General features: G+C 67.7%; 192 protein-coding genes, 1 tRNA gene, 1 pseudogene and 1 riboswitch (2 of these 195 only partly in view). Of the genes and pseudogenes, 90 read left to right on the forward strand and 104 right to left on the reverse strand.

Features of this window, described 5'->3' with window-relative positions:
* On the reverse strand, positions 1–21 hold the 5' portion of the coding sequence (locus ISP14_RS04080; protein WP_404536453.1) for an Lnb N-terminal periplasmic domain-containing protein. Its footprint begins 987 nt before the window's first position; the window shows 21 of its 1,008 coding nt (coding positions 1–21); it begins with the start codon at positions 19–21; its stop codon lies off the left edge, out of view.
* A 120-nt stretch (positions 22–141) separates the two neighbouring features.
* Here ISP14_RS04080 and ISP14_RS04085 point away from each other — a divergent pair, with 120 nt between their 5' ends.
* A complete protein-coding gene (locus tag ISP14_RS04085) occupies positions 142–2,049 on the forward strand; it encodes an esterase/lipase family protein (protein ID WP_404536455.1) in 1,908 nt (635 codons plus the stop codon).
* Between the two features lie 24 nt (positions 2,050–2,073).
* Here the strand turns inward: ISP14_RS04085 and ISP14_RS04090 are convergent, their stop codons facing one another.
* The 4 genes from ISP14_RS04090 to ISP14_RS04105 all read right to left on the reverse strand — a co-directional run bounded on the left by ISP14_RS04090 (position 2,074) and on the right by ISP14_RS04105 (position 5,714).
* Complete coding sequence (locus ISP14_RS04090) at positions 2,074–2,406, reverse strand: DHCW motif cupin fold protein (RefSeq protein ID WP_404536456.1); 333 nt, start codon at positions 2,404–2,406, stop codon at positions 2,074–2,076.
* A 131-nt stretch (positions 2,407–2,537) separates the two neighbouring features.
* The gene (locus ISP14_RS04095; protein ID WP_404536457.1) at positions 2,538–3,137 is read right to left on the reverse strand and encodes an OmpA family protein; all 600 of its coding nucleotides are present in this window, start codon (positions 3,135–3,137) and stop codon (positions 2,538–2,540) included.
* A gap of 282 nt (positions 3,138–3,419) precedes the next feature.
* Complete coding sequence (locus tag ISP14_RS04100) at positions 3,420–5,195, reverse strand: acyl-CoA dehydrogenase C-terminal domain-containing protein (protein WP_404536458.1); 1,776 nt, start codon at positions 5,193–5,195, stop codon at positions 3,420–3,422.
* Between the two features lie 24 nt (positions 5,196–5,219).
* Positions 5,220–5,714, reverse strand: a complete 495-nt coding sequence (locus ISP14_RS04105; protein ID WP_404536459.1) for a hypothetical protein — start codon at positions 5,712–5,714, stop codon at positions 5,220–5,222.
* A gap of 160 nt (positions 5,715–5,874) precedes the next feature.
* On the opposite strand from ISP14_RS04105, the gene ISP14_RS04110 reads away from it, so the two are divergent.
* From ISP14_RS04110 to ISP14_RS04170, 13 genes are all read left to right on the forward strand, one after another.
* Positions 5,875–6,342 carry an SET domain-containing protein gene (locus tag ISP14_RS04110; RefSeq protein WP_404536460.1) on the forward strand — a complete coding sequence of 156 codons (468 nt, stop codon included), beginning with the start codon at positions 5,875–5,877 and terminating at the stop codon, positions 6,340–6,342.
* A 152-nt stretch (positions 6,343–6,494) separates the two neighbouring features.
* Positions 6,495–7,016 (forward strand): RDD family protein, encoded by a 522-nt coding sequence (locus ISP14_RS04115; protein ID WP_404536462.1) that lies wholly within the window; start codon positions 6,495–6,497, stop codon positions 7,014–7,016.
* Positions 7,016–7,696: an RDD family protein gene (locus ISP14_RS04120; RefSeq protein WP_404536463.1), complete on the forward strand. Its 681-nt coding sequence runs from the start codon at positions 7,016–7,018 to the stop codon at positions 7,694–7,696. The genes ISP14_RS04115 and ISP14_RS04120 overlap by 1 nt, the downstream gene beginning before the upstream one ends.
* Positions 7,693–8,670 carry a stage II sporulation protein M gene (locus ISP14_RS04125; RefSeq protein WP_404536464.1) on the forward strand — a complete coding sequence of 326 codons (978 nt, stop codon included), beginning with the start codon at positions 7,693–7,695 and terminating at the stop codon, positions 8,668–8,670. The genes ISP14_RS04120 and ISP14_RS04125 overlap by 4 nt, the downstream gene beginning before the upstream one ends.
* The gene (locus ISP14_RS04130; RefSeq protein ID WP_404536466.1) at positions 8,660–10,159 is read left to right on the forward strand and encodes a DUF4129 domain-containing protein; all 1,500 of its coding nucleotides are present in this window, start codon (positions 8,660–8,662) and stop codon (positions 10,157–10,159) included. Before ISP14_RS04125 ends, ISP14_RS04130 begins: the two co-directional genes overlap by 11 nt.
* Positions 10,156–11,253, forward strand: coding sequence for a DUF4350 domain-containing protein (locus tag ISP14_RS04135; protein WP_404536467.1), 1,098 nt, complete (start codon positions 10,156–10,158; stop codon positions 11,251–11,253). The genes ISP14_RS04130 and ISP14_RS04135 overlap by 4 nt, the downstream gene beginning before the upstream one ends.
* Positions 11,250–12,263, forward strand: a complete 1,014-nt coding sequence (locus ISP14_RS04140; protein ID WP_404536468.1) for an AAA family ATPase — start codon at positions 11,250–11,252, stop codon at positions 12,261–12,263. The genes ISP14_RS04135 and ISP14_RS04140 overlap by 4 nt, the downstream gene beginning before the upstream one ends.
* Positions 12,260–13,567, forward strand: coding sequence for a DUF58 domain-containing protein (locus ISP14_RS04145; RefSeq protein ID WP_404536469.1), 1,308 nt, complete (start codon positions 12,260–12,262; stop codon positions 13,565–13,567). Before ISP14_RS04140 ends, ISP14_RS04145 begins: the two co-directional genes overlap by 4 nt.
* A 242-nt stretch (positions 13,568–13,809) precedes the next feature.
* Positions 13,810–14,298: a YcxB family protein gene (locus ISP14_RS04150; protein WP_404536470.1), complete on the forward strand. Its 489-nt coding sequence runs from the start codon at positions 13,810–13,812 to the stop codon at positions 14,296–14,298.
* 86 nt (positions 14,299–14,384) lie between these two features.
* Complete coding sequence (locus tag ISP14_RS04155) at positions 14,385–14,732, forward strand: ankyrin repeat domain-containing protein (protein WP_404536471.1); 348 nt, start codon at positions 14,385–14,387, stop codon at positions 14,730–14,732.
* A 142-nt stretch (positions 14,733–14,874) separates the two neighbouring features.
* Positions 14,875–15,213: a hypothetical protein gene (locus ISP14_RS04160; RefSeq protein ID WP_404536472.1), complete on the forward strand. Its 339-nt coding sequence runs from the start codon at positions 14,875–14,877 to the stop codon at positions 15,211–15,213.
* A gap of 1,085 nt (positions 15,214–16,298) precedes the next feature.
* The gene (locus ISP14_RS04165) at positions 16,299–16,685 is read left to right on the forward strand and encodes a VOC family protein (RefSeq protein WP_404536474.1); all 387 of its coding nucleotides are present in this window, start codon (positions 16,299–16,301) and stop codon (positions 16,683–16,685) included.
* A 125-nt stretch (positions 16,686–16,810) separates the two neighbouring features.
* Positions 16,811–17,194, forward strand: coding sequence for a hypothetical protein (locus ISP14_RS04170; protein ID WP_404536476.1), 384 nt, complete (start codon positions 16,811–16,813; stop codon positions 17,192–17,194).
* A 235-nt stretch (positions 17,195–17,429) separates the two neighbouring features.
* Here ISP14_RS04170 and fusA read toward each other — a convergent pair whose 3' ends face one another.
* Complete coding sequence (gene fusA / locus ISP14_RS04175) at positions 17,430–19,469, reverse strand: elongation factor G (protein ID WP_404536477.1); 2,040 nt, start codon at positions 19,467–19,469, stop codon at positions 17,430–17,432.
* A gap of 294 nt (positions 19,470–19,763) precedes the next feature.
* On the opposite strand from fusA, the gene ISP14_RS04180 reads away from it, so the two are divergent.
* The 3 genes from ISP14_RS04180 (at position 19,764) to ISP14_RS04190 (ending at position 23,786) form a co-directional block, all read left to right on the forward strand.
* The gene (locus tag ISP14_RS04180; RefSeq protein ID WP_404536479.1) at positions 19,764–20,726 is read left to right on the forward strand and encodes a hypothetical protein; all 963 of its coding nucleotides are present in this window, start codon (positions 19,764–19,766) and stop codon (positions 20,724–20,726) included.
* Between the two features lie 31 nt (positions 20,727–20,757).
* A complete protein-coding gene (locus ISP14_RS04185; RefSeq protein ID WP_404536480.1) occupies positions 20,758–22,731 on the forward strand; it encodes a hypothetical protein in 1,974 nt (657 codons plus the stop codon).
* Between the two features lie 125 nt (positions 22,732–22,856).
* Positions 22,857–23,786 (forward strand): hypothetical protein, encoded by a 930-nt coding sequence (locus ISP14_RS04190; RefSeq protein ID WP_404536481.1) that lies wholly within the window; start codon positions 22,857–22,859, stop codon positions 23,784–23,786.
* 56 nt (positions 23,787–23,842) lie between these two features.
* On the opposite strand, the gene ISP14_RS04195 is transcribed toward ISP14_RS04190, so the two are convergent.
* The 3 genes from ISP14_RS04195 to ISP14_RS04205 form a co-directional block, all read right to left on the reverse strand.
* A complete protein-coding gene (locus ISP14_RS04195) occupies positions 23,843–26,113 on the reverse strand; it encodes a xanthine dehydrogenase family protein molybdopterin-binding subunit (protein WP_404536483.1) in 2,271 nt (756 codons plus the stop codon).
* On the reverse strand, positions 26,110–26,646 hold the full coding sequence (locus tag ISP14_RS04200) for a (2Fe-2S)-binding protein (protein ID WP_404536485.1): 537 nt from the start codon (positions 26,644–26,646) through the stop codon (positions 26,110–26,112). Before ISP14_RS04200 ends, ISP14_RS04195 begins: the two co-directional genes overlap by 4 nt.
* 188 nt (positions 26,647–26,834) lie before the next feature.
* Positions 26,835–28,757: a S53 family peptidase gene (locus ISP14_RS04205; protein WP_404536487.1), complete on the reverse strand. Its 1,923-nt coding sequence runs from the start codon at positions 28,755–28,757 to the stop codon at positions 26,835–26,837.
* A gap of 312 nt (positions 28,758–29,069) precedes the next feature.
* On the opposite strand from ISP14_RS04205, the gene ISP14_RS04210 reads away from it, so the two are divergent.
* Positions 29,070–30,587 carry a fumarate hydratase gene (locus ISP14_RS04210; protein WP_404536488.1) on the forward strand — a complete coding sequence of 506 codons (1,518 nt, stop codon included), beginning with the start codon at positions 29,070–29,072 and terminating at the stop codon, positions 30,585–30,587.
* A 310-nt stretch (positions 30,588–30,897) separates the two neighbouring features.
* Here the strand turns inward: ISP14_RS04210 and ISP14_RS04215 are convergent, their stop codons facing one another.
* Positions 30,898–32,355, reverse strand: coding sequence for an FUSC family protein (locus ISP14_RS04215; protein ID WP_404536489.1), 1,458 nt, complete (start codon positions 32,353–32,355; stop codon positions 30,898–30,900).
* 180 nt (positions 32,356–32,535) lie between these two features.
* Between ISP14_RS04215 and ISP14_RS04220 the strand changes: the two genes are divergently transcribed.
* The 8 genes from ISP14_RS04220 to ISP14_RS04255 all read left to right on the forward strand — a co-directional run bounded on the left by ISP14_RS04220 (position 32,536) and on the right by ISP14_RS04255 (position 41,512).
* Positions 32,536–35,151 (forward strand): bifunctional aspartate kinase/diaminopimelate decarboxylase, encoded by a 2,616-nt coding sequence (locus ISP14_RS04220; protein ID WP_404536490.1) that lies wholly within the window; start codon positions 32,536–32,538, stop codon positions 35,149–35,151.
* A gap of 92 nt (positions 35,152–35,243) precedes the next feature.
* Complete coding sequence (locus ISP14_RS04225; protein WP_404536491.1) at positions 35,244–35,630, forward strand: endonuclease domain-containing protein; 387 nt, start codon at positions 35,244–35,246, stop codon at positions 35,628–35,630.
* 15 nt (positions 35,631–35,645) lie between these two features.
* Positions 35,646–37,022: a UDP-N-acetyl-alpha-D-muramoyl-L-alanyl-L-glutamate epimerase gene (gene murL / locus ISP14_RS04230; RefSeq protein ID WP_404536492.1), complete on the forward strand. Its 1,377-nt coding sequence runs from the start codon at positions 35,646–35,648 to the stop codon at positions 37,020–37,022.
* Positions 37,022–38,380, forward strand: coding sequence for a UDP-N-acetylmuramoyl-L-alanine--D-glutamate ligase (murD, locus tag ISP14_RS04235; protein ID WP_404536493.1), 1,359 nt, complete (start codon positions 37,022–37,024; stop codon positions 38,378–38,380). Before murL ends, murD begins: the two co-directional genes overlap by 1 nt.
* 301 nt (positions 38,381–38,681) lie before the next feature.
* Positions 38,682–40,196, forward strand: coding sequence for a serine hydrolase domain-containing protein (locus tag ISP14_RS04240; protein WP_404536495.1), 1,515 nt, complete (start codon positions 38,682–38,684; stop codon positions 40,194–40,196).
* Positions 40,197–40,258: 62 nt separating this feature from the next.
* A complete protein-coding gene (locus ISP14_RS04245; protein WP_404536496.1) occupies positions 40,259–40,627 on the forward strand; it encodes a DUF6249 domain-containing protein in 369 nt (122 codons plus the stop codon).
* Positions 40,620–41,192, forward strand: a complete 573-nt coding sequence (locus ISP14_RS04250; protein ID WP_404536497.1) for an RNA polymerase sigma factor — start codon at positions 40,620–40,622, stop codon at positions 41,190–41,192. Before ISP14_RS04245 ends, ISP14_RS04250 begins: the two co-directional genes overlap by 8 nt.
* Positions 41,189–41,512 (forward strand): DUF5056 domain-containing protein, encoded by a 324-nt coding sequence (locus tag ISP14_RS04255; protein ID WP_404536498.1) that lies wholly within the window; start codon positions 41,189–41,191, stop codon positions 41,510–41,512. The genes ISP14_RS04250 and ISP14_RS04255 overlap by 4 nt, the downstream gene beginning before the upstream one ends.
* Before the next feature lie 60 nt (positions 41,513–41,572).
* On the opposite strand, the gene ISP14_RS04260 is transcribed toward ISP14_RS04255, so the two are convergent.
* The 10 genes from ISP14_RS04260 to ISP14_RS04305 all read right to left on the reverse strand — a co-directional run bounded on the left by ISP14_RS04260 (position 41,573) and on the right by ISP14_RS04305 (position 59,559).
* Positions 41,573–41,950: a YciI family protein gene (locus tag ISP14_RS04260; RefSeq protein WP_404536500.1), complete on the reverse strand. Its 378-nt coding sequence runs from the start codon at positions 41,948–41,950 to the stop codon at positions 41,573–41,575.
* 130 nt (positions 41,951–42,080) lie between these two features.
* Positions 42,081–44,147, reverse strand: coding sequence for a M13 family metallopeptidase (locus tag ISP14_RS04265; RefSeq protein WP_404536502.1), 2,067 nt, complete (start codon positions 44,145–44,147; stop codon positions 42,081–42,083).
* Positions 44,148–44,278: 131 nt separating this feature from the next.
* Positions 44,279–45,973, reverse strand: coding sequence for a DUF3300 domain-containing protein (locus ISP14_RS04270; RefSeq protein ID WP_404536504.1), 1,695 nt, complete (start codon positions 45,971–45,973; stop codon positions 44,279–44,281).
* A gap of 146 nt (positions 45,974–46,119) precedes the next feature.
* Complete coding sequence (locus tag ISP14_RS04275; protein WP_404536506.1) at positions 46,120–49,863, reverse strand: translocation/assembly module TamB domain-containing protein; 3,744 nt, start codon at positions 49,861–49,863, stop codon at positions 46,120–46,122.
* Positions 49,864–50,074: 211 nt separating this feature from the next.
* The gene (locus ISP14_RS04280) at positions 50,075–51,853 is read right to left on the reverse strand and encodes an autotransporter assembly complex protein TamA (RefSeq protein ID WP_404536508.1); all 1,779 of its coding nucleotides are present in this window, start codon (positions 51,851–51,853) and stop codon (positions 50,075–50,077) included.
* 1,082 nt (positions 51,854–52,935) lie between these two features.
* Positions 52,936–53,346 carry a DUF6188 family protein gene (locus tag ISP14_RS04285; protein WP_404536510.1) on the reverse strand — a complete coding sequence of 137 codons (411 nt, stop codon included), beginning with the start codon at positions 53,344–53,346 and terminating at the stop codon, positions 52,936–52,938.
* Positions 53,347–53,845: 499 nt separating this feature from the next.
* Entirely contained in the window at positions 53,846–54,325 is a 480-nt protein-coding gene (locus ISP14_RS04290; RefSeq protein WP_404536512.1) for a T6SS immunity protein Tdi1 domain-containing protein, read from the reverse strand.
* A 319-nt stretch (positions 54,326–54,644) separates the two neighbouring features.
* Positions 54,645–55,496: an NAD-dependent epimerase/dehydratase family protein gene (locus tag ISP14_RS04295; protein ID WP_404536514.1), complete on the reverse strand. Its 852-nt coding sequence runs from the start codon at positions 55,494–55,496 to the stop codon at positions 54,645–54,647.
* Between the two features lie 7 nt (positions 55,497–55,503).
* Positions 55,504–57,219 carry a tetratricopeptide repeat protein gene (locus ISP14_RS04300; RefSeq protein WP_404536516.1) on the reverse strand — a complete coding sequence of 572 codons (1,716 nt, stop codon included), beginning with the start codon at positions 57,217–57,219 and terminating at the stop codon, positions 55,504–55,506.
* 201 nt (positions 57,220–57,420) lie between these two features.
* Positions 57,421–59,559, reverse strand: a complete 2,139-nt coding sequence (locus tag ISP14_RS04305; RefSeq protein ID WP_404536518.1) for a RelA/SpoT family protein — start codon at positions 59,557–59,559, stop codon at positions 57,421–57,423.
* A 104-nt stretch (positions 59,560–59,663) separates the two neighbouring features.
* Between ISP14_RS04305 and ISP14_RS04310 the strand changes: the two genes are divergently transcribed.
* On the forward strand, positions 59,664–59,879 hold the full coding sequence (locus tag ISP14_RS04310; RefSeq protein ID WP_404536520.1) for a hypothetical protein: 216 nt from the start codon (positions 59,664–59,666) through the stop codon (positions 59,877–59,879).
* Here ISP14_RS04310 and hrpA read toward each other — a convergent pair.
* Complete coding sequence (gene hrpA / locus ISP14_RS04315) at positions 59,862–64,031, reverse strand: ATP-dependent RNA helicase HrpA (protein ID WP_404536522.1); 4,170 nt, start codon at positions 64,029–64,031, stop codon at positions 59,862–59,864. The two genes, ISP14_RS04310 and hrpA, sit on opposite strands and share 18 nt — an antisense overlap.
* 144 nt (positions 64,032–64,175) lie before the next feature.
* Between hrpA and ISP14_RS04320 the strand changes: the two genes are divergently transcribed.
* On the forward strand, positions 64,176–64,643 hold the full coding sequence (locus ISP14_RS04320) for a Dps family protein (protein ID WP_404536524.1): 468 nt from the start codon (positions 64,176–64,178) through the stop codon (positions 64,641–64,643).
* 24 nt (positions 64,644–64,667) lie between these two features.
* Here the strand turns inward: ISP14_RS04320 and ISP14_RS04325 are convergent, their stop codons facing one another.
* A complete protein-coding gene (locus ISP14_RS04325; protein ID WP_404536526.1) occupies positions 64,668–65,720 on the reverse strand; it encodes a class I SAM-dependent methyltransferase in 1,053 nt (350 codons plus the stop codon).
* A 134-nt stretch (positions 65,721–65,854) separates the two neighbouring features.
* Between ISP14_RS04325 and ISP14_RS04330 the strand changes: the two genes are divergently transcribed.
* Complete coding sequence (locus ISP14_RS04330; protein ID WP_404536528.1) at positions 65,855–66,655, forward strand: helix-turn-helix transcriptional regulator; 801 nt, start codon at positions 65,855–65,857, stop codon at positions 66,653–66,655.
* Positions 66,656–66,694: 39 nt separating this feature from the next.
* On the opposite strand, the gene ISP14_RS04335 is transcribed toward ISP14_RS04330, so the two are convergent.
* The 5 genes from ISP14_RS04335 to ISP14_RS04355 form a co-directional block, all read right to left on the reverse strand.
* Positions 66,695–69,361 (reverse strand): M16 family metallopeptidase, encoded by a 2,667-nt coding sequence (locus ISP14_RS04335; RefSeq protein ID WP_404536530.1) that lies wholly within the window; start codon positions 69,359–69,361, stop codon positions 66,695–66,697.
* A 76-nt stretch (positions 69,362–69,437) separates the two neighbouring features.
* Positions 69,438–70,931, reverse strand: coding sequence for a hypothetical protein (locus ISP14_RS04340; protein WP_404536532.1), 1,494 nt, complete (start codon positions 70,929–70,931; stop codon positions 69,438–69,440).
* A gap of 34 nt (positions 70,932–70,965) precedes the next feature.
* Positions 70,966–71,862: an ABC transporter ATP-binding protein gene (locus tag ISP14_RS04345; RefSeq protein WP_404536534.1), complete on the reverse strand. Its 897-nt coding sequence runs from the start codon at positions 71,860–71,862 to the stop codon at positions 70,966–70,968.
* A 68-nt stretch (positions 71,863–71,930) separates the two neighbouring features.
* Positions 71,931–72,692 (reverse strand): CPBP family intramembrane glutamic endopeptidase, encoded by a 762-nt coding sequence (locus tag ISP14_RS04350; RefSeq protein ID WP_404536536.1) that lies wholly within the window; start codon positions 72,690–72,692, stop codon positions 71,931–71,933.
* Position 72,693: 1 nt separating this feature from the next.
* On the reverse strand, positions 72,694–73,077 hold the full coding sequence (locus ISP14_RS04355) for a GntR family transcriptional regulator (RefSeq protein ID WP_404536538.1): 384 nt from the start codon (positions 73,075–73,077) through the stop codon (positions 72,694–72,696).
* 122 nt (positions 73,078–73,199) lie between these two features.
* On the opposite strand from ISP14_RS04355, the gene ISP14_RS04360 reads away from it, so the two are divergent.
* The 4 genes from ISP14_RS04360 (at position 73,200) to ISP14_RS04375 (ending at position 80,682) form a co-directional block, all read left to right on the forward strand.
* A complete protein-coding gene (locus ISP14_RS04360) occupies positions 73,200–74,690 on the forward strand; it encodes an alpha-L-fucosidase (RefSeq protein WP_404536540.1) in 1,491 nt (496 codons plus the stop codon).
* 354 nt (positions 74,691–75,044) lie between these two features.
* On the forward strand, positions 75,045–77,639 hold the full coding sequence (locus ISP14_RS04365) for a glycosyltransferase family 2 protein (RefSeq protein WP_404536542.1): 2,595 nt from the start codon (positions 75,045–75,047) through the stop codon (positions 77,637–77,639).
* Positions 77,640–77,788: 149 nt separating this feature from the next.
* On the forward strand, positions 77,789–80,149 hold the full coding sequence (gene mrcB / locus ISP14_RS04370) for a penicillin-binding protein 1B (RefSeq protein ID WP_404536544.1): 2,361 nt from the start codon (positions 77,789–77,791) through the stop codon (positions 80,147–80,149).
* 2 nt (positions 80,150–80,151) lie between these two features.
* Positions 80,152–80,682, forward strand: coding sequence for a tetratricopeptide repeat protein (locus tag ISP14_RS04375; protein ID WP_404536546.1), 531 nt, complete (start codon positions 80,152–80,154; stop codon positions 80,680–80,682).
* A gap of 404 nt (positions 80,683–81,086) precedes the next feature.
* Here the strand turns inward: ISP14_RS04375 and ISP14_RS04380 are convergent, their stop codons facing one another.
* A complete protein-coding gene (locus ISP14_RS04380; RefSeq protein ID WP_404536548.1) occupies positions 81,087–81,317 on the reverse strand; it encodes a hypothetical protein in 231 nt (76 codons plus the stop codon).
* Positions 81,318–81,440: 123 nt separating this feature from the next.
* Here ISP14_RS04380 and ISP14_RS04385 point away from each other — a divergent pair, with 123 nt between their 5' ends.
* From ISP14_RS04385 to tsaB, 5 genes are all read left to right on the forward strand, one after another.
* The gene (locus ISP14_RS04385; RefSeq protein ID WP_404536550.1) at positions 81,441–83,393 is read left to right on the forward strand and encodes an ATP-dependent DNA helicase; all 1,953 of its coding nucleotides are present in this window, start codon (positions 81,441–81,443) and stop codon (positions 83,391–83,393) included.
* Positions 83,390–83,788, forward strand: a complete 399-nt coding sequence (locus tag ISP14_RS04390; RefSeq protein WP_404536552.1) for a nuclear transport factor 2 family protein — start codon at positions 83,390–83,392, stop codon at positions 83,786–83,788. The genes ISP14_RS04385 and ISP14_RS04390 overlap by 4 nt, the downstream gene beginning before the upstream one ends.
* A gap of 32 nt (positions 83,789–83,820) precedes the next feature.
* Complete coding sequence (locus ISP14_RS04395; RefSeq protein WP_404536554.1) at positions 83,821–84,588, forward strand: ABC transporter substrate-binding protein; 768 nt, start codon at positions 83,821–83,823, stop codon at positions 84,586–84,588.
* A 46-nt stretch (positions 84,589–84,634) separates the two neighbouring features.
* Positions 84,635–85,783, forward strand: a complete 1,149-nt coding sequence (gene lldD / locus ISP14_RS04400) for an FMN-dependent L-lactate dehydrogenase LldD (RefSeq protein ID WP_404536556.1) — start codon at positions 84,635–84,637, stop codon at positions 85,781–85,783.
* Positions 85,784–85,886: 103 nt separating this feature from the next.
* Positions 85,887–86,585 (forward strand): tRNA (adenosine(37)-N6)-threonylcarbamoyltransferase complex dimerization subunit type 1 TsaB, encoded by a 699-nt coding sequence (gene tsaB, locus ISP14_RS04405; RefSeq protein ID WP_404536558.1) that lies wholly within the window; start codon positions 85,887–85,889, stop codon positions 86,583–86,585.
* A gap of 93 nt (positions 86,586–86,678) precedes the next feature.
* Here the strand turns inward: tsaB and ISP14_RS04410 are convergent, their stop codons facing one another.
* Complete coding sequence (locus tag ISP14_RS04410) at positions 86,679–87,320, reverse strand: hydrolase (protein WP_404536560.1); 642 nt, start codon at positions 87,318–87,320, stop codon at positions 86,679–86,681.
* Positions 87,321–87,468: 148 nt separating this feature from the next.
* Entirely contained in the window at positions 87,469–88,332 is an 864-nt protein-coding gene (locus tag ISP14_RS04415; protein WP_404536562.1) for a pirin family protein, read from the reverse strand.
* 140 nt (positions 88,333–88,472) lie between these two features.
* Here ISP14_RS04415 and ISP14_RS04420 point away from each other — a divergent pair, with 140 nt between their 5' ends.
* Complete coding sequence (locus ISP14_RS04420) at positions 88,473–89,381, forward strand: LysR family transcriptional regulator (protein WP_404536564.1); 909 nt, start codon at positions 88,473–88,475, stop codon at positions 89,379–89,381.
* A gap of 43 nt (positions 89,382–89,424) precedes the next feature.
* On the opposite strand, the pseudogene ISP14_RS04425 reads toward ISP14_RS04420, so the two are convergent.
* Positions 89,425–89,572: pseudogene (locus ISP14_RS04425) on the reverse strand (putative sulfate exporter family transporter); the annotation flags it as partial.
* A gap of 61 nt (positions 89,573–89,633) precedes the next feature.
* Here ISP14_RS04425 and ISP14_RS04430 point away from each other — a divergent pair.
* Positions 89,634–90,731, forward strand: coding sequence for an alpha/beta hydrolase (locus ISP14_RS04430; protein WP_404536566.1), 1,098 nt, complete (start codon positions 89,634–89,636; stop codon positions 90,729–90,731).
* A 429-nt stretch (positions 90,732–91,160) separates the two neighbouring features.
* On the forward strand, positions 91,161–91,574 hold the full coding sequence (locus ISP14_RS04435) for a hypothetical protein (RefSeq protein WP_404536568.1): 414 nt from the start codon (positions 91,161–91,163) through the stop codon (positions 91,572–91,574).
* Positions 91,575–91,809: 235 nt separating this feature from the next.
* On the opposite strand, the gene ISP14_RS04440 is transcribed toward ISP14_RS04435, so the two are convergent.
* Positions 91,810–92,835 carry a YeiH family protein gene (locus ISP14_RS04440; protein WP_404536570.1) on the reverse strand — a complete coding sequence of 342 codons (1,026 nt, stop codon included), beginning with the start codon at positions 92,833–92,835 and terminating at the stop codon, positions 91,810–91,812.
* A gap of 93 nt (positions 92,836–92,928) precedes the next feature.
* Between ISP14_RS04440 and ISP14_RS04445 the strand changes: the two genes are divergently transcribed.
* Positions 92,929–93,816 carry a LysR family transcriptional regulator gene (locus ISP14_RS04445; RefSeq protein ID WP_404536572.1) on the forward strand — a complete coding sequence of 296 codons (888 nt, stop codon included), beginning with the start codon at positions 92,929–92,931 and terminating at the stop codon, positions 93,814–93,816.
* A gap of 22 nt (positions 93,817–93,838) precedes the next feature.
* On the opposite strand, the gene ISP14_RS04450 is transcribed toward ISP14_RS04445, so the two are convergent.
* The 9 genes from ISP14_RS04450 to ISP14_RS04490 form a co-directional block, all read right to left on the reverse strand.
* Positions 93,839–95,407, reverse strand: coding sequence for an APC family permease (locus tag ISP14_RS04450; RefSeq protein WP_404536574.1), 1,569 nt, complete (start codon positions 95,405–95,407; stop codon positions 93,839–93,841).
* Positions 95,408–95,488: 81 nt separating this feature from the next.
* A complete protein-coding gene (locus ISP14_RS04455; protein ID WP_404536576.1) occupies positions 95,489–97,264 on the reverse strand; it encodes a DUF885 domain-containing protein in 1,776 nt (591 codons plus the stop codon).
* 46 nt (positions 97,265–97,310) lie between these two features.
* On the reverse strand, positions 97,311–98,519 hold the full coding sequence (locus tag ISP14_RS04460; RefSeq protein ID WP_404536578.1) for a M24 family metallopeptidase: 1,209 nt from the start codon (positions 98,517–98,519) through the stop codon (positions 97,311–97,313).
* Positions 98,516–100,114, reverse strand: a complete 1,599-nt coding sequence (locus ISP14_RS04465) for an aldehyde dehydrogenase family protein (RefSeq protein ID WP_404536580.1) — start codon at positions 100,112–100,114, stop codon at positions 98,516–98,518. The genes ISP14_RS04460 and ISP14_RS04465 overlap by 4 nt, the downstream gene beginning before the upstream one ends.
* 1 nt (position 100,115) lies before the next feature.
* On the reverse strand, positions 100,116–101,021 hold the full coding sequence (locus ISP14_RS04470; protein ID WP_404536582.1) for a dihydrodipicolinate synthase family protein: 906 nt from the start codon (positions 101,019–101,021) through the stop codon (positions 100,116–100,118).
* Between the two features lie 14 nt (positions 101,022–101,035).
* Positions 101,036–102,310, reverse strand: a complete 1,275-nt coding sequence (locus ISP14_RS04475; RefSeq protein WP_404536584.1) for an FAD-dependent oxidoreductase — start codon at positions 102,308–102,310, stop codon at positions 101,036–101,038.
* The gene (locus ISP14_RS04480; protein WP_404536586.1) at positions 102,303–102,548 is read right to left on the reverse strand and encodes a 2Fe-2S iron-sulfur cluster-binding protein; all 246 of its coding nucleotides are present in this window, start codon (positions 102,546–102,548) and stop codon (positions 102,303–102,305) included. The genes ISP14_RS04475 and ISP14_RS04480 overlap by 8 nt, the downstream gene beginning before the upstream one ends.
* Positions 102,545–103,657: an NAD(P)/FAD-dependent oxidoreductase gene (locus tag ISP14_RS04485; RefSeq protein ID WP_404536588.1), complete on the reverse strand. Its 1,113-nt coding sequence runs from the start codon at positions 103,655–103,657 to the stop codon at positions 102,545–102,547. Before ISP14_RS04485 ends, ISP14_RS04480 begins: the two co-directional genes overlap by 4 nt.
* Entirely contained in the window at positions 103,654–104,595 is a 942-nt protein-coding gene (locus ISP14_RS04490; protein WP_404536590.1) for a proline racemase family protein, read from the reverse strand. The genes ISP14_RS04485 and ISP14_RS04490 overlap by 4 nt, the downstream gene beginning before the upstream one ends.
* 132 nt (positions 104,596–104,727) lie before the next feature.
* Here ISP14_RS04490 and ISP14_RS04495 point away from each other — a divergent pair, with 132 nt between their 5' ends.
* Positions 104,728–105,435, forward strand: coding sequence for an AraC family transcriptional regulator (locus ISP14_RS04495; RefSeq protein WP_404536592.1), 708 nt, complete (start codon positions 104,728–104,730; stop codon positions 105,433–105,435).
* Between the two features lie 49 nt (positions 105,436–105,484).
* On the opposite strand, the gene ptsP is transcribed toward ISP14_RS04495, so the two are convergent.
* From ptsP to ISP14_RS04555, 12 genes are all read right to left on the reverse strand, one after another.
* Entirely contained in the window at positions 105,485–107,215 is a 1,731-nt protein-coding gene (gene ptsP / locus ISP14_RS04500; protein WP_404536594.1) for a phosphoenolpyruvate--protein phosphotransferase, read from the reverse strand.
* Between the two features lie 127 nt (positions 107,216–107,342).
* Complete coding sequence (locus tag ISP14_RS04505; protein WP_404536596.1) at positions 107,343–107,612, reverse strand: HPr family phosphocarrier protein; 270 nt, start codon at positions 107,610–107,612, stop codon at positions 107,343–107,345.
* Positions 107,605–107,997 carry a PTS sugar transporter subunit IIA gene (locus tag ISP14_RS04510; RefSeq protein ID WP_404536598.1) on the reverse strand — a complete coding sequence of 131 codons (393 nt, stop codon included), beginning with the start codon at positions 107,995–107,997 and terminating at the stop codon, positions 107,605–107,607. Before ISP14_RS04510 ends, ISP14_RS04505 begins: the two co-directional genes overlap by 8 nt.
* Positions 107,998–108,036: 39 nt before the next feature.
* On the reverse strand, positions 108,037–108,939 hold the full coding sequence (rapZ, locus tag ISP14_RS04515) for an RNase adapter RapZ (protein WP_404536600.1): 903 nt from the start codon (positions 108,937–108,939) through the stop codon (positions 108,037–108,039).
* A gap of 5 nt (positions 108,940–108,944) precedes the next feature.
* Positions 108,945–109,895 (reverse strand): HPr(Ser) kinase/phosphatase, encoded by a 951-nt coding sequence (hprK, locus tag ISP14_RS04520; RefSeq protein WP_404536602.1) that lies wholly within the window; start codon positions 109,893–109,895, stop codon positions 108,945–108,947.
* 135 nt (positions 109,896–110,030) lie between these two features.
* The gene (gene hpf, locus ISP14_RS04525; protein WP_404536604.1) at positions 110,031–110,354 is read right to left on the reverse strand and encodes a ribosome hibernation-promoting factor, HPF/YfiA family; all 324 of its coding nucleotides are present in this window, start codon (positions 110,352–110,354) and stop codon (positions 110,031–110,033) included.
* 154 nt (positions 110,355–110,508) lie between these two features.
* A complete protein-coding gene (locus tag ISP14_RS04530) occupies positions 110,509–111,975 on the reverse strand; it encodes an RNA polymerase factor sigma-54 (RefSeq protein WP_404536606.1) in 1,467 nt (488 codons plus the stop codon).
* Between the two features lie 233 nt (positions 111,976–112,208).
* Positions 112,209–112,928 carry an LPS export ABC transporter ATP-binding protein gene (gene lptB / locus ISP14_RS04535; protein WP_404536608.1) on the reverse strand — a complete coding sequence of 240 codons (720 nt, stop codon included), beginning with the start codon at positions 112,926–112,928 and terminating at the stop codon, positions 112,209–112,211.
* A gap of 3 nt (positions 112,929–112,931) precedes the next feature.
* Positions 112,932–113,612 (reverse strand): lipopolysaccharide transport periplasmic protein LptA, encoded by a 681-nt coding sequence (gene lptA / locus ISP14_RS04540; protein WP_404536611.1) that lies wholly within the window; start codon positions 113,610–113,612, stop codon positions 112,932–112,934.
* Positions 113,554–114,192: an LPS export ABC transporter periplasmic protein LptC gene (gene lptC / locus ISP14_RS04545; RefSeq protein ID WP_404536614.1), complete on the reverse strand. Its 639-nt coding sequence runs from the start codon at positions 114,190–114,192 to the stop codon at positions 113,554–113,556. Before lptC ends, lptA begins: the two co-directional genes overlap by 59 nt.
* Positions 114,189–114,728 carry a KdsC family phosphatase gene (locus tag ISP14_RS04550; RefSeq protein WP_404536616.1) on the reverse strand — a complete coding sequence of 180 codons (540 nt, stop codon included), beginning with the start codon at positions 114,726–114,728 and terminating at the stop codon, positions 114,189–114,191. Before ISP14_RS04550 ends, lptC begins: the two co-directional genes overlap by 4 nt.
* Before the next feature lie 46 nt (positions 114,729–114,774).
* On the reverse strand, positions 114,775–115,785 hold the full coding sequence (locus ISP14_RS04555; RefSeq protein WP_404536619.1) for a KpsF/GutQ family sugar-phosphate isomerase: 1,011 nt from the start codon (positions 115,783–115,785) through the stop codon (positions 114,775–114,777).
* A 177-nt stretch (positions 115,786–115,962) separates the two neighbouring features.
* On the opposite strand from ISP14_RS04555, the gene ISP14_RS04560 reads away from it, so the two are divergent.
* On the forward strand, positions 115,963–116,205 hold the full coding sequence (locus ISP14_RS04560; protein WP_404536622.1) for a BolA family protein: 243 nt from the start codon (positions 115,963–115,965) through the stop codon (positions 116,203–116,205).
* An 82-nt stretch (positions 116,206–116,287) separates the two neighbouring features.
* Positions 116,288–117,547 carry a UDP-N-acetylglucosamine 1-carboxyvinyltransferase gene (gene murA / locus ISP14_RS04565; protein ID WP_404536624.1) on the forward strand — a complete coding sequence of 420 codons (1,260 nt, stop codon included), beginning with the start codon at positions 116,288–116,290 and terminating at the stop codon, positions 117,545–117,547.
* Positions 117,548–117,599: 52 nt separating this feature from the next.
* On the opposite strand, the gene ISP14_RS04570 is transcribed toward murA, so the two are convergent.
* The 3 genes from ISP14_RS04570 to purM are packed head-to-tail and all read right to left on the reverse strand — an operon-like array spanning position 117,600 to position 120,043.
* The gene (locus ISP14_RS04570; protein WP_404536626.1) at positions 117,600–118,298 is read right to left on the reverse strand and encodes a DUF3108 domain-containing protein; all 699 of its coding nucleotides are present in this window, start codon (positions 118,296–118,298) and stop codon (positions 117,600–117,602) included.
* A gap of 49 nt (positions 118,299–118,347) precedes the next feature.
* The gene (purN, locus tag ISP14_RS04575) at positions 118,348–119,001 is read right to left on the reverse strand and encodes a phosphoribosylglycinamide formyltransferase (protein ID WP_404536628.1); all 654 of its coding nucleotides are present in this window, start codon (positions 118,999–119,001) and stop codon (positions 118,348–118,350) included.
* Positions 119,002–119,008: 7 nt separating this feature from the next.
* A complete protein-coding gene (gene purM, locus ISP14_RS04580) occupies positions 119,009–120,043 on the reverse strand; it encodes a phosphoribosylformylglycinamidine cyclo-ligase (protein ID WP_404536630.1) in 1,035 nt (344 codons plus the stop codon).
* A 174-nt stretch (positions 120,044–120,217) separates the two neighbouring features.
* Here purM and ISP14_RS04585 point away from each other — a divergent pair, with 174 nt between their 5' ends.
* From ISP14_RS04585 to hda, 3 genes are read left to right on the forward strand one after another with little or no spacing between them, the layout of a single operon-like run.
* Positions 120,218–121,198: a DUF2066 domain-containing protein gene (locus ISP14_RS04585; protein ID WP_404536632.1), complete on the forward strand. Its 981-nt coding sequence runs from the start codon at positions 120,218–120,220 to the stop codon at positions 121,196–121,198.
* Between the two features lie 13 nt (positions 121,199–121,211).
* Entirely contained in the window at positions 121,212–122,405 is a 1,194-nt protein-coding gene (locus tag ISP14_RS04590) for an AI-2E family transporter (protein WP_404536634.1), read from the forward strand.
* Positions 122,402–123,109: a DnaA regulatory inactivator Hda gene (hda, locus tag ISP14_RS04595; RefSeq protein ID WP_404536636.1), complete on the forward strand. Its 708-nt coding sequence runs from the start codon at positions 122,402–122,404 to the stop codon at positions 123,107–123,109. The genes ISP14_RS04590 and hda overlap by 4 nt, the downstream gene beginning before the upstream one ends.
* Positions 123,110–123,137: 28 nt before the next feature.
* On the opposite strand, the gene ISP14_RS04600 is transcribed toward hda, so the two are convergent.
* Positions 123,138–123,626 (reverse strand): hypothetical protein, encoded by a 489-nt coding sequence (locus ISP14_RS04600; RefSeq protein ID WP_404536638.1) that lies wholly within the window; start codon positions 123,624–123,626, stop codon positions 123,138–123,140.
* 45 nt (positions 123,627–123,671) lie between these two features.
* Positions 123,672–124,490 (reverse strand): inositol monophosphatase family protein, encoded by an 819-nt coding sequence (locus tag ISP14_RS04605; RefSeq protein WP_404536640.1) that lies wholly within the window; start codon positions 124,488–124,490, stop codon positions 123,672–123,674.
* Positions 124,491–124,602: 112 nt separating this feature from the next.
* Here ISP14_RS04605 and ISP14_RS04610 point away from each other — a divergent pair, with 112 nt between their 5' ends.
* Positions 124,603–125,412 carry an RNA methyltransferase gene (locus tag ISP14_RS04610; protein WP_404536642.1) on the forward strand — a complete coding sequence of 270 codons (810 nt, stop codon included), beginning with the start codon at positions 124,603–124,605 and terminating at the stop codon, positions 125,410–125,412.
* Positions 125,413–125,515: 103 nt separating this feature from the next.
* Here the strand turns inward: ISP14_RS04610 and ISP14_RS04615 are convergent, their stop codons facing one another.
* The gene (locus tag ISP14_RS04615; protein WP_404537129.1) at positions 125,516–126,841 is read right to left on the reverse strand and encodes a hemolysin family protein; all 1,326 of its coding nucleotides are present in this window, start codon (positions 126,839–126,841) and stop codon (positions 125,516–125,518) included.
* Between the two features lie 238 nt (positions 126,842–127,079).
* On the opposite strand from ISP14_RS04615, the gene ISP14_RS04620 reads away from it, so the two are divergent.
* Both ISP14_RS04620 and ISP14_RS04625 read left to right on the forward strand, forming a co-directional pair.
* Positions 127,080–127,709 carry a DUF47 domain-containing protein gene (locus ISP14_RS04620; protein ID WP_404536644.1) on the forward strand — a complete coding sequence of 210 codons (630 nt, stop codon included), beginning with the start codon at positions 127,080–127,082 and terminating at the stop codon, positions 127,707–127,709.
* A gap of 10 nt (positions 127,710–127,719) precedes the next feature.
* Positions 127,720–128,844: an inorganic phosphate transporter gene (locus tag ISP14_RS04625; protein ID WP_404536646.1), complete on the forward strand. Its 1,125-nt coding sequence runs from the start codon at positions 127,720–127,722 to the stop codon at positions 128,842–128,844.
* Positions 128,845–128,851: 7 nt separating this feature from the next.
* On the opposite strand, the gene ISP14_RS04630 is transcribed toward ISP14_RS04625, so the two are convergent.
* Complete coding sequence (locus ISP14_RS04630) at positions 128,852–129,256, reverse strand: hypothetical protein (RefSeq protein WP_404536648.1); 405 nt, start codon at positions 129,254–129,256, stop codon at positions 128,852–128,854.
* A gap of 80 nt (positions 129,257–129,336) precedes the next feature.
* Between ISP14_RS04630 and ISP14_RS04635 the strand changes: the two genes are divergently transcribed.
* On the forward strand, positions 129,337–129,669 hold the full coding sequence (locus ISP14_RS04635) for an MGMT family protein (protein WP_404536650.1): 333 nt from the start codon (positions 129,337–129,339) through the stop codon (positions 129,667–129,669).
* Between the two features lie 671 nt (positions 129,670–130,340).
* On the opposite strand, the gene ISP14_RS04640 is transcribed toward ISP14_RS04635, so the two are convergent.
* Complete coding sequence (locus ISP14_RS04640; RefSeq protein ID WP_404536652.1) at positions 130,341–131,594, reverse strand: polyhydroxyalkanoate depolymerase; 1,254 nt, start codon at positions 131,592–131,594, stop codon at positions 130,341–130,343.
* 306 nt (positions 131,595–131,900) lie between these two features.
* Between ISP14_RS04640 and ISP14_RS04645 the strand changes: the two genes are divergently transcribed.
* Positions 131,901–132,926, forward strand: a complete 1,026-nt coding sequence (locus tag ISP14_RS04645) for a cupin-like domain-containing protein (RefSeq protein WP_404536654.1) — start codon at positions 131,901–131,903, stop codon at positions 132,924–132,926.
* Positions 132,927–132,933: 7 nt separating this feature from the next.
* Here the strand turns inward: ISP14_RS04645 and ISP14_RS04650 are convergent, their stop codons facing one another.
* A complete protein-coding gene (locus tag ISP14_RS04650) occupies positions 132,934–133,431 on the reverse strand; it encodes an RDD family protein (protein WP_404536656.1) in 498 nt (165 codons plus the stop codon).
* A gap of 44 nt (positions 133,432–133,475) precedes the next feature.
* Between ISP14_RS04650 and xerD the strand changes: the two genes are divergently transcribed.
* The 12 genes from xerD to ISP14_RS04710 all read left to right on the forward strand — a co-directional run bounded on the left by xerD (position 133,476) and on the right by ISP14_RS04710 (position 151,148).
* Positions 133,476–134,426, forward strand: coding sequence for a site-specific tyrosine recombinase XerD (gene xerD / locus ISP14_RS04655; RefSeq protein ID WP_404536658.1), 951 nt, complete (start codon positions 133,476–133,478; stop codon positions 134,424–134,426).
* 79 nt (positions 134,427–134,505) lie between these two features.
* On the forward strand, positions 134,506–135,312 hold the full coding sequence (locus ISP14_RS04660) for a DsbC family protein (protein ID WP_404536660.1): 807 nt from the start codon (positions 134,506–134,508) through the stop codon (positions 135,310–135,312).
* 141 nt (positions 135,313–135,453) lie between these two features.
* A complete protein-coding gene (gene purL, locus ISP14_RS04665; protein ID WP_404536662.1) occupies positions 135,454–139,326 on the forward strand; it encodes a phosphoribosylformylglycinamidine synthase in 3,873 nt (1,290 codons plus the stop codon).
* Positions 139,317–140,063: a hypothetical protein gene (locus tag ISP14_RS04670; protein WP_404536664.1), complete on the forward strand. Its 747-nt coding sequence runs from the start codon at positions 139,317–139,319 to the stop codon at positions 140,061–140,063. Before purL ends, ISP14_RS04670 begins: the two co-directional genes overlap by 10 nt.
* Positions 140,064–140,132: 69 nt before the next feature.
* Positions 140,133–141,011: a glycosyltransferase family 2 protein gene (locus tag ISP14_RS04675; protein WP_404536666.1), complete on the forward strand. Its 879-nt coding sequence runs from the start codon at positions 140,133–140,135 to the stop codon at positions 141,009–141,011.
* 91 nt (positions 141,012–141,102) lie between these two features.
* Complete coding sequence (locus ISP14_RS04680; RefSeq protein WP_404536668.1) at positions 141,103–141,999, forward strand: DMT family transporter; 897 nt, start codon at positions 141,103–141,105, stop codon at positions 141,997–141,999.
* Positions 142,000–142,806: 807 nt separating this feature from the next.
* Entirely contained in the window at positions 142,807–144,525 is a 1,719-nt protein-coding gene (locus ISP14_RS04685; RefSeq protein ID WP_404536670.1) for a sulfatase-like hydrolase/transferase, read from the forward strand.
* A gap of 7 nt (positions 144,526–144,532) precedes the next feature.
* Positions 144,533–145,246 carry a lysoplasmalogenase gene (locus ISP14_RS04690; RefSeq protein ID WP_404536672.1) on the forward strand — a complete coding sequence of 238 codons (714 nt, stop codon included), beginning with the start codon at positions 144,533–144,535 and terminating at the stop codon, positions 145,244–145,246.
* Positions 145,243–146,490, forward strand: a complete 1,248-nt coding sequence (locus ISP14_RS04695) for a sterol desaturase family protein (RefSeq protein ID WP_404536674.1) — start codon at positions 145,243–145,245, stop codon at positions 146,488–146,490. The genes ISP14_RS04690 and ISP14_RS04695 overlap by 4 nt, the downstream gene beginning before the upstream one ends.
* A 38-nt stretch (positions 146,491–146,528) precedes the next feature.
* Positions 146,529–147,965 (forward strand): amino acid permease, encoded by a 1,437-nt coding sequence (locus tag ISP14_RS04700; protein ID WP_404536676.1) that lies wholly within the window; start codon positions 146,529–146,531, stop codon positions 147,963–147,965.
* Positions 147,966–148,035: 70 nt separating this feature from the next.
* The gene (locus tag ISP14_RS04705) at positions 148,036–149,049 is read left to right on the forward strand and encodes a DUF3667 domain-containing protein (protein ID WP_404536678.1); all 1,014 of its coding nucleotides are present in this window, start codon (positions 148,036–148,038) and stop codon (positions 149,047–149,049) included.
* Positions 149,050–149,222: 173 nt separating this feature from the next.
* Positions 149,223–151,148, forward strand: coding sequence for a M61 family metallopeptidase (locus ISP14_RS04710; protein ID WP_404536680.1), 1,926 nt, complete (start codon positions 149,223–149,225; stop codon positions 151,146–151,148).
* 75 nt (positions 151,149–151,223) lie between these two features.
* Here ISP14_RS04710 and ISP14_RS04715 read toward each other — a convergent pair whose 3' ends face one another.
* Complete coding sequence (locus ISP14_RS04715) at positions 151,224–151,808, reverse strand: outer membrane beta-barrel protein (RefSeq protein WP_404536682.1); 585 nt, start codon at positions 151,806–151,808, stop codon at positions 151,224–151,226.
* A gap of 262 nt (positions 151,809–152,070) precedes the next feature.
* Here ISP14_RS04715 and ISP14_RS04720 point away from each other — a divergent pair, with 262 nt between their 5' ends.
* Entirely contained in the window at positions 152,071–153,969 is a 1,899-nt protein-coding gene (locus tag ISP14_RS04720; RefSeq protein WP_404536684.1) for a M61 family metallopeptidase, read from the forward strand.
* Between the two features lie 181 nt (positions 153,970–154,150).
* Positions 154,151–154,227: transfer RNA gene (locus tag ISP14_RS04725), tRNA-Arg, on the forward strand.
* 303 nt (positions 154,228–154,530) lie between these two features.
* Here the strand turns inward: ISP14_RS04725 and ISP14_RS04730 are convergent.
* From ISP14_RS04730 to ISP14_RS04765, 8 genes are all read right to left on the reverse strand, one after another.
* Complete coding sequence (locus ISP14_RS04730) at positions 154,531–155,439, reverse strand: prohibitin family protein (RefSeq protein ID WP_404536686.1); 909 nt, start codon at positions 155,437–155,439, stop codon at positions 154,531–154,533.
* 85 nt (positions 155,440–155,524) lie between these two features.
* Positions 155,525–156,688 carry a glutathionylspermidine synthase family protein gene (locus ISP14_RS04735; RefSeq protein WP_404536688.1) on the reverse strand — a complete coding sequence of 388 codons (1,164 nt, stop codon included), beginning with the start codon at positions 156,686–156,688 and terminating at the stop codon, positions 155,525–155,527.
* Between the two features lie 2 nt (positions 156,689–156,690).
* Positions 156,691–157,245: a DUF1190 domain-containing protein gene (locus ISP14_RS04740; RefSeq protein ID WP_404536690.1), complete on the reverse strand. Its 555-nt coding sequence runs from the start codon at positions 157,243–157,245 to the stop codon at positions 156,691–156,693.
* A gap of 19 nt (positions 157,246–157,264) precedes the next feature.
* Positions 157,265–157,918 carry a DUF2491 family protein gene (locus ISP14_RS04745; protein ID WP_404536692.1) on the reverse strand — a complete coding sequence of 218 codons (654 nt, stop codon included), beginning with the start codon at positions 157,916–157,918 and terminating at the stop codon, positions 157,265–157,267.
* Between the two features lie 66 nt (positions 157,919–157,984).
* Complete coding sequence (locus tag ISP14_RS04750) at positions 157,985–158,677, reverse strand: PspA/IM30 family protein (RefSeq protein WP_404536694.1); 693 nt, start codon at positions 158,675–158,677, stop codon at positions 157,985–157,987.
* 7 nt (positions 158,678–158,684) lie between these two features.
* On the reverse strand, positions 158,685–159,305 hold the full coding sequence (locus ISP14_RS04755) for a YjfI family protein (protein WP_404536696.1): 621 nt from the start codon (positions 159,303–159,305) through the stop codon (positions 158,685–158,687).
* 182 nt (positions 159,306–159,487) lie between these two features.
* Positions 159,488–160,873 (reverse strand): cytochrome-c peroxidase, encoded by a 1,386-nt coding sequence (locus tag ISP14_RS04760; RefSeq protein ID WP_404536698.1) that lies wholly within the window; start codon positions 160,871–160,873, stop codon positions 159,488–159,490.
* Positions 160,874–160,910: 37 nt separating this feature from the next.
* Positions 160,911–163,325 carry an alkaline phosphatase family protein gene (locus tag ISP14_RS04765; RefSeq protein ID WP_404536700.1) on the reverse strand — a complete coding sequence of 805 codons (2,415 nt, stop codon included), beginning with the start codon at positions 163,323–163,325 and terminating at the stop codon, positions 160,911–160,913.
* A gap of 530 nt (positions 163,326–163,855) precedes the next feature.
* Here ISP14_RS04765 and ISP14_RS04770 point away from each other — a divergent pair.
* Positions 163,856–165,148, forward strand: a complete 1,293-nt coding sequence (locus ISP14_RS04770) for a DUF5690 family protein (protein WP_404536702.1) — start codon at positions 163,856–163,858, stop codon at positions 165,146–165,148.
* A gap of 69 nt (positions 165,149–165,217) precedes the next feature.
* On the opposite strand, the gene ISP14_RS04775 is transcribed toward ISP14_RS04770, so the two are convergent.
* From ISP14_RS04775 to phnG, 9 genes are all read right to left on the reverse strand, one after another.
* Positions 165,218–167,233 carry a tetratricopeptide repeat-containing sulfotransferase family protein gene (locus tag ISP14_RS04775; RefSeq protein ID WP_404536704.1) on the reverse strand — a complete coding sequence of 672 codons (2,016 nt, stop codon included), beginning with the start codon at positions 167,231–167,233 and terminating at the stop codon, positions 165,218–165,220.
* Positions 167,234–167,315: 82 nt separating this feature from the next.
* Positions 167,316–169,955: a TonB-dependent receptor gene (locus ISP14_RS04780; protein WP_404536706.1), complete on the reverse strand. Its 2,640-nt coding sequence runs from the start codon at positions 169,953–169,955 to the stop codon at positions 167,316–167,318.
* 386 nt (positions 169,956–170,341) lie between these two features.
* Complete coding sequence (locus tag ISP14_RS04785) at positions 170,342–171,484, reverse strand: alpha-D-ribose 1-methylphosphonate 5-triphosphate diphosphatase (RefSeq protein WP_404536708.1); 1,143 nt, start codon at positions 171,482–171,484, stop codon at positions 170,342–170,344.
* A 40-nt stretch (positions 171,485–171,524) separates the two neighbouring features.
* Complete coding sequence (gene phnL / locus ISP14_RS04790; protein ID WP_404536710.1) at positions 171,525–172,226, reverse strand: phosphonate C-P lyase system protein PhnL; 702 nt, start codon at positions 172,224–172,226, stop codon at positions 171,525–171,527.
* On the reverse strand, positions 172,223–172,993 hold the full coding sequence (gene phnK, locus ISP14_RS04795) for a phosphonate C-P lyase system protein PhnK (RefSeq protein ID WP_404536712.1): 771 nt from the start codon (positions 172,991–172,993) through the stop codon (positions 172,223–172,225). Before phnK ends, phnL begins: the two co-directional genes overlap by 4 nt.
* On the reverse strand, positions 172,990–173,838 hold the full coding sequence (locus tag ISP14_RS04800; protein WP_404536714.1) for an alpha-D-ribose 1-methylphosphonate 5-phosphate C-P-lyase PhnJ: 849 nt from the start codon (positions 173,836–173,838) through the stop codon (positions 172,990–172,992). The genes phnK and ISP14_RS04800 overlap by 4 nt, the downstream gene beginning before the upstream one ends.
* Entirely contained in the window at positions 173,835–174,941 is a 1,107-nt protein-coding gene (locus tag ISP14_RS04805) for a carbon-phosphorus lyase complex subunit PhnI (RefSeq protein WP_404536716.1), read from the reverse strand. The genes ISP14_RS04800 and ISP14_RS04805 overlap by 4 nt, the downstream gene beginning before the upstream one ends.
* Positions 174,942–175,523: a phosphonate C-P lyase system protein PhnH gene (phnH, locus tag ISP14_RS04810; RefSeq protein WP_404536718.1), complete on the reverse strand. Its 582-nt coding sequence runs from the start codon at positions 175,521–175,523 to the stop codon at positions 174,942–174,944.
* A complete protein-coding gene (gene phnG / locus ISP14_RS04815) occupies positions 175,520–175,966 on the reverse strand; it encodes a phosphonate C-P lyase system protein PhnG (protein ID WP_404536720.1) in 447 nt (148 codons plus the stop codon). The genes phnH and phnG overlap by 4 nt, the downstream gene beginning before the upstream one ends.
* A 135-nt stretch (positions 175,967–176,101) precedes the next feature.
* Here phnG and phnF point away from each other — a divergent pair, with 135 nt between their 5' ends.
* The 12 genes from phnF (at position 176,102) to ISP14_RS04875 (ending at position 193,105) form a co-directional block, all read left to right on the forward strand.
* Positions 176,102–176,833: a phosphonate metabolism transcriptional regulator PhnF gene (gene phnF, locus ISP14_RS04820; protein ID WP_404536722.1), complete on the forward strand. Its 732-nt coding sequence runs from the start codon at positions 176,102–176,104 to the stop codon at positions 176,831–176,833.
* Positions 176,833–177,489, forward strand: coding sequence for a DUF1045 domain-containing protein (locus ISP14_RS04825; RefSeq protein WP_404536724.1), 657 nt, complete (start codon positions 176,833–176,835; stop codon positions 177,487–177,489). Before phnF ends, ISP14_RS04825 begins: the two co-directional genes overlap by 1 nt.
* A complete protein-coding gene (phnN, locus tag ISP14_RS04830) occupies positions 177,486–178,073 on the forward strand; it encodes a phosphonate metabolism protein/1,5-bisphosphokinase (PRPP-forming) PhnN (RefSeq protein ID WP_404536726.1) in 588 nt (195 codons plus the stop codon). The genes ISP14_RS04825 and phnN overlap by 4 nt, the downstream gene beginning before the upstream one ends.
* A gap of 712 nt (positions 178,074–178,785) precedes the next feature.
* A complete protein-coding gene (locus ISP14_RS04835) occupies positions 178,786–179,847 on the forward strand; it encodes a HEAT repeat domain-containing protein (RefSeq protein WP_404536728.1) in 1,062 nt (353 codons plus the stop codon).
* Positions 179,844–181,355 (forward strand): glycosyltransferase family 2 protein, encoded by a 1,512-nt coding sequence (locus tag ISP14_RS04840; protein WP_404536730.1) that lies wholly within the window; start codon positions 179,844–179,846, stop codon positions 181,353–181,355. The genes ISP14_RS04835 and ISP14_RS04840 overlap by 4 nt, the downstream gene beginning before the upstream one ends.
* Positions 181,352–182,644, forward strand: coding sequence for a YaiO family outer membrane beta-barrel protein (locus ISP14_RS04845; protein WP_404536732.1), 1,293 nt, complete (start codon positions 181,352–181,354; stop codon positions 182,642–182,644). The genes ISP14_RS04840 and ISP14_RS04845 overlap by 4 nt, the downstream gene beginning before the upstream one ends.
* Before the next feature lie 56 nt (positions 182,645–182,700).
* Positions 182,701–185,031, forward strand: a complete 2,331-nt coding sequence (locus ISP14_RS04850) for an LTA synthase family protein (protein ID WP_404536734.1) — start codon at positions 182,701–182,703, stop codon at positions 185,029–185,031.
* Entirely contained in the window at positions 185,028–185,963 is a 936-nt protein-coding gene (locus tag ISP14_RS04855; RefSeq protein WP_404536736.1) for a hypothetical protein, read from the forward strand. The genes ISP14_RS04850 and ISP14_RS04855 overlap by 4 nt, the downstream gene beginning before the upstream one ends.
* A gap of 119 nt (positions 185,964–186,082) precedes the next feature.
* Positions 186,083–187,726, forward strand: a complete 1,644-nt coding sequence (locus ISP14_RS04860; RefSeq protein WP_404536738.1) for a multicopper oxidase family protein — start codon at positions 186,083–186,085, stop codon at positions 187,724–187,726.
* Between the two features lie 218 nt (positions 187,727–187,944).
* Positions 187,945–189,981: an alkaline phosphatase family protein gene (locus tag ISP14_RS04865; RefSeq protein WP_404536740.1), complete on the forward strand. Its 2,037-nt coding sequence runs from the start codon at positions 187,945–187,947 to the stop codon at positions 189,979–189,981.
* Positions 189,982–190,059: 78 nt separating this feature from the next.
* Positions 190,060–190,533, forward strand: coding sequence for a DUF3617 domain-containing protein (locus tag ISP14_RS04870; protein ID WP_404536742.1), 474 nt, complete (start codon positions 190,060–190,062; stop codon positions 190,531–190,533).
* A 169-nt stretch (positions 190,534–190,702) separates the two neighbouring features.
* Positions 190,703–193,105 (forward strand): TonB-dependent receptor, encoded by a 2,403-nt coding sequence (locus ISP14_RS04875; RefSeq protein ID WP_404536744.1) that lies wholly within the window; start codon positions 190,703–190,705, stop codon positions 193,103–193,105.
* A gap of 18 nt (positions 193,106–193,123) precedes the next feature.
* Here ISP14_RS04875 and ISP14_RS04880 read toward each other — a convergent pair whose 3' ends face one another.
* Together ISP14_RS04880 and queF are read right to left on the reverse strand one after the other, a co-directional pair.
* The gene (locus tag ISP14_RS04880) at positions 193,124–193,675 is read right to left on the reverse strand and encodes a hypothetical protein (RefSeq protein ID WP_404536746.1); all 552 of its coding nucleotides are present in this window, start codon (positions 193,673–193,675) and stop codon (positions 193,124–193,126) included.
* 103 nt (positions 193,676–193,778) lie between these two features.
* A complete protein-coding gene (gene queF / locus ISP14_RS04885) occupies positions 193,779–194,603 on the reverse strand; it encodes an NADPH-dependent 7-cyano-7-deazaguanine reductase QueF (RefSeq protein WP_404536748.1) in 825 nt (274 codons plus the stop codon).
* 104 nt (positions 194,604–194,707) lie between these two features.
* On the opposite strand from queF, the gene ISP14_RS04890 reads away from it, so the two are divergent.
* The gene (locus ISP14_RS04890) at positions 194,708–196,684 is read left to right on the forward strand and encodes a M1 family metallopeptidase (RefSeq protein ID WP_404536750.1); all 1,977 of its coding nucleotides are present in this window, start codon (positions 194,708–194,710) and stop codon (positions 196,682–196,684) included.
* 60 nt (positions 196,685–196,744) lie between these two features.
* Here the strand turns inward: ISP14_RS04890 and ISP14_RS04895 are convergent, their stop codons facing one another.
* Positions 196,745–197,737 (reverse strand): aldo/keto reductase, encoded by a 993-nt coding sequence (locus ISP14_RS04895; protein WP_404536752.1) that lies wholly within the window; start codon positions 197,735–197,737, stop codon positions 196,745–196,747.
* Between the two features lie 103 nt (positions 197,738–197,840).
* Between ISP14_RS04895 and ISP14_RS04900 the strand changes: the two genes are divergently transcribed.
* Complete coding sequence (locus ISP14_RS04900) at positions 197,841–198,743, forward strand: LysR family transcriptional regulator (RefSeq protein WP_404536755.1); 903 nt, start codon at positions 197,841–197,843, stop codon at positions 198,741–198,743.
* Positions 198,744–198,758: 15 nt separating this feature from the next.
* Here the strand turns inward: ISP14_RS04900 and ISP14_RS04905 are convergent, their stop codons facing one another.
* Both ISP14_RS04905 and ISP14_RS04910 read right to left on the reverse strand, forming a co-directional pair.
* Entirely contained in the window at positions 198,759–199,268 is a 510-nt protein-coding gene (locus tag ISP14_RS04905) for a nuclear transport factor 2 family protein (protein WP_404536757.1), read from the reverse strand.
* Between the two features lie 159 nt (positions 199,269–199,427).
* Entirely contained in the window at positions 199,428–200,180 is a 753-nt protein-coding gene (locus ISP14_RS04910; RefSeq protein WP_404536759.1) for a glutathione S-transferase family protein, read from the reverse strand.
* A gap of 44 nt (positions 200,181–200,224) precedes the next feature.
* Here ISP14_RS04910 and ISP14_RS04915 point away from each other — a divergent pair, with 44 nt between their 5' ends.
* Positions 200,225–200,416 carry a hypothetical protein gene (locus ISP14_RS04915; RefSeq protein ID WP_404536761.1) on the forward strand — a complete coding sequence of 64 codons (192 nt, stop codon included), beginning with the start codon at positions 200,225–200,227 and terminating at the stop codon, positions 200,414–200,416.
* A gap of 365 nt (positions 200,417–200,781) precedes the next feature.
* Entirely contained in the window at positions 200,782–201,159 is a 378-nt protein-coding gene (locus ISP14_RS04920) for a hypothetical protein (protein WP_404536764.1), read from the forward strand.
* A 75-nt stretch (positions 201,160–201,234) separates the two neighbouring features.
* Here the strand turns inward: ISP14_RS04920 and ISP14_RS04925 are convergent, their stop codons facing one another.
* Positions 201,235–201,624, reverse strand: a complete 390-nt coding sequence (locus ISP14_RS04925) for an acyl-CoA thioesterase (protein ID WP_404536767.1) — start codon at positions 201,622–201,624, stop codon at positions 201,235–201,237.
* Between the two features lie 177 nt (positions 201,625–201,801).
* Here ISP14_RS04925 and ISP14_RS04930 point away from each other — a divergent pair, with 177 nt between their 5' ends.
* Both ISP14_RS04930 and ISP14_RS04935 read left to right on the forward strand, forming a co-directional pair.
* On the forward strand, positions 201,802–202,767 hold the full coding sequence (locus ISP14_RS04930; RefSeq protein ID WP_404536769.1) for a FecR family protein: 966 nt from the start codon (positions 201,802–201,804) through the stop codon (positions 202,765–202,767).
* A 154-nt stretch (positions 202,768–202,921) separates the two neighbouring features.
* A complete protein-coding gene (locus ISP14_RS04935) occupies positions 202,922–205,264 on the forward strand; it encodes a S9 family peptidase (protein WP_404536771.1) in 2,343 nt (780 codons plus the stop codon).
* 67 nt (positions 205,265–205,331) lie between these two features.
* On the opposite strand, the gene ISP14_RS04940 is transcribed toward ISP14_RS04935, so the two are convergent.
* The 9 genes from ISP14_RS04940 to glnK all read right to left on the reverse strand — a co-directional run bounded on the left by ISP14_RS04940 (position 205,332) and on the right by glnK (position 217,022).
* A complete protein-coding gene (locus ISP14_RS04940) occupies positions 205,332–206,546 on the reverse strand; it encodes an FtsX-like permease family protein (protein ID WP_404536773.1) in 1,215 nt (404 codons plus the stop codon).
* Positions 206,547–206,556: 10 nt separating this feature from the next.
* Positions 206,557–207,867, reverse strand: coding sequence for an ABC transporter permease (locus ISP14_RS04945; protein ID WP_404536776.1), 1,311 nt, complete (start codon positions 207,865–207,867; stop codon positions 206,557–206,559).
* A gap of 118 nt (positions 207,868–207,985) precedes the next feature.
* On the reverse strand, positions 207,986–210,571 hold the full coding sequence (locus ISP14_RS04950; RefSeq protein WP_404536778.1) for a M56 family metallopeptidase: 2,586 nt from the start codon (positions 210,569–210,571) through the stop codon (positions 207,986–207,988).
* Between the two features lies 1 nt (position 210,572).
* Positions 210,573–210,959 (reverse strand): BlaI/MecI/CopY family transcriptional regulator, encoded by a 387-nt coding sequence (locus ISP14_RS04955; RefSeq protein ID WP_404536780.1) that lies wholly within the window; start codon positions 210,957–210,959, stop codon positions 210,573–210,575.
* 104 nt (positions 210,960–211,063) lie between these two features.
* Entirely contained in the window at positions 211,064–211,729 is a 666-nt protein-coding gene (locus ISP14_RS04960) for a CPBP family intramembrane glutamic endopeptidase (protein ID WP_404536782.1), read from the reverse strand.
* 40 nt (positions 211,730–211,769) lie between these two features.
* Positions 211,770–212,339 carry a TetR/AcrR family transcriptional regulator gene (locus ISP14_RS04965; RefSeq protein ID WP_404536784.1) on the reverse strand — a complete coding sequence of 190 codons (570 nt, stop codon included), beginning with the start codon at positions 212,337–212,339 and terminating at the stop codon, positions 211,770–211,772.
* A 53-nt stretch (positions 212,340–212,392) separates the two neighbouring features.
* Positions 212,393–213,418: a ribonucleotide-diphosphate reductase subunit beta gene (locus ISP14_RS04970; RefSeq protein ID WP_404536786.1), complete on the reverse strand. Its 1,026-nt coding sequence runs from the start codon at positions 213,416–213,418 to the stop codon at positions 212,393–212,395.
* Between the two features lie 155 nt (positions 213,419–213,573).
* Positions 213,574–216,009, reverse strand: coding sequence for a ribonucleoside-diphosphate reductase subunit alpha (locus ISP14_RS04975; RefSeq protein ID WP_404537131.1), 2,436 nt, complete (start codon positions 216,007–216,009; stop codon positions 213,574–213,576).
* A gap of 257 nt (positions 216,010–216,266) precedes the next feature.
* Positions 216,267–216,480, reverse strand: a riboswitch (cobalamin riboswitch).
* A gap of 203 nt (positions 216,481–216,683) precedes the next feature.
* Positions 216,684–217,022 carry a P-II family nitrogen regulator gene (glnK, locus tag ISP14_RS04980; RefSeq protein WP_192155849.1) on the reverse strand — a complete coding sequence of 113 codons (339 nt, stop codon included), beginning with the start codon at positions 217,020–217,022 and terminating at the stop codon, positions 216,684–216,686.
* A 180-nt stretch (positions 217,023–217,202) separates the two neighbouring features.
* Here glnK and ubiK point away from each other — a divergent pair, with 180 nt between their 5' ends.
* The 3 genes from ubiK (at position 217,203) to ISP14_RS04995 (ending at position 221,079) form a co-directional block, all read left to right on the forward strand.
* Positions 217,203–217,460 carry a ubiquinone biosynthesis accessory factor UbiK gene (gene ubiK, locus ISP14_RS04985; RefSeq protein WP_404536787.1) on the forward strand — a complete coding sequence of 86 codons (258 nt, stop codon included), beginning with the start codon at positions 217,203–217,205 and terminating at the stop codon, positions 217,458–217,460.
* Between the two features lie 154 nt (positions 217,461–217,614).
* The gene (locus ISP14_RS04990) at positions 217,615–219,114 is read left to right on the forward strand and encodes a YifB family Mg chelatase-like AAA ATPase (protein ID WP_404536788.1); all 1,500 of its coding nucleotides are present in this window, start codon (positions 217,615–217,617) and stop codon (positions 219,112–219,114) included.
* A 150-nt stretch (positions 219,115–219,264) separates the two neighbouring features.
* Positions 219,265–221,079, forward strand: coding sequence for a cation:proton antiporter (locus tag ISP14_RS04995; RefSeq protein WP_404536790.1), 1,815 nt, complete (start codon positions 219,265–219,267; stop codon positions 221,077–221,079).
* Between the two features lie 48 nt (positions 221,080–221,127).
* Here the strand turns inward: ISP14_RS04995 and aceA are convergent, their stop codons facing one another.
* On the reverse strand, positions 221,128–222,423 hold the full coding sequence (aceA, locus tag ISP14_RS05000) for an isocitrate lyase (protein WP_404536791.1): 1,296 nt from the start codon (positions 222,421–222,423) through the stop codon (positions 221,128–221,130).
* 22 nt (positions 222,424–222,445) lie between these two features.
* Positions 222,446–224,044, reverse strand: coding sequence for a malate synthase A (aceB, locus tag ISP14_RS05005; RefSeq protein WP_404536793.1), 1,599 nt, complete (start codon positions 224,042–224,044; stop codon positions 222,446–222,448).
* Between the two features lie 115 nt (positions 224,045–224,159).
* On the opposite strand from aceB, the gene ISP14_RS05010 reads away from it, so the two are divergent.
* Positions 224,160–225,209 (forward strand): LysR family transcriptional regulator, encoded by a 1,050-nt coding sequence (locus ISP14_RS05010; protein WP_404536794.1) that lies wholly within the window; start codon positions 224,160–224,162, stop codon positions 225,207–225,209.
* Here ISP14_RS05010 and bla read toward each other — a convergent pair.
* From bla to ISP14_RS05045, 7 genes are all read right to left on the reverse strand, one after another.
* Complete coding sequence (gene bla, locus ISP14_RS05015) at positions 225,139–226,137, reverse strand: class A beta-lactamase (protein ID WP_404536797.1); 999 nt, start codon at positions 226,135–226,137, stop codon at positions 225,139–225,141. The genes ISP14_RS05010 and bla overlap by 71 nt on opposite strands.
* 106 nt (positions 226,138–226,243) lie before the next feature.
* A complete protein-coding gene (locus ISP14_RS05020; RefSeq protein ID WP_404536798.1) occupies positions 226,244–226,882 on the reverse strand; it encodes a LysE family translocator in 639 nt (212 codons plus the stop codon).
* Positions 226,879–227,472, reverse strand: a complete 594-nt coding sequence (locus ISP14_RS05025; RefSeq protein ID WP_404536799.1) for a 1-acyl-sn-glycerol-3-phosphate acyltransferase — start codon at positions 227,470–227,472, stop codon at positions 226,879–226,881. Before ISP14_RS05025 ends, ISP14_RS05020 begins: the two co-directional genes overlap by 4 nt.
* Complete coding sequence (gene arfB / locus ISP14_RS05030) at positions 227,472–227,894, reverse strand: alternative ribosome rescue aminoacyl-tRNA hydrolase ArfB (RefSeq protein ID WP_404536800.1); 423 nt, start codon at positions 227,892–227,894, stop codon at positions 227,472–227,474. The genes ISP14_RS05025 and arfB overlap by 1 nt, the downstream gene beginning before the upstream one ends.
* 103 nt (positions 227,895–227,997) lie before the next feature.
* A complete protein-coding gene (locus tag ISP14_RS05035; RefSeq protein WP_404536801.1) occupies positions 227,998–228,729 on the reverse strand; it encodes a pseudouridine synthase in 732 nt (243 codons plus the stop codon).
* A 17-nt stretch (positions 228,730–228,746) separates the two neighbouring features.
* The gene (gene ubiB / locus ISP14_RS05040; protein WP_404537133.1) at positions 228,747–230,387 is read right to left on the reverse strand and encodes a ubiquinone biosynthesis regulatory protein kinase UbiB; all 1,641 of its coding nucleotides are present in this window, start codon (positions 230,385–230,387) and stop codon (positions 228,747–228,749) included.
* Between the two features lie 5 nt (positions 230,388–230,392).
* A protein-coding gene (locus ISP14_RS05045; RefSeq protein ID WP_404536803.1) for a ubiquinone biosynthesis accessory factor UbiJ crosses the window boundary here: on the reverse strand, positions 230,393–230,686 show its 3' portion. The gene runs 369 nt beyond the window's last position; only the last 294 of its 663 coding nucleotides appear in the window; its start codon lies beyond the right edge, outside the window; the stop codon is at positions 230,393–230,395.

The raw sequence follows: 230,686 nt of genomic DNA on the forward strand, positions 1-230,686 counted from the left end.
CGCTCGCAGGAGGTTGGTCATGCAGTCGCCCATGCCGTGCCGGATACCGCCAGCCTGCCGCGATGCGCGCGGGAAGACAACGGTGTGTCACCGGCTGTGACTACAATCGCCCCGGGCTTCATGGCGGAGGCGGGGCGAGGCATGCAAGGTGATCCGATCGGGCACGGCTGGTTGCCGCGGCTCGCCGTGGCGGTACTGCTGCTGTGCCTCAATGCCTGCGCCATGGTGGACGTGAGCCGGCTCAAGCCGGGCGACGTGGTCAGCGAACAGCGCACCGACGTGATCGGCGGCAAGCAGTACAGCGACAGCACCGTGCAGGCGCTGAACGTATTGGCGCTGAACGCGAAGCAGTGCACCAAGTCCTTCGGCAGCTGCGCCGAAATCGTCGAACACGCCAGCGGGCTCGACGAGGAGCGGCGGCTCTCCGCGCTGTCCGAGATGTGGCTGGGACGCGCGCTGCGCGGCGACCGCGGTCCGGTGATGGATGACGCCACGCTGGACGCCTACCTGCAGTGCGCGCGTTACGCCTATGCCTACCTGTTCTACACGAAGCGCACGCCCGCCGAGCGCGTGTTCGACCAGCGCCAGGCCAAGGTGATCGCGTTCTACGACTACGCGGTGGAACGCGTGGTGGGGCGCTGGTTCCAGGAGTTGCCCAAACTCAGCAACGGCTGGACGCAGACCGGGCTGGCGGGTTGGACCGTGCTACGGCCGGATACCGACTTGCATACGCGCGCCGCCACCGCGGAACTGATTTCCGCTTCGACGCTGCGCTTCAAGGGCTTGCGCAACGTCTACCGGCGCGACGGCTTCGGCACCGACTTCGTGGCGGTGGCGCCGGCGGTCGCGGCGGATGCGCCGGCCGCGCCGTGGCGCGAGCCGCGCTATGTGGCGATGACCGGTGTGCTGGTGTTCGGCGGCCACACGCTGGAGGAAGTGATGGATACGCGGCAGGTGAAGCTGCTGGCGCGCGATCCTTACCGCGATGCGGACGTCACCATCGCCGGCCGCAGCGTGCCGCTGGGCGCGAACTTCACCGCGCCCTACGGCCTGTGGCTGGCCCGCTCGGGTTTCGCCATGCAGTCGATCCGCTCGCTGCTGGGGCGCGAGGGCGGCATCAAGGAGCCGCGCGTGCTGCTGATGCAGCCTTACGATCCCGGCCGCCTGACCGTGGTGATGCTGCACGGCCTGGCAAGCAGTCCCGAAGCCTGGGTGAATGTGGCGAACGAGCTGCTGGGCGACGAGGAGCTGCGCCACAACTACCAGGTGTGGCAGGTCTACTACCCCACCAACGCGCCAATCGCAGTGAATCTGATGCAGATCCGGCGCGCGCTGGACGCCACCATCCACCACTTCGACCCTGCCGGCACCGCGCGGGCCACGCACCACATGATGCTGGCGGGACACAGCATGGGCGGCGTGCTCGCGCGTCTGCTGGTGTCCTCCAGCGGCGACAAGCTGTGGAGCCTGATACCGGAGGGCAGGAACCTGTCCGCCGCGAAGCGCGCGCGGTTGCACCAGCAGCTGCAGCCCTACCTGCAGTTCTCGCCGATGCCGCAGGTGGACGAGGCGGTGTTCCTCGCCGCGCCGCATCGCGGCACGGCGATGGCGCGGCACACCCTGGCCCGTTGGGTGGCCGAACTGATCCGCCTGCCGCTGGGGGTGCTCAAGGAAGTAGCCAACATCTCCGACCTGCTCGGCGACGAAGGCAGCAAGGGCGCGCCGCTGCACGTTTCCAACAGCGTGGGCAATCTCAGCGACACCGACCCCTTCATCGTCGCCACCGAGAGCCTGCCGATCTCGCCCGCAGTGCGCTACCACTCGATCATCGGCTTGTACAAGCCGAACGGGCCGCTGGCACAGAGCAGCGACGGTGTGGTGCCCTACGCCAGCGCGCACCTGGCCGGCGCCGAGTCCGAGGTGGTGATCCCGTCATGGCACAGCGTGCAGGAAACGCCGGCGGCGATCCTGGAGCTGCGCCGCATCCTGCGGTTGCACCTGGCGCGGGCGGAAGGGAAGCTGCCGACGCCTGCAGCACGACAGCCCTGAGCCGGCGACCCTATCGGGCGCGGCTCAGTCGACGATGAACAGGCGCGCGCCCGTCGGCGTGGACGAGCGGTGCGCCGCGTCGCCGTAGTCGGAGACCTGGTAGCTCATGCCCGGCGTGAGCACGAAGCGGCGGCCGTCGCGCAGTTCGCTGTGCAGCTCGCCTTCGAGCACGTACAGCACGTGGCCGCGGTCGCACCAGTGGTCGGCGAGGTAGCCCGGACTGTATTCGACCAGTCGCACGCGCAGTTCGCCGGCCTGGAACGTGTGCCACAGGGCGACGCCGGTTTCGCCCGGATGGCGCGTGGCGGGCAGTGTGTTCCAATCCGTCACGGTGAAGGGCAGGGCAGGCAGTTTCATCGGGTGTTCCGGTGCGGGGTCGGAGCGCAATCTGCCACGCGGGCGGCTTGTCCGGATGATCCGGAAGTCACGACGAAAAACGCCCGGACCAGGCCGGGCGTTCTCGTGCGGAGGATCCCGACGAGGCTGCGTCAGGATGCTGCGGAAGCCGTGGCGCCGGCGCCGGTGGAATCCACGGTCAGCGAGGCGCGGCGGTTGTCGGCGCCGCGGTCGTGGCTGGCGCCCTTCACCACCTGGCGGTTGCCGGCCGAGCCGTAGCTCACGGTACGCAACTGGTCGGCGTTGATGCCGCTAGCAACCAGGAAGTCGCGCACGGCCTTGGCGCGTTCCATGCCGAGCTTCCGGTTATAGGCATGCGATCCGGCCGGGTCGGCGAAGCCTTCCACGGTGATCAGCACGTTCGGGTGGTACTTGCTGATGGTCTGGGCGAAGTTCTGCAGCGCAGGCTTGTCCTGGTCGCTGAGATCGGCGCTGTTGAAGGCGAAGTGCGCCACGGTGTCCACGCTGACGCGGCCCTGCATGGCGGTGATCTGCGTGTCGTACTTGGAGAACTGCGACTGCATCTGCTGCTTGATGTCGTCGATCTGCTGCTGCTGGTCCTGCTGCTTCTGTTGCAACTGTTGAACGGCGGCGTTGAGTTCGTCCCTCTTCACGTACTGCGAGCAGCCCGCCAGGCCGACGGCCAGAATGCTCGCCGCCAGCACGGCGATTCGTGGGGTTCGGATGTTCATCGATATCTCTCCTGGTGTGCGTGCCGACGCTGCGGATGACAGCGACGGCGCCGGCCGTTCATGGATACCCCCAGTCGTGTGCTGCCTCTTGGAACCTAACCCATGTCGGCGCGGAACCGCGCATATCGATGACCCATCGCTACGCTTGTGTTCAGTTTTTTCAGTTTTTCGTTGCGACGACGATGTCGATGTAGAGCGCTGCGGTATCCGTGCGCGCACGCCGCCATAAACGCGAAGCCCGGCAAGTGCCGGGCTTCGCTTCGACGCGGATGCGGATCGTGCTCAGGCGATGTCGGGCAGCGTCGCCACGCCGGCCTCGATCGCCGCCTTGTGCGTCAGGATGCGCGGTAGGATGCGCGCGAAGTAGAACGCCGCGGTATCGCGCTTGGCCTGCTTGAACGCGGCGGACTGGCTGCCCGCTTCGGCGGCGGCCACGCTGCGTGCCCAGAAATAGGCGAGGGTGACGTAGCCCGAATACCACAGGTAGTCCACGGCGGCGGCACCCAACTCCTCGGGGTTGGCTTGCACGCGCTGGGCCAGCGCCGAGGTGAGTTCGCTCCATTCCTTGGCGGCGGCGGCAAGCGGGCCGATCAGCGTGCGCAACGCGGCGTCGCCTGCATGCGCTTTGCAGAACGCGCCGATCTCGCCCAGGAAGTGCTTCGCGCCCACGCCTTGCAGCTGGAGGATTTTCCGGCCCAGCAGGTCCGCGGCCTGGATGCCGGTGGTGCCTTCGTACAGCGTGATGATGCGTGCGTCGCGCACGAACTGCTCCATGCCGTTCTCGCCGATGTAGCCATGGCCGCCGTACACCTGCAGCGCTTCCTTGGTGCACTCCTGCGCCAGCTCGGTGACCACGCCTTTCGCGATCGGGATCAGGAACGCCACCAGCTCGCTGGCCTGGCGGCGCTGTGCTTCATCCGCGCCGCGCGCCTCGATGTCGGTTTGCAGCGCGGTGTACAGCAGCAGCGCGCGCGAGCCTTCCACGAAGGCGCGCTGGGTCAGCAGCATGCGGCGCACGTCGGGCTGCACCAGCAGATTGTCGGCCGGCTTCTCCGGCAGTTTCGCGCCGGACAGCGCGCGGCCCTGCAGGCGCTCGCGCGCATAGTTCAAGCTGTTCTGGTACGCACGCTCGGCGAGCGCGAGGCCTTGCACGCCCACCGATAGACGCGCCGCATTCATCATGGTGAACATCGCGGCCAGGCCCTTGTGCGGCTGGCCGATCAGGTAGCCCTCGGCGCCGTCGAAATTCATCACGCAGGTGGCCGAGCCCTTGATGCCCATCTTGTGCTCGATGGCACCGGCGTAGGCCTTATTGCGTTCGCCCGGCGAGCCATCCGCGTTCGCCTTGAACTTCGGCACGATGAACATCGAGATGCCGCGGCTGCCGGCGGGCGCATCGGGCAGGCGCGCCAGCACCAGGTGCACGATGTTCTCGGCGAGGTCGTGTTCGCCGGCGCTGATGAAGATCTTGGTGCCGCTGATCGCGTAGCTGCCGTCGGCGTTCGGTTCGGCGCGGGTCTTCAGCAGGCCGAGGTCGGAGCCGGCCTGCGGCTCGGTGAGACACATCGTGCCGGTCCAGCGGCCTTCCACGATGGGCTTCAGGTAGGTGTGCTGCTGGGCCTCGGTGCCGTGCAGTTCCATCGCGTGGCAGGCGCCTTCGGAGAGCAGCGGGTACAGGCTCCACGACAGGTTGCCGGACTGGAACAGCTCGGTAGTGGCGGTGCCGAGCACGCCCGGCAGCGCCTGGCCGCCGAATTTTTCCTGCGCGGTGAGGCCGGCCCAGCCGCCTTCGGCGAAGGCCTTGAACGCCTCTTTGAAGCCTTTCGGCGTGGTGACGGCGTGGGTGGCCTTGTCGTAGTGGCAGCCCTCGGCATCGCCCGATGCATTGGTGGGCGCCAGCACTTGTTCGGCGAGCTTGCCGGCTTCTTCCAGCACCGCGTCGAGCAGGTCGCGGCCGTGCTCTGCGCCGCCTTGCAGCTTCGTGAGAATGGCCTCGGCGCCCAGCAGGTCGAACAGGGCGAAGCGTTGGTCGGCTAGCGGGGCCTTGTAGATGGTCATGGTCGTTCTCTCGGAAAGAAGAAATCAGCGGAAAGTGTTGGCGATGCCCGGCACCGGCGACAGGAAATCGTTGTGCTGGAACGGGAAGTCCTGCGCGTTCTTGTTGTCCGGGTGATCGGCCAGGTCCGGCTGCGCGTGGATCGTGCCGCCGATGGCGTAGGCCAGCGAGCCGGCGCTGCCTTTCGCGGCCACGGCGGCGAGTGCCTTGCCCATCGCCGGCGTGGGCGGCACGTCCACCGTGGTCACGTCACCGGCGAAGGATGGGATATCGAGGTCGAAGGCGGCGTGCAGGCGCACCGGTATGCCGTTGGCCACCTGCAGCGTGCCCTCGATGGCGCTGAAATCCATGCCGCCGTAGCTGTTGTTCTGGATGCGCACGGTGAGCCGCCACATGCCGTTCGGCAGCACCTGCATCTGCTGCACGGTGAGCGAGGGCGGGAACACGCTTTTGCGTTGCGGGCCGCAGGCAGCGAGGCCGGCGGCGAGGACCAGGAGCACGAGGCAGCGGAGCAATCGCATGGTGACCATTCCTCAAACGATTGTTTGAATCTTGACCCGGTATCGGCGTACGCGTCAATGCCGGGAGCCTGGATGGTTTCCGCCGTACGAGTTTCCTCGACGGTTTCCACCGACATGGACTGCAGGCATCATGGTGCGTTCCCCACCTATATCGAATGCCATGACCCGTCGCATCGCCGCCCGCCGCTCTCCCATCCACGGCAATGGCGTGTTCGCTCTCGCCCCGATCCGCAAGGGCGAGGAAATCGTCCAGTACAAAGGCACGCTGATGACCCACGCCGAGGCCGACGACATGTACGGCGACGGCGGCGAGACCGGCCACACCTTCCTGTTCACGCTCAATGACGACTACATCGTCGACGCCAACCGCAAGGGCAATACCGCGCGGTGGATCAACCACAGCTGCGCGCCCAACTGCCGCGCGGTGGTGGAGGAAAGCGCCGACGGCAATCCGCGCCACGACAAGGTGCTGATCGAGGCGACCCGCAACATCAAGCCGGGCGAGGAACTCACCTACGACTACGGCATTACCCTCGAGGTGCCGCACACCGCACGCCTGAAGAAGCTGTGGAAGTGTCTGTGCGGTGCGCCCAACTGTACCGGCACGCTGCTCCGGCCCAAGCGCTGAGGCAACGGACCGCTCCCCGCTTGCGCGGCCGTTTCCGCGCCGCAAGTTCCTGCCGCCCGGGTGCCTAGGCAGCCGTCGAAAAGCGCCTCTATACTCGCGCGACACGCCCAGTACAGGGGATGGGCGGCCAGGGACTGCAACAGGGGATGACGATGGAAAGCAATCCGTACGCGGCGCCTGCCGCGGTGGTGGAGGACGTGGTCGGCAGCTATGCCGACGACCTGGAAAGCCGCAAGGCCGGCCGCGGCAAGCGGCTGGGCGCTGCGCTGCTGGATGGCCTGACCAACTTGCCATGGCTAGGTTTGTTCGCGTGGGCGGGCGTGATGTATTACAACGCGACCCGGCAGGGATTTCCGGCGCCACGCACAGGCGGCATGTTGATCTTCCTCGGCTTCGTGGTGATGCTCGGCCTGTTCGTGGTCAACTGCATGATGCTGCACCGTAGCGGCCAGACCATCGGCAAGCGCGCGCTGGACATCGCCGTGGTGCGCAGCGACGGCAGCCCGATCACGGTGCTCCGCTACATCTTCCTGCGCGTGGTGCCGGTGGCCCTGCTCGGCGCGGTCCCGCTGGTGGGACGCTTCGTCGGCCTGATCGATCCGCTGCTGATCTTCGGCAAGGAACGGCGCTGCCTGCATGACTTGATCGCCGACACCATCGTCGTCGACGTTTGATGCTGGACTCCGTCCGCGAGATCGAGACGCCTGAAGGCATCTCGCTGCGCCTGCGTGCGGCCGGCCCGCTGACGCGCGCGCGGGCGTGGATGATCGATTCGCTGATCCGCCTGGTGCTGCTGATGCTGGGCATGGTGCCGCTGTCGCTGCTTGGCACCGGCGGCCACGGGCTGGCGATGCTGCTGATGTTCGCCCTGCTGTGGGCGTACTGGGTGATCTGCGAGCTGTGGCTGGATGGGCAGAGCCTGGGCAAGCGGGCGATGGGCCTGCGCGTGGTCAACCTGGACGGCACGCCGGTGACCTGGCTGCCGTCGGTGACGCGCAATCTGCTGCGCGTGGTGGACGCCTTGCCGGGCGTGTATGGCGTGGGTCTGGCCAGCACGCTGGTCGATCCCTGCGCGCGGCGGCTCGGCGACATCGTGGCCGGCACGATGGTGGTGCACACAAAGGAACCCTCGATCGGCCAGCTGGTGCCGTCGGCGCCGGCGCGGCCGCTGCCGGTGCCCTTGGCGCCCGAGGAACAGGCGGCGCTGGTCGACTTTGCCGAGCGCGCCGGCCAGCTCACCATGCAGCGCCAGGAGGAACTGGCGAACCTGCTGGAGCCGCTCACCGGTTGCCGCGACGGCGCCGCGGTGTCGCGCTTGCTCGGCTACGCCAACGGCTTGCTGGGGCGTCCATGAAACAGGAACGCTTCGTGGCCATGCACGCGCAGGAATGGGACCAGCTGCAGGCCTGGCTGGGCGAACTCGACCGCCAGCCCGTGCGCGGCATGCGCCGCGAACAGGCGCTGGAGTTTCCGGCCGCGTACCGGCGCATCTGCCATCACCTCGCGCTGGCGCGCGGCCGCGGCTACAGCCACGAGGTTACCGAGCGGCTGCAATTGCTGGTGCAGCGCGGCCATCGCGTGCTGTATCGCCCGCCGCCGCCGCGCTGGCATCGCGCGGCCGCCTTCCTGGTCGTCGACTTCCCGCGCCTGGTGCGCGCGCAGTGGCGCTGCATGGCGCTGGCGGCCGCTTTGTTCTACGTGCCGGCGCTGGCGCTGCTGGCCTGGTTGCAGATACACCCGGAACTGGCGCACACGTTGTTCAGCAGCGCGCGGCTGGCCGAGTTCGAGCGCATGTACGACCCCGCCAATCCGCACCTGGGCCGCAGCAGCGGCACCAACCTGCAGATGTTCGGCTTCTATGTGTTCAACAACGTCAGCATCGCCTTTCGCACCTTCGCGTCGGGTCTGCTGTTCGGCGTGGGCGCGATCTATGTGCTGGGCGCCAACGGCATCATCATTGGCGGAGTGGCCGGCCACCTCACCGCGATCGGCTACGGCGGTCCGTTCTGGCGTTTCGTGGTGACCCATTCGGCGTTCGAGCTGAGCGCGTTGGTGATCGCCGGCGGCGCCGGCTTGCAGCTGGGGCTGACCTTGCTCGCGCCCGGCCGGCGGCGGCGCGGGCCGGCGCTGGTGGAAGCCGGCTGGATCGGTGCGAAGCTGGCGCTGGGCGCCTTCGCGATGCTGGTGGTGGCGGCGTGCATCGAGGCGTACTGGTCGTCGCAGGCGGCGCTGCCCGATGCGCTGCGCTTCGGCAGCGCCGCGCTGGCCTGGCTGCTGGTGCTGGGCTGGCTGGGTTTGGGAGGCAGGGCGGGTCGGCATGGAGCTTGAACGGATCGGCGTGGTGCTGCGTCCGCGCGAGTCGCGCGAAGCCCTGGACCTGGGTGCCGCGATGCTGCGTGCGAACGCCGGTGCGGTGTGGTCGGCATGGTTCGCCTTCACCGTGCCGCTGTTCGTGCTGTGCAACGCGCTGGGCCTGCTGCTGCAGTTGCCCTGGCTGGGCCTGCTGCTGACCTGGTGGCTGAAGCCGCTGTTCGACCGCGTGCCGCTGTACGTGCTTTCGCGCGCCGTGTTCGATCGCGCGCCGCGCTGGCGCGAGACGTTGCGCGGCCAGCGCGCCATGCCATGGAGGCCGATCGTGGCCGGGCTCAGCTGGCTGCGCCTGGACAGCCATCGCGCCTTGCGCCTGCCGCTGGAACTGCTCGAAGGCGCGCCGCGCCAGCAGCGCGCCGCGCGCTGGAAAGTGCTGCGCCGCAAGCTGGTGGGCGAGGCCAGCCTGCTCACCTGGGGTTGCCTGCAATTCGAGCTGGTGCTGTTCCTCAGCGTCTGGATGCTGGCCGTGTGGCTGCTGCCCAAGGAATGGTGGCCGGCCTCGTTCGCCGATTTCTTCCGCCGCGACCTGCACAGCGGCGGCACGGCCTGGATGCTGGCGGCATCGACCGCGACCTATCTCGCGATGAGCGTGATCGAGCCGTTGTACGTGGCCTGCGGTTTCGCGTTGTACCTCAACCGGCGCACCGAACTGGAAGGTTGGGACATCGACCTCGCGTTTCGCCGGCTGCGCGCGCGCCTGCAGGGGTTGGGCAAGGTGCTGGGCGTGCTGCTGCTGTGCCTGTGCTCGCCGCTGGCAGGCCATGCCGCAACGGCGACGGCAGCGGCGCAGAAGCCGGCGACAACCACGCCGCAGCAAGTGTTCCACCAGCCGCTGGATGACGACGATCGGCGCTTCGCGGCGGCCGCGACCCAGGTGTATCGCGATCCGCATTTTGGCGGCGAGCATCATGTGCGGCGCTGGGAATTGAAGTACACCAGCCCGCCGCCGCAGCGCGTGGACATGGGCATGGCTCCGCTGCAGTTGCTGTCCGGCGTGTTCAACATCTTGCTGTGGCTGCTGGTCGCGACGATCGTGGCGGCGCTGGGCTGGTTTGCCTGGCGCTGGCGCGGTACGGGATACGAAGCGACCGAGCCGGCACTGGAGGCAGCCTCCCATGTGACGGTGGACGAAGCGCCCGAGGTCTTGCCGCAGGACGTGCCAGGCGTTGCCCGCGAGCTGTGGCAGGCGCGCCGCCGGCGCGAGGCACTTGCCTTGCTGTATCGCGGTTGCGCCGAACGCATCGCGCAGCAGCTGCAACTGCCACCCGCGGTCGATGCCACCGAGGCGGACTGGCTGCGCCATGCCGCCGCGCTGGACGATCCGACGCAGACACGGCGTGTCACCGCGATCGTGCGCACCTGGCAGTACGCCGCCTATGCCGGCCGCTACCCCGACCAGACCGCGTTCGAGCAGTTGCTGGATGGCTGGTCCGGAGGCGGCGCATGAAGCATCGTGGCCTGCTGGTCGCAGCGCTGGTGCTGCTGGGCGTCGCCCTGCTGGTCGGCCTGTTCTTCGCCACTTTCCAGCGGCGCGACGTGGTCGAGCCGACGCCAGCCAGCGGCATGGCGCAGACCAACCCCTTGTTCGCGCTCGAGCAAGTGTTGCGGGACGTGGGCGAGCCGGCGGTGTCGCTCACCACGCTGGACCCGCGCCAGGCGCCGCTGCAGCCGGGCGACACCGTGCTGGTCGCCGCCGATGCGGGGCGCATCGATGCGGAAACCGCCGCGCGATTGATCGCCTGGGTGCGGCAAGGCGGCCATCTGCTGCTGATGCCCGGAGCGGAGGCGCGTGCGCCGGTGTTTACGGCACTGAACCTGCTCGATCCGCGTCCCGGCAAATTCGCCTGCAGCCCCCTCGGCGACGAACGCGGGGCGGCGAAGCTGTGCGGCCTGCGCTTCCGCTTGCAGCCCGCGGCTGCGCCGCTGGCAGACGCGGTGATCGGCGATGCGGGCAACGGCTACCTGTTTGCGCGTACCGCCGTGGGCCGCGGCCATGTCAGCCTGCTTGCCAGCTTCATTCCACTGGAACGGCTGCAGCTGAAGCAGGCCGAGGCACAGCATTTCGCCTGGCGCTTGCTGGCGCCAAACCGTGGCCGCGGCCAGGTCTACCTGGTCTATGCGCTGGACGGCCAGCCGTTCCTGAAGCTGCTGGTGACACAGGGTTGGCCCGCCTTGCTGGCACTGGCCCTGCTGCTGGCAGCGTGGATGGCGATGCGCGGCGCGCGCTTCGGCCCGCTGATGCCGGCACCCGTGCCGCATCGCCGCGCACTGCTCGAACACGTGCAGGCCGCAGGCGAATTCCTCTATCGCCGCGACGGCGGCCGCGGCCTGCACCAACTGGCCTGCCAGGCCGTGCTGGAGCGGCTGCGCCGGCGCGATCCCGCTTCCGCACGCCTGAACGGCGAAGCCCTGTACCAGCGCCTCGCCGAGCGCGGCGGGCTCGATGCTGCGCAGGTAGCGCAAGCCTTCCAGTCACCCGCGAACGCGCAGGCGTTTCGCAACTCCCTTTTCACCCTGGCGCGACTCAGGAGCCGCCCATGACCATCGAGACCCTTGCCGCCCCGGCTGCCGTACCGGCCGCCGCGATGCCGATGCCGATAACCGAGCTGGGCGAGCACGCCCGCGCGCTGCGCGACCAGGTCGGGCGCGCCTTCATCGGCCAGTCCGAGGTGTTCGAGCAAGCGTTGCTGGCGCTGCTGGCCGCCGGCCACGTGCTGGTCGAAGGCGTGCCCGGGCTGGGCAAGACCTTGCTGGTGCGTGCGCTGGCCGCCGCGGTGGGTTGCAGCTTCGGTCGCATCCAGTTCACCCCCGACCTGATGCCGGCCGACGTCACCGGCCACGCGGTATACGACCCCAAGACCGAATCCTTCCGCATCCGCCGCGGTCCGGTGTTCGCCAACCTGCTGCTGGCCGACGAGATCAACCGTGCGCCGGCCAAGACCCAGGCCGCGTTGCTGGAAGCCATGCAGGAAGGGCAGGCCACCATCGAGGGCCGCCGCTTCCCGCTGCCCGCACCGTTCATGGTGGTGGCCACGCAGAACCCGATCGAGCAGGAGGGCACCTACGCGCTGCCCGAGGCGCAGCTCGACCGTTTCCTGGTCAAGGTGCTGATCGGCTACCCCGGCCTGGAGGACGAACGCCGCATGGTGGCCGCGGTGGTGGACGGCAAGGTGGCCGCCGACCTCGATGTGTCCAACGTCAGCCAGGTGATCGACCAGGCCGGCCTGCTGGCGATGCAGCGCGGCGTGGCGGCGATCCGCATGGATGCGGCGGTGACCGACTACGCCGTGCGCATCGTGCGCGCTACGCGCGAGTGGCCGGGCGTGATCGGCGGCGCGGGTCCGCGCGGCGGCCTGGCGCTGGCGCGGTTGGCGCGTGCGCGCGCCGCACTCGATGGCCGCGATTTCGTGACGCCGGACGACGTGCGCTCGGTCGTGTTGCCCGCCCTGCGTCATCGCCTGCTGCTGGCGCCCGAGGCGCTGCTGGAACGCCAGCGTCCGGATGACGTGCTGGGCGCACTGCTGCACAAGGTGGTCGCGCCGCGCCAATGAGGCCTGCACCGCTATTGCTATGGCTGTTGGTGGTCTGGACCGCGCTTGGCGTGGTGGCCAGCCTCGGCCGGCTGCCGTTGTCGGCATGGCTGGTGTTCGGCGCGGCGCTCGCCGTGCTGGGTGTGCTCGATGCCTGGCGCCTGCGCCGTACCGCCTCGCCCGAACTGCGCCGCGAGCTGGCACCAGTGCTGCCGCTGGGACCGGAAGCGACGGTGGCGCTGCACCTGCGCAATTCCACGCGTCGCAGCCAGCCGCTGCACCTGCACGATCTGCATCCCGGCGGCTGGGCAGTGCGCGGCCTGCCGCGTCGCGTCACGCTGCCGCCCGGCGGCGCACTGCGGCTGGACTACGCCACCACGCCCGATGCGCGCGGCCAGTTCCATTTCGGCGGTTGTCACGCGCTGCTGCCTTCGCCGTGGCGGCTGTGGCACGGGCGGCGCGTGCTGGGCGAGCCGTCGTCCACCCGCGTCTATCCCAACTTTGCGGTGCTGGCCGAGCTGGCCGGGCTCAGCGTGGAACTGGCCTCGCGCAGCGTGGGCGCGCGCCTGCAGCGCCGTCGCGGCGAAGGCACCGAGTTCCAGGAATTGCGCGACTACCGTGACGGCGACAGCCTGCGCAAAATCGACTGGAAGGCCACCGCGCGCAGCCACCGGCTGATCTCGCGCGAGTACCGCGAGGAGCGCAACCAGCAGGTGATCCTGATGCTCGACTGCGGCCGCCGCATGCTGGCCCAGGACGGCCCGCTGGCCCATTTCGACCACGTACTCAACGCCTCGCTGGCGCTGGCCAGCATCGCCTTGCGCGAAGGCGACGCGGTGGGCCTGCTGGCCTGCCTCGGCCAGCAACAGCGCTGGCTGCCGCCGCAACAAGGCAGCGGCGGTATGGATCACCTCTTGGGCGCGGGCTACGACCTGCACGCGCAGCCGCTGGCCACCGACTACCTCGCCGCCGCCGGCGCGCTGCAGACGCACCAGCGCCGGCGTGCCCTGGTGATCGTGGTCACCAACGTGCGCGACGAGGACGACAAGGAACTGCGCGCCGCGCTGAGCCTGCTCTCCCGCCAGCACCTGGTGGTGCTTGCCAGTCTGCGCGAGCAAGCGCTGGACGATGCCGCCCACGAACCCGGCACGACGCTGGAAACCACCATCCGCAGCGCTTCGGCGATGCATTACCTCGCCGAACGCGAGCGCGTGCACGAGACGCTGCGACAGGAAGGGGTGAACGTGCTGGATGTGCGTTGCGCGGAATTGTCCGGGGCGTTGATCGAGCGGTATCTGGCGATCAAGCGGGGGAATCGGTTGTGAGGGGAGGGCGGGCTGGCTGAGGGCAGGTCGCCCTGCGCGCTTGCCGCTGCGGATCTCGGGGTGGGAGGATCGTCGCGCAGCCGACGTCAGCGAGAAAGGCTGCAGGATTAGACGGCGGGGTTAGGCGGCATGGTTGAGGGAAATTCGTTGACTTGCATGGAAGCTTTTGTTGGCTGTGAGCTGATTTGCCGGGTTGGGCTGCAGGATTGCGCTGCAATTTGAAACCTACTTTGAGTTAGCCAATGCATCGCACAATCCTCACCTACGACAAGCCACTTCTCCACCAGGCCGTCAGCGGTTTTTGGTGGCGCGTCGTTGGTTTTCGCTTTCTTTTAGCACTTGCACTAGTCGGTACCGGGCTCATCGTCTCCATTCGCGGAGGAGACACATCGTGGGTCGTGGGGGTTCTGGGCAGCGTGCTCGCTCTCGGCATCTATTTCGCTGTGGCGCTGTACGTTGTCCACTATCGCAACGCTGTTCATAAGTTAAGAGCCATGGGCAGCCCTCAGGCCACGCTCGAAGCTTCCGAGAATTCTCTATCACTTTCTTCAGGTGCTGGTACTGCTTCGCTTCCATGGTCTGCCATCACAGAGGTGTGGCAGTTCAAAACTTGCTGGCTGCTTATGCTATCCAAGTCTCAGTTCCTCACTCTTCCGCTTGCGAGCTTGACACCAGAGTTGGCGGCATTCGTACTCGCCCGCGTACAAGCGTCAGGCGGTAAAGTTGACTAACAACTCGTGCAAGGCGGACGGCTACGCCGTCGCTTAACTCCAGCGTTAGGCCGCAGTGGCGGTTCTATGAGGAAGAGGAAGCATTCGTGCCATCGCCGCTAACCGACGCTGAGCTTCTCGAGCTCAAGGCCGCATTCGCCGACCTCATCAACTATGAGTCGGACGACCCTGAAAAGCCAATCGAGCCACTCTCTTATCGCGCGCCTGACGGCGATAGCTGCTTGCACGTCGCTTCTCATCGCGGCAACCTTCGTGCGGTTCAGCTTCTTGTGCGGGCTGGCCTAGACATCAATGCACCTGGAGACATGGGCTACACCCCACTTCACTATGCTGCAACCGCCGAGGTCATTGAGTTCCTGTTGGCTAATGGCGCTTCTCCCACGATCAAAAACGAGTTCGGCTCGTCCCCCATCGGTTGGAAGGACCGCTCCTAGTGGCTCTACTAGCAAAGCGCTCCGAGGTTTGCTCCCTAACTATGCGCTCAAACGGACCTGCGTGGAGTAGGCTGCTTGCTCTATCACGCATCCCGGCCGCGCAGGCTGCTTAGCTTGGGCGTTAGGCTGTCAGAGGGGATTCATGGATACGTACTTTGCATTGGGAAAAATCATTGTCGGGTTTGCCGTAATCGCCCAGCTCTCACTTCTTGTAATCTACGCTTGGGCACTCAAGCGCAACCGAAGTCGCTGCTTCACACTACTCGCCGCAGGCGCTCTCGTTGGCCTTGTCTACGCGGTCCTCGGTGGGCTGCCGTTTTTTATCTCTCTGAATCTTTCTACACACTTGCTTATTGCCAAAGCAACATTTGCACTGCTTGTCGTTGGTTGCGCTCTTGGCATATGGGGCATGCTTCTGCTCGTGCGCTCCCATTTGAGCCTGGTAGAGCAGGCTTCAGGTGGCTCCTGTGCGCGCACGTGACAATTCGCTCAAGGCGGGCGGCTACGCCGCCGCTTGACTCCGGCGTTAGGAGTAAAAAATGGAATGTTTCGCTCATTCGAATTCAAATGCGGTTGGTATCTGTAAGTCTTGTGGCAAAGGCGTATGCCACGCCTGCGCAATTCCGGTCATGCGAGGTCTCGCTTGTTCCGCCGAGTGCAAGCCCATCGCAGAGTCACTCTCAAGAGCTCAGCTAGTCTCCATCCGCAACATTGGACTTGCTTCAGCGCAACGTACAATGCAGCCGTTTTTTGCTGTTATTTTATTGGGCCTTGGCCTTTTCCTCTTGGCAAGAGGCAGCTCGGATGCATTCACATGGTTCTTTATCCTCACCGGAGGCGGTATCGGCTTAGCTCTGCTCGCGTCGTGGCGCAAGCGCGGCAATTGATCTGCGCACGGCACTCCTGACAATTCGCTCAAGGCGGACGGCTACGCCGCCGCTTAACTCCAGTGTTAGGTTGCAAGGAAGACCCAAGTGAGCGACCCGTACAGTTCATGCGCGATGAAACAGACTTTCGCCATCGGCACGCGAGTCCTCGTTTCAGCGACTTGCGGTGGCTGGCGCAACGACTTTCGTGGCGTCATATCCAGCACTTCGGAAACTATCCAAACAGTGCGAGGCGAAGATTACCTTTACTGGGTACAGTTCGATGCTCCGCAGCATGATCTGAGCAGCGACGGCCCGTACTGCAAGGCTCAGATACTCAGCCGCTGCCTCACACATGCAGCCTAACATTTCGTTCAAAGCAGACGCCTCCGGCGCCGCTTAACTCAAGCGCTAGAGGGCAGAATGAAGTACGCAGACGGCCGAAACATTGAACCCGGCGACATCGTCCAGATCGATGTGGTTCATCGTGGGACGGTCATGGCCTCGATGGACACCGATCAGTACCTGCCGGGTTGGGAGGACTAGTCTTACCTCAAGCAGGGGATCATGGTGGACACCAGCTTTGGTGGTTTGGTGCACTACACCTCTGAGGCCACGGACGAACTAGTACTCATCTCGCGGCCAGCCCGCTAACTAAACATTCAAGTCCTGACGTTAGCTACAGCCAAGGAGGATTCGCATGAAACGCGTTACCGGCATAGGCGGCATCTTCTTCAAGGCCAAGGACCCGAAGGCTCTGGCCGAGTGGTATCGGGTTCACCTGGGCGTTCCGGTCGAGGTGTGGGGCGGCGCGGCGTTCCGTTGGGCGTCGCCAGACAATCCGTCCGGCACCGGCACAACCGCATGGAGTACGTTCGCGGCTGACACCGACTACTTCGAGCCGAGCCCGGCGCCTTTCATGGTCAATTACCGGGTGGCCGATCTGCACGCCTTGCTTGCCGCCTTGCGTAACGAAGGCTGCAACGTCGTCGACAAGATCGACGAGTCCGAGTTCGGCAAGTTCGGCTGGGTCATCGACCCGGAGGGGAACAAGGCGGAGCTGTGGGAGCCGCCGGCTGGCCGGTGAGTCCTGGGGCTAAGAGCCGTCGGGCGTGCCGTGGTGCAGCCAGGGTAGGGAACACATGTGTGTGAGTCCAAGACGGCAAGCGTCCTAGCTGCCCGCATTCACTCAAAACTGATCAGGGGGGGATCATGGAAAATCCGTATCAGAGTCCGGGCGCCGTCGTGGATGTCCGGGAGAAGCCAAACGTCTCGTTAGGCGATGTGGTTTCCGGTCAGAAGCTGGTGATCTACGCGATCCTGCTGTACTTCCTGGCAGCGGCGCTTCGCACCGTGATCGGTCCGATTTCCCTGCTGCTCGTATTTGCATGCCTGGTCATGTCTTGGATTGGCATTTACCAGATCGCGTGTGGCCTGAGCTATCCCCTTTGGTGGCGAGTCATCCTGCTTTTGCTGATGCTGGTCCCGTTGGTTGGGCTGCTGGTGTTGGTGATGCTGAGCTCCAAGGCCACGGGGCGACTGCGGAAGGCGGGTTATTCAGTGGGGTTGATGGGGGCAAGGGATTACCAGGAATGATCTGATTGATTGGCATCCAACGGCTCACAGTTGCTGGATCCCGGCTTTTGCCGAGATAGCGGGCGAAATCAGGGTTCCACGGGCCGCAGGTCCGAGACTCGACCAAGGCTGAGGCAACGCTTTTCAAAGGCGCATGCCCGTTTTCGACTCGCCGAATCCGCCCAAGGCCGAACCTGGCTCTGCCAGATCAACGCGCATTCGCGCGTTGATTCGCGAGCGGTCCATCCATGGACCGCTAGTCCTCTTCAAGCTTCGGCCGCCACGCCTCGCTGAGCTGCTTCTGCACCGGCGCCGGCACCGGCTCGTAGTGGCTTAGGTCCAGGCTGTAACGGCCGCGTCCGCCGGTCATGGCCTTGAGTTCGGTGGGGTAGTCGGTGAGTTCGGCCAGCGGGGCCTGGGCGCGGATCATCAGCTCCCCGCCGCGCCGGCTGTCGGTGCCGAGGATGCGGGCGCGCTTGCCGGCGAGGCCGCCGGTGACGTCGCCGACGTCGCTTTCGGGGATGGACACCTCCACGTCGACGATGGGCTCCAGCACGATGGGGCGTGCCTTGCCCACGGCGTCGAGGAAGGCCTTCTTGCCCGCGCTGACGAAGGCAACTTCCTTGGAGTCGACCGGGTGGTATTTGCCGTCGTATACGGTGACGCGCAGGTCTTGCAGCGGGTAGCCGGCCACCGCGCCGCGTTCCATTGCCTGACGCACGCCTTTCTCGATCGCGGGCAGGAACGTGCCGGGGATCACGCCGCCCTTCACCGCGTCGACGAATTCGAAGCCGCTGCCGCGTTCCAGCGGCTCCACGCGCAGAAACACTTCGCCGAACTGGCCGGCGCCGCCGGTCTGTTTCTTGTGGCGGTGGTGGCCTTCCGCCGGCGCGGCGATGGTTTCGCGGTAGGCGATGCGCGGCGGATGGGTGACGACTTCCACGCCGTAGCGTTCGCGCATGCGTTCCAGCGTGATCTTGAGATGCAGTTCGGAGAGACCGCGCAGCACGGTTTCGTTGAGTTCCTTGTGGTGCTCCATGCGCAGGCAGGGATCTTCCTCGGCCAGCCGGCCCAGCGCGTTCGCCAGCTTCTGCTCCTGGCCCTTGTGCTTGGGTTCCAGCGCGAGGCCGAACATCGGTTGCGGGAAGCGCATCGGCGCGAGGTGGATGCGGTCTTCCTCGTGCGCGTCGTGCAACACGGCGTCGTAGTGGATCTCCTCCACCTTGGCCACCGCGGCGATGTCGCCGGGCACCGCCTGCTCGATCTCCACGTGGTTCTTCGCACTAGGCCGGAACAGGTGGCCCACGCGGAACGGCTTGCGGCCGTCGTCAACGAGCAATTGCCCGTCGCGGCGTACGGTGCCCTGCCATACGCGGAAGATGCCGAGCTTGCCCACGAAGGGGTCGTTGACGATCTTGAACACGTCGGCGATCACGTGTTGCGTCGGGTCGGCGTTGACGGTGATCGCCTCGCCTTCGCCGTTGACGAAGGGCGGCGGGTTGCCTTCGGCGGGATTCGGCAGCAGGCGGTCGGCGATGTCCAGCAGTTCGGCCGCGCCCGCGCCACTGCGCGCGCTGGCGAAGCAGATCGGCACCAGATGTCCCTCGCGCAGGCATTGCTCGAATGCGTCGTGCAACTGCTCGCGGCTCAGTGCGGCCTCGCCCTGGTCGAGGTAGGCGCCCATGGTGGCCTCGTTGATCTCCACCACCTGGTCGAGGATGCGCTGGTGCGCGGTGGCCAGCGAGGAGAAATCGGTGGTGCCCTCGGTGTGGAAGAAGCAATCCAGCACCTGCTTGCCGCCTTGCGCGGGCAGGTTCACCGGCAGGCACTCGGGGCCGAATTCCTCGCGCAGTGCTTCCACCAGCGCGCTGAGATGGGCGCCCTCGAAGTCGATCTTGTTGATCACCAGCACGCGGGCGAGGCCGCGCGTGCGTGCGTGTTCCATCATGCGGCGCGTGCTGTGCTCGATGCCGTTGACGGCGTTCACCACCACCATCACAGTTTCCACCGCGGCGAAGGCCGAGAGCGTGCCGCCGCGGAAGTCGTCGTAGCCAGCGGTGTCGATCAGATTGATGTGGCAGCCGCCGCGGTCGATGCCGGCGATGCAGCTGTCGATGGAATGGCCGCGCGCTTTCTCCTGCGCGTCGGTGTCCGACTGCGTGGTGCCGCGCTCGACCGAGCCTTGCGACTGGATCACGCCCCCGGCGTGCAGCAAGGCCTCGAACAGCGTGGTCTTGCCGCTGCCGGCGTGGCCGGCGAGCGCGATATTGCGGATGCTTTCCGTGTTGTAGGACACGATGCGACCCTCCTCTGCTAAAGACATGGCATCGTGTGGCATGAGCGGCGCCGCACGAAAGCCGCGCGTGGCGACTGGCGGGCCGTCATGGTCGTCCGGGCGCAGACGCGGGGGCGGTCATGGCGGGTGAGTTTGGCGATAGTACGTCGCCGCGGGGTTAGCCTCGCGTCAACGCTGGGGACGGTTCGCGGGAACCGTCGCCGTTCGCCGCGGTCTTGGGGGTACGGTTCAAACAGCGCCGTTGATACTTTCTCATCCTTCCACCGGCGCACAGGTATCCCCATCGTCCCCCGCATGCAGGCCGAAACCCGCGCCACGCCGCCGCCCGGCTCCGACCGGGACGGCGCGCTTGCGCTCGATATCGCCACCGCCGCGCGGCTGCGCCGACAGCGCTGGCGCGAACCCTCGCGCGGGTACCGGCTGGCGTGGCTGGTGTTGCTGGTCACCGGATTGCTGCATTTGCTGTTCGCGGTGGTGGTGTGGCGGGCGATGCGTCCGCCGCCGCTGCCGCCGGGCAACGCCGTTGCGGCCACCGACATGCTCGAGGTGCGTTTCATCCCCGCGGCCACCGCGCCGGCCGCGAAGGCGCCGCCACCCGTGCCGCTACCCCCTCCGCCGCGCGCGCCGTCGCGGCATTCCACCGTACCTGCGGCGAAGCAGGCGTTGAGCGTGCAACTGCCCGCGCCTGCACCCGCGGCCAGCGTGGCCGCGCCGCGACTGTTCGACCGCAACGGCCAGATCATCTTGCCGGCCGCCGCCAGTACCGCGCCGTTGCCCGAATACGTGCAGCACCTGCCGCAGGGCGATACCCGCATCATGCAGCACAACAACCCGGTGAAATACCAGGCCACCCGCTTCGAGAAGGACTGGGGCAACGGCACGACCAACAGCATCGACGACGCGCTGCAGAAGGCCGTGGACAAGACCACGGTGAAGCACACCTTCCATCTGCCCGGCGGCATCCACATCCATTGCGCGGTGGCGCTGGCGGCGCTGGCGGGCGGCTGTGGCGGCGACCCGCCACCACCACCGCCGCCGAAGGACGGCGACGTGCGCCTGAACATGGCGCCGGCCCGGCCACTGGCGCCTGGCCTGAACACGCCGAAGCCGCCGCCGCTGTCCGAATGCATCGCCTTGTACCGCGCCGGCAAACCGCTGGCCGAAGGCTGCCCCAGCGACACGCCGATCCGCGCGGTGGACGAGGAGATGCGCGAGCAACGTGCGAAGCAGGCAAAGCAGGCGGCGGGGCAGCAATAGAAGTTGCGGTAGCGCCCGCTACACTCGCCACATGCCGCTGCCCACGGACCCGAACGCGTCGCGCCCGCCCAACCAGCGGCCGTCGCAGGTATTGCTGAACTCGCCGTTGGCGACCGCGTCGCGCCTGCGTATCCAGCGCACGCGGCGCGACGAGCAGCCGCGAGTGCTCTGGCGGCGCGTGCTGGCCGTCGTCGGCAGCATGCTGATACATGTGTTCTTCCTGTTTGCCTTCATTCTCGGGCCGGCCTGGGAGCCGCCGCCGCCCGGCGAAGCGAAGCCGGCGCAGTTGCAGGCGCATTTCATCGAGTTGCCCGAACTCGCGCCGCCACCGCCGCCGAAGGGCGAGCCGCCGCGCCAGACAGGACCGGTGCATCAAGGCCACGCAGCGGCGAATCCGGGGGCGCGTCGCGCCGCGAGCGCCAGCGCCGCGCGCAAGTCGCCCAGCCCGCCCGCCGTCGCCGCGCAGGCAACAGCCGCGCCGCGCGCAAAGAGGGCAGCGGCACCGGTTCCGCCGCCCAGCGTGCCGCAGCCAGCGCCCACGCCGCGGTTGCAACCGGTGCCGCTGGCGAACCAGCCGCCGCCGGTGGACCTGCCCAAGCCCACGCTACAGCCGCCGGTGCCGCCGAAGTTCCAGCCGCAACCCGTGCGCGCGCCGCAGGTCGAGGGCAATCAGCCGATGCCGCCGCCGCCATCGCTGGCCTTGCCGAAGCTGCCGCCGCAGGCGCCGCCGGTGATCGCGCCACCCAGCGTGGCGCTGGATCGCGTGGCGCCGAACACCCCGGCGCCGACCATCGTGCAGCCAGTGCGGGTGGATCTGCCTGCGGCTCCGCCCGCGCCCGAACTGCAAGCCGTGCCGCTGCCGGCGCAGGCTGCGCCGCAGGTAAGCCTGCAGGCCTCGCTCAGCGTGCCTGCGCCTAGCGTGCCGCGGCATCTGCCGAAGCTGCAGGCGCCGGCACCGGTCGAAGTGCCGGAAGAACAGCCGCTCGCTGCGATCCCGCAAGCTGCGACTGCCACGCCCAGCGTGACGCCGGCACCCAAGGCCACAATCAAGATCGCCAACGACCAGGCACTCACCCGGATCAGCCAGCTGGCGCCGGTCGCCGTGTCGTCCGACGCGAGCACGGCGGCAGCCAGCGCATCGAACGCGTCGGCAGCGCAGTCGACCGCGGCGAACGCTACGAGCGAGGCCGCCGGCAAGGCGGGCGAAACCGCCGCACCAGATGTCAGCACGGCGCCGAACGCAAACCCGCAGGGCAACGACAACGCCCGTCCCGGCGAGCCGCAAGGTGAGACCAACGGTGTCGAAACGGCCACCGTGCACGGCAAAGGCCCGCCGACATCGCATGGCCTGGGCCACGCCACCGAGGGTGCGGCCGGCAAGGGTGAGGGTGAGCAGCCGGGGGCGCATGAAGGGCTGGGTGCGGGTACCGCCGCCACGGGCGCGCCGCCACCCGGCGAAGCACCGGGCAACGTGCCGGACTTCGTCCAGCTCAAGCCGACCGGCGACACCACGGTCATGCGCCACCAGATCAACGGCGTCAACTACAAGCCCACGCGCTTCGACCCCTACTGGACGCCCAAGGGCGAAAGCTCGGTGGATACCGCGCTGCGCCACGCGGCGGAAAAGACCACGATGCAGCACACCTTCCACCTGCCGCGCGGCATCCGCATCAAGTGCCAGGTGATGCCGCTGGTGCCGGTGGCGCTGCTGGGCTGCGGTGGCGCCGATCCGCCGCCGGCGCCGGTGGCGCAGAAGGTCTACGACCGACTCAATCTGCCAGACCTGCCCGGCGGCAGCGTGCCCAGCGTGCCGCCGCCGGCGTCCGCGGCGAGCGCAGCGGCACCCGCGCACGTGGCGTTGGACAACAGCGTGCAGTGCGCCGAGGCGCGCGTCGCCGGCGGCCCGTTGCCGCCCGGCTGTCCGCCGAGCGGGCCGGTAGTGAAGCGCTACCTGCCTGCCGCCTCGTCCAGCTCCTGGGTGCCGGCCAGCGACCAGTTCCATTGAACCGGCTGGGGGAATGACAATGAGCGACGCCTGATGCCTGTGTTCGATCGCGATGGCCGGGTTGGCATCTTTGCTTCGCTAGGCCGGTTGCGGGCGTGACAAACACCATGGATCGAGGGGGTCACATGCGTCGTCGATACAGCTTGGCGGTTCTGTGCATGGTCGCGGGGCTTGCGCTGTCGGCTTGCGCGGGCGGGATGCAGCGCAGTTCGCCGGCAAGCGCGGACGCCGCGCCGGAGATCATTCCCTTCGTCCTGACCGCGCAGAACAACATGGTCGTCAAGGCGGAACTCAACGGCACCGATTCGCTGGACCTGATGCTGCACACCGCGGCGACCGACGTGACCTTGACCGAGGAGGCCGTGCGCCGTTCGACCAGCCTCCGCTTCGATCGCGCGGACAGCGTGAAGAGCTGGGGCGGCAGCGAGACATCCCGCTACAGCACCGGCAACCGTTTGCGGATCGCGGGCCGGGAGTGGAAGGACGTCACGGTCTGGGAGGACAAGAACTCCGGTCATGGGACCGACGGCAAGTTCGGCCTGGACCTGTTTCGCGGCAAGATCGTCGAGATCGATTTCGAGCGCCGGCGCATCGTGCTGTACGAGCGGCTTCCGGCCGAGGTGGCCGGTTTCAGGAAGCTGGCGTTCGAAGCGCATAACGGCAGCATGTTCGTCCGCGCCGATTGCGTGATCGACGGCGTGGCATACCCGCACCTGTTCCTGTTGCACTCCGGCTATGCCGGTGGCGTGCTGTTGGACGATGCCTTCGTGGCGGAAACGGGGATCGACAAGAAGCTCAGGATCGTTGACGAGACGGTGCTGAAGGATTCCTTCGGCCATGCGATCAAGGTGCGCAAGGCGGTGCTGCCGGCTTTCGCGCTCGGCGGCACGCAGCTGGCGGACGTGCAGGCGGGCTTCTTCGCCGGCCAGATCGGAGCGCAACGGATGAGCGTGATCGGCGGCGACGTGCTCAAGCGGTTCAACTGGATCATCGATGCCGCGCATGGCGAGCTCTATCTGCGCCCCGTCGGCGCGTACGGCTCGCAACGGAGCTGAGGCAGGTCAAGCCGCGGCCCTCCGCCACGGCCGGAAGCCGGCCGCGGCGGAACGCTTCACAGCATCCGCAGGAATTCCTTCATCAGCGGCAAGCGGCGCACGCGCACCGCGCTGACGCGGAATACCGAATTGGCGAGCGCAGGAGCGGCCGTGGGCATGGCGAGGAAGCTGGCGCCGGTGGGCGGGCGACCGTCGTCGGGAACGGTGATCACCTCCACGGCGTTGGGCAGCAAGGCCATGCTGCCCAGCGGGTAGTCCTTCCATTCGCGTTGCTGGATCTGGCCGTCTTTGTAGGTGATGGCGAGATTGAGCGCGGTGGAGAGCGCATCCAGCGTGGCGCCGGCGACCTGGCCTTCGAGGCCGAGTGGGTTGATCACCCGGCCCACGTCCACCGCGCAGACGACGCGCTCGATGCCGAGCTTGTCGCCCTGCAGAGAGGTTTCGATGGCGTGCGCCACGTAGGCACCGTCCATCGCCCAGCAGGCGATGCCGAGGCCGTTGACGCTGCGCAGCCAGTTCTTCCAGCCGATGCGGTCAGCGACCAGCTGCAGCACGTTGCGCAGGCGGTCGGTATCGAGCACGCCGCCGTTCTTCAAGGCGATCGTGCGCGGCTCGCCGATCAGGCGCAGGCGGGTCTTCAGCGGATCCTCGCGCAGCTGGTGTGCGATCTCGTCGACGAAGCTTTCCACCGCGAACGCGTTGGACAGGTGTGGCATCGCGCGGTGCGGGCCGCGCGGCAGCGAGGATTCCAGCGCGTACCAGTCGCTGCGGTAATTCGGCACCAGGCCGGCAGGCAGCTGGTCGGGCTGCACTTCCGAGCTCCACAGCCGGTCGGCGGGCACGCCGCGCCCGCTGAGCGCGGAGGCGCTGGCCAGGCGCTGGTTCCAGGTGACCAGGTTGCGCTTGCCGTCGATGGTCGCGCTGATCTTGTGCATGCAGGCCGAGCGGTACCAGTCGTTGGCGAAATCCTGGTCGCGGGTCCACAGCAGGCGCACGGGCTTCTGCACCGCCTTGGCCAGCATCACTGCTTCGGCCACATAGTCGTGGTCGAGCCGGCGACCGTAGCCGCCGCCCACGCGCGGCACGCGGATCTCGATCTGGTCGGGGGCGAGCCCGGTGAGGCGCTGCACCACCGCCCAGGCCTGCTGCGGCGCCTGGGTGGGCAGCACCAGGCTGGCGCGGTCTTTGTCGATGCGTGCAAGGCAGTTCATCGGCTCCGGGCAGGCGTGCGCCAGCCAGGGCTGGTAATAGCTGGCCTCGAAACGGCGCGCGGCATGCTTGCCGACCTTCTCCACGTCGCCGTCGTCGCGCACGCGCGTGGTGGGCGCGGTGTCGCCGTCGAGCAAGCTGGTGGCCTGCTGCTCCAGTGCGCCGCTGCTGGCTTCGGCGCCGGCGCCGGGTTTCCATTGCAGCTTGAGCTTGTCGCGGCCTTCGAGCGCGGCCCAGGTATTTTCGGCCAGCACCGCCACCGCGGGTGCGATCACGGTGTGGCCCGGCAGCTGGCCAGGCTCGGGCTTGAGCTGCATCACCTTCACCACGCCTTTCACCGCCAGCGCGGGGGTGGTGTCGATGCGCTCCAGCGAGCCGTCCTGCCATGGGCTGTGCAGCAGCACGGCGACCAGTGCTTCGGCCTCGTGGTGGTCGATCGCGTACTTCGCCTGGCCGGTGACGATGGCGTGCGCGTTGACGTCGCCCACCGGCTTGCCGATCAAGGTGTAGCGCTCGGGCGACTTGGGCAGCGGCGCCTGCTTGGGCAGGTCGAGCTTGCTGGCGTCGTCGACCAGGCTGCCGTAGGTGACGCGGCGGCCGTCCGGCGCGATCACTGTGCCGGCCTCGCAGCGCAGGCGATCCGCGGCGATGCCGAGCCGGCGAGCGGCGGCCTGGGTGAGCAGCCAGCGCGCGAGCGCGCCGGCCTGGCGCAGGTCGCTCCAGGCGGCGGGGATGGAATCGCCGGTGCCGCCGCGCTGGCGGCCGTAGCTCCATTGCGGCTGGCCGTTGTCGGCGGCGCCGACACCGAGGCCCAGGTGCACCACGTTGACCCGGTTCCAGTCGGCGTCCAGTTCGTCGGCGATGATCATCGGCAGCGCGGTGGCGACGCCGGTGCCGGTATCGGGGTCGCGCGCGCCGATCAGCACGTTGCCTTCGACGTCGATGCGCACGTAGGCACCGAGCTCGTGGAAGTGGTTGCCCAGCCATTCCGGCGGCAGCGGCGGCTCGCTGGCCTCGGCCAGGCGCACGCCCACCACCAGCGCGCCGGCGGTGCCGGCGAGGATCTGCAGGAAGCGCCGGCGCGACAGCCGGATGCCGTTCGAGCTGTTCGCACTCATGCCTGGCCCACCTTGCCGGCGGCGACGCGCTTGATCGCGGCGCGTACCCGGGTCTGGCAGCCGCAGCGGCAGGTGTTGGACAACTGGTCGATGTCGGCGTCGGTGGGTTGCGGCTTGCGCTTCAGCAGGTCGATGCCGGCGATCAGCCAGCCCGGCGTGCAGTAGCCGCAGCCGATCGCGTCCTCGTCGATGAAAGCCTGTTGCAGCGGGTGCAAGGCGCCGTCGTTGGCGGCCAGGCCTTCCACCGTGGTGATGCGCCTGCCGTCGAGCTTGGCCATCGGCTGGGTGATCGCGGATACCGGCTTGCCGTCCAGCAGCACCAGGTCGGCGCCGTTCTCGCCATGGGCGCCGCCGTATTTGGTGCCGGTGAGCCAGAGCACGTCGCGCAGATACCACAGCAGCGGCATCTGCGGATCGCCGGTATGGACGAAGTGCTCGCCGTTGACCTCGATGCCGATGCCGTTGCGCGCCGCCTCGGGCACGATGCTGCTGTCCGGAACGACCGGCACACCGTGGGCTTGGGCTGGCGCCATGCGAAATCTCCTCAACCGTATCCGCGCATTGTCGCATTGCCGCGGCCGGCATAGGAATGCGCGGCGCTGAATGGGCCGGCCTGCCGGAAACGACGACGGCCGCTTGCGCGGCCGTCGTCCCGGCGAAACTGCGGCCTCGGAGCCTGTTCGACGTCTCCGCGGGCTATGTGGAGAGATTGAGCAGGCTCTCAGCGACCGCCGAGGAACAGGTTGAGGTTGGCGACGTCGAGCGTGCCGATACCGGCACCCGGCGTGTAGTTCGGCGCACCGTAGTAGAACCAGTTGTCGCCCGCCTTCACGCTGTTGAAGGCCGACCACGGGCCATAGCCGAAGATGTTCTGCAGCAGGTATACCTGCGGGTTCCAGAAGCCCACGCGATGGCCCGTGCTCTGCGCGAGCAGGGCGCTGACGCCATTGAGCTGGGGCGCCACGAAGCTGGTGCCGCCTTCCTGGACCACGCCGCCGTCAGTGGTGGATACCACGATGTAGCCGCTCTCCGGATCGGCATTCAGCGCGATGTCCGGCACGTTGCGGCCGCGGAAATTGGCGGGCAGGTCGAGCAGCGGGGTGGGGCCGGCGCTGGGATCGTTGTAGACCAGCGACTGGTTGCGCTCGCTGCGGCGGATGCCGCGGGTGAGCCACTGGTAGATCGGCTCCCGCCAATACACGCTGACGCCGCCGCCGCCGCCGGTCGAGAACAGCACGGCGTGCCAGCCGCCGGCGATCGGGGCGTAGGCATCGAGGTAGGACTGCAGATAGTCCCAGCCCCACACGCTTTCCTGCTTGACCGAGGCCACCGGGCCGCTGCCGAAGCTGAAGGAGTAGGGCACCGTGGTGCCGCCGGCGGCGGTGATGTACGGATCGGAGGCGGGTGAATCCACCGTCAGCGGTGCATTGAACTGGCCCGGGCCGGTACCCGTGCCCAGTCCCTGCACGGTGTCGTAGGCGCCCGAATCGCCGGAGGCGGCGAACACCGACTGCCCCTGCACGGCGGCTTCCATCAGGGTCTGGTGGAAGGCGCGCAGATCGCCCACGTCGGTCGTGTCGGTGATGCTGGCGCCGGGCGTCTGCAGTGCGGCGAAGTTGTAGATCTCCGGCGCGCCCCAGCTGGTGGAGATGCTGTCCGCCTTGTTGTCGGAAACCGCCTTGGCGAACGCGTCGATGAAACCGTTGCCGGCGTTCGGCGCGTCGTACACGATGATGTTCGCGTACGGCGCGATGCCGCCGGACTGCTCCACGTCCAGCGCGGTTTCGCCGCTGCCGCCGTCGATGGCGCCGCCGCCGTCCACGTGCACCTGGGTGATGCGGTTCGGCTTGGTGGCCAGGCCGATGGCGTCCCAGTAGGTCTGCGCGTCGGCCGGATAGAAGTCGGACAAGGTCACGATCGCCACCGTCGCGCCTTTGCCGCTGATGCCGTGCTGGTACAGCGGATTGATGTTGTAGAGATCGGCCACGTCGCCCACGGTGTAGCTGCCCGGTTGACCGGTGGCGGTGGGGTTGCCGCTGGCGCTCTTGCTCAATGCCCTCAGCGTGAGCGGTTGCTGCGGCGATGCCGGCAACTGCGGCGCGCGGATGCGGTGCGACAGGAACTGCCGTTCGTTGCTGAGTCCGCTGGCGAAGATCACGCTGCCTGCCAGCGCCGCCGGCATCTGCGGCGCCGTGGCGGGGCGATGGAAACGCCGGCCGGTGGTGGCCGAGACGTAGTCGTGGATCGGTGTCTGGAAGATCGCACTGAACTGGGCAAGCGTACCGTTGGTCTCGATCGCCAGATGGTTGGCCAGCACCTGGCCGCTCAGGCCGTGCTGTTGCAGGAACGCCTGCACCCGCGCGATGTCCGCGTCGCTGGCGCCGTACTGGCTGGCGAACTCGCCGGTGCTGAGGAACTGGCGATAGTGCGCGCTGCCGGGGGTGATGGTCTGCCGGATGTAATCCTGCAGCGCCGCCTCGTTGCGCAGCTTCAGCATCAAGGTGACATGCACGGGCTGGCTCGAAGTGGCCACGCCCATGTCGATGCTTGGCCGCACGTCGGCGGCGAGTGTGGTACTGCCCACGCCTGCAAACAGCAGGGCGAGGCAGCTGGCCAGGGATTTGCGATGCAGCTTCGCGAACATGGCACTTTCTCCTGATGGCAAGCAATTCAGGCGTGCACGGGCGACGGCATATCGCCGCGGCGCCTTCCGGTCGATCCGCAAGAGCGTTTCGTCTGAAATCTGGGTTTCCCCAGCGACGTCGTCGGTCTCCCCTGACGACTGGCGTTGCGCCGCCTTGTGAGCCTACTGCGGGGCATCGGGCGCCGGTAGTACCGCAGGAAATTGCGCGCCAGAATCGCAAGTTTGGGTGCGCGTGCGGGCTGCGGCACAATAGGGAGTTGGCGCCGCCGGTCCACGGCTGCAGCGCCCCTCATCCCCGCCGAAGCCATCGCCATGACCGCCATCAAGCAAGCCGACCTGATCCAGTCCGTCGCCGACGCCCTGCAGTACATCAGCTATTACCACCCGGTCGACTACATCAAGAGCCTCGCTGCTGCGTACGAGCGCGAGGAGTCGCCCGCCGCGAAGGATGCGATGGCGCAGATCCTGATCAACTCGCGCATGGCCGCCGAGGGCCATCGCCCTCTGTGCCAGGACACCGGCATCGTCACCGTGTTCCTGAAGATCGGCATGAACGTGCGCTGGGACGATGCCACCATGGGCGTGGAGGACATGGTCAACGAAGGCGTGCGCCGCGCCTACAACCATCCGGACAACAAGCTGCGCGCCAGCGTGCTGGCCGACCCGGCCGGCCGCCGCCTCAACACGAAGGACAACACGCCGGCGGTGGTGAACGTGTCGGTGGTGCCGGGCGACACCGTCGAGGTGATCGTGGCCGCCAAGGGTGGCGGCTCGGAGGCGAAGTCGAAGTTCGTCATGCTGAACCCCTCCGACTCCATCGTGGACTGGGTGCTCAAGACCGTGCCGACCATGGGCGCCGGCTGGTGCCCGCCGGGCATGCTTGGCATCGGCATCGGCGGCACCGCGGAGAAGGCGATGCTGCTGGCGAAGGAGTCGCTGATGGAACACATCGACATCCAGGAGCTGATCGCGCGCGGCCCGCAGAACCGCGTCGAAGAGCTGCGCCTCGAGCTGTACGAGAAGGTCAACGCGCTGGGCATCGGCGCGCAGGGCCTGGGCGGCCTCACCACCGTGCTCGACATCAAGATCAAGGACTACCCGACCCACGCGGCCAACCTGCCGGTGGCGATGATCCCGAACTGCGCGGCCACCCGCCACGCGCACTTCACGCTGGACGGCTCGGGTCCGGCGACGCTGGATCCGCCCTCGCTGGAAGACTGGCCCAAGCTCACCTACAACCCGCAGAACGCACGCCGGGTGAACCTCGACACCATCACCAAGGAAGAGGTCGCCAGCTTCAAGCCGGGCGAAGTGCTGCTGCTCAACGGCAAGCTGCTCACCGGCCGCGACGCCGCGCACAAGCGCATGGTGGAGATGCTCAACAAGGGCGAGTCGCTGCCAGTGGATTTCAACGGCCGCTTCATCTACTACGTCGGCCCGGTCGACCCGGTGCGCGAGGAGGTCGTCGGACCGGCCGGCCCCACCACCGCCACCCGCATGGACAAGTTCACCGAGCAGGTGCTGGCGCAGACCGGCCTGTTCGGCATGGTCGGCAAAGCGGAGCGCGGCCCGGCCGCGATCGAGGCGATCAAGAAGCACCAGTCCGTTTATTTGATGGCGGTGGGCGGCGCGGCCTACCTCGTGTCAAAGGCGATCAAGGCATCGAAGGTGCTGGCCTTCGAAGACCTGGGCATGGAGGCGATCTACGAGTTCGAGGTGAAGGACATGCCGGTGACCGTGGCGGTGGACAGCTCGGGCACCTCGGTGCACCAGACCGGGCCGAAGGAATGGCGCGCGAAGATCGGCAAAATCCCCGTAGTCATCGAATAAAAGCCGTGCGCACAGCGCACAGCTTCGCCTCCTCTCCTCGCCGGAGAGGGGGTTGAGGTGAGGGCGAGTGCTTGCGAGCGAGCTGGTTCGAAGCGCAGCGCATGTTTTTACCTCCTCTCCCCATCGGGGAGAGGATTGAGGTGAGGGGCGGGTGCTCGCGAGCGGGCTGATTCGGAGCGCAGCGCACGCTTTTGCCTCCTCTCCCTCCGGGAGAGGATTGAGGAGAGGGTGCGGGACTTGCGCGATAGGGCTTTTCAGGTAAGCCCACCTTCGCCGCCGCCCATCGCTTGCAGCGGAGCACCGAAGCGAATCACCGCGCCTGCGCGACTGAGGCGTCCTCCCGCAAGGCCACCCCGTGCTGCGCGCACGCTGCTTCCATTGCCTCGCGCAGCGCAAGCAGCGCCGGCAACAGTCGTTCCGTTTCGCGCAAGGCCTGTCGCGCCGCACCGACCGCGCGCCGCACGTTGCCCGGCGTGGCGCCTTGTTCGATCAAGGTCAGCGCAGGCGCACGACAGCCGGCCAGCGCCTCGATCCAGTCCGCCGGCTGGCGCCAGCGCGGTCGCAGGCCGAGCATGCGGGCAGCGCGGAAGGCCGGCGCCAGCGACACCACCGCATTGAGCGCATGAACGAAGTGCGCCGGTCTGCGCGGCGTGATCGCCGGGTCCAGCGCCTCGCCCAGTGCGGCCAGCGCATCGGCCATCCGCCGGCGCAGCACGCCGGTGGAAGGCACCGGCAGCACCAGCCAGCCCACGGCCACGCCGATCGCGGCGCCGGTGGCGATCGCCGCCAGCCGCAGCGTCATTTCCGAGGTCGCGGGCAGTCCGGCGTAGTTCTGCAACAAGGCCAGTGCCACGGTGACGCACAGCGCCCACCACGCGTAGTTGAGCGGGCGCAGCCAGCTGCCCAGAAACACCGCAAGCAAGACCATCGCCGCGGTACCGCTGCCGTGCGTGCCGGCCGGCGCGGCCAGCAAGGCCGCGGCAAGCGTGCCGCCGGCCGCGCCGCCCAGGCGCAGCAGGCTCTTGTACGCCACCTCCAGCCGGCCGCGATTGCCGCTGTGCACGATGAACGCGGTCAGCACCACCCACGGCCAGTGCCTGCCGAACCCGGCGTGCCCCACAGCGAAGGCGATGGCCAGCGCCACGGCCATCTGCAGCGCCATGCGCGTGGTGGCCGAGGGCCGCATCCGGCCGGGGCTGGTCCGGGCCGGTGCGGCAGGTGGGCGGTGCGCCGGCAGCATGTCCGGCAACAGGCGCAGTCGCCGGCCCAGCACGTCCAGCAACGACACCCAGGCCAGCGCCAGCAGCGCCACCGCTACCGGCACCAGCACGGCGGGCAATGGGCCGCGCTGCACGCCGGACAGGTGCGGCACGGTGAGCACGGCTACGAACGGCAGTGCGATCAGCCGGCTGGCGCGCCGCGCCAGCTCGCCGAATTGGCGCAGCCATACCGACGCGGAAACGCCGAGGGTGAACGCGGCGGCGCCGAGCCAGGGCGCATCGCGCAGCAGCAGACCGACGCCGGTGGCCGCCAGGCCCACCAGCGGCAGGGCGACGGCCGCTTCCAGCCGGCCGCGGCGATCGCGGTCGAGCCGGCTGCGGGCTAGCGACAGGCTCAGTACCACCGCCAGTACCGCGCTGCCGGGGCCGGGGGCGAGCCACTGGGCGCAGGCCAGGGTGAGCAGGGCGGCCGCCATGGCCAGGACCGCCTCGGGCAGGGCCTGAAGCGCAGCGGCACCGTGCGCAAGGGCAGGGGTCTGGTTGCTCATGCGCAGGCGGGCTCCGTTCCTTCGAGCGCGCAGTCTAGCAGCGCCGCGGCCAGCCGCCGGGTGCCGCGCGATGTGGACGTATGGACGTCCAAACGCAAGCGCATGGCGGTACAGTTGCATTCGGCTTGCCGCAGCGCAACACTGGCGGGATTATTTCCCCGCCAACCACCCAAGAGACCCGTGAATCCCAACGCCCCCGCGCCGCTGCCTGCGGACGCCCCCTGGATCGTGATGAAGTTCGGCGGCACCAGTGTCGCCACCTTGCCGCGCTGGCAGAACATCCGTGAGCTGGTCGCCAGCCGACGCGCCGAAGGCGCGCGCGTGCTGGTGGTCGTGTCCGCGCTCACCGGCATCACCGACGCGCTGAAACAACTGTGCGGCGAGGGCGGCCAGGGCAAACGCAAGGCGGCGGCCGGCGCGATTGCGCAACGCCACTACGACCTGCTCGCGCATATGCAGCTGCCGCTGCCGGCCACGCTCGGCGCGCGCCTGGACGAGTTGGCCGTGCTGGCCGCGGAAGGCCCGGCGCGGCTGGGCGAGCTGGCCTGGTCGGCGCTGGTGCAGGCGCATGGCGAACTGATGTCCAGCGCGCTGGGCGCGGCTTTCCTCAGCGAGAGCGGGCTGCCCACGCGCTGGCTGGACGCACGCGACTGCCTCGCCGCTGCCGCGCTGCCGAACCAGAACGAGCGTACCCGTCTGCTGTCGGCGATGGTCGAGGCCCGCCCCGATCCCGCGCTCAACGCGCGCCTTGCCACGCAGGGCGAGGTGTTCATCACCCAGGGTTTCATCGCACGCGAAAGCGAAGGCCGCACGGTGCTGCTGGGTCGTGGCGGCTCGGACACCTCGGCGTCCTACTTCGGCGCGCTGCTGAAGGCGGCGCGCGTGGAGATCTGGACCGACGTGGCCGGCATGTTCACCGCCAACCCGCGCCAGGTGCCGGGCGCGCGCCTGCTGCAGAAGCTGGATTACGAAGAGGCGCAGGAAATCGCCTCCACCGGCGCCAAGGTGCTGCATCCGCGCTGCCTGTCGCCGCTGCGCGAGCCGCGCGTACCGCTGCTGGTGAAGGACACCAACCGCCCCGAGCTGGAAGGCACGGTGATCGGCCCCGAGGTGCGCGACCATGCGCCGTCGGTGAAGGCGATCAGCGCACGCAAGGGCATCACCCTGGTGTCGATGGAGTCGGTGGGCATGTGGCAGCAGGTCGGCTTCCTCGCCGACGTGTTCGCGCACTTCAAGCAGCACGGCCTGTCGGTGGACCTGATCGGCTCGGCCGAGACCAACGTCACCGTGTCGCTGGACCCCACCGAGAACCTGCTGGACTCCGACGCGATCGCCGCGCTGGCCGGCGACCTCGCCAAGGTGTGCCGGGTAAAGGTGATCGCGCCCTGCGCCGCGATCACCCTGGTCGGCCGCGGCATGCGCTCGATGCTGCACACGCTGTCCAGCGTGCTGGCCGAGTTCGACCAGCTGCGCGTGCACCTGATCTCGCAGTCGTCGAACAACCTCAACCTCACCTTCGTGGTGGACGAGGATGTGGTGGACGACTTGCTGCCGCATCTGCACGAGCTGCTGATCGCCGCTGGCGCGCTGCGCACCGATGACAGTGTGCTGTTCGGCCCCAGCTGGCAGCACCTGTATGGCAGCGGCGAAGTGGCCATGTCCGCCGCATGGTGGCACCAGCCGGCACAGCGCCAGCGTCTGCTCGACATCGCCGCCGAGGCCACGCCGCGCTACGTCTACCACCTGCCCACCGTGCGCGCCCAGGCACGCGAGCTGAAATCGCTGTCGGTGGTGGACCGGCTGCACTACGCGGTGAAGGCGAACACGCATCCGGCGATCCTGCGCGCGCTCGCCGCGGAAGGTTTCGCCTTCGAATGCGTGTCGCCGGGCGAACTGGACGCGGTGTCGGCGGCGGTGCCGGAAAGCGTGCCGCTGCTGTTCACGCCGAACTTCGCCTCGCGCGAGGACTTCGAACGCGGTCTGGCGACGCGCGCCACCATCACGCTGGATGCGCTGCATCCGATCGAACACTGGGGCGAGCTGTTCCGTGGCCGCGAGATCTCGCTGCGCGTGGACCTCGGCCGCGGCCTCGGCCACCACGAAAAGGTGCGCACCGGCGGCAGTGGCAGCAAGTTCGGCCTGCCGCTGGAGCAGCTGGACGTCTTCCTGCGGCACGCCGATGCGCACGGTGTCACCGTGCGCGGCCTGCACGCCCACCTGGGTTCGGGCGTGCTCGATGCAAGGCATTGGGGCGAGGTGTTCAGCCAGCTCGCCAGCCTCGCCGAACGTATCGGCAGCATCGCCTTCCTCAATATCGGCGGCGGTCTCGGCGTGCCTTCGCATCCGGGCGAGGCGAAGCTGGACATCGCCGCGCTGGACGCGGTACTGCGCCAGGTCAAGGCGGCGTACCCGCATTACCAGCTGTGGATGGAGCCGGGGCGCTATCTGGTGGCCGACGCCGGCGTGCTGCTGGCGCGCGTCACCCAGACCAAGGGCAAGGGTAGCTGGCGCTACCTCGGCGTGGACACCGGCATGAACAGCCTGATCCGCCCCGCGCTGTACGACGCCTGGCACGAGATCGCCAACCTCAGCCGCCTCGACGAACCTGCCACCGGCTTGTTCCAGGTGGTCGGCCCGATCTGCGAGAGCGGCGATGTGCTGGGCAGCGACCGCCGCCTGCCGGAGCCGCAGGAAGGCGATGTGATCCTGATCGCCCAGGCTGGCGCCTACGGCAAGGTCATGTCTTCGCCGTACAACCTGCGCGGCGAGACTGAGGAAGTCGTGATCGACGCCTGACGCCGCTTTTCTCCCTCTCCCCGTTGGGGAGAGGGTTGGGGTGAGGGGCGGGTGCTCGCGAAGTGACTGCCAATGGAACGGAGGTTTCAAGGATGAAACGCCTGAACGTGGATCGAGCGAGGCGTTTGCGCACGAATCAAACCGATACCGAACAAAAACTCTGGCACCGCCTGCGCAACCGCCAGCTGCAGGGCTGGAAGTTCCGCCGTCAGCACGAGGTCGACCGCTACATCGCCGATTTCCTCTGTCCCGATGCTGCGCTGATCGTGGAATTGGACGGCGGACAATATGGCGAACAGCTGGCATATGACGAAGCACGTACGTACAAACTGGAATCCATGGGCTACCGCGTGCTGCGTTTCTGGGACAATGACGTACTGACGAATATCGAGGGCGTGCTTGAGGTGATCCTGGAAGCCTTGGCAAGCCCGGCCCCTCACCCCAACCCTCTCCCCGGAGGGGAGAGGGAGCAGGGCTAGCGGAGTATCGAGAGAGTGACGACTACCATCCAACCACGCCTGACCCAGGTGTTCCGCTTCCTGCACGCACGCTACGCCGACGGCGTGGCCGAACTGGCCTATGCCTTCGACGACGGCGAGCCGATGGTGGAGCGCATCCGCTTTCCGCATGCGCCGGCGCTGCCGCGCGAGCGGCAGGCGGCCTTCGATGCGGCACTGAAGCTGCTGCACCTGGTCGCCGGCGTGAGCTACTACAAGGCCGGGGTACCGCCGAAGATCGAGGTTGCCGACGGCCCGCTGGACGACGCCACCGCCGACCTGCTCGACGCGCTGTACCTGCACGGCCTGGCCGAGTTCGCGTATCGCAACGGACTCGATCTGCGTGGACGAGTCAACTTTCCGCGCCTTGGCGCGGAAACAAAAAGGGAAAGCCGGCGCGGCGGCGCCAGCCAGCCTGCGGCGAAAGCGCTGGGCCTGCCGCACCGCACCCTGGTTCCCATCGGCGGCGGCAAGGATTCCCTCGTCGCGGTAGAAGCGATCAAGTCCATCAGCGGCGACGCCACTGCCGTATGGGTCGGCAACTCCGCCCTCATCGCCGCCTGCGCCGCGCGCACCGGCCTGCCCACGCTGAACATCCAGCGCGAGCTGGCGCCGGCGCTGTTCGAGCTCAACCAGCGTGGCGCGTGGAACGGGCACATCCCGGTGACCGCGGTGAACTCGGTGATCCTCGCGGTGGCCGCGATCCTCTATGGCCACGACTCGATCGCCTTCGCCAACGAACGCTCCGCCTCGGCCGCCACGCTGGAGTACGACGGCCAGCAGGTGAATCATCAGTGGAGCAAGGGCTACGCCTTCGAGCAATTGCTCGGCGATTGGCTGCACAGCCACGTGGCCGCCGACCTCGACTACTGCTCGCTGCTGCGTCCCTACTCGGAACTGGCGATCACCCGCGCGTTCGCGAAGCTCACACCGTATTTCGACGCGTTCTCCAGCTGCAACCGCAATTTCAAGCTGCTGGGTCCCAAGCCGGCCGACCGCTGGTGCGGGCAGTGCCCGAAGTGCCATTTCGTGTTCCTCGCGCTGGCGCCGTTCCTGCCCAAGCCGCGCCTGCTGGCGATCTTCGGCCGCAATCTGCTCGACGACGAGACACAGGCAGCCGGTTTCGATGCCTTGCTGGAATACAAAGACCACAAGCCGTTCGAGTGCGTGGGCGAGGGCGCCGAGGCGCGCGCCGCCATGTATGCGCTGAGCCAGCGGCCGGAGTGGCAGGAGGATGCACTGGTGGCGCGCTTCCGCGATGAGATCCTGCCCCAGCTCGACGCCGCGCAACTCGCGTTGGAGCCCTGGCTCGAACCCTCCGCCGAGCATCGCGTGCCCGCGCGCCTGCAGGCGGCGCTGAAGGCTATCGGCTGATGCGCATTGCCGAGCTGGCGGGGCGTCGCGTTGCCGTCTGGGGCTTCGGCCGCGAAGGCCGCGCCGCAATCCGCGCGATCCGCGAACGGCTGCCGCAACAAGCGCTGGCGCTCTACTGCGGCGAAAGCGAGGCCGCCGCCGCGGGCGAGTTCGATCCCGCGCTCACCGTATATGGCCACGAGCCCGATGCAGTGGCGCTGTCCGCCTACGACGTGGTGGTGAAGTCGCCGGGCATTTCCATCTACAAGCCGGTCGTCGCCACGGCACAGGCGCAGGGCACGGTGTTCACCTCCGGTACCGCGCTGTGGTTCGCGGGCAACCCGGACGCGCGCGTGGTCGCCGTCACCGGCACCAAGGGCAAGAGCACCACCACGGCCTTCGTCGCGCACCTTGCGCGTGCGCTGGGCGTGCGCACCGCGCTGGCCGGCAATATCGGCCTGCCGTTGCTTGAGCTGCAGGGGCAGTCTGCCAACCTGTGGGCTGTCGAACTCTCCAGCTTCCAGACCGGTGAAGCCGGACCGCTGGAACTGGGCGTGATCACCAGCCTGTACGAGGAGCACCTCGACTGGCACGGCTCGCGCGAACGCTACGTGGCCGACAAATTGAAGCTCGCCGATGCGGCGCGCTCGCTGCTGGTCAACGCCACGCAGGCGACGCTGCTGGAGCGCGTGCAGCTGCATTCGCGGCTGTTGCGCTTCGGCCACGACGCCGGCTGGCACGTGGCCGAAGGCCACATCCGCCGCGGCACGCAAGACGTGTTTCCGCTCGCGCGAATGGCGGCGCCGGGCGCGCACAACGCGCTCAATGCCTGCGCCGCGTTGGCCGCGCTCGCCGACCTGGGCATGGACGCGCTCGCCGCCGCACCTGCGCTGGCCACGTTCAAGCCGCTGCCGCACCGCCTGCAGCCGCTGGGCACGCACGATGGACTCGACTGGATCAACGATTCCATCAGCACCACGCCGCTGGCCACGCTGGCCGCGCTGGACAGTCTCGCCGGGCGCGAGGTGACGGTGATCGTCGGCGGCCACGACCGCGGGCTGGACTGGTCGGATTTTGTGCGCGCCACCCAGGATCGCACCAGGCTGCGCATCGTGGCGCAAGGCGCCAACGGCCCGCGCATCGCGCAGGCGCTGCGGCAGGCGAAGACGGAGTTGCCGCTGGGCGAAGCCGAGGATTTCGCCGACGCCGTGGCGATGGCGCGCACGGTGACGCCTGCCGGTGGCGTAGTGCTGCTCTCGCCTGGCGCTCCCAGCTTCGACCAGTTCAAGGACTATGCCGAACGCGGGCGGCGCTTTGCCGAGCTGGCCGGCTTCGACGCCACGGCCATCGCGGGCATCGAGGGCCTGGGCATCGCGTAAGGAGGCCGGGGCTTGCCTGTCCCCGGCGCTTCCGCTCGGCACGGAGCGCGCACCGGCCCCGTTCTGCTCTGATTCCGTCGGGATGGGACCGCAATGCGTCCGGCCCTTCCTCGCCAATGCGCGGTTTGCAGGGCAAGCCGCGAGACGACGGTCATTCGACGGCGGACTTTCCCCGGCGCGTTGCGAACCCTGTGATCGCAGTTTGTCCGCGCAGCCGATCCGGGTGAATCCAATCGGGGCAGTCGCTGCATCCAAGGGGTCGATACCGCCATGTCGGCCGGTGACCCCGAAGAGCTCCCGCATGAACGACAGCCTCTCTCTTGCCAGGCGCATGATCCGCAAGTCCTGGTCCGTCCCCTTGTGGGTATCCCTGGCCTTGTCCTGCGCGCCCGCCACCGCGGCGGAAACGCTGCATCCGAACCTGCCCGATACACCGGTGGGAAAGCTCGCCGGCACGCTGGTCCGGCACATGGATACCGACCATCCCGCGCAGATCCGGCAGTGGGCCCCGAACATCCTGGCTGCGTCCATCGCGGCGGACGACAAGGCGGATTTCATCACCGGCCTGGTTTCGGCCGCACGCGACGAAGGCGGCGTGGACGTGTTCGACGTGCGCACCGATCCACACCAGCCGGGCATGCTAGAGGTCGCCGTCAAGGGGCGGCGCAACGGGCAGGCCGGCTTGTTTTTCCTGGCCGCCGACCCGGCGCATCCGGAGCGGCTCGCGCAGGCGATGCTGGTGCCGATGGACGATCCGCTTTATGCCGACTGGCCCAAAGGGGCGGTGTCGCACGCGGAGCTTGGAAAGCAGATACACGCCGTGCTGGACAAACTGGCAAGCGTGTCCGACTTCTCGGGTTGCGTGACCGTTCTCGACGGCGGCGAAATCGTGTTCGACGAATGCCGTGGTCAGGCAGACCGCAGCTTCAACGTGCCGGTCGATCGCCAGACGAAGTTCCGCGTCGGCTCGGTCGGCAAGATGTTTACCGCGGTCGCCGTCGCGCAACTGGTCGAGGCCGGCAAGCTGTCGTGGAACGACACGCTGGCGAAGCTGGTTCCCGAATATCCCGACCAGGCGACGGCGAAGAAGGTCACCGTGTGGGAACTCCTGCACCACACCTCCGGCCTGGGCGATTTCATGGTGCCGGACTATTTCGAGCATGCCCAACGCTACGCCAACCCGGTGGACTATCTGGGGCTGATCGCCAAGCAGCCCAAAGTGGGTGAGCCGGGCAAGGGCTTGAGCTACAGCAATGCCGGCTACATCCTGCTCGGCCGCATCGTCGAGAACGTTTCTGGCGAAAGCTACTTCGACTATATCCAGCACCATGTCTTCGATCCCGCGCGGATGACCTCCAGCGGTTTCGAGAGCGTGGACCAGATCGTGCCCGGGCTGGCGGTCGGCTACTTCCACGACGACGGCGTGTTCTCCCGGCGGTGGAAGGCCAACTGGGTGCAAGGCATCTACAAGGGCAGTCCCGCAGGCGGCGGTTATTCCACCAATGCCGACCTGCTGCGCTTCGCCGCGGCCTTGCATGGAGGCAAGCTGGTCAAGTCCGCCACGCTGGCGAAGATGTTCGACGGCGAAGTGCCGGCAGGCCCCGGCGCCATTGGAGCCGGCATCGACGACCGCGTTTCGCACGGCCGCCATATCCGGGGCCACCAGGGCGGCATCGAAGGCACCACGGCAGACCTGGAAATGATCTGGGAAACCGGCGCGGCCGTGGCGCTGACCAGCAACGAAGGGCCGTCGCAGCACTGGTTGCTGGCCGAGCAGATCGCTGATCTGCTGGCCGCCGAAGGCACGAAAGACTGAGTGCCGCCTGGCACGCCGTTTCCTGCAACCTTTCGACCCGATACACCATCTGGAGCAAGACCATGGAATTCCTTCTCATCCCCTTCGTCGTGATGTCGGCGCCGGTGCTGATCGTGCTGATCGTGCTGCGTTACCGCTACCAGCAGACGCAGGCGCGCTACCGCACCCTGCTGCAACTCGCGGACAAGGGCGTGGAACTGCCGCCGGCATTGCTGCTGGAACCGCAGGTGGCCTATTGCGAACGGCGCCGGGCGCTGGTGCTGATCGGTGGCGGCCTCGGACTGATCGCGATGTTCCTGGCCTTGCCGGGCCAGCTCGACAATGGCCTCGGTATCGACCGCCTGTGGGGCATCGGCTTGCTGCCGCTGATGACCGGCCTGGGCTATCTCGCCAGTTGGTGGTTGAACCGGCGAGGGGACGTGCGTGGCTGACAGCGCCGCCGAGGCGCGCATCGACCAGGCCCTGGTGACACGCATACGGCTGGAAGGCGATCAACGGGCCTTCGAGCAGCTGGTGCGCCGGAACCAGGGCCTGGTGCGTGCGCAATTGCGCCGGTTGCTGCATGGCGATGAGGCCGCGGCCGACGACCTGGCGCAGGAGACCTTCATGCTGGCGTGGCGCAAGCTGGACCAGTTCCGCGGCGATGCACGGTTTTCCACCTGGCTGTACCGCATCGCCTACAGCTGTTTCCTGCAGGCGCACCGCGGTCCGTCGCGGCACGAGGCCATCGACGACGAGGCGATGGAGCAACTGCAGGCGCCGGCGCAGAGGATCGATCTGCGGCTCGACCTGGAACGCGCCATGCAGCGCCTTTCCGCCGCGGAGCAGACTGTGCTGCTGCATTGCACGCAGCTGGGGCTGAGTCACGACGAAGCCGCCTATGTGCTGGCGATGCCACTGGGCACAGTGAAGACCCACGCGACGCGCGGCAAGGCGAAACTGAAGACATGGCTGGCGGCATGGCGCGATGCTGCCAGCGCGGAGGAGGGATCATGAGCGAACCGCACGACGAGGAAATCGAGGCGCTGCTGCGCCGACAATTCGAGGGGGCGGTGGCCGACGACGGCTTCAGCGAGCGAGTGATGCAGCGCCTGCCGCCGCGTCGCCGCCGCCATGGATGGCCGCTGTGGCTGGGTGTGCTGGCTGGCGCGGCGGCGTGCTGGTTGTGCCTTGCCGGCGCGCCGCTGCTGCATGCCGGCTGGCGCGCCTGGTTGCACGGCGAGTGGTCGCCGTCGGTCATCGGCGCGTGGCTGGCGATGGTCTGTCTAGCGTGGCTGGCCCTGGGATGGGGGCTGGCGGAAAGCCGCGACCGCTGAACCAGGGCGCCCGCCGCAACACGGTGGGCCTTCGCGGTCGCCGCCGTATGGCGACGGGCGTCATTCGCCCGTTTCGCGGGCCACCCGGGCGCGCGGATCCTCCTCGACATCGATCGGCCAGAACGGGCGCAGCTCGATGCTGCCGAAACGTGCCATCGGATGGCGGGCGGCGATGGCGACGGCTTCGTCATCGCTGGCGCAGTCCAGCAGGTCGAAGCCGGCGATCCATTCCTTGGCCTCGGTGAACGGCCCGTCGCTGACCAGCGCCTTGCCGGCGCGCACGCGCACGGTCTTCGCATGGGCGGGCGGGCGCAGCCGGTCGCCAGTGATCCGCGCACCGCTGGCCGAGGTATCGGCCACCCATTCGCCGATGTTGTCCAGCTCGGGGGTGTAGGGCTCCGCGGCGGGATCGTGCACCACGAACATCATGTAGCGCATGAGACTCTCCTTTTCGGTGGGGTGATGACCATGCGACGAACGGGAGACGGCGCGATCGACACGCGTTGCGGCCAAAAGAAAGGCCGCACCCTCGCGGATGCGGCCCCGGTTTCCGCCGTGGCGGCGGCGCCTACCAGATCTTCACCCGCTGGTCCGGCGCGAGGTACAGCTTCTCGCCCGGCTTGACGTCGAAGGCCGGATACCACGCGTCGAGGTTGCGCGCGGTCAGCGCGCGGAACTGCGCGGGGGCGTGCCCATCGGTGGAGAGGCGCTGGCGCAGGGCGGCGTCGCGCATCTTCGAACGCCAGGCCTGCCCGAAGGCGAGGAAGAAGCGCTGGTCGCCGCTGAGGCCGTCGATCTCCGGCGCCGGCTTGCCGCCAAGCGACTTGTGGTAGGCCAGGTAGGCGATGGTGAGGCCGGAGACGTCGGCGATGTTCTCGCCCAGGGTCTGCTCGCCGTTGACGTGCAAGCCGGGCAGCGCCTCGTACTGGTCGAACTGTTTGGCCAGCTGTTCGGTGGCGCTCTTGAAGTGGGCCTCGTCGGCCGGCGTCCACCAGTTCTCCAGCTTGCCCTGGGCGTCGAAGTCGGCGCCGGTGTTGTCGAAGCTGTGGCTGATCTCGTGGCCGATGATGGCGCCGATCGCGCCGTAGTTCGCGGCGGCGTCGGCCTTCGGGTCGAAGAACGGCGCCTGCAGGATCGCGGCAGGGAAATTCAATGCGTTCTGCAGCGGCAGGTTCACCGCGTTCACCAGCTGCGGAGTCATCCACCACTCGCCGCGGTCCACTGGCTGGCCGAGCTTGGCGAGCTGGTGCGCGTACTCGTGCTTCGACGCGCGCAGGTGGTTGCCTAGCGGATCGTCGGCGCTGATCTTGAGCGTGCCGTAGTCGCGCCATTTCTCGGGGTAGCCCACGCCGACCTTCAGCGTGACCAGCTTCTCCTTGGCCTTGGCGCGGGTGGCCGGCGTCATCCAGCTCAACGTGTCGAGGCGCTCGTCGAAGGCGGCGATAAGGTTCTTCACCAGTTGCTGCACTTCCGTCTTGGACGAGGCCGGGAAGTACTTCTTCACGTAGAGCTGGCCTACCGCGTCGCCGAGTTCGGTGTTGGTGGCGCCCACCGCGCGCTTCCAGCGCGGCTGCTGTTCGGGCGTGCCCTGCAGGGTGCGACCGTAGAAGTCGAAGTTGAGATCGGCGTAAGCCTTCGGCAGCAGCGGCGCGGCGTCGTCGAGCGTGTGGAAGGTGAGCAGGTCTTTCCACGCATCCAGCGGTTCGCTGGCTACCAGCGCAGCGAGGCCGGTGGTGGCGGTCGGCTGCCACACGTCGATCGCTTTCTGGCCGTCCAGGCCCGCGGCCTTGAAGTAGGCGGCCCAGTCGAGACCGGGAGCCTTCTGCGCGAAGTCGGCCGCCGTCCACAGGTTGTTCGCCTTGTGCACGTCCTGGCTGTCGATCAGGCTTTCCTGCGCCTTGGCGATCTTCGTTTCCAGCGCGACCACCATGTCCGCCTTGGCCGCGGCGTCGGCGATGCCGGCCTGCTTCAGCAGCGCCGTCACGTAGGCGTGGTACTTGTCGCGTGCCGCCTTCATCGCCGCGTCGGTCGACAGGTAGTAGTCGCGGCTGGGCATGGCCAAGCCGCCCTGCAGCAGATAGGCGATGGTGTGCGAGGGATCTTCCAGGCCCTGCGTCACGAACAGGCCGAACAGGTTTTCGGTGTGGAAGTTGGTGGAGTTGACCGGGTCCACGTCGGCGCGCAGGCTGCTGCCCAGCACGCGGGCGAGATCGCCCTTCGAGGCGATCGCGTCGATCGCGGACAGCTCGGGCTTGAGCGGCGCCAGGCCGTGCTTCTCGATCGCGGCCTCGTCCATGTAGGCGGCGTAGTAGTCGGCGATCTTGCGCGCATTGCTGCCGGCGGCGGGATGGCTGGCGCCGGCATGCTTGATGAGGTCAGCGGTGTGCTGCTCGGTGAGCTCGAAGATCTTGAGGAAGGTGCCGGTGCTGGAGCGGTCCGAGGGGATCTGCGCGGTCTTCAGCCAGGCGCCGTTGGCGTAGTCGAAGAAGTTGTCGCCGGGCTTCACCGTGTGGTCGATGCCGGCGAGGTCCAGGCCGATGTCGGTGGCATGCGCGGCAGGCTTCGCTGCCCAGGCGGGGGCGCCGCAGAGTCCGGCGGCAATCGCCGCGGCCAGGATCCATCGAGTGCGTTGCATGGGTGCCACCTCGTTGTCTGGGAGGCGTGCACGATAGCGCCAAGCGGACGACATTGCAGGTGCCGGCCGGCGTGGTCTTGCGAGCGGCATGCCGCCGCCACGGCCGTGGCGGGCGGCACGCCGGCGCGGCGTCAATGCTGCTGCGCGTCGTTGTGTTTCTTGTTGTCCTGGTTCGGTGCCTTGCCGTTCTCGTGGTGCTCGGGTGCCGTCGGGCGGGCGGCGGGATGCGGTGCCGGCACCGGCGCCGGTGCGGGCCGGGCTGCCGGCTGCGGCGCAGGGCGCTGCGGTGCGCGCTCCATCGGGCGCGGCGGAGCGGCGACAGGAGCGGCTTGCGGGCGGGGCGCCTCGTGCACGGGGGCGGCACGTGGCTGCGGACGGGCAACCTCGCGGGGCGCCTCGTGCACCACGGCACGTTGCACCGGAGGCGCGGGTTCGGGGGCGCGTGCCACCGGCGCGGGCGCTGCGTGGCGGGCCATCGGCATATTCGCGCTTTCCGCACGCGGCAGGTTGCGCGGCGGTTGCGGGCGTTCCGCCTGGGCCGGCGCGCCGCCGTGCGCAAAGCGTGCGGGCTCGGCGCCGCGCACCGGCGCACCGAAATGCGGCACGGTCATGGCTTGTTGCGCGGCCGGTCGCGGCGCGGCAGCGGCAGGCGCACGCTGGTTGATCGCGGTGCGGTTGCCGACATTCTCGTAGCGGCGGTTGTCCGCGCTGGTGTTGTAGACCGTGCGGTTGTTGCTGTTGACGGTGCTGTTGTTGACGGTGCGGTTGTTGCTGTTGATGTACGTGCGGCTGTTGTTGATGTTGTTGGTGACGTAGCGGTTCACCACGGTGGTGGAACGCGAGACGTAGACGTTGTTGTTGTGCACCACCGCCGGGCGCTGCCAGCCGCCACCCGGTCCGCCGCCGCCGTGGTTACCCCAGTTCATGCCCCAGCTGTTCCAGCCCCAGCCGGGGTTCGGACCCGGTCCGGAACCGCCGTCGTGGTGATGCTCGAACAGCGCGCCGACCACGATGCCGACGCCGAAGGCGATGGCGCCGGCCGCCACGATCTGACCGGTGCTGTAGCCGCCGGGCTGGTCATAGCTGTAGCCGGGATAAGCCGCCACCGGTTCACCGTAGACGGTCTCCGGATCGTATTGCGGCACGTAGACGGTGTCGGGCTGCGCCGGCAGGATCTCGATGGTCTGTTCCGGCGCCGGGACCACGGCCGGACCGTCATATTCCGGTGGGGCGTTGTCGTACGCCACGGACTGCCCGTCGTACGGTGCGGCCTGGCTGACCACCTGCATCTGCGACGAGTTGCGCAGGCTGCCTTTGCGCTGCGCGCGCTGGCGCATCACCTGGATCGCGTTCATCACGTCGGCGGGATCGTTGACGTAGGCCTCGCCCAGCGCGGTGGTCCACTGGATGTTCTGCGCCATCTGATCCAGCACGGAGGGAAACTGGGTCAGGCCCTTGACGCTGGGATCCCACGACTGCGGATTGACCGCGTCGGCCAGCAGCGCGCCTTTCAGGTTGGGGTTCTGCTGCAGCATGGTGTCGGCTGCGGTGATCTGATCGGGATAGGTCGAGCCGGCCAGCACCTGTGCCACCAGCTTGTCAGGGAACAGCGCGATCGGCGCGACCATCTGGTAGAGCTGGTCCGCGCTGGGCGGTGTGTAGGGCGCCGCTTGTTGCGCGGTGCTGCCGGCCGGCGCGGGCGCCGTGCCGGAGGCGGCGGGATTCGTGGCCTGCGGATTGGCTGGCTGGTTGCAGCCGGCCAGCATCACGGCGCCGGCGCAAAGCAGTGCGCATGCGGCGTTCCGGGCGGGGGCTCGGTCGATCATCGGAGCACTCCATTGGGATGACGATGGAACGGAGGTTGCGCCCTGATTATTGCCACGCGCATCGCGCGACGGCCGTTGCCGGCGACGCGCCGGTCATGCGCGATTCGGGAACAAACACGATGTCGCGGATGTTCTTGCGCGCGTGTTCAGCGCTCGTAGCGATAGTTGAAGCTGGCGCGATTGAATTCGGTGGCGCTCTGCGCCTCGAAGTTCCAGCGATGGCTGAGCCGGTAGCGCAAGGTGATCACCTCGCCGGGTTCGAAAAGACCTACGCCGTAACTGAGATACAGCCGCGGCGACAGGTACTTGCCCACGGTGAACGCGGAATTGCCGCCCAGCGCCTCGTTGCTGGAGACGCCGATATCGTCCACGCCGATCTTCGAGCCGATGCTCTTGGCCAGCAGGTTGCCCGCCGCCGAACCCAACGCCTGCGCGGCGGCGCCGAGCATGTCGCCTTCGCCGCCCTTCACCTGCGACAGCGGCTTGCCGGTGATCAGGTAGGACAGCGCATCGGATTGTTCCATCAGCGGATTGGAGAACACCGTGAGCACCGGCCGCTGCGCGGTGCCGGAGATCTGCAGGCCCACTTCCTGGCCTTCGTCGATGGTGGCGTTGGGATTGAGCTTGCGGATCGCGCGGATGTCCAGGCCGGGATTGTCGATCGGCGTGCTGGCGAACAGCAGCTTGCCGCGCTGGATGGCGAGGTTCTGGCCGTAGGCTTTGTAGGTGCCGCTCACCGTGATCTGGCCCTGGCCGGTGGTGGCGCGCCCCGGGCGTTCGTTCACCGTCAGCACGCCGCCGAGTCGGCCGTCCAGGCCCATGCCGGCCAGATGCGTCTTGCCGCCGAGGTCCACCTTCACCGTGGCGGTGAACGGCAGCGCGCTACCGGGCTCGGGCTGCTTGCGGTCGACCACCACCACGTCGGGCGAGGCCTTGCTGGCGCCGGCGCCGGGCAGCTTGTCGAGGTTCACGTCGGCACTGTCCAGCAATACCGAGCCGTTGAGGCCCAGCCCCTGCGCGTCGCGCTGCAGGCGCAGGTCGGGACTGACCACGACCTTGGCAGCGGGAATGTCGGCGGCGGTGAACTGCTTGCCCGTGATCGCGATGTCGGTGGTGACGGTGCCGCCCAGGCCGGCGACGCCGGCCACCGTCAGCGCGCCCGCACCGGATTGCACGCTGCCGTCGACGCGCAGGCTGCGGGCGTCGAGCGCGCTCACGACCAGCCGGCCCTTGCTCAGCTTGAGTCCGGCGGCCGGCACTTCGGCGGCAAAGTCGCTCAGCGTGGCGCTGCCGCTGACGGCCGGCTGCGCCAGCGTGCCGCCAAGCCGGAAGCTGCCGCTGGCCTGGCCGTGCACATTGGCCAGGGTGTCGCTCAGCAATTCGAGGAAGGCGAGGTTGTTGAGATCCAGTTCCAGCTGGCCGGCCAGCGCCTGTTGCTTGCCGCTCAAGCTCGCCTGGCCGTCGAGGCGGCCGCCATGATCGAGCCTGGCGCGCAGCTCGAAGCGCTGCGCGTTTGCGCCGAGTGCGGCGTTCAGCGCGAAATCGTCGTAGCTCAACAGGGGGGCGTCGGCGTGCTCGGTGTAGGTGATGCTGCCGTGGCTGGAGCCGATGCTGGCGTTGCCGCTGAGCGTGCCGCTGGCACTGCGGCGCAACTGGCCGTCGCCTTGCAGGCTGCCGTCCACGCGCAGCGGCAGGTCGGATTCGCCCGCGGCGTTGAGCAGCAAGGCCAGCGGCAGCGCACGCAGCCGGTAGCTGGCGTCGAGGTTGCCGGCCTTGTCCTGCTTCGCACTCGCGCACAGCAGCGGGTCGCCGGCGCTGAGGCAAAGTTCGGACAGGCTGAAAGCGCCATCGCGCCAGGCCAGCTGGCTGGCGTGCTGCAGGCGCCAGCCCGGCAAGCCCTGCGGTTCGAGGTTCAGCGTGGACAGCGTGCCGCTCCACGCGTCGTTCTTCAGCGCGCCATGCAAGGCCAGCGCGCCGGAGAGCTGGGCGCCGCGTGCCTCTAGTTCCAGCCGGTGGTCGCCCTGGCTGCCTTCGGCCAACAGGTGGATGCGCGGGAACATCAGGCCGCCGAGATGGGCGCCGCCGGCGGTGAGTTCCAGCTTGCCCGCGGGATGGCTGATGTCGGGAAGGCCGGCGACCAGCTGCAAGGTATCCACGCGTTGTTGCTGCCAGGCCAGCGTGTTTCCGCGCAGATGGCCATTGACGGCCAGCTTCGGCAGCAGGCCGCGAACGGTGAATTGGCCGTCCAGATGTCCGGAGGCGTCGGGCAGCCAGTCGCCGAGCGAGGCGATGGCGAGCTTGATGTCGGCATCGTTGCTGCGGCCGGGCCTGGCGTCGATCTGCACCGTGCTGCCGCCAGAGGCCAGCCGCAACTGGCCGTCGATCACTTTTCCGGGCGACAGGTGCAGCTTCCCGTGGCCGCCCACATTGCGTTCGCGCAGGCGTCCCGCGAGCTGCCTGAGTTCCAGCATGGCGTCGGGGCCGGTTTTCGCCAGCGTGCCCTGGCTGGCGAAGGCGAAGTCCAGCGCACCGTTCCATCCCGCGAGCAACTGGCCGGGATCGAAACGGCTGGCCTTGACGTCGAGCTGCCAGGCCAGCGTCGGCTGCAGTTGCAGCGTACCCTGTGCCTGCAGCTGGCCCTGCGGCTGCTGCAGCGTGAGTGGATGCAGGGCGATAGCCTGCGGCGTGCCGTCCAGGTTCAGCACCAGGTGTGCCGGTTTGCCGGGCGGGCCGATGGTGACGTCGCCATCGGCATGGAAGCGATCGGCGCTGCCTTGCGCGGCCAGCTTGCCGGCGCTGGCCAGCGGCTGGCCGACGAGGTCGGCGGGCAATTGCAGGTCGCTCCACTGGATCGCCAGCTGGCCGCCCAGCGGTTTCGCATCGAGCTGCAAGCTGCCGCTGGCATCGAGCAGGCCCTTGACCTGTGGCGAGGCCAGGCTGAGCTGCTGCAGTTCCAGTGTCTTGCCGTCGTCGCTGAAACGCAGGCGCAGCGGCTGCAGCAGCAGGCGGTATTGATCGAGATCCAGCGTGCCGTCGAGTTCGCCGCCGTGGCGGTCGCCGTGGCCTTGCAGCGCAACTGCCAGTGACTTGAGTGCGCTGTCGCCGAGCAGCGGCTTGGGATCGAAACGCGGCGCGCTCAGCGTGGCCTTCCAGTCGCAGCTGCGGCTTTGGCTGAGTCCGAGGTGCAGGTGCGCCGTCATCGGCTGCTGCAAGGCCAGGTCCAGCTGCGCGTGCGTGCCATCGCTGCTGGCGACGAGCTGGCCCGCGTACTCGGTATCGCCCAGCTTCCACGCGAAGCCGGCCTTGCCGTTGCCGCGCTGGCCGCTTGCAAGCGCAAGCTGGCCTTCGAGATCCACATGGCCGTCCGGTGCACGCAGTCGCAGCACCTCGACGGCAATGCCCGCTTGCGTCCAGCGGCCGGCGAGGTCGAGGCTGTCAGAGGCGAACAGCGGCTGGCCAGCCTGGCTCACGCGCACGTTGCCGACATGGACGCGATCGAACAGCAGATCCACTGGCGGCTGCAGCGAGAAGCTGCCGGAGCTGGTGCTGCTTTCCGTGCTTTTCGGCAGCGCTACCACCACGCCGTCGGCATCGAGATCGCGTACGTGCGCGCGGCGGGCCAGCAGCGGCCAGAAGCGCAGGTCGAGGCGCGCACGGGCCACGTCGACCACGGTGCCCTGGCCGTCGTCGTAGCGCAGCCCGTCGAGCTGCAATGGGCCGATCAGCGAGCCTTGCGCCTGCTTCCATTGCAGTGCGCCGTGTGTGGCCGACTGTGCGCGCGCCAGCGCGAAGCGCAGGCCCGCGCCAGTGGCGAGCAGCCACCACAGCATGGCCGCCACGACCAGCAGCAGGACGGCGAAAGCGATAGCGATGCGCTTCAACCACTTCATGAAACCGATGGCCTTGGTAATTTGCAGGTGCGCGTTTGTGCTATTCCGGAATCAGCAGCGAAGCCTTGCCTATGTCGAAAACGGGCTGTCCTGCCCATTTTCGACTCGCCGGGTCCGTTGCACGGACTCGGCCCCGCCGCATCGGCCACCAAGCGGCCGATGCGCGTGCGGCCATCCGTGGCCGCCGGTGATCGGGCGCCATCGCAGCCGATCACAGGTCCGGTCCTATCACCAGGTGCAGCACCACGCCATGGCGCTGCGAATCGTGGATCGGCGTGCCCAGGTCCACCCGGATCATGCCTACCGGCGAGCGCCAGCGCACGCCGATGCCGGTGCCGAGCTTGGGCCGGTAGTCGATGCCGTCGAAGGCGTTGCCTGCATCGAGGAAGGTGGCGATGCCCCAGTTGCGGGTGAAGTAGTGCTCTACCTCGGCGCTGGCGACCAGCAAGTTGGTGCCGCCGAGCACGCGGCCGTAGCTGTTCTCGGGGCCGATCGATTGGAAGCCGTAGCCGCGCACCGAGCGGTCGCCACCGGCGAAGAAGCGCAGCTGCGGTGGCAGCGCAGCGAAGTCGTCGGTCCAGGTGTGGCCGGCGCTGCCGCGCAGGATCAGCCGGTTGCGCTGTTTCGCGCCAAACGCGCGTATCCATTTCGCGTCGGCGGTGAGCTGGCTGAAGCTGGCCGAGGAGAGCAGGCCGCCGGCCGTGCTGCGCGCCGCGAAGTTCAGCGACCAACCGTTGTGCACGAAGTCGTAGTTGTCCGCCTGCTTGCGCGACAGCGAGGCCTCGGCGAACAGCAGGGTGCTGCTGCCGTGCTCGATGCCGGGCGTGCTGTCCGGCTCGTCGCCGCGCTTGCCCACGGCGAAGGTGCCGGACAGCGCGTGCATGCCCACGGTGCGCGTCCATCCGTGCCACAGCCGCGTCTCGTTGGCGACCAGCTCCAGCGTGCGCGACTGCGAGGTGCTGGTGTTCGCGTCGCGGAAGTTGGCGCCGAAGTTGAAGCTGCGCTGGTTGTCGCCGGGCATCGGGATGGAATACAGCGTGGACAGCGTCTTCAGCCGCTGCGCCAGCACCAGCTCGTTCTTCCACTTGTGGCCGCGCCGGTTCACCCAGCGCCGCTCCATGCCGGCGCGCACGCCGAAGCCGGTATCGGTGCCGATGAACGGGCCGCCGGTGTAGATCGTGCGCTTCGCCGGCGCCAGCTCGACCATGATGTCGACCTTGCCCTCGGCCTTTTCGTCGATCTGCGGCAACACGTTGACCACGGCGAAATAGTCGGCACCGTTCAGTGCCTGCTGCAGTTGCAGTAGCTGGTCCTGGTCGAAGTAATCGCCGGACTTGAACGGCAGGTAGCGGTCCAGGAAACCTTCCTTGAACTGCGAGCCTTCGAAATGCACCGCCCCGTAGCGATAGCGCCGCCCCGCCTGCCAGGCCAGCTTGATCGCCGCGCTGCGATCCGATCGGCGGACCTCCACGCGGCGCGTGACCAGCTTCGCGTCGAGGAAGCCGTTGGCGGTGAGCGCGGCCGACAGCGCGTCGCGCGCGGCATCGTAGCTGGCGTGATCCAGCCGCTTGCCGCGCATGCGCACGATCGCGTTGCGTGCGCGGCGGATCGACGGCAAGGCCAGCGCGGCGGCGTCGAGCTGCACATCCACCGAAGTGACCTTGACCGGCTCCCCGGTGCGCACGTCCAGCGTCACCTTCCAGTCCTTGCCGACCGGCTGCAGCTGCGCGGCGACGTCGGCATCGTAATAACCGTAAGGCTCCAGCGCCGCCTTCGCCTGCGCCGGCGCCTGCGCGTACAGGCGGCGGATCTGCGCCTCACTGACCTCGCGGTGCGCATATGGCGATAGCCCCACCGACGCGCCGATCGCCTGCTGCAGCGGTTCGTCCACCCCGCGCACCACCAGTTGCACGCCAGCCTGCGCCAGCGACGCGAACAGCAGCATCGGCAACAGGGCGAACAGGGCCAGGCGTCGGCGGAGGCGGCGCATGTGCAGGGGATCCATCCTCGAGGGGTATTTGGTGTGGCTGAGGACAGCTTACCGAAGTGGCGATGGGCTGCGGGGGAATCCGCGATTTGGGGACATGTCAAATGCTGACGGGTGTACAAGCGGTGTAGCGGTTTCGTGCCACCGCGGCGTCAGCTGCTCTCTCTCGTGCATAGTAGCCACGGGCTACCGACCGGCGCTGGAGTTACGCGGCGACGAAGCCACCCGCTTTGAACGAGATGTTAGGCCGTGCGGATAGCTGCGCAAGGGTTAAAGCTTGTGACCAAGGACCTCTTCGCTGACATCCCAGTTGAAGACTGTGCCGGCAGAGCGCGACACAGCAAACCAACCGACAAGACCGCTACCGACCCAGTTCGGATTGGCGTTAGGTGGCGCAGGGTAGTTGGACCGGAGTGCGAAGACGAAGTAACGGCCTTGACCCTCGTGCGGTGCGAGGTCGCAGCGATACTCGTTTGGGCCGTGACGAGGCGATTCCCTGTGAGCGACCGCAATCTTGAGGTGGTTACAAGCGAGTTCGCTTGTTAGCTCAGGCGCAGATGCGTGAGCCGATATGCAGAGAGCCGGTACTAGAAAAATCAAGAATGTCTTGAAGACGGATCGCATCGCTTGTGGTCTAACGCTTGAGTTAAGTGGACACGTTGCCGTCCGCCTTGAACGAGCGGTTAGATTTACCTGCCCGAAGTTGCACCATCGGGTTCTCCCGACAACGGTAGGCCACAATTCATGCAGCGCTGAGCAAAGGGGTTTGACCATGAGGACATGCAGAAAGTGTTGCCGCATTTAGGGCAGTTGCTAAAGGCACTCAACCCTATGGAATATAAGAGAAGCATCATGTAGCAAGCGGTAACTACGCCCGAAGCAAGGCCAGATTTGAACATAAGCGCCGTTAGCCACATGGCCGGCAGGAAGCCAAGAAAAAGAAGCAGCGCGCGTCTCCGTCTTGTGCGTATGCGTCGAAGTCCAGCATCAATATTTTGTTTGGAGTCGATTGCCATGGCCAAATCTAAGGCTTGAGTTAAGCCGCGCGCGGTATGCGCGTCCGCTTGAATGACTGGTTAGGCAGATCAGTACCAGACAACGACGTTGCCGCCACCCTGGCCGACCGCCAGTGTGCCAGCTGGTCCCTCGACTTGCCACGCTTCGTAGCCGCTTGAGTCCGTGATCACCTGAAGGACACTTTGACCGAAGTTGAGAGTTAGGTCGGCCGTTCCTGGGGTTGCTTGGCAGCTGACAAGTGTTTGGCCGTGCAGTTTGCTTGAAAGCTCCGGTATGGCGCGCAACGGCTGGCTGCCCCCAAACAACTGGCCCTCGTCTTCGCTGGTGAGAGCCACAGCGCCCGACGAAAGAAGGCGCCAAAGCGACTCAATCTGGAGGCGGTAGCCACCGGCGAGGCGGACAACGCAAGGACAGCCTTCCCGCTGTTCGATGTCCTCGACGGTTCGACCAATGAGCTGGGAGGTCCAAGAAGCTTCCATGAGCTGTCCAACGCTGGAGTTAAGCGACGGCGAAGCCGCCCGCCTTGAACGAGATGTCAGGTGCTCCGCGCAGAGCCTTTGCTGCGCAAGAACAACCCTACACGAGAAATTGCCAGCACCGCAAAAGCGATGGAGGCAGCTTGGAAAAGCCATGGATGCTCTGGCGGTGCTGCACCGAACGCCAGCCAAAGGGCCCCGAGAGCAAACACCAAGAGAACGAACGAGCCTAGGACCTGGGCAGCCCGAACAGAGAAGAGCAAGACGAGGCATGGGGCTGCGAGAAGCAGAAGGGTGCTACCGAGAGCGTACACACTGGGTCGGCCTGCAATCACCGAGCCCGACACTGCCATAGCCAAGGCGCCTGCGCCAGCAAAGGCAAGAGCTAGTCCGGCAACGAACAAGATCACTTTGAGGATTTTGCCGAGCCGCATCCTTGAGTACCTAACGCTGGAGTAAAGCGGCGGCGAAGCCGTCCGCTTGGATGGCCGATTAGGGTGCGCTACTCGCCGAGCTTGACTGACGAGATGCGAGTGCCCACTGGAAGGTTTTTGGCCTGCGCCTGAATCTGGCCGAGCGTATGGAAATGAACCGACAGGTCGCTTGGAGCAAAGTTATCTGGCTGGAATTGGCCGCCGAGAGTAAGCGGCACCTTGTAGCTGAAGCATTGACCCGCGCCTAGAACGTGACCGGATGACAACAGGTTGCCGACAAGCTGAGGCGCGAACCATTCGTTTGCGAGTGCCGGCTGTTGGCGCAAGGTGTCAAAGTGCGCTGGGCTATCGGCGATACGAGTGAGTTCGGCGCCGCCAGCGTCGAGCCAGAAAATGGCGCCTGTATGGTCCTGAAGGAAAGCGTCACCAAGAGCCGAGACCATATGAAGCGACATGGTCTCGGGGACTAACCAACGCCATTGATGCAGCAGATCGCCAGTTGACTGGCCGGAAAGACTTACCGTCAATTCACGCCAAGTAACTTTCATGTGCCCTGACGCCTGGTAGACCCCGGATCGGGGCATATGCGCGCCATGCTCCATCGCGGCCATGACTGCGTCAAGCGAGAAACCCTGTGCACATTCAGTGGCTTGGCCGGCTTCTCCACAGGTAGGGCCGCGGGAAGCCGGCTTGCCTATCGCATAAGGCGAGGTTGATATGTCTTATCACCTCGAAAGCGCTGATATGCACAACGATTGAAGGAGCGGCGCGCCTTTGTTCTCGCCTTTGCACGCAGCTGGGAACGTGCCGCCGTTCGGTTCTATGCGCGGCGAATGGGAGGCGGCGAGTGCACCCGCGCCGCAGGCGTCACTGCTTCGCCGGAAACCACATCCCCGCTTCCGGCCGGAACGCCCGCGGGGTCACGCCGAGCAGGCGTTCCAGTTCGCTGTTGTCGGCCACCAGGTCCGCATCGAGTCGCGCGAGCGGTCCGCGCAGCTTCGCGGGAGCGAGGCGCTGGCCTGCATGCAGCAGCCACGAAGGCAGCGGCAGCGGCAGGTTGGCGTGGGGCAAGGTGCTCCGGACGCGGGCGAACATCTCGCGGGCACTGAGGCGTTCGCCGCCGCCGATGGACAGGATGCGGCCCGCGCTGGCAGGGCAGTCGAGGGCGGCGAGCACGGCGAGGGCGATGTCGTCGGCGTGCACCGGTTGGCGCAGACCGCGGCCGGCAGGCAGCGGGAAGACGCGCGTGCGCCAGGCGCGGCGGGCGATCGGGCTGAGGCTTTTGTCGAGCCCTGCGCCGTAGATGAGGGTGGGGCGCAGCACGGTCCACGGTGCGCCATGGCGCGCGCAGGCAGCGGCGAGTGCCTGTTCGCCATTGCGCAGCTGTTGCGCGAGCACGCGTTCGGCTGGCACGCCGGAGTCGCGCTTGGTCTCCGCGCTCATCGAGCTGGTGGCGATCACCCGCGGCGGTTCGCTGCCGAAATTCACGCGGGCCAGCCAGGCGGCGAGCGGGCCGAGCGGGCCGAAGCTGATGATGGCAGCGGGGTGCGGCAGCTCGGCGGGCAGGGCGTCGGGCAGGCTGCCTTGCAGCCAGCGCAGGCCGGGTTGCGAAGCGCGGGGGTGGCGGCTCAATGCCGTGACCACCGCACCGCCGGACAACAGGCGTGGCAGGAGGAAATGGCCGATCTGGCTGCTGCCGCCGAAAACCAATACCGTCATGCGCGTGTCAGGACCCTGGTTGCAGGCGCGCGCTGAGGTCGAGCACGCGCGGATGGTTCGGCGCCAGCTTGCGCGCCTGCTGCAGCGATTGTGCGGCGCCGGCGCGGTCGCCCTGGGCGAGCTGGCGATCCGCCTGGTCCAGCCATGCGCTGGCAAGGCGTTGGCTCATGATGCCTTGCGAGGCGTCGCCGGGGGCGAGGTCGCCAAGGTTCTCCAGCATCTGGCCGGCGCGGACGAGATCGCCTGCGGCCAGTGCGCGGTTGAACAACTGCTGCACCACGCCGGGCAAGGCTTGCAGGCCATGCTGCGCGACGGCGCTGTCACCGTCGATCGCCAGTGCGTTGCGATAGAGGTCGTAGGCGCTGTTGCCGGGCGGCAGCATGATGTCGCCGCGTTGCGTGGCGGCCTGGGCCTGTTCCAGCAGGCGCGAGACCTGCGCGCTCTGCTGCGGCGTCAGCGCGGGCGGCGCGGGGGTAGCAGCGGCCGGCTGCTGTGCGTCGTTCGCGGGTGGCGCGGCGGGAGCGGGGGCGGCCTTGTGCGCTTGCATGCCTTGCAGACGTGCGCGGGCGGCGGCGAGGTCGGCGGATTTCGGCGCCAACGCTTCGGCATGGTCGAGCAACGTGCCGGCCTGTGCGGTGTCGCCTGCATCCAGCGCGGCGTCGGCCTGCACGGTGAGCGCCTGCGCCACCTTGCCCAGCCCGGCTTCGGCTTGCGGATTGTCGGGGCTCAGCGCCAGCGCAGCCTTGTAGTGCGCCAGCGCGGTGTCGTCGCCGGGGCCGTCGATGCGGCCGGCGCGCAGCGCTTCGTCGCCTTGTTGCAGCGCGGTGTCCAGCGCGGCGGTGTCCTGCTGGTGCGCCTGTGCGCGGGCAGCGCGCAGACCCGGCAGGGCGGCGTTGTTCGGTTGCAGCGCGGCGAGCTGTTCGATCACGGCGTCGGCGCTGGCGCCGTCGTTCGCGTCCAGCGCCTTCTGCGCCTGCGCGGCCAGCGCGTCGCCGACCTGGTCCAGGCCATGGCGTGCCACCGCGTTGCCGGGGTCGGCCTGCAGCACTTGCCGGTACAGCGTGCCGGCACCGTGCTCGCCGCTGAACTGGTTGGCGGCGAAGGCCTGCTGCGCCTGCTGCACCAGCACCGAGACCTGCACCTTCGAGGAGTGTTTCGCGGCGATCTGCTGGTCGAGCCGGTCGAGGTCGCTGCCGCCGCCGAGCAGCTCGCGCGCTACGGCGGCTTTCTGCGCGGCCACGTCGAACTGGCCGGCCTGCAGTGCCGCGTCGGCCTGCGAGATCTCGGCCATGCCGACCTGGTGCAGGCCGTTTCGCGCGGCGTCGTTGTCCGGTTCCAGCGCCACCGCGGCCTGGAACAGTTCGCGCGCGCTGGTGCCGTCGTCGCCGTCCAGGTGCCCGGCCGCCAGCGCCTGCTGCGCGCGGCCCAGCACGTCGTTGAGTTCGGTGCGCGGCAGCAGGTTGCGCAGGCGGTTCTGCTCGATCAGCGCCGCGCCGACCACACCGATCAGCGCGAGCACCAGCACGGGCACCAGCCAGCGGCGAGGGCGATGTTGCGGCATCTTCGAGGCGCGTTGCCAGCCGCGTGGCTCGGTGTCCTGCCAGGGTTGCTCGTCACGCGGCGATGCGCTTTTCGGCGGCTGGTCGAGCTGGTCGAGATCGCCCAGCCTGGGCTCGGTGCGCCCGCGTGTTTCGGATTCGTGCTGGTCGCGGCGTCCGCTCATGGTGGCTGGCAATTCGGATAAGAGTTGAGAAGTGCGGCCCTGGATGGCTGCCGGTTTGATCCTTGCGACCCGAGGATGGTCGCAAAAGTCAGCGGAGCGCGGCCATGGACGGCCGCCCGTTGGGTTCCCGCGGCCAAGGATGGCCACCAGGAAACTTTAGCATCGTGCCGGCGCGCCGCCGCGCCGCGCGGGAACCCGCGTTCAGTTTGCCCGCGCACCGCCGATGCGGCGGGCCTCCACCACGTTCGGCAGTGCCAGCAGGCGGCCGAGCAGGGTGGATAGCTGCTCGAAATCGCGCACGCGCAGGGCGAAGCGCATTTCCACCTCGCCGCTCTTCGCGAGGGCGCGGCTGGAGGAGGCGATGATTGGCGTGCCCGCGTTGCTGATCACGCCGGTGACGTCCTTCTGCAGGCCTTTGCGGTCGTAGCCGCGCAGCTCGATGTCCACCTCGTAGGCCTGGGCGCTGGCCTTGCCCCAGTTCACCTCGATCACCCGGTCCGGATCGCGCCGCGCGAGCCGCGCGAGGCTGGCGCAGTCGGTGCGGTGCACCGATACGCCGCGGCCGCGCGTGATGAAGCCGCGCACCGGGTCGCCCGGCAGTGGCTGGCAGCAACGCGCCAGCGTGGTGAGCAGGTTGCCGATGCCCTCGATGCTGAGCGCGCCGGGATCGCGTGCCGGTGCCGGCCGCGCAGGCGCCAGCGGCACCGCGTCGTCGTCGTCCAGCGGCTGCGCGGCTTCCTGCAGTGCGCGTGCGACCTGGCCGGTGCTGATCTCGTTGAGCGCCAGCGCCACCAGCAGCTCGTCCTGCGTCTTCAGGTGGAAGTGCGCAGGCAGCTTCGCCAGGTCGACCTCGGGCAGCGCGAGGCGCTTCAGTTCGCGCTCGAACATCACGCGCCCCACCGCGAGGTTGGCGTCGTGCGCCAGCCGGCGGAACCAGGCGCGCACCTTGTCGCGCGCCCGCGCGCTGTTGAGATAGCCGTGGTGCGGCGACAGCCAGTCGCGGCTGGGCTCGGCCTGCTTCGCAGTGAGGATCTCCACGCGGTCGCCGCTCTGCGGCTGGAAGGTGAGCGGCACGATGCGGCCGTTGACCTTGGCACCGCGGCAGCGGTGACCCACCTCGGTGTGCACGTGGTAGGCGAAGTCGAGCACGGTGCCGCCGTGCGGCAGGTCCACCACCTCGCCGCGCGGCGTCAGCAGGTAGACGCGATCCTCCATCAGCTCGGTGCGCAGGTCGGCGGCGAGCGCGCCTTCGTCTTCGGCGCGCGTGTCCAGCAGCTTGCGCATCCAGGCGATCTTGGCCTCGAACTCGGCGTCGGCGCCGCCACCTTCCTTGTAGCGCCAATGTGCGGCCACGCCGAGCTCGTTGGCGCGGTGCATCTCGTGCGTGCGGATCTGCACTTCCAGCGTCTTGTCGCGCGGACCGATCACCGCGGTGTGCAGCGAGCGGTAGCCGTTGCCCTTGGGGCGCGCGAGGTAGTCGTCGAACTCGCGCGGCAGGTGCGGCCACAGCGTGTGCACCACGCCCAGCGCGGCGTAGCAGTCGGCCACGGTGTCCACCAGCACGCGCACCGCACGGATGTCGTACAGCTCGCCGAACTCCAGCTCCTTGCGCTGCATCTTCTTCCAAATGGAATAGATGTGCTTCGGCCGCCCCGCCAGCTCGGCGCGGATGCCGGCGTCGGCCAGCGCGCGGCCCAGTTCGTCCAGCGATTCGCGGATGAAGGCCTCGCGGTCGGCGCGGCGTTCATCGAGCAGTTTGGCGATGCGCTTGTAGGTGTCCGGCTGCAGATGGCGGAAGGCGAGGTCTTCCAGTTCCCACTTCAGCTGCCAGATGCCGAGGCGGTTGGCCAGCGGCGCGTGGATGTCGCGGGTGAGCCGCGCCAGTTCCTGCCGCTCGGCCTCGGGCAGTGCTGCCGCGGCGCGCAGGCGGGCGAGCTGGCGCGCCAGCAGCACGAACACCACGCGCAGGTCGCGGATGATCGCCAGCAACAGGCGGCGCAGGCCTTCGGAGCCACCGCCGGCGCTGCGCTGGGCGTGCAGCGCCCAGACCTGTTCCGCCGCCTGCTGGCCTTCCACCAGCCGGCGTACCTCTTCCGGCAGGCGCGGCGCCTCGGCCTGCCACAAGGCGGCATCCACGCGCGACAGGGCGAACCACAGCGCCGCTGCCTGCGTGGGTGCATCGCAGCCCATCATCGCCAGCAGGTCGAGCACGTCGGCGCATTCGGCCTGGTCGACCGGCCGCGACAGGCAGGCCTCCAGTGCCGCGGCCAGCGCGGGCGGCAGCGCGCCGGGGTGTTCGTGCCAGGCTTGCAGGCGGGTGGTGGGCGGGTGCGATGTCATCGTGGGATACGGCCAGGGGTGGACCATTCTAGGCATGTGGATGGCGCTTGGCTTCGCCGCCATCCGGCCACAGAATCGTGTCGTTGTCCTTTCGAGACCCATTCATGCGCAGGCTGCAATCCCTGCTGGCGGCCGCCCTGGCCGCAGGCGTCACCTTGTTCGGGGCCTGGCTGCTGATGGCGTGGAGCGACGCGGGCGCGCCCTCGCCGACCGAGCTGGCGCGGCAGCATCCGGCGCTGGGGTCCGCCTTCGGCCTGCTGTCCACCGTGGTCGTGGTGGCCGCGGCGTGGCGGCAGCGCCGGTCACGGCGCCGCGACTGATTCCAGCGCCTTGGCGAGGCGCTTGGCCGACACCGGCTCGGCGGTCTTCAGCTCCTGTGCGAACAGCGACACACGCCATTCCTCGATCAGCCAGCGCAGCTCGTCGAGGTTGCCGTCGCCGGCGGCGCGGTGCTTCAGGTACTCGCGCCAATAGGGCAGCACCTGCAGCATGCGTTGCTGGTCCTTCGTCGGGTCTTGCCGCAGGCGTTCGCCGCGCAGGCGCATGGCCTTGAGGTAGCGCGGATAGTGCGCGAGCCGCGTCAGCGGCAGTTCGCGCAGGAAGCCGGAGGCGAGCAAGGCATCGAGCTGCTCGCGCAAGTCGTCGTAGCTGGCGCGCGCGAAGCCCAGCAGCGGCGGCTGCATCCACGGTTTCAGTTCGGCTTGCGCCTCGATGGCGGGTTCGGCGAGTTTCAGCCGTTCGACGGCGCAGCCGAACAATTCGCGCGTGGCCTGGGTGCGCAGTGCCTCGAAGGCGCCGGCGCTGCGCGCGTCGAGATCGAGCCGCGCGACGAGGTCGGTGAAGCCGCCTTCGACCAGGTCTTCGCGCAGGCAGTCCACGCCGCCGAGCGGTGCGTACTTCAGCGCCAGCGGGTTGGCGATGGGCAGGCGCCGGCGCGCCTGTTTCATTTCGCTGGCCAGTGCGTTGCGCAACAGGCGCAGCACGCCGTCCCCGTGCGCGGCAGCGGCCTCGTCACGGCGTTCGAACACGCGCAGCGCCACGGCATCGCCGAGGTCGACCAGCGCCGGGAAGGCCAGCAAGCCGCCGCCGGAACGCACCTCGCGCGGGATTTCCTCGAAGTCCCACGCGACGACATCCTCGCGGGTGAGCTCTACGTCGGTCTTGCGCGAGAACGCCTCGCGGGCGCGTCCCTCCCAGTCCGCGCGCAACGCGGCGAGGTTGCGGCCGGCGGCCAGCGTACGTCCGCTGTCGTCGTGTACGCGGTAGCGCATCAGGTAGTGCGGCGCGAGTTCCACGGCGTCGAATTCGCCGGCGTCGATGTCGACCCCGGTGGTGCGCTTGAGGAAGGCGGCCAGCGCCTTGGCCAGCGGCTGGTCGCGCGGCGCCTCGGCTTCGGCAAAGGCGCGCGCGAAATCCGGCGCGGGCACGAAGTTGCGGCGCAGCGCCTTGGGCAGGCCACGGATCAGTTCGGCCACCTTGTCGGCGAGCAGACCCGGCACCAGCCATTCGCAGCGCGCGGCGGGCAGGGCATTGAGCATCGCCAGCGGCAGATGCAGGGTGACGCCATCGGCCTCGTCGCCCGGTACGAAACGGTATTCGAGGCGGTAGCGCTGCGCGTCGTCGACCAGCGCCGCGGGGAAGGCCTTGGGATCAAGCCCGGCGCCGCCCACCATCACGTCGTCCAGCGACCAGCGCAGCGCGGCCTGTTCGGCCGGGCGCGCATGGCGATACCACGCGTCCAGGGCGCGGCTGCTGGAAATGTCTTCTGGCAGCTTGCCGCGGAAGAAATCGACCAGCGCGTCCTCGTGGCGGATCAGGCCTTCGCGGCGCTGCCTGGCCTCGATACCTTGCGCATCCTCCAGCACGCGCTGGTTGGCGCGCACGAAATCGGCGCGCGCTTCGATGTCGCCACGGGCCAGCGCCTCGCGCAGGAAGATCTCGTGGGCCAGCGCGGGGTCTTGTTTCTCGAACGTCACCGCGCGGCGCTCGACCAGGTTCAGGCCGAACAGGCTCACTTGCTCGTAGGCGACCACACAGCCGCGTTTCTTCGACCAGTGCGCGTCACGGCAGCTGGATTTCAGCAGGTGCGCGGCCTGCTGCTCGACCCAGGCGGGTTCGATGCGGGCGCACATCATCGCCCACACCTTGCCGCCCACGTCGAGGATCTGCGCGGCGAACACCCAGTTCGGCGGAACCTTTGCCAGCGCGGAGCCGGGGAAGACCTGGAACTTGCGTTCGCGGGTGCCCTGGTAGACGCCGCGCTCGTCCTTGCGGCCGACTTGCGTAGGCAGGCCGGCCAGGAGGCTGCGGTGGATCGTCTCGAAGAGACGGGACGCCGCGGCCTCTTCATCAATAACGCGCTTTCCGCCTTCGCCTCCTCTCCCCTCCGGGGAGGGGATTGAGGTGAGCGGCTGGGGCTTGCTCAAACGCTCATGCGAAGCGCGCTTGCCCTTGCCGCTGTTTCGCAAGCTCGACCCCTCACCCCGCCCCTCTCCCCCGAGGGGAGAGGGAGATGCGATGTGGCCTCCCCGGAGGGGAGAGGGAGATGCGATGTGGCCTCCCCGGAGGGGAGAGGGAGATGCGATGTGGCTTCTCCGCTGGGGAGAGGGAGAAACAGCGTCGAGCTTCCAGCCCAGCTCCTGCACCACCAGCAGCAACTGCCGGTGCAGCTCGCGCCACTCGCGCATGCGCATGAAGCTGAGGAAGTGCCGCGAGCACCAGTCGCGCAGCTTGGACTGGGTGAGTTCTTCGTGCGCCTTGCCGTAGTCGCGCCAGAGGTTCAGCACGCCCACGAAATCGGATTTCGGATCGGCGAAGGCCGCATGCGCGGCGTCGGCCTGTTGGCGGGCGTCGGCGGGGCGTTCGCGCGGGTCCTGGATGCTGAGGAAGGACACCACCGTCAGCAGTTCGCGCAGTGCACCCAGCTTGTCGCTTTCCACCAGCATGCGTGCCAGCTGCACGTCGATCGGCAGCTTCGCCAGCGTGCGGCCGATCGCGGTGAGCGCGCGGGCGTCGTCGATGGCGCCGATCTCCGCGAGGCGGCGGTAGCCGTCGGCCACCACGCGCGGATCGGGTGCGTCGAGGAAGGGGAAGTCGTCCACCTCGCCCAGCTTCAGCGCCAGCATGCGCAGGATCACGTTGGCCAGCGAGGAGCGCAGCAGCTCGGGATCGGTGAATGCGTTGCGCGAAGCGAAATCCGCTTCGTCGTAGAGGCGGTAGCAGATGCCCGGGCCGATGCGGCCGCAGCGGCCCTTGCGCTGGTCGGCGGCAGCCTGCGAGACCGGCTCCACATGCAGGCGTTCGAGTTGGCTGCGCTGGCTGTAGCGCTTCACCCGCGCGCTGCCGGTGTCGACCACGTAACGGATGCGCGGCACGGTGAGCGAGGTCTCGGCCACGTTCGTCGCCAGCACCACGCGACGCTTGGGGCCGGGCTTGAATACGCGGTCCTGGTCGGCGGCGGAGAGGCGCGCGTACAGCGGCAGGATCTCGGTCTCGCGATACTGCCGGCGCGACAGCAACAGGTGCGCGTCGCGGATTTCGCGCTCGCCGGGCAGGAACACCAGAACGTCGCCCGGGCCGCTGCCCAGGCTGCGGTCGGCGACGATCTCGTCGAGCACGGCGGCGATGTGTTCGGCGCTGCCCTGGCCCAGGCCGCGCGCTCGCTCGCCGCCGAGCTGGTCGACCGGCCGCCAGCGCAGCTCCACCGGGTACGCGCGGCCTTCCACCGACACCACCGGTGCGCCGCTGAAATGCTCGGCGAAGCGCGCCGTGTCGATGGTGGCCGAGGTGACGATGATCTTGAGGTCGGGGCGCTTTACCGCGAGCCGCTTGAGGTAGCCGAGCAGGAAGTCGATGTTGAGGCTGCGCTCGTGCGCCTCGTCGATGATCAGCGTGTCATAGGCCGACAGCCACGGGTCGCCCTGCGTCTCGGCGAGCAGGATGCCGTCGGTCATGAATTTCACCAGCGTGCGCTCGCTCACCTGGTCGGTGAAGCGCACCTGGAAGCCCACCTGGTCGCCGAGCTGCGTGCCCAGCTCCTCCGCGACGCGGCGCGCCACGGAGCGCGCGGCCAGCCGGCGCGGCTGGGTGCAGCCGATCAGCCCTGCCTCGCCGCGGCCCGCGGCGAGGCAGAGCTTGGGCAGCTGCGTGGTCTTGCCCGAGCCGGTCTCGCCGGCGATCACTACGACCTGGTGTTCGCGGATCAGCTTGACGATCTCGTCGGCACGCGCAGTGATCGGCAGCGATTCGTCCAGCCGGATCGCGGGTTTGGCCGCGACGCGCGCCTGACGCCGCGCCGTGGAGGCCTCGATATCGGCGACCAGCGCCGCCAGCTTCTTGTCGTCGGGGCGTTTCGACAGCCCTCGCCAGCGCCCCAACAGGCGGCCGAAATCGCGGCTGTACACACCGTCGAGCGCACGGCGCAGGTCGCGCGGGGAGAGGGGGGCGGGCGAAGAGCGGTTCGTGTCGTTCATGGAACCGCGAATGATAACGGCAGGCGAGCCGGTAGCCCGATAGCCTGCCGCTATCGACGGCATCGCAAGGATTCATTTCACCTGCACGCGGTGCGTGGCTACTGTTGTCCCATTCTTGCCAAGCAGCCAATCGGAGGAGAACCCATGGCCACGAACATCGGTATCGCCAGGAAAGATCGCGAAGCCATCGCCAAGCAGTTGTCGAAGCTGCTGGCCGACACCTACTCGCTGTACCTCAAGACCCACAGTTTCCACTGGAACGTCACGGGACCGCAGTTCAACAGCCTGCACGCGATGTTCGAGACCCAGTACAACGAGCTGTGGCTGGCCGCCGACGAAGTGGCCGAGCGCATCCGCACGCTGGATGTGTTCGCACCCGGCTCCTACAGCCAGTTCGCCAAGCTCACCTCGATCAAGGAGGAGGCCGGCGTGCCGGAATGGAAGACGATGGTGAACCAGCTGGTGGAGGGCCACGAGATCGCCGCGCACACCGCACGCGCTGCGATCAAGGTCGCCGACAAGGCCGGCGACGAAGGCACCGCCGACATGCTCACCGGCCGCCTGAAGGCGCACGAGAAGACTGCGTGGATGCTGCGTTCGCTGCTGAAGTGAGTCGCCGCGTGTGGGGCGCGCTCCTCAAGGGCGCGCCTCCAGCACGATATTGAACGGCGTCTCGGTGGCGCGGCGGAAGCGCTGGAAGCCGCCGCCATCGACCATCACCTCGCGCAGGCGCGCCTCGCCGGCCTGCGCGCCCAGCGCCGGTCCCTTGCGGGCCAGCGACACCGGTACGCAGATCTGCGAGGAAGCGCCGTAGTACACGCGTCCTACCGGATTGAGGTTGTCCTGCACGCGGTCTCCCGCAAAGGGCTCCACCAGCATGCAGCTGCCGTCATCCTTCAAGGCCTGCCGCGCGTGCCTGGCTGCGCCCACCGGGTCGGCCATGTCGTGCAGGCAGTCGAAGAAGGTGACCAGGTCGTAGTCCTTGCCGGCATAGCTTGTGCTGTCGGCTACTTCAAAGCTGGCGTTCTGCACGCCTGCCATCTTGGCGCGCTCCCGCGCAACATCGATCGAAGGGGCGTGGTAGTCGTAGCCGACGAAGGTCGAGTTCGGGAACGATTTCGCCATCAGGATCGTGCTGGCGCCGTGGCCGCAACCGACGTCCGCCGCCCGCGCGCCCTTGCCCAGCTTGTCCACCACGCCCTCCAGCGCCGGCAACCAGGAGCCGACCAGGTTGGCGTTGTAGCCGCCGCGGAAGAAGCGCTCGCAACCGCGGAACAGGCAGGGATGGTGTTCGCCCCATTCCATGCCCTGGCCGTTGCGGAAATGTTCCAGCGTGCGCGGCTTGGCATGAAATACCGCCTCGACGAGGGCATAGGCGCCCGGCAGGTCGGCTGGCCCGTCCGGATCGGCGAGGCACAGCGCCTGCTCCTCGTTGAGGCTGTAGGTGTCGCTGGCGGCGTCGTATTCGACGTAGCCGCCGGCCGCCTGGTTGGCCAGCCACTCACGCACATAACGCTCGGAGGTATCGGTGCGTTTCGCCAGTTCGGCCGAGCTGAGCGGGCCGGCGGCCAGCGTCCTGTAGAAGCCGAGTTCGTCGCCCACCAGGATCAAGGTGGCGCTGATGGCCGCTCCGAGATCGCCGACGGCCTTGCCCAGAAAGGCCTGCAAACGCTCTATATCGACTGACATGGGATCGCTCGCATCGCTGCCGCCCCTGCGACAGCGGAGTAGGATGAGAGCCCTGTTTACGCCGTCGTCCGCGCTGCTGCCTGTCCCAAACAGGACAGGGCGATCAGGTCGGCATCGGTGGCCGCGAGGTCATCATGGGAAAGCGTCAGCAACACTTCGATCTGTGGGAAATCATCGCGTCGCCGGACGATGCGAGGGATTTCTCCGGGCCGCCGATTCCCGTTGCCGCCCTGCGTCAGATGCTCGATCGGCTAGTGACCGGCGTGATCCTCGTCGATGCGGCGGCGCGTCCGCACTACCTGAACCGGCAGGCGAGCGTCATCCTGGCCGAACACGATGGCCTGGCCATGCAGCTCGATGGCCTGCATGCGGCCACCGCCAGCTGCACGCGCCGCCTGCGCCGCGCCGTGGCGTTGGCCGGACGGGGCGTGCCGGGCGACGGCGCTTCCTTGCGCGGCAGAATGCGTCTTGCGTTGCCGCGCCCCTCGTTGCGCCTGCCGCTGCTGCTCAACCTGTGTCCGCTCACCACCACGCCGCAGCCATGGGTGGCGATCTTCATCACCGATCCCAACGGCCGTATGTCGGTCCCCCGCGAGGCCATCGCCGAGGTGTTCGGGCTCACCCCGCGCGAGGCCGCGCTGGCCGCCTTGCTGGCCGAAGGCCGCTCGCTGCGGGATTGCGCCCGCCTGCTGCTGATAGGCGAAGGCACCGCCCGCAATCATCTCAAGCGCGTGTTCGAGAAGACGCTGATGCATAGTCAGAGCCAGCTGGTGACTCAGTTGCAGCGCTTCGTCGCACCCTGCCGCCAGCCGCGCATTCCGGCCGCGTCCGGCGCCTTGGCGATTCCTGCCGAAGACAGGCGTGGCGGCGAGGCGAGGAGCGCCGGGCGAAAGTCGCCGCCATCGCGTCCCGGTTACATGCCATCGCCGCGGTGAAACGCGGGCCGTGGGACGTTTCCACGGCCCGCTGCCATCTCAACCCTTCGGTGCCGGCCCCTTCACCGCGGTGACCAGCGCATCCGGGCGCACGTGTTTCGCGAAGGCTTCTTGCACCTGCGGTGCGGTCAGCTCCAGGTAGTGCTGGCCGGCGACGGTCATCGCATCCAGCGGCTTGCCCTGCAGCGACAGCGTGAGCAGCTGGCCGCCGATCGCGCCGAAGCTGGATTCGCCCAGCGGGATACGGCGCAACAGGATGCCCTTGGCCTGCCGCAGTTCGGTGTCGCTCACCGGCTCCTGCTGCATCCGCTTGAGGTTCTGCACCACCAGCGCGCCGGCGGCGCCCACCTTGTCCGGGTCGCAGCCGAAGGACACCTTGTAGGTGCCGCGGTGTTTGTCGGCGTCCAGGCTCACGCCCACGGTGTAGACCAGGCCATGCTTCTCGCGGAGATCGCGGGTGAGGCGCGAGGCGTAGAACCCGCCGCCCAGCACCTGGTTGCCGAGGTTGATCGCATAGCGCGAAGGGTCGTCGTAGGTGACGCCGATGGTCTGCGCCATGTCCACGCTGTCCTGCACCGCGCTGCTGTCGGGTACGCGCAGCCTGCCGGGCCGGTTCGCGGGTACGGCGGCGTAATCGGTGGCGGGTTTCGGCCCGGTGGCTTTCCAGTCGCCGAAGGCCTGTTCCACCAGGTGTCTTGCCTGCGCGGGATCGACCTTGCCCACGACCACGATCGTGGTCATGTCGGGGCGGAAGGTCTGCGTGTAGTACTGCTTTGCCTTGTCCAGGGTCAGTGCCATCACGTCCTGCGGCGTGGCATGGCGCAGCTGCGGGTCGTCGGCGGGCAGCAACGCCTTGCCAAGGCCCAGCTCGAACAGGAAATCGGGCGATTGCAGCTCGCCGGCCACCATGCCGGCGGTCTGCTGCTGCACCACCGCGAACGCCTGCGCCGGCAGCGCCGGGTGCAACTCGTTGTCGGCGAGCAGCTTCACGCCTTCGGCGAAGTGCGCGGACGGAACCGCCAGCGAGAAGCTGGTGCCGGCGCTTTCGTGCGCGCTGATCGTGTCCAGCGCCTGTTGGAATTGCAGGCGGTCCATGCTGGCGGTGCCGAACGGGAACAGGCCATCCAGCACGTCGGCCACGCCTTCCTCGCCCTTGGGTGCTTGCAGGTCTTCGTTGGTCTTGATGCGGCCGTACAGCTCCACCGTGTCGCTGATCGACTCCGGCTGCACGATCAAGGTCAGGCCGTTCGGCAAGGTGTACGAGACCGGCTTCAGCGAGGATTTCGGCACCTCAAGCTTGGCGAACGCCTGCTCCGCCCAGTCAGGCAGCTGCACCGGCTTGTCGGGGCTGGAGGCGAAGCTTTCGGCGCCGCCGAAACCCTTGCCGGCCACCGGCTTGCCTGAGCTCTCGGGGGTAAGGATCGCGGTGATCGCGTGGGCGGGGTCGAAGGTCTGCTTCGCCAGTGCATTCACTGCGGCCGGCGTCACCGCCTCGATCGCGGCCTTGATCGTGTCGGGCGATTCGGCGCCCTGGAAGGCCAGCGCATGCGACCATGCGTTGGCGAGGCCGTCCACCGAGTTCTTCTTGAATTCGAGGTCGGCGACCGCCGTGCGCTTGGCGGCGTCCACCAGCGCGGGATCGACGCCCTTGCTGGCCGCCTCGGCGAGGATGGCCTGCATCTTCGCGAGGATCGGCTGCGGGTTGCCGCCCTTGGGGAAGATGCCCACCGCCATGCCCAGGCCGGCCTGCGGCATGGAGTCGCCGAAGAAGCCGCCGTACAGCGCGGTGCCGTCGAAGCGCATGCCGGCCAGCGCTGCGCGCTGCGAGCCCAGCGCCTGGCTCAGCACCAGCGCGGTGGCGTATTCCTTGGAGGTGAGGCCCGGCATGCGATAGCCCAGGTAGACCGAGCCATAGGGGCTGTCGGTGGGCAGCTCGACCGTCTTCGCCGTCACCGGCTTGAACGCGAATGCGGGCCGCGCCGGCAACGTCTTGCGCGCGATGCCGCCGAATTCCTGCTTCACCTTCGCCAGCGTGGCGGCGGGGTCGACGTCGCCCGCGATCACCAGGATCGCGTTGTTCGGCGCATACCAGGTGTCGTGGAAATCCTTCAGCATCGCCGCCGTGGTCTTCTCGAACGAGGGCCGCGTGCCCAGCGGCGTGTGCGCGTAGGGCGTGCCAGAGAACATCTGCTCCAGCAGCTGGCTGTAGAACTTGAAGTCGGGGCTGGACAGGTCGCGCGAGACTTCCTGTTCGATCGCGCCGCGCTCCTTGTTCCACTCTTTCGGGTCCATATCCACGCCGCGCATGCGCAGGCTCTGCACGTGCAGCGCCACGTCGAGGTCCTGCGCCGGCGCCACGAAGTAGTACTGCGTCACGCCCTGCGTGGTGTCGGCGTTGAACGCGCCGCCCATGTTTGCCGCGATGGCCGCGAGCTGGTCCTTGCTCAGACCCGGGCTGCCGCGGAACATCATGTGCTCCACTGCGTGCGCGGTGCCGGGGAAGCCGGCGGGCACCTCGTCGGAACCGGCGAGGTAGTTCATTTCGGTGGTCACCACCGGCGCCAGCGTGTCGCGCACGATCACCACGCGCAGGCCGTTGTCGAGGGTGGCGCGGGTGACGTCGGCGCCGCCGGTCGCGGCGATCGTGCTGCCGGCGGCGAGGGCGAGGCCGATGGCAGCGGCCAGTCGCAGAGCTTGTCTCTTCATCGGGCTTCCTGGTGTCGTTCGAGAAGGTGGGCGCGAACCTCGCCTGCCGAGGTGGCGGATAGGCGTCGCATAGTCGTCAATTCGGCATGAATGGATGCGGTCGCGCCAGCAGGCCGCGCCAGCCGCGGCGGCCGAGCCAGGTCAGCACCATCGCCATCACTACCCAGGCGGCCAGCAGCAAGGGCTGGGCAAGGCTGGCGCCCTGCCATGGATGGTTGCCCATCGTGGTGACCGGAAGGAAGATGCTGAGGAAGAACAGCACGAAGAACGGGACGTAGATCAGCCATTCGCCCCAGGTCGGCAGCTTGCGGCCGCCCAGCGTGCACAACACCTGCGTGACCATCGTGCCGGCCGCGGCAAGCTGGGGCAGTGCGATCAGCAACAGAGTGACGCTGCCCAGATGCACGAAGCGTGCGGCAACGAGGGCGGCGGCCAGCATGGCGGCCGACAGCAGCAACTGCGTCACCAGCGGAATGGTGAGCGTGGCGCGCAGCAGGTTGTGCCGCATATGCCGCGCGTCGCCCAGTCCCGGCAGCAGGGCCAGCAGCGGCAGCTCGGCATTGTTGCGTTGCCAGCGCTGGCGTATCAGTACCGTGACCATGGCAGTGAGCAAGAGGCATCCGAACAGTACACCCCACAACAGGCCGACGCCGAAGCCGATCAGGGTGGAGTTGCTGGCATCGGCACGGTGATTTCCCGCGAACATCAGCGACATCACCGGAATCATCACCAGCATCGGCAGCAGTGCCGGCGCCGCAGCGCGCAGGTGGCCGGTCACGGTCTTGGGCATGTACCAGCCGCCCAGCGCCACCCGCAATGCCCGCACCGGCGACTGCGGCCCGGTGCGGCGCAGGTCGGCACGCGGCTGCATCCAATCCGGGCGCTGGCGGATCATCTGCCCGCTGTCCATCTGTTGCAGGCCGCTCCAGTTGCCCGTGGCGCCTTGACGGCGGAACTGCAACACCATCGCGCTGCCGAAACCCAGTTCGTTGTCCGTGTCGTTGCGCAGCAGTTGGCGCCAGCGCAGCACGTCCACCACCGCCAGCACGACCAGCGCCAGTACGCCCCAGGTCAGCCAGCGCGGATCGGAAAACGGCGGCAGCTGGAAAAAATGGCGCACGCTCGTGCCCAATGCGGGCAGGAAGCCGACCAGCATGGCGCACCAACGCGGCAGCAGGACAAAGGCGAGGCCGCCGGCCACGGCCCATGCTGTCAGCAAGGCCACGCGCGATGCGTCGGCACCGAACGCGCCGATCAGCAGCGTGGGCACCGCTACCGTAAGGACGCCGTACACCAGCATGCTGGCATGCACGGTGCCTTCGACACCCGGCAGCCGCAGCTTGCGCGCGTCGATCGCCAGCAGCAGCGTGGTGGACAGCCAGAACGCCCAGGCATAGGCGGCGCCCAGGCAGAGCACCATCGTGCTGGCCAGCCACCCGTCGGGATCGTGTGCGAAGTGGCCAATCGCCGCCGCGCCCAGGCAGCAGGCGATCACGATGATCAGCGACAGCCATCGCAGCGGGCGGCGGGTGGCGCGCCACGGCACCAGCAATACATCGCTCAGGCGCATATCTTGTCTCCCAGGCGGTGGGTCTCGTGCCGTTTCATTCCGCGATCTCCACGAACAGATCTTCCAGCCCCAGGGCGTCGATGCGTGCGCCGGGCAGGTTGGCGGCTTCGGGCCAGTGGCCGTGCATGTCGCGCTCCACCACCATGCTCAGGCTGCCGTCGTCGTGGCGGCGTCGGCTCAAGGCCTGTGCGGGCGCGGCGGCGCTCTTCGATGCGGGCAGCCACAGGCGGGCGTAGCGTTCCTTGGTTTCGTCCACGCCACAGCGCAGCAACAGGCGGCCTTCGTGCAGGAAGGCGATTTCCGACGCCACGCGTTCGAGGTCGGAGACGATGTGGGTGGAGAACAGCACCGTGGTGCCGCTTTCGCCTGCGCGCAGCGCCACTTCGCGCAGCAGTTCGCGGCGGGCCACGGGGTCGAGCGCGGCGGCAGGTTCGTCCAGCACCAGTAACTCCGGCTGCGAGGCCAGTGCGCGGATCAGGTCGACGCGCTGGCGTTCGCCCGGCGACAGTTTGCCCAGCAGCTTGTTGGGCAGGATCTTCCAGCGCTCCAGCGTCGTGCCGGCGAAATCCGCATCCCATCGTGGATAAAAACGGCCCACGTAATCCAGCATTTGCTGCGCAGTGAGCCACGCCAGCGCTTCGGGCTGCTGCGGCACGTAGGCGAGGCGGGCCTTGGCGGCGTCGGAAAGCTTCAGCGCCGGTTCGCCGAACACGAATGTGTTGCCGGACAGCGGCTTGAGCAGACCGAGCATGGCGCGGATCAGCGTGGATTTGCCGGCGCCGTTGCGTCCGATCAGGCCCAGCACGCTGCCCGGTTCCAACGCAAGGTCCACGCCGCGCAGCACGTTGCTGCCCTCGTAGCTGTGCGTGAGGCCGTGCGCGGCCAGCGGTGCAGCGGCGGTGGATTCCTTTTCGCGAAGCATGGCGTTCATGGTCCTTCCCCGTATCGTTCGATCTGGTGTTGATGGTGTGGCGACGCCCCCGCGCGGCGCCGGAACTGTCAAGGCGCCGGTGTTCCGGCCATGGCTGGCGCGTCGGCCGGCACCGGCAGGAAAGCGGCGCGCAGGTCGACCAGCACGTGCAGCAGCATCGGCAGCAGCAAGCTGCCGGTCGCCCAGTACAGCCAGGCGAACAGCCCGCCGAGTACGCCGGTGACCAGGATGCCGGTTCGGCCCTGGTAGAGATGGGCCCAGCCGAACGCCAGCGCCGCCAGCACGATGGACACCGCGACCGGCGCCTGCGGCAACAACGCGAACAGCAGGCCCAGGCCGAAGCCGCGCCAGATCACTTCCTCGGTGATGCCGGCGGTGAGCGACAGCGCGGCGAAGCTCCTGCGTTCGGCGGGCGTGCGCGGCAGCATGCGCAGCAGCTGGTAACCGTTGCCGACGCGCAGCGGTTGCGCCGGCGGCATGCCTTTGCGCTGGCGGGTCTTCATCCAGCTGGTGACAAGGCCACTCGCGGAGGCCAGCCCCACGCCTGCCGCCAGGCCGACCAGCAGGCCGCCGGTGACGCCAGCAGGCCAATGCGGCCAGCCAAGGCCCAGTCGCGCGGGTGCCCAGCCGGCCAGGCCCAGGGTCACGATCAGCGTCACCAGCAGCAGCGCCCAGCCCTGCCAGATCCATCGGCGATAGAAGCGGCGTCGCGCATCCGGGCGGCCCGCATCCAGTGCGCTTAGCAGACGGTTGTGCGCGCGGCGGCCCAGCAGCGGTTCGGCGATGAGCAGGTAGAGCGCGAGGATGGCGACGGCAAACGTGGCGAGCATGTCATTCCCCCAGCAGTTTCGACAGCCGGCGCAACACGGGCTCGGACGGCAGCTCCAGCTCGCGTGCGTGGCGCGCCAGCTCCAGCAACTGCGGTTCCAGCAATGCCAGCCGCTGCACCTGCGTATGCACGGGACGCGGCGTGGCGGCCACGGCCATGCCTTTGCCGCGCAGGCGTTCCAGCAAGCCCTCGGTCTCGGCCAGGCCGTAGGCGCGCGACACGGTCATCGGATTGATGGCGTGAAAGCCGGCCACGTCGCGCACGGAAGGCAGCAGGTCGCCGCTGGCGAGCTGGCCGCTGGCGATCAGCCGGCGCAGCTGCTCCACGATCTGCCGGTAGATCGGCTCGGGGGCGTTCGGTTGAATGGTGAGCAGGGAGGCATCCATGTGTATCAATACAACAATACACTTGGGCCGGCGTCAAGCATGACCTGTGGCAGGGCGTCGGTGCCGGGGCGTGGCCTGTGCAAGACTTGGACCCTTGCCCGTTGCCAAAAGAGGAGTCGCCCATGGTCACCCGCCGCCGCATGTTGCAGGGTGTTGGAGCGCTGGCTCTGCTGGCCCCCTTCGGCGAAAGCGTGGGCCAGGAGCAGGCGAAGGACGCGGCAAAGGTTGCGCAGCAGGAACACGCCAAACCCACGGGCGACGGCTACGTGCCGGTCACCGATCCGTTGGTGAAGCAGAAGCTGGCGCAGTGGTCGGACTGGAAGTTCGGGCTCATCCTGCACTGGGGCATCTACAGCGTGCTCGGCATTGTCGAGTCGTGGACGCTGTGCTCGGAGGACTGGATCAAGCGCCCCGGCGGCGTCGGTTATGTGGAGTGGAAGCAGCGCTACGAACAGCTGCGGACGAAGTTCAATCCGGTGAAGTTCGATCCGGCGAAGTGGGCCGAGGCCGCACACGGCGCCGGCATGCGCTACCTGGTGTTCACCACCAAGCACCACGACGGCTTCTGCATGTTCGACACGGCGCAGACCGGTTACCGCGTCACCGCGCCCGACGTGCCTTACCACGCCAACCCGCGCGCCAACATCGCCAAGGCGGTGTTCGATGCGTTCCGCCAGCGGGATTTCGGTATCGGCGCGTATTTCTCCAAGGCCGATTGGCACCACCCGGACTACTGGTCGCCGCTGTGGGCCACGCCGGACCGCAACAACAACTACGACGTGCGCAAGTACCCGGAGATGTGGAAGCGCTTCGTCGATTTCACCCACGCGCAGATCAACGAACTCACCACGCAGTACGGCCGCGTCGACCTGATGTGGCTGGATGCCGGCTGGGTGAACGCGAACGCGCATCCGGACGCCAAGGCCTACGGCATGGACGTGCCGTGGGCGCAGGACATCGACATGCCGGGGCTGGCCGCGATCGCGCGCCGCAACCAGCCGGGCATCGTGCTGGTCGACCGCGACGTCAGCGGGCCTTACGAGAACTACCGCACGCCCGAACAGGCGGTGCCCGACAAGCCACTGCCGTACCCGTGGGAAACCTGCATGACGGCGGGCGGCTCGTGGTCGTGGAGCCCGCACGACACGTACAAGTCGCCGCGCGAGCTGGTGCACACCCTGGTCGGCATCGTCGCCAAGGGCGGCAACCTGCTGCTGGGCGTCGGCCCACAGCCCGACGGCGAGTTGCCGGCGGCGGCGCTGGATCGCCTGCGCGCCATCGGCGCCTGGATGCAGGTCAACGGCCCGGCCATCCACGGCAGCCGGGCCATCGCGCCCTATGCCGAAGGCCCGTTCCGCTTTACCCAGGGCAAGGACGGCAGCGTCAACGCGATCTGGCTGGCCGGCGAGGGCGAGCAGGAGTCTCCGGCCACCGTCGTGTTGCGCTCGTTCAAGCCGGCGCCTGGCGCGAAGCTGCAGGTGCTGGGGGCAGGTGGCGAGCTGGCTTGGCGGCCTCAAGGCGATGGCATCGAGATCGCCTTGCCCCAGGCGCTACGCCGACAGCTGGCGGGTTCGCTGGCGTGGACGCTGCATATTCCGGCCGTGCGTACCTGATCCCAGACAAGGCGTTTCCCGGCACCGCGCGGCCGGAACGGCCGCCGGGCCTGAGCTTGCGCTGACCGTCCCGGCCGGCATTTATTGAGACTGTTGCCGCGCATTGGTTAAGCTCACGCGGCTTGGTCCGCCTTTGGGGTTGGTCTGATCAACCCCAGCACAGGCGGGCCTCAACTGCTTGAATTCAAATTGACGAGGTGATGCCCAGAAGGTCCGCATATCGCCGCACGCGTGTTGCCCAGACAGCCAGTCCGGGCTGCGCCGCGCACGACAATCTGCGAATCTTCCGGGCATCATGCCGCCTATGCTGGGGTTGATCAGAGCATCCCCAGAGAGGCTCCCACGGGGACTTTCTTGAGCGCCGATCCTTCCATCCACCGCCGTCCTTCGCTGTTTGTTGCCGTCGTGCTGGCCCTGGTGGTGGCCGCGCTGAACATCGGCCTGTGGTGGTGGGGTAACCGCCCGCATGGTCCCGAGGATTGGCATGGTCCGGTGGGCGGCTTCGCGCTGTCGGCGTTCCAGCGCTACCAGAGCCCGCTGAAGAACGACTTTCCCACCGACGAGCAGATCGACGGCGACCTGCGGCTGCTGCATCGCTACAGCTCGAACATCCGCATCTACGCGATGCTGCAGAACCCGCAGATTCCGCGGCTGGCCGAGCGCGAGGGGCTGAAGGTGCTGGCCGGCGCGTGGATCGACACGCGGCTGGACAACAACGACAAGGAGATCGCCGCGCTGATCGCGCAGGCGCGCCGTTACCCCGGCACCATCACCCGGGCGCTGGTGGGCAATGAGGTGCTGTTCCGCAACGACATCCCGCCCGAACAGCTGATGGGCTACCTGGACCGGGCGCGCGCCGCGCTGCACCAGCCGGTGTCCACCGCCGAACCGGACTTCATCTGGGAGAAGTACCCCGAGCTGGCCGAGCACGTGGATTTCATCACCGTGCACCTGTTCCCGTACTGGAACGGCATCTCGCGCAAGGACGCCATCGGCGCCGCACTTGGCAGCTACGAGAACCTGCAGCGGCTGTTCCCGAACAAGCACATCGTGATCGGCGAGATCGGCTGGCCGTCCAACGGCGACCGCGACGAATACGCGTATCCGTCGGTGTCGGACGAGGCGATCTTCCTGCGCCAGTGGTTCAACGTGGCCCAGCAGCGCCACCTGGACTACTACGTGATGGAGGCGTTCGACCAGCCGTGGAAGGAGCAGCTTTCGGGCCGCACCGAGGCGTACTGGGGCATGTTCAACGCCGACCGCCAGCCGAAGTTCCCGTTCACCGGCCCGGTGACCGAGGACACCGGCTGGCCGTGGAAGGCGCTGGCGGCGAGCCTGCTGGCGCTGCTGCCGATGATCTGGTTCGCGCGGCGCTTCGCGCGCTTCAAGCTCACCGGGCGCTTTTTCTTCTGCGCGCTGATCCAGCTCGCCTGCGGCCTGATCGTGTGGTCCGCCACGCTGCCGTTCAACTTCTACCTGAGCTGGGTGGACTGGACCATGCTGGTGCTGCTGTTCCCGGCCCAGATCGCGATCCTCGCCATCCTGCTGATTAACGGCTTCGAGTTCACCGAGGTGCTGTGGCGGCGCCAATGGGTGCGCCATGCCGGCATGCTGCGGCCGGACATCCCCGAGAAGCAGCCGTTCGTCTCCATCCACCTGGCCTGCTACAACGAGCCGCCGGAGATGGTGATCGTCACACTGGACTCGCTGGCCGAGCTCGACTACCAGAACTACGAAGTGCTGGTGATCGACAACAACACCAAGGACCCGGCGGTGTGGAAGCCGGTGCAGGAATACTGCGAGAAGCTGGGCAAGCGCTTCCGCTTCTTCCACCTGGAACCGTGGCCGGGCTACAAGGCCGGTGCGCTGAACTTCGGCTTGAAGGAAACCGACCCGCGCGCCGACGTGGTGGCGGTGATCGACGCCGACTACGTGGTGCGCCAGGACTGGCTGGCGACCCTCACCGGCTACTTCCACGACCCCAAGGTGGCCGTGGTGCAGTGCCCGCAGGCGCATCGCGACTTCGAGCACAACCGCTTCCGCCGCATGACCGCGTGGGAGTACGACGGCTTCTTCCGCATCGGCATGCACCATCGCAACGAGCGCAACGCGATCATCCAGCACGGCACCATGACCATGGTGCGACGTTCGGCGCTGGAAGGCACCGGCGGCTGGTCGGAATGGACCATCTGCGAGGACGCCGAGCTCGGCCTGCGCCTGATGCACGCCGGCTATGAGCTGGTCTACGTCGACGAGCTGATGGGCAAGGGCCTGACGCCGGCCGATTTCAAGGCCTACAAGAGCCAGCGCTACCGCTGGGCGTTCGGCGCGATGCAGATCCTCAAGGGCCGCTGGCAGTGGATGACGCAGAAGGGGCCGCTCTCGGCCGGTCAGCGCTTCCATTTCCTCACCGGCTGGTTCAGCTGGTTCGCCGACGCGCTGCACCTGATCTTCACCCTGATGGCGCTGTTCTGGACCGCGGGCATGGTGGCCCTCCCGCAGTACTTCAGCCTGCCGATGCAGCTGTTCCTGATCCCGGTGATCGGCTTCTTCTTCGCCAAGGCGATCTTCGGCGTGGTGCTGTATCGCGCCCGCGTGCCTTGCGGCTGGTACGACACGCTGATGGCCTCGCTGGCCAGCATGGGCCTGTCGCACGCCATTGCGCGCGGCATCCTGCATGGCCTCACCCGCGAGAAGACCTCGTTCGTGGTGACCGCCAAGAGCCGGCGCATGGGCGGCAGCAGCTTCGCCGCGTTCGCACCGGTGCGTGAGGAGCTGCTGATGGCAGTCGCCTTGCTGCTGTGCGTCGTGGGCATGGGCTTGAACTACGGCACCCATTACATCGAAGGCATGCTGTGGATGTTCATCCTCGCCGCGCAGTCGATTCCCTACGTGTCGGCTGTGGTCGGCGCCTGGATCGCGCACAAGGCGGGGGACAAGGCCGGCTGAGGTCGTCCTCCGGCGTCGCCCTGGCGACGCCGGAACATCGGGCGCGGGGCTTTTGCCCTGATTCGGCCATGTGCTGCGCCCCTCCCGTTCAGATGCGCGCCGGGTAGCACGCCCTATCATCGGAGCCCCATGTCCAGGATTTCCACGCGTTGGCCTTGTTGACCCGCACCCGCTCGTTCCTGCGCGCCTGCTGGCCGTGGCTGCGTATCCCGTTCTGGATCGGCCTGGGCCTGCTGGTCGGCTTCGTGCTGCCGTACACGCTAGTGCTGAACAAGCGCGTGCAGGAGCGCTTCAACGACCTGGTGTTCGCGGTGCCCACGCGGGTGTTCGCACGGCCGCTGCCGCTGGCCGCGGGCGAGTCGATGACCCCGGCGGCGCTGCAACTGGAGCTCACCTTCGCCGGCTACAGCGACGACGGCCACGGCCAGGTGGCCGGCAGCTGGGCGAGGCAGGGCAGCCGCTATGTGATCTCCTCGCGCGGCTATGCCGGGCCGGAAGGCGGCGAGCTGCCCAAGCGCATCGTGGTGAGCCTGAACCAGGGCACGGTCGCATCGGTGCGCGATCTGGCCACCGGCAAGACGATCGATCTCGCCCACCTCGATCCTGCGCGCATCGCCACCGTGTACGGCGCCGATCAGGTAGACCGCCGCATCGTGCGCCTGACCGACCTGCCGCCGCTGCTGGTGGGCGGCCTGCAGGCGGTGGAAGACCGCGACTTCAAGCACAACATCGGCATCGACTTCACCGCGATCCTGCGCGCCGCGTTCGCCAACCTGCGCGCAGGCCACACCGTGCAAGGCGCTTCCACGCTGACCCAGCAGCTGGTGCGCAACCTGTTCCTCAGCCGCGAGCAGACCTTCACGCGCAAGATCAACGAAGCGTTGATGTCGCTGCTGCTGGAGCTGCACTACAGCAAGGACCGCATCCTCGAGGCCTACGTCAACGAGGTGTTCCTCGGCCAGCAGGGCGGGCAGGCGGTGCACGGCTTCGCCGCGGCCTCGGAGTTCTATTTCGGCCGACAGCTGAGCGACCTGCGCCCGCAGGAGGTCGCGATGCTGGTGGGCCTGGTGAAGGGGCCGAGCTATTACGACCCGCGTCGCTACCCGGACCGCGCGCTGGTGCGCCGCAACCTGGTGCTGCAGGAATTCGCCGACACCGGCCTGCTCTCAGCGGCGCAGGCCAAGGCCGCGCAGGCCACGTCGCTGGATGTGATCAAGAACGGCCAGCTGCCGCATAACCGCTTCCCCGCCTTCATGCAGCTGGTGCGCCAGCAGATCACCAGCGATTTCGACGAAGACACGCTGAGCGCCGGCAACTTGTCGGTCTTCACCACGCTGGACCCGTCCGCGCAGCTCTACAGCGAGCAGGCGGTCGACACGACGATGAAGGAGCTGGGCAAGCGCGCCGATCCGCTGCAGGCGGCCGGCGTGGTCACCGACGTCCACGACGGCAGCGTGCTGGCGATGGTCGGCAGCAAGATTCCGGGCGACCAGGGCTTCAACCGCGCGCTGGATTCGCAGCGGCCGATCGGCTCCACCATCAAACCCTTCGTCTACCTGGTGGCGCTGACCAACCCCTCGCGCTGGAACCTCGCCACCGCGCTGGACGACGGCCCGATCAGCATGCCGCAGCCCAACGGCACGCTATGGACGCCGCACAACGACGACAACCAGAGCCACGGCATGGTGCCGATGGTCGATGCGCTGGCCAAGTCGTGGAATCTCGCCAGCATCCGCCTCGGCCTCGCGGTGGGCCTGCCGCGGATCCGCGCGTTCCTGCAGTCCTTCGGGCTCACCGACGTCAATCCTGGTCCCTCGCTGCTGATCGGCGCGCTGGACCTGTCGCCGCTGCAGGTGGCGCAGCTGTACGAATACATCGCCTCCGACGGCCACGCGCTGCCGCTGCTGGCGGTGCGCGGCGTGGTGGACGGCAACGGCCGCACCATCAAGCGCTACGAGGTGCAGAGCGGCAACGGTGAATACCAGCCCGCGGTGCGCCTGGTGACCTGGGCGATGCAGCAGGTGGCCTTGTACGGCACCGCTCATGCGATCGGCGAATCCAGCCTGGCGTCGCTGCATGTCGCTGGCAAGACCGGCACCAGCAACGACCTGCGCGACGGCTGGTTCGCCGGCTTCACCGGCGAGCACCTCGGCGTGTTCTGGATGGGGCGCGACGACAACAAGCCCGCCCATCTCTTCGGCGCCACCGGCGCGCTGCGCGTCTGGCGCAACCTGTTCGCCAAGCTGCCTACCCAGGCGCTGCCTGCCGCGCCGGGCGACGGGCTGCAGATGGCCTGGATCAACCCTGCCGACGGCAAGCCTACCGAGCCGCAGTGCACGGGTGCCAAGCAGGTGCCGGTGGTGACCGGTTCGCTGTCCGGCGACGTCGAAGGCTGCGGTTTCTGGCAAAACCTGTTCGGCAGCAGTCCGGCGGCCCCGTCCAGCAGCGGCGGCCCGGCCGGCCCGGGCGTGACGCCTGCAGTCGCCCAACCCCTTCCCAGCGGAAACTGAGCATGTTCTTCGTTCGTCGATCCCTGCGCGCGTGGCCGCTGCCGCTGACGGCAGCCCTGCTGGCAGCCTGCACCACCCCGGCTCCGGTCGAGGCGCCGAAGCATCCGGTGCTGGCGCCCGCCAGCATGGTCGCAGCGATCCGCGCCGCGGGCGATCGCGAGCAGTCCGTGATCGCGGTGCACCCGCTGGCCGACCCCGGCATCAGCGCCTGGCAGGCGGCCGCCGAGACCGACGTGCAGGCCGGCCATTACGATGCCGCCGCGACCACGCTCGACCAGGCGCTCAAGCGCAGCCCCGAGTCGCCCGACCTGCTGCAGGACCGCGCCGAAGTGGCGGTGTACCAGCACGACTACGCGCTGGCGCAGAAGCTGGCCCAGCAATCGTGGACACTGGGGCCCAAGCTCGGTCCGCTGTGCGCGCGCAACTGGGAAACCATCGCCCAACTGCGCCTGGAGGCCGGCGACGACGCCGGTGTCACCACCGCGCGCAACTGGGTGGCGAAGTGCCACGTGCAGGGCGTCAACCGGTTCTGAGCCGTCGTCCCACGGCCGCGACCCCGCGGCTGAGGGAGGCCGTTTCACGCAATGGCCGTGGCCGCCCCCTCTGTCTGGCGGCCGCCATTTCAATTTTCCGCTACTCAAACGTCTGACTATCCGGAACGGGTCGGAGTGCGTTTCTGCGGCTGTCGATGGCCCGGACATTGCCCGGACTGTCGTCGCCGTGCGCGACGCTTCGGAGTGGTGCCTGCCGCCGACCCGACGGTTTGGAGTGGTATGCATGCCTTGCACAGCAAGCATGCAGGTCTGCGTCGGGATGACGCTTTTCCGGCAACCCGGCGATGCCCCCGCGCCGCCGGGTTGCCGGAGGACTTTCGTTCCTCCAGGGCTCCGGGTTCCGTTGTGCGACTTGCGCGGGACCGGTTGCCGCACGCGGCGGCTCAGAACTGCGCTGCGATCCGCCACTCGCTGCGCAGCACGGCGGCATAGCGGCCGCCGTCACCGAAACATCCGCCAGTGGCGTCCTGCACGGCCTGGATGCGCGCCATCCGCGCGGTGAGGCCGGGGTGTCGCGCCACTTCGCCAATCACCTGCCAGCATCCCGGTGCGGTTTCCTGCAGCACGATGAAACCGGGGCGTTCCTGCGGTGCGGTGGGTTTCGCCGGGGACATGTGGACTCCTGCAGGTGTTGCATGGAACGCCAAGGGTGCGACGGCCGGCATGGACAGGCAAGCGGCCTTGCCCGTGCACGCTGCACATTTGCAGGCGCGGCTGCGGCGGCGATACTGGCAAGGATGATTGACCACGACGATATCGACGCTGCCGCACTGCTCGGCCCCGACGGCTCGTTCGCGCGCGAGCTGCCGAACTTTGCGCCGCGCGCTGCGCAGCAGGCGATGGCCGCGTCGGTGGCGCAAGCCATTGCCGGACGCGACACGCTGATCGCCGAGGCCGGCACCGGCACCGGCAAGACCTACGCCTACCTGGTGCCCGCGCTGCTCTCGGGCGAGCGGGTGATCGTCTCGACCGGCACCAAAGCGCTGCAGGACCAGCTGTACTTCCGCGACCTGCCCAGAGTGGTTTCCGTGCTCGGTGCGCGGCTGAAAACCGCGCTGCTGAAAGGGCGTGCGAATTACCTCTGCCTGTATCGCCTCGACCAGACCGTGCGCGAGGGCGCAAGCTTCGACAAGGCGCAGGCGTCGCAACTGGCGACGATCCGCGCCTGGTCCGCGCGCACGCGTCGCGGCGACCGCATGGAGCTGGCCGAGGTGCCAGAGGAATCACCAATGTGGCCGCGCGTCACGTCCACGCCGGAGAACTGCCTCGGTGTGGAATGCCCGTTCTACGACGACTGCCACGTAGTGAAGGCGCGCCGCGAGGCGCAGGAAGCGCAACTGGTGGTGGTCAACCATCACTTGCTGTTCGCCGACCTGGCGTTGAAGCAGGAAGGTTTCGGCGAAATCCTGCCCGGTGCGGCGGCCTTCATCCTCGACGAGGCACACCAGGTACCCGAGCTGGCCGGGCAGTTCTTCTCGCAGAGCGTAAGCGCGCGCCAGCTCAGCGAGCTGGCGCAGGATGCCTTGCGCGAATGCAATGGCGTCACCGGCGCGATCGGCTTGCTGCTGGAGCCGGTGGAGGCGCTGCAGGACGCGCTGCGCCGCCTGCGCCTGGCGATGGATCCATTGCCGCCGCGCGGCGCGTTCGGGCCGCTCGAAGCGACGCCGACGGTGCGCGAGGGCCTGCACGAGATCGGCGAATTGCTGGCCGCACTTACCGACCTGCTCGCCTCGCAGGCCGAGCGCTCGCGCGGGCTGGCCAACGCGCACGAACGTGCCGCCCTGCTGGCCGAACGGCTGGAGCGCATCGTCGAGCAGACGTCCGAACGTGACGTGCGCTGGTATGAGCTGTTCCCGCGCGGCTTCGCGCTCTACGCCACGCCGCTCGACCTCGCGGCGCCGCTGCGCGCGATGCGCGAGCGCAGCCAAGCGGCCTGGGTGTACACCTCGGCCACGCTGTCGGTGGCCGGGCAGTTCGACCACTTCGCGCGCCAGCTGGGTCTCGACGAGCCAAGGACGCTGGCGCTGGACAGTCCATTCGACTACGCGCGGCAAGCGTTGTGCTACCTGCCTGAGGGCCTGCCCGATCCGGCCGCGCGCGACTATACCGAGCGCGTGCTCGACGCCGTGCTGCCGGTGCTGCAGGCGTCGAACGGCCGCGCCTTCCTGCTGTTCACCTCGCACCGCGCGCTACGCCGCGCCGCCGAACTGCTGGCCGCGCGCGTGCCCTGGCCGCTGTTCGTGCAGGGCACGGCGCCGCGCCACCAGTTGCTGGAGGAGTTCCGCCATTCCGGCCACGGCGTGCTGCTGGGCGCGGCCAGTTTCTGGGAAGGCGTGGACGTGGTGGGCGACGCGCTCAGCGTGGTGGTGATCGACAAGCTGCCGTTCGCGGCGCCCGACGATCCGGTGTTGGTGGCCCGGCTGGAAGCGTTGGAACAACAGGGCATCAACCCGTTCATGGGCTGGCAGGTGCCGGCCGCAGCGATCGCGCTGAAACAGGGCGCGGGTCGGCTGATCCGCAGCGTCACCGACCGTGGCGTGCTGATGCTGTGCGATCCGCGTATTGCCACCAAGGGCTACGGCAAGCTGTTCCTTGCCAGCTTGCCGCCGATGCCGCGCACCCGTGCGCTGGCCGACGCGCAGTCGTTTTTCGCGTCGCCCACCGATGATCGCGAGGAATCTGTCGCATGAGCACCGAACCCGAACTGCGCACCGATCCCGCGCTGCTGCCCGTGCTGGACGAGCTGCGCCGGCGCGAACCGATCTTCCATCGCCCGGAATTCGGCTCCACGCGCGCCGACCATCGTGCCATGACGGTGGAGGACTTCTGGGAAGTGGGCGCTTCCGGCCGCCGCTACAGCCGCGATTACGTGCTTGACGTACTCGACGAGCGTCAAAGGAATCCGCAGCCGGATCCGTGGGAGACTGGCGAGTTCCACTGCCGCCAGCTCGCCGATGCGGTCTACCTGCTCACCTATACCTTGCGCCAGGGCGAGCGCGTGACGCGACGCGCCACGATCTGGCGACGCGACCCGGAGGGCTGGAAGATCGTGTTCCACCAGGGCACCGTGGTAGCGGACGGCTGAGCCGCGCCACGGCCCGATTCCGGAACCCCATCATGCGCGTCTTCTCCCACACCTGCTCCAACACCGAGATCGTCTGCGCACTGGGCTGCGCCCGGATGCTGGTGGGCGTGGACGCGGATTCCGATTACCCGCCCGAGGTCGTCGCCAGCCTGCCGAAGACAGGGCGCGATCTCGACCTCGACGTGGACGCGGTACTGAAGTTGGAACCCGACCTGGTGCTGACCTCGCTGACCGTGCCCGGCCACGAACGCGTGGTGGATGCGTTGCACGCGGCGGGACTGCAGACCCTAGTATGCGATCCGCAATCGCTGGACGACGTTTACGGCGACATCCGCCGCATCGCCGCCGCGCTGGCGGTGTCCGCGCGCGGGGAGATGCTGGTGGCGCAGATGGACGCGGCGATGCCGTGTGTCGAGCCGCATGGGCCACGTCCGGCCGTGCTGGTCGAGTGGTGGCCCAAGCCGGTGATCGCCGCGGCGAAGCATTCCTGGGTCAACGACCTCATCGTGCGCGCGGGTGGTCGCAACCCCTGGGGCGAAGTGGATGCCCGGAGCGTGCCGCTGACCCACGATGCCGCCGCCGCTGCCGCGCCCGATATCGTGACGATGAGCTGGTGCGGGGTGAAGGCGGAGAACTACCGCGCCGAGGTGGTGCGCCGCCGCGAGGGCTGGGCCGCGGTGCCCGCCGTCGTCGCCGGCCGCATCCATGCGATCAGCGAAGCCTTCCTCGGTCGTCCCGGTCCGCGCTTGGTGGAGGGCTACCGGCAACTGCGCGAAGCCATCGCTGCCGCTGCGGTATGAACCGCGGACATTGCGCGGGGCAGCGCCCCGTAGCACAGTGCTGCGCATGATCATTTCCTCGACGATGGACTACCGCGAGGCGGCCCGGCGCCGCCTGCCGCCCTTCCTGTTCCACTACATCGACGGCGGCGCCTACGACGAGCAGACCATGCGTCGCAACGTCGAGGACTTGCGCGGTCTCGCCCTGCGCCAGCGCGTGCTCAAGGAAGTCGGTGAGGTCGATCTCTCCACCGAACTGTTCGGCGAAAAGCTGAGCCTGCCGCTGGCGCTGGCGCCGGTGGGGCTCACCGGCATGTACGCCCGGCGCGGCGAGGTGCAGGCGGCGCGCGCGGCAGCGGAAAAAGGCGTGCCGCTCACCTTGTCCACGGTGTCGGTGTGCCCGATCGAGGAAGTGCAGAGCCAGTTGTCGCGGCCGATCTGGTTCCAGCTCTACGTGCTCAAGGATCGCGGCTTCATGAAGAACGCGCTGGAGCGCGCATGGGCCGCCGGCGTGCGCACCCTGGTGTTCACCGTGGACATGCCAGTGCCGGGTGCGCGCTACCGCGACAGGCACTCGGGCATGTCCGGTCCGCATGCGGCGCTGCGCCGCGTCTGGCAGGCTTGCCTGCATCCGCACTGGGCGTGGAACGTGGGTGTGCGCGGCCGCCCGCACGACCTCGGCAACGTGTCGGCCTACCTGGGTCACCGCATCGGCCTGGAGGATTACATCGGTTGGCTGGGCAAGAATTTCGATCCCGGGATCGGCTGGGGCGACCTGCAGTGGATCCGCGATTTCTGGAAGGGCGCGATGGTGCTGAAGGGCATCCTCGATCCCGAGGATGCGCGCGAGGCGGCACGTTTCGGTGCCGATGGCATCGTGGTTTCCAACCATGGCGGACGCCAGCTCGACGGCGTGCTGTCCTCGGCGCGCGCGCTGCCCGCCATCGCCGATGCGGTGAAGGGCAAGCTCACCATCCTCGCCGACTCCGGCGTGCGCTCCGGCCTCGATGTGGTGCGCATGCTGGCGCTGGGTGCGGATGGCGTGCTGCTGGGCAGGCCCTTCGTCTATGCGCTGGCGGCAGCCGGCGGCCAGGGCGTGGCGCACCTGCTCGACCTCATCGCCGCCGAGATGCGCGTGGCAATGACACTGACCGGGGCGAAATCGATTGCCGAAATCACCCGGGACAGCCTGGCCAGCGCGCAAGACACGCCCTGATCGCGGTTTCCCTGACAATGCCATCGTGATGGCCCCGGATTGGCCGCGGTCGCCTCCGGCAGCGCCCGTCGCGCATGCCGCCAGCCGCTATCATGGCGTCGCCATGAACCTGCTCGCGATCGAAACCGCCACCGAAGCCTGCTCCGTCGCCCTGATCCACGGCGACACCGTGATCGCGCGCAGCGAACTGGCGCCACGCCGCCACGCCGAGCGCGTGTTGCCGATGGCGGACGAACTGTTGGCCGAGGCGGGCCTGGGCCGCCATGCGCTGGATGCGATCGCCGTGGGCCGTGGCCCCGGTGCGTTCACCGGCGTGCGCCTCGCCGTGTCGCTGGCGCAGGGCATGGCGCTGGCGCTGGACCTGCCCGTGATCACCGTCTCCTCGCTGGCCGCGCTGGCGCTGGAGGCGCCGGACGACGGCGATGCGGACAGCACCATCCTCGCCGTGATCGATGCGCGCATGGGTGAGATCTACGCTGCCTGCTACCGCCGCGATGGCGAAGGCGGCCTGGTCGCGCTAGACGACGAACGCGTCTGTACTGCCGAAGCGTTGGTGCTACCGGAAGCCCGAGCCTGGCAGGTGGTGGGCAGCGGCTGGGCGACTTACGAAACGGTGCTGCGCGAAAAGCTGGGCGGCGAACCACGCTTCGCCGATGGTGTCCGTTACCCGCAAGCCATGCACGTGGCCGAGCTCGCCGCCCGCGAGTTCAAAGCTGGCCGCGCGCAGGCGCCAGAACTGGCCTTGCCAGTCTATCTGCGCGACAAGGTAGCGCTGACGCTGGTGGAGCAGGGCAAGGCGTAGTCGCGGGCCGGCAACGCCACGCGCATTGCCACGCTTGTGGATGAATGACGCGCGGCGCCCCCGGCAACAACCGGGAGGCGCCGCGCCGCACTTTCACGCGGTGCGGTCGTACGCGAACTGGATGCCTGCGGTACCGCCGGTCTCGATGAAGAGGTTCATGAAGGCCGGCACCGTCTCCTGGCGTTGCCAGTCGCGCTGCAGTTCGCAGAACAGCTGCGCCACACTGATCATCTTGCCGCCGGCCTGCTCAATGCGCCGCAACGCCATTTCGTGCGCGGTGACCGAGGTGCCGCCGACGGCATCGGCGACGACGTAGACCTCGTAGCCGGCCTTCAGCGCGTCGAGTGCCGGGAAGGTGAGGCAGGCCTCGGTCCACAGCGCGGTCATGATCAGTTTCTTGCGGCCGGTGGCTTCTACCGCCTTGCGGAACTCGACGTCCTCCCATGAGTTGATCGAGGTGCGGTCGTAGGTGGGGACCTTGTCCAACACCTTGCGCAACTGCGGGATCGGCGGTTTGTTCAATCCGGTTTTGACGTTGACCGTGGAATGCACGATCGGCAGGCCGTAGACCACGGCTGCCTTGGCCGTGCCGACGATGTTGTTGACCAGCAGTTGCCGGTCCATCGAGGCGATCGAGTTCACCTGCACCGGCTGGTAGTCGATGACGATCAGGGCCGAGTTCTGCGGGGTCAGCAGTTCGTCCTTCAGGGGATCACGGATGGGTTCGCTTGCCATGGGGATGCTCCGTTGCGTGGATGTGCCGGAACGCGGCACGCGTGTTGCGGAAAGCGGGTGTGTCAGCTGCGGCTCGGGTCGGGTTGCTCGTGGTGCTTCCGAGCGTCCGGCGGGAAGGCGCCGGCCCGGATCCGGGCCGGCGCGGGGTTTACTGCATGCGACCGAAGCGGCCGCTGTTGAAGTCGGTCACGGCCTGGCCGATTTCCTCGCGCGTGTTCATCACGAACGGGCCGTAGCCGACGATGGGCTCGTCGATCGGTTCGCCGTCGAGCAGCAGCAGAGTGGTGTCGCTGTTGGCTTCGAGCGCGATCTCGCTGCCGTCGCGCTCAAGTACCACCATCTGCGCCTCACGCGCCACCTCGCTTCCGTTCACCAGCACGGTGCCCTTCAGCACCACCAGGGCGAGCGTGCGGCCGGCGGGCACGCTGAAGGCTGCCGACTTGCCGGCCTTGAGGCGCACATCCCACACATCCATCGCGGTGAAGGTGCGGGCCGGGCCGTGGTGGCCGGCGTATTCGCCGGCGATCACGCGCAACTGGCCGGCACCGTCGGGCAGCGCCACCGACGGGATGTCGGCGTCGAGCAAGGTCTGATAGCCCGGCGCGGCCAGCTTGTCCTTGGCCGGCAGGTTCACCCACAGCTGCACCATCTCCAGCGTACCGCCGCTGCGGGTGAATTCGCGCGAGTGGAACTCCTCGTGCAGGATGCCGGAGGCGGCGGTCATCCACTGCACGTCGCCCGGGCCGATCTTGCCGCCGGCGCCGGTGGAGTCGCGGTGCTCCACCTCGCCTTCGTAGACGATGGTGACGGTCTCGAAGCCGCGGTGCGGATGCTGGCCCACGCCGCGGGGGCGCGCGGCGGCGTCGAAGCGATGCGGACCGGCGTAGTCGAACAGCAGGAACGGGCTCAGCTCGCGGCCGTGACTGTCGTATGAGAACAGCGAGCGCACCGGGAAACCGTCGCCGACCCAGTGCGGACGGGGGGCGCTGTAGACGCCGAGGATCTTTTTCATGTGCCGACTCCAAGCGTTGCGCGGGAACCGCAGGGTGCGGTCCGTTGGCGTTGGGTGACATGATGTTCGTGGAACGATGGTGCCGGTAGCCGGCAGGATTTATCCTCAGAGTCCTATGTATGGAACGATGAGGGCGCGCCATGCGGGATCTGAATGACCTCTACTACTTCGTCCAAGTGGTCGAGCACGGCGGTTTCGCGCCGGCCGGGCGCGCCCTGGGCATGCCCAAGTCCAGGCTCAGCCGCCGCATCGCCCTGCTGGAGGAGCGCCTGGGCGTGCGCCTGATCCAGCGCTCCACGCGCCATTTCTCGGTGACCGAGATCGGGCGGGACTTCCATGCCCATTGCAAGGCCATGCTGGTCGAAGCCGATGCCGCGGAGGAGGCCATCGAGGTCACCCGCGCGGAGCCTCGCGGCGTCGTGCGCATGACCTGTCCGATGGCGTTGCTCGACGCGCTGGTCGGCCGGATGCTGGCCGACTTCATGGTCGAGCATCCGCAGGTGGAGGTGCACCTGGAAGAGACCAACCGCCGCGTCGACGTGGTGGGCGAGGGCATCGACGTGGCGCTGCGCGTGCGTCCGCCGCCGCTGGAGGACAGCGAACTGGTGATGCGCGTGCTGGCCGAGCGCAGCCAGTGCCTGGTAGCGAGCCCCGCGCTGGTGGCGCGGCATGGAGCGGTACGGGGACCAGCGGATCTGTCGCGCTTTCCCAGTCTGGGCCTCGGTGTGCCGCAGGGAGAGCATGTGTGGCATCTGTTCGGCCCCGATGGTGCCGGGGCGGCGGTCCACCATCGTCCACGCTTCATCACCCGCGACATGCCGGCGCTGCGCGACGCAGCGATGGCCGGCGTGGGCGTCGTGCAGTTGCCGACCATGATGATCAGCGAGCAGTTGACCCGTGGCACGTTACAGCGCGTGATCCCCGCCTGGCAGCCGCGGCGCGAGATCGTGCATGCGGTGTTCGTCTCGCGCCGCGGCTTGCTGCCGTCGGTGCGGGCGTTGATCGATTTCCTCGGCGCGCGTTTTGCGGCCACCTCGGACGACTACTGATCGCCGTGCCGCAACGCGGGATGGTCGCATCGCGAAGCAATCCTCACAACTGCCCGATCAACAACTGCACCGCCAGGCTGCTGACCGACACCGCCGTCCACACGCCCAGCCCCAGCAGGATCGGCCGCGCCGCTGGCGATCATCTTGCGCAGGTTGGCGGAGAGGCCGATCGCGACGAGCGCCACGATGGCGCGAGCCTGGCTAAGCCGCGCAGCAATGGCTAGCCTCTAAGCGCTGGAGCTGCTCAGGTTGATGATCGCCTTGCCGCTGAAGCGGCAGATGAGGCCATGCGAGAAGCGCAAGCAAAAAAGGCCGGAGCGGACGTACTACTCAAGGGGATGCACGATGCGTAGGGGACGAATCCCAACCTGGTTTTTGCTATTGGCGCTACTCGCAGCTTTTGCACTTGTCGGTGTGTGGGTGGCCGGGTCGTATCTCGTCAGCCCAGTTCGCAGTCTTATCGGAGCGCCACCGCCAGATATCCCGGTTCAGGCGGTGACTTTTCCTGATGCAACCGGAGAACCGATCCACGGTTGGTTCGTTACCGGCACGAAGGGGCGCGGCGCAGTTTTATTGCTGCATGGTGTTCGTGCCGATAGGCGCGCCATGATCCATCGCGCCCGGTTCCTGCATGCGGCTGGCTATGCGGTGTTGTTGATCGACTTTCAGGCAGCGGGTGAAAGCCCGGGCAAAGCCATTACTTTCGGTTATCGCGAAGCGGAAGACGTGAAGGCATCGCTGCGGTATATCCATCAACGGCTCCCGGGCGAGCATGTCGGCATCATCGGCACATCCATGGGCGGAGCCGCCACGATTCTTGCAGCGCCCGGTGTCGATGCGGATGCCGTGGTTCTGGAGCAAGTCTATCCAACGATCCAACAAGCAACGGAAGACAGGCTGGCTATCCACCTGGGGCCCATGGGGCCGTGGCTGGCTCCCGTCTTGCTGATGACCTTGCACGCGCATCTGGGTATTTACCCCGATCAGTTACGCCCGATCGACCACATTGGTCATCTGTCGATGCCCAAGCTTTTGATCGTAGGCGATCACGACCGGGACACGACCATCTCCGAGTCCTATGCGATGTTCCATGCGGCAAAAGGACCTAAGGAACTATGGGTAGTGCACGGAGCAGCGCACGTCGACCTGTATGGATATGCCAAGACCGACTATCAGCTGCGTGTGCTCGGCTTTTTCGATACCTGGTTACGCGGAGGAAACAGGGCAGTTGGCCAACAAGCGAAACGGCTGCTTCCGACCGGGACGGATGAATTAGCGGGTCGCGTTACGTGCGACACATGGGGAAACGTCACAGCTGCCCGATCAACAACTGCACCGCCAGGCTGCTGACCGACACCGCCGCCCACACGCCCAGCCCCAGCAGGATGTGTCAGATGTCGGCTTCATTGCCGAGTTCTTCCGTGATGAGCTGAATTGATGCTTGATCGCTTAGATCCTTCGAGCAGGATGGTGTTCTGTCTGCTTCCGACCCTAAAGCAGCCACCGAAAGTAGGTTGGAAGTGAGCGCTCGTGCCGAGCATGGAATTCAGTGTCAAGAATGACATTGCCACGTTTTAGTAGATTCGCGTTGTCGAAGGTTGATGCGCGTCTGCACTGGATGGCTCAAAGATGACGCAATTCATTACGTCCGCCTGTGTGTATGCTTGCCTCGCCACGGGTTGCGTGGTTGGGTTGCGTGTGTGGGTTTGCGCACACCGGATTGTTCAGAGCGAAGTTTCATAGCCGGATGACGTGGCTTCGTTGGTTTACGAGGGGGTCATGGGGTCCGACTGTCTTTCAGTAAAAGGCGTTCCTGCGATTACTATTGGCCCGGGGCGGCCTTGGGATATCTTCTTCTTTGTTTCTGAAATCTCGACGGGTGCGAGCAAGAGGCACTTCAGTACGGCATATGGCTCGATGCTGTACGCGTATCGCACGCTAGGCTTTGCTTGTGCCAAGGCCGTTCTCGTGCAACGGTTGAGCTTGTACGGGGCAATCGATGCTGCTCGCTTTGTCGTAGTTCGCATGGGGTCACAGACTTCTGGTGCTGCCTTGCTTCGTGAGGTCGATGCGTCAGACGGGACAAGAGTGCTTGTAATCGAACTGCTGGCGGTGACTGCCCTTCGCGTCGGCAAGGCGTCGGCAGGATTCTTGTCGAATACGCACAGCAATGCGCACCTGATGGCCGTGTAGAGTGCGCCTGTGCGCCGGACTCTCGAGCAATGCAGCGCCTGCTCAAGCGCCTGGGTTTTGTACGGACCCTGCGGTCAAAGGCTATCAGCCTGATGGGGGCGCAGATTCAACGGCCGTCGCTGTGGGTTTGGTGGCGCAGGGGGCAGGGGGCAGACGGGCCAAGAAGCGAGACGGCTGCCTTCGATCCTGGGCCGACGAATTAAGGCGTCGGGTTACGCGCGACGTCTGGAAGACATCAGAGCTGCCCGATCAGCAACTGCACCGCCAGGCTGCTGACCGACACCGCCGCCCACACGCCCAGCCCCAGCAGGATCGGCCGCGCGCCGCTGGCGATCATCTTGCGCAGGTTGGCGGAGAGGCCGATCGCGGTGAGCGCCACGATGATCAGGAACTCGGCCGCGGCGTGCAGCAGCGGCTGGATCGCGGTGGGGATCAAGCCGGCGGTGCGCAGCGCCGAGGCCACCAGGAACCACAGGATGAACCACGGGAAGATGCGGCGCAGGCTGAAGTCGGTGGCGCCCTTCTTCTTTTCGCGCGCGGCAACCGCGAAGGCCAGGATCAGGCAGATCGGGATGATCAGCGTGGCGCGGGTGAGCTTGACGATGGTGGCGTAGTCGCCGGCGGCATGGCTGAAGCTGTAGCCGGCGGCCACCACCGAGGAGGTGTCGTTGATCGCGGTGCCGGCCCACAGGCCGAAGCCGAGGTCGCTGAGGTGCAGCAGGTGGCCGAGCAGCGGGAACAGCAGCACCGCCACCACGTTGAACAGGAAGATGGTGGAGATCGCGAACGCGGTGTCGTGCTCGTCGGGCTTGATGATGGGCGTGACCGCGGCGATGGCCGAGCCGCCGCAGATGGCGGTGCCCACGCCGATCAGGATCTTCAGCTTGTCGTGCACGCCCAGCCAGCGGCCCAGCGCCCACGCGCTGAGGAAGGCCACGGTCAGCGTCACCAGGGTCACCGACAGCGATTCCAGGCCAGTCTTTGCCACCTGGGTGAGGCTGAGGCCGAAGCCCAGCGCGATGATTGACCATTGCAGCACCTGCTTGCCGGCGAAGGCGATGCCGGGCGTGAAGCGCACGTCGGGCGAGAGCAGGTTGCGCACCGCGATGCCGAGCAGGATGCCGATCACCGGGCCGCCGATCAGCGGCATCAGCCGGCCCAGCCACCACGCGAGCAGTGCGATCACGACGGCCAACAGCAAGCCGGGCGCGCGGCTGCGCAGGGTGGGGCGGGCGAGGGCGGTGGCAAGTGGCGTGTTCATGGGACGGTTGCGCTGCGGGAATGTGCGCCATTGTCCTCGCCCTTTTCGATCAGTAAAACTTGGAAAATCTGATCGTTCCTATAAGATTGAGTGATGAACAACATCAGCCCGCGCCAGCTCGAAGTATTCGTGCAGATCGCGCTGTTGGGCAGCGTGCGTGCCGCTGCCGAGCGGCTGTACCTGACCCAGCCGGCGGCCAGCATGGCGCTGGCCGAAATGGAGCGTCAGCTCGATGCGCCGCTGTTCGCACGCGAGCGCGGCCGGCTGCGGCTCAACCCGCGCGGCCGCGAGCTGTTGCCGCTGGCGCAGGAGCTGCTGGAACGCCATGCCGAGTTCGGTCGGCGCGGGCGCGAGGATGGCGCGGCGCTTTCGGGCGAGTTGCGCATCGGTGCCAGCAACACCGTGGGCAACTACCGCGTGGGCGAGCTGCTGGGCGCGTTCGTGCGCGCGCAGCCGCAGGTGGCGATCCGCCTGCGCGTGGCGAACACGGAAGCGATCGCGGCGGCGATGCTTGAACACAGCCTCGACCTCGGTTGCGTGGAAGGACCGGTGACGCATCCGCAGCTGGAAGTGCGGCCGTGGCGCGACGACCTGCTGGTGGTGTGCGCGCCGCCCGACCATCCGCTGGCGCGCAAGCGCGGCCTCAAGCCCGCCGACTTCGCCGGCGCGCGCTGGGTGATGCGCGAGCCGGGTTCGGCCACCCGTGCCACCAGCGAACGTGTGTTGTCGCAGCTGCCGCCCGGCGAGACGGTGCTGGAGCTGGACCAGATCGAAGCGATCAAGCAGGCGGTGATCGCCGGCCTCGGCATCGCCTGCCTGCCGCAGGTGGCAGTCACCGATGCGCTCGCCACCGATCGCCTGAAGGCGTTGAAGACGCCGTTCCTCGACCTGCACCGCAAACTTTCCATGCTGGTCCACCGCCAGAAATACCGCGGCGCCTTGCTGGACGCGTTCATCGCCCAGGCCGGTCTCGGCCGCTGAGTCGCGGCGCCGCGCGTCGGCGTCAGTCGTCGTCGCTGCCCAGGTCGAGCAAGTGCGCGGGCAGGCCGGTGCGGGCGCCCCAGTAGTAGATGAGCAGGCCGGCCGCGGCGACGGCCGCGGTATCCCAGGGATGACGGATGATGCCGCGGCCACCGAAGGTACCCTGCCAAGACAAGGCGATGAGCAGCGCGTAGTAGGCGATCAGCCACGCCGACGAATACACCTCCTGGCGCAGCCTGGCACGGGCCCCGGGCGAAGGCAGTCTGCACAGCACGTAGATCGCGAACAGTACGATCTGCAGCCCCAGTAGCCACGAAACGGTCTGCCAGCTCGACCAGTACACGATCAGCGTGGCGATCACGAACGAGGCCGGCCCGATCACGCCGAAGCCGCGCACCAGGAAGGGTCGCGGCAACTGCGGCGCGTTGCGGCGCAGTGCCGCCACAGTGATCGGCGCCACGGCGTAGCTCAGCACCAGGGCTGCCGAGACCACGCTGATCAGCGCCTCCCACGAGGGGAACGGCAAGGTCCAGAAGATCGACAGCGCGAAGCTCAGCCACAGTGCCGGGCGCGGAATGCCGGACTTGCCGTCGATGCGGGTGAATACCTTGAAGAACGAGCCGCTGCGCGCCCAGCCGTAGACCACCCGGGGCGTGGCGTTCATGTAGATGTTGCCGGTGCCGCTGGGCGAGATCACCGCGTCGCAGACCACCAGCGCGGCCAGCCAGCCAATGCCCAGGGTCAGCGCGATGTCGTGGTAGGGCAGCGAGAACATCGTGCCGGTGCCGCCCCAGCCCTGCGCCAGCATCCGGGTGGGGATGCTGCCCAGGAAGGCTGCCTGCAGCAGCAGGTAGATCACGGTGGACAGCAGCACCGAGAGGATCAGCGCGATCGGGATCGTGCGTTGCGGGCTGCGCACCTCGCTGGCGACCGAGATGATCGGCGTCAGCCCCAGGTAGGCGAAGATGATGCCGCCCGCGGAAACCGCGCCTTCCACGCCGCTGAAGCCGTTCGGGGCAAAGCCGTGCACGCTCATGTTCTGCGGCTGGAAGTGCGCCAGCAGTACGACGACCACCAGCAGCGGCACGACGAACTTGAAGATGCTGATGAGATTGTTGGCCTTGGCGAAGGTCTTCACGCTGAAGTAGTTCAGCGCGAAGAACAACGCCAGCAGCGCCAGCTGCACCAGCCAGCCCAGCACGGTGGGATTGCCCGCCGCATCGCGGCTCAGCGCGGGGAACCAGGCCGCGGCATATTGGCGGCAGGCCACGGTCTCGATGGCGATCAGGCTGGAGAATGCGATCAGGGTGATGAAGCCCATCAGCGAGCCCAGCAGCAGCCCGTGCGAATACTCCGGGTAGCGCACCACGCCGCCGGCGCGGGGCAGCGCGGCGCCCAGTTCGCAATAGACGATGCCGAGCAGCAGCACGGCGGCGCCGCCGATCAGCCAGGACAGCATGCCGGCCGGTCCGGCGATGGCCGAGACATGGCTGGCCGAGAACAGCCAGCCGGAACCGAAGATCGCGCCCAGGCCGATGAAGGTCAGGTCGGTGAGGCTGAGCTGGCGATGGAATGTTCCCGTCGATGGCATGCGCTGTGATCCGGCTACGTGGGAAGGATGAAGCGGGCCCCCGGCACGGCGCTGGCGGATATCCGCCAGCGTCGTCGTTGGTCAGGGCGACTTGCAGTTGCAGTGCTTGTCGTCGGCGTAGGGCGACCTGCCGCCATCGGCGATGAAGCGGTCGATGCGCTCGTTCAACACCGGCAACGGCACCGAGCCGGTGGACAGCACCGCGTCATGAAAGGCGCGGATATCGAATGTCGGCCCCAGCGCTTTTTCAGCGCGCGCACGGTCCTCGCGGATGGCCATCTCACCCAGATAGTAGGACAGCGCCTGCGCCGGCCAGGCAATGTAGCGGTCCACCTCGGTCTCAATCTCGTGGTCGGCCAGCGCGGTGTTCGCGCGCAGGTAGTCCTGCGCCTGCTCGCGCGTCCAGTGCAGGTGGTGGATGCCGGTGTCCACCACCAGCCGCGCCGCGCGCCAGGCCTGGTAGCTCAGGTAGCCGAACTGCTCGTAAGGCGTGTGGTAGATGCCCATTTCCTGGCCGAGGTATTCGCAATACAGCGCCCAGCCTTCGCCGTAGGCGGAGATGTACGCGTAACGACGGAAGTCCGGCAAGCCCTCCGTCTCGGCCGCCAGCGGCATCTGCAAGGCATGGCCGGGCGAGGACTCGTGCAGGGTCAGCGCGGGCAACGAATACAGCGGGCGCGAGGGCAGGTTGTAGGTGTTGACCAGGTAGATGCCCGGGCCGCCGCGGCCGCCGGTATAGACCGGCGCCAGGTCGGGCGGCACCGGTTCGATGGCGAAGCGGCGGCGGGGCAGGCGGCCGATGTAGTCGCCGATCTTGCCGTCCACTTCCTTGGCAATCCACGCCGCGTTCTTGAGCAACTCGTCCGGCGTCTTTGCATAGAAGCGCGGATCGGTGCGCAGGAAATACAGGAAGTCGGCGAAGCTGCCCTTGAAGCCGGCTTGCTGGATGGTGTCCAGCATCTGCTGGTGGATGATCGCCATCTGCGCCAGGCCGAGCTGGTGGATGGCGTCGGGGTTCATGTCCAGCGTGGTGTATTCACGGATCTGCGCCTGGTAGAAGGCCTTGCCTTCGGGCAGGTCCTCGGCGGCGATGCCGGTGCGTGCCTTGGGGATGTACTCGTCCTGCATGAAGCGGAGCAGCTTCGCGTAGGCGGGGATCACCGCATCCCTGATCGCCGCCAGCGCCTCGGCGCGCAGCGTGGCCTGCTCGGCGGCGGGGATGGCCGTCGGCATGTGCCGGAACGGGGTGTAAAAGAGATTGTCTTCGCCGCTTGCGTCGATCACTTCGCTGATCGACTGCGTGCGGCCTCGCAGGACGATTTTCGGCTGGCTGAAACCGCGCGCCAGGCCCAGCCGCATGTTGTCGGTCTGCTCGCCGAAGTAGCGCGGGATGTCGCGCAGCTTGCCGATGTAGTCGCGGTATTCCTGCAGCGTGAGGTAGCTGGCGCGCGCGGTGAAGCCCAGGTCGCTCCAGAAGCCCGAGTCGCTGTTGAACGGCATTTCCCAGGTGTGGAAATGCTGGTCGGCCAGCAGGGTTTCGATCTGATTGCGGTAGACCGCGTAGTCGATCGCGTCTTCGCCGTGCAGCCCGGCCGGCTTGATGGTGTCGAGCTTCCCGAGCACTTCGGTCCAGTAGCGTTCGCGCACCGCCTGGGTAGCGGCGTCGACCTTGGGCAGATGGTCGGAAGGCGCGCCCTGGCTGTCCTCGTCGTCGAGGCCGCGGAACTGATCCTGGCGCCACGCCCATTCCTGCGTGTAGATCGCGCGGAAGCGGCTGGCGGCATCGTCGCCATACGCCTGCGCGGTAGTGGCGGCCAGGCAGACGGCGCATCCCAGGTTGGCGAACAGCTTGCTCATGAGCGGGCGTCTCCGGTGGCTGCGGCGCATGCGTCGTCGGCGGGCGTCAGGCGAACGGCTGGTCGATGGCGGGCGATGGTGGCGTGAACCAGGCGGCGCCGTCGTCGGTGACATGGAAGTGATCTTCCAGGCGCACGCCGAAGCGGTCGGGCAGCACGATCATCGGTTCGTCGCTGCAACACATGCCCGGCTGCAGTCCGGTGGCGTTGCCGCGCACCAGGTAAGGCGTCTCGTGGATGCTCAGGCCGCAGCCGTGCCCGGTACGGTGCGGGATGCCGGGCAGGCGGTAGTCGGGGCCGAGCCCGGCGCGCTCCACCACGGCGCGCGCGGCGGCATCCACCGTCGCGCACGGCACGCCGGGGCGCACCGCTTCGAACGCGGCGCGTTGCGCTGCGTGTTCGAGCGCCCAGATACGTTCCTGTTCCGCCGTCGGCTTGCCGAAGATGTAGGTGCGGGTGATGTCGGACTGATAGCCCTGCACGCTGCAACCGGTGTCGATCAGCACCAGCTCGTTCTCGGCCAGTCGCTGCTCGCCGGGAATGCCGTGCGGATAGGCCGTGGCGCGGCCGAATTGCACGATGCAGAAGGTCGAACCGTTGTCGGCGCCCAGCGCGCGGTGCGCGCCATCGATGAAGCGGGTCAGCTCGATGCTGCTGATGCCTTCGCGGACCAGCCCAGCGGCGAGGCGGTGCACCTGCAATGTCATCGCGGTGGCCTGCTGCATCAGAGCGAGTTCGGCCGGCGACTTGCACATGCGGCAGCCGTCGACGATGGCGCTGGCATCGACCACCGGCTTGCCGCCCAGCGCCGCGCGCAGGCGTTCGGCCACCACGCTGGGGGCGGCCGGGTCGAGCGCGAGGCTGCCGGCGCCGCGCTCGCGCAAGGCATCGGCGACCAGCGCCTGCGGATCCTCGTGTTCTTCCCAGTAACGCAGGCTGGCCGGAATGCGCAGGACATGCGCCAACGAGCCGGCCTCGAATGCGGGACAGATCACCAGCGGCTCGCCGCGCGCGGTCAGCAGCAAGCCGAGCAGCCGCTCGCTGGCGCCCCAGCCGATCCCGCTGAAATAGCGCAGCGAGGCGCCGGCGGTGATCAGCAGCGCATCGATGCGCTGTTCGCGCAGCAAGGTGCGGGCGCGTTCCAGCCGCTGTTCGTATTCGGCGGTGGCGATGGCCGCCGCCGGCGTCGGCCATGGTGCCAGCATGGCCTGCGCCTGGGCGGGTTCGAGGCCGCCGATCTGCCGGGCCGGCATCATGCGGCCGGCGTCCGGGCATCGACATCGTCGACGCACCAGTGGCCGTCGATCTGCCGTGCCACGCCGCCCGGGTTGCGGTCACGCAGCTCCGGCGGCAGCTGTCCGTCCGGCACATGGTCGTAGCAGTGCAGCGCGGTGAAGCGCTGGATCGCCGCCGGCAGGCCGACCGCGGTAAAGCCGGGGTGGCCGGTGCTGGGGTAGGGGCCACCGTGGTTCATCGCCGGGCTCACTGCCACGCCGGTGGGCATGCGGTTGCCGATCAACCGGCCCACGCGCGGACGCAGGGCGCCGGCGACGTGTGCCCAGGCGGCCGCGTCGCTGCCGTCGGCGGCGCTGTACAGCGTGCCGGTGAGGTTGCCTTCGAACGCGGCCGCCAAGGCGGCCATCTGCGCGACATCGTCGGCGCGCACCAGCAGGCCGACCGGGCCGAACGCCTCGGTCTGCAGCGCGTGCGGCGCGTGCAGGAATTGCGCGGCATCCACTTGCAGCAGGGTCGGTTGATAGCGATAGCCCGGTTCCGCGGCAGCGCCGCCGGCGAGCGTCGTGGCGCCGGCCTTGCGCAAGGTATCCACGCCGCGCTGCAGGTGATCCAGCACGCCGCGCGAAAACAGCACGCCTGGAGCGGCGGCGGCGAAGTGCGCGGCGGCGGCGGCGATGAAGGCATCGCCATCGGCGCCGCGCGGCACTACCACTACGCCGGGATTGGTGCAGAACTGGCCGCTGCCCATCGTGCAGGAACTGAAGAACTCCTGCGCCAGCGCGGCGCCGCGCTCGGCCAGTGCGCCGGGCAACAGGAACACCGGATTGACGCTGGACAGCTCCAGATAAGCTGGCACGCCGGCCGCGTCGGCGGCGGCCTTCAGCGCCAGGCCGGTGGAACGGCCGCCGGTGAACCCGATGGCGCCCAGGCGCGGATCGGCGGCCAGTTTCAGGCCCAGCGACGCGTCGAACCGGTAGAGCATCTGCACCGCTGCAGCGGGCAGGCCGGCCTCGCGCAGCGCGGCGTGGGCCAGCTGTGCCAGCCGCTCGCTGGTGGCCGGGTGCGAGGGATGCGCTTTCGCGATCACCGGATTGCGCGCCGCGATCGCCGAGGCGAAATCGCTGCCGGCGATCGCGTTGAAGGCGAACGGGAAGTTGTTCGGGCCGAACACCAGCACCGGCTTGTGCAGCGGGGCGCGATGGCTGCGCAGGCCCGCCGCTGTGTCGATCACCGGCTGCGTCCAGCTGAAGCTGCGCACGGCGCGCGCGGCCTGGCGCAGCTGGCCGCTGGTGCGCGGCAGCTCCACCTTGGCCAGCCGGGTTTCCGCGGGCAACGCGGTCTCCGCGTGGGCCAGCGCAACCAGTGCTTCGGCATCGCGCTCGATGCCGTCGGCGTAGGCCTCGAGGAAGGCGGCGATTTGTTCCGGCGGCGTCTGCGCCAGTTCATCCGCCACCGCGGCCGCTGCAGCGATGGCGGCCTCCACGTCGGCCGCGCCATTGATCGGGAATTCCGCGCCGATGGCCTCGCCGGTGGTCGGGTCCTCGGCGCGGAAGGTAGCGGACAGTTCGCTGGCCGGCCGCCAGCCGCCAGCGATCAGCAGAGGTTGCGCGGCCATCTCAGAGCGCCGGCGCGTGGGCGATGGCGTGGTCGATCACGCGCAGCGCGGCTTCGCGTTCGGCGCCATGCATGGCCAGACGCGGCGCGCGCACGCGCTCGCTGCCCAGGCCGACCTTTTCCTGCACCAGCTTGATCAGCTGGACGAACTTCGGCACGGTGTCCAGGCGCAGCAGCGGCAGGAACCAGGCATACAGTTCGGCGGCCGCATCGGCGCCGCCGTCGCGCGCCAGCTCGAACAGCTTCACCGACTCTTTCGGATAGGCGTTGACCAGGCCGGCGATCCAGCCGCGCGCGCCCATCGCCACGCCTTCGACGATCGCATCGTCCATGCCCACCAGCAGTTCGAGGCGGCTGCCCAGCAGTGCACGCAGCGCGGCGAAGCGGCGCACGTCGCCGGAGGATTCCTTCACCGCCTGCACGTTGGGGAACTCGCTTGCGAGCTCGGCGATCTGCTCGGGCGAGAAGTCCGTCTTGTAGGCGATCGGGTTGTTGTAGAGCATGCAGGGCAGATCGGTCGCCGCAATCACCGCGCGCAGGTGCGCGCCCATCTCGCGCCAGTCGGTGGAGTACACGTAGGGCGGCAACACCATCAGGCCGGAGGCGCCCAGCGCCTTGGCCTCGCGGGCGAGGCGCACGGCCTCGTCGGTAGACAGCGCGGCGATGCCGGGGATCACCGGCGCGCGACCATCGAGCGCTTTCACCAAGGTGCGGATGATCGCCAGCTTCTCGTCGAACGACAGCGTGGCCGCTTCGCCCAGCGAGCCCAGCGGCACGATGCCCTTGCAGCCGCTGTCGATCAGCGTGCGCGCGTGCGTGGCGAGGAAGTCGTGATCGACCTGGCCGTCGGCGGCGAAGGGGGTGGTGATGGCGGGAATCACGCCGTGCCAGATGGATGCGTTGCTCATGATCAGCTACCTCGTTATGCGTCGTCAGAAGAAAGGGTGGCAAGCCCGGCCAGCGTGGCCAGACGGGCGGGGAAAATCGGCGGGCGCGCGCCGCTGCGGGGAAAACGACCCAGTTCGGCCAGCGCCGTGCCGCAGATGCGGCCCTGGCAGGCGCCCATGCCGCAACGCGTGGCGAGCTTGGCGGCGCGGGCGTCGCCGAAGCTGGCGAGCGCACCGAGGCGGACGTCTTCGCAGCGGCAGATTGGGGTCTGGTCGTCGGCCAGCGTGTGCAGGCGCGGGTCCAGCGCGAAGTGCCGGGCAAGCAGCGCACCGAAGCGCCGTGCGCGGTCGCGCTGCGGCATCAAGCTGTTGGCAGACGCGATGTCGCCGGTCGCGACGTGGCCCGCCATCGCGCCTTCGATGCGCGCGACCGCCAGGCCGCCGATGCCGCAGGATTCGCCAGCGGCGTGGATCTTGGCCACGCTGGTGCGCAGCAGGGCGTCGACCTGCACGTGCGGGTGGGTATCCGTGTCGTCGAGCGCGCAGCCGAGCAGCGATGCCAGTTCGGTATGGGGCACCAGCCCGTAACCCACGGCGAGCAGGTCGCAGGCGATGTGCTGCACGCCGCCGGGCGTTTCGATCTCCACGCCGCGCACGGCGTCGTCGCCAACGGCCTTGCGCACGAAGGAACCGAAGCGATACGGCACGCCGGCGAGGCGCAGGCGCAGACCGGCGGCCTGCCAGGCGCGAGCGGGCCATTGGCGCAGCTGCCACGCGAAGGAACGGACTGCATCGGCGGAGGCTTGCTCGAAAATACCGAGCACCTGCGCACCGTGTTTGCGCAAGGTATCGGCTGCCGCCAGCAGCAGCGGTCCGCTACCGGCGATGACGACGCGCTTGCCGGCCACCGGCCAGCCCTGCTTGGCGAGGGCTTGCAGGCCGCCGGCACCGGTCACGCCGGGCAGCGTCCAGCCGGGGAAAGGCAGCAGCAGTTCGCGCGCGCCGGTGGCGAGCACCAGCGCACCGTACGACAGCAGCCGGGAGTCTTGCGACGTTTCCACGCGCAGCGCCGACGACTCCACGGCGACCACGCTATGGCGCGCCAGCAGTTCGACGCCTTGCAGAGTGTCGATGGCCTGGCGCGCCGCGCGCACTGCCGGCAGGCGCACGTCGTGCCGCCAGACCTGTCCTCCGGCACGCGGTTGTGCGTCGAGCAGGCCTACGCGCGCGCCATGCGATGCGGCAGCCTGTGCCGCTGCCAGGCCGGCCGGGCCTGCGCCTGCCACGAGGACGTCGTAATGCTCACGCATCGGTGACCACCTGCATGCCTTCGCTGACCGGCGTCATGCATGCGCGCACATGGGTCACGCCATCCACCTGCACGCGGCATTCAAAACATACTCCCATGCCGCACAGCGGCGCGCGCGGCGCGCCGTCCACCGAGCGGCGGAAATGCAGCGTGACATGCGCCACCGCGGCCGCGACGCTGGCGCCGGCGGGCACTTCCACCGGTTGACCGTTCACGACCAGCCGCACGAGGCCGCTCATGCGGCCATCCTCTGCGGCGCATAAGGCGTGGGATCGATGGCGGGCTGGCGGCCCTGGATCAGGTCGATCATCAGTTTCGCGCTGCCCAGCGCCGTGGTGACGCCCAGGCCTTCGTGGCCGGCGGCCACCCACTGATCGACGGCGCCGGGTACGGCGCCGAGGTACGGGCGCCCATCTGGCGTGGTGGGGCGGAAACCGGTCCAGACGCGCAGCGCCTGCAGTTCGCGCAGACGCGGCACAAAGGCGAAGCTGCGTTCGAGCATGCGCTGGACCATCGATGGCGAAACGCCAGCGTCGTTCGCATGGAATTCGCGCGAGGAGCCGATCAGGATCTGCCCCGTCGGCCGTGGCTGCACGTTGAACGCCACGCTGCTGTCGGCATCGCCGTGGGCGCTGTCGGCGTAGCCCAGTTCCAGCAGCTGGTGGCGGATGAGGCCGGGATAGCGGTCGGTGATGACGAGGTGCCCTTTGCGCGCGCGCATCGGCAGCATCGGCAGCAGGGCAGGCAGCGCGCAGCCCGTGGCCACCAGCACCGGGCCGCACAGGCGCGTGCCGTCGTCGAGCAGCGCGCCGCTGCGCTGCAGGGATTGCACGCGGCGGCCCGCATGGAGCCGGGCACCGCGCGATTGCGCGCGCTGCACCAGATGGTTGGCGACGCGCGGCGGATACACCACCGCCTCGCGCGACACCAGCATGCCGCCCGCCAGCCCCGGCACCAGCGCGGGTTCCAGTTCGTATAGCGCCTTGGCGTCGACCGGTCGGGCATCGATGCCGGCTGCGCCGAGGCGTGCGATGCGTTGGCCGGCGGCGGCGAGTTCGCCATCGTTGCGCGCCACCCACAAGGTGCCGCAGCGGCTGAACTCGGCTTCCGCCAGGTCGGCGAACGCTTCCCACAAGCGCAGCGAGTAATGGGCCAGCGCGAGTTCGGCCGGATCGTCGTCCATCGCGACGAGATGGCCCATAGCCGCCGCCGTGGCGCCGCCGCCGATCGGGCCCGGCTCCACGATGGCCACCCGCATGCCGTCCGCGCTGGCGGCATCGGCGCAGCTGGCGCCGACGATGCCGGCGCCGACAACGATCAGGTCGAACGTGGCGGCGCTGCCATTCATTCCGCGCCGCTGCCCCAGGTGAAGGCGTCTGCTTCGTCGAACAGCAGCGTGCTGCGCGCCACCACGAAGGCGGTGCCGGTGATCTGCGGTCGCACACCGCGTTCGCCATGCGTGTAGCGGCCTTCGAACACGCTGCCGAGGATGCTTTCCTGTTTCCAGGTTTCGCCCGGCGCGAGCTTGCCGTCGGCGGCCAGGCAGGCCAGCTTGGCGCTGGTGCCGGTGCCACAGGGCGAGCGGTCGTAGGCGAGGCCGGGGCACAGCACGAAGTTCCGGCCATCCAGGCCGTCGACCGGCGATCCGGTGTTGACCTCGATGTGATCGATCTCGCCGCCTTCCGCGCCGGTGATGCCGTTTGCTTCGAGCGCGTGGCGGATCGCCTCGGTATAGGTGGTGAGCGCGCGCTGGTGCCGGATCTCCAGCGGCAGCGGCGTGTCGTGGGTGATGAAGAACCAGTTGCCGCCCCAGGCGATGTCGCCGGTGACGCGACCGTAATCCGGCACGTCGACGCTGACGCCCGTGGCGTGGCGATAGCTTTCCACGTTGTCGATGGTGACGCGGCCGTCTTCGTGCAGTTCCGCGCCGACGGTGCCCACCGGTGTATCGATGCGATGCCTGCCGGGGCCGATGCGGCCCAGGTGCTGCAACGTGCGCACCACGCCGATGGTGCCGTGGCCGCACATGCCGAGGTAGCTGACGTTGTTGAAGAAGATCACCCCGGTACAGGCGTCCGCGCTTTGCGGCGGCACCAGCAGGGCGCCGACCACGGTGCTGGATCCGCGCGGTTCGCAGGCGATCGCGCTGCGCCAGCGGTCGTACCGTTCGCGGAAGCGCTGGCGCTGCTCCGGCAGCGTACCGGGGCCGAGGTCCGGGAATCCGCCGATGACGACACGGGTGGGTTCGCCGCCGGTATGCGAGTCGATCACGTCTATCGTAGTCATGCGTCTATGCTCGCCCTGTCGCGTCCGGACGTCTATGGACAGTTGTGGTCCATGGATGCGGAAATCTGCATACTCCAGTGGCTAGCTGGAGCCGGCCACGTCGCCCTCCCTTGCCGCTGCCGGAGCTGCGCGATGGAAGTGAAAATTTCGGCGAACGAACTGGAGGCGCTGTTCGATGCGCTGCCCGACGTGGTGTTCTTCGTGAAGGACACGATGGGCCGCTACACGCATGCCAATCTCACCCTGGTGCGCCGGCTCGGCCTCAAGCGCCGCGAGGACGTGATCGGCCGCAGCGTGACCGAACTGTTCCCCGCGACCATGGGCGGTTCGTATGCGTCGCAGGACCGGCGTGTGCTGGATGGCGAAGTGATCGAGAACCAGCTCGAGGTGCACATCTTCGCGAACCGCGCCCCGGGCTGGTGCCTGACCTGCAAGCGACCGCTGCAGCAGGACGGCCATGTGCGCGGCGTGGTCGGCATCTCGCGCGACCTGGGACAACCGGACGGCCGCCATCCGACCTATCAGCGGTTGCGCCGCGTGCTTGCGTATCTGCAGGAGCACTACGCGGAAAGCATCCGCGTGGCGACGCTGGCGGGGCTGGCCGAGCTCTCGGTGGCGCAGCTCGAACGGCATTTCCGGCGGGTGTTCCAGCTGACGCCGCAGCAGGTGCTGACCAAGCTGCGCATCGAGGCGGCGATGCGCATGCTGCAGGGCGACGACAGCGTGGCGGCGATCGGGCTGGCCTGTGGCTTCGCCGACCAGAGTTCGTTCGCACGCCAGTTCAAGGCCACGGTCGGCATGTCGCCGCGCGACTATCGGAACATGATCGCGGCGTCGTGAACGGAGTGGCCCAGGGCGTTTGCGCCGACCGCGTGCCGGCGCATCGCCGTCACGCCTCGAGCTGCGCCAGCAGCGACGCGACCTGTTCGTGGGTGACGGCGCGCAGCAGGCGGGTGGCATGGCCGCGCAGCGTGGCGTGGTCGAGTGCGGCGAGGCGGTCGCGCACCTGCAGCAGCTGGCTGGGGTGCATGCTGAATTCGTTGAGACCGAGCGCGAGCAGCATCGCGGTGAAATTCACGTCGCCGCCGATTTCGCCGCACAGGCTCACCGGCTTCTTCGCGCGGCGGCCCGCGCCGATCACGTGCGAGAGCAGGCGCAGCATGGCCGGCTGCAGTGGGGTGTAGATGTTGTCCAGTGCGTCATTACCGCGATCGGCGGCGAGCACATACTGGGCGAGGTCGTTGGTGCCGATGGCGAGGAAGTCGGCATGTTCGAGCAGGGCGCGCACGTTGATCGCGGCGGCGGGCACCTCGATCATCGCGCCCAGCGGCAGCTTCTCGGGCAGGTCGATGCTCTCGCGCTTCAGGTCCTGCCGCGCCAGCTTGAACAGCGTGCGTACCGCGATCAGTTCGTCCGGCTGGGTCACCATCGGCACCAGCACGCGCACGGGGCCGTAGCAGGCTGCGCGCAGGATCGCGCGGATCTGGGTGGTGAACACTGCCGGATAGCGCAGCGACAGGCGCACGCCGCGCACGCCCAGCGCGGGGTTGTCCTCGCCGCGCAGCACCAGGCCGGCGGCGTCGGCCTTGTCGGCGCCGAGGTCGAGCGTGCGGATGGTGACCGGCAGCCCGCCCATGCCCAGCACCAGGTCGCGGTAGGCGATGAACTGTTCGTCTTCCGACGGCAGGCCCTTGTGGCGCAGGAACAGGAATTCGGTGCGGTACAGGCCCACGCCGTCGGCGCCGCGGGCACGCGCCAGCGCCACGTCGGCGGGGGTTTCCGCATTCGCCAGTAGGCGGACGTCCATGCCGTCGCGGGTGCGGGTGGGCGCGTTTGCCAGTGTGGCGAGCCGGCGCCCTTCGGCGGCGGCCTCGCGTTGCCATGCGCGGTAGCGGGCGAGATCCTGCGCGGTGGGGTGCACGATCGCTTCGCCGCGCTCGGCGTCGAGCAGGATCAAGTCGTCGTCGTGCAGCAGCGCCAGCGCGTCGCGTGCACCGACCAGCATCGGCAGGCCGAGGCTGCGCGCAAGGATCGCACTGTGCGAATACGCACTGCCGGAACTGGTGACCACGCCGAGCAGGCCGTTGCCGGCGAGCTGGGCCATGTCGGCCGGCGCGATGGTGTCGGCGACCAGGATCTCGCCCACGCGTGCGGCCAGCTTGCGTTCCTCGACGCTGGTCTGGCGCTGCAGCGCGGAGACCACGCGGGCGATCACCTGGTCGATGTCTTCCTTGCGGCTGCGCAGGTAGGGGTCGTCCATCGCCTCGAACACCGCAGCGAGCTTGTCGCGCTGCTTCTTCAGCGCGGCGCCGGCGCGGTAGTGGCCGATCCGCACCAGGTCGTCGAGGCCGCGCAGCAGCTCGGCGTCGTCCAGCAGCAGGCTGTGTGCGTCGATGAATTCGTTAACCTCGCGCGCCAGCGCGCCGTGCAGCTTGCCGCGCAGTTCGCGAAGTTCCTGCCGCGCGGTGTCCAGCGCGCGGTGCAGGTGTTCGAGCTCGCCCTCGATTTCGTCCTCGGCAAGCGGGCGGGTGTCCACCGCGTAGCGGCTGGGCTGCACCAGCCGTGCACGGCCCAGTGCCATGCCGCGCGACGCCTGGGTGCCGGGCAGGAGGTGTCTCATGCACGCCTCCTTCGGAAGCCTGGATACGGGATGCGGGATGCGGGACGCGGCAGCGCAAGCCGCGGCGGCAAGGCCGCGGCTCCCGCAGTTGCGTATCCCGTATCCGGCATCTCGGACCTCATGCGCTTCAAGCCCCTTCGTCGAACTTGCGTTCGAACAGCGCCACCACCGCATCCAGCGCAGCCTGCTCGTCCGGGCCGTCGGTACGCACGGTCAGCGGCGTACCGATGCCGGCGGCAAGCATCATCACGCCCATGATGCTTTGTGCGTTCACCTCGCGCCCCTTGCTGATCAGCCACACGGTGGACTTGAAGCCCTGCACCAGTTGCACCAGCTTTGCCGACGCGCGGGCGTGCAGGCCCAGCTTGTTGGAAACGACGATTTCTTTCTCAAGCATGGTCAATGAAGATTCCCCCACGGCCGCCGCTTGCAGCGATTTCGGCCAGTTCGTCCAGTGGTTTTTCCGCGTAATTGAGTACGCGCAGCAGCATCGGCAGGTTGAGGCCGGAGACGCAGCGCAGGCGCACGCCCAGCGAGCTGAGCGAGAGCCCGATGTTGCACGGCGTGGCGCCGTAGAGATCGGCCAGTACCAGCACGCCTTCGCCCTGGTCGAGCGCGCGCGCGTGGCGGGCGGTGAGTGTGCGCATCACGTCCGGGTCGGCCTGCGGCGGCACCTCTACCGCCTCCACTTGCAGCGGCAGCTTCGGCATCACGTGGTGCGCGGCGGAGATCAGCGCCTGGCCGACCGCCTCATGGGTCATCAGCAGCACACCCACGCTCATGGCTGCGTACCTTCCTGTGTGCGTTGCGTTGCCATCGCCTCAGTCCAGCTCGCGGTGGAAGGTGAGTACGCCCTCGCGGGTTTCGCGATAGTGCGCGGCGAGCTGCTCGACCAGGTACACCGAACGGTGCCGGCCGCCGGTGCAGCCGATCGCGACGGTGACGTAGCTGCGATCGTCCTGTTCGAAGCGCGGCAGCCAGGCGTCCAGCCAGCGCCGGGTGTCGGCAAGGTACTCGGCGACCAGCGGTTCGCCGTCCAGGTATTCGCGCACGGGCGCGTCCTTGCCGGAGAGCGGGCGCAGCCGCGGCTGCCAGTGCGGGTTGGGCAGGCAGCGCGCGTCGAACACGAAATCCGAGTCCAGCGGCAGCCCGCGCTTGAACGCGAAGGACTGGAACATCAGCGTCATCCCCTCGGTGGCCTGCGCGTAGCCAGTGGCGACCAGCCGGCGCAGCTGGTGCACGTTGAGTTCGCTGGAGTCGATCACCTTCTCGGCGATCGCCATCAACGGGCGCAACAGCTGGCGTTCCTCGGCGATCGCGTCGGCAAGCGACATGCCGCGCGTGGCCAGCGGGTGGCGGCGGCGGGTTTCCGAATAGCGCTTGACCAGCACTTCGTCGCTGCAGTCGAGGAAGATCAGGTGCAGCTGCACGCCGGCGGCGGCCAGTGCGGATAGCGTCGCGGGCAGGTGCTCGAAGTCGGCGCCGCGGTTGCGCACGTCCACGCCCACCGCGATACGCCGGCGCCGGCCGGCGCCGTGGCTGACCGCCTCCACCAGCTGCGGCAGCAGCGAGGGTGGCAGGTTGTCGACGCAGTAGAAGTCCAAGTCCTCCAGTGCGCGCAACGCCACCGTTTTGCCGCCGCCGGACACGCCGGTGAGCACGATCAGGTGGGTCTCGTGCGGGTTGGTGAAGGGGCTGGTCGGCGTGGCGGGTACGTCGTGCACTGCGGTCACCAGGGAGGCAGGCGGCGCAACTGGTGCGCCTGGCGGTCGATGAAGGTCTGCGCGGGGTCGATGCCCTTGCTCTTCAGCGCGTGGCTGCGCACCGCTGCCTCGACCAGCACGGCGATGTTGCGGCCCGGCGCCACCGGAATCGTGATCATCGGTACCTTGACGTCGAACACCTCGCGGTGGCCGGTGTCGCCGGTGAGGCGGGTCAGCGCGTCGATCTCCTCGCCTTCGCGCAGCGGCTTGAGGTGGATCACCAGGCGCAGGTACTTGGACGGCTTCACCGACATGTGGCCGAACATCTCGCGCACGTTGAGCACGCCCAGGCCGCGCACTTCCAGCAGGTCCTGCAGCAGCTCGGGACAACTGCCGTCGATCACGTCCGGCGCGATCAAGGTGAATTCGGTGGCGTCGTCGGCGACCAGCCGGTGGCCGCGGCTGATCAGTTCCAGCGCCAACTCGCTCTTGCCGGAACCGGCCTCGCCGGTGATCAGCACACCGATCGAGAACACCTCCAGGAACACGCCGTGCAGCGTGGTCTTCGCCGCCAGCTGGCGCGCCAGGTGGTATTGCAGGAAGGTGAGCAGCTCGTGGCCGCGCTTGGAGCTGAGCCACAGCGGCGTGTCGGTTTCCTCGGCCACCTCGCGCAGGTCGGACGGGATCGCCTGGTCCTTGGTGACGATCAGCGCCACCGGCCGGCTGGCGGCGATCTTGTGCATCACCTCCCAGCGCTGGCGCGAGTCGAGGCCGTCGAGGAAATTCAGCTCCTCCGAACCGATGATCTGGATCTTGTTCGGGTAGATGACGTTGAGGTAGCCGATCAGCGAGGGCCGGCGCGCCTGCGCGGCACCGGGCTCCAGCGTGCGCGATTCGCCGCGCATGCCGGCCTGCCAGCGCAGCGCCATGCGCTCGTTGACGCCATCGTAGAGTTGTCTTGCGGTGAGCCGGTCCAAGCCTTCGGTCCTTTGCGTCGCGCGCCGCCCGTGGGGTCCGGGGCGGGGCAGGGCCATTGTGCCAGCTTGGGCGGAAGACGTGTTTCGCGGGAAGGCATGCGGGCCGCCCGTCGCCGGGCGGCCCGCAGGGGGACATCAGCCGTACTGGCGCTCGTCGCGCACGGCGCGCTGGTGCTTGTCGGAGATCTTTTCGCGGTGGCGCCGCAACTGGTTGACCAGCTTGTCGAAGAGCATGTCGATGGAAGCGTACATATCGGCCTCGGCAGCCTCGGCGTGCAGGGTGGCGCCGGTGACGCCGAGCGTGGCATCCGCGCGGTGCTGCAGCTTGTCCACAGAGAGCACCACGGTAAGGCTGATCAGTTTGTCGTCGAGGCGATGGAGGCGATCTAGCCTGGATTCGACGTGATTGCGCAGCGCGGGGGTGACTTCGATCTGCTGGCCGCTGAGTTGGAATTGCATGGTACGCCTCCTCTGGTGGTGCTTGCCGCGTTTCGCGGCGGGATGGACGCGCCGCGGACGGAGTGCCGTGGCGTGTCGTCGATCATCCTTCACTACGGGTAATGGGAGCGTTTTTCCTGCAGGCAAGTTCCCTTTAGGTGGATAGGTCCATCCTTTAGCCAATCCGCTGGCGTTCGCTGGAACTGGGAATGCGCAGCCCCTCCCGGTACTTGGCCACGGTGCGGCGGGCGACCTGGATGCCCTTGCCTTTCAGCTCCTCGGCCAGCGCCTGGTCGGACAGCGGCTTGCGCGGGTCCTCCGCCTCGATCAGCTTGCGCAGCATCGCCTGGATCGCAGTCGCCGAGGCGCTGCCGCCGTCCTCGGTGGACACGCCGCTGGAGAAGAAATACTTCAGCTCGAAGGTGCCGCGCGGCGTGTGCAGGTACTTGCGCGTGGTGACGCGCGAAATGGTGGATTCGTGCATGCCCACTTCTTCGGCCACCTCGCGCAGCACCAGCGGGTGCATCGCCTCGGGGCCGTAGTCGAGGAAGGCGCTCTGCCGCCGCACGATGGCGCTAGCCACCTTGAGCAGGGTTTCGGCGCGCGATTCCAGGCTCTTCAGCAGCCAGCGCGCCTCCTGCAGCTGGCCTTTCATCCAGCTGGCGTCGTCGCCGCGGGCGCGGGCGATCAGGTTGCAATAGTGCTGGTTCAGACCCAGCCGCGGCTGCGCGTCCGGGTTCAGGCGCACCTGCCAGCGGCTGCCGTCGCGCACCGCATAGACATCGGGCGCCACGTATTCCACCGGCGTGGTGTCCAGCGCCGCGCCGGGGCGCGGGTCGAGGCTGCGGATCAGCGCGGCGGCGGTGGCCACCTCGTCCTCGCCGGCGCGCAGCTTGCGCGCCAGTTTGGCGATGTCGTTGCGCGCGAGCAGTTCGAGTTCGCTGTCGACGATGGCGAGCGCCAGTTCGCGCTGCGGGGTGTCGGCGCTGAACTGCTCGAGCTGGCTGCGCAGGCAGTCGCGCAGGTCCAGGCTGGCCACGCCCAGCGGGTCGAAGCCCTGCAGGCGGCGGCGCACCGCCTCGATCTCGTCGAGGCTGGCGGCGATGTTCTCAGGCAACGCGGCGCGCACCGCCTCGATGCCGTCGGCGAGGTAGCCGTCGGCGTTCAGCGCGTCGATGATCACGGTAGCGATCGCGGTCTGACGCGGATTGAAGCCGGCGAGGTTGAGCTGCCACAGCAGGTGCTGCTGCAGGGTTTCGGGTGCCACGTTCTGTGGCTCGAAGTCCTCGTCGCCGCGCGTGTTGCCGCTGCTGCCGGTGCCGTTGGAAAAGTCGATCGGGGTTTCGACGCTGCCGCCGCCGTCGTCGGCCCATTCGGCGCCATCGTCGCCGTCGACTCTCTGGTCGGCGGCGGCTTCGGCGGGGCTGGGCGCCTGTGCGTACTCGGCTTCCGGCGCAGCCTCGTCGGTGACGGTTTCTTCCTCGCTCTCGTCGGCGAATTCCAGCAGCGGATTGCCTTCGGCGAGCTGCCGCAGTTCGGCCTCCAGCTCCAGTTGCGACAGCTGCAGCAGGCGGATGGCCAGCTGCAGCTGCGGCGTCAGGGTGAGCTGTTGATGGAGGCGGAACTGGAGTGCGGGTTTCATGCCGGCCGGTTGGATGGACTGGGCTCCATCCTACCCGCAGCCGGCGGGGGCGGCCATAGCCGCGCGCCGCTGTTGTGAAGCCGGCGTTAGAGCCTGTGCGACACCTTCACGCAACCGCGTTGCCCACCGTGCGGCAGCGTGCAGTTGACCCGACGGCCGGCTGGCGCCGCGCCACGCGCCAGCACTTGGAATCCGCGGCAAACAACCCGGAGAGCCGGGGATTGAACAGGCTCTTACAACCTGAATTCGCGGCCCAGGTAGACCTCGCGCACCTTCTCGTCGGCGAGGATGTGGGCGGGGGTGCCGCGCGACAGCACTTCGCCGTCGTTGAGGATGTAGGCGCGGTCGCAGATGCCCAGCGTCTCACGCACGTTGTGGTCGGTGATCAGCACGCCGATGCCGCGTTCCTTGAGGTGGCGCACGATGCGCTGGATCTCGCCGACCGAGATCGGGTCGACGCCGGCGAAGGGTTCGTCCAGCAGCATGTAGCGCGGGTTGGCGGCCAGCGCGCGGGCGATCTCCACGCGGCGGCGTTCGCCGCCGGAGAGGCTGATGCCTTTCTGGCCGGCGATGTGGGCGATCTTCAGCTCGTCGAGCAGGCTTTCCAGTTCTGCATCGCGCTGTTGCGCGCTGAGGCCTTCGCGCAGTTCCAGCACGGCCATGATGTTGTCCGCCACGCTGAGCCGGCGGAACACCGAGGCCTCCTGCGGCAGGTAGCCGATGCCCAGGCGCGCGCGCATGTGCATCGGCAGGCCGGTGATCTCCTGCTTGTCCAGCTTGATCGTGCCGGCGTCGGCCTCGATCAGGCCCACCACCATGTAGAAGCAGGTGGTTTTGCCGGCACCGTTGGGGCCGAGCAGACCCACCACTTCGCCCTCGCGGATGGAGAAGGCGAAGTCGCGTACCACCTGGCGCGCCTTGAAGCTTTTTTGCAGACCTTCAGCGGACAGCATCGATCAGTTGCCCTTCGCCGGTGCAGGTGCCGTCGCGGGCGCGACCGCCTTGGCGGGCAGCTTGCCGGCTACCGGCTCGTTGTCGGGTACCGGCTGCGCGGTGGGCGGCTTCTTGCAGATCACCGGCGTGGCCGCGGTGTTCTTGGGCAGGATCACGCCGTGCACCAAGCCGTCGCCGGCGGTGTCGCCGGTGATCAGGCTGGTGTTCTGGTTGTAGGTGAGCTTGTCGCCGTGGAATTCGCCGCGGCACTGCTGGTCCACCACCGCATTGCCGGTGAGCACGGCGATGCTGTTGAGGTTGTCGTAGTCCAGCGTGGTCCCGTCGCCGGTCATCAGGTTGTTGTTCTCGTCCAGCTCCTGGATGTGCGCCGGCTTGCCGGTGACCACCACGCGCGAGACCTGCTGGTCGGCGTCCAGGTAGATCTTGGCGACATCGCCGGTGACCAGCATGGTGCCCTGGGTGATCTTGACGTTGCCGGTGAGCGTGGTGACCGTGTTCGGCGCGTTGTAGGCGTCGGTGTGCTTGGCCACGTAGTTCATCGGCTGCTGCCGATCCGATTTCTTGGCGCTGGCCGCCAGCGGGACCAGCGCGAGAAGCGCCGCCACGCAGGCCGCGCCGAGGACGTCACGACTTGCGCGGATGCGACTGGCGCGGGCGTGGCGGGAAGGTGCCTTGGCTTGCATCGAGCAGCTCCAGGTGGTTGTCGTTGAGGTTGGCGCGCATGCCGATGCCGTCCAGTGTACGTGCGCCCTGCACGGCGTGCGCCGCTTCCGCCGTTTCCATGCGGTTGTCTTTCGGCCAGGCGGTGACTTCGGAGGTATCGATGGTCACTTCCGCCTGCGGCGCGCCCTTGGCATCGGTGAACGCGGGGCGCTGCATGTGCACCGGCCCCTGCAGCTTGATGAGGGTGCCGCTCTTGTCCACCCAGCCGTACAGCGAATGGCCGTGCCAGTCCGGCGTGCCGGGTTCCTTGGCGGAGATGTCGAACACCGGCGAATTGATGTACAGCGTCTCGTCTTCGTCGCGGCGATCCAGATGCGGCGCCTGCATGCGGAACGCCAGCTGGCCTTCGGGGTTGTAGGACCACATCCTGGAGTTGTAGAGGACGTAGCCCGAGCGCGGTGGGCCGACGAAGTCGTTCGGTTTCGTCGCCGGCCCCATCCACCACAGCAGCATCTGGGCGACGCCGGCGGCCAGCGCGACCAGCACGATCGCGCTGGCCAGCTTGCGGTCGCGCAGCCACAGGCGCAGGCGCCTGATCACTTCCAGCGCTCCCGTTCCGCGGCATCCCGGCCCTGCGAGTGCAGGATCAGGTCGCAGACTTCGCGCGCCGCGCCCATGCCGCCGGGCAGGCGGGTCTGCCAATGCGCGGCCTCGGCCACCCAGGGGTGCGCGTTGGCCACGGCCACGGCGAGGCCGGCGAAGCGCATCGGCGGCAGGTCGGGCAGGTCGTCGCCAATGAAGGCGGCCTGCTCGGGCGCGAGGCCCAGCGCCTCCAGCAGGGATTCGAGGCAGGCGCGCTTGTCGCCCTGGCCCTGGTAGACGTGGGCGATGTCCAGCTCCTCGGCGCGCAGCGCCACCGGGTGGCTGATCCGCGCGGTGATCAGCGCCACCTGCACGCCGTTCGCCTGCAGCCGTTTCAGACCCAGGCCGTCGTGCACGTGAAACACCTTGGTCTCGTGGCCATCCTCGCTGTACCAGAGGCGGCCGTCGGTGAGCGTACCGTCCACGTCGAACGCGGCCACGCGGATCTTCGCGGCGCGGGCAAGGAGGTCGGCGGGCAGGTCGGCCGGGTACATGGATTCGACTCGTGGCGGTTGACGGGGACGGGGATGCAACGCGCGATCAGACCACGCGTGCACGGAGTAGATCGTGAATGTTCAGCGCCCCGATCACACGGCGCTCGGTGTCGACCACCAGCAGGGCGTTGATCTGGTGCTTTTCCATCAGCTGGGCCGCCTCGGAGGCCAGTTTGTCGGGGCCGATGGTCTTGGGGCCGCGGGTCATCAGTTCGGCCACGGTGGCGCCGCGCAGGTTCACGTCCTCGTCGTCCAGCGCGCGGCGCAGGTCGCCGTCGGTGAACACGCCGAGCAGGCGGCCTTGGTCGTCCACCACCGCGGTCATGCCCAGATGCTTGCGGGTCATCTCCACCAGCGCGGCGGTGAGGCTGGCCTCGGGAGGCACGCGCGGCACGTTGTCGCCGCTGTGCATCACGTCGCTGATGCGCAGCAGCAGGCGGCGCCCCAGGCTGCCGGCCGGATGCGAGCGGGCGAAGTCGTCCGAGGTGAAGCCGCGCGCTTCCAGCAGGGCGATCGCCAGGGCGTCGCCCAGCACCAGCGCCGCGGTGGTGCTGGTGGTGGGGGCCAGGCCCAGCGGGCACGCTTCGTTGGTGATGCTGCCGTCCAGGTGCACGTCGGCCTGGCTGGCCAGCGAGGAGCCGGGCTTGCCGGTGAGCGCGATCAGCGGGATGCCCTGGCGCTTGATCATCGGCAGGATGAACAGCACCTCGTCGGTCTCGCCGGAATAGGACAGCGCCAGCACCACGTCGTTGGGCTGGATCATGCCCAGGTCGCCGTGGCTGGCCTCGCCGGGATGCACGAAGAACGCCGGGGTGCCGGTAGAGGCAAGGGTGGCGGCGATCTTGCGCGCCACATGGCCGGACTTGCCCATGCCGGTGACCACCACGCGGCCCTGGCAGGCCAGGATCAGCCGGCAGGCGTGCACGAAATCGTCGCCGATGCGCGGCTCCAGCCCGGCGATCGCGGACGCTTCGGTGGCGATCACCGCGCGGGCGCTGCGCACGATGGCGTCGGGCTGGGGTTCGATAGCGGCGTGCGGGGTGGGGCGTGGGTTCATGTCGGCTCGATGCGGGGCCCCGGGACGCCCGCGCCGGGGGCGTTGGCGGCCAGATGGCGGGTACTGTCGTTTCTGCGACAGGGGATTTCCATTACCATGGCATATTCGCATTTTAACGTCAGACCGACGCGATACCGATACCGGCCGCGTCCGCTGCCCCCTTTTCGTGGAAGCCCGATGGACCCAGCACGCATCCAGACCCTGATCGAAACCGGCCTGCCCGGAGCGCAGGTCGAGGTCAGCGGCGACGATGGCGTGCACTTCGAGGCCACCGTGGTCGCCGGCCAGTTCGCCGGCAAGCTGCCGCTGGCGCGGCACCGGCTGGTCTACGCCACGCTGGGCGAGCTGATGGGCGGCGCGATCCACGCGCTGGCGCTGAAGACGCTGACTCCCGAGGAAGCCGCGGCGCGTCAACGGTGATCTTCGCTCGAATTGAAAAGTCCGGCATGAATGCCGGTTCTTCTTTGCGCTCATGGAGGAGCGCACAAGTTTAGGAACATCGATGGCCAAGATCCTGATCAATGGCGGCGTGCCGCTCCAGGGCGAGGTGGGCATTTCCGGCGCGAAGAACGCCGTGCTGCCGATCCTCGCCGCCTGCCTGCTGGCGGATGCGCCGGTGAGCATCGGCAACGTGCCGCACCTGCACGACGTCACCACCTTCATCGAGCTGCTCGGCCAGATGGGCGTGCAGCTGGTGCTGGACGACCGCATGAAGATCCACGTCGACCCGCGCACCACCAGCACCTGTATCGCGCCCTACGATCTGGTGCGCACCATGCGCGCATCGATCCTGGTGCTGGGTCCGCTGGTGGCGCGCTTCGGCCAGGCGGAGGTATCGCTGCCGGGCGGCTGCGCGATCGGTTCGCGCCCGGTAGACCAGCACATCCGCGGCCTGCAGGCGTTGGGCGCCGAGATCACCGTCGAAAACGGCTACATCAAGGCGCGCGCCAAGCGGCTCAAGGGCGCGCGCATCGTGATGGACATGGTCACCGTCACCGGCACCGAGAACATCATGATGGCGGCCACGCTGGCCGAAGGCACCACGGTGATCGAGAACGCCGCACAGGAGCCCGAGGTGGTGGATCTGGCGCACTGCCTGATCGCGATGGGCGCGAAGATCGAAGGCGTGGGCACCTCGACCCTGGTGATCCACGGCGTGGACCGCCTGCACGGCACCGACTACAAAGTGCTGCCCGACCGCATCGAGACCGGCACCTTCCTGGTCGGCGCGGCGATGACCGGCGGCAAGGTGCGCGCCCGCGGCGCCCGCGCCAGCACGCTGGATGCGGTGTTGGCCAAGCTGGAGGACGCCGGCGCGCACATCTCCAGCGGCGACGACTGGATCGAGCTGGACATGGGCGGGCGCCGACCGAAGGCGGTCAACATCACCACCGCGCCTTACCCCGCGTTCCCCACCGACATGCAGGCCCAGTTCACCGCGCTCAACTGCGTGGCCGAGGGCACCGGCGTGATCACCGAGACGGTGTTCGAGAACCGCTTCATGCACGCCCACGAGCTGCAGCGCCTCGGCGCGGACATCCAGCTCGAAGGCAACACCGCGGTGATCAAGGGCGTCCAGCACATGAGCGGCGCGCCGATCATGGCCACCGACCTGCGCGCCTCGGCCTGCCTGGTGCTGGCCGGCCTGGTGGCGCAGGGCGACACCACGGTGGATCGCGTCTACCACATCGACCGCGGCTACGAGAACATCGAGGAAAAGCTCGGCGTGCTGGGTGCACGGATTCGCCGCTTGCCGAACTGAGCGTTCCGCCCGTCATCGCGCCTGCGCGGAATGACGGGCGCCGCGCCGGCCCTTACGGCTGCGAGTAACGCACCAGTTCGAGGGTGAGGTTGCCGCCGTCTTTCTGGGCGATCTTGACCGGCACCGGATATTTCGCGGGCACGTACCATGCATTGAATGCGCGATCCTGGTCGGTGCGGTCCACGCGCACGGCATCGAACGCGCCGGCGGGTACGCTGATCTTTTCGTTGGCGGCCACCTTGAACGTCTGTATCTCGACGTCCTGCCTGCCGCCGACAGGGAAGGTGGCGCCCCTCGCGCCGTCGCGCAGCGCCATGCCCAGCGCCAGTGGCAAGGTGTTGCGTTCCACCATGCCGGCTTGCGCGGGATAGCTGTGGTGCTTGCCGTTGTCGTCCACCTGCACGGTGTTGCCCTGCACGGCGAGTTCGCGGTTCTTCGGTTTGAACGCGGAGGCCATCGCGTACTTGTACGAAATGGCCTGCGGCACCTTGCCGACCCAGGCGAAGCGCGACACTTCCGACGTGCTGGCGCCCAGCGCCGCGGCGAGGCCGGAGGTGCCGACGATCTTGTCGGTGTATTCGTACTGGCCGTTGCCGGCCGGCTTCAGCGTGAGCGTGGCGTCGCCCAGCGGCTGGCCGCCCTGCAGCACGTGGTAAGTGGCGGTGAAGGACTGCGGCACATTCGCGGCGATAGCGGCGGCGGGCAGGACGAGGGCCATGGCGAGGCCGGCGCGTAGCAGGGCGGTCTTCATGTCGCCGAACTATAGGGCGCGCGCCTGAATGTTGCGCGACCCTGTGTTCCTACGACAACTGCGCCAGCGTGAGGGGGGCGGCCAGCGGACGGCCATCGAACATCGCCTTGCCGCTCCAGCGCAGGCGACCGCTGGCGATGGCGCCGACCACGGCGGGCAGCAGCTTGTGTTCTTCCGCCAGCAGGCGTTCCGCGAGCGTGGCTTCGGTATCGGCGGCACCAACCGGGATACGCGCCTGCGCCACCACCGGGCCGCCGTCCAGTTCGGCGGTGACGTAGTGCACGCTGGCGCCGTGCTCCGCATCGCCGGCTTCCAGGCAGCGGCGGTGCGTGTGCAGGCCGGGGTACTTGGGCAGCAGCGAGGGGTGGATGTTGATGGCGCGGCCTTCCCACTCGGCCACCACGGCAGCGTCGATCACGCGCATGAAGCCGGCCAGCACCAGCAGACCGGCGCCACTGGCGGCGATGCGGTCGAACAGCGCGCGGTCGAAGCTTGGGCGATCCGGATAGCTCTTCGGGTTCAGCGCCAGCGTGGGGATGCCGGCGGACTCGGCCAGGCGCAGCGCGCCGGCGGAGGCCTTGTCGCTGCCCACCAGCACGAACTCCACCGGCAGCGTGCCGGCATCGCGCGCGGCAATCAGCGAGGCGAGGTTGCTGCCGCGCCCGGAGGCGAGCACGGCGACTTTCAGCGGGGCTTGCGTCACGGGCGAATCAACCGATGTGGACGCGCTCGTCGCCGGACGCTTTCACCACTTCGCCGATCACGCGGCTGGCGAGGCCGTGCTTCGCCAGCAAGGCCGAAGCCGCCGCCACCGCGCCTTGCGGCAGGATCACGGTGAAGCCCACGCCGCAGTTGAAGGTGCGCCACATTTCCTCGCGCGCTACCTTGCCTTCGCGCTGCAGCCAGTCGAACACCGGCGGCAGTTCGATGCTGGCGGCGTCCAGCGCGAGGCCCAGGCCGTCGGGCACCACGCGGATGATGTTTTCCTTGAGGCCGCCGCCGGTGATGTGGGCCATGCCGTGGATCGCCGCAGCCTGCGTGGCGATCAGCTCCAGCATCGGCTTCACGTAGATCGTGGTGGGCGCCATCAGTGCGTCGACCAGCTTCACGCCGCCGATGTCGAGATCCAGCGGGCTGCCCGCGCGTTCGAGGATCTTGCGCACCAGCGAATAGCCGTTGGAATGCGGGCCGCTGGAGGCCACGCCCAGCACCACGTCGCCGGCCACGACGCCGTCGCCGGAGAGCAACTGCGACTTCTCCACCGCGCCCACGGTGAAGCCGGCCAGGTCGTACTCGCCGGGCGGGTACATATCGGGCATCTCGGCGGTCTCGCCGCCGATCAGGGCACAGCCGGCCAGTTCGCAGCCTTTGGCGATGCCGCCGACCACGGCCGCGGCGGTATCCACGTCCAGCTTGCCGGTGGCGAAGTAGTCGAGGAAGAACAGCGGCTCGGCGCCTTGCACCAGCACGTCGTTCACGCACATGCCGACCAGGTCGATGCCGATGGTGTCGTGGCGGTTCAACTGCTGGGCGAGCTTGAGCTTGGTGCCCACGCCGTCGGTGCCGGAGACCAGTACCGGCTCCTTGTACTTGCCGCCGAGGTTGAACAGGCCGCCGAAGCCGCCCAGGCCGCCCATCACTTCGGGGCGGGTGGTGCGCTTGACCAGCGGCTTGATGCGTTCGACCAGGGCATTGCCGGCGTCGATATCGACCCCGGCGGCGCGGTAGGTAAGGGCGTCGGACATGGCGGGAACCGGCGGTGGGAAACGGGCAATTCTACCGCATGCGGGGCGTCGACGGTGGCCGGGCGGGGCGTCGGCAAGCCGGTTCCGCGGCCTGCGGCATGGACGCCGCGAGGGCGATTGGGCAGACTTCCACGGTATTCCCCGACTAGTGTCCTGCCGATGCGCCTGTCCACGATGCGTCTGGTCCGTTTGCTGTCCGTCGCCTTGCTGCTCGGCTTCGCCGCGCTGCCGTCGTCGCGCGCGCAAGGTGTCTCGCCGTATTCGGTGACGGTGCCGGTGCCCGATACCACCGATGCCCAGCGCAACGACGCGTTCGCCACGGCACTCAGCCAGGTGCTGGCGCGGGTGGCTGGCGGCCAGGACCTGCGCGACAAGGCCGGCTACGACGACGCGCTGAAGAACGCCGCCGCGCTGGTGCGTCATTTCCAGTACGCCCGCGCCGCCGCCGGCATGAGCCTGCAGGTGGATTTCGAGCCGGGCGCGGTGCGCCACCTGGTCGGCACGCTCGGCGTGACGGGCAGCGTGGGCGCCAAGCCGCCGGTGCTGCTGATGGTGCGCGGCAGCGACGGCCAGTTGCTGGACAAGGCGGCGCTGGGCGGCCTGGCCAGTGCGGCCGCCGCGCGGGGTTACGACGTGGCCTATGCCGATCCCGCGCACGCGCCGGAGGCGGCCAAGGTGGACGCCGCCGACCCGGATGCGCTGGCGGCGATCAACCAGCAATACCACACCGGCCTGGTGCTGCTGGGCAGCCTGCACGGCGGCAATGCCGACTGGACCCTGGTTTCCGGCGGCAAGGCGCAGCACTGGACCGACAAGGCCGCCACCGAGGACGCGTTGCTGGCCAATGCCGGCAACGGCATGGTCGACCGTATCGGCAGGCAGCTCAACGTGATCGGCGCTACGGTCAGCGATGAGAAGTTGTGGATCGGCGGATTGAACAATGCGATGGACTACGCCGGCCTGCTCAACGTGCTGGGCGCCGATCCCTCGGTGCGCGGCGTCGCCACGTTGGGCGCCGAGAACGACGGCATGCTGATCGAGGTGAAGTCGGCGATGCCGGCCGATGCGCTGGCCGCGAACCTCGCCGCCAGCGGGCGGCTGATCCGCGCTCCCGCGCATCCCGGTACGGACGCCAGCCTGCGCTGGCTGCATTGATTCGGAGGTCGGCATGCTGACGCACGAGAACCAGCGTCGCTGGCAGCTGCTGGCGATTCTTGCCGTCATCGGCTTCCTGCTGTGGCGGCTGTCACCGATGTTGATGCCGTTCGTGGTGGCGGCCATGCTGGCCTACCTCGGCGATCCGCTGGCCGACCGGCTGGAGCGCCTCGGCCTGGGGCGCTCGCTGGCGGTCAGCGTGGTGTTCCTGGTGCTGGTGCTGGTGGTGGGCGGCGCCCTGCTGCTGCTGATCCCGCTGATCTCGCACCAGATCGAGAACCTGATCCAGAACGTGCCGCGCTATGTGGACTGGGCCGAGCACACCGCCTGGCCGTGGCTGCAGGCGAAGCTGCACCTCGACCCGCGCACCTTCGACAGCGACCAGCTGATCGCCACGCTCAAGGAACACATCGGCTCGGTGGGCGACATCGCCGGCCAGGTGCTGGGCAAGGTCTCGCGTTCGGGCCTGGGCGTGGTGCTGTGGCTCACCAACCTGGTGCTGATCCCGGTGGTGGCGTTCTACCTGCTGCGCGACTGGGACCGGATGGTGGCGGCGATCGACCGCATGCTGCCGCGCTCGATCGAACCCACCATCGCCCACCTCGCGCGGGAATCGGATGCGGTGCTCGGCGCCTTCGTGCGCGGCCAGCTGCTGGTGATGCTGGCGCTGGGCGTGTACTACGGCGCCGGCCTGTCGCTGGTGGCAGGGCTGTCGGTGGGCGTGTTGATCGGCATGGTCGCCGGCCTGCTCAGCTTCGTGCCCTATCTCGGCTTCATCACCGGTTTTGGCGCCGCGCTCATCGCCGCGCTGGTGCAGTACGGCGATTGGACGCATGTGCTGATCGTCTGCGGCGTGTTCGTGATCGGCCAGTTGCTGGAAGGCTACGTGCTGGTGCCCAAGCTGGTAGGCGAGAAGATTGGCCTGCACCCGGTGGCGGTGATCTTCGCGGTGCTGGCCGGCGGCGAGTTGTTCGGCTTCATCGGCGTGTTGCTGGCGCTGCCGTCCGCGTCGGTGGTGATGGTGCTGTTGCGCTATGCGATGGAGCGCTACCGCCAGAGCGATCTGTACACGGAGGAGGGCGAGGCCGACCCCGCCATCCATGAGGCGGTCACCGAGGTGGACATCGCGGTGCACACCGCTGCCGGCACGGTGGAGGCCGAGGCCGCGATCAAGGCGCCCGTGCGCGAGCCGCCCGCCAAGCCATGATCCCGCAGCTGCCGCTCGCCCTGCGTTGGCCGCGTCGCCAGCGCTTCGAACATTTCCATGCCGGCGCCAACGCCGCCGCGCTGGCCGCCGTCGAAACGCTGGCGCACGAACCCGGCGCGCCGTGGCTGTACCTGCACGGCCCCGCGGGCAGCGGCAAGAGCCACCTGCTGATGGCCGCCTGCCAGGCCGCCGGCGACGCCGGCCGCGGCGTGCAATACCTGCCGCTGGCGCGGATCGCCGATCGCACGGCCGCGATCCGTGGCGTGGCTGGTGGTGCGCTGCTGGCGCTGGACGACCTGGGCGCGATCGCCGGCGAGCGCGAGGCCGAACACGCGTTGTTCGACCTCTACAACCGTGCCAAGGCCGAAGGCGCCGCCCTGCTGTTCGCCGCCGAGGCCGTGCCCACCCAGCTCGGCCTCGGCCTGCCGGACCTGCGCTCGCGCCTCGGTGCCTGCACCCAGTTCGCGCTGAAGCCGCTGGACGACGCCGAGCGCCGCGACGTGCTCAAGGCTCAGGCCGGCCTGCGCGGCATCGAGCTGGACGACGCGGTGCTCGATTGGCTGTTCGCCCGCCACACCCGTGACCTTGGCGCGCTGCTCGATCTGCTCGACCGGCTGGACCAGGCTTCGCTGGCGGCGCAGCGTCGGGTGACGATTCCGTTTTTGCGCGGGATGTTGCGCGAGATGGGGTCGTCTACGCCATGAGCCACTCCATCATGGCGCCCGCACACTATCAGCGCTTCGACGGGCGATGAGCAGCGGCACGCCAAAGTACGCGCAGGTCGAGATCGAACGTCGCTGGCTGGCCGATCTGTCCGCTGCGGGTCCGCTTGACGGGCTGCCGTGTCACATCATCGAGGACCGCTACATCACCGGCACGCGCTTGCGCCTGCGTCGGATGGAGGGCGCCGCGGGCGGGCTTGTCTTCAAGTTCTGCAAGAAATACGGCGGGGAAGGTTTCTCGGAGGCCATCACCAACGTGTACCTGACGGAGGCGGAACACCAGGCGCTCGCATGCCTGCCCGGCCAGAATGTACGCAAGCGCCGCTATGCCATGGCTGGCGGCGCGCTGGATGTGTATGCCGGTCCGCCGTCGCTGGCGATCTTCGAGATCGAATTTGCAACGGAAGCCGAGGCTGCCGACTACCAGCCGCCGGCTTTCGCGCGCGCCGAGGTGACGGGCGATCCGGCGTATTCGGGCGCCGCGTTGGCGGTGTCGCACGGTGAGAGGGGGGCGGCCGCGGTAACTGCCGTGCCGCCGGCCGGGTCAGGCCTTCAACAGCTCCGGCGTGGCCTGCGCGCCGATCGCATCGGTCATCGCCTTTGCCACGTTGAGGTTGCCGGCGATGATGTTGCCGCTCTCGGGGATGCCGTCGCGGCCGGCGAAGTCGCCATAGCGGCCGCCCGCCTCGTGCACCAGCAGCGCGCCGGCGGCCATGTCCCAGGGCTTGAGGCCGATCTCGAAGTAGCCGTCGTAGCGGCCGGCGGCGGTGTAGGCGAGATCCAGCGCGGCAGAGCCGGAGCGGCGGATGTCCTCGGCCTGGCCGAGCAGGGCGCGGGTCATCGCCAGCTGGGCGTCCAGGTGGGCGCGCTGGCGGTAGGGGTAGCCGGTGGCAATCATCGCGCCGCCCAGGTTTTCGCGCTTGCTGACGCGGATGCGGGAGGGGCCGGTGCCCCTGTCCAGATAAGCGCCGTCGCCCTTGCTGGCGGTGAACAGCTCGCCGCGCAGCGGGTCGAACACCACGCCATAGACCGGCACGCCCTTGTCGAGCATGGCGATGGAGACGGAGAAGTGCGGGATGCCGCGCAGGTAGTTGTGAGTGCCGTCGAGCGGGTCGATCACCCAGGTGAGCGGGCTCTTCTTGCCGATCGCGCCGCTTTCCTCGGCGAGGATGGCGTGGTCGGGGTAGGCGCGGCGCAGTTCCTTGACGATCTCGGCCTCAGCCAGCTTGTCGACCTCGGAGGCGAAGTCCATGCGCTGCTTCTCGACGACGGTGAGGCCGTCGATGCGGTTCATGTAGCGCAGGATCACGTTGCCGGCGGCGCGCGCGGCGCGTACCGCGATGGTGATGGCGGGTCGGGTCATGGCTTCGGCTTGGCAAAAGAGCGGGGTTGCGGCCGGCGATTCTAGCAGAGGCGGGCCGCGTGCTGCGGGTGTTGCCGTATCCTAGGCGGTCTGCCCGCATCAGGCCGCGCCCATGAATCCGCTCGAACTCGCCCCGCTTTTCCGCTTCGTGCTGGTGCGTACCTCGCATCCCGGCAACATCGGCAGCGCGGCGCGGGCGATGCGTACGATGGGCTTCTCGCGGATGGAACTGGTGGCGCCGCACCAGTTCCCCGACCGCGAGGCCAACGCGCTGGCGGCGGGTGCGGACGATGTGCTGGAAGCCGCGGGCGTGCATGCGGAACTGGTGGACGGCCTCGCCGGCTGCAGTTTCGCGCTGGGCTTGTCGGCGCGCCGGCGCGGGGTGAACCTGCCGGAACTGACCCCGCGCGAGGGCGTGGCGCAGGCGCTGGCCGCCGCCGCGCGCGGCGGGCAGGTAGCGCTGGTGTTCGGCAACGAGCGCACCGGACTGGAGAACGAGGAACTGGCGCGCTGCCATGCGATGGTGCGCATCCCCAGCGTGGACGACTTCAGCTCGCTGAATCTCGCGCAGGCGGTGCAGGTGGTGGCTTACGAATTGCGCCTGGCCCTGCTCGGCGACGAACTGCCCGCGCCGCCGCCGGAACATGACGAACCGCCGGCCGACGCGTCGCAGATGGAGCGTTTCTACACGCACCTCGGGCAGACCCTGGACGACATCGAATTCCACAAGGGGCGCGAGCCGACCACGATCATGTTGCGGCTGCGCAAGCTGTTCCAGCGCGCCCAGCCGGACCAGCGCGAGTTGCGCGTCCTGCACGGCATCCTTGCCGACGCGCAGCGGATGGCGATGCTGGCGCGATCCGCGCCAGCATCGCCGCGATCCACGGAGGGATCGCACGTCAATCAGGCTGAGCCTGATTGACGGAGCTCGATCCGGCCCAGGCCGGATCGGGCGAGTCAGGAAAGGGCGGGAAGCCCTTTCCTGACATCAAACCGCGCTTTTGCGCTGGCCTTGCGCACCGCCGCTACCCTTCCGCCTCGTCCCCGCTTTCCTGTTTCGGCCCGCGGGTGACCAGCAGCTTGTCGATGCGCGCGCCGTCCAGGTCGACCACCTCGAAGCGGATGCCTTGCCAGGCGAACACCTCGCCGGTCTGCGGGATGTGGCCCAGTGCGGCCATCACCATGCCGGCCGCGGTGCGGAAGTCGTGCTCGTCCTCGCCGGGCAGGCGGTCGAGCTGCAACAGCTCGCGCAGGTCGTCGTTGGCCAGGCTGCCGTCGACCAGCCAGCTGCCGTCGGCGCGCTGCACGATGGGGGCGTCCGCGGCGTCGTCGCCGTGACCGAGCTGGCTGACGCCGACCACGGCGGCGAGCAAGTCGTTCACGGTGACCACGCCTTCGATGTCGCCGTATTCGTCCACCACCAGGGCCAGCGGAGTTTCCGCGTCGCGGAATTCCTCCAGCAGGTCCAGTGCGCGCGCGGTAGCAGGTACGTACAGCGGCTTGGCGAGGTGATCGAACAATTGCGGACGGCCCTGGGCGAAGGCCTGCAGCAGGCGCTTCACCTCGACCACGCCGACCACCTCGCTCTCGTCGCCGCGGTACACCGGGTAGCGCGAGTACGGCGTCTGCCGCAGCACTTCCACGTTCTCCTCGCGCGGTGCGGCCATGTCCAGCCAGGCGATGCGCACGCGCGGCGTCATCACACTGTCCACGGTGCGGTCGCCGAGACGCAGCACGCGGTTGACCATGTTGTGTTCGTCCGCGTCCAGCACGCCTTGTTCGGCGCTTTCGGCCACCAGCAGGCGGATCTCTTCCTCGGTGGCGGCGGCGTGGCCTCGGCTGCGCACGCCGAGCAGCCGCAGCAGCAGGCTGCTGGCGGCGTTGAGCAACCACACGAACGGCGCGGTGGCGCGCGACAGCACCAGCATCGGGATCGCCACGATGGACGAGACCTTTTCAGGCGCCGACAACGCAAGGCGCTTGGGTACCAGCTCGCCCACCACGATCTGGATGAAGGAGATCAGCACGAAGCCCAGCACCACGCCGAGCACCCGCGCGTAAGGCTCCAGCCAGGCGGCCCGGCCGCCGTGCAGCAGCTCGGCGATGTGCGCGCCCAGCGCGTCGCCAGCGACGGCACCGGTGACCAGCATCAACAAGGTGATGCCGACCTGGATGGTGGAGAGGAAGTATTCCGGCTTTTCGGCATGCCGCAGTGCCAGGGCGGCGCGCCGGCTGCTGCGCGCCATCTGCTTGAGGCGGCTCTTGCGCGAGGCGACCAGGGCCATCTCGGACAGCGCGAAGAAGCCGTTGCAGAGGGCGAGCACGAGGACGAGCGCGATTTCGGTCAGCATCGCGGAGAGTGCGGGGAAGGACGCATGACCGGAGTGTAGCGGCAGCGCCGCATCGTGCTCCACGCCGGCGCTCCGGGCCGGCGCCGCCCCCGCGCAAGTGCCTGATCGCGCTGGCGGAGGCTGGCGCCTCCGGCGGGCGTTCGGGGCGTCGGGCGGGCGGCGGCGGCCATCTTTGTGCTGCGATGCGACGTAACTGTCCTGTAACATCGCGCCCATTCGACTCTCAGGCGTGGCCCGCATGTTTTCACTGCAGACGATCTTCGGCAAAGGCGACAAGTTCTACGGCCTGCTGGAGCAGAGCGCCGAGGCGGCGCACGAGAGCGCGAAGGCGCTGCACACGCTGGTCACCCAGGCCGACCACGCACCGGTGATGGCCGCGTTCGCCGCCACCCGGGCGCGCGAGAAGTCGCTGGCCGCGCAGATCAGCGAGGAGCTGGTGAACACCTTCGTCACCGCGCTGGACCGCGAGGACATCGAGGCGCTGAACTCGGCGCTGTACAAGATCCCGAAGTCGGTGGAGAAGTTCGCCGAGCGCTACGACATCGTGGCCGCGCGCCTCGACGGCGTGGACTTCGGCCAGCGTGCATTGGTGCTGGAGCGCTCCACCACGGTGGTAGCCGAGATGATCGGCGAGCTGCGCCGCGGCCTGCGCATCGACCCGGTGAAGAAGCTGCAGGACCGCTTGCAGACGCTGGAGTCGGAGGGCGACCGCATGCTGCTGGCGCCGTATCGCACGCTCTATGTCGAGGGCAACGACGCGATGAAGGCGATGTTGGCGAAGGACTTGTTCGAGCTGATCGAGAAGGCCATCGACAAATGCCGCGACGTCGGCAACATCGTCTATTCGATCGTGCTGAAGAACTCCTGAGGCGGCACGCATGAGCCTCGGACTCGTGGTGGTGGTGGTGCTGATCGCACTCGCCTTCACCTATATCAACGGCTTCCACGACACTGCCAATTCCATCGCCACGGTGGTGGCGACCAAGGTGCTGACGCCGGGCCAGGCGGTGCTGCTGGCGGCGGTGACCAACCTGATCGGCGCGCTGTGGGGCACCGCGGTGGCGGCGACCATCGCCGCCGGCATCGTCAACACCGGTGTGGTCGAGGCCGGGCCGCAGCTGCTGATCTGTGCGCTGCTGGCGGCGATTGTGTGGAACCTCATCACCTGGTGGGTGGGTCTGCCGTCCAGCTCCAGCCACGCCCTGGTGGGCGCGCTGGTGGGTGCGGCGATAGCCGAGGCGGGCGGACACTTCAATGCGGTGGTCTGGGCGCAGGGTGGCGCGCACTGGTGGCTGGGCAAGGGCGTGCTCCCCAAGGTGGTGGTGCCGATGGTGGCTTCGCCCATTGCGGGCCTGGTGATCGGTTTCCTGCTGATGGGCGGGCTGTATGCGCTGCTGGCGTGGTTTTCGCGCCGCCAGAACTGGTTGCGCCTGCTCGGCCGCACGCCGTTCGTCAACAGCTTCTTCGGCAAGGCGCAAATCGTTTCGGCCAGCGCGATGGGTCTGGCGCACGGCATGAACGATGCGCAGAAGAGCATGGGCATCATCGCGCTGGCGCTGGCCAGCGCCACCGCGGCGGGGCAGTTCGACCAGCTGCCGACGTGGCTGCATTTCCTGCGCATCAGCGGCTCCGCCCACGGCGGTTTCGTGGTGCCGGCGTGGGTGGCGGTGGTGTGCGCGCTGACCATGGCCGGCGGCACCGCCGGCGGCGGTTGGCGCATCATCAAGACGCTGGGCCACAAGATGGTGAAGCTGCACCCGATCAACGGCTTCGCCGCCGAGGGCAGCTCGGCCATCGTGATCCTGGCCGCTTCGGCGTTCGGCTTGCCGGTATCCACCACCCACGTGGTGTCCTCGGCGATCATGGGTGTGGGCTCGGCCAAGCGCTCGAACGCCATCCGCTGGTCGGTGGTGGAGCGCATGGTGTGGGCATGGATCCTCACCCTGCCGGTCACCGCATTGGTCGCGTGGGGCTTCGTCGCGATCGCCCACTTGCTGGGCTGAGCTTCGCTCAGAACGCGTCGCTGCTGCTGGCGACCAGCTGTTCGAGCTGGTCGCCGAGATGGCCCAGCTCGATGATCACGCGATGCAGTTCGCTCTCGTCGAGCAGCTCGTAGGGGCGGTTCTCGCACAGGTGCAGGTAGGGCGCGCCATCCAGGTCGGCCACGGCGAGGAAGCCGCAGCGCTGCGCCCAGTTGAAGCGCAGGCAGCGCTGCGGATCGGTGCCCGCGAGCGGGCCGATCGGGGTGGAGATGCGCAGATAGCGACGGCCGGACTCCGTCTCCAGCTCGGCCAGGTAGATGCCCTGGTGGCGGCCATGCGGCAGGTTCAGGTCGAAGCTGATCAGGTAGGGATCGTTCTGGCGCAGCCCGTGCAGGCTGCCGACATGGGAACGCACGGCTTCGAAGTGGTGCATGGGACGCCCCCGTGACTGGCCGATGGCCCTGCTACTCTGCCACGTCCGTCTTCGGCCTTGGTCAATACCTCGTTATCGCCATGCAAAACAGCCACGACCGCGTCTACGCCGCCATCGCCGCGATCCCGCCCGGCCGCGTGGCCAGCTACGGCGCCATCGCCGCTCGCGCCGGTCTGCCGGGGCGGGCGCGGCTGGTTGGCAGGCTGCTGGGCGAGGTGCCTGACGGCATGGAACTGCCCTGGTTCCGCGTGCTGCGCGCCTCGGGCGAGATCGCCTTGCCGAAAGGCAGCCGCGGCTTCCGCGAGCAGGTGCGGCGGTTGCGCGCCGAGGGGGTGGAGGTGAAGAACGGGCGCGTGGCGTTGTCGGCGTTCGGGTTGGATGCGAATCTGGATCGGGCGTTGTGGGGGATGTAGGGCGAGTTTGTACTCGCGGCCACGTGGCCTTTGATGCAAGTTTCAAAGCGGTTTCGTGCACCTGACGGCGCCCGAGCTACTTTCTCTTTGCGTGTCCAAAGAGAAAGTAGCCAAAGAGAAACGACACCCCGATGGCGCGCCCTCCGGGCCTCCTGCCCTACGGGTACGCGGGCGGGCTACGGGGTTTTTCGACAGCACATCCTGTGCTGGCGAAAAACTGGCCGGCATCCTTGCCGGCCATCCTGCGGACTTTCCTTCGCCCACCCGCCGCGCCATAGGGGCCCCGGGTAAAGCGGCGCGCTCCCGGCGCGCGGAAGCAACAGCAAGAGCCGCGAGCTTGCAGAGCGCCGCCCTTGCTTTTGCTGTTGCTTCTGGCGCGCACGATGCGCGCCTGCTTTTTCCGGGGCCCCTGGGCGGCGGTGAGGCGGGGACGACCAGGCCGCGCAGCGGGCGAGTCCATGGACGGACTCGCCTTTTCGCGCGGGCAGGAGCCCGCTCGAAAAGCCCGGCCCCGCCTCACGCACTTGCCGGGCAGGATGCCCGGCAAGCGCCAACCGGGGTGTCGTTTCCTCTTGGTTACTTCTCCTTTGGACAAGCAAAGGAGAAGTAACTCGGGCGCCCAAAGGGCGCACGAAACCGCTTTGTTATTTGCGACAGCGCCGAAGCGCCATTCACTTCTCCGCGCGATCAAACCGCCGAATGAATTCCCGCACCTGCGGATAGACGATCTCGCGCCAGCGGCGGCCGCTGAAGATGCCGTAGTGGCCGGCGCCGTCGATCACCCGGTGCGCACGGCGCTTGGCCGGGATGCTGCTGCACAAGTCGTGCGCGGCCTGGGTCTGGCCGAGGCCGGAGATGTCGTCCAGCTCGCCCTCCACGGTGAGCAGGGCGCTGCGCGTGATCGCGGCGGGATTCACCCGCTCGCCGCGCACGTCCCACAGCCCGCGCGGCAGCAGGAACTGCTGGAATACCGCGGCGATGGTGTCGAGGTAGAACTCCGCCGGCAGGTCCAGCACGGCGTTGTATTCGTCGTAGAACTTGCGGTGCGACTCGGCGTCGTCCAGGTCGCCGCGCAGCAGGTTTTCGTAGAAATCCCAGTGCGATTGCAGGTGGCGGCCGGGGTTCATCGCGATGAAGCCGGCGTGCTGCAGGAAGCCCGGGTACACCTCGCGGCCGCGGCCGGGGTAGTTCGGCGGCACGGTGTGGATCACATTGCCCTTGAACCACGACAGCGGCTGGGTGGTGGCGAGATTGTTGACGCTGGTGGGGCTGCGCCGCGGGTCGATCGGCCCGCCCATCATGGTGAGGCTGAGCGGCGTGGTTTCGCCGCGCGCGGCCATCAGCGACACCGCCGCCAGCACCGGCACGGTGGGCTGGCACACCGAGATCACGTGCAACGACTCGGCGCCGATGTGGCGGATGAAGCGCTCGATTAGCGCCACGTAGTCGTCCAGCCCGAACGGGCCGGCCTCGGCCGGCACCATGCGCGCGTCTACCCAGTCGGTGACGTAGACCTTGTGTTCGCGCAGCAGGGTGCGCACGGTGTCGCGCAGCAGCGTGGCGTGGTGGCCGGACAGCGGCGCTACCACCAGCACCACCGGGTCGGTCTTCATCGTCTCGATGGTGGCCGGATCGTCGCTGAAACGCTTGAAGCGCTTCAGCTGGCAGAACGGCGTATCCAGCGCCACGCGCTCGATCACCGCGATCTCGTGGCCGTGCGCCTCGACCTGGTGGATGCCGAAGGTGGGCTTCTCGTAATCCTTGCCGAGACGGTGGATCAGCTCGTAGCCGGCGGCCAGCCGCTGCGTGCCGGGCCAGGTGGCGAACGGGTTGTTCGCATCGTTGAGCATCTGCGCGCTGGCGTCGGCGAAATGGCTGAGCGGGCCGAGGAAGGCGCGTTGCCACTCGTGGATCTGATAGAGCATGGGGACGACCGGCGTTGGCGAAAATCACGCCATCTTAGCGCCGTTCGGCGTCGTTGTGTTGCGGCGCCGCAAGCGCGATCGCCATGGCGATCAAGGGCTTGGATTCAATCGCTGCATTGCGCCCCGACGCCGATGGCGGGGCGGCGCGGGCGCGCCGGACAGGCTTCGTGAGAGCGAAAGGGCTACGCCGCCGGCCGCGTTGACGCCGTTCAGTGGCGCGCGTACCTTCGCTCCAGCGTCGGGGCCGTTATGCGACGCGTCGACACGTGGTTCGCATCGTGCTTTGCATGCGGGGGGCGAATCGACATGGCTGCTGGGGAAATCGATTCGGAAACACGGCCGGAGACCCGGGCGCCACGACGGGTGGTGCTGGAGCGCCGTGCTGCCGCGGACCTGCCTTATCCGGCGTTCCTGCGCGACTACGTCGCGCGGAATCGCCCGCTGGTGGTGGAAAACGCGTTGCCGGCCTGTCCAGCCGGGCAGCGCTGGACGCCGGCGTTCTTTCGCGAGCGCTTCGCCACCAAACGCATCCAGGTCAGTCCCAGCGAACAGATGACGTTCGCCGACTTCATCGACGCGGTGCTGGCGTCGCGCGAGGATGCGCCCGGCCCCTATATGTACCGCCTGTTCATCGGCCCCCACATGCCGGAGCTGCTGCCGGACCTGGAACCGCTGAACCCCTACGCGTTCCCGCGCCGGCTGGCCAGCCCGCTGATGCCGCGGCAGTGGCGTCGGCCGGACGGCTACCTCAAGCTGCTGATCGGCGGCATCGGCGGCCGTTTCCCGTTCCTGCACTACGACCTGGAAAACGCGCACGCGACGATCACCGAGATCTACGGCGACAAGGAGTTCATCCTGTATCCGCCGGAAGATGGCGCGTATCTGTATCCGAAGCAGGAGATGCCGAACCAGTCGACGATTCCGGACGTGCAGCGGGTCGACATGCAGCGGTTCCCGCTGTACGCGCAAACCACCCAGTACTACACCGTGCTGCATCCGGGCGACATGGTGTTCGTGCCGTCGCGCTGGTGGCATGGCGCGCGGGCGCTGTCGCCATCGATCTCGATCTGCCAGAACGTGCTCGATGAATCGAACTGGGGTGGCTACGTCGACGAGCTGTGCTCCCGCAAGAGCGGCCTGCCGGAAGCCAAGCGCCACGCCAAGCGGGCGTACCTGACGGTGCTCGGCGGCGTGTTGTCGATGCTCGAACGATGGCCGCGCGGTTCCGCCGCATCGGGCGCGGCCGGGCGCGTCGCGCGACTGGCGCCGGTGACTTACGCGGAGGCCGGCGATTCCACCACCTGGGCCGTCGCCGACTGGAAGGCGCGCTGAGCGCCGTTCAATCCATCCGGCGCAGCTCGGTATCCGCGGCGAGATCGTGCAGCGCACGGCGGCGCGTATCGAACAGCGCCACGGCGAACCACAGCGCCCATGCGCCGAGCACTGTCCACAAGGTGGCGCGCAGGCCTATCGCCGGTTCCAACGCGAGCAGCAGCAGTGGCGCGGCAGCGACCAGCACGCGGATCGCCGCCTGCATCAAGCTGATCGTGCCACCGTCGTCGCGGCTCACCCGGATGCGCCAGGGCCGCATGCCCAGGGTCTGCCCGCCGCGTCGCCACGAGGCGATGAAGTAGGCGGCCACCACCACAGCTTGCAGCACCTGGTACCACAGCGGGATCACGGCGTGAGCGCCAGTCTCGATCAGGCGTCCGCCGGTGGCGAGCTGGCATGCCAGTCCCACCACCATCACGATCGCCACCACGATCAGCAAGTCGTAGACCAGGGCGATCAGGCGGCGCCACAGTGGGCAGGGCAGGTTGGCGGTGATGGGCTTCATCGATTCGCTTGCACAAGTCGCGCGCGATGCCCAGCATCGTGCGCATGAAGAAAGAAGACACTCCTGCCAGTATTACCGATCTCGGGGCCGATCCCGCGGCCGCCATCACCGACGCGGATGCCGCGAGCATCGACGCGTTCCTGGAGCGCGTGTGGTCCGAGGACGGCCTCGCCGATCGCACGCTGGAAGCCTACCGGCGCGATCTCGAGGCGCTGGCGCGCTGGCTGGCGGGGCGCAGCCGCTCGCTGCGCGACGCGCAGCGCGCGGACATCTCCGAGTACCACGGCAGCCAGCGTGGCGCGGTGCGCTCGATGGCGCGACGGCAGTCGGCGTTCCGGCGCTACTACGGTTTCCGCGCCCGCGAGCAGGCGGGCTTCGAGGATCCCACCTTGCTGATCGAGCGCCCGCGCATGCCGCGCAGCCTGCCCAAGGCGCTGGCCGAGCGCGAGATCGAGGCGCTGCTGAACGCGCCGGACACTGACAGCACATTGGGCCTGCGCGACCGCGCGATGCTGGAACTGATGTACGCCTCGGGCCTGCGCGTATCCGAGCTGGTCGAGCTGCCGCTCAGCGCGCTCAATCCGCGCCAGGGCGTGCTGCGCGTCACCGGCAAGGGCGGCAAGGATCGGCTGGTGCCGGTAGGCGAGCTGGCGCTGGGCTACATCGAGCGCTACCTCGCCGGCGCGCGCGCGGTGCTGGCCAAGGGTCGCCAGCCCGCGGCGCTGTTCCTCAGCAAGCGCGGCGAAGGCATGACGCGGCAGATGTTCTGGACCTTGGTGAAACGCTACGCGCTACAGGTCGGTATCCAGGCCAAACGCATCTCGCCGCACGTGCTCAGGCACTCTTTCGCCACCCACCTGCTCAACCACGGCGCCGACCTGCGCGCGCTGCAGATGCTGCTGGGCCACAGCGCGCTCAGCACTACCCAGATCTACACCTTGGTGGCGAAGGAAGGACTGAAGCGCCTGCATGCGCAGCATCATCCGCGCGGGTGAGATGCCGATTCATAACCGCTCCAGGCGGCTGTGCGAGAATCGGCAGGCGGCCGATCCCCATCGGCTATCGAGGTGCAAGATGTTGAAGAAGCTGGTGCTGGCCATGTGTGCCGGCGGATTCGCCCTGACCGCCTGCGCGGCCGACAATGCCGCCACGGCGACCGTTGCGGCTAGCGCGCCGGCGTCCGACGTGATGCTTGGCAACGGCGTCGACGCGGCTGCGTTGAAGCTGGTGCAGCAGGCGCTGGCCAAGCTGGCGCCGGGCGTGCAGGTGGACGTGGTGAATCGCGCACCCATCGCGGGTTTCTACCAGGTGATCGCCTCCGGCCAGCTGGTCTACGTGAGCACCGACGGCAAGTACCTGATGAACGGCGACCTGGTCGACCTCGGCTCCAAGAAGAGCCTCAACCAGGCCGCCTGGTCGGCTTTCCGCAAGGCCGAGTTGGACAGGCTGCCGGCGTCCGCCCGCATCGAGTTCGCGCCGGCGAACCCGAAGTACCGGGTCACCGTGTTCACCGACGTGTCCTGCCCGTATTGCAAGGTGCTGCACGAGCACATCGCCGAATACAACAAGGCAGGCATCGCGGTGGACTACCTGGCGTGGCCGCGCGAGGGCGTGCTCGATCTGAGCGGCCAGGCAACGCCGGTCTACAAAGAGATGGTCTCGGTGTGGTGCGCCGCCGACCGCAAGGCCGCGTTCACCGCCGCGAAGGAAGGCCATGCGCCCAAGCAGGCCAGCTGTTCCAACCCGGTGCGCTACGAGTTCGAGCTGGGCCTGAAGCTGGGCGTCACCGGCACCCCGGCGATCTTCACCTCCAGCGGCCGGCAGGTGGGGGGCTACCTCACCCCGGAACAGCTGCTGCGGGAGCTGCAGAAAGAAGGCTGAGCGGGCATCGCGGGGCGCTTCGCAAGAGCTTGCGCCTCGGGCTGGGTACCTGGCATCCGGGCACGGCCATGCCGTGCTGCAGCATCGTCCGGGTGCATCGGCTAGAATAGGCGATCCCATTTGCATGGCGCCGCCCCCCGTATGATCGCACTCGACGGGCAGAACGCCCTTTCGGCCTTCCGCCTCGAACGCCTCAACGCCCGCCTCGACGCCTTGCATCGCGGTACCCGCGTGCAAGCCGCCTGGTTCGTTTATTTCCTCGATGCCGCCGCCGCGCCGGAAGGCGCCTTGCACCAGCGTCTGCTGGAGGTGCTCGAAGCGAAGGATGCCGCGCCCGCGCCGGCCACCTTGTGGGTGGTGCCACGCCTGGGCACGATCTCGCCGTGGTCGAGCAAGGCCACCGACATCTTGCACGGCGCCGGTTTCGCGCTGCATCGCGTGGAGCGCGGCACCGCCTGGCAACTCGCCGGCATGCCCGACGCCGGCACGCCCGGACACGAGGCGGTGCTGGCGCTGCTGCACGATGCGATGACGCAGTCGGTGCTGGGGTCGCTGGATGAGGCGCAAGGCCTGTTCCTCGCCGGCCAGCCGGGCGACCTGGTGCACATTGCGCTGGGCGGCGATGCCCGCGCTGCGCTGGCCAAGGCCAACACCGAACTGGGCCTGGCATTGGCCGACGACGAGATCGACTACCTCGCCGAGCGCTACGCCGAGCTGGGTCGCGATCCCACCGACGCCGAGCTTTTCATGTTCGCCCAGGCGAACTCCGAGCACTGCCGCCACAAGGTGTTCAACGCGAGCTGGACGGTAGACGGCGTGGAACAGGACAAGAGCCTGTTCGCGATGATCAAGAACACCCACCAGCACTCGCCCGCGCACACCTTGTCCGCCTACAAGGACAACGCGGCAGTGATCGAAGGCAGCTCGGGCAAGCGTTTCTTCGCCGGCGCGAACCAGGTGTGGCGCAGCCACGAAGAGCAGATCGACTACGCGATCAAGGTGGAGACGCACAACCATCCCACCGCGATCGCGCCCTGGCCCGGCGCGGCCACCGGCGCCGGCGGCGAGATCCGCGACGAAGGCGCCACCGGCCGCGGCGCCAAGCCCAAGGCGGGCCTCACCGGCTTCTCGGTGTCCGACCTGCGCATCCCCGGCCATCCGCAGCCGTGGGAAGTGGCGCGCCCGCTGCCGCCGCGCATGGCCAGTGCGTTCGAGATCATGCGCGACGGCCCGCTTGGCGCCGCCGCATTCAACAACGAATTCGGCCGTCCCTGCCTCGGCGGCTATTTCCGCACCTACGAGCACGAGACCGGCGAAGCCGGCCTGCGCCGCGGCTACGACAAGCCGATCATGCTGGCCGGCGGCCTCGCCAATATCCGCCACGACCACGTGCAGAAGCGCGCCGTGCAACCCGGCCATGCGGTGATCGTGCTGGGCGGTCCGGCGATGCTGATCGGCCTGGGCGGCGGCGCCGCTTCGTCGGTGGCCTCGGGCGCGTCCAGCGCCGAGCTGGATTTCGCCTCGGTGCAGCGCGACAACGCCGAGATGGAGCGCCGCTGCCAGCAGGTGATCGACGCCTGCTGGGCGCGCGGCGAAGCCAACCCCATCGTCAGCATCCACGACGTGGGCGCGGGCGGCCTCTCCAACGCGATCCCGGAAATCCTCAACGACGCCGACATGGGCGGCGAGATCGATCTCTCCAAAGTGCCTTGCGACGACCCCTCGCTGTCGCCGATGCAGGTGTGGAGCAACGAATCGCAGGAGCGCTACGTCCTCGCCATCGCCCAGGAAAACCTGCCGGAGTTTGAGGCGTACTGCGCGCGCGAGCGCTGCCCGTATGCCGTGGTCGGTACCGCCACCGCCGAGCGCGTGCTGCGCGTGACCGACCCGCGTCGCGACCTTACGGTGATCGACCTGCCGATGGACGTGCTGTTCGGCAAGCCGCCGCGCATGCACCGCGACGCGAAGCGCATCAAGCCGCGCGTCGACCTGGTGCCCGACCTCACCGGCATCGGCATGGACGAGGCGCTGCTGCGCGTGCTGCGCCTGCCCACCGTGGGCAGCAAGAGCTTCCTGATCCATATCGGCGACCGCACCGTGGGCGGCCTCAACCATCGCGATCCGATGGTGGGCCCGTGGCAGGTGCCGGTGGCCGACTGCGCGGTGACCATGGCCGACTTCGACGGCTACCGCGGCGAGGCGATGGCGATGGCCGAGCGCGCTCCGGTGGCGCTGCTCAACAGCGCCGATGCCGCGCGGCTGGCAGTGGGCGAGGCGATCACCAACCTGGCCGCCGCGCCGATCGCGAGCCTGAGCGAGATCCGCTTGTCGGCGAACTGGATGGCCGCGGTGAACCACCCCGGAGAGGATGCCGCGCTGTTCGACGCGGTGAAGGCCGTGGGCATGGAACTGTGCCCGCAGCTGGACATTTCCATTCCGGTCGGCAAGGACTCTCTGTCCATGCAGACCGTGTGGAAGGACGGCGACACGCCGCAGCGCACGGTGGCGCCGGTGTCGCTGGTGATCACCGGCTTCGCCCGCGTGGACGACGTGCGCCGCACGCTCACGCCGCAGCTCAGGCTCGATCGTGGCGACACCGATCTGTGGCTGCTCGACCTCGGCGCCGGCCGCGACCGCCTCGGTGCGTCCGCGCTGACCCAGGTGTTCAACCGCGGCGGCGGCGTACCGCCGGACCTGGACGACGCCAAGCGTCTCAAGGCGTTGTTCGATCTGGTGCAGGAGGCCAACCGCAGCGGCTTCGTGCTGGCCTATCACGACCGTTCCGACGGCGGCGTCATCGTCACCTTGCTGGAAATGGCGTTTGCCGGTCATTGCGGCCTGGAGATCCAGCTCGAAGGCTGGGCCGAGGCGACCTTGCGCGCGCTGTTCAACGAAGAGCTGGGCGCCGTGCTGCAGGTGGCGACGGCGAACCGCGAAGCCTTCGAGGCGCTGCTGGTGAAGCACGGCCTCGCCGGCATGAGCTATCGCATCGGCCGCCCCAAGGAAAAGCTCGGCATCAAGCTGTACTCGGGCAGCGAGACGCAGTTCAAGTGGAATTGGAGCACGCTGTACCGCGCCTGGAACGAGACCAGCCACGCGATGCAGCAGCAGCGCGACAACCCGGCCAGCGCCGACGCCGAGCTGGCCTGGCGGCTCGACGACACCGATCCCGGCCTGCACCCCAAGCTCACCTTCGACCCGGCCGAGAACATCGCCGCGCCGCTGATCCATGCGGCGATCGCCGGCGGCGCCAAGCCGCGCGTGGCCATCCTGCGCGAACAAGGCGTCAACGGCCAGGTGGAAATGGCTGCCGCGTTCACGCGCGCCGGCTTCGAGGCGGTGGACGTGCACATGTCCGACCTCGCCAGCGGCCGGGTGAAGCTGGCCGACTTCCGCGGCTTCGCCGCCTGCGGCGGCTTCTCCTTCGGCGACGTGCTTGGCGCGGGCCGCGGCTGGGCCACTTCGATCCTGTACAACGACTACCTGCGCGCAGAATTCACCGCGTTCTTCGCCGATCCGACGAAGTTCGCGCTGGGCGTATGCAACGGCTGCCAGATGCTGAGCCAGCTCAAGGACATCATCCCCGGCGCGCAGCACTGGCCGAAGTTCCTGCGCAACGCTTCCGAGCAGTACGAGGCGCGTGTGGCCACGCTGGAAATGCTCGATTCGCCCAGCATCTTCTTCAAGGGCATGGCCGGCTCGCGCATCCCGGTGGCGGTGGCGCACGGCGAGGGACGCGTGCACTTCCCGAACACCTGCAGCCCGTCCAAGGCGCAGGCGGCGGTTCGCTTCGTGGACAACCGCGGCAAGCCCACCGAGAACTTCCCGCTCAACCCGAACGGTTCGCCCGGCGGCCTCGCCGGCTTCACCGCCGCCGACGGCCGCGTGACCATCCTGATGCCGCATCCGGAACGCGTCTTCCGCAGTGTGCAGATGAGCTGGGCGCCGGACAGCTGGGGCGAGGATTCGCCCTGGATGCGCATGTTCCGCAACGCGCGGGTGTGGTGCGGCTGAGGACACCCGCACCGGGACGCCGGTGGCCGACATGGCTGCCGGCACCCGCCTGGTTGCTGTTGCTGGCCTGCTTGCCGTGGTGGCTGGACCTGCCGTTGTTGCTGGCGTGCGTGTTGGCACTGTTATGGCGCACGGGGTCGCTGCAAGCGCAGGCGCGGCTGTTGCGGCTCGGCTTGCGCTGGGGCCTGCCGGGCCTGTTGCTGGCGCTCCTGCGCGCGTTCGGTGCCGACGCGCTGGCCTGGTTGCTGACCCTGCTTGCCGCGCTGGCCGGCTTCTCGCTGCTGGTGCTGCTGGAGAACTGGCTGGATCGCGGTCGGCCGCGCGAACCTTCGCCCGCCGCCGCGGGCGAATGGCCCGAGTTGGCGATGGCGCCGATCGGGCCGGCCGCCGCGATCATCGAACTGCAGCCGCCGCAATGGCGCGCGCTGGCGGAAAGCCTGGCCGACCCGCTGGGCGGCGAATTGCGTTGGCGCGACGCGACGCTGCAACTGGCCGATGGCAGCCGGCTCGATGGTGTGGAACCGCGTTGTGATTTCGCCGTTGATGGCCGCTGGCTGGCCTTGCCGCTGGCAGGACAGCATGGCCTGTTGCTGCTGGACCGCGGCCGCGGCCGGCGGCATCGCCTGCGCGGCTGGCAGCTGGCCGGCTGGTACGAAGGCCAGCCGTGGCTGAGCCGCGACGAGGAGCGCATGCCGCTGGCCATCGCCCATGTGCTGGGGCGCGACGAGGATGACTGAGCCGCCTCCCTGGTGCCGTCGGCCCGCGCGTACGCGCATGCCTCACCCGTCCTGCAGCATACTTGCACCGTGAATACGCCTTTTGCTCCCTCGCCGCTGCCGTTAAGCGTGATCGTGGTGTCCGCCGACAGCGGCCAGGGCCTGCGCGATTGCGTGCGCCGGGTGCTGGCTTGCACCACGCCGCTGGAGCTGCTGCTGATCGACAACGCCTCGGCCGACGGCGTGCCGCAGGCGCTGGCGCGCGCCTACGAACACGAGCCGCGCTTCTGCCTGATCCAGAACCACCGCAACCTCGGTTTCGGCCCCGCAGCGAATCGTGCGGCGGCGCAGGCGACGGGCCGGATCCTGCTGGTGCTCAATCCCGACTGCCTGGTGGACCAGCCCAGCCTGGACCGCCTGCTCGCCGTGTTCGCGGACGAGCGGCAGGTCGGCCTGCTCGGCGCCGTGGTCTGCGATGCGCAGGGCCGGCCCGATCCGGCCTCGTACCGGCGCGACCCCTTGCTGCGGCGTGCGCTGGCCAGCCTGTTCGGCGGTCGCGGCGAGCGCGTCGAGATCGGCGGGGCGATGCCGGATCATCTGGTCGAGGCCGAGGCGGTATCCGGCGCGCTGATGCTGCTGACGCGCAACCTGTTCGAACGCCTGGGCGGCTTCGACGAGGGCTATTTCCTGCACTGCGAGGACCTGGACCTGTGCCGTCGCGTGCGCGATGCCGGCTGGCGCGTGTTGCTGGCCGGCGACGTGCGCGTGCTGCACGGCAAGGGCGGTTCCAGCCGGCATCGTCCGATATTCGTGAGCCGCCACAAACATCGCGGCATGTGGCGCTGGTTCCGCAAGTTCGACCCGGAAGCGCGCCGGCCGCTGGTGGCGGCCACGGTGTGGCTGGGCATCTGGGCGCACTTCATGGCACAGATGCCCGGCCAGTTGCTGCGCAAAGCGAGGAGCGAGTGAAGCGGGGGAAGAAAATGCCCAAGGCAAAATCACTCCGCCGCGTCGCCGCTTTTTTCTCGCTCCCCGCTTCTCTTCGCTTACTGCCGGCCTCATGACCGCACGCACCACGACCCTTCCCACCCTGGGCCTGCTGGCGATGACCGCCGTGTGGGGCTCGACGTTCTTCATGATCAAGGACGTGGTGGCGCGCATGCCGGTGGCGGATTTCCTCGCTGTGCGCTTTGCTGTCGCCGCGTTGGCGATGCTGGTGTTGTTTCCGCGCCACGTCTGGCGGCTGGGGCGGGCAGGCATCGCGCGCGGCTTTGCGCTGGGCGCGATCTACGGCATCGGGCAATTGCTGCAGACCTGGGGGTTGCAGCTGATCGCACCCAGCGTCAGCGGCTTCGCCACTGGCATGTACGTGGTGTTCACGCCCATCCTGGCGACGCTGCTGCTCGGCCAGCGCATGCCGGGCGTGGTGTGGGTCGCGGTGGGGATGGCCACGGCCGGCCTCGCGCTGCTCTCGCTCAACGGCGTGTCGGTAGACCTGGGCGTGTGGCTGACGCTGGCTTCCGCGTCGCTCTATGCGTTGCACATCGTGCTGCTGGGGCAGTGGTCGCGACCTGGCGGGGCGTTCGGGTTGTCGGCGGTGCAGATGGTCGCCATCGCGCTGGTCTGCCTGGTCGCCACGCTGCCGCACGGCGGTCCAGTGGCGCCGCCGGATCGCGCCGCCTGGCTGGCCGTGTTGTACATGGCGCTGATCGCCGGCGCCGGCGCGATGCTGATGCAGACCTGGGCGCAGGCGCACATGCCGGCCACCCGCGCCGCGATTGTGATGACCACCGAGCCGGTGTTCGCCGCTGCGTTCGCGGTGGCCTTTGGCAGCGACGTGTTCGGCTGGCGCATGCTGGCCGGGGGGGCGCTGGTGCTGGGGGCAATGTACCTGGTGGAGTTGGCGCCGCGGCGGTCGGCGGCGGTGGGGGCCGAGGCGGGGCATCACGAGGTGTGATGGTGCTCGCCGCTTTTGCTTCAGGTGCTTTACTCCCCTCGCCCGCTTGCGGGAGAGGGGTAGGGGGAGAGGGGCTTTTGCCTGGCTAGTTTCGAAGCGGTTTCGTGCGCCCTTTGGGCGCCCGAGTTACTTCTCCTTTGCTTGTCCAAAGGAGAAGTAACCAAGAGGAAACGACACCCCGGTTGGCGCTTGCCGGGCGTCCTGCCCGGCAAGTCCGTGAGGCGGGGCCGGGCTTTTCGAGCGGGCTCCTGCCCGCGCGAAAAGGCGAGTCCATCCATGGACTCGCCCGCTGCGCGGCCTTCTCGTCCCCGCCTCACCGCCGCTCAGGGGCCCCGGAAAAGCAGCGCGCTCCTGCGCGCAGAAGCAACGGCAACAGCCAGATCAAAGCCAAAGCGTCGCGAAGCGACGCAAGGCTTTGCGCTTTGTGCCTCGGCATCCTGATACGGCGCGGTGTGGCCGCACCGTGTATCGCGTAGGCAGAAGTAGCTCCCCAGTCCTCGAAACGTCCTGCTTGTAATCCCGGCGTATTGAACCAGGCCATTTCTCTTGGTTACTTCTCTTGACTCCGGGCATCCTGCCCTCCGCCCTTCGGGCCAGCTTCGCTGTTCGCCGCCGCTCCTGCGGCGGCGTGGGCCAGCAAAGAGAAGTGACTCGGGCGCCGCCAGGCGTCCGAAACCGCCCTCCTCCTTGCGAAGACTCAGCAGCAGTCTGACTGAACGCACGGGACCCGCCTCCGCGCGCAAATGCGCCAGTCCTCGTAAAATGACAGCCCGGCGTCCGCCGGGTTGCCATCAGGGGGCATGCAACATGGTTCGGTTTCCGTCGCGTTTCACGCGCAGCGGCGTGGTGCGGGTGTGCGCCGTGCTGGCCTTCGCGGCCTGTGCCTGGGCGACGGTGTGGCCGGAGCCGGCGCCGTTGCAGAAGCTGTTCGTGCTGGTGCTGATGCTGTTCACCGCCGGCGCGCTGCTTTGCGCCACCTTGCGGCTTGCCTTCGCGCTGGTGCTGGGCGGCGGTCTGTTTTTCGCGCTGCGCTTCATCTCCGATCTCAAGGAGAGTTACCTCGAGACGGCGCTGATGCCGGCGGATTTCGTCTACTACGCGCGCTCCAGCCTGATCGCCACGCTGCGCCACTACCCGCACCTGTACCTGCTGGGCGTGGGCGTGCTGGTATTGGTGCCGCTGGTGCTGGTGCTGGCATGGCGGCTAGATCGCCCGCTGTTCGCGCCGCGGCGCGGCTGGGGCAGGGCGGCCTGGCGCATCGGCGGCGTGCTGCTGTGTGCGGTGGCGTTCCGCGTGTGCCTGCTGCCGGAGGGGCCGTTCGCGCGGCTGCACAACCGCGATGTGTGGGACAAGCTTTCCGACGACGCCCAGCTGACCAACTTCTTCATCAACATCAACGACGGCGGCGTGACCATGCCGGCGATGTCGGACGACGTCACGGCGCAGCGCGAATGGGCCGCCACCGCGAACGGCAAACCCGGCGCGCGACCGGCACCGTATCCGGACATCGTGCAGGTGCTGGAAGAGAGCACCTTCGATCCGTCGATCTTCACCGCCTGTGCCGTGCCGGGCTGCAAGTTCGCGATGTTCCAGCCCGACGCGCGCACGCGCGGCACCGGCCTGCTGCGCACGCATACCTGGGGCGGCGGCACCTGGGTCAGCGAGTTCGCCGTGCATACCGGCCTACCGCAGGACATTTTCGGCCCCGGTGGCATGTACGCACCCTTCGTGTTGGCGCCGCACGTGCACGACGCGCTGCCCGACCTGCTGCGCCGTCTGGGTTACCTCACCATCGCGATCTATCCCACCAACAGCGAGTTCCTCAACGGCCGCGATGCCTACCGTGCCTATGGCTTCGACCATCTCTACGGCGCGGAAGAGCTGGGCCTGGACGAGTGGGATGAAACCGACGCGCAGATGTTCGCCGCGGCCAAGCGCGTCTACGACAAGGTGAAGAAACCGGGCCAGCCGGTGTTCGTGATGATCCTCACGATCAACCAGCACGGCCCGCACGATGACAACCCGATGGCGAAGCTGCCGCTGCCCTGGCGCAACATGGTGCAGGGCTTGAGCAACAAGGATGAAAGCGCGCTGGATTTCGACACCTATCTCTGGCGCCTGCACGATTCCGATGTGGCGATGCAAAGCCTGGAGCATGACTTCCTCGACCGCGACCAGGCCACCGTGCTGGTGCACTTCGGCGACCACCAGCCGTCCTTCGACAGCTTGATCCGCCCGCTCCAGCGCACGCTGCCGCCCGCGCTGGTGCCCGACCGCGACTTTCTCACCTACTACATGATCAAGAGCAACTTCGCCGGGCCGTCGTTACCCGGTTACCCGGCGCTCGACATCGCCTACCTGCCGACCATGGTGCTGGAGGCTGCGGGCTTGCCGACCGACCCTTATTTCGCCGCCGCCACCGAGCTGCGCGAGCGTTGCCAGGGCCGCTTCGGCGACTGCCCGGACAAGGCATTGCTGGCCTCCTACTACGCCTGGATCTTCGGGCGGCTGCACGTATACGAGTAAGCCGCGCATGTCCGATCCCGGTGCCGCGCCTTATCCGCGCCTGCTGGCCGCGGCCATCCTGGCGGCGGCCAGCGCCGCGATCGCGGGTGCCTTGCTGGCGCGGGAGGCACCTGGCTGGCAGTGGCTGCACTGGATCGGCAAGCCGCTGACCACCGCACTGGTCTTCGTGCTGGCGTGGCGCGCGCGGCCCACGGTGTCGCCGCGTTACCGGCACCGGGTGCTGACCGGCATCGCCTGCTCGCTGGCCGGCGATGTGTTCCTGATGTTGCCGGGCGACCTGTTCGTACCCGGGCTGCTGGCCTTCCTGCTCGCGCATGCCTGCTTCATCGCGGCCTTGCTCGACGACAGCCGCTTCGGTGCGCCGGCCTGGCCGCTCGCGGCCTGCCTGGCGTATGGCGCGGCGAACCTCGCGTTGCTGTGGAACGCCATCGGCGCGCCGCTGCGCGTACCGGTGATCGTCTACGTGGTCGTGCTGGCCACGATGGGCGGGCAGGCAGTGGCGCGCGCGCTGGCCCACGGCGGCGATGCGCGGGCACCGGCAGCGCGGCTGGCGGCGCGTGGCGCCCTGGTGTTCATGCTGAGCGACAGCGTGCTGGCCTGGGACCGCTTCCGCGGTCCGCTGCCGTGGGCCGGCCTATGGGTGCTCTCGGCGTACTATCTGGCGCTGTGGTGGATCGCCCGTTCGGTGCAGGGCGCAATGTGCGAAGGTGCGGCTGGATGAACACACAGGAACTCATCATCACCTGGGCCACGCCGGTGTTCTTCCTGCTGATCGGCATCGAACTGCTGGTGGCGAAGCTGCGCGGGCGCGACGCCTATGCCAGCAACGACGCGATCAACAGCATCGGCCTGGGCGCGATCTCGCAGCTGGCGGCGGTGTTCTCCAAGCTGCTGACGATAGGCATCTATGCCTGGTGCGTCGAACACCTCGCGCTGTTCAGGCTGCCGGCCGACAGCGTGCCGGTATGGGTCGGCGCCTTGCTGGGCTACGACTTCTGCTACTACTGGCTGCACCGCATGGGCCACGAGGTGAACATCTTGTGGGCCGCCCACGTGGTGCATCACCAGAGCGAGCGCTACAATCTCTCCACCGCCTTGCGCCAGACCGGCAGCGGCGCGCTGCTCGGCTGGATCTTCTACCTGCCGCTGGCGATCCTCGGCGTGCCGGTCGAAGTGTTCGTGGCGGTGGCGCTGATCGACCTGCTGTATCAGTTCTGGGTGCATACCGAGCAGATCGGCCGGCTGGGCTGGTTCGACCGCGTGTTCTGCTCGCCATCCAACCATCGCGCCCACCATGCGGTGAACGATCGCTACCTCGACCGCAACTACGGCGGCATCCTGATCCTGTGGGACCGCCTGTTCGGCAGCTTCGCGGAAGAGGACGACACCGACCCGCCGGTGTACGGCACGCGCTCGCCGCTGCGCAGCTGGAACCCACTGTGGGCGAACGCCGAGGTGTACTGGCGCACCGCACAGGATGCCTGGCACGCGCGGCGCTGGCGCGACAAGCTGCTGGTGTGGATCAAGCCGCCGGGCTGGCGGCCGGCCGATGTGGCAGAGCGCTTCCCCAAGCCGGCCTTTGCCATGCCCGACACGCGCTACGACCCGCCGATGGGCGCGTCACTAAAGTGCTATGTGCTGCTGCAGTTCGCCCTGCTGCTGGGCATGGTCACCCAGTTCCTCGGCATGACGGAAAGCGCCGGCTTGCCGGTGCTGCTGCTCTACGCGGCCTACTTGTTGGCCAGCCTGTGTGTGCTGGGTGCCTTGATGGAAGGCCGGCGCTGGGCGTGGTGGGCCGAAGGCCTGCGCGCGCTGCTCACCGCGGCGCTGCCGCTGGCCAGCGGGCGCTGGTTCGGCATCGGCCATCTGGACGGCCGAATTGCGCTGGCGATCGCGTTGGCGTTCGGCCTGAGCGCGGTCGCATTGCCCTGGCTGCGTTCCGTGGCTGCCGGGCGAGCGGCCTGATTCGCTATGATCCGCCGGTCTTCCACGGGAGTGCGTCCATGTCATTGCTGAGCAAAATGCTCCGCCACAAATCCATCGAGCAGTTGCAGGGCGAGGTGGGCCGGCGCAGCGATTTCCGCCGCGTGCTCGGCTTGTGGCAGCTCACCGCCATCGGTATCGGCGGCATCATCGGCGTGGGCGTGTTCGTGCTGGCGGGCCAGCAGGCGGCGCTCAACGCCGGTCCTGCGGTGATCATCTCTTTCCTGATCGCGGGCGTCGCCAGCGCGGCGGCGGCGCTGTGCTATGCGGAGTTCGCCGGCATGATCCCGGTCACCGGCAGCGCCTACACCTATGGTTACGCCGTACTCGGCGAGCTGGCGGCGTGGCTGATCGGCTGGGACCTGCTGCTGGAATACGCACTGATCGTCGCGGTGGTGGCGATCGGCTGGTCCGGCTACGTGCAATCGGCGCTCACCGGCATGGGCATCCATATTCCCGTCTGGGCGCAAGGCGCCATGGGTACGGGCGACGGCCATGTGTTCAACGTGATCGCTTCGCTGGTGACGTTGGGCGTGTCGGCCTTGCTGATCTTCCGCACCGAATGGGGTGCACGCTTCAACACGCTGGTGGTGGCGATCAAGGTGGCTGCGGTGGCGCTGGTGATCGGCATCGGCGTGTTCTATGTGAAGTCGGCCAACTGGGTGCCGTTGATTCCCGCACGTGTGGTGGGCGCCGACGGCGTGGGGCATTTCGGTTTCCAAGGTGTTGCGGCGGCGGCGGCGGTGGTGTTCTTCGCGGTGTTCGGCTACGACACGCTGACCACGGCGGCGGAGGAATCCAAGAACCCGCAACGTGACCTGCCGCGCGCGGTGCTGCTGTCGCTGGGCATCTCGATGGCGATGTACCTCGCGGTGTCGCTGGTGCTTACCGGCATCGCGCACTACACCACGCTCAACACGCCGGCGCCGGTGGCCGATGCGTTCAAGGGGCTGGGCCTGCAGTGGGTAGCGCTGACGGTGTCGGTGTCGGCGGTGTTCGGCCTGATCAGCGTGCTGTTCGCCTTCATGCTGGGCGCCACGCGCATCTGGTTCGCGCTGTCGCGCGATGGCTTGCTGCCGGGCTGGTTCGCCAAGGTGCATCCGCGTTACGGCACGCCACATCGCCCGACGGTGGTGCTCGGCGTGTTCACCGCGCTGGTGGCCGGGCTGCTGCCGATCGAGGAAGTCGCCAAGCTGGTGAACATCGGGGTGCTCTCGGCCTTCATCATCATCTGCACCTCGGTGTGGATCCTGCGTAGGCGCAAGCCGGAGCTGCCCCGTGCGTTCCGCACGCCGTGGGTGCCGGTGGTGCCGGTGATTGGCATCGGGTTCTCGATCTGGCTGCTGTCGGAGCTGCCGGCGATCACCTGGAAGGTGTTCCTGATCTGGGTGAGCCTGGGATTGGCGATCTACCTCCTTTACGGCGTGCGCCACAGCAAGCTCGAACGGGGCGGCTGAGCCCTCCGGATGCACATGCGCCGGCGTCGCGGCCGGTGCATGATGCCGCGGTTCGGAAAAGGGGCATGCCATGCAGGAACCGGGGGAGTTGTCGGGCGAATCCGCCGCGCGCTGCGCCAACTGCGGCGCCGCGCTGGGCGGCGAGTATTGCGCGCGGTGCGGCGAGCGCCGGCTGCATCCGGACGAACACACCTTGCGGCACGTCGCGGGCGAGTGGTTCGAGGCGTTCTCGCACGGCGAAGGCCGTCTGCTCAATTCGCTGCGCACGCTGCTGTTCAAGCCGGGCGAGCTGACGCGCGAGTATTTCCGCGGCCGGCGCGTGCCCTACACGCGGCCGGTGGCGCTGTTCTTCGCGGTGAATCTGCTGTACTTCCTGCTGGCGGTCCTGCAGACCTTCAATACGTCGTTGAATACCCAGCTTCAGATGCGTCCGCTCGTCGGGGTCAAGCAGATGCTGGTCATGCGCCACGTGGCCGGCGCGCCAGTCGGCAGCGCGGAGAGTGCTGCGCTGGCGGGTGACTACTGGCGCCTGGAAAATCCTCTCGCGATCCGCGCCGGAAGCGGTGCTGAGCCGTCCGCTGCGAGCCTGGCGGACAGCGCCGTGCCTGCCAGCGATACCCGGCTGTTCGCGGCCCTGCAGAGTTACGGCAAACGCTACGACGAGCGCACCGACGCCTTGTCGCGCGCGCTGGTGATCGCGCTGGTGCCGATGCTGGCGTGCTGGCTGTGGCTGGCGCTGCTGCCGTGGCGGCGTGGCCTGGCCGGGCTGTCCATCTTCGCGACCCACACCTGGGCGGCACTGCTGTTGATCCTGCTGGTGTTCGGTTGGGCGTGGAAGGGTCTGGCCAATGCGATGCTGTGGTTCCGGGGGGCGTTGCCGGCATTTCTGCAGACCGACCGCTACGGCAGCGCGGCGCTGGGCTTGCTGATCCTGGTCTATCTCTACAGCGCGTTGCGGAACCATTTTCGCTTCAGCTGGATCGGCAGCGCGGTCCTGTGCATCTGGACGATGGCGGGCCTGTACCTGTCGCTGGAGCTGTATCGCGTGCTGCTGTTCTTCGTGACGGTGTATGCGCTGCATTGAACGCGGCGACGCAAAATCATGCGCCGCCGGCGCGTGACCTCTGGCAGGGTGCCGCGCGTACATCGCGATCTACCATCGCCCGATCACCCGCCGTCTCGCCGCGCTGCGACGAACGGCGGGTTCCTGCCGGCCGCGCGCTTTTCGCATGGGCCGGTGCCTGCCCGGAGCCCGCCGTGAATCATCATTTCTTCCGTTCCAGCCTGATCGCCGCCGCGGTGGTCGGGGCGCTTTCGCTGTCCGTCGCCGCCGTGGCGCAGGACGCACGCCGCGCCGCGCCGCTCGACCAGCCGTACGACGGCACGCTCACGGTGAACGTGGATCTCACCGACGCGGCGAAACGGATGTTCCGCGTGCACGAAACCATCCCGGTGAAGCCGGGGCAGATCACCTTGTTGTATCCGGAATGGATTCCCGGCGAGCACGCGCCGTCCGGCCCGATCCAGAACGTGGCAGGTCTGGTGGTGACCGCGAACGGCAAGCAGCTGGCATGGCAGCGCGACCTGCGCGACATGTACGCGATCCACCTCGACGTGCCGGCGGATGTAAGCCAGCTCGACCTGTCGTTCCAGTTCCTCTCGCCGGGCGACGGCGAAGGCAGCCTGTTCGGCGCCAGCGCCTCGTCCACGCCGAACCTGGTGGACATCGAGTTCAACCAGGTGGCGTTCTACCCGGCCGGCTACTACTCGCGCCAGATCCAGATCCAACCCACCGTGCAGCTGCCGGCCGGCTGGAAGTTCGGCACTGCGCTGCAGGTGGCCAGCCAGAGTGGCGGCACGGTGCAGTTCAAGCCGGTGAGCTTCAACAACTTCGTGGATTCGCCGCTGATCGCGGGCGAGCACTTCGACCGCGTGGACCTGGCGCCGGGCGCCAAGGTGCCGGTGTACCTCAACGTGGTGGGCGACGGCGCGAAGGACGTCAAGCTCACCGACAAGCAGCTGGAGCAGCAGCGCGCGGTGGTGACGCAGACCAACCTGTTGTTCGGCGCGCACCACTACGAGCACTACGATTTCCTGCTCACGCTGTCCGACCACACCGGCCACTTCGGCCTGGAGCACCACCAGTCCAGCGACGACCGCCTGCCGGCCGACTTCTTCAGCAACGACGACATGCACTTGCTGGCGGGCAGCTTGATGCCGCACGAATTCGTGCACTCGTGGAACGGCAAGTTCCGCCGCCCGGCCGACCTGTGGACGCCGAACTTCAACGAGAAGATGCAGGACGACTTGCTGTGGGTGTACGAGGGCCTCACCGACTACTGGTGCAGCGTGCTCACCGCGCGCGCCGGCCTGTGGACGCCTGAGCAGTTCCGCGACGCGATGGCCGACATCGCCGGGTCGATGAGCGAGCAAACCGGCCGCACCTGGCGCTCGCTGCAGGACACCGCCGACGCCGCGCCGCTCACCTACTACGGCGGCGGCGGTTGGGGCAATTGGCGTCGCGGCACCGACTTCTATCCGGAAGGCCAGCTGCTATGGCTGGACGTGGACACCAAGATCCGCGAGCTGTCCGGCGGCAAGCATTCGCTGGACGACTTCGCGCATGCCTTCTACGGCATGGAGAACGGCAGCTACGTCACCAAGACCTACACCTTCGACGACGTGGCGAGCACGCTGAACCAGGTGCAGCCGTTCGACTGGGCGAAGTTCCTGCGCGAGCGGCTGGACTACACCGGCTCCGAGCTGCCCGAGCACGGCATCGCGCGCGGTGGCTGGAAGCTGGTCTACACCGACAAGCCCAACAGCGCGACCAAGGCGATGGAGGGCATTCGCCACGGTGCGGATCTCGCTGCATCGATCGGCCTGTCGGCATCCAAGAGCGGCAACATCTACGACGTGCAGTGGAATGGCCCCGCGTTCAAGGCCGGCCTGGTGCCGGGTCTCACCATCGTGGCGGTCGACGGCAAGGATTACTCGCCCGACGCGTTGAAGGACGCGATCACCGCAGCCAAGACCGGTAGTGCGCCGATCGAATTGCTGGTGAAGAACGTCGACGTGTACAGCACCGTGAAGGTCGACTACCACGGTGGCCTGCGCTACCCGCACCTGGAGCGGGCCGACGGCAAAGATCTGCTCGGTGCGATCGCCACGGCGCGCAAGTGACCCGCACCGCAGCCCGAACGACAACGGCCGCCCGAGGGCGGCCGTTGCGTATGCACGGATGACGTGCAGGCTTGTTTAGAAGCGATACTCGATCGAGCCCGAGAACGCTGCCACGTTGAGATGGCTCTGGCCATCGCCGCGGCGGCCGTACAGCAGGTGGTAGTTGTCGTAGTTCACCGCCAGGCTCACGTTGCTGGTGATGTTGTAGCCCACGCCGGCACCGGCGAACCAGCCGTTGTTCCAGCTCTTGGCACGCTCGCCGCCGTTGCCGATGGTCTCGCCCATGTAGCTCTGCGAGCGCATGTAGCCCGCATGGCCGGTGACGAACCAGTTCTGGTAGAAGTCGTACTTGCCGTTCACGCCGACGGTGGCGGCGCGCGGCTTCAGCCAGCTGCTCACGTTGTTGCTGACGTCCTTCGGACGACCCAGGTAGACGTAACCGATTTCCGGACCGACGTAGCCGTTCCAGCGCCAGCCGAAGCGCACGTTCTGGAACACGCCGTTGTCGTGGCTGACGTCGGCACGGTACCGGGTCTGGCCCAGGTTGCCGGCGACGTAGAAGTTGTCCAGCGGGTTGCTGTCGTCGGCGTGGGCGGCCTGGCTCAGCAGCGGGGACGCGACGAGGGCGGCCATGGTGGCCGAAAGGAGAAGCTTCTTCATGGGTGACTCCACATCTTTTTGTTGTTCACCGCGGGCTGGGGAACCCGTGGTGCATCGCGCGGGGATACGCGAAGGCGCCGACGGTGGCGGCGAAGTCTTGCGCCAAGCTTTCGCTTAACAATCCACCGGGGCGTGCGTTCAGTCTCCGGTGTGGCACGCGGGCGTGACCTCTGGCAGGGGGAGCATGTTGCGCGCCCGGTCTAGCATCCGGGTTCCAGCCGCGCCACTCGCTTTGCGCGGCCGTTGCCCAAGGGAGAATCCATTGAAAGCCACACGCCTTGCCTCCGCCATCGTCGCCAGCGCCTTCGGCCTGGTCAGCCTCAACGCACTCGCCGATGTGCCGCCGCCGCAGGATGTGGCTTACCCGGGAACGCTGCAGATCAGCGTGGACGCCACCGATCTTGCGCACCGCGTGTTCCGCGTGCATGAGGTGGTGCCCGCGCAGGCCGGCCCGCTGACCTTGCTGTACCCGCAGTGGCTGCCCGGCAACCACTCGCCCAGCGGCCCGATCGACAAGTTCGCCGGCCTGGTGGTCAAGGCGAACGGCAAGGTGATCCCGTGGACGCGCGATCCGCTCAACGTCTTCGCTTTCCACGTCGAGGTGCCGCAGGGCGCCAGCAACGTGGAAGTGGACTTCCAGTTCCTCTCGCCGCAGAACACCCGCCAGGGCCGCGTGGTGATGACGCCGGAAATGCTCAACCTGCAGTGGAACGCGAACTCGGTGTATCCGGCCGGCTACTACAGCCGCCAGATCAAGACCGAAGCCAGCGTGACCTTCCCCGCCGGCTGGCAGTTCGGCAGTGCGCTGGAAGTGGCTTCGCGCGACGGCGACACCGTGCACTTCAAGCCCACCACCTACAACACCCTGGTCGACTCGCCGATCTACGCCGGCAAGTACTTCCGGCGCATCGACCTCGATCCGGGCGCCAAGACGCCGGTGCACATGGACATCGTGGCGGACGAGTCGAAGTACCTCGCGGCGACGCCCGAGCAGATCAAGCCGTTCCGCGAGCTGGTGCAGCAGATGTACAAGCTGTACGGCGCGCACCACTACGACCACTACGACTTCCTCGTCTCGCTCAGCGAAAAGATGAGCGGCAACGGCCTGGAGCACCATCGCTCCAGCGAGGACGGCACCTCGGCCGACTTCTTCACCGAGTGGAACAAGAATGCGCTGGGCCGCGACCTGTTCTCGCACGAGTTCAACCATTCGTGGGACGGCAAGTACCGTCGCGGCGCCGACCTGTGGACGCCGAACTTCAACGTGCCAATGAGCGACACCTTGCTGTGGGTGTACGAGGGCCAGACCCAGTTCTGGGGCCAGGTGATGGCTTCGCGCTCGGGCCTGTGGAACGAGGAGCAGGCGCACGACATGTGGGCCTACGTGGCCGCCACCTATGACAAGGGCCGCCCGGGCCTGGCCAGCTGGCGCAACGTGCAGGACACCACCAACGATCCCACCATCGCCCAGCGCGCGCCGCTGCCCTACCGCAACTACCAGGCCAGCGAGGACTACTACTCCGCCGGCCAGCTGATCTGGCTGGAAGTCGACGGCAAGCTGCGCGACCTGAGCGGCGGCAAGAAGAGCATCGACAACTTTGCCAAAGATTTCTTCGGCATGGACAACGGCAGCTACGTCACCAACACCTACACCTTCGACGATGTGGTGAAGACGCTCAACGACATCGCCCCGTACGACTGGGCGTCGTACCTGCGCACCCGCCTCGACGGCCACGGCCCGCTGATCGGTGGCCTGGCATCGCACGGCTGGAAGCTGGTCTACACCGACACGCCCAGCGCCGCGGTGAAGGCGATCGAGTCGCGCCGTCACTTCGCCGACCTCACCTACTCGCTTGGTCTGTCGGTGGGCAAGGGCGGCGCGATCGGCGATGTGTTGTGGGACGGCCCCGCGTTCAAGGCCGGCCTCGCCCCCAGCATGACCATCGTCGCCATCAACGGCCATGACTACGATCCCGACGCGCTGAAGGATGCCGTCACCGCCGCGGCGAAGGACAAGAACCAGTCGATCGAGCTGCTGGTGAAGGACTTCGACCAGTACAAGACCATCCGCATCGACTACCACGACGGTCTCAAGTACCCGCACCTGGTGCGCGACACCGGCAAGCCCGACACGCTGACCACGCTGTTCAAGGCCCGCTGATCCGCCTAGCCTTCCTCCCCCCTCTCCCGCTTGCGGGAGAGGGGCTGGGGGAGAGGGCGGTCCCCGCCCCGCAGCACCCCTTCAAGCCGGACCCGCCCCACATGGGCGATCCCGGCCATCTCCGCTATACTGCCCCTCCGCCGCGGCCCGGATCACCCGTCTGCCGTGTCGTGCACACCACGCGCCCGTAGCTCAGCCGGATAGAGTAGTGGCTTCCGAAGCCATTGGTCGGGGGTTCGAATCCCTCCGGGCGCGCCATTCCTAAGTTAAATTCTGCGAGTTTTGGACAAATCACCGCAAAGTGTCGGTTTTGACACTTTATGGTGCTTTCGGCTTTGACACGAACTGCCGTTTCCCAGGTGTTTGTCCGGGTTGAGCGCGCTTTCTCCCTGTCCCAGTACCGCCACAAGCTCGGGGAGCGTGAAGGTAACCGACCGGCGTCCTCCCGGTTTTGAATGGCACGCGGGTTTGGAGTCCAATCGACGACGACGAGCGGAACTCTGATAACCACATGCCGGGCTGACGACGCCCGGCATGCTGTGTCCTTGACGCACTCGGGAATCAGTTTTCCTTGGTCGCCGATTTGCCGAGGTCGATCAGCGGGATGCCGCCACTGGTGACGGATGGCAGAACGCCATTCCAGTGTTGGAGGCCATAGAACTTCGTGTATTCCGGATTGGCACGTAAGGCGGCACCGACCGTTTCGGCCGCCTTCGCTTGCGCGTTCGCCTCGATCACTTGGGAGTCGGCGCGGCCCTGGGCAGCCTCGACGGCCGCCTTCGCCTGGGCCGCGGCGAGCACCGTGGCCTGCTCACCTTCGTACTTTGCGCGCGCGACCGTATTTTCGGCCTGCACGGCATCGGCCTTGGCTTTCACTGCCTGCTCGATCGACGCTTCGAAGATGGGCGAGTAGTGGATCCCGGTGAGCTGGACGTCGATCACGTCGACGCCGAAAAGGCTGCCGAGTCCTTGGTTGATCGCGCTCCGCATCTGTGCCGTGATCTGGGCGCGCTGGTCGCTGATCGACAGCGTGTTGTACTTGGCGAAGGCCTCCAGCGCGCGGTCGCGGACGACAGGTAGCAGCGTGGAATCGATATCCACGGCACCCGCCCTGCCGATCTTGTAGAGCAGGTTGAACACAGAGCGCCCGGGGATCTGATAGATGACACTGATGTCGATCGTGACCTTCTGGTTGTCGTTCGTGTAGACGTCGAGTCCAGCCAGCGTGTAGATCGAGCGACTGGTCTGGAGGCGGTCCACGGTCTCTACCAGCGGCACCTTGAAGTGCACGCCAGGTCCCAGGGGTTCGCTGGTGACGACCTTGCCGCCCATCCAGCGGATGCCTGCCATCTCGCTGGGTTGCACGACAAAGAACGAACCCGACAGCACGATGATCGCCAGGATCGCGATCGCCGCAAGCTTGATAAGCCCGGCATTGCTTCCCGATTTGGAAGTGAGGTCCTTGAGCATACGAGGGCACCCTGTGTTTGGAGTTGCGGTATCAACCGATCGACGCACCGCTCTAAGCGGGCGTCGGACGATGAAGTTCGACTGGTCAGTCCAGAATCACGTGGGGCACGAACCGCGAGGTATCACGCGTGATAAGTCCGGCATCCTCACGCAAGCCCATGCCGGCCGGTGCGTCCCCGACGACCCAGCTTCCGATGAGTGGATATCCACCCGCGAATTTCGTCAGTGGGTGGTAGGCCTGCCGGATGTGCGGTGCACCCGTGTACGGGCCGTCGGATTCCACCGTCGCCCCTTCGGCGGTACGGATACGGATGTTCGCACCCTCGCGCGAGAAGAGCGGCTTGCGCACCCATCCATCCGGAAGCGGTGCCGGGTTCTCTGCCTCGAAGTAGGCCGGAAGCAAGTTGGGGTGCCCTTCGTGGCGCTCCCATAGCAGCGGCAGGATGCCCTTGTTGCTGAGCACCGATTTCCACGGCGGCTCGATGAGCTGCAAACCGGACCCCGGCAATGCGGAGCCGTACCGATCGGCAAACAGATCTTCCAGGGGGTACAGCTTGAACAGCGCGCCGATGACGATGTCGTCGAGATCCGTGAACGTACCCGTGGTGGACAGGCCGATGTCCTCGATCGCAATGGTGCCGGCAGCAAGACCGGCCTGCTGGGCGCAGTCGCGCAGATAGTCGATCGTTCCCTGATCCTCTGCGCTCCCTCGCACCGCGCTGAAATAGAACGGCCGCGGCAACCCTTTCGCCAGCTCGGCGAACGCCAGCACCAGCTTGTCCTGGATGCTGTTGTACTGATCGGCGCCTTTCAACAATGCGCCGCGCTCGATCTGCTGTTCCAGCCAGATCCACTGGAAGAAGGCTGCCTCGTAGAGGGAGGTCGGCGTGTCGTAGTTCAGCTCGTAGAGCTTGGCGGGCCCGCTGCCGTCGTAGGCCAGATCCATGCGCCCGTAGAGATGAGGCTGGCCCCTGCGCCAGCTGTCTGCGATCCAGTCCCAATGAGATGACGGAATCGCAAGCTTTGTGAGGAGTGCTTCGCTGCGCAGGATGTCGCCTACCAGGGACATCGCCATCTGGTGGATTTCGCCGGTCGGATCTTCGATGTCCCGCTCGATCTCCTGTAGGGAGAAGGCGTAATACGCCGATTCGTCCCAGTACATCTCCCCACTGATCGTATGGAAGCGGAAGCCATAGGCCTCCGCCGTCCGCTGCCAGTCCGAGCGCGGGGTAATGGCGATGCGTTGCATGGTCAGCTGCCCCAGCCACCCGCCGCAGCGTGCGCCGAGCCGAAACCGCCACGGCTGTCCGTGATCGCGCGGGAACCCGATCCGCTGCTGCCGTCGCCGCTGGCCGCCGAGCCCCATCCGCTCGAACTCGAACGGTAGCTGCCGCCGTAGACACCGTTGCTGGGTGGCGAGTAATAACCGCCACTGGTCGAGCGGTAGATCGGCCCCACCGGCACATACGACGTGCGGTTGGCGTTGTCGAGCATGCGGGCGATCATGAAACCGCCGAGCATGGGCATCCAGAAGGAGCCATGGTCGCCGCCGGACTGCTGGCACATGCCCGCACCGAACTGGGCGATGCACTGTTCCAAGGTGCCGAAATGCGGGCTGTCCTTTTCGGAGTTGACGACCGCTTGGTCATGAGCCGTCTGGCAGGTATCGCGCGGCACGCCGGCTGCGACGCAGCTGTCGACCGTCGCAAAGCTTTGCTGTGTCGGCGCTGGCGAATCGTCGCAGGCGGTCAGCAGCAACGGAGCCAGGCCCATCAGAACCAGTGACGCGGTAGTGGATCGTTTCATGATGTTCTCCTTCCGTGGCTCAGGTAATCGACAAGTCGGCGTCACTGACGTCGGTGCCCAGCGAATAGACCACGTCGAAGTTGTTCGGGCCGTAGTCCTCCGCCGTCACGAACAAGTATTCGTATCGGCCAGGCAAGCCCTCGACCTCTCGCTGGTAGAGCATCGAGTAGTGGGTCATGGTGAAATCGGCCGGGCCGCCAGACGGATGGGTGACCGATTCGTCGTAGACGATCGGCGGCGCCCATGCATTGGCTGCGCCGTCTCCCCATACACGCTGGTAGGTGCGGCCGTTGAACGTCAGCTCGGGTTTGCCGAGATCGGACGTCGGCTCGACCCACTGGCGGAACGCATCGACGGTCGGCGGATTGATGGTGTCGGCGAACACGAACAGCTTGATCTCGTCGATCTGGCCCGCCGTCGCCTTGACCTGATACCAGGCGTCATCCTCGACGTACCAGCGGTACAGAAAAGTGCCGCCGCCCAGGTCGACCGTCCCCAACGCCTCGATGGGCTGATCGCCCGCCGGTGGTTCGAAGCCGAACGCACCTGCGTTGGCCTTGAAGAGCAACGCATCGACAGCGACGGCGCCGCCGAGCCGGAAGCCGCCCAGGCCGCGCGGCGTGACGGCCGCAGTCGACGCTTCGGCCTTCTTGCCGAACAAATTCCCGAACATGGTGTGTCCTTTCGCCCCTGTGGGTAAGACCGGCAGCGCAGCATGTGCGCTGCCGGCATGATGGCGTCAGTTGGCCGGTTTGGTGAAGCGCGCGAGCACGTCCGCTGCCGCCGTGTCGGAGGGTACGACCCCCGCGGCCTGCAGGCGCTTCTGGAGGTCGCCGTCACCGCTGGCGTCTTCCAGTTGCTTCGCCGCATCCAATTGCGCGTCCTTCAGGCGCTGCTGTTCCTGGATGCGATCCAGCGAGTCCATGGCAGTGCGCAGCTTGGCGTTCGATCCCGACGTGCGCGACGTGATCGCTTCCTGGGCACGCTGCACGGAAGCGGTGGCCTTCACGGTGTCGATCTGGCGCGTGAGGTGTTCGACGGTCGACTCGGCCTGGCGGATCGAACCGCGCAAGCGTTCGATGTTGTCGTCCATGCCCTTGATCGTTGCGCTGTCCGATGCGATCTCGTTTTCGAGTGCGGCGACCTTGCCGGCGACCTCGAGCGCCAGCGCCTGCTGGTCACCCTTGTCCACGAGCTTCTGGATAGTGGCATTGAAGTCCGCGACCTTCGCCTTCTTGGCGTCCAGTTTGTCGCTGGCGATCTTCCGCTCGGCCATGAGCTTGGTCAGGTCGATTTTCGACTGGTCGAGGGCGGCATTCGAATCCCGGATCTCCTGTTCCAGGATAGTGATCGCGTTGCGATCGACGATGGCCTGGCCGGCTTCGGTGGCAGTGCCGCGTACCAGCGTGATGAGTTTCTCGATGATGGCCATGGTTGCCTCAGTGCAGATGGGAGTGGAGTTCGTGGGCGGCCTGCGTGGCGCAGTGGCCGAGGGTATGGATCTCCTCGATCACATTGGCCAGGGGCGACAGCGCCGAAAGCTGGCCGAACACGATGTAGGCATCTTCGCCATGCACCGTGCTGAGGCCGATGTTCGACAGTGGGTAGATCGGGTTCAGGCGCAGGCAGGCTTCGTTGAAAGTGCTGCGGTCTTTCACGCTAGACGCCAGGCAAAGTACGGTCGATACGTGCACTTCGGTGCCGGATGCCAGCATCTGCATGGGCAGGTCGCCGTGATCGTGGGCCTCGATATGGATTACCGCCTCGGGGGCGTGCTCCAGCGTGATCTGTGCGCGGCCCTCTTTGACGTAGTCGGAAGCGTGTAGCGCCTCGAACAGGGAATGGGTCGTCCAGTGGTGTGCCATTGCGTGGTTGTCCATGAGGTAGACGTAGGAAGGGAGGGTGGGTAGTCGCAGGGTCTGTTCGATGCGTGAGAGGGCCTCCTTGTGCTCCTCCCGGATGAAGACCTGATAGGGAGACAGTCCCATCTCTTTCATGCGCTCCCGGAAGCGTCGCTGCGCGAGTGCTCCCGGCGATGGGCTGCTTTTCTTTCGTGACATCGTGCCGCTCCAGGCTCATTACAAGTAATCATTACATGTAATTACCTTGATACACTATCTCACTTGCGCCGTCGTCTTCCGGACCGCGCAGGCCGCCGGTTTGGCAGCATGTGGGGGCATTCCAAAAAAAGCAGCCCGAACCGCCGGCACAGGACGTTGCATGACGGCCAGGACGCCGGCGTCTACTTCCGCCCGCTGCCTTCCCTGGAGCCATCGGCAGCCGCTCCGGCGGCGTATCCCGGCGGGCCTCCCGCACTAGCCGAATAGCCATCGTCCAGGGTCTCGAGGAAGGCGGTCATGTCGTCGATCTCCAGCGCGTCCAGGGCAGGGCGGTCGCCCTTCGCGCGATCCATCGGCGGGTCACTGCGGTCGACGTTGCCGCGGTAGCGCGGCGGCAGGTCGTCATAGGCAATGGGCTTGCCGTGCGCGGCCGGGTACCACTTGCGCGGGTCGGTATCGCGTTCGACGTAGAAATGCAGCGCTTCGGACAAGGTGTGGAAGTAGCCGTTGTGGAAGAACACCTGGCGCGCGGCGGTGTTGCGCAGAGTGGGTGTCTTGAACATGCCGCAATACGGCGCCTGTCCGGCCAGGTCGTGGCGATAAGGCCCGCACAAGCCCATGTCGTAGTAGCGTGGGTCGCGGTTGGCGGGGATGGCCGGATTGCGCGGCACGCCCAGCGCCGCATAGCCGTAATCGGTGAAGGCCGCGGGGCGGCCGCCCGGACCTGGCCTGTCGATGTGGCAGGAGGCGCAGTTGCCTTTGCGCGGGTCGTTGAACAGCGCGTAGCCGTGCAGCTCCTGCGGCGTGAAGCGGGCATGGCCCGACATCACCGCGTCGAACTTGCTGGTGTAGGGATGGAAGCTCGGGTCCTCGGTCTGGAACGCCGCCAGCGCGGCGCCGATGTCGGCGAGCGCCGTGGCGGGATCGTCGAGGCTGTCGGCGCCGAACACGCGGATGAACGCCGAGGCGTTGGCGCTGCGGCGCATCGCCGCCATGACTGCCGCCGGATCCGCATTGGCCATCTCGTCCGGATTCAACAAGGGCACCGCCGCCTGCTGCTGCCGCGAGGCAGCTGCACCATCCCAGGTGAAACCGCCGGTCGGTCCTTCGTACTCGGCATCCTCGGAGCCAGGCATGTAGGCATGCAGGCTGAACTGCGGCGTGCCGTCCAGATAGCGCAGCGAAGGCACCGCGCGTGCGCCTGCATGACGCAGATCCGGCCCGCCGAGCTGCACCGCCCGTCCGTTCGGCGGGCCGTAGGCGTGATCGGGGCTGTGGCAGCTGGCGCAGGACATCTGCCGCGACGCCGACAGCGCGGTGTCGAAGAACAGCAGCCGGCCCAGTTCGGCCTGCGCGCTCAGCCCCGGTGGTGCCGGCGGATAGCGCACCCATCGGCGGATGGCTGCATCCTGCGTGGCATCCGCGGCGGCCGGGATGGTGGATGCCGCACGGATATCCGCATGCGCCGTATCGTGCGAGAAGGACCGGGTGCTGCCGATACACGCGACCGCCACGACCAGCGTGATGGTCGTGGCGGACATCCAGCGTGGGATCAGCAGGTGGCGCATCGCTCTACCCGGCAATGAGCTGCCGGGAATCTTGTCGTCAGAAATGGAACATCGACATCAGATCGCCCACAGCGGGTCCGTTGATTGGCCGGTACGGTTTGCCGGCCACGGTCACCGGGTCCGGCAGGTTGTCGCGGCTGCGCGGCGACAGCGGCGGCAGCCGCCAGTTGCGCTCGATGAATTTCAGTATCGATGCGTGATCGCCGTATGCGTGGTCGACCACGCCTTTGCGCGCATACGGCGAGACCGCCAGCATCGCGATGCGCGGGCCGTCGCCGAAGAAGTCCAGTGTCTGGATGTAGCCGGTATCGAAATGGCCGCCGCCCTCGTCGGTGGTGACCAGGATCGCGGTATGCGCCCACAGCGCCGGATCGGCCTGCACCCGGGCCAGCAAGTCCTTGAGGAAGGCCTCGTAGCTGGCCGGCGCCGAGTAACCGGGGTGGCCGCTGTCGAAATTCTTCGGCACCACGAAGGACACTGCTGGCAACGTGTGGTGCGCCAGGTCGCCATACAAAGTGGCGAGGCCGGCGAGGCCGGACTTCAGCGCCGGATCGCCCATCACTTTCGCGGACGCCACCAGCGGATCGCCGATGTTGTTGTACTGGAGCATCTGCGCCTTCGCCGCCGACATGTGCAGCGTCGCCGCTTCGTCGGCGACGTCCGCCGCATCGCGCGCACCGGTGTACCACTTCCAGCTCACGCCGTGCTTTGCCAGCGTCTCGGCGATGGTCGGCACGCTCTGCGGCGGGTAGTTGTAGTTGTTCGGGCCGATCGGCTGCGGACGGCCGTCCATGTCGTAGCCGGGGTTGTAGTTGTTCATCAGGTAGTAGGCGCCCGGCGCACACTTGCTCGGGATGTGCCGCTCGCCGAGGAAGGCGAGGATGGCTGCCACGCCCGGCTGCTTCGGATCCGAGCAGTTCACGTACGAGCCGCCCTGGTAGCCATCGCGGCTAAAGAAGTTCGCCGTGCCCGGCATCGGGTCGGGATTCTCGACCTGGCTGGCCGGCGGCGCCGCCAGCTTGCCGTCCTTGTTGAAGGAGGGCATGTCGGCCGTGGCGATGGTGAAGAAGTTGTCGCCGGTACCGCCCATGATGGACTGGTGGTAGTTGTCGCTCAGCGCGTAGTCCTGCGCCAGCGAGCGGAACAGCGGCGCGTCGCCGGCAGACATGTTCATGAAGCCCATCAGCTCGCCGCCCTGGGCCGGATTGGCCGGGCTCACGCCCGGGGTGTCGCCGCCTTGTCCGGTGTTGTCGGCCACCCAGACGAACATGTCCAGCTTGTGGTTGTCGCCGCCGGTCTGCTGCCACATCTGGAAGAAGCGGTGCACCGGATCGCCGGTGCGTACCGCGCTCGCCAGCGCGTCACTGCCTGCGTTGCGGTACGGCACGTAGCGGGTGATCTGGAACGGTCCGTTCGGCAGATCCGCCGGGAAGCGCTTGTCCGGCACACCGCCGGCGTTCTCGAAGGTGACCGGGTTCATTTCGCCGATCTGTTCCGGCTGCGGCAGCGTGGCGTAGCGGCCGGCGCGCTCGGGCTGGATCGTGTAGAGCCTGGATGGCGCGCCTTTGCTCTGCGCCGCCAGCGCGAAGTTCGGCCCGGGCGTGCCATCGGCGTTGATGATGCCCTGGGACAACAGGTTGTTTACCGACTGTCCCGCCGTTGGCGCGTAGCCGCCGAACAACCCGTCGAAAGTCTGGTTCTCGCCGATCACCACGATCACGTGCTGGATCGGCGTGATACTCGGTCCGTTCGCCAGCGCCAGCGCCGATGCGGCGGCGCTCGCCGGCACGGCCGGGGAAAGCGGGCCGCGCGCGGGCAGGGAGACGACGACACGAGCGGCGTCGCTGCCCACAGCGACCTCGCCCTTGTGCAGATTGAAATGGACGACGGAGAACAGCTGGCCCAGGGGCGTGCGGCTGTCCACGCGGTACGCCTCCGTTCCGCCTGACGCATGCGTCACCTGCGCGGCCGACACATGGAACGCGACATAGAGCGGGGCGAGCGCCGCGGCGACATCCCTTTCCGCTCCGGCAATGCGTTCGGGGGTGACACCGGCCATCTGCGTCGCATCTGGCGCGTCCGCAAGCGTCTCGCCAAGTGCGCGCTGGGCCAGCAGCGTGCTGACCGGATTGAGATTCACCACCAACTGCGCCCGGCTCGGCACGGGAACGAATACCGCTGACAGCGTGGCCGGGGTGCCGTCCTCGTCGTTGAACGGTGCGGTCAGCACGAAGGGGCCGTCGCCGTCGAGCGCGAGCGCGTAGCGGCCTTGCCCATCCGTCACGCCGGATACCACATGCCGCCCCGCGCGATCGGTAGCCTCGACGGGCACGCCGGCCACCGGGACGGCACCACCGACTACGCCACTGAGAGTGACGTGGTTCTGGGTGGTTTCCTGATGGCAGGCGGTCAGCGAAAGCAGGAGGGCTAGTGGCAACAGGCAGCGCTTCATGGGCGATCTCGGCAGGCAAATGGACGTCCGTCGCACGGCACGGCGCCGGCGGCGGATGCTCGGGTGGACGCGGTCGTGCGTGCTCGCATCCGGACGTGACTTGAAGCTCCCCAATCACGCTCTGTCGCGGACTGTCCCGGCTGCAAGGCGGCCATCGTGCGGATGGCGCCGGGTTGCCGGGCAGTTGCCGGAGGCGCGCGATGGCGTCGAAGAATACCTGACGAGGCAGTCCCCGGTTGTCGCCGTTCGGATCGGAGCATGCATGGTCGCGAAAGGCCGCCATGCTGGTCAGGCTTTGTGAAATTCCACTTGCGGCGATATGACGGCGGCATGTCGCGCATCGCGGGCCGCGCAGAGATACAGAGCCGACTCCGAGGCACGATGCGCCCCAAGTCCCATCCATGGCCGCGCCTTGCAAGAAATCGCGGCTTAGACCAAGCCGTCCGGACGGCTATCCGCCGCCACCGCACTGTAACCTGGGCCGGTCACCCTTCCGTCATTGCCGGATCGGCTGGTTACGGGTGGCTCGCGTGTCGTTCTTATCGGGTATTCGCCGGCATCCCATGGCGATCAACGTGCTGGCGGGCAGCGCCGCGTTCCTGGCGTATGCGTCGATGTACGCCTTCCGCAAACCGTTCACGGCCGCCACGTTCGAAGGCATGCATGTCGCCGGCGTGGATTACAAAGTGTGGCTGGTGATCGCGCAGGTCATGGGCTACATGCTCAGCAAGGTGCGCGGCATTACCTGGATCGCGGAAATCCAGCGCCAGCGCCGTGCACGCACGCTGGCGGGGCTGATCGGCTTTTCGTGGGTCGCCCTGCTCGGATTCGCGCTCGTTCCGGCGCCGTGGAATATTCCCTTTCTCTTTCTCAACGGCTTGCCGCTGGGCATGGTGTGGGGCGTGATCTTCGGTTATCTGGAAGGGCGCCGCGGCACGGAGATGATCGGCGCGTGCATGTGCGCCAGCTTCATTGTCGGCTCGGGCGTGGTGAAGTCGGTGGGTACCTGGCTGATGGCGAGCTGGCACGTCAGCGAATTCTGGATGCCGTTCGCCACCGGCGCCTTGTTCGTCGCGCCGCTGTGCCTGGCCACATGGGTGCTCGAACATCTGCCGGCCCCCGATGCCGCCGACATTGCGGCGCGCAGCGTGCGCGTGCCCATGGATGCGGCGGCGCGGCGCGCGTTTGTCGCGCGCTTCCTGCCCGGCATCGCGATGATCGTGATGGCCTACGTGGCGCTGACGGTGACGCGCGATTTCCGCGACAACTTCGCGGCGGAAATCTGGGCCGACCTCGGCCGCGGCGGCGATGCCTCGGTATTCACCGAGACGGAGGTGCCGATCGCCATTGCCGTGCTGATCATCACCGCCTTCACCATGGCGGTGCGCGACAACCTCAAGGCGCTGATGCTCAACCACGTGCTGATCTTCGGCGGCTTCGCAGTGGCTGTTTTCTCGACCTGGCTGCATAGCCACGGGATGATCGATCCGTTGAGCTGGATCGGCTTCAGCGGCTTTGGGCTCTACCTGGCTTATGTGCCGTACAACGCCACTTTCTTCGAACGCATGATGGCGACGTTCCGCGTCACCGGCAACGTGGGCTTCATGATGTATATCGCCGACAGCAGCGGGTACATGGGAAGCGTGCTGGTGATCCTGGTGAAGGAGTTCGGCGGCATGCGGCTTTCGTGGGCGTCGTTCTACGCCGACACGGTGATGACGCTGTCGGGCATCGGCATGCTGATCACCCTGATATCCGCGCTCTACTTCCACGAGAAGGCGCGGCGTGCGAAAGCGCCGGTCGCGGTGCCGGTCGCGGCTTGAAGCGCCGCGGATTCAGGCGGCGCGCAGCGTAGCCGGGCCGGCCATCGCCAGCGATGGCCGGTATAAGGATCATGGTGTGCGATAACGCAGCAGCGCGTCGCCGAGCATCTGTCTGAGCGGCGCGAGCTGGCGGGCGTAGTTCGTCCACTGGTCGATGCCGTCGCGGAAAATGGGGCGACGCACCTGCTCCGAGCTGGCGGTGCGCACGCTGCGCGCGGTCTTGTGAAATTCCAGGCAGGCCGGTTCGAACGGGAGTCCGCAGAAATCGAGGATGCGGCGCACGCTGCCTTCCAGGTCGTCGACCACGTCTTCGTGATGCACGCGCAGCACGCGGCCGGGCAGTGCCTCGTCCCAGTGCCGCATCAGCTCGAGGTAGCTGCGGTAGTAGCGCGCGATGTCCTCGACGCTGTAGGTGAACTCCTGGCCGGTGGCGAACAGCTGCTTGAGGTTGCTGAAGCAGCAAGCCATCGGTTCGCGTCGCGCGTCGATGATCTTCGCGTTCGGCAGCATCAGGTGAATCAGCCCGAGATGCCGGAAATTGTTCGGCATCTTGTCGATGAAGAAGGGCTTGCCGCTGCGATAGATGCGCGTGTCGCGCAGGTATTTCTCGCCCAGCCGGCGGAAGTCCCCGGACTGCATGTCGGCCAGTACGCCAGGGTAACGCGGGTCGTCGAGATCGGGGTCGCGCCCCTGCAGGTCGAGCACGATGCGCGGGATATCGGCCAGCTCCTGCGTGCCCTCGACCTGCGAATGCGATGCGAGAATCTGCTCGATCAGCGTGGAGCCTGCGCGCGGCAGGCCGACGATGAAGATGGGCTCCGCGCTGGGGTCGCCGAGACCGGCGTGTGCGGCCAGGAATTCGCGCGTGCACACGTCGATCTGCTGGCGCGTGTTGGTCTCGATGATCTCCGGGCGATAACGGCTTTCGGAGCGCTTGAGCGCGTTGCCTTGCGCGTAGTAGTGCCACGACTGATCGTAGTCGCCCTGATCTTCCAGCGCCTTGCCCAGCGCAAAGCACAGGTGGTAGCGGTCGACCAGCGGCGTGGCCGGTGCGGCTTCCTCGGCGCGCATGCGCGCGATGTCGCCGTCCGGGAACCGGTAGGTCTTGAGGTTGGCCAGGCTCCAGTAGGCGTCGCCGAAGCTGGGGCGCGCCGCCGTCGCGGCGCGGTACGCCTCGATGGCCTCGGTTTGCTGGCCCTGCGTTTTCAGGGCATGGGCCAGCGACAGATGCAGGTCGGCCGCGCCCGGCGCTTCCTGCAGCAGCCCCCGGTAGAGCGCGATGGCGCGGTCGTGTTCGCCCAGGCCGACGCTCGCGCTGGCGTACAGCGTGCGGTAATCCGGATGTGCAGGCTCGACCGCCAGCAGTTGCTCGATTTCCTCGCAGGCGCGTTGGTACAGGTGTCGCTCGAACAGGACGCAGGCGTAGTCGTAGCGGGCCGCACGGTAATCCGGGGCGATCTTCAGCACGGCGTCGAGCAGCAGCTCGGCATCGTCGAGTACGTCGCGCGCCAAGCCGATGCGGGCGAGCAAGCGCATGCCTTCCACATCGTTGCCGGCCTTGAGCAGATAGGCGCGGATAATGCGTTCGGCGGCATCGAGCTCGCCGTCCGAGAAATGGCTGGTCGCGCGCACCACATCGGGGGCCAGGCGCTTGAGCGTAGCCACGTGTGCCGCGGCGGTCGCGGCGTTGGTGGCATCGCCGGTCATGCGGTAAAGGCCTTCGAGCAGGTTCCAGCTCGAAGGCAGGGCCGGATTGATGTTCACCGCCTGCAGCAGCGCGTCGATGGCGCGCGGCGCATCGCGCATCACCACGTAGCAGTGGCCGCGCTCCTCGTGCAGGCGGCTGTATCGGGGATGCTGCCGCTCCAATTGCGCCAGCGTCTGCAAGGCCGCATCGATCTGTCCCAGGTAACGCTGATTGCGGGCGATCAGGTAAAGCACCTCGTGCTGCTCCGGCACTTCGGTCAGCAGCGCCTGCGCTGCTTGCAAGGCCTGCGCATGCTGGCCTTCGTTATGCAGCTGGCGGATGCGTTCGATATCGCGTTCCAGCGACGAAGGAATAGGTTCGGCTGCGGTGGCGTTCATGGATGCAAAGTCGTAAAAAAAGAACGGGGGCGGGCTGTTCGCCCGCCCCTTTCCAGGTGCGCCTGTCCGTGAGACAGACCGATCAGAATTTGAAGCCTGCCTTCAAGCCGATCACGCGCGGACGAATCGGCACTTGCGACTCGATGAACTCGGCCGAAGACGTGAACACGCTGGCGTGGCTGTTGTTCAGGTTGGTGCCGTACAGCGACACGTTCCAGTTGTCCTTGGACACACCCACGGAGGCGTCGACGGTGGTGTAGCCGCTTTGCAGATAGCGCAGCTCCACCGTGGTGATGTTGGTCACGCCCTCGCCGCTCGGATAGGTGGCCGGCTGGTTGTACATCGAGCCGGTGCGGTTGAAGCCGATCTGCGCGAACGCCTTGTAGTCGCCGCTGAACGTCCAGTCGTAGCGCGCACGCATGTTGTACTGCGAACGGGGCGAGAAGGCCGGCACGCTGCCGATCTCGCCGAACGGGTTGGCGAACGAAGTCTCCGCGCCGACGGCCCCGGTTTCCACGATGCACTTGTTGAAGTTGGCCGAGCCAGCGATGTTGTTGTAGAGGCACGGCGAGTTGGTCTGCTTGGCGTGGTTGAGCGATCCGGCGCCCATGATAGTCAGTCCATCGGTGACGCGCGCCTGGAACTGCAGCTCGATGCCGTCCACCTTGTAGTTCGGCCCGTTCACCGCGAAGGTGGTGTTGCCCAGCACCAGCGGGTTGAAGAACTGCATCTGCACGTTGTTCCACCGCATGTCGTACGCCGAGCCGTTGAACATCAGGCGGTCGTCGAAGAAGGTGGTCTTGAAGCCGATTTCGTTGTTGGTGAGCGTGTCGGGCGCATAGCTGATCGGCTTCTTGTACTGCGCCACGCCGTCGAGTTTGGCCACGCCGGAGGTGGTGCGGTTGAAGCCGCCGGGGCGGAAGCCCTGCGAGAAGGTGTAGTACAGCATCATGTCCGGCGTGATGTGCCAGGTCAGGTTCGCGCGGCTCTTGAAGCCGTGGTACGTCTTGCTGTAGTTCATTACCGTGTCGTTGCCCACATAGGTGCCGTTGGGCACGTTCACCTGGGCGGTGGTGGTGTAGAACTCCGTGCCGCTCTGCCATTCGGAGTAGTGGTAGTAGCGCGTGCCGGCAGTCGCCGTCAGCACGTCGGGAATGATGTCGTACGACATCGAACCGAAGGCCGCCTCCTGCCTGTAGCCGCGCCGCTCCACTTCACCGAAGGCGGTGTTGTCGGGGAGCATGACGCCCGGCGACGACATCGCGTTGGCCACGCACGGATAACCGCCGGCCATCGCGCTGGCGAGGTTCGTCGGCGTACAGGACGGGATGGTCTTGTAGTCGAAGTCCATGTGGTCGTTGATGTTGAAATCTTCGTAGTACAGGCCGCCGATCACGCGGAAGCGATAGTCCTCCGGCGTGTTGAGGCGCAGCTCGTGGCTCTGGTGCGTGCTGCGGACGTGATCGTTCCAGTAACCGATCGGCGAATAGCAGATCGGCTTGCCGGCGCTGGACAGGCCGGCCGACGTGCCGGTGCAGTTGTAGTACATGCCGCCGGCGCTGCGCGAGTAGTTGGTGTAGTCCTGCTGCTCGCTGATGCGGCGGTTGGTGTAGCCGCCTGAATACACCAGCGACAGGTCGCCGATCTGCCCGTTCAGCGTCCACGCGGTGTTGCTGTAATGGTCGTTGTTCCAGCCCGGCACGAACGAGGTGATCTGGTTGGTGCCGAGCTTCTGGCCGTCGGCGCCGACCGGGTAGGTGGAGGACTGGCCGCTGGCATCCAGGTTCTGGTAGCTCTCGGCGATCAGGAAGTTCCAGTTGTCGTTGATCTTCCACAGCGCGGACAGGCGGCCGCCCTGGTAATCGACCGGATTCCAGTTGTTCTGCGCCACGCTGAAGTTGTTGGCGACCGGCGTGCCGCCGGCAGCGACGTAGGGCGCCATCGCACCGCCGCCATCGGTAGGCTGGCGGGTGAACGTGCTCGGCACGTTGTCGATGTAGCCGCCCTGGTGGTCGTTGTAGATCACGCCGCGCAGCGCGAACGTGCCAGGGACGATCGGCAGGTTCAGCACCGCGTTGGCGGCGTTGTTCGGACCGCCGCCGGCGGTGATGCCCATGCTGGCTTCCACGCTGCCGCCGACGCGATCGAGGTTCGGCTTGTTGGTGATGTAGCGCACGGCACCGGCTTCCGCGCCGCCGCCGAACAGCGTGCCCTGCGGGCCTTCCAGCACCTCCACACGCTCCATGTCGGCCATGTAGATGTCGAGGTTGCGCGCGGGGAACTGCATCGACTGGTCGTCCAGGTAGACGGCCACGTTCGGGAACGGCGCGATGGATGCGCTGGACTGGTTGCCCAGGAAGCCGGTGCTCAGGCCGCGCATGTAGATGTTGCCCTGACCCGGGCCGTTGGCGGCGAAGGTCACGTTCGGCAGGTACTTGATCAGGTCGTTGAACGACGCGATGTGCAACTGCTGCAAGGTGATGCCGGTGAACGCCTGCAGCGTGATCGGCACGTCCTGCATGTCTTCCGCCGTGTGCTGCGCGGTTACCGTGACGGTGCCGAGCGTGGCCGCGCGGGAGGTATCGGCGCTGTCCGGCTTCGCCGGCTGGGTGGCTGCAGCAGGCTGCGTGGCCGGCGCGGGCGGCGTGGTGTCGTTCGCGTAGCACATGCGACTCATCGCGAGCGCAGCCAGCACCGCGCAGGTGATTGAATTGATCTTCAAGACGCTATCCCCAAAAGTTGTGGTCGCCGGGCAATGCCGGCATCAAGGCCTGATGTTGCAGCGCCGAAAAGGCTAGGGATCGGCGATGAAATGCTTATGACGTGGTCTAGCCAAGTTCGTTGGCTGTCTATGCGCTTGCCGATCTCGGAACCTGCATGGAAAGCGGGCGCAGCGACGCGGCATGCAGCGATGCACGCACGGACTTGCGATGCATGGACAAGCGGGCGGACGGCCGGCGGCATGCGCAAGGCATCGCACGACCTTCGCCCGGGTCGGGCGATTGAAACGTCCGGGAAGCAGACGAACGTGCCCGCCTGCTCCCGCCGGTATGCCGGCGGGGTGTCGATGACGCGATGAAAGGATGTGGGCCCGGGTGGTGGGCTTTGTCAGAATGCCTGCTTTCCGTTCACCCAGACATTGCGCACGATCGGCAGGCCGTCGACGTCGCGCATGCGCACTACGTCGGCGCGCATTCCCGCCTTCAGCGATCCGCGGTCGCCGAACCCGAGCGCCTTCGCCGGATTGCGGCTCACGGTCGCCATCGCCTTGGGCATCGACCAGCCGGCCTGCGTATGCAGGATGAAAGCGCCGTGCAGCAAGCTTGCGGGAACGTAGTCCGACGACAGCATGTCCAGGCGATCCGTGCGCGCCAGCTCGAGTGCCGCGACATTGCCCGAGTGCGAACCGCCGCGCACGACGTTTGGCGCGCCCATCACCGTCGTCAGCCCGTGCGCATGCGCGGCATCGGCCGCTTCCTGCGTGGTGGGGAATTCCGAGATGGTCACGCCGATACGGCGGGCGTGGTCCACCTGCTGGGCGTCGGTATCGTCGTGGCTGGCCAGCACCGTATGGCGGCCCTGGACCATCGCCAATACCGCGCTTTCGTGCCGGGCGCTGTATATGGCCTGCTGCTCGGTGCGGCGCTTCACCACTTCGGCGAATTCGTCTTCCGTCCAGGTCATGCGGTTCTTGCTGTAGTACTTGCGGTATTGCTCGATATCGCGGTACTGGCGTTGGCCGGGTGTGTGGTCCATCAGCGAGACCAGCCGCACGCTGCCGTGATCCATCAAGGGTTCGAGCGTCTCGATCAGGCGGGGGTAGGCCAGCTCGCAGCGCAGGTGGATCCAGTGGTCGGCACGCAGGGCGCCGCTGGCCTGGCCTTCGAGAATCGCATCGTAGGTGCTGCGCAAGGTGTCGATGCGCACGCTTTCTTCTTCCACGTCGCCGACCGAGAGCGCGTCGAACACGGTGGTGATGCCGGCGGCGACCACCTGCGCGTCATGCGTCAGCACCGCCGGAATCGACGGCCACAGTACGCCGGCGCGCGGCATCAGGTGCTTTTCCAGGTTGTCGGTGTGCAGCTCGATCAGGCCGGGAATGACATAGTCGCCGTCGCAATCGATGGCGTTCGGCGCCTGGGTCGAGCCCTCGTCCACCAGCCGGATCACGCCGTTGCGTGCGATAAGGGTGCCGTGAACGACGCCATCGTCGGTCACGATGCGCGCGTTGGTGAGAGCTAAATCTTTCATGGTGGTCTCGGCGAGGGGTGCAAGGGTTCAAACAGGGGAATCAGGCGGCTTCGAGCGCGTGCATCGGAAACAGGCGTGTGGCGACGCGATCGCGCATGTCTTCGTCGTGGAAGATGCCGAGCACCGCCGAACCCGCGGCGCGCGCTTCGGCCAGAAGCTGTGCCACGACGTCGCGGTTTCCGGCATCCAGCGACGCCGTGGGTTCGTCCAGCAGCAGGATCGGGCGCGGCACGATCAGGCCGCGCGCGATGTTCACGCGTTGCTGTTCGCCGCCGGAGAACGTGCCGGGCGGCAGCGACCACAGACGCTCCGGCACATTCAGCCGGCGCAGCAGGTCGCCGGCGCGCTGGCGTGCCTCCTGCTCGTCCGCTCCCATCTGCAGCAACGGTTCGGCCACGATATCTAGCGCCGGCACGCGCGGAATCACCCGCAGGAACTGGCTGACGTAGGCGAGCGTACGCCGCCGGACGTCCAGCACCTCGTGCGGCGCCGCCGTGGCCAGATCGACCAGGCGGCCGTCGTGGCGCACGTTCACCGTGCCGCGGGTCGGGTGGTAGTTGGCGTAGATCACGCGCAGGAGCGTGCTCTTGCCCGCGCCGGACGGGCCGGACAACACCACGCATTCGCCCGCGTGCAGGCGCAGGTCGAGTCCGCGCAGCACGTCGAGGCGTGCGCCATGCTGGTGGTGGAGTTCAAACGACTTGCTGAGGTCGCGCAATTCGAGCATCAAGGGAGCGGTCATGTCGTCAGCACCGAGGAAACGAGCAGTTGCGTATACGGGTGCTGCGGGTCGTCGAGTATCTGGTCGGTGAGACCCGTTTCGACCACGCGCCCTCCTTGCATCACGATGGTGCGGGCGGCGAGCAGGCGCGCCACGGCCAGGTCGTGCGTCACCATCACGGCCGCCAGGCCAAGTTCGTTCACCAGCCTGCGCAACAGGTCGAGGATGCGTGCCTGCACCGAGACATCCAGTCCGGCCGTCGGCTCGTCCATGAACACCAGGCGCGGTTGCGTCACCAGCGTCCGCGCGATCTGCAGGCGCTGCTGCATGCCGCCGGAGAAACTGGTCGGTGCGTCGTCGATGCGCGCGGGATCGATCTCGACGCGCTCGAGCCAGCCGCGCGCGATATGGCGCAGCTGGGCGTAGTTGCGCATGCCCAGGGCCATCAGGCGCTCGGCGACATTGGCGCCGGCACTGACGTTGAGGCGCAGGCCGTCGCGCGGGTTCTGCGTGACGAAGCCCCACTCCTCGCGCGCCAGCCGGCGTCGATCGGCTTCGCTCAATGCGTCGAGTTGCAGCCAGCTGCCATTGCGCTGGCGATACCGCACCGAGCCGGAAGTCGGCGCCAGTTGCGCGGCCACCGTATTGAGCAGGGTCGATTTGCCCGAGCCCGATTCGCCGACGACGCACAGCAGTTCACCGGGATGGAGCTCGAAGCTCACGTCCTCGCAGCCGATGCGCGCCCCGTAGTGGCGGCTCAGTGCGCGTACCTGCAACAGCGCGCTCATGCTTGCGCCTCCTGGCGGCGGTCGCTGCAGAAATCGGTGTCCGAGCACACGAACATGCGCGTGCCGCTATCGTCCACCACCACTTCATCCAGGTAGCTTTCGCCGGAGCCGCACAACTCGCATCGGTGCTCCCAGCGCTGGATCTCGAACGGATGGTCGTCGAAGGCCAGGCTTTCCACGCGCGTGTAAGGCGGTATCGCGTAAAGGCGCTTCTCGCGGCCGGCGCCAAACAGCATCAGGGCGGGCGAGCGGTCGAGCTTGGGATTGTCGAATTTCGGAATCGGCGACGGCGAGGTGAGGAAACGCCCGTCGACCAGCACCGGATAGTCGTAGCTGGTGGCGATGTGGCCGTATTGGGCAATGTCCTCGTACAACTTCACGTGCATCAATCCGTAATCCGCAAGGGCGTGCAAGGTGCGCGTTTCGGCTTCGCGCGGCTCCAGCGTGCGCAGCGGCTCGGGTTCCGGTACCTGGAACACAAGGATCTGATCCTCGCGCAGCGATGTTTCAGGAATGCGGTGGCGGGTCTGGATCAGCGTGGCGTCGGCGGTGTGTTCCGTGGTGGCCACGCCGGCGACACGGCTGAAAAAGCGCCGGATATTCACGGCATTGGTGGTGTCGTCCGCACCCTGGTCGATCACTTTCAATACGTCGTCGGGTCCAAGCAGGGCGGCGGTGACCTGGATGCCGCCGGTGCCCCAGCCATACGGCAAGGGCATTTCGCGGCTGCCGAACGGCACCTGGTAGCCGGGAATCGCCACCGCCTTCAGCAAGGCGCGGCGCAACATGCGCTTGGTGTCTTCGTCGAGGAAGGCGAAGTTGTAGGCAAACGGTTTCGTCGTCATGCGGAGACGCCCTCCGCCACAACATCTTGCGGTTGTTCGTCGCGCGCACCCGCATGCTGCGCCGCCAGCGTGCGCAGCAAGGACAGTTCGGCCTGGAAGTCCACGTAGTGCGGCAGCTTCAAATGCTGCACGAAGCCGGATGCTTCCACGCTGTCCGAATGCGACAGCACGAATTCCTGGTTCTGCGCGGGGGCATAGTTGGGCTCGGCCAATTCGTCGCAGCGCAGCGCGCGGTCGACCAGCGCCATCGACATCGCCTTGCGCTCGCCTTCGCCCATGCACAAGCCATAGCCGCGGGTGAATTGCGGCGGTACGCCGTTGCCGCCGTGGAACTGGTTGATCATCTGGCATTCCGTCAGCACGATCGAGCCGATCTCGATCGCAAAGCCCAGCTCTTCCGGGCAGACCCGCACGTCCACTTCGCCCATGCGGATCTCGCCGGCGAACGGATGGCTTTCGGCGTAACCGCGCTGCGTGGAATACGCCATGCCCAACAGAAAGCCTTCGTCGCCGCGCGACAGGTTCTGCAGGCGTGTCGCGCGATCGGCCGGAAAAACCAGCGGCTCGCGGGTCAGGTCGACCGGCTCCGGATCGCTGCCGGGTCCGATGCGTTCGATCAACGCTTCCGCATCCAGCAGGTCGAGCACGCGGGGCATGTCCGGCGGCAGCGGCACGTCGGCGGGCGTCACGCTCGCGACGGGCGTCGTGTCGAATTCCAGTAGGCGCTGCGTATAGTCGTAGGTGGGGCCAAGTACCTGGCCGCCCGGGACGTCCTTGAACGTGCCCGACACGCGTCGGCGCACGCGCATTGCTGTCGTATCCAGCGGCAGCGTGTAACCGAAGCGCGGCAAGGTGGTGCGATACGCGCGCAGCAGGAAAATCGCCTCCAGCATGTCGCCCGCCGCCTGGCGGATGGCCAGCGCCGCGAGGTCTTCGTCGTACAGCGAGCCTTCCTGCATCACGCGCGCCACGCCCAGGCGCAACTGCTCGCGGATCTGCGCAAGTTCCAGTTCCGGCACGGCGGCGTCGCCGCGCCGCGCTTCGGCCAACAGTTCCAGCGAACGAGCGATCGCTTGCTCGCCGCCCTTCACGGCTACGTACATTCAGCCCTCCAGCAGGCGGGTCGTGCGCGGCAAGGCAAGCACCTGCTGCCCGGCGACGAGATAGAGATCGATACCCAGCGGCAGCTGCGCGGCGAGCGCGGTACGCTGCTGCCAGAAGTCGGCGGGTAGTTCGTCGATGGCGACGGTGGCGGTATCGCGGATGCCGGGGCCGGAGAAACGGTGCCCGCTATCTCCGGCGCGGATCGCGGCGACCTGGATGACCAGGCTCGCCGAGCGATCCGGGTAACGCGGATCGCCCAGAGCAAATGCGTCCAGCGGCGGCATCGACACGGGATCGGTGATCAGTGCGAAGTCCGCGTGCCGCGGCTGTTCCGCCAGTTTCAGGCCGGCGTGGAAGCGTACGTGGCGAACCGCTTCTTCCTCGGCTTGCTGCAACCATACGGAGGTCGTCGCATCGCACAAGGTCAGCACGATCGCCATCGCGGCCGGCGCAATCGGCGCAGGGGAGGGCGGCAGCACGGGCAGTTCGCGCGGCACGGCAGGGCGTGCCATCGCCTGCAGCAGCTCGCGGAACGTGCGCTGGCTGTCGAAAACGGGATGGGCAAAGGCGGCCAGCATCATTCGCCCCGCACCACGGTGAAGAAGTCCACCTTGCTGGCTGCGGCCTTGCGGCTGGTCTCGTCGCGGCGACGGTCTATCGCGTGGCGCAGCGGTTCGACCACCTGCAGGTTCAGCTGCGCGCGCTGGTCGGCGTCCTGCAGCATCGCGTCGGCCAGCGCGGCCAGCTCCGCATGGCGCGTATTGCTGCCGCGTACCCAGGCGTGGCCGATGTGGCCGCCGGCTTGCACGCTGCAGCGGGTGACGCTGATCTCGCCGAAGTTGAACTGCGGGCCGGTGCCGCCGACCCGGCCGCGCAACATGTACAGGCCCGTCTGCGCCGGGCGCAGCCAGGTGGTGTCGGCCGGCGGCGCGAAGGCGTCCATCGCCTGCGCCAGTTCGGCGGGGTCGGCTTGCGCCAGCAGCGACATCCAGTGTGCGCGCGCCAAGTGGGGGGAGGTGTCCATGGGTGTTCCTAGGCTTGTCACAAATGTCTAGTTATCTAGACAGGCAGGAGCGCCCCGGGGGTGCTCCACGTGGCCCATTGCAGCAGCCCAGCGTGCCGCTGCCATGACGATGAATAGACAGGTTGAGGACGTGGTATGAGCGAAATAGAGCGGGGACGCGGCGTCGCGCTGTGGAGCCAGATCAGCGGCATCCTCGCGTCGGAGATACTCAAGGGGCAGCCGCGCCAGGGCGAGCAACTGCCTTCCGCGCAGGAGCTGGCCGCGCGTTTCGACGTCAACCGCCATACCGTGCGCCGCGCCATCGCCGCGTTGGAAGGGCGCAATCTGGTCCGCACCGAGCAGGGGCGCGGTACCTTCGTGCAGGAACAGACGATGGATTACGTCATCAGTCGCCGCACGCGCTTCACGCAGAACATGCGCAATCTCAATGTCGAAGCCGACTTGGAGTTCCTGGAAGATGCGCGCGAGATCGCGCCGCCGAAGGTCGCCCAGGCATTGGGCCTGGATCGCCACGAATACGTCTACCGCATCGAAACGCTGGACCGCGCCGACGGCCATGTCGTCGACTACAGCACCGCCTACTTTCCCGCCGCGCGCTTTCCCGATTTTCCCGCCGTGTACCGCCGGCTGCGGTCGGTGACGCGCACGCTGGCCGAATTCGGTGTGGCCGACTACGAACGCAAGCACACGCGCGTCTCCGCGCGCCTGCCGGACGCCAACACTGCGCGCCTGATGAAGCAGCCGGCGAACCGTCCGCTGCTTTACGTGCAGTCGATCAACGCCGATACGCGCGGCGTGCCGGTGCAATATGGCATCACGCGCTTTTCCGGCGATTGGGTGCAACTCGTGCTGATGGCGGGCCACTGATGCGCTATGCCGTGTATTTCTGCCCGGCCGCAGGGAGCGCGCTGGATGCCCTCGGGCGGGCGTGGTTGTCCGCCGGGCAGGTGCCGGGCATGGCGCCCGGACGCCTGCACGCCTTGACCGCCAACGTGCGTCGCTACGGCTGGCATGCCACGCTGTGCGCGCCGTTCGCGCTGGCCGCGACGGCCAGCTACGACGACCTGCGCAGGGAGGTGGCCGATATCGCGCAACATGCCGGCGGCATCGAACTGCCCTTGCATCTGGATCGCCTCGCCGGTTTCCTCGCGCTGCGTCCATCCGTCGACGCGCAAGCCGTCGAAGCCTTGGCCGAACGCTGCGTGCGCCGCCTCAACCCGCTGCGCGCATCGAACACCGACGCGGCCTGGCAACGTCGCGCGTCGCATCTCGACGCGGAGGAGCTCGCGCTGTCCCGCCAGTTCGGCTATCCCTACGTGCTGGATCGCTACCGCTTCCACATGACGGTCGCCGCACCGGCCGACGAGAGCGAAGAGCAGGCGATACGCGAATGGTTTGCGCGCGGCCAGGCGGGCGGTTCCGTCGCTGGCATCGACGCGCTCACCGTCTGTCGCGAGAGCGAACCCGGCCAGGCTTTCGAACAGGTCGAGCGCTTCGCGCTTGGCGCGGGGAGGCCGGCATGAGCGAAGGCTGCCTGTATTACGTGATGGGTCCATCCGGTGTGGGCAAGGACAGCGTGTTGGCGTGGGTGCGTGAGCACGGCGTGTCGCATGGCGTGTTGTGCGCGCATCGCTACATCACACGGCCCGCGCATGCCGGCGGCGAAAACCACGTCGCGTTGAGCGAGGCGGAATTCCACTCGCGGAAACAACGCGGCCTGTTTGCCTTGACCTGGGAAGCGCATGGCCTGCACTACGGCATCGGCGGCGAGGTCGTGCATTGGCTGGCGCATGGCGCCGATGTGCTGGTGAATGGATCGCGCGGCGCATTCGCGTCGGCCTGCGAGCGGTTCCCCGCCTTGCGGCCCGTGCTGGTCACGGCCAGCCCGGAGGTGATCGCCACACGCCTGGCCGCCCGCGGACGCGAATCGGAGACGGAGATCGCCGCGCGCATCGCGCGCCTGGGCACTTATCCGGCACCGCCGGGCAGCATCGTCATCCACAACGACGGTTGCCTGGCGGAAGCCGGCTCGAGTCTGCTGCAGGCGATTCGATCCGGCGCCTGGGACGGGCAGCAAGAGGCCCCCGCGTCCCGGTTGGCACTGTAAGAGCCTGTTCAATGTCTCCGCGTAGCTCGCGTTGCCCTCGCATGGCCGCCATGCGGCAGCGCGTGGCTTGACCTGCCAGCCAGGCAGGCGTTGCGCCACGCGCCACCGTCTGACGGCCATGCGAGGGCAACCGTTCGGGCCGACCGGGCATGGACTCGGCGGGTCGTTGCGCCTGAGGACTGGACGCGATCATCAGGCCGATGCGCCAGCGGCCCCTGTGCCGATCGCCGGCCGTTTGCCGAAAAGGTGCACGTCGCGGCGGGTCCTTTCCGGATTCCCGGTTGCGTCAATTTATTGACGAAAACGGCAGTCCCGGCGTCCGCGCTGTATCTCAATTCCGATCTGCATTATCGTGCGTAGTTCACAAAACGGCGGCATGGCGACTGACCATGTCCTCCATGGAAAGGGGGTTCATGTTTCAGCGCATTCGTTCCCGGCCTGCCGTGCTCAGGCCCGGCGCCGCAGTCTGCATCTCACTATCCGGCAGGCATGCCGCGGCCGCCCATCGCGCGGCCCGGCGAGCAGGCCGCCGATGCGCCTCGCCAGGTCTGCTCCGGCGCTCCGGCAGCGCCACCATCCGGCTGCGTACCGACACCAACCCGCATGGCTCAGGGGTGCCGGACGCTGCGTTGCCGCCCGCGTCTGGAACGGGTTATGCATGCATGGGGCATGAGCCTGGCCATGTGCCGCAAAGGCAGAGAGGGAGGCCGTGATGGAAATGCCTGCCAATGGGACGACGCTGCTGACGGTGGCGTATTGGGTGGCCGTGCTCACCCTGTTGCTGGCCTTCAGCCTGTTGACGGTCATCGTTTTCCTGCGCGCGCGTTCGCGCAAGCGCGAGTTGCGCGACAAGCGGGCGCAGCAGCACTGGACGCAGGTGATGAAGCACGTGCTGGCGGGCGAGGCGGTGCAGCTACAGCCGCTGAAGCGCGATGAGGTCACCGGCTTCATCGAAGCCTGGAACGTGATTCACGAATCGCTGCCCCAGCAGGACGCAGTGCGGCTGTTGCCGCTGGGGCACGGCGTGGGCCTGGTGGATGCGGCGCGGCGCATGCTGCGCGGCAATTATCACGATTGCGCGATGGCCATCATTGCGCTGGGACACTTGCGCGAACACGATGTGTTCGACGAGCTGGTGCCGTTCCTCAACGACCGCAGCCCCATCGTCTCGCTGTGCGCGGCACACGCGCTGGGCAAGGTGGATCCGCCCAGAGCGATGGCGATGTTCGTGCCGCTGGTCCTGCAGCGCGACGACTGGATGCCTGGCAACGTGGCGCGCATCCTCGCCCACAACGAGGATGGCAGCGCGTTGCGCGAACTCGACAACGCGCTGCTGCGCGCCAATACCAGCACGATGGTCAAGCTGGTGCGGTTCCTCGCCGACATCGATCCGGGGCACGCCTCGGGGGTGATCCGGCAGCTGCTCGACAGCTCGGTGGACGACCACACACTCTCGGTCTGCCTGCAGCTGGTGAGCGACAAGGAAGACCGCGAGCGGGTGGCTGGTTTCCTCGACGCGCCGCGCTGGCACGTACGCATGCATGCGGCGTCGGCATTGGGCCGCATCGGCGAAGCCGCCGACAGCCAGCGCCTGGAGCCGATGCTGGCCGACAAGGTGTGGTGGGTGCGCTACCGGGCCGCGCAGGCGCTGCTGGCCCTTCCGGGCATGGGTGTGGACGCATTGCGCCTGATGCAGCAGCGGCAGGGCGACGCCTACGGGCGCGACATCATCGACCAAGTGCTTTCCGAGCACGACCTGGGAGTCGTGGCATGAACGCCTACTGGGATTCGTTCGTGGCCAATCTCCAGCACGGGCCCTGGAGCCACGCGCTGGCGTCGATGCAATGGATCTTCATGATCTATTTCGTGGCGATCAACCTGGCCTACCTGATCCTCAACTACATCTCCGCCTACCAGATCGTGCGCTACATGCGCGAATACCGGGCCAATTACCTGCCGCCCGGCCTGCGCGATTACCAGCCTCCGGTAAGCATCGTGTTGCCCGCGCACAACGAAGAGAAGTCGGTGGTGGCCTCGGTGCACTCGCTGCTCAAGACCAACTACCCCGAGTTCGAGATCGTGGTGGTCAACGACGGTTCCAGCGACCGCACCCGCCAGGCGCTGATCGAGGCCTTCGGCCTGGTGCGGGTGCCCGAGGCCTATCGGGCCCGCCTGCGGACCGAACAGGTCAGGGGTGTCTACGCCTCGGCGCAGTACCCGCGCGTGCGCATGGTGGACAAGGCCAACGGCGGCAAGTCCGATGCGATCAATGCCGGCATCAATTGCGTGCGCTATCCGCTGTTCTGCGTGGTGGATGCCGACTGCATCCTGCAGCCGGAAAGCCTGTCGAGGGTGGTGCGCCCATTCCTGGAGGATGGCCGCGTGGTCGCCAGCGGCGGCGTGGTGCGCGTACTCAACGGCTGCACCGTCGCCAACGGCATGATGGCCAAGGTCGGCCTGCCCAACCAGTGGCTGCCCAGTTTCCAGGTGATCGAATACCTGCGCGCGTTCCTGTTCGGGCGCATGGGCTGGTCGCCGATGAACGCGCTGCTGATCATCTCCGGCGCCTTCGGTGTGTTCTACAAGGAGCGGGTGATCGCCATCGGCGGCTATCGCAACGACACGGTGGGCGAGGACATGGACCTGATCGTCCGTTTGCACCGCAACCTGCGCAAGGAGAAGCGCGACTATCGCATCGTGTTCGTGCCCGATCCGGTCTGCTGGACCGAGGTGCCGGCGGACGTCGCCTCGTTGAGCAACCAGCGCGTGCGCTGGCAGCGCGGACTGGCCGAAAGCCTGTGGTCGAACATCGGACTGATGTTCAACCGTCGCGGTGGCGCGGCGGGCTGGGTGGCGTTCCCGTTCATGCTGCTGTTCGAGTTCCTCGGCCCGATCATCGAGGTGATCGGTTATGTCTCGATGATCGTGCTGACCCTGGCCGGTCTGGTGACGCTGAAGGTGTTCCTGGTTTTCCTGGCGGCGGCGATTGGCATGGGCATGTTGCTCTCGGTCAACGCGATGCTGCTGGAAGAGCTGTCCTTTGGCCTGTACGCCAAGCCGTCGCAGCAATTGCGGCTGTTCGTGGTCGCGGTGCTGGAAAACTTCGGCTACCGGCAGATGAACTCCTGCTGGCGCTTCTACGGCACCTTGCTCTGGCTGTTCGGGCTGCGGAAACGCTATCGCTGGGGCCACATCCATCGCGATGGCTCGTGGCACCAGGAGCAGGAGGAAGCAGCGACGATGACCCCCGACCTGCATGCCGACGGGAGCAGCAATCCATGAAGCGCATGCATCTACCCGTGGCCGCGCAACGGCATCCGCTCCGCACGCGCCACGCCGGCTGGCCCTTGCTGCTGGCATTGGCGGCGTTCTCGCCCTGCCTGCAGGCGCAAACCGCCGCTCCCGACGCGTTGACGACGCAGATGGTGCAGATACGCCAGCTCGCCACCAGCGGCCAGAAGACATTGGCGATCCAGCGCTACACGGCCTTGCTGGCCGAGCACCCCGGCAACGGCGACCTGCTGTTGGCGCGTGGGCGCACTTACGCCTGGGACGGACAGTACGACGCGGCCGAAAGCGACCTGCACACGGTGGTGCAGCACAGCCCGGACTACGCCGATGCATGGTCCGCGCTGGGCGATGTCTATCGCTGGAGCGGTCGCCCGCAGCAGGCGGTCGATGCTTATTCGCAGTGGGTGAAGCTGGCGCCGCGCGACCCGGATGCGTACATCGCACGTGGCCGTGCCCAGCGCGACATGGAACAACTCGCCGCCGCCCGTGCCGACTTCGATGCCGCCGCGACGCTGGGGGCAAACGCCGCCGAAATCGACAGCCTGCGGCAGAGCCTGCTGCCGCGCACGACCAGCCTGGGCGGTGGGTACAACTGGGGCGCCTCCCTCAGCTGGGACCACACCGGCTTCACCGGCGGGCAGCAAGGCTGGAACGACATCGATCTGTCGTTGCGCCACTACTTCAGCCAGGGCTCGCTCGCCCTGGAGCTGCTGCGTTCCGACCATTTCGGCACCAGCGACAACGCCTGGGCGCTGGATGGCTACGTGCCGTTGTGGTCGCGTGCCTACGCCAACCTGCGCTACCAGCAAGGCCCCAGCTCCGGCGTCTTGCCGCAGCAGGAATGGCGCGTGGAAGTGTTCCAGGGCGTGGGCCGCGGCTGGGAGTTGTCGGCCAGCGTCGATCACCTGCATTTCTCCAGCAACACCCAGTTCTACGGCATCGGCGTGGGCCGCTACTGGGGCGACTGGTACGCGCGCTACAAGCTGCAATACGTGCCGGGCGTGGGTTCGGGCAGCTGGAGCAACCGCTTCCTGTTACGCAACTACTACCGCGGCGATGCCTTCGACTACCTGGAGCTGAGCGTCAGCAACGGCCGCAGCACCGATCTGAATCGCTATGGCACCCAGGTGATCGACAACAACCTCGCCATCGGCGCCGCCTGGAGCCATTACCTGTCGCCGCGCTGGGGTTTCAAGCTGAGTGCCGGCTACGGCGAGGGTAGCGATGTGGCCGGCGTCAACGAACAAATCGTCTCGCTGACCCTGTACTCGCTGTGGTGACGGCGCCGTCGACGGCCCCGGCGGATCGCGGCGACCTCTGGTCGCGCTTTTCCGCCGTGTTCCCGGCCTTGCTGCTGGCGCAGTTCGCGCTGGTGGCGTGCGCGATCGTCAACGGCGTAGCCGCGGCCGGCTGGAACGGCAGCCAGCCATGGGCCATCGCCGGTATCGCGTCGCTGCAAGCCCTGCTGGTGCTGCTGCGCGCGGTGCCGATCCTGTTGCTGTTGTCGCTTCCGCTGCTGGCCTTGCGACGACAGCGGCCGCGCCTCGCGGCGCTGGCCGTGCTGTGGTCGCTGTTCATCGTGGCGCAGGCCGGGCTCAACCAATACTTCCAGGTGGCGCATGTGCCGCTGGGTGCGGACCTGTTCGGCTACAGCGCCGCGGAAATCCGCACCACCTTGTCCGGCGGCACGCCGCTCGATCCGCGCAGCTTGCTGGCATACCTGCTGCCACTGCTGGTGCTTTGGTGCGGCCTATACGTGTGTGCGCGTCGATGGGTCGATGGCTCCAGGCGATGGACCAGCGTGCTGCTGATTGCCGGCCTGCTGGCGTGGCTGGCGTGGCTGCCGACGGGGGCGCGCACATTGAAGGATGACGCGGCGCGCGACCTGGCCAGCAACAAGCTGGCGTGGTTCTGTGCCGATGTCTGGCGCTGGTCGAGGAACGACAGCGCCGCGGTACTTGCGCCGGGCAAGGCGGCCGCCGCCACCGCCGACGAGCCGCCGCTGGACCCGCAGTTCCCGTTCCTGCATCCGGAGCAGACGCCAGACACGCTCGGTCCATACTTTTCCCCGACTTCCGACGGCCGTCCGCCCAACGTGGTGGTGATCGTGGTCGAAGGGCTGGGGCGCTCGTTCTCCGGTCCGCAGGCGTCGCTGGGCAGCTTTACGCCCTTCCTCGACGCGCTGGCGACGCGCAGCCTGTACTTCGATAACTTCCTGTCCAACCAGGGCCGCACCTTCGGCGTGCTGCCCAGCCTTTTCAATTCGGCGCCGTTCGCCAAAGAAGGTTTCACCTCGCTGGGCACACGCATGCCGCCAGGCCCGGGGCTGTTCAACTTGCTGGGGCAGCAGGGCTACCACACCGCGTTCTACAACGGCACCGACACCGACTTCGACAACGAGCGCGCCTTCATGCAGTTGCAGGGCGTGCAGCATCTGGTGGACAAGCGGGACTTCGGCCCCGGCTACCAGCTCAACCCGTTCAGCGAATGGGGCTATCCGGACAAGGAGCTGGTATCGCGCGTGCTGGCCGACAGCCCGCAGCTGCAGGCGCCCTTCCTGCTGGCGGTGCAGACCATCTCCATGCACACCGCTTACAAGTTCCCGGGGCAGGACGCCTGGCGCGCGCGCTTCGAACAACGCCTGCGCGACTTGCGCATCCCCGACGCGCAGCTCGCGGCGTATCGAGCCAACGCCGACATCTACAGCACCATCCTCTATACCGACGACCAGCTGCATCGTTATTTCGATGCCGTGGCGAAGCTGCCGTGGTACGCCAATACCGTTTTCGTGATCACCGGCGACCATCGCCTGCCGGAGATCCCGATGGGCGAGCACATCGACCGCTACCACGTGCCGCTGATCATCTTCTCGCCGTTGCTCAGGCAGGCCCGGCACGTCCGCGCCGTATCCTCGCAGCTGGACGTCGCGCCGTCGCTGCTGGCGCTGCTGTCGCACACCTACGGACTGAAACGGCCGGCGCAGACACCGTGGCTGGGCACCGGCCTGGACCTGGACGACAGTTTCCGCAACATCCATCAGCTGCCCCTGCAGCAGACCAAGACCAGTGCGCCGGATTACCTGGCCGGCCGCTGGTGGCTGCACGATGGGCAGTTGCTCGAGCTGCGCGACGGCATGCACCTCACGCCGGCCGACGATGCCGCCGCGCGCGACTGGGTGGCGCGCCACTTCCTGCGCTACCAGCAGGCCAATGCGATCTTCATGCAGAAGCTGGCGCTCGCTCCTGGCGGCGCCACGCCGGAACTGGTGGCTTACCGGGAGCCGGCGCAAAAGGTGCAGCCGATCGGCGCGGCGCCGGTCATGCATGGCTTGTCGACGGATCTGTCCGAGGTGGCGGCTGGCAGCCATGCCGTGCAGCTGACGGTCGGTTTCAGCAACGGCGATGCACAGGCCAGCCGCGCCTTCGTGCCGTTGGCGGTGCTGACCGCCGAGGATGGCCGCGAACTGCAGGAAGTCTCCGGCGCGGCCCTGCAGCTTCCCGCGAACGGGCACCAGCGGGTGCAGCTGGCGCTGCAGCGTCCCGATGCCTGCAGCCGCCGCTGCTACGTATCGGTGTTCCCATCCGATCCGCAAACCGGCAAGGCCATCGGGCAAGGGCAATACCACGTGCCGGTCGATGCCAGCACGACAGCCGGGGGCGCGCCATGAGCCGCTTCTCCCGCCTGTGCCTGGCGTTGCTGCTGTGTGCGTTGCCGGTCGTTGCGATGGCCGGGGCCGGTCGCGCCGTCTGGACCTGGGAGGCCGATTCCTATGCCATGGTCAAGGACCCGTCCGTTGCACAGGAGGCCGTGGCCTATCTGCAATCGCAGCACATCGACACCGTGTATCTCTACGCCGATGCGTACCAGGGCCACGATCTGCTCGTCGAGCATCCCGGCGTGTACCGCGCCTTCATCGAGCGCTTGCACAAGCAGCACATGAAGGTCTACGCATTGCTGGGTTCGGCCTATCTGCACACCGAGAACTACGTGCTGCCCGCCTATCGCAGGCAGGCCGAGGCGATGTTCCGCCGCGTGGTGCAATACAACGTGGCCGCGCCGGCATCGGCGCGCTTCGATGGCGCCAACCTGGACATCGAGCCGCACATCCTCGACGAGTGGAATGACAACACCCGCGAGCGTCTGCTTGCCGACTTCCTGGACATGGGCGACGCGCTGATGAAGATCAAGCGCGAATACCACGCGACCCTGGCCGTGGGGCCCGCCATCCCGTTCTGGCTGGACGGCATCGAGCTGGAGTGGAAAGGCGTTCGGCGCCCGGTGAGCGAGCACGTCATCGACTTGTTCGACTACGTGGCCTTGATGGACTACCGGCACAAGGCCGAGGGCAGCGACAGCATCCTTTCGCATGCCGCCAGCGAGATCGCCTACGCGGATCATGTCGGCAAGAAGGTGGTGATCGGTCTCGAGGTGTCGCCCAACGAGCTGGAGAAGGTCACCTTCGACCAGGTGGGACCGAAGGTGTTCGAGCAGGCGTTGGGCACCGTGGAACAGGCACTGCGCAACGATCCGTCCTTCGCCGGCTTCGCGATCCATCACTACCGCAGCTACCGGAACTGGATCGAGCGGAACCGGGACTGAGCGCGGCGCCGCCGCTGACACCAAACCGTCATTCTGCGCATCTACGGTGCGGGAATGATGCCCGATAGCTTCCCCAGACGCGGATCGTTGGCTGCCCGCTGCGCTGCAGGACGGTCGGCGTGAGCCGTTCGCGACGGGAATTCCTGCGCGCTGCCGGAACCCTGCTGGGCGCGGGGCTGTTGCGCGACGTATTGGCATCGCCCGGCACTGTGCCCGGCGCGATGGCCGGCATGCCGATGCGCGCCACTGCGGCGCGGCTGGCGGCGCCGAAGCGGCCGCTGGTGAATCCGGCCACGCTGGCGCCTTTCGTCGATCCCTTGCCATTGCCGGCGCGCGCGCGCCCTGTCGGGCAACGTGCGCATCCGGCATGGCCCGGGCGTCTGCTGCCGTGTTATCGCATGGAGATGCGCGCGTTCGCAGCGCGCCTGCATCGCGACCTGCCGCCCACGCCGCAATGGGGCTACGCGGGTAGCGCGCCAGGCCCGACGATCGAGGTCGAGCGCGATCAGCCGGTGCTGGTGGAGTGGGCGAATGCGCTGCCGGCGCGGCACTTCCTGCCGATCGACCACACGATCCACGGCGCCGAAGCGGACAAGCCCGAGGTGCGCGCGGTGACCCACGTGCACGGCGCGCGTGTGCCGGCGGACAGCGACGGCTGGCCCGAGGATTGGTACGTCCCGGGTCGCTCCGCGTTGAGCCGTTACCCGAACGCGCAGGACGCGGCGACGCTGTGGTACCACGATCACGCGATGGGCATCACCCGGCTCAACATCTACGCCGGCCTGTACGGCGCGTGGCTGGTGCGCGATGCGCAGGAGCGTGCATTGGGCCTGCCGTCGGGCGACTGCGATGTGCCGCTGTTCCTGTGCGACCGGCTGGTCGGCCGCGACGGACAGCTGTACTACCCGGTGTCCGACGACCCCGCGGCGCCGTGGGTGATGCAATGCCAGGGCAACGCGGTGCTGTGCAACGGCAAGCTGTTCCCGTACCTCGACGTGGAGCCACGCCGTTACCGCCTGCGTCTGCTCAACGTGGCGAACAGCAGTTTCTTCGAGCTGGCGCTGACGCATGGCCTGGCGTTCCAGCAGATCGGCAGCGACCAGGGGTTGCTGCCGGCGCCAGTGGAGCGCAGCCAGATCACGCTGTATCCCGCCGAGCGCGCCGACGTGGTGGTCGATTTCGCCGGCCTGGCAGGGCAGCGCGTGCAGCTGCAATTACACGGCGGCGGCATCCTGGAATTCCGCGTGGGCGATCGCGGCCGCCGCGACGACTCGGTGTTGCCGTTGCGCCTGCGGTCGGTACCGCGTCTCGATATCGCCGCGGCGCACGACCGCGTGCTGACCCTGGGCGAGATGGACGATGCCGACGGCAACGCGTTGCGCATGCTGCTCGACGGCAAACACTGGTCCGATCCGGTATCCGAGCGGCCGCACGCGGGCAGCGTGGAGACCTGGAGTTTCGTCAACCTCAGCGGCGATGCGCATCCGGTCCACCTGCACCTGGTGCGCTTCCAGGTACTCGACCGGCGGCCGTTCGACCTGTTCGCGTGGAATGCGCGGCGGCAGCTGAAGTACACCGGCCCCGCGCAACCGCCGCCGCCGCACGAGGCGGGCTGGAAGGACACCGTGCGTGCCGACCCGGGCATGGTCACGCGCATTGCGGTGCGCTTCGAGGGCGAGCCGGGACGCTACGTGTGGCATTGCCATCTGCTCGAGCACGAAGACAACGAAATGATGCGGCCGTACGAATTGCTGCCGGGCTGAGATCGCGAACACACTCTGTGTGCGCTTCGGCGCATGTTCCTGCGCATTGTCGCCGCGCTGTCATCGCCGGCGGTTTCCCTGTCTTGAACACGCCAACGCGCCGTCATCTGCGCGGGTCAGACTGCCGCTCTGGTCGCGGCATGCACGTTGTGCCGCGTCCGGAATCAGGGGGAACCACTCACGCAGGCCGCCCGCAACGGCCGCAGGAGAAGCCGATCATGTCTTCGATGTTCCGACGCAGCCGGTTGAGAGCATTCGCTGTAGGCGCACTCGCCACCGGCATCGCCGGTCTGGCCAGCGCGCAGACCACCACGCCGCCCGACCAGGACGCCACCTTTCGCGCGAAGGCGCACCAGCATGCACAGCATGGCCTGCCCGGTGGCGTGGTGTTGCTGCATGGCCCCGAACAGGGCGACGACCGCAGCGACCGCACGCGCACCCCGATCAAGCACGTGATCCTGCTGATCGGCGAGAACCGCACCTTCGACCATGTGTTCGCCACCTATACGCCGCCGAGCGGCCAGAGCGTGCGCAACCTGCTGTCCGAAGGCATCGTCAATGCCGATGGCACGCCGGGTCCGCAAGTGGCCAAGGCGCAGCAGTGGCAGGCGCAGAGCACCGGCAAGTTCGCGCTGGCGCCGCAGCACACCGCGCCCTACGCCACGCTGCCGGCGATGAACACCGGCGGTGCGCCGACCCAGGCACTGTTCGCCTCGGCCCAGCAGGCGCAGGCGTTCGAGCCGGGCCTGCCGGACGCCGCCTATGGCGAGCTCGCCGCTGGCGGTACCGGCCTGCCGAACCGCGTGCTCGACACGCGCTTCCCCGCGCAGTTGCCGAACGCCCCGGTCGATATGCACGCCTCGCTGAGCTACGACGCCTACGCCAACAGCCCCGTCCATCGCTTCTTCCAGATGTGGCAGCAGCTCGACTGCAGCGCCGCGGCAGCGACGGCGGGCAACCCCAGCGGCTGCCGCAACGACTTGTTCCCCTGGGTGGAGACCTCCATCGGCGCCGGCACCAACGGCAAGCCGCAGCCGACGAACTTCACCGACGAGAGCACCGGTGAGGGCGCGACCGCGATGCAGTTCCTCAACGTGGCTCAGGGTGATGCGCCGTACTTCACCGAGCTCGCGCGCACTTACACACTCAGCGACAACTTCCACCAGTCGGTGATGGGCGGCACCGGTGCCAACCACATCATGCTCGGCTACGGCGACCTGATCTATTACGCCGACGCCCAGGGTCGCCCCGCGGTGCCGCCGGCGAACCAGATCGAGAACCCCGACGCGCAGCCGGGCACCAACAACTGGTACGTGCAGGACGGCTACGGCGGCGGTTCCTACGTCAACTGCGCCGACGACAGCCAGCCGGGTGTGGCCGAGGTCAAGAACTACCTGCACGCGCTGCCGTACCGCAGCTTCCGCCGCGGCGACTGCAAGGCCGGCGCCTACTACCTGGTCAACAACTACAACCCCGGCTACCTCGGCGACGGCACGCCTGCGCCGCTGGGCGCCAACCAGTTCACCATCCCGCCGACCAGGCAGAACAACCTCGCCCTGCTGCTGAGCCACCACCACGTGAGCTGGAAGTACTACGGCGAAGGCTGGGACAACGGCAAGGAAGACGGCGAGGGCGGCAGCTACTGCAACATCTGCAACCCGTTCCTGTACTCCACGCAGGTGATGACCGATCCGAAGCTGCGCGCGCGCAACCAGGACATCAACGACCTCTACAGCGACATCCAGAACGGCACCTTGCCGGCGGTTTCCATCGCCAAGCCGGACGGTCTGCTGGACGGCCATCCCGCCTCGTCCAAGCTCGACCTGTTCGAGGGCTACGTGCAGAAGATCGTGGAGATGGTGAAGGCCAACCCGAAGCTGTGGAACGACACCGCGATCATGGTGACCTTCGATGAAGGCGGCGGCTACTACGATTCTGGCTTCGTGCAGCCGGTCGACTTCTTCGGCGACGGCACCCGCATCCCGCTGCTGGTGGTCTCGAAATACTCCGAGGGCGGCCACATGGTGCACACCTACTACGACCATGTGTCCTTCGACAAATTCGTCGAGGCGAACTGGGGCCTGCACGAGCGCATCTCGGAGCGCAGCCGCGACAACCTGCCGAACCCGGTCAGTGCCAGGAACAACCCCTACGTTCCGCTCAACGCCCCGGCGATCGGCAACCTGATGGACATGTTCGACTTCCGGCTGGCGCGCCAGCGGGACAACGACAACGATCAGGACATGCAGGACTGATTGCGCAGGGAAAGCGGGAATGCGCGGGCGGCCAGCTCCATCGGCCGCCCGCGAACCGCGTCAATGAAGATTGAAACCATGACCAAGTGGAACCGAAGGGTGGTACGCCGACCGCGCGCGGCCGCCTTGCGTTTTGGCCTGTCCGCGATCCTGCTGCTAGGCGCGGCATCCGTTGCCGTCACCCGGGCCGATCCCGCCGACTTCCAGGCCATGCCCGGCCTGTGGCGAATCGTGCTGCGCGTGGTCAGCAATGGCCATGCCGGGCCGCCCAAAGTGGAGTGGCGCTGCGTGAACGAAGGGGACGACCCCTGGGCGCGCTTCGCCGATCTGCCCACGCCCGCACCGCAATGCCAGCGCAGCGACCAGCATCGCAGCAGCACTGCCTTGGACTGGACGCTCAGTTGCGCCGGCGTGTCCGCGCCGAGCGGGCGCGGCCGGGTGGAGTTCGACACGCCCGAGCACTACACCGGCAGCGTCAGCCTGCAAGGGCGCGGCGAGGTGCTGCGGGTGGAAGGCGTGCGTCGCGCCGCCTGCACCGGGCCCAGCGATTGAAGCGGCTGGAGTCTGCCGCCAGGCCCGCGCTGGTGCATCACGGGGCTGACACAAGGCCTTGTTAGCGTTCGGCCATTTAGCCACCCATTCGCCATTCGGCATGCCCCTGCCTTGCGCTGCGCAGCAGGGGCATGCGCAGCTCGGCGACTTCCCATCGGAACCGACAATCATGCGCAACGAAGTTCGACTCCAGCCGATCTCCCGTCATGGCCGCGCCTCCGTGCTGGCGCTGGCCATCCTCACGGTCTTGCTCGGAGGCTTGCACGGTGCACCGGCCCACGCCAGCGATCGCGGCATTGCGCCGGCAGCGGTTTCGGACGACGACGGCAAGGCGCCCGGCGACGCCAGCAAGAAGAAGCCGAAGAAAGAGGTGACCCAGCTCAACGGCATATCGGTGACGGCCACGGCGGTCAACGGCGTGCCGCCCACGGCGGCGTATACGCAAAGCCAGATCGATACCGAAACCCTGCGCAATCTTTCGCCCGCGCCCACGGTGAACGTGCAGACGATGCTGAACCAGCAGCCCTCGGTGTTCGCCTACTCGAACGGCCCGAACGGCGTCGAGACCAGCGTCAATCTGCGCGCTTTCAACTCCAGCCAGTTCTCGGAGACCTTCGCTGGCGTGGCGCTCAACGACGTGTTCAACGGCGGCGTGACGAACCAGGCGGAGAACCGCAACAACGTGCTGCTGATCCCCGCCAACCTGCAGTCGGTGGAGATCTATCGCGGCATCAACAACCCGGCGGTGAATTCCTACAACTCGCTGGGCGGCACCATCAACTACGTGCCGCGCCAGCCGGGCGACACCATGGGCGGCAGCGTGGGCGCCAGCTACGGCAGCTTCAAGAGCTACGACTACCACATGAGCTTCGACACCGGCGACTGGAACGGGCTCAAGCAGTTCTTCGCGTTCGGCCATTCCGGCAGCCGCGGCTGGATCGACCATACCGCCGACCACAACAACAACCTGTACTGGGCGCTCTCGTACGATTTCGACGAGAACAACACGCTGTCCAACTACCTGCTCTACAACAACAACAAGGGCTTGTCGCCGTTCAACATGCCGCAGGCACTGCAGCAGCAGTACGGCCGCAACTACCAGTGGCCGCTGGATTGGACGTCCTCGCCGATCAAAGACCGCAACTGGATGGACATCGTGAACTGGAAGTCGCAGTTCGCGGACAACGTCGCTTTCGAAAACAAGCTGTTCTTCGGCCGCAACGAATACCTGCGCACCTCGTACTCCAACCCGCTGTACCAGCAGAGCGCGACCCAGCCCTACAACCTGGAGGACACGCCGTCTGGCTACGCCTTCTGGCTGGGCAACCCGAACGGTCCCAGCTATGACCCGGCCGCCACGTTCGGCTCGGTGCAGGCCGGTACGGACTATCATTTCTACGGCTACACCACCGAGGGCATCGGCGATACGCCCACGCTGACCGTCAACCTGCCGCACAACGAGATCGTGCTGGGCGGCAACATCACCTACGGCAAGCTGCATTCGCGCGAATACTGGTACGGTTCGGCGCCGGTGCCGCAGATCGACGGTTACAACGACACCTGGGATGAGCACGACCATCGCACGGTGGCCTCGGTCTTCGTGCAGGACACGGTGTCGCTGCTGGACGACCAGTTGCACCTCACGCCGGGTCTCAAGTTCATCCACGCCAGCACCAGCGACCACGACATCGTCGGCATCTATTACCCGATCGCCGGCACGGTGAAGGACACCGAGCATTTCCTGTCGCCCACGTTCGGCGCGAACTACCAGGTGATCGATGGCCTGAACGTCTACGCTTCCTACGGCAAGAACTTCAAGTTGCCGGACATCTCTGCGTACTACGGCGCGTTCCAGACCGACGCGAACGGCAACGACACCATCGTGCCGCCGACCGTGAAGCCGGAATACGTCGAGGACTACGAGGTCGGTGCGCGCTATAGCGTGGACGGCTTCAGCGCCACGCTGAACGGCTACCGCGAAGACTTCAGGAACACCTTCATCACGGTCACCGATCCGGTCACCCAGCTCAGCCAGTTCCGCAACGGCGGCAGTTCCCGCTACCAGGGCGTCGAGTTGCAGTTGAAGCAGGATTGGCAGACGGCATCTTCCGGTACGTTGAGCGCGTACTTCAATTACGCGCACAACCAGGCCAAGTTCACCTCCAGCTTCACGTCCGATTTCGCCGGGCAGGTGAATGCCGGCCAGCCGCTGGCCGGCGTGCCGCAGAATCTGGTCAGCGCGGGCGTGACCTGGAAATGGCAGGGCTGGCGCGTCAACGCCCAGGGTCGCTTCGTAGACAAGCAGTACATCGACCAGCTGTTCGCCGGCACGCCCACCGCCTCCACCATCAGGCCTTACGCCGTGTTCGATATCGGCGTGAGCGACACCGTGCAGTTCGCGTCTTCAGGATTCGGGCACCAGGTGCGCTTTGGCCTGAACGTCGACAACGTGTTCGACCGCCATTATCTGAACACGGCGTACACCGACACGGACTACTTCGGCAACAACTTCATCCGCGGTATCGTCGCGGCGCCACGCAGCGTTTCCGGCAGTGTCGACATCGATTTCTGAGTCGGCGCTGCCCCGACTTCAGCGCTTGCCGATCTCGAAGTCGCGGGTGGCGACAGACTTGCCGTTCAGCGATATCTCCACGCTGTACTTGCCCGCCGGCCAGCGGTTGGGGTTCTGCACCTTGAACGTGGTGACGGCGGGGCCGCTGGTGGCGATGGTCTGGTGGAGTTCGTTGATCAGCACGCCCTGGCCTTCCAGGTAGCGCCAGCGCGCACCCAGCGTGGCGCTGGCAGTGCGGCCGGTGGTGGCGATGCTGGCGTAGATCACCGGCGTGTCGTCGGCAAAGTGGCTGGCTGGTGCGGTCACGGCATAGCCGGCGTCGATCGCACTGCCCAGGGTGAAGGTGGCGACATGGAAGTTGTCGTCGCTCGCGGTGGCGGCCTTGGTCGTGCTGGTGGCCAGGGCTGTCGATGTGGCGGCGTTGGCTGGTTTCGCAGGCGCCGGCTTGCCTGGGTGCGCCGCACTGGATGCAGCAGCGATCGGATGGGCCGGGGTGTTGTCGTGCCTGTGGCAGCCGCACAGCAGCAGGCCGGCACAGCACAGAACAAGCAGAGGGGCGTAACGATGCATGGCGGTATCCCGTGGTCGCGGCACCGCGCTGGACGCGATGCCGTGGCGAGTCGGACCGAGGCTAGTACGCGCGATCTGAAGCGCCGGTTACCGGGGGACCATGTTACTGCCGCGCGCCGCGCGGATTGCCCGGCGCGGCCGGCACGCTGCTGCGGAACGGGTTGATGTCCAGTCCGCCGCGGCGGGTGTAGCGCGCGTACACGCTGAGCCGCTCGGGCGCGCAGCGCGCCGTGATGTCCATGAAGATGCGTTCCACGCACTGTTCGTGGAACTCGCTGTGGGTGCGGAACGAGACGAGGTAGCGCAGCAGGCCGGCGCGGTCGATCGGCGCGCCGCGATAGGCAATCTGCACGCTGCCCCAGTCGGGCTGGCCGGTGACCGGACAATTGGAGCGCAGCAGGTCGGAGACCAGGGTCTCCTCGACCGCCGCGGCGCTGGCATCGGCGTGCAGGTAGTCGGCCTTGGGCGGACCGTAGTCGTCGATGGCGACGGGCAGGGCGTCGATCGACTCGCCCGCCAGGTCGGCGAAGGGGTGCGCCGCGGTGCGCGCGGGATGCAGGATCACTTCGACCACGTCGCCGGCGGCGGTGGCGATGTCTTGCAGCAGCAGAGTGCGCAGCGCGGCCGCATCCGCCAGCGGCTCCTGGGCGAAGCCGTTGAGATAGAGCTTGAACGACTTCGATTCGATGATGTTGGGCGTGGTCGCCGGGATGCGGAACTCGGCCAGCGCCACCTGCGGCTTGCCGTGCGTGTCCAGCCAGGACAGCTCGTAAGCGTTCCAGATGTCCGTGCCGTGGAACGGCAGCGCCGCACCCACACCGATCTCGGCGCGCTTGGCGGCGCGGGGGATGGGGAACAGCAGCTTGGGGTCATAACGGTCGGCGTAGACGGTGGACTTGCCGAGCGGGGAATGGTCGGGCGTGCTCATGCCTCCATTCTAGCGGGGGTGGCCGCGACCAGTACTTCTGGCCTATCCGCCGGTGCGGCACGGTTCCTATAGTGGGCGGGCTTGTCCCCGCCCCAAGGCATCCCATGAAGAACCCGATTTCGGCCCGCTGCAGCGCGGTTGCCCTGCTTACCCTGGCCGCTGCCCTGAGTGCGCCGGCCTTTGCCCAGGACGCCGGTTCCGGCTTCGATGCGCAGGCGCTGTTCGCGCCGCTTTCCCTGCCGCAGCCGGCCAACGCGTTCCGCGACGGTGCCGGACGGCCCGGCCCCGAGTTCTGGCAGAACCGCGCCGACTACGACATCAAGGCGCGCATCGATCCGGCCACGCACGGCCTGGTTGGCGAGGAGACCATCACCTACACCAACCACAGCCCCGACGCGCTCGACCAGTTGTGGCTGCAGCTGGACCAGAACATCTACCGGTCCGATTCGCGCGGCGCGCTCACTTCTCCGTGGCCGAAGAAGCCTGGCGAGACCACCGACGGCTATCAGCTCGACGCGGTGGAAGTGGACGGCAAGCCGGTGCACTACCTGGTGGACGACACGCGCCTGCGCGTGGACCTGCCGGTGGCGCTGAAGGCCAAGGACGGCCAGTTGAAGCTGCACATCCGCTACCACTACACCGTACCCGGCGAATGGGGCGGGCGTACCGCGGTGACGCCGACGAAGAACGGCGACATCTACGAGATCGCGCAGTGGTTCCCGCGCATGGCGGTGTACGACGACTTGCGCGGCTGGGACACGCTGCCCTACCTCGGCCAGGAGTTCTATCTCGAATACGGCGACATCGACTATGCGGTGACGGTGCCGTGGAACTGGATCGTGGAAGGCTCAGGCCAGCTGACGAATCCCGATCAGGTGCTTACCGCCACCGAGCGTGAGCGCCTTGCGCAGGCGGCCAACAGCGACCGCACCGTGTACATCCGCAAACCGGAGGAAGTGAACGATCCTTCCAGCCGGCCCACACGCAGCGGCGTGCAGACCTGGCGCTTCCGCATGGAACACACGCGCGACGTGGCCTTCGCCGCTTCGCCCGCCTTCGTGTGGGACGCCGCGCGCATCAACCTGCCCGACGGCAAGCACGCGATGGCGATGTCGATCTATCCGGTCGAGGGCGTGGGCGCCGACAAGTGGAACCGCTCCACCGAATACATGAAGGGCGCGGTCGAACACTTTTCGTCGAAGTGGTATCCGTACCCGTGGCCGAACGCGATCAACCTCGGCGGTCACGGCGCCGGCATGGAATACCCGGGCATCGTGTTCGACGGCTACGAAGACCACGGCAAGGGCTTGTTCTGGATTAGCGCCCACGAGATCGGGCACACCTGGTTCCCGATGGTCGTGGGTTCGAACGAACGCCGCCACGCGTTCATGGATGAGGGCTTCAACACCTTCATCGACGTGTACGCGTCGGATGCCTTCAACCACGGCGAATACGGGCCCAAGCGCGACAGCGAGTACGCCCCCAACGGCGGCAACCCGGTGGATGAGATCCTGCCGCTGCTGGCCGATGCGGACGCGCCGACGATGATGGCGCACGCCGATGCGGTCAGCGAGAAGTACCGCCACTCGCTGACCTACTTCAAGGGCGCGCTGGGCTTGGTGCTGCTGCGTGAGCAGATCCTCGGCCCGGACCGCTTCGATCCCGCGTTCCGCGCCTACATCCGCACCTGGGCCTGGCACCATCCCACGCCCTCGGACTTCTTCCGCTTCATGGACAGCGCGGCCGGCGAAGACCTGTCGTGGTGGTGGCGCGGCTGGTACTTCCACAACTGGCAGCTCGACATGGGCATCACGGGCGCCAGCTACGTGGACAACGACCCGGCCAAGGGCGTCACGGTGAACCTGGCCAGCAAGCAGAAGCTGGTGATGCCGGCCACGCTGCGCGTGGATTTCGCCGACGGCAGCCATCGCGACATCCGCCTGCCGGTGGAGACCTGGCGCTTCAGTGCCACGCCCAAGCTCACGCTGGATACGGACAAGCGCATCGCGAAGCTGGAACTCGATCCCGACCACACGCTGCCGGACGCGGACCGCTCCAACAACAGCTACACCATGCACTGACGTTCAAAGCCCCTCTCCCGCTTGCGGGAAAGGGGTTGGACCGAGGGTGCTCTTGCCGCCTCAGCCGTTGATGTGCGTCATGCTCGCTGCCGCGTAGCGCGCGCCCGCCACCGCTTCGGCCGGGAACACCGCGTCGATGGCGGCCAGGTCCCCCGGCGAGAGTGTCACGTCCAGCGCGCCGAGGTTCTCGTCCAGCCGCGAGCGCTGCTTGGTGCCGGGAATCGCCAGCACGTCCTTGCCCTGTGCCAGCACCCAGGCCAGCGCCAGTTGCGCGGGCGAGCAGCCCTTGTCGGCGGCGAGTGTCTTCACCTTGTCCACCAGCGCCAGGTTGCGCGCGAAGTTCTCGCCCTGGAAGCGCGGGTTGGAACGGCGGTAGTCGTCGGCCTCGAAATCGTCGGGCGAGCGGATCGCGCCGGTGAGGAAGCCGCGCCCCAGCGGAGAGTAGGCGACGAAGGCGATGCCCAGCCGGCGGCAGGCATCGAGCACGCCGTTGTCTTCGGGGTCGCGGGTCCACAGCGAGAATTCGCTCTGCAGCGCGGCGATGGGATGCACCTTGCTGGCGCGTTCCAGCGTGGCGGCGGAGGCCTCGGAGAGGCCGAGGTGGCGCACCTTGCCGGCCTGCACCAGCTCGGCCATGGCGCCCACGGTTTCTTCGATCGGCACGTTCGGGTCCACGCGGTGCTGGTAGTACAGATCGATGGTCTCGATGCCGAGTCGCTTCAGGCTGCCTTCGCAGGCGGCGCGCACGTATTCGGGGCGGCCGTCGACGCCGCGCGCCTGCGGATCGGCCGGGTCGCGCACGATGCCGAACTTGGTGGCGATGAACGCCTGTTCGCGGCGGCCCTTGATCGCCTTGCCCACCAGTTCCTCGTTGATGTGCGGGCCGTACATGTCGGCGGTGTCGAGCAGGCTGAGGCCGCGATCCAGCGCGTGCTGGATGGTAGCGATGGATTCGGCGTCGTCGCGCTGTCCGTAGAAGTCGCTCATGCCCATGCAGCCGAGGCCGAGGGCAGAGACTTTCGGGCCGTTGTTTCCAAGCGTGCGGGTTTGCATGTGGGTCGCTCACGTGGTGGAAGGTGGCGCCATGCTGCGCCGTGGCGGTTGTGGGATAAATACCCAATAATCGCCATCACTATTCCATTTGGAACAACAATCCGTGGATCGTCTGGATACCATGCGGTTGTATGTGCGGATCGTCGAGCTGGGCAGCTTCACCGCCGCCGCCAACGACCTCGACCTGCCGCGCGCCACCGTCACCCACGCCGTCAAGCAACTGGAGGCGCGGCTGGGCGCGCAGCTGCTGCAGCGGACCACGCGTTGCCAGCGCGTCACCCGCGACGGCCAGGCCTATTACGCGCACTGCGTGCGCCTGCTTGCCGACCTGGACGAGGTAGAGGCCGATTTCCGCGAGGCCGCACTGAAACCGAAGGGCCGCCTGCGCATCGACCTGCCGGCCACGCTGGCGCGGCAACTGGTGATACCCGTGTTACCCGAGTTCTGCGCGCGCTTTCCGCAGATCGAACTGGATATCGGCACCAGCGACCGCTTCGTGGATCTGCTGCGCGAGGGCGTGGACTGCGTACTGCGTGTGGGCGAACTGCCGGATTCCGGCCTGGTCGGGCGGCGCGTGGCCACGCTGGACCAGGTCACCGTGGCCAGCGCCGACTACCTGCGTCGCCACGGCGAGCCCGCCACCTTGGCCGAACTGCAGCAGGGACACCTGGGCGTGAATTGGGCTTCGCCCACCACGCGCCGGCCGGAGCCCGCGCTGGAGTTCGTGGTGAATCGCCGTCGCCGCGCCGTGAGCCTGCCGTCCCGCGTCACCGTCAGCGGCGTGGACGCCTACCTCGCCTGCTGCGAAGCAGGGCTGGGCATCGCGCAATTTCCGCGTTACCGCATCGTCGACGCGCTGGCCCGCGGCACCTTGCGCGAAATCCTGCCGGGCTTGCCGCCGCCCTCGCTGCCGGTGCACGTGTTGTATGCATCGCAGCGACAGATGCCGGCGCGACTGCGCGTGTTCGTGGACTGGCTGGTGGAGTTGATGGAGCGGCAGCAGTGATGACCGGGTGTTGGCTCAACGCTGCTTGATCGGCGTCTGCTGCGCAAAGGACACGTGCCATGTACCGCGATCCCAGACGTAGTAATCAGCAAACCATTGCCGCCGAACCTGCCCGTCGGCCCCCTTCGACGTGCTGACGCCATAGGCGACGGCCGCGTCGCCGTGCAGCAACACTTGCTCGCCGGGGAAAGCCGGTATCGGCAAATGCTTTCCCTGGTTGGCTCGGGCAAGGGCGAGCTCGTCGTCCAGGTGCCCCGTGCGGCCGTCGCCGAAGATCTCGGTGAATGCCGGCAGCAGCAGGCACGACTCCAGTTCCGCGTCGCCGGTGAGGAAGGTGGCGGACCAGGCGCGTTCCAGCCGCTGGATGGTGGCTGCGTCCCGCTTCTGTCCTTGCAGCTCGGGACGATGGCATGCCGCGGTGGCCTGTGCGTGGGCAGGCATGCACGCCACACTGGCGAGACCCGCCGCCAGGGACCACGCGAGTCCACGTCGTGGATGCGCGAGCAGGTCGGAATGATGTTTCACGGGCATCTCCCCGATGGCAGCCTGTCGTCAGGCTATCGCCCCTGCGCCAGGCTGCCGCGGTCCTGTGATGACCGACGGGGTTGCGGTGACGAGCGGTCCGGTCCAGGGAATGGGCGGAAGGAAGCCGGCGGAGAGCAGGGCGTGGCGGGTTAGCCCCGCTCAGGTCGTGCGTGCCAGCACCGGCCGTGGCGCGCAGGTACCCATGGTCTCGCTGGTGAGCGGGGCGCCGGCGGCGAGCAAGGCGGCGCGTTGTTCGTCCAGCGGCAGGCGCAGCGTGCACTCCTCGTAGCGGGTCAGCTTCTGCAGGGCTGGCTGCGACAGCACCAGCGCCACCAGCGCGGCGGTGCGCGGCCAGCGTGCGGCATCGATCTCGTAGCGCACGAAAGCGGCAGTGCGGAAATAGCTGGCGATGCTGATATCGGCGATCGACAACGCGCCGAAGATGAAGCCGTCCTCCGGCATCTGGGTTTCCAGGTAGTCGATCGCGGCGGGGATTTCCACCTCCAGCGCCTGCGTCACCACCGCCTCGTCGGATGCTTCGCCGAACACGCGGCGGCGGATCGAGCGCTGGTAGAACACCCGCCAGATCAGTCCGTCGGCCAGTCGCGTGTCGGCGTATTCCTCCAGCCAGCGCGCGCGTGCGCGATCGGCGATGTCGCGTGGGTAGAGCGGTGGCGTGGGGTACTTGTCCTCCAGGTACTGGCAGATCACCGAGGAGTCGTTCAACACCAGCCCGTCGTCGATCAATACCGGCACGCGTCGCAGCGGACTCAGCCGTGCGAAGGCCTCGTTGCCCACGAACGGCGGTATCGCGTCGATCTCATACTCCTGCCCCTTCAGTTCAAGGCAGGCCAGCACTTTGCGTACGTAGGGCGAGAGGTAGCTACCGATCACTTTGCGTTGCGCGGGCACGACGCTGATCTCCTGGCACTCATGCTGGGGAAAATCGTACACGAATGTGGCGGTTTGTCGTTTTCCATGCGCCTGCGCGGAACGAGTCGGGCGGCAAGCCGACCATCGCCTGCAGCGCCGATTTCCACGACATCACCCGCGGCAGGTCGGGTAGCTACACGGCGGTGGCGGACTATGACCGGGTCACCGGCTGGGGTAGCCCGAAGGTGGCGTTGATCTCGGCGCTGATCCCGTAGACGCGGCGCGCCCGGCAGCGGTGCCGGGCATTCGGGAAATGTGGCCCGGGGAGGCACCCCCGGCCTTTTTCGTTGCGGCGGCGCTGGCGCGACGGTCGCCGCTTTTCGAACGGACGTGCCTGCCGTCGGACTTTTCTGCTGTGTCAGATGATTCCTACACGAATGCTCGGAATTGTCCGCTTTGACGTGTCGGGCGACTTGCCTAGCATCTCCGCCGATTCCGCCGCGCAACGCCGGGCGCAATCGCGCCAGGCTGCAGGGGCACATTCGATCTTCGCCGTTTCCGGGGTCGTGTCCGCCGGAGGCAGGCCGGTTTCGAGCGGGCTGTCCTGCTTCGGCGCCCCCCACCTCACGAGGAACCGTCTGTGAAGATCAAATCGTTCATTTTCTTGTCGTCCCTGAGCCTGCTCACGGCCTACGCGCCGCTGGCATTCAGCGCGGGTGCCCCTGGCGACGAGGCTGTCGTGGGCACGCCCGCGCCCGGCAGCAAGTTCGCCAAGATCCAGGTCGGCATGTATTCCAAGGAGGTCATGGACCTGATCGGGGCCCCTAACGACCAGAAGACCTACATGACCGGCAAGGCGTGGATTCCTTTCCATTTCGGCAGCGACAACTCCCGCACGGAATTCCACTACAAGGGTGAGGGAACCCTGACCTTCGCCAATGGCGGCGTGGGCAACCTGGGCTCGATGAAGCTCATCAAGATCACGGTCGACACCGCCGAGTCCGGCTACATCCACTGATCCGCCGGCCATCGTGCATCGCCGCCTGGCCTGTGTCAGGCGGCGATGCCATGCCGCCTCGTGGCGGCGCAGCTATCAACCGGCGGCGGGCAGCGCCGGCACCGCGGTGGGCGAGCCGTTGGAGTCCAGCGCGATCATCACGAAGCGACCGGTGGTGCAGACACGCCGATCGCCGCTCAACGGATCCTCGGCGGTCATCTCCACCTCCACCTGCATCGAGCTGCGACCGGTGCCCACGATGCGCGCCACCAGCTCTACCAGCTGGCCCTTGCGCACCGGCACGCGGAAATTCACCTCTTCGGAGCGTGCGGTAACCACCGTACGCCGTGCGTAGCGCGATGCCACGATGAACGCAGCCTTGTCCATCCAAGCCAGTGCCTGGCCGCCGAACAGCGTGCCCAGGTGGTTGGTGTGATCGGGGAAAACCATTTCCAGCAGGCGGGCTTCGGGCAGGGCGCTCGACATCGGTGCATCCATGGACGGGGAAGCCCGTCATTTTGCCGCAGAAGCTCCGGCGCCACGCCATGGCGGCGTATCGCGGCGCCGATGTTGCGCCGCCAGATGACAGATTGTCGCAGGCATGGGCTACTGGCACCCAGTCGTGCCGTCGGGGGACGGCAGCGGAGGTCGGGCGTCATCGTCATGGCTCGCATATACGCCGACAACGTCGTGTTCCTGATGCGTCCGGGCGAGACGGCACGGCGGCGCGTCGAGCGTGCGCCCGACACGCGGACCCCGCCATCCAACGAAACCGTCGCGACCTGTCGCCACACCGCCGCCGCGACGAGCGCGAATGCCACGCTGGGATACAGCCACACCGTGGCGCCCCGGTCCGCAGTCAATGTCGAAGTCCAGCCGCAGGCCGAGAGGCGCGCGCGCCGTGCCCCATTGCGCTGGGTGCTGCTGCTGGCGGCGGCCTGCGTATTGCCGGCGGCCGTGCTCACGTGGCGCGCCGTGGTCCATCAGGCCTCGTTGCAGCACTACGCCACCACCACCGGCGAGCAGCGCAAGCTGCCGCTGCCCGGCGGCGGCATCGTCTTGCTGGACACCGATACCGCCGTCAGCGCGCCTGCCGGACAACAGCGCGAATGGGCGCTGGAACGTGGCCGTGTGCAGTTCGACCTGGCATCTGCGGCAACACAGCCGTTCGCGGTGCACGCCGGCGACGGCGTCGTCACTGCCGCGGGTGGCCGTTTCCAGGTGAGCCAACTGGCCCACGACATCCACGTGGTTGTGCTCGCGGGCACGGTGTCGGTGAACCTGCCCGGCAGCAACGAGCAGTTGACGCTGCGCTCCGGCCAGCAGGTCGACTACGGCTACGACCGCCTTGGCAGTGTGCAGCCGGCGGACCTGGCTGGCGCGCGCGGCTGGCCCCGCGGCGAGCTGGTGTTCCATCGACGCAGCCTCGCCGAGCTGGTGGCGGCGATGAACCGCTATTCGGACACCCGGCTGACCATCGGCGACGCTGCCTTGCGCAACCTGCCGGTCAGCGGCGTCTTCGACGCGGGCGATCCGGTCGGGCTGGCACAGGCGCTGCAGCGCAGCCGGCTGCTGCGGGCCGTCAAGGTGTCGCCATACGAGATCGTGCTGCAGCCTGCAGCCCGCTGAACCCCGGCGCGCTCTTCCCTGGGGCTTGCCCTCCCACGCAAGCCGCAGCCGCCTCAACCTTTGGCAGGGGTACCCGCGCCGGCAAGGCGCTAGCATCGGGCGTTGATGCGTCCGCACCGCGGGCGCCGGTTTCGTTCCCTCGAAGGGGTGGCAAATGAGTTCGATGATCGTCAAGACGCGCCTGTCCAGCGCGCTGGCAGCGGGGTTGCTGTTGTGCACCACCGGTGCGATGGCCCAGGGGCGCACGCTCACCGCGCAGGACTACGCGCAAGCGGAACGCTTCATGGCCTACAACACCACGCCGCTGGTCGACCACGACGTGCAGCGAGTGAAATGGCTGGACGACACCCACTTCTGGTATCGCGACCACGACGCCAGCGGCGACCGCGTGATGGAGATGAACACCGCCACCGGCGAGGTCAAGCCCGCCTTCGACCAGGCCAAGCTGGCCGCGGCGCTGGGCAAGGCCACCGGCAAGCCGATGCCGGCGGGCAAGGTGCCGCCGTTCGGTTTCGACTTCAGCATGCAGAAGGATGGCCGCTACGACATCGCGTTGATGGGCAAACACTACCTGTGCGACCTCGCGGGCGCGGGCGAGTGCACGGCCAAGGTGGCGGCGAAGACCGGCGAGGAGCCCGGCATGGTTTCGCCGGACAAGACCAGGGAAGCCTTCATCCGCGACTGGAACCTGTGGGTGCGCGACCTCGCCACCGGCCAGGAGACCCAGCTCACCACCGACGGTGCGAAGGACTTCGGTTACGCCACCGACAATGCCGGCTGGATCCATACCGACCGCGCCGTGCTCAACTGGTCGCCCGACTCGAAGAAGATCGCCACCTACCAGCAGGATCAGCGTGGCGTGGGCGAGATGTACACCGTGAGCACCAAGGTCGGCCACCCCGAACTGGACGCATGGAAGTACCCGCTGCCCGGCGACACCAAGGTGTTCATGATCGAGCCGGTGGTGATCGACGTGGATACGCACAAGGTGGTGCGCCTGCAGCTGCCGCCGCAGCAGCGCCTGTCCAGCCTGTGCGACGACATCAGCTGCAGCAGCGACGGTGTGTGGGACGACCTGAAGTGGGCACCCGACAGCAAGACCTTCGCCATGGTCAACAGCTCGCGTGACCGCCAGCAGGTCTGGTACCGCATCGCCAACGCCGACACCGGTGCCGTGCGTACGGCCTTCGACGAGAAGGTGACGGCGTATTACGAAAGCGGCATGGAACACGTCAACTGGCGCTACCTGCCGGATTCGCACCAGGCGATCTGGCCGTCCGAACGCAACGACTGGCAGAACCTCTACCTGTACGACACCAACACCGGCAAGGAGCTGCACCCGATCACCACTGGCGAGGGCAACGTCATCGACGTGCTGCACCTCGACCGCAAGTCGCGCGAACTGTGGTTCATCGGCACTGGCCGCGTGGCGGGCGTGGATCCGTATTTCAAGCAGTTCTGGAAAGTGGGCGTGGATGGCGGCAAGCCCGTGCTGCTGACGCCGGAGAAGGCCGACCACACCATCAGCATGTCGCCGGACGGCAAGACCTTTGTGGACAGCTGGTCCACGGTCGACACCGCGCCGGTCACGGTGCTGCGCTCCAGCGCCGATGGCCATGTCATCGCCACCATCGCCAAGGCCGACATCTCGCGCCTCAAGGCCGCCGGCTGGGTGGCGCCGATTCCGTTCACGGTGAAGGCGCGCGACGGCAAGACGGTGCTCTACGGCCAGATGTTCAAGCCCAGCCACTTCGATCCGAACAAAAAGTACCCGGTCATCGACTACGTCTACCCCGGTCCGCAGACCGGCTCGGTGCGCACCCGCAGCTTCATGCCTTCGCAGGGCGACAACCAGGCGCTGGCGGAACTCGGCTTCATCGTGGTCGCGCTCGACGGCATGGGTACGCCGTGGCGCTCGGCCAGCTTCCACCACACCTGGTATGGCCAGATGGGCGACAACACGCTGCCCGACCAGGTCGCCGGCATCAAGGAGCTGGCACAGCGCTATTCGTGGATCGACATCAACCGCGTGGGCATCTGGGGTCACTCCGGCGGCGGCAACACCACTGCCGATGCGATGTTCCGCTATCCCGACTTCTTCAAGGTCGGCTGGGCCGAGAGCGGCAACCACGACAACCGCAACTATGAGAACGACTGGGGCGAGAAGTACCAGGGCCTGCTGGTAACCAACAAGGATGGCACCACCAGCTACGACAACCAGGCCAACCAGGACATGGCGAAGCAGCTCAAGGGTCGCCTGATGCTGGTGCACGGCACGATCGACGACAACGTGCCGGTGGGCGAGACCTACCTGGTGGCCGATGCGCTGATCAAGGCCAACAAGGACTTCGACATGCTGATCATCCCCAACGTCCATCACGGCTACGCGGCTGCCACGCCGTACGCCACGCGTCGGCGCTGGGACTACTTCGTGCAGTACCTCGCCGGCGATACGCCGCCGAAGGAATACGAGTTGAAGAAGGCACCGTGGTTCTAAGACGGCGCTGAACACCAGTCGCGAAGGCCGGGGCCGTGAGGCCCCGGCCTTTTTCGTGGGCGCGGCTTCACTCGGTCCGCGTCGCCACCACCGGCGGCACCGCCGCCGCCCGCAGTGCGGGGCCGAGTACGGCGAGCTGGCCGAGCAGCCACAGCGCGATCGCGACTAACGGCAGGTAGGGCAGCGGCAGTCGCGGCAGTTCGTAATGCTGCATCAAGGCCAGGTTGAGCACGCAGGCGAGTGCCACGCCCAACACGATGCCGCCACCGACGATCAGGAAGTTCTCGGCCTGGAAATAGAACAGCACGTCGCGCCGGGTGGCGCCGATGGCGCGACGGATGCCGATGGCACGGCGACGCTGCTGTACCCAGAAGCTGGCGAGTCCCGCGATGCCGACCGCAGTAACCAGCAGCAACCCGGCTGCGGCGGCCAGCAGCAGTCCGAGCATGGTGCGGTCGTGGCGGAAATAGTCGGAGCGCAGCTGGGCGAAGGTCTGCGCATGGCGCAGGATGCGGTCGCTGTCCAGCCGGTTCAGCACCTCGGCGGCCTGCTTCAACACGCGCTCGCGCTGCAGCGGCGCGGTGCGCAGCAGGTAGGTGACGTTGCTGTCGTCAGGCAGCATAGGGAACAGCATGGCGTATTCGTTGCCGTCGCCGGTTTCCAGCGCGGGGCGCAGCAAGCGGTCGACCACGCCGACGATGCGTACCGGCTTGTCGCCGGGGTAGACCAGCTTGCCCAGCGGGTCCTGGCCGGGAAACAGCTGCGCGGCCAGCGCGCGGGTGACGATGGTGGCCGGTACGTGGTTGATGCCGTCCCAGTCGTGGGCGCTCTCCAACGGCACGTATTCGTCCGGCCGGAAGTCGCGCCCGGCGACCAGGCGCAAGCCCAGCGCTTGCCGTTCGCCCGGCGTGCCGTTGAAGGCGGAAGCGACCAGGCGCGCGGGGCCATTCGGCGCGGTGGCGATGCCGTTGCCCCAGTTGTTGCCGTTGAACGGCAGCGCGTCGACCGCCGCCGCTGCCGTCACACCGGGGATACCGCGCAGCGCGTCCAGGTCGGCGGCGTGGCGGGCCAGCGGGCTGCTGCCGTCGTCCAGGCTGGCGCTGTCGATCATGGCCAGTTCGTCTTCGGCCACGCCGCTGGGCCAGCGCATCTGCGCGGTGCGGCCGGCGATCATCAGCGCCACGTTGCAGACGATGGCGCAGGTCAGTGCCACCTGCAGCACCAGCAGCAGCACGGTGAGTTTGTGGCGGGTAAGGCTGGCGAGCATGGGAATGTGTGGCACGGCTGTCTCCTCACGAGGCTTTCAGCTGCAGCGCCGGCGCGATGCGGCAGGCGCGCCAGGCCGGCAGCAGACCGGCCAGTACGCTGGCGGCGACAGCCAGTGCGAAGGTGCCCAGCAGCATCGCGGGGTCCATCTGCGCGAGTTGCGCATAGCCGTCCGGCCGCTGGCGCACGCTCCACAGGCCGAGCTGCGCCAGCGCGAGGCCGAGGGCGCCGCCGACCAGCCCGATCACCGCCGACTCGATGCCGAACTGCAGGAAGATGTCGCGCCGCCGCGCGCCCAGCGCGCGGCGCACGCTGATCTCGCCGCGCCGGCGCAGGAACTTCGCCAGCAGCAGGCCGATGATGTTGACCATGCACACGCCGAGGAAGCCCAACGCCAACCACAATTGCAGGCGCAGGTCGGCAGGGATCAGGCGTTCGTGGGCGAGCCAGTCGGCGAGGCCGTACAGCCGCGCGTCCATCGTGCGCGGGAAGCGGCCGTGCGCCTGCTGGTCGCGCCAGTAGTCAGCGAGGAACACACGATAGGCCTCCGCCTTGGCCGGGCTGTCCAACTGCACCCAGAACTGCAGCCAGGTGCAGTGGTCGCTGTGGCGGTCGTCGCCGCCGCTGTCCCAGCAACTGAACCTGCCGCCGATGCTCAATTTCACTTCCAGCGCGGTCTGCAGCGGCACGAAGAACTGGTCGGGCTGGCCGAAGGCGCGGTCGTTGATCTCGGCGTAGAAGGCGGGCTGCGGATGCCAGTCGTCCAGCACGCCGATCACGCGGAAGTCGGTGTCCTTCAGCCGCACCGTGCGGCCGAGGGCCGGCACAGCACCGAACAACCGGCGGGCAAGGCTGGCGTTGAGCACCACCACGCGTGCACGGTCCTCGTCGTCCTGCGCGTTCCAGCCGCTGCCGGCGAGGAATGGTGTGGCGAACATCGGGAAGAAATCCGCGGTGACATAGTGCCCGCGCTCGAAGAACGGATGCTGCCCGGCCTGCGCCGGGCGCACCGGTGCCGAGCCACCTGCCATCGCCGCCTGGTGGTCGGCGCGGCGGCCGTGCAGCAGGGTTGTCGCGTCCCGCCAGGTGAGGCTGTCGGGCATGTCGCCGGAGGTGGCGCCTCCAGACTGGCCGCGGGGCAGCGGGCGCGGATCGAGCTGGGGCACGTACAGCTGCGCGCTGCGCCCCGGCAGCGGGTCGCCGGACATGGCGTGCAGCACGGCGATCATCGTCATGCTGGCGCCGATGCCGAGTCCGATGGCAATCACCATGAGCGTGGTGAGCACCTTGCCGCGCTTCAGGCTGCGCAAGGCCAGGGCGAAGTAGTAGCCGGGCATCGTGTTTCCCTCCAATGGAACAGGGCGCGATGGCGCAGGACTTCCCGCCGCCTGCAGAAAGCAGGCGGTGCGTGCGTGTGTACGATCGGGGCGATCCGTAGCGCCGCGGACCGCCCGCTCAGCGGCGGCTGACGTCTTGGGCCAGGCCCCGCGCGATCGCCTCGTCGAGCAGTTGCGAGGCGTGCTTGTCGGCCTCGGCGAGCACGGCGCGCTGCTGCTGCGCGCGGGCGTCGAGTTGCGGCTGCAGCTGGGTCAACTGCTTCTGCAGCGCTGCCAGATGCGTGTCGATGTCGCGCTGCTGGGCGTCCAGGCTGGCCAGGCGCTGCGCGGCAGCCGGTGCCTGCGGATCCGCACGCAGTTCGTGACGCTGGGCGTCGAGGCTGTGCAGCCGGTCTTGCAGGCCTTCGAGCGGCCCCTTCAGCTTCCACTGTTCGCCTTCCAGCTTGCCGGCGTCGCGCCAGTAAGCCGCGACGGGCGCATAGGCGTCGCGCGCACGATCGACGAAGGCGGGGTCGCGGATCACGTAGGACTGGTCGCCGCGGCGGAACCAGAACATCGGCGCCGGATCGGCCTGGTGCAGGCGCTGGGCCAGCGCCGCGTCGGCGTTCGTGCCGCTGACCGACTCGGTGTCACCGTGGCCGTTGTGGTCGTACAGGGCGTGCGCGTAGCGGCTGCCCGGCGTGGTGATGTCGAAGTCGCTGTCGTGATGTGTGGGTGCTGGCGCGGCCATCGATACCGGTTGCGCGACCCCCTTGGCGAGCGCTTCTTCCAGCAGCTTGTCCATATCACGTTCGGCCTGCGCCGATACCGCGCGCTGACGGTCACCGAGCGCCTGTTGTTGCTTGCCCAGCGCTTCCTGCCGCTGGCTCAGTGCCTGTTGCTGCGAACCCAGCGCTCCCAGCTGCCTGCCGAGTGCGGCCTGCTGGTCGCGCAGGGCCTGGCGTTCTCCGTCCAGCTTGGCGGCCTCGGCCTGCAGCGCCTTGCGTGCTTCGGACGTGGCCGGGCTGGTCCCGGCGGTACTGGCCGCGCTGTCCAGTTCGGCCATGCGGCTGTCCAGGTTTGCCTGCCGCATCGCCAGTCCGGCCTGGCGCGCACCGAATTCGCCCTGCTGGCCACCGAGGCGCCCCTGTTGTCCGCCCAGCCGGCCTTGCTGTACGCCTAGCGCCCCTTGTTGTTCGCCCAGTTTGCCTTGCTGCTGGCCCAGTGCGGTTACTGGTGCATACGCAGCCTTGGCGCGTTGGATGTAGGCGGGATCACGAATCAGGTAGGCCTTGCCGCCGCGACGGAACCACAGCAACGGTTCGTTACGCTTGCCCAGGCGCCGCACGGTGGCGAGATCGCCGACGGTACCGTTCGCGGTGACCGAGTCGCCGTCGAGCAGGGCGAAACCGTAGCCGTTGTCGTCATGCGTGCTGATGCTCACATGGTGGGCAGCAAAGCCGGCGGGCGGCGGTGGCGGCGGCGGTGCAGGTAGCTGCGCAGGCGGCGGTGGCGGCGGCATCATGCCCGGTCCGGACGACGGCGGCGGCGGTGCCTGCGGCGCGGGCGGTGGCGGTGGCGGCGCGAGCGGCAGATAGGCCCCAGCGGTGGTGCTGGCGTCCGCCGGTTTCGCGGCGCCGGCCACCACGCGGTAAGGCAGCACACCGGCCAGCGCGACCAGAGCGACGAGCAGCCAGCTGCGGACGCGCGGCATGGCGGTGGCGTTCTGTTGCAGCATGACGAGTCGCCTCTTGAGGTTGTGGAAGGTGGGAGACGCGCCGGCGAGGCCGGCGTGCAGCGGATGAGCTACGCCTAACTGCAGCAGCAGGCGGCCGTAGTCCTGCGGTGCGGCGCGTTGCTGTGCCAGGGCGAGCGCGTCGCAGGCCGCTTCGCGGTGCAGCGCGTATTCGTGCATCGCCCAGCGCAGCAGTGGATGGAAGAAGAACAGCCGCGTCGCCAGCGCGGGAATCCAGCCCAGCAGCAGGTCGCCGCGCTTGAGGTGGGCGAGTTCATGGGCCAGCGCCAGCGAGGATTCCTCGGCGCCCAGCGCGGCATGCGCGGGCCACAGCACCACCGGGCGCCAGCCGCCGCCGACCTGGGGCGAGGTGATGTCGGGGGAGACCAGCACCCTCGGCGTGCGTTGCAAGGCAAGCGAGCGGGCTTGCCGAGCGCAGCGGGTCTGCAAGCCGGTATCCGTCGCCGGTAGCGCGGCGCGGCGCAGCCGGCGGGCGAGCCGGTGCTGGTGGACCAAGGCAGGTGCCTGGGCCAGCAGCAAGGCCAGCCACAAGGTGACCAGCGCCGCGCGCCAATGGCTGGCCAGCCAGCCCGGCGTGGCATCGGCGCGAGCCGATACATCCTGGGCGGGCGTCGCAGTCGGCAGGATTGCCGTAGAAGCAGCCGCTTGTTCGATGTCCGCGGCGACGGGGAGCGAGCGAGCGGTTTCGGCTTCGGGCGCAGGGGACGCGATGCGCTGCGGAGCGAGAACGGCAGGTGCTGCTGCAGTAACCGGCGGCGCCAGCAGCGGCAGTCGGATCGGCGCCTGCCAGCAGAGGCCCAGCAGTACCTGCAGTCCCACCAGCCACCACAGCGCGCAACGCGCGGCGGCGGGCAGGCGCGGCAAGGCGCGGAGCAACAGCGCCACCACGGCAACCAGCACGATGGCCTGCAGCGAAGTCCAGGCCAGGCGTTCCAGCAGCAGGGCGGCCAGATGATCGAGTGTCGCCATCTCACTTCTCCTTGCGCGTGGTCTGCAGCCGCGCCACCAGCGCCTGCAGTTCGGCCAGTTCCTCGTCGCTGACTTCGCCGCGCTCGGCCATCCATGCCACGAACGGCGACACCGAGCCGCGCAAGGTGTTTTCCACGAAGCTGTCCACTGCGCGGCGCATGGCCTCGCCCGGCCCGGTAGCGGTGCTGTAGCGGTACATGCCCTGCGCCTGGCGGCGCTTGAGGTAACCCTTGGCGCGCAGGCGCTCCATCATGGTCAGTACGGTGGAGCGCGCGAGGCCGTGCGCTTCGCCGAAGCCGGCGGCCATTTCGCCTACGGAGACGGGCTCGTGGGCGGCGAGATAGCGCAACAGGGCAAGTTCCTGGTCGCCGATCGAAGGTCTGGACATGCGGGTACGCCTGGCTTGACTACACGTGTCGCCAAACTACGCCTGGCGACACGTGTAGTCAATAGGCCGTGGCGGCGCTGCCGGTGCCGGCCGCGTTTGCCGTCTCAGGCGAGTACCGAAGCGGCATCCACGATGAAGTGCGCGATGATGTTGACCCACAGGTTGCGCCGCCACAGATAGAGCAGCGAAAAGGCCAGGCCGCCGGTGGCGACGATCAGCTCGTGGCTCCAGCCCCAGTAGGCCACGTGGTCGATGGTGAACACGGTGAGCGAGAGCAGCAACGCGATGGCGCGGCTGCCGCTCAGCTCCTCGATCCGTTGCATCGCATAGCCGCGGAACATCACCTCTTCGGAAACCGCGGCGCGCACGGTCGAGATGAAGCGCCACCACCATGGCGTGGCCAGCAGGGCGTTGCCGCTGGCGGCATCGCCGAGGTGCAGCGCGGGCAGGATCAGGAAGTACATGGCGCCGAGCACGGCCAGCACGGCCAGGCCGGCCGCCACGCCGATCAGCGTGTTGCCGATGCCAGGCTTGCGGAAGCCGATGGATGACAGCGGCCGCCGCTCCACCTTGCGCACGTAGAGCAGCATCGCCGCGATGTAGATCCACCAGATCGCCTCGTTGCCGACGAGGTGCCAGGTGTCGGCGAACTCGTGATCCCAGATGCTGAAAGGCAGGCTGACCACGCCGAGTGCGAGCAGTAGACCGGTCAGCGTGATGAGCCAGGTGCGACGTTCGACGGTTTTGAGACGGGCGGCCAGGACCTGCATGGGTGCTTTCTCCGGAGCGGGAAGCGGGGATGGGTATGGCTCAGGCGCGCGGCCGGCTTGCGCGCGCTTCGACGACGATGCGAATGAACTGGTCGATGGCCTGCGTCGTCTGCCGGCGGTCGCCCGTGCTCATCAATTCGATGAAAAGGCCGTCGAAGACGGCGACACAGAGCGTGGCGAAGACAGGGTCGCGCTCTTGCGCGGGAAGCAGCGCGAGCACCAGCTCCGACCAGTGCGCGTTGTTGCGCTGCAGGTACTGCGCGTAGATGTGCGGATTCTGGACGGCGAGGATCTGCAGCTCGTAGAGCAGCTTCAGGTAGGGGTAGTTCTTCTCGGCGATCGCCCAGTCCCACAGCAGCCTGAGCGGCTGCTTCGGCTGTCCGTTCGCCGACCGTCGTTCGAGCAGCTGCGAAAAGGACTGCCGCAGCCGCGTCTGCATGGTTTCGAGGACTTCGGCGAGCAGCCCTTCCTTCGACCCGAAGTGGTAGATCAGCAGGCGGGCGCTGGTGCCGGTGGCCGCGGCGAGCGGGCGCAGCGAAAGATCGGCCAGACCGTGCTCAAGCAGGTAGGCAACAAGGGATTCGACCAGGGCTTCTTTACGCGTCTGCATGTAACGAACGTTACATGTAACGTTCGTTACAGGTCAAGCGGGTACATGCAGGCTCAGAACGCCATGTCGAACGCCACTTCGCCCTCCACGCCAACCTGGTAGGCGGAGACGCGGCGCTCGAAGAAGTTGGTGACTTCCTGCACGTCCTGCAGGTCCATGAAGTCGAACGGGTTCTTCGCGCCGTACTTCTTCGACAGGTCGAGCTGGGCCAGACGCTGGTCGGCCACGTATTCCAGGTACTGGCGCAGGTCTTTCACCGACAAGCCCACCACGCCGCCGGACAGCACGTCCTCGGCGAACTGCGTCTCGCAGGCGATGGCGTCCTCCAGCATCTCCTCCACTTGCGCGCGCATCTGCTCGTCGAACAGATCGGGTTCCTCGGCGCGCACGGTACGCACCACGTCGAAGGCGAAGGCCATGTGGCAGCTCTCGTCGCGGAACACCCAGTTGGTGCCGGAGGCGAGACCGTGCAGCAGGCCGCGCGAACGGAAGTAGTAGACGTAGGCAAACGCGGCGAAGAAGAACAGGCCTTCGATGCAGGCGGCGAAACAGATCAGGTTGAGCAGGAACTGGCGACGCTGTTCACGCGTCTCCAGCCGCTGCAGGTTCTGGATGGAATCGATCCACTTGAAGCAGAACTCGCCTTTGGCGCGGATCGATGGAATGTTCTCGATCGCCGCGAAGGCTTTGGCGCGCTCGCCCTGGTCGGGAATGTAGGTGTCGAGCAAGGTGAGGTAGAACTGCACGTGCAGTGCTTCCTCGTAGAGCTGGCGCGACAGGTACATGCGCGCCTCGGGCGCATTGATGTGCTGGTACAGGTTCAGCACCAGGTTGTTCGACACGATGGTGTCGCCGGTGGCGAAGAACGCGATCAGGCGGTGGATCAGGTGGCGGTCGGCCGCCGACATCTTCGTATTGAGGTCGGTGGTGTCGAGCGAAAAATCCACCTCGTCCACCGTCCAGGTGTTCTTGATGGCATTCCGGTACATCTCGTAGAACGCCGGGTAGCGCATCGGGCGCAGGGTCAGTTCGAAGCCGGGGTCGAGAATGTGCTGGGCGCGTTCGGGTTGGGCGGACATGGCGGTTCCTAAGGTCGGTGCCGGGCGATCCTTCTCCCTGCGGGAGAAGGTGCCCCGAAGGGGCGGATGAGGGTTCGGGGCCTGCCGCAGCGTTTGCGCAGGGCCGAACCCTCACCCCCAACCCCTCTCCCGATGGGAGAGGGGAGCAGGCGGCGTTACTGGCAGGCTTCGCAGTACTCGGGGTTTTCCAGCGAGCAGAACACCGCCGCCGTCGCCTGTTCCTGATCCGCCACCGGCTTGGCGGCCGGAGCAGCCGACACCGTGGTCTTGGCGATCTTGGTGGCCGGGCGCGAACGCAGGTAGTAGGTGGTCTTGATGCCAGACTTCCACGCGTACATGTACATCGAGCTGAGCTGGCCGATGTTCGGGTTTTCCATGAACAGGTTCAGCGACTGGCTCTGGTCGATGTAGGCGCCGCGCGCCGCGCCCAGGTCGATCAGCGCCTTCTGCGGCAGCTCCCATACCGTGCGGTAGATCGTGCGCAGGCGCTCGGGGATCGCCGCGATGCCCTGGATCGAACCTTCCGCCAGTTTGATCGCGTCGCGCACTTCCGCCGTCCACAGGCCCAGCGTCTTCAGCTCCTCGACCAGGTGCCGGTTCACCACCAGGAAATCGCCCGACAGCGTCTCGCGCTTGAACAGGTTGCTCACCTGCGGCTCGATGCATTCGTAGCAGCCGGCGATGGAGGCGATGGTGGCGGTCGGCGCGATGGCGATCAGCAACGAGTTGCGCAAGCCCTTGGCCTTGATCGACTCGCGCAGCGCATCCCAGCGGGCTCGATCGTTCGGTGTGGCGTTCGGCCAGTAGTCGAACTGCAGCTCGCCGTTCGCGGCGCGGCTCTCGGCGAAGCCGGGATGCGCGCCGTGTTCGGCCGCGAGCTCGTTCGACTGCGACAGCGCGTTGAAGTAGATCTCTTCGGCGATGCGGGTGGAAAGCTGCAGTGCTTCGGCCGAATCGAACGGCAGGCGAAGCTTGAAGAACACGTCCTGCAGGCCCATCACGCCCAGGCCCACCGGGCGCCACTTGCGGTTGGCCGTGGCGGCGGTGTCGATGGGATAGAAGTTCAGGTCGATCACACGGTCGAGCTGGCGCACCGCGGTGCGCACCGTCGCGGCGAGCTTGGCGAAATCGAAAGCGACGCTGCCATCGACGTTCGGCACCACGTGGCGGGCCAGATTGATCGAGCCCAGGTTGCACACTGCCGTCTCGCCGGCGTTGGTCACCTCCAGGATCTCGGTGCACAGGTTCGACAGGTGGATGACGTTTTCCGCCTTCGCGGTCTGGTTGCTGGTGGCGTTGCTGCGGTCCTTGAAGGTCATCCAGCCGTTGCCGGTCTGCGCCAGCGTGCGCAGCATGCGGGCGTACAACTCGCGCGCCTTCACCTTCTTCGCCGCCAGGCCGTTCGCTTCGGCTTCGCGGTAGGCACGCTCGAAGGTCTCGCCCCAGCTGTCGACGAAGTGCGGCACGATCTTGGGATCGAACAGCGACCACTCGCCGTCGCTCTCCACGCGGCGCATGAATTCGTCGGGGATCCAGTTGGCGAGGTTGAGGTTATGCGTGCGGCGCGCCTCGTCGCCGGTGTTGTCGCGCAGTTCGAGGAATTCCTCGATGTCGGCGTGCCACGGCTCCAGGTACACGCAGGCGGCGCCCTTGCGCTTGCCGCCTTGGTTCACCGCGGCCACCGAGGCGTCCAGCGTCTTCAGCCACGGCACCAGGCCGTTGGAGTGGCCGTTGGTGCCCTTGATCAGCGAGCCGCGCGACCGCACGCGCGAATAGGCCAGGCCGATGCCGCCGGCGAACTTGCTGAGCTTCGCCACATCGGCGTACTTGTCGTAGATCGATTCCAGCGAGTCGGTCGGCGAGTCGAGCAGGAAGCACGAGCTGAGCTGCTCGTGCGCGGTGCCGGCGTTGAACAGCGTGGGCGAGCTGGCAATGTATTCCAGCGAGGACAGCAGGCGGTACAGCTCCAGCGTCTCGCCGATCTCGCTGCCGCCCAGCGCGCAGGCGATGCGCATGAAGAAGTGCTGCGGCGTCTCGATCACCAGGCGCTTCTGCGGATGGCGCAGCAGGTAGCGGTCGTACACCGTGCGCAGGCCGAAATACTCGAAGCGGCGCGTGGCCAGCGTATCGATCGCGTCGTTGAGCTTGCGTGCGTTCGCGGCGACGAAGTCGCGCAGGCGGTCGTTGAGGATGCCCAGTTCGGCGCCGCGCGCGATCGACTGCGAGAAGCTCTGGATTTCCTGGCCGCTCACTTCCTTTTCGATATAGGCGCCGAGCAGGCGCGCGGCGAGCTGGCCGTATTCGGGCTCCTCGGCGGTGAGGGCGGCGGCGGTGCGGATCGAGAGCTGGTCCAGCTCCTGCGTGGTGGCGCCGTCGTACAGGCCGCCGATGGTTTTCAGCGCCACGCGCAGCGGGTCGACCGCATGCAGGCCTTCGGCGCTGCGGGTCACCGCGCGCACGATCTTGTTGACGTCCACCGTCTCCTGGCCGCCATTGCGCTTGGTCACGCGCATCTGGCCGGGGTTGTGCGGCGGGGTGAGGGCGAAAGGTTCGGCCGGGGCGGCTTGTTGTTTTTCTTGTGTGGCAGGCATCGGGGTTTCGCTGGTGGGTGCCGTGGCCTCGTCGGCCCCGGCGGAAAACACGGACGGCTCCGCGCGGGCGCCGGAACGCTCGCGGGCGGCGGTATCGAGAGGCTGCATGTCGGTGACTCCAGACCGTGGTGATCAACCACCTGCTCCCGCGCGCAGGGCTGAAGTGGCGGTTGCTCGCGGACGGTCGCGCCATCGGGCGGCAAGCCCGATGATCCGACGCGCCTCCCCGCGGAAGCCGTCACCACTCGGCATGGCGCTCCGGCCATGCCGTGTCGGCAGGTCTTCGGACTTGCGGACATGGGCCTTGCGGCCCGCCTACTTGCCTTCGCTTCCCGGCCGCTGCGAGCCAGTGCGATCTCAAGGCGTTCGTTTCCGCTTACCGCTGCGGGGCAGTTCCGGATTCGCACCGGATTCCCTTTTGAGCCCGGCCGACGATCGCGTCTGGCAGGGCACCGACAAGCACAACATATCGGGTTGATCGGGAGGGGTCAACCCAATAACTTGTGTACAAGTCGGTGGATAAGTGCTCTCGACCCGCAGCATGGCAGGGCCGCGCGGCGGCGGTCGCGCTGTCTGGTCGACAGGGGTGGGGCTGCAGTCTGGGTGTGCGGCGCCGGCTTTCGGCGCGAAGCCGGGCGGGCCGCTGCAGGGCGGGCGGAAAGCGCCTGGACGGGTTACAGCGCGTCCTGGTCCAGCTCGCCGGTACGGATGCGGATCACCTGCTCCAGGGAACTGACGAAGATCTTGCCGTCGCCGATCTTGCCGGTGCGGGCGGAGTTCTGGATCGCCTCCAGCACGCGGTCGAGCTGTTCGTCGGCCACCGCCGCCTCCAGCTTGATCTTGGGCAGGAAATCGACCACGTATTCGGCGCCGCGGTACAGCTCGGTGTGGCCTTTCTGGCGGCCGAAGCCCTTCACCTCGGTCACCGTGATGCCTTGCACGCCGACCTCGGCCAGCGCCTCGCGCACGTCGTCGAGCTTGAACGGCTTGATGATCGCCACGACCAGCTTCATGGGGTGTCCTCGACAAGGGCGTCCGGCGTGACGCGGACCGCCATTGTGCCTTTACGGCCTTCCGCTGTCGCGGGAGCGTTGGCTGTAGGAAAATCCCTACACCAAATCACGGAGTCGGCCGATGGCGCGTCCATCTTTTGTTCACGGATACTTTTCCCCGACAAGTTCGAGGCGTCGTCCATGATGGACCGACTTGATATCGACCAGCTGGCACGACGCCTGGCATCGTTGGTTCCGCCCGGAGTGGCACAGGCGCAACAGGATTTGCGAACCAATTTCCACGATGTCCTGGCGCAGGGATTGCGCCGCCTCGATCTGGTCACCCGCGAGGAATTCGACGTCCAGAGCCAGGTGCTTGCACGCACCCGCGCCAAGGTCGAGGAGTTGGAGCGACGCGTGGCCGAACTCGAGGCCGCTGCCGCCACCCGCGGGGACTAGCACGACCAAGCCTCCCGGGAGCCGCCCCCGATCTGTCACCCTCACCCCGAGCTAACGGTCGGGGGCGGTTATTTCTTACCAGACGCCGCGAATGGAGTCGCTCGATGCTCGTGTGTGACGGCGATTTCCGCGCGCGCGTGCAGCCGATGGCTCCATGAGCCTCGCCGTCACCCTCAGCCGCGCCCAGGAAGGCATCGCCGCACCGCAGGTGATGGTCGAGGTGCATCTTTCCGGCGGCTTGCCGGCCACCAACATCGTGGGCCTGCCCGAAGCCGCCGTGCGCGAGGCGCGCGACCGCGTGCGGGTGGCGATCCAGAACACCGCCTTCGAGTACCCCGGCCGCAAGGTCACCGTGAACCTGGCGCCGGCCGAGTTGCCCAAGGACGGGGGCCGCTTCGACCTGCCGATCGCGCTAGGCATTCTCGCCGCCAGCGGCCAGGTGCCGCGCGAGAAGCTGGACGACTGCGAATTCCTTGGCGAGCTGGCGCTGAGCGGTTCGCTGCGCAGCGTGTCCGGCGTGTTGCCGGCGTTGCTACGGGCGCGAGCGCGTGGCCGCCGCGTGGTGGTGCCGCGCGCGAACGCCGCCGAAGCCGCGCTGGTGTCGGAAGTGGACGTGCGCGTGGCCGATACCCTGGCCGAGGTCTGTGGCTGGCTGCGCGGCGCGCAGGATCTGCCGACACCGACGGGTGTGTCCAGCGAGGGCGGCATCCACGACGGCCCCGATCTGCGCGATGTGCGTGGACAATTGCAGGCCCGGCGGGCGCTGGAGATTGCCGCCGTGGGCGGCCATCACCTGCTGCTGGTGGGGCCGCCAGGCACCGGCAAGACCATGCTGGCCGAACGCCTTCCCGGCATCCTGCCGCCGCTTTCCGAATCCGAGGCGCTGGAAACCTGCGCGGTGCTGTCGGTGGCCGGCCAAGCCACCGATCCCGCACGTTGGCGGCGCCGGCCGTTCCGGGCGCCGCACCATACCGCCTCGGCGGTGGCGCTGGTGGGCGGCGGTTCGCAGCCGCGGCCGGGCGAGATTTCGCTGGCGCACAACGGCGTGCTGTTTCTGGACGAGCTGCCGGAGTTCAGCCGTCACGTGCTGGAGGTGCTGCGCGAGCCGCTGGAGTCGGGTTGCATCGTGGTTTCGCGCGCGGCGCGGCAATCCACCTTTCCCGCGCAGTTCCAGCTGGTGGCAGCGATGAATCCGTGCCCCTGCGGCTACGCCGGCGATCCGCGGCGGCAATGCCGCTGCACGCCCGAGCAGGTCCAACGTTATCGCGCGCGGATATCCGGACCGTTGCTGGATCGTATCGATCTCGCGGTCGAGGTGCCGCCCCTGCCGTTGCGCGAGATGGATGCAGCGCGTGGCGCGCGCGACGAGGATTCCGCCACGGTGCGTGCTCGCGTGCTGCGGGCGCGACGGCACGCCCTGATGCGCGCGGGACGGCCCAACGGGGAGATCAGCCATCGCGAGCTGGAGCGCGATTGCGCGCTGGGTTCGGCAGAACGGCGCTGGTACGAGCAGGCGCTGGAGCGGCTGGGGCTCTCCGCGCGCGCCTATCATCGCGTGTTGCGGGTGGCGCGCACGATCGCCGATCTCGATGGCGGCGTCGCGTTGCTCGAACGCGAACATCTGGCCGAGGCATTGCAGTACCGGCGGATGTAACGCAGGCGTGGTGGGGAAGAGTGGGGCGGCATGCATCGAAGGCGCTCCGTTGTTCTCTCGCGCTTCACGCTTCTTCCCCCATTTCTCGTTCTGGACGCGCCGCGTCCGTGCGTGCTCCGATAACCACCCGAACGGCAGACAAGGATCGCGATGGGCATCGAACCGGGCCTGATGCTTACCGGCATGCTGGTGATCGGCTTCCTGTGCCAGTGGCTGGCATGGCGGGTGAAGCTGCCCGCGATCGTGTTCCTGCTGCTGGCCGGCCTGCTGCTGGGACCGGTGAGCGGCCTGCTGCATCCGGACAAACTGCTGGGGCCGTTGCTGTTCCCGATGGTGTCGCTGGCGGTGGCGCTGATCCTGTTCGAAGGCAGCCTCACGCTACGCTTTCATGAATTGCCCGGCATCGGCAGTGCGGTGCGCGGCCTGGTGAGTTACGGTGCCTTGCTCGCCTTGCTGCTGCTTGCCGCGGCGGCGCATGTGGTGGCCGGCACGGCTTGGCCGATCGCGCTGTTGTTCGGCGCGCTCACCTGTGTCACCGGACCCACCGTGATCGCACCGATGCTGCGCACGCTGCGGCCGAACGCGCGCATCGCCAACACGTTGCGCTGGGAAGGCATCGTGATCGATCCGCTGGGGGCGCTGTTCGCGGTGCTGATCTACGAGGCGGTGGTATCGCGCCAGGAAGGCCACACCCTCGGCGTATTCGTCGCCACGGTGGGGTGCGGTGTGCTGGTCGGTGCGCTGGCCGCGCTGCTGCTGGGTCTCCTGCTGCGGCGCCAGCTGATTCCCGAATACCTGCAGAACTACGGCACGTTGGCCGTAGTGCTTTTGGCCTTCACTGGTTCCAACGCGGTCGCGCACGAGTCGGGCCTGCTCACCGTGACGATCATGGGCATCGCGCTGGGCAACATGCGCGGCGTGCACATCGACGACATCCTCGACTTCAAGGAGCACCTCACCACGCTGCTGGTGTCGCTGCTGTTCGTCCTGCTCGCGGCGCGGCTGCCGTGGCCGTTGCCGGGGCACCTGTTGTGGGAAGGTCTCGCGATCTTCCTGTTTGCCCAATTCGTGGTGCGGCCGCTCACCGTACTGGTTTCCAGTCTCGGCAGCGCGCTGGACTGGCGCGAGCGCGCGTTGATCGGCTGGGTGGCGCCGCGCGGCATCGTGGCGGCCTCGGTCTCGGCGCTGTTCGCCTTGCGCCTGCAGGCGCTGGGCGTGGCCGGCGCTGAGGTGCTGGTGCCGCTGGTGTTCATCCTCATCATCGGCACCGTGGTGCTGCAGAGCGCCACCGCGCGGCCGCTGGCGCTGTGGCTGAAAGTGGCTGAGCCGGAACCGCGCGGCGTGCTGATCTTCGGCGCCGATACGGTGGCGCGTGGCATCGGCAAGGCACTGCACGAGGCAGGCTTTCGCGTGGTGCTGGCCGACGACGATCACGACGGCATCCGCCGTGCGCGCATGGAAGGGCTGAATACGTTCTTCGGCAATCCGGCCTCGCCGCATGCCGAACGCCATCTCGACCTCGCCGGCATTGGTCGGCTGCTGGCGATGTCCACCCATCGCGAGCGCAATACCTTGGCTTCCGTGCATTACCGGCAGGAGTTCGGTCGCGAGAAAGTCTACCGCTTGCGCGTGCTGGCGCCGGAGGAAAGCACCGAACGCGCCGCGCTGGCCGACAAGCTGCTGGCGCCGGCGCTGTTCGAGGACACGATGACGCACGCGCGCTTCGCCGAGCTGCTGGCGCGTGGCTGGCGGATCAAGTCCACACGCCTGAGCGCCACCTTCGACTGGCCGCATTTCATCGAGCAGTACGGCTCGGACAGCGTGCTGCTGTTCGGCGTGGAGGAACGCGGCACGCTGCGGGTGGCTTCCGCCAAACGCGAACTGGAGCCCAGGCCGGGCTGGGTGGTGATCGTGCTGGTGCCACCTGTGGAAATGCACCCTGCGCGCGAAGACTCTGTTGCCTGATCGAAACCAGGAGCCATCGCACACAAGATGCGCTCCAATGCGCGGAGATCAACCCACTGCAGTGCGCTGGAACTGTGCCTCCTCGGTGGAACCCTTCAGCGCCGTGGTCGACGATTGCCCCTGCTGGATCGCCTGGGTCACCGCGTCGAAGTAGCCAGTGCCCACCTCGCGCTGGTGCTTGACCGCGGTGAAGCCGCGCTCCGCTGCGGCGAATTCCCTTTCCTGCAGTTCCACGAACGCGCTCATCTGGCGCCGCGCATAGCCGTGGGCAAGATCGAACATGCCGTAGTTCAGGCTGTGGAACCCGGCCAAGGTGATGAACTGGAACTTGTAGCCCATCGCGCCCAGTTCCTGCTGGAATTTCGCGATGGTGGCGTCGTCGAGATTTTTCTTCCAGTTGAAGCTGGGCGAGCAGTTGTAGGCGAGCAGCTTGCCGGGGAACTTCGCGCGGATCGCTTCGGCGAAGCGGCGTGCATCGTCGAGGTTCGGCTTGCTGGTCTCGCACCAGACCAGGTCCGCGTAGGGCGCGTAGGCGAGGCCGCGGCTGATCGCCTGCTCCAGCCCCGGGCGCACGCGGAAGAAGCCTTCCACGGTGCGTTCGCCGGTGACGAAGGGCTTGTCGTTGTCGTCGATGTCCGAGGTGAGCAGGTCGGCCGCGTCGGCATCGGTGCGCGCCACGATCAAGGTGGGCACGCCGAGCACGTCGGCGGCGAGGCGCGCGGCGTTCAACTTGTCGACAGCCTCGCGAGTGGGCACCAGCACCTTGCCGCCCATGTGGCCGCACTTCTTCACGCTGGCGAGCTGGTCCTCGAAGTGCACGCCGGCGGCGCCGGCCTCGATCATCGCCTTCATCAGCTCGAAGGCGTTGAGCACGCCGCCGAAGCCGGCCTCGGCATCGGCCACGATCGGCGCCAGCCAATCGATGCCGTCGTTGCCTTCGGCGTGGTGCAGCTGGTCGGCGCGCAGCAAGGTGTTGTTGATGCGCTTGACCACCTGCGGCACGGAATTCGCGGGGTAGAGCGACTGGTCGGGATACATCTCGCCGGCATTGTTTGCGTCGGCGGCGACCTGCCAGCCACTGAGATAGATCGCCTGCAGGCCGGCCTTCACCTGCTGCATGGCCTGGTTGCCGGTGAGCGCGCCCAGCGCGTTGACAAAATCTTCCTTGTGCAGCGATTTCCACAGTCGTTCGGCGCCGCGGCGGGCCAGCGAGTGCTCCACCGGCACAGTGCCGCGCAAGCGCACCACGTCCTCGGCGCTGTAGTTGCGCCGGATGCCGATCCAGCGCGGATTGTTGTTCCAGTCCAGCGTGATCTGCTCGACGGCGGGCAGCGAAGTCTTCATGGCGTTGCTCCGTGGAAGGTGTTCAGGCGAGCTGCTCGTAGGCAGGCAGGGTGAGGAAGTCGGCGAGCGTCCCGGCGTGGATCAAGGCGCGGATCAGCGCGGCGGCGTCGTCGGCGCGGTCGGCGCCGGGGTGGGCGCTGTCGCGCAGGCGGTGGGTGTGGGTAGCGAGCGCGTGATCGAACAGCGCGAAATCGATCGGCGCATGGTCGGGAAACGCCAGTTCGCCGTGATGCAGCCACTGCCATAGCTGCGCGCGGGCGATCTCGGCGGTGGCGGCGTCCTCCATCAGATGGTGGATTGGCACGCAGCCCTGGCCGTCCAGCCATGCCGCCGTGTAGCGCAGGCACACCTCGACGTTGTTGTCGAAGCCGGCGCGGGTAATGGTGCCCGGGCAGGGCGCCAGCAGTTGTTCGCGGCCCACGCGCACGTCGTCGCGCTCCACGTCGCGCTGGTTCGGTTCCGGCATGTATTCGTCGAAGACCGCCTGCGCCACCGGCACCAGCGCGGGGTGCGCCACCCAGGTGCCATCGTGACCGGCCTTCACTTCGCGCAGCTTGTCGGCGCGCACCTTGGCCAGGGCGGTCTCGTTGGCAGCCTCGTCGCCCTTGATCGGTACCTGCGCCGCCATGCCGCCCATCGCGAACGCGCCGCGCCGGTGGCAGGTCTGGATCAGCAGCTCCGAATACGCCTTCAGGAACGGCACCGTCATCTGCACCTGGCCACGCTCGGGCAGCAAGCGGTCGCGATGGCCGCGCAAGGTCTTCAGGTAGGAGAAGATGTAATCCCAGCGCCCGCAGTTCAGGCCCACCGCACGAGATTGCAGGGCGTGCAGGATCTCGTGCATCTGGAATGCGGCAGGCAGCGTCTCGATCAGCACGGTGACCTTCATGCTGCCGGCCGGCAGATCCAATTCGGTTTCCGCATGTGCTATCACTGCGTCCCACAGCGCGGCTTCTTCCATGCTCTCCAGCTTGGGCAGGTAGAAGTAAGGGCCGCGGTCGCGCCGGTGCAGGGCGCGCGCGTTGTGGAACGCATACAGGCCGAAGTCGACCAGTGCGCCAGCCATCGGCTCGCCGTCCACGGTGAGGTGGCGCTCGGGCAGGTGCCAGCCGCGCGGACGCACCACCAGCACGGCGGGGTTCTCGGCCACGCGATAGGCCTTGCCCTCGGGCGAGGTGTAGGCCAGCGTGCCCGCCACCGCGTCGCGCAGGTTGATCTGGCCATCGAGCTGGTTGGCGAAACTGGGCGCCGAGGAGTCCTCGAAGTCGGCCATGAACACCTTGGCGCCGGAGTTCAGCGCGTTGATGATCATCTTGCGCTCCACCGGCCCGGTGATCTCCACGCGGCGGTCGCGCAGCGCGGGTGGGATCGGACCCACCGCCCACTCGCTGTCACGGATCGCGGCAGTGTCTGCGCGGAAATCCGGCAATTCGCCGGCGTCCCAGCGGGCCTGGCGCTCGCGTCGGGCGGCCAGCAGTTCGCGGCGGCGAGCATCGAAGCGCCGGTGCAGGTCGGCGAGGAAAGCCAGTGCGCCCGGGCTGAGGATCGCCTGCTGGGCGGGGTTGGGCTTGGCGTGCAATTGCACGGCTTCGGTATCGAGGCGTTCCCGGGGCAAGGCCATGATCGGCTCCGTGTCGTTGGATGACTCGAAGCTAGGTCATGCATTCATAGTTTGACAAAGCAAATGTTTCAATTTTTGATATTGTCAATATCAATAAGACTTTCAAGTCACTGATATGACAGAGCGAAAATCACCCTCAGGCAAGGCAGGGTCGCCGAAAAAGCCGCTTCGCGGCACGCCAAAAAAACGTACTGCGGCGCATGGTTCCGAGACGGAAGCTGCCCGTTACTACTACAAGGGCAATCGCCACAAGCAACTACGCGCCTTCGTGGCCACGGTGAAGCTGGGCACGCTGAGCCGCGCCGCCGAGGCGCTGTACCTGTCCCAGCCCTCGGTGAGCCTGCAGTTGCAGGCGCTGGAGCGCGAGCTGGGTGTCAGCCTGCTGGAGCGCCGTCGCCGTCGCATCAATCTCACCGACGCGGGCGAGGCACTGTACGAACTGGCGCGTCCGCTGGTGGAGGGCTGGGAAAACCTCGACCGCGATTTCCAGGCCAAGGTGCAGGGCCTGCAGGCCGGCCGGCTCGTCATCGCTGCCGGTACCTCCACCATCCAGTACTTGCTGCCGGAGCTGGTGCGTCGTTATCGCGAGCGGTATCCCGCCGTGCACTTGCAACTGGCCAACGTCACCGGCAGGGACGGCCTCGCCATGCTGCGCGAGGACAAGGCCGACTTCGCCGTGGGCTCGATGCTGGACGTGCCGCACGATATCGCCTGGGCGCCCGTGCGCCATTACGACCCGATGCTGATCCTGCCGCCCGACCATCCGCTGGCGGAAAAGGAGCCGCTGGAGCTGCAGGACCTCTCGCCCTACGGCCTGATCCTGCCGCCGCAGCGGTTGTCCACCTACCGCCTGGTCGACCTGGTGTTCCAGCAGAACCAGGTGCCGTACCGGGTGGCGATCGAGGTGGGCGGCTGGGATGTGATCAAGGAATACGTGGCGATGGGCCTCGGCATCTCGATTGTCACCGGCATCTGCATCACCGAGGCCGACCAGGCGCGCCTCGCCGTGCGCAACATGCAGCGCTGGTTTCCGCAGCGCAGCTACGGCGTGGTGATGCGCAAGGGCAAGTTCCTCAGCGCCGAGGCGCGTGCCTTCATCGACCTGATCCGCCCGGGCTTGCTGACGTACCGGGATTACGACGAGTCGGGACACTCGGAGCGCTAGCCGTCACGTCGCGCGGGGGCAAGGCGCCGGCTACTGTGCGCGCGAGCTCGGCAAAGAGTGCGTCGCGCTGGTCTTTCGGGGCAGTCGACGCGGTGAGGAACGCGGCCACTATCAACGCGCGGCCATCGGGCCAGCTCAGGATGCCGATGTCGTTGTAGGCGGCCGTGGTGTGCTCCAGCGTGTACGAGGTGCCGCACTTGTCGGCCAGTCGCACACCCGGCGGCAGGCCCAGCCGGAGGCGGCTCGGCGTCGTCTGCGCGTACATCAGGTCGAGCAGGTAGGCCGTCGAGGCGGGCGACAGGAGTTGCTTGTTCCACAGCTTGCGCAGGAAGTCGGCGGCGGCGTCCGGTGTGCTGCGGTTGCGCGGATCGGCAAGGTAGGCACGGTAGCCGCGGCGCAGCCTCGCGAGCTGCTGCGCATCCGTCTCGTGGGCAGGCGGCGACTGGCCGGGCTGGAGATCGTCGAAGACGGGTGCGAAGCCGCGTTCGCCAAGATCCACGCGCATGCCGTCGATGCCATGGGCACGAAGGAAGGCGGTCACGACCTGCGGGCCGCCGATGACCTTGAGCAGCGTATCGACAGCCGTATTGTCGCTGTGGCTCACGGCATCGGTGAGCAGCTGGCGCACGGAGAAGCGCATCCGTTCGCCCTGGAAGTGGTCGCGGATCGTGCCCGACTCGAGTTCGTCGCGCTGCACGACGGCGGTCTGGTCGAAGGACCATCGGCCCTGTTCGATGCCTGCCAGCACGGCGGCGGCCACCGGCGCCTTGAATACGCTCATCATCGGGAATGCGCGATTGGCATTCGCACGCCATGCCTGGCCGCTCTGCAGATCGACCACGGTGACGCCGAGCGTACCGGGCTGCGCTTTCCGTACCAACAGATCGAGCTGATGCTGCCATGCCGATGATTGCGGCGTCGCGGCCACAGTGGCGGCACCGCCGAAGAGCAGCGGAAACACCGCAAAAAGCAGGAAGCACGCACGCCTGGCGTTCATCGACTTCCCTGGTGCTGTCTGAAAATGTCCCGGTGCTTCAGCTGCGTTGCTGGAACGCCAGTTTCAGGCCGAAGCCCAGCAGCACCGCGCCGCAGATGCGGTCCATCCACTGGCCGACCTGTGGCTTGCGCTGCAGCAGGCGGTGGATGTGGCCGCCCGCCATGGCCAGCACCAGCGACCAGCTGAGCCCGGTGCCGATAAAGCTGGCGCCCAGCACCAGCAAGCCAAGCTGCGGATGGACGGCGTGCAGCGACACGAACTGTGGCAGGAAGGCGAGATAGAACAACGCCACCTTGGGATTCAGCACGTTGGTGAGCATGCCCTGGCGGAACGCGGCGGCGAAGCCGGTGCCGCGCGTCTGCGTCGGCCTGCGTTCGTGCTGCCGGCTGAGCAGCATGCGCAGGCCGATCCACGCCAGGTAGGCAGCGCCGAGGTATTTCAGCACCGCGAAGGCCACGGCCGAGGTCATCAGCAGCGCCGACAGGCCGAGTACCGCGGCCAGCGTGTGCACCACGCAGCCGGCGTTGATGCCCAGCGCGGCGCCCAGTCCCACCGCATGGCCTTCGCGCCCGCTGCGCGCGAGGATGTAGAACGTGTCCAGCCCGGGCGTGAGGTTCAGCGCGATGCAGGCGAGCAGGAAGGCGTCGTAATGCTGGATGCCGAGCATGGTGGTCATACGCCGTGGTATTTGCCCTGGAACGGTGTGTAGAACGCACGCAGCCGCGCCATGTCGGCGTCCATGTCGTCCGTGGTGTCGAACGGCGGGCCGAGGTGGATGGTCTTGTCGGGGTAGTGGAAGGCCACCGGGAACACCGGCACGCCGGCATCGTGGGCGATGCGCCAGAAGCCGCTCTTCCACCGCGGCACGTGGCGCCGCGTGCCTTCCGGCGCGATGCCCAGCCACAACTGCTCGCGCTGGTGGAACTGATCGATCATCTGTTCGACCACGCCTTGCGCGCTGCCGCGGTTGATCGGCATGCCGCCCAGCTTGACCAGCAAGGCGCCGAGCGGGCCGCGGAACAGCTCCTGCTTGGCCATGAAATGGATGTCGGCGCCGATGGAAACTTTTATCAGCAGGCCCCACACGCCGTCCCACCACGAGGAATGCGGGGCCGCGATCAGCACCAGTTTCGGCAGGTCGGGGAAATCGCCGACCAGGCTCCAGCCGCACAGGCGCAGCACGCTGCGGCAAAGGCGCCGGCGCCAGCCGTCGCGCAGTCGCGGCATGCGGGGCGGCAACTGCGTCGGGGTGGGGACGGCGCTCATCAATCGATCACCGGCTTGCGCGAGCGCGTCTGCTTTAGCTTGCCGCGTTGCTGCTTGCCGGCAAGGCGGCGCTCCTTCGAGGCGCGCGTGGGTTTCGTCGCCACGCGCTTCTTCGGGACAGTCAGTGCGCCACGGATGATCTCCACCAGCCGCTCGCGTGCGTCGTCGCGGTTGCGGGCCTGGTCGCGGAAGCGGCGCGCCTGGATCACCAGCACACCTTCGTCGGTGAGCCGGCGGTCGCGCCGCGCCAGCAGGCGTTCGCGCAGCGGCTCCGGCAAGGTGGGTGAACGCGCTACGTCGAAACGCAGTTCCACCGCGCTCTCGGTGCGGTTCACGTGCTGCCCGCCGGGGCCGTCGGCGCGCAGGAAGCGCTCGGCCAGCTCGGATTCGGGCAGGGAAAGGGTGCGGCTGATAGTCAGCATGCGGGGGAGTTTAGGGGATGGCACGGGCGAGAGGATGCACGTATCCGTCCGGCTGGGCGTAGCGGCGCAGGCGCGGAGTCGCAGCCCCGTCGCGCGGCTGCGTTCAGGGCGAACGGGGTGGATTGTCGCTCGGCGCGTTCCCGGGAAGCGCCCAGCCGAAGCGCGCCAGCAGTGCGCTGTACTCGCCATCCAGCGGTGCTTCCAGCGTCATCGCCGTGCCGCTCACCGGATGCCGGAAGTCCAGCCGCCATGCGTGCAGCAGCATGCGATGGCAGGCGAAGTGCTGCTTGTAGAGGCGGTTGTGATCGCCGCGGCCGTGCTGGCAGTCGCCGATCACCGGATGGTGGATGTGGGCGAGGTGTTTGCGGATCTGGCGGAAGCGGCCGCTTTCCGGTTCGGCCAGCAGCAAGGCGTAGCGCTGCTGGGGGTAGCGGCCGAGTTCGATCGGCACTTCGACGGTGGCGAGCCGACGGTAGCGCGTGCGCGCCTCGCGGCGCGGGCCAGTCTCGCGCGAGCCAGGTAGCGGGTAGTCGATCACGTCCTCGGCCGGCTCCGGCCAGCCGCGCACCACCACCAGATACTGCTTGCGCACATCGCGGCCCATGAACTGTTCGCCCAGGGCCGCGGCGACGTCGCTGCTGCGCGCCACCAGCAGCACACCGCTGGTGGCGCGATCGAGCCGGTGCGCGAGGTAGACGTTGCCGCCCACCTGGTCGCGCAGCACATCGACCAGATATTGCTCGGCGTCGTTCACCATTGCCGAGCGGTGCACGGGCAGGCCCGCGGGTTTGTTCACCGCGATCAGGGCGTCGTCCTGGTAGAGGATGTCGAGCATGAAGTGCTGCTGCGTGTTCAGTGCGAACGCATCCAGCCCCAGCCGAACGCCAGCACCCCGGCGACACCCATGCCCAGCGGCAACCACGGTCCGTGCTGGGGCGCCAGCGCCCACAGCAAGGTGGCGCACAGCAGCAGGGTGGCGCCAAATGCGCCGCCGGCGATCATGCGCAGCAGCCGGCGCAGCAGATGGCTCTGGTGGCTGAGCGTGTCGACGTCGGCGAGCAGGCGGTGTTCGCCGCGCGCGATGCGCTCCAGCGAGTCATGCACCAGTTCGGGCAGGCGCGGGGCGAGATGGAACCACTCCGGCAGGCGCTTGCGCACTTCGCGTAGCGTGCGCAGCGGGCTGTAGCGCTCGCGCAGGATGCGCTTCAGCACGGGATGCGCCACCGCCCAGATGTCGATCTCGGGATCGAGCAGGCGGCCTACGCCTTCGATGTTGAGCAAGGTCTTCTGCAGCAGGATCAGCTGCGGTTGCAGGGTCAGCTCGAAGCGGCGCGCGGTCTGGAACAGCTTCACCACCAGTTCGGCCAACGAGATCTGTGACAGCGGGCGGGTGAAATAGGGTTCGCACACCGTGCGTACCGCCGCTTCCAGCTCGTCCAGCCGCACCGTGGACGGCATCCAGCCCGCGTCCACGTGCAGCTTGGCGATGCGCGCGTAGTCGCGTTCGAACAGCGCGATGAAGTTCTGCGCCAGCCAGTACTGGTCGGCCTCGGGCAGCGAACCCATGATGCCGAAGTCCAGCGCGATGAAGCGCGGCTCGGTGGTGCGCGTGGGGTCCACCCAGATGTTGCCGGGATGGGCGTCGGCGTGGAAGAAGTTGTCGCGGAACACCTGTTCGTAGAACACCCGCACGCCCTTTGCGGCGAGCGCCTTGCGGTCGATGCCGGCGGCGTCGATCGCGGCGATGTCGTCGCTGCTGATGCCGTGCACGCGCTCCAGCGTGAGCACGCGTTGCGCGGTCAGGTCCCAGTGCACCTCGGGCACATAGAGATCCACGCCGCTGGCGAAATTGCGCCGCAGCAGGCTGGCGCTGGCGCCTTCACGCTGCAGGTCCAGTTCGTGCTCCAGCATCTTCTCGACTTCGGCGACCACGTCGAGCGGGCGGATCTTGTCGGCGTTCGGATGCCAGCGTTGCGCGAGCAGGCCCAGCGAATGCAGCAGGCGCACGTCGCGGGCGATCTTGGCGTCGATGCCGGGGCGCAACACCTTCACCACCACCGCGCGGCCATCAGAGAGCTCCGCGGCGTGCACCTGGGCGATCGAGGCGGAGGCGAGCGGCGTTTCGTCGAATCGGGCGTATAGCCGGCTGAGCGGCGCCTTCAGTTCGGCTTCGACGATCGCTTTGGCCTCGACGCCGGGGAAGGGCGGCACCTGATCCTGCAGCAAGGCCAGCTCGTCGGCGATGTCCTCGGGTACCAGGTCGCGGCGGGTGGAGAGCACCTGGCCAGCCTTGACGAAGATCGGACCCAGCTCGGTAAGCGCCAGGCGCAGCCGGGCGCCGCGCGCCAGGGGCCGCACGTCGACGACGGGCCGGCCCAGCAGCGGGCGCAGCAGCTTCAACGGACGGAACAGGTGGGTGGCATCGACCAGCTCGTCGAGCCGGTAGCGCAGCAGCACGATGGCGACGCGCAGCAGGCGCGGTACGACGGTCAGCGGGGTCACGCGGATTTTCCTTTCAGGCGCGCTTCCAGTCGGGCCAGCCGCGCTTCCAGTCGTTCACCGCGCTCGCGCAGCGCATCCACGCCGTCGAGGAAGGCCTCTGCCTCGCCGGGCGCCAGCGCGAGGCGCGATTCGTCGCGCAGCCAGGCGGCGCCGTCCTCGACCAGGTGGCTGGAGGTTTCCTTTGCGTGCGCGAGGGCCTTGCGCACGGCGCGCGCCAGCGGCACGCCCAGTACGTCGCCAAAGCTGCGCGCGAATGCTTCCTCGAAGTCCGGGGCGAACTGCGAGGCGAG

Source organism: Dyella agri (genome assembly GCF_044904705.1).
GTDB lineage: Bacteria > Pseudomonadota > Gammaproteobacteria > Xanthomonadales > Rhodanobacteraceae > Rhodanobacter_A > Rhodanobacter_A agri.

Coding starts and splice junctions, on each gene's coding strand:
- ISP14_RS04085 (WP_404536455.1), top strand. CDS start 142: ATGCAAGGTGATCCGATCGGGCACGGCTGGTTGCCGCGGCTCGCCGTG.
- ISP14_RS04090 (WP_404536456.1), bottom strand. CDS start 2,406: ATGAAACTGCCTGCCCTGCCCTTCACCGTGACGGATTGGAACACACTG.
- ISP14_RS04095 (WP_404536457.1), bottom strand. CDS start 3,137: ATGAACATCCGAACCCCACGAATCGCCGTGCTGGCGGCGAGCATTCTG.
- ISP14_RS04100 (WP_404536458.1), bottom strand. CDS start 5,195: ATGACCATCTACAAGGCCCCGCTAGCCGACCAACGCTTCGCCCTGTTC.
- ISP14_RS04105 (WP_404536459.1), bottom strand. CDS start 5,714: ATGCGATTGCTCCGCTGCCTCGTGCTCCTGGTCCTCGCCGCCGGCCTC.
- ISP14_RS04110 (WP_404536460.1), top strand. CDS start 5,875: ATGACCCGTCGCATCGCCGCCCGCCGCTCTCCCATCCACGGCAATGGC.
- ISP14_RS04115 (WP_404536462.1), top strand. CDS start 6,495: ATGGAAAGCAATCCGTACGCGGCGCCTGCCGCGGTGGTGGAGGACGTG.
- ISP14_RS04120 (WP_404536463.1), top strand. CDS start 7,016: ATGCTGGACTCCGTCCGCGAGATCGAGACGCCTGAAGGCATCTCGCTG.
- ISP14_RS04125 (WP_404536464.1), top strand. CDS start 7,693: ATGAAACAGGAACGCTTCGTGGCCATGCACGCGCAGGAATGGGACCAG.
- ISP14_RS04130 (WP_404536466.1), top strand. CDS start 8,660: ATGGAGCTTGAACGGATCGGCGTGGTGCTGCGTCCGCGCGAGTCGCGC.
- ISP14_RS04135 (WP_404536467.1), top strand. CDS start 10,156: ATGAAGCATCGTGGCCTGCTGGTCGCAGCGCTGGTGCTGCTGGGCGTC.
- ISP14_RS04140 (WP_404536468.1), top strand. CDS start 11,250: ATGACCATCGAGACCCTTGCCGCCCCGGCTGCCGTACCGGCCGCCGCG.
- ISP14_RS04145 (WP_404536469.1), top strand. CDS start 12,260: ATGAGGCCTGCACCGCTATTGCTATGGCTGTTGGTGGTCTGGACCGCG.
- ISP14_RS04150 (WP_404536470.1), top strand. CDS start 13,810: ATGCATCGCACAATCCTCACCTACGACAAGCCACTTCTCCACCAGGCC.
- ISP14_RS04160 (WP_404536472.1), top strand. CDS start 14,875: ATGGATACGTACTTTGCATTGGGAAAAATCATTGTCGGGTTTGCCGTA.
- ISP14_RS04165 (WP_404536474.1), top strand. CDS start 16,299: ATGAAACGCGTTACCGGCATAGGCGGCATCTTCTTCAAGGCCAAGGAC.
- ISP14_RS04170 (WP_404536476.1), top strand. CDS start 16,811: ATGGAAAATCCGTATCAGAGTCCGGGCGCCGTCGTGGATGTCCGGGAG.
- ISP14_RS04180 (WP_404536479.1), top strand. CDS start 19,764: ATGCAGGCCGAAACCCGCGCCACGCCGCCGCCCGGCTCCGACCGGGAC.
- ISP14_RS04185 (WP_404536480.1), top strand. CDS start 20,758: ATGCCGCTGCCCACGGACCCGAACGCGTCGCGCCCGCCCAACCAGCGG.
- ISP14_RS04190 (WP_404536481.1), top strand. CDS start 22,857: ATGCGTCGTCGATACAGCTTGGCGGTTCTGTGCATGGTCGCGGGGCTT.
- ISP14_RS04195 (WP_404536483.1), bottom strand. CDS start 26,113: ATGAGTGCGAACAGCTCGAACGGCATCCGGCTGTCGCGCCGGCGCTTC.
- ISP14_RS04200 (WP_404536485.1), bottom strand. CDS start 26,646: ATGGCGCCAGCCCAAGCCCACGGTGTGCCGGTCGTTCCGGACAGCAGC.
- ISP14_RS04205 (WP_404536487.1), bottom strand. CDS start 28,757: ATGTTCGCGAAGCTGCATCGCAAATCCCTGGCCAGCTGCCTCGCCCTG.
- ISP14_RS04210 (WP_404536488.1), top strand. CDS start 29,070: ATGACCGCCATCAAGCAAGCCGACCTGATCCAGTCCGTCGCCGACGCC.
- ISP14_RS04215 (WP_404536489.1), bottom strand. CDS start 32,355: ATGAGCAACCAGACCCCTGCCCTTGCGCACGGTGCCGCTGCGCTTCAG.
- ISP14_RS04225 (WP_404536491.1), top strand. CDS start 35,244: ATGAAACGCCTGAACGTGGATCGAGCGAGGCGTTTGCGCACGAATCAA.
- murD (WP_404536493.1), top strand. CDS start 37,022: ATGCGCATTGCCGAGCTGGCGGGGCGTCGCGTTGCCGTCTGGGGCTTC.
- ISP14_RS04240 (WP_404536495.1), top strand. CDS start 38,682: ATGAACGACAGCCTCTCTCTTGCCAGGCGCATGATCCGCAAGTCCTGG.
- ISP14_RS04245 (WP_404536496.1), top strand. CDS start 40,259: ATGGAATTCCTTCTCATCCCCTTCGTCGTGATGTCGGCGCCGGTGCTG.
- ISP14_RS04255 (WP_404536498.1), top strand. CDS start 41,189: ATGAGCGAACCGCACGACGAGGAAATCGAGGCGCTGCTGCGCCGACAA.
- ISP14_RS04260 (WP_404536500.1), bottom strand. CDS start 41,950: ATGCGCTACATGATGTTCGTGGTGCACGATCCCGCCGCGGAGCCCTAC.
- ISP14_RS04265 (WP_404536502.1), bottom strand. CDS start 44,147: ATGCAACGCACTCGATGGATCCTGGCCGCGGCGATTGCCGCCGGACTC.
- ISP14_RS04270 (WP_404536504.1), bottom strand. CDS start 45,973: ATGATCGACCGAGCCCCCGCCCGGAACGCCGCATGCGCACTGCTTTGC.
- ISP14_RS04275 (WP_404536506.1), bottom strand. CDS start 49,863: ATGAAGTGGTTGAAGCGCATCGCTATCGCTTTCGCCGTCCTGCTGCTG.
- ISP14_RS04280 (WP_404536508.1), bottom strand. CDS start 51,853: ATGCGCCGCCTCCGCCGACGCCTGGCCCTGTTCGCCCTGTTGCCGATG.
- ISP14_RS04285 (WP_404536510.1), bottom strand. CDS start 53,346: ATGGAAGCTTCTTGGACCTCCCAGCTCATTGGTCGAACCGTCGAGGAC.
- ISP14_RS04290 (WP_404536512.1), bottom strand. CDS start 54,325: ATGAAAGTTACTTGGCGTGAATTGACGGTAAGTCTTTCCGGCCAGTCA.
- ISP14_RS04295 (WP_404536514.1), bottom strand. CDS start 55,496: ATGACGGTATTGGTTTTCGGCGGCAGCAGCCAGATCGGCCATTTCCTC.
- ISP14_RS04300 (WP_404536516.1), bottom strand. CDS start 57,219: ATGAGCGGACGCCGCGACCAGCACGAATCCGAAACACGCGGGCGCACC.
- ISP14_RS04305 (WP_404536518.1), bottom strand. CDS start 59,559: ATGACATCGCACCCGCCCACCACCCGCCTGCAAGCCTGGCACGAACAC.
- ISP14_RS04310 (WP_404536520.1), top strand. CDS start 59,664: ATGCGCAGGCTGCAATCCCTGCTGGCGGCCGCCCTGGCCGCAGGCGTC.
- hrpA (WP_404536522.1), bottom strand. CDS start 64,031: ATGAACGACACGAACCGCTCTTCGCCCGCCCCCCTCTCCCCGCGCGAC.
- ISP14_RS04320 (WP_404536524.1), top strand. CDS start 64,176: ATGGCCACGAACATCGGTATCGCCAGGAAAGATCGCGAAGCCATCGCC.
- ISP14_RS04325 (WP_404536526.1), bottom strand. CDS start 65,720: ATGTCAGTCGATATAGAGCGTTTGCAGGCCTTTCTGGGCAAGGCCGTC.
- ISP14_RS04330 (WP_404536528.1), top strand. CDS start 65,855: ATGGGAAAGCGTCAGCAACACTTCGATCTGTGGGAAATCATCGCGTCG.
- ISP14_RS04335 (WP_404536530.1), bottom strand. CDS start 69,361: ATGAAGAGACAAGCTCTGCGACTGGCCGCTGCCATCGGCCTCGCCCTC.
- ISP14_RS04340 (WP_404536532.1), bottom strand. CDS start 70,931: ATGCGCCTGAGCGATGTATTGCTGGTGCCGTGGCGCGCCACCCGCCGC.
- ISP14_RS04345 (WP_404536534.1), bottom strand. CDS start 71,862: ATGAACGCCATGCTTCGCGAAAAGGAATCCACCGCCGCTGCACCGCTG.
- ISP14_RS04350 (WP_404536536.1), bottom strand. CDS start 72,692: ATGCTCGCCACGTTTGCCGTCGCCATCCTCGCGCTCTACCTGCTCATC.
- ISP14_RS04355 (WP_404536538.1), bottom strand. CDS start 73,077: ATGGATGCCTCCCTGCTCACCATTCAACCGAACGCCCCCGAGCCGATC.
- ISP14_RS04360 (WP_404536540.1), top strand. CDS start 73,200: ATGGTCACCCGCCGCCGCATGTTGCAGGGTGTTGGAGCGCTGGCTCTG.
- ISP14_RS04375 (WP_404536546.1), top strand. CDS start 80,152: ATGTTCTTCGTTCGTCGATCCCTGCGCGCGTGGCCGCTGCCGCTGACG.
- ISP14_RS04380 (WP_404536548.1), bottom strand. CDS start 81,317: ATGTCCCCGGCGAAACCCACCGCACCGCAGGAACGCCCCGGTTTCATC.
- ISP14_RS04385 (WP_404536550.1), top strand. CDS start 81,441: ATGATTGACCACGACGATATCGACGCTGCCGCACTGCTCGGCCCCGAC.
- ISP14_RS04390 (WP_404536552.1), top strand. CDS start 83,390: ATGAGCACCGAACCCGAACTGCGCACCGATCCCGCGCTGCTGCCCGTG.
- ISP14_RS04395 (WP_404536554.1), top strand. CDS start 83,821: ATGCGCGTCTTCTCCCACACCTGCTCCAACACCGAGATCGTCTGCGCA.
- lldD (WP_404536556.1), top strand. CDS start 84,635: ATGATCATTTCCTCGACGATGGACTACCGCGAGGCGGCCCGGCGCCGC.
- tsaB (WP_404536558.1), top strand. CDS start 85,887: ATGAACCTGCTCGCGATCGAAACCGCCACCGAAGCCTGCTCCGTCGCC.
- ISP14_RS04410 (WP_404536560.1), bottom strand. CDS start 87,320: ATGGCAAGCGAACCCATCCGTGATCCCCTGAAGGACGAACTGCTGACC.
- ISP14_RS04415 (WP_404536562.1), bottom strand. CDS start 88,332: ATGAAAAAGATCCTCGGCGTCTACAGCGCCCCCCGTCCGCACTGGGTC.
- ISP14_RS04420 (WP_404536564.1), top strand. CDS start 88,473: ATGCGGGATCTGAATGACCTCTACTACTTCGTCCAAGTGGTCGAGCAC.
- ISP14_RS04430 (WP_404536566.1), top strand. CDS start 89,634: ATGATCGCCTTGCCGCTGAAGCGGCAGATGAGGCCATGCGAGAAGCGC.
- ISP14_RS04435 (WP_404536568.1), top strand. CDS start 91,161: ATGGGGTCCGACTGTCTTTCAGTAAAAGGCGTTCCTGCGATTACTATT.
- ISP14_RS04440 (WP_404536570.1), bottom strand. CDS start 92,835: ATGAACACGCCACTTGCCACCGCCCTCGCCCGCCCCACCCTGCGCAGC.
- ISP14_RS04445 (WP_404536572.1), top strand. CDS start 92,929: ATGAACAACATCAGCCCGCGCCAGCTCGAAGTATTCGTGCAGATCGCG.
- ISP14_RS04450 (WP_404536574.1), bottom strand. CDS start 95,407: ATGCCATCGACGGGAACATTCCATCGCCAGCTCAGCCTCACCGACCTG.
- ISP14_RS04455 (WP_404536576.1), bottom strand. CDS start 97,264: ATGAGCAAGCTGTTCGCCAACCTGGGATGCGCCGTCTGCCTGGCCGCC.
- ISP14_RS04460 (WP_404536578.1), bottom strand. CDS start 98,519: ATGATGCCGGCCCGGCAGATCGGCGGCCTCGAACCCGCCCAGGCGCAG.
- ISP14_RS04465 (WP_404536580.1), bottom strand. CDS start 100,114: ATGGCCGCGCAACCTCTGCTGATCGCTGGCGGCTGGCGGCCGGCCAGC.
- ISP14_RS04470 (WP_404536582.1), bottom strand. CDS start 101,021: ATGAGCAACGCATCCATCTGGCACGGCGTGATTCCCGCCATCACCACC.
- ISP14_RS04475 (WP_404536584.1), bottom strand. CDS start 102,310: ATGCGTGAGCATTACGACGTCCTCGTGGCAGGCGCAGGCCCGGCCGGC.
- ISP14_RS04480 (WP_404536586.1), bottom strand. CDS start 102,548: ATGAGCGGCCTCGTGCGGCTGGTCGTGAACGGTCAACCGGTGGAAGTG.
- ISP14_RS04485 (WP_404536588.1), bottom strand. CDS start 103,657: ATGAATGGCAGCGCCGCCACGTTCGACCTGATCGTTGTCGGCGCCGGC.
- ISP14_RS04490 (WP_404536590.1), bottom strand. CDS start 104,595: ATGACTACGATAGACGTGATCGACTCGCATACCGGCGGCGAACCCACC.
- ISP14_RS04495 (WP_404536592.1), top strand. CDS start 104,728: ATGGAAGTGAAAATTTCGGCGAACGAACTGGAGGCGCTGTTCGATGCG.
- ptsP (WP_404536594.1), bottom strand. CDS start 107,215: ATGAGACACCTCCTGCCCGGCACCCAGGCGTCGCGCGGCATGGCACTG.
- ISP14_RS04505 (WP_404536596.1), bottom strand. CDS start 107,612: ATGCTTGAGAAAGAAATCGTCGTTTCCAACAAGCTGGGCCTGCACGCC.
- ISP14_RS04510 (WP_404536598.1), bottom strand. CDS start 107,997: ATGAGCGTGGGTGTGCTGCTGATGACCCATGAGGCGGTCGGCCAGGCG.
- hpf (WP_404536604.1), bottom strand. CDS start 110,354: ATGCAATTCCAACTCAGCGGCCAGCAGATCGAAGTCACCCCCGCGCTG.
- ISP14_RS04530 (WP_404536606.1), bottom strand. CDS start 111,975: ATGAAACCCGCACTCCAGTTCCGCCTCCATCAACAGCTCACCCTGACG.
- lptB (WP_404536608.1), bottom strand. CDS start 112,928: ATGCTGTCCGCTGAAGGTCTGCAAAAAAGCTTCAAGGCGCGCCAGGTG.
- lptA (WP_404536611.1), bottom strand. CDS start 113,612: ATGCAAGCCAAGGCACCTTCCCGCCACGCCCGCGCCAGTCGCATCCGC.
- ISP14_RS04550 (WP_404536616.1), bottom strand. CDS start 114,728: ATGTACCCGGCCGACCTGCCCGCCGACCTCCTTGCCCGCGCCGCGAAG.
- ISP14_RS04555 (WP_404536619.1), bottom strand. CDS start 115,785: ATGAACCCACGCCCCACCCCGCACGCCGCTATCGAACCCCAGCCCGAC.
- ISP14_RS04560 (WP_404536622.1), top strand. CDS start 115,963: ATGGACCCAGCACGCATCCAGACCCTGATCGAAACCGGCCTGCCCGGA.
- murA (WP_404536624.1), top strand. CDS start 116,288: ATGGCCAAGATCCTGATCAATGGCGGCGTGCCGCTCCAGGGCGAGGTG.
- ISP14_RS04570 (WP_404536626.1), bottom strand. CDS start 118,298: ATGAAGACCGCCCTGCTACGCGCCGGCCTCGCCATGGCCCTCGTCCTG.
- purM (WP_404536630.1), bottom strand. CDS start 120,043: ATGTCCGACGCCCTTACCTACCGCGCCGCCGGGGTCGATATCGACGCC.
- ISP14_RS04585 (WP_404536632.1), top strand. CDS start 120,218: ATGCGTCTGGTCCGTTTGCTGTCCGTCGCCTTGCTGCTCGGCTTCGCC.
- ISP14_RS04590 (WP_404536634.1), top strand. CDS start 121,212: ATGCTGACGCACGAGAACCAGCGTCGCTGGCAGCTGCTGGCGATTCTT.
- hda (WP_404536636.1), top strand. CDS start 122,402: ATGATCCCGCAGCTGCCGCTCGCCCTGCGTTGGCCGCGTCGCCAGCGC.
- ISP14_RS04605 (WP_404536640.1), bottom strand. CDS start 124,490: ATGACCCGACCCGCCATCACCATCGCGGTACGCGCCGCGCGCGCCGCC.
- ISP14_RS04610 (WP_404536642.1), top strand. CDS start 124,603: ATGAATCCGCTCGAACTCGCCCCGCTTTTCCGCTTCGTGCTGGTGCGT.
- ISP14_RS04615 (WP_404537129.1), bottom strand. CDS start 126,841: ATGCTGACCGAAATCGCGCTCGTCCTCGTGCTCGCCCTCTGCAACGGC.
- ISP14_RS04620 (WP_404536644.1), top strand. CDS start 127,080: ATGTTTTCACTGCAGACGATCTTCGGCAAAGGCGACAAGTTCTACGGC.
- ISP14_RS04625 (WP_404536646.1), top strand. CDS start 127,720: ATGAGCCTCGGACTCGTGGTGGTGGTGGTGCTGATCGCACTCGCCTTC.
- ISP14_RS04630 (WP_404536648.1), bottom strand. CDS start 129,256: ATGCACCACTTCGAAGCCGTGCGTTCCCATGTCGGCAGCCTGCACGGG.
- ISP14_RS04635 (WP_404536650.1), top strand. CDS start 129,337: ATGCAAAACAGCCACGACCGCGTCTACGCCGCCATCGCCGCGATCCCG.
- ISP14_RS04640 (WP_404536652.1), bottom strand. CDS start 131,594: ATGCTCTATCAGATCCACGAGTGGCAACGCGCCTTCCTCGGCCCGCTC.
- ISP14_RS04645 (WP_404536654.1), top strand. CDS start 131,901: ATGGCTGCTGGGGAAATCGATTCGGAAACACGGCCGGAGACCCGGGCG.
- ISP14_RS04650 (WP_404536656.1), bottom strand. CDS start 133,431: ATGAAGCCCATCACCGCCAACCTGCCCTGCCCACTGTGGCGCCGCCTG.
- xerD (WP_404536658.1), top strand. CDS start 133,476: ATGAAGAAAGAAGACACTCCTGCCAGTATTACCGATCTCGGGGCCGAT.
- ISP14_RS04660 (WP_404536660.1), top strand. CDS start 134,506: ATGTTGAAGAAGCTGGTGCTGGCCATGTGTGCCGGCGGATTCGCCCTG.
- purL (WP_404536662.1), top strand. CDS start 135,454: ATGATCGCACTCGACGGGCAGAACGCCCTTTCGGCCTTCCGCCTCGAA.
- ISP14_RS04680 (WP_404536668.1), top strand. CDS start 141,103: ATGACCGCACGCACCACGACCCTTCCCACCCTGGGCCTGCTGGCGATG.
- ISP14_RS04685 (WP_404536670.1), top strand. CDS start 142,807: ATGGTTCGGTTTCCGTCGCGTTTCACGCGCAGCGGCGTGGTGCGGGTG.
- ISP14_RS04690 (WP_404536672.1), top strand. CDS start 144,533: ATGTCCGATCCCGGTGCCGCGCCTTATCCGCGCCTGCTGGCCGCGGCC.
- ISP14_RS04695 (WP_404536674.1), top strand. CDS start 145,243: ATGAACACACAGGAACTCATCATCACCTGGGCCACGCCGGTGTTCTTC.
- ISP14_RS04700 (WP_404536676.1), top strand. CDS start 146,529: ATGTCATTGCTGAGCAAAATGCTCCGCCACAAATCCATCGAGCAGTTG.
- ISP14_RS04705 (WP_404536678.1), top strand. CDS start 148,036: ATGCAGGAACCGGGGGAGTTGTCGGGCGAATCCGCCGCGCGCTGCGCC.
- ISP14_RS04715 (WP_404536682.1), bottom strand. CDS start 151,808: ATGAAGAAGCTTCTCCTTTCGGCCACCATGGCCGCCCTCGTCGCGTCC.
- ISP14_RS04730 (WP_404536686.1), bottom strand. CDS start 155,439: ATGCTCAAGGACCTCACTTCCAAATCGGGAAGCAATGCCGGGCTTATC.
- ISP14_RS04735 (WP_404536688.1), bottom strand. CDS start 156,688: ATGCAACGCATCGCCATTACCCCGCGCTCGGACTGGCAGCGGACGGCG.
- ISP14_RS04740 (WP_404536690.1), bottom strand. CDS start 157,245: ATGAAACGATCCACTACCGCGTCACTGGTTCTGATGGGCCTGGCTCCG.
- ISP14_RS04745 (WP_404536692.1), bottom strand. CDS start 157,918: ATGTTCGGGAATTTGTTCGGCAAGAAGGCCGAAGCGTCGACTGCGGCC.
- ISP14_RS04750 (WP_404536694.1), bottom strand. CDS start 158,677: ATGGCCATCATCGAGAAACTCATCACGCTGGTACGCGGCACTGCCACC.
- ISP14_RS04755 (WP_404536696.1), bottom strand. CDS start 159,305: ATGTCACGAAAGAAAAGCAGCCCATCGCCGGGAGCACTCGCGCAGCGA.
- ISP14_RS04760 (WP_404536698.1), bottom strand. CDS start 160,873: ATGCGCCACCTGCTGATCCCACGCTGGATGTCCGCCACGACCATCACG.
- ISP14_RS04765 (WP_404536700.1), bottom strand. CDS start 163,325: ATGAAGCGCTGCCTGTTGCCACTAGCCCTCCTGCTTTCGCTGACCGCC.
- ISP14_RS04775 (WP_404536704.1), bottom strand. CDS start 167,233: ATGAACGCCACCGCAGCCGAACCTATTCCTTCGTCGCTGGAACGCGAT.
- ISP14_RS04785 (WP_404536708.1), bottom strand. CDS start 171,484: ATGAAAGATTTAGCTCTCACCAACGCGCGCATCGTGACCGACGATGGC.
- phnL (WP_404536710.1), bottom strand. CDS start 172,226: ATGACCGCTCCCTTGATGCTCGAATTGCGCGACCTCAGCAAGTCGTTT.
- phnK (WP_404536712.1), bottom strand. CDS start 172,993: ATGAGCGCGCTGTTGCAGGTACGCGCACTGAGCCGCCACTACGGGGCG.
- ISP14_RS04800 (WP_404536714.1), bottom strand. CDS start 173,838: ATGACGACGAAACCGTTTGCCTACAACTTCGCCTTCCTCGACGAAGAC.
- ISP14_RS04805 (WP_404536716.1), bottom strand. CDS start 174,941: ATGTACGTAGCCGTGAAGGGCGGCGAGCAAGCGATCGCTCGTTCGCTG.
- phnH (WP_404536718.1), bottom strand. CDS start 175,523: ATGATGCTGGCCGCCTTTGCCCATCCCGTTTTCGACAGCCAGCGCACG.
- phnG (WP_404536720.1), bottom strand. CDS start 175,966: ATGGACACCTCCCCCCACTTGGCGCGCGCACACTGGATGTCGCTGCTG.
- phnF (WP_404536722.1), top strand. CDS start 176,102: ATGAGCGAAATAGAGCGGGGACGCGGCGTCGCGCTGTGGAGCCAGATC.
- ISP14_RS04825 (WP_404536724.1), top strand. CDS start 176,833: ATGCGCTATGCCGTGTATTTCTGCCCGGCCGCAGGGAGCGCGCTGGAT.
- phnN (WP_404536726.1), top strand. CDS start 177,486: ATGAGCGAAGGCTGCCTGTATTACGTGATGGGTCCATCCGGTGTGGGC.
- ISP14_RS04835 (WP_404536728.1), top strand. CDS start 178,786: ATGGAAATGCCTGCCAATGGGACGACGCTGCTGACGGTGGCGTATTGG.
- ISP14_RS04840 (WP_404536730.1), top strand. CDS start 179,844: ATGAACGCCTACTGGGATTCGTTCGTGGCCAATCTCCAGCACGGGCCC.
- ISP14_RS04845 (WP_404536732.1), top strand. CDS start 181,352: ATGAAGCGCATGCATCTACCCGTGGCCGCGCAACGGCATCCGCTCCGC.
- ISP14_RS04855 (WP_404536736.1), top strand. CDS start 185,028: ATGAGCCGCTTCTCCCGCCTGTGCCTGGCGTTGCTGCTGTGTGCGTTG.
- ISP14_RS04865 (WP_404536740.1), top strand. CDS start 187,945: ATGTCTTCGATGTTCCGACGCAGCCGGTTGAGAGCATTCGCTGTAGGC.
- ISP14_RS04870 (WP_404536742.1), top strand. CDS start 190,060: ATGACCAAGTGGAACCGAAGGGTGGTACGCCGACCGCGCGCGGCCGCC.
- ISP14_RS04875 (WP_404536744.1), top strand. CDS start 190,703: ATGCGCAACGAAGTTCGACTCCAGCCGATCTCCCGTCATGGCCGCGCC.
- ISP14_RS04880 (WP_404536746.1), bottom strand. CDS start 193,675: ATGCATCGTTACGCCCCTCTGCTTGTTCTGTGCTGTGCCGGCCTGCTG.
- queF (WP_404536748.1), bottom strand. CDS start 194,603: ATGAGCACGCCCGACCATTCCCCGCTCGGCAAGTCCACCGTCTACGCC.
- ISP14_RS04890 (WP_404536750.1), top strand. CDS start 194,708: ATGAAGAACCCGATTTCGGCCCGCTGCAGCGCGGTTGCCCTGCTTACC.
- ISP14_RS04895 (WP_404536752.1), bottom strand. CDS start 197,737: ATGCAAACCCGCACGCTTGGAAACAACGGCCCGAAAGTCTCTGCCCTC.
- ISP14_RS04915 (WP_404536761.1), top strand. CDS start 200,225: ATGTGGCGGTTTGTCGTTTTCCATGCGCCTGCGCGGAACGAGTCGGGC.
- ISP14_RS04925 (WP_404536767.1), bottom strand. CDS start 201,624: ATGTCGAGCGCCCTGCCCGAAGCCCGCCTGCTGGAAATGGTTTTCCCC.
- ISP14_RS04930 (WP_404536769.1), top strand. CDS start 201,802: ATGGCTCGCATATACGCCGACAACGTCGTGTTCCTGATGCGTCCGGGC.
- ISP14_RS04935 (WP_404536771.1), top strand. CDS start 202,922: ATGAGTTCGATGATCGTCAAGACGCGCCTGTCCAGCGCGCTGGCAGCG.
- ISP14_RS04945 (WP_404536776.1), bottom strand. CDS start 207,867: ATGCCCGGCTACTACTTCGCCCTGGCCTTGCGCAGCCTGAAGCGCGGC.
- ISP14_RS04950 (WP_404536778.1), bottom strand. CDS start 210,571: ATGGCGACACTCGATCATCTGGCCGCCCTGCTGCTGGAACGCCTGGCC.
- ISP14_RS04955 (WP_404536780.1), bottom strand. CDS start 210,959: ATGTCCAGACCTTCGATCGGCGACCAGGAACTTGCCCTGTTGCGCTAT.
- ISP14_RS04960 (WP_404536782.1), bottom strand. CDS start 211,729: ATGCAGGTCCTGGCCGCCCGTCTCAAAACCGTCGAACGTCGCACCTGG.
- ISP14_RS04965 (WP_404536784.1), bottom strand. CDS start 212,339: ATGCAGACGCGTAAAGAAGCCCTGGTCGAATCCCTTGTTGCCTACCTG.
- ISP14_RS04970 (WP_404536786.1), bottom strand. CDS start 213,418: ATGTCCGCCCAACCCGAACGCGCCCAGCACATTCTCGACCCCGGCTTC.
- ISP14_RS04975 (WP_404537131.1), bottom strand. CDS start 216,009: ATGCCTGCCACACAAGAAAAACAACAAGCCGCCCCGGCCGAACCTTTC.
- glnK (WP_192155849.1), bottom strand. CDS start 217,022: ATGAAGCTGGTCGTGGCGATCATCAAGCCGTTCAAGCTCGACGACGTG.
- ubiK (WP_404536787.1), top strand. CDS start 217,203: ATGATGGACCGACTTGATATCGACCAGCTGGCACGACGCCTGGCATCG.
- ISP14_RS04990 (WP_404536788.1), top strand. CDS start 217,615: ATGAGCCTCGCCGTCACCCTCAGCCGCGCCCAGGAAGGCATCGCCGCA.
- ISP14_RS04995 (WP_404536790.1), top strand. CDS start 219,265: ATGGGCATCGAACCGGGCCTGATGCTTACCGGCATGCTGGTGATCGGC.
- aceA (WP_404536791.1), bottom strand. CDS start 222,423: ATGAAGACTTCGCTGCCCGCCGTCGAGCAGATCACGCTGGACTGGAAC.
- aceB (WP_404536793.1), bottom strand. CDS start 224,044: ATGGCCTTGCCCCGGGAACGCCTCGATACCGAAGCCGTGCAATTGCAC.
- ISP14_RS05010 (WP_404536794.1), top strand. CDS start 224,160: ATGACAGAGCGAAAATCACCCTCAGGCAAGGCAGGGTCGCCGAAAAAG.
- ISP14_RS05020 (WP_404536798.1), bottom strand. CDS start 226,882: ATGACCACCATGCTCGGCATCCAGCATTACGACGCCTTCCTGCTCGCC.
- ISP14_RS05025 (WP_404536799.1), bottom strand. CDS start 227,472: ATGAGCGCCGTCCCCACCCCGACGCAGTTGCCGCCCCGCATGCCGCGA.
- arfB (WP_404536800.1), bottom strand. CDS start 227,894: ATGCTGACTATCAGCCGCACCCTTTCCCTGCCCGAATCCGAGCTGGCC.
- ISP14_RS05035 (WP_404536801.1), bottom strand. CDS start 228,729: ATGCTCGACATCCTCTACCAGGACGACGCCCTGATCGCGGTGAACAAA.